The sequence below is a fragment of the Pseudonocardia oceani genome, assembly GCF_019263585.2.
GTDB lineage: Bacteria > Actinomycetota > Actinomycetes > Mycobacteriales > Pseudonocardiaceae > Pseudonocardia > Pseudonocardia oceani.
In genome coordinates, this window is sequence record NZ_JADQDF010000001.1 from 6,446,568 (window position 1) to 6,661,555 (window position 214,988).

General features: G+C 75.2%; 203 protein-coding genes (1 of these 203 only partly in view). 92 read left to right on the forward strand and 111 right to left on the reverse strand.

From position 1 onward, the window contains the following. Both aroC and I4I82_RS32280 read right to left on the reverse strand, forming a co-directional pair. Positions 1–498, reverse strand: the 5' portion of a protein-coding gene (gene aroC, locus I4I82_RS32275; RefSeq protein ID WP_218596351.1) for a chorismate synthase. The gene continues 675 nt to the left of window position 1, outside the view; only the first 498 of its 1,173 coding nucleotides appear in the window; the start codon lies at positions 496–498; its stop codon lies off the left edge, out of view. Positions 499–526: 28 nt separating this feature from the next. Continuing rightward, positions 527–1,174 (reverse strand): prepilin peptidase, encoded by a 648-nt coding sequence (locus I4I82_RS32280; protein WP_218596352.1) that lies wholly within the window; start codon positions 1,172–1,174, stop codon positions 527–529. Between the two features lie 361 nt (positions 1,175–1,535). Here I4I82_RS32280 and I4I82_RS32285 point away from each other — a divergent pair, with 361 nt between their 5' ends. After that, positions 1,536–1,964: a PPOX class F420-dependent oxidoreductase gene (locus I4I82_RS32285; RefSeq protein WP_218594556.1), complete on the forward strand. Its 429-nt coding sequence runs from the start codon at positions 1,536–1,538 to the stop codon at positions 1,962–1,964. 104 nt (positions 1,965–2,068) lie between these two features. Then, the gene (locus I4I82_RS32290) at positions 2,069–2,818 is read left to right on the forward strand and encodes a spermidine synthase (RefSeq protein WP_225922664.1); all 750 of its coding nucleotides are present in this window, start codon (positions 2,069–2,071) and stop codon (positions 2,816–2,818) included. A 4-nt stretch (positions 2,819–2,822) separates the two neighbouring features. Here I4I82_RS32290 and I4I82_RS32295 read toward each other — a convergent pair whose 3' ends face one another. The 6 genes from I4I82_RS32295 to shbA form a co-directional block, all read right to left on the reverse strand. Beyond that, positions 2,823–4,253, reverse strand: coding sequence for an endolytic transglycosylase MltG (locus I4I82_RS32295; protein ID WP_226370380.1), 1,431 nt, complete (start codon positions 4,251–4,253; stop codon positions 2,823–2,825). A 97-nt stretch (positions 4,254–4,350) separates the two neighbouring features. Next, complete coding sequence (gene ruvX, locus I4I82_RS32300) at positions 4,351–4,791, reverse strand: Holliday junction resolvase RuvX (RefSeq protein WP_218594559.1); 441 nt, start codon at positions 4,789–4,791, stop codon at positions 4,351–4,353. 19 nt (positions 4,792–4,810) lie between these two features. Further along, complete coding sequence (gene alaS / locus I4I82_RS32305; protein ID WP_218596353.1) at positions 4,811–7,456, reverse strand: alanine--tRNA ligase; 2,646 nt, start codon at positions 7,454–7,456, stop codon at positions 4,811–4,813. A gap of 47 nt (positions 7,457–7,503) precedes the next feature. Further along, positions 7,504–7,815: a hypothetical protein gene (locus I4I82_RS32310; RefSeq protein WP_218596354.1), complete on the reverse strand. Its 312-nt coding sequence runs from the start codon at positions 7,813–7,815 to the stop codon at positions 7,504–7,506. Next, entirely contained in the window at positions 7,812–8,225 is a 414-nt protein-coding gene (locus I4I82_RS32315) for a DUF948 domain-containing protein (protein ID WP_218593634.1), read from the reverse strand. Before I4I82_RS32315 ends, I4I82_RS32310 begins: the two co-directional genes overlap by 4 nt. Positions 8,226–8,360: 135 nt before the next feature. Next, positions 8,361–9,044: an RNA polymerase sigma factor ShbA gene (shbA, locus tag I4I82_RS32320; protein WP_218593633.1), complete on the reverse strand. Its 684-nt coding sequence runs from the start codon at positions 9,042–9,044 to the stop codon at positions 8,361–8,363. 283 nt (positions 9,045–9,327) lie between these two features. Here shbA and I4I82_RS32325 point away from each other — a divergent pair, with 283 nt between their 5' ends. The 4 genes from I4I82_RS32325 to I4I82_RS32340 all read left to right on the forward strand — a co-directional run bounded on the left by I4I82_RS32325 (position 9,328) and on the right by I4I82_RS32340 (position 13,575). Beyond that, positions 9,328–10,020 (forward strand): TetR/AcrR family transcriptional regulator, encoded by a 693-nt coding sequence (locus I4I82_RS32325; protein ID WP_218593632.1) that lies wholly within the window; start codon positions 9,328–9,330, stop codon positions 10,018–10,020. Positions 10,021–10,167: 147 nt separating this feature from the next. After that, complete coding sequence (locus tag I4I82_RS32330) at positions 10,168–11,292, forward strand: DNRLRE domain-containing protein (protein WP_218593631.1); 1,125 nt, start codon at positions 10,168–10,170, stop codon at positions 11,290–11,292. A 46-nt stretch (positions 11,293–11,338) separates the two neighbouring features. Then, a complete protein-coding gene (locus tag I4I82_RS32335) occupies positions 11,339–12,559 on the forward strand; it encodes an arginine deiminase (protein WP_443690128.1) in 1,221 nt (406 codons plus the stop codon). Beyond that, positions 12,556–13,575 (forward strand): glycoside hydrolase family 183 protein, encoded by a 1,020-nt coding sequence (locus tag I4I82_RS32340; RefSeq protein WP_218593629.1) that lies wholly within the window; start codon positions 12,556–12,558, stop codon positions 13,573–13,575. Before I4I82_RS32335 ends, I4I82_RS32340 begins: the two co-directional genes overlap by 4 nt. A 17-nt stretch (positions 13,576–13,592) precedes the next feature. Here the strand turns inward: I4I82_RS32340 and I4I82_RS32345 are convergent, their stop codons facing one another. Continuing rightward, positions 13,593–14,915, reverse strand: a complete 1,323-nt coding sequence (locus I4I82_RS32345) for a replication-associated recombination protein A (RefSeq protein ID WP_225922669.1) — start codon at positions 14,913–14,915, stop codon at positions 13,593–13,595. Positions 14,916–15,335: 420 nt separating this feature from the next. On the opposite strand from I4I82_RS32345, the gene I4I82_RS32350 reads away from it, so the two are divergent. The 4 genes from I4I82_RS32350 (at position 15,336) to I4I82_RS32365 (ending at position 18,416) form a co-directional block, all read left to right on the forward strand. Further along, positions 15,336–16,484 carry an aminotransferase-like domain-containing protein gene (locus tag I4I82_RS32350; protein ID WP_226370381.1) on the forward strand — a complete coding sequence of 383 codons (1,149 nt, stop codon included), beginning with the start codon at positions 15,336–15,338 and terminating at the stop codon, positions 16,482–16,484. Positions 16,485–16,493: 9 nt separating this feature from the next. Next, on the forward strand, positions 16,494–16,985 hold the full coding sequence (locus tag I4I82_RS32355) for an Lrp/AsnC family transcriptional regulator (RefSeq protein ID WP_218594269.1): 492 nt from the start codon (positions 16,494–16,496) through the stop codon (positions 16,983–16,985). A gap of 10 nt (positions 16,986–16,995) precedes the next feature. Next, positions 16,996–18,150 carry an aminotransferase class I/II-fold pyridoxal phosphate-dependent enzyme gene (locus I4I82_RS32360; protein WP_218594270.1) on the forward strand — a complete coding sequence of 385 codons (1,155 nt, stop codon included), beginning with the start codon at positions 16,996–16,998 and terminating at the stop codon, positions 18,148–18,150. 74 nt (positions 18,151–18,224) lie between these two features. Next, positions 18,225–18,416, forward strand: a complete 192-nt coding sequence (locus tag I4I82_RS32365; RefSeq protein WP_218594271.1) for a hypothetical protein — start codon at positions 18,225–18,227, stop codon at positions 18,414–18,416. 35 nt (positions 18,417–18,451) lie between these two features. Here the strand turns inward: I4I82_RS32365 and I4I82_RS32370 are convergent, their stop codons facing one another. Then, positions 18,452–19,447, reverse strand: a complete 996-nt coding sequence (locus tag I4I82_RS32370) for a LacI family DNA-binding transcriptional regulator (RefSeq protein ID WP_218594272.1) — start codon at positions 19,445–19,447, stop codon at positions 18,452–18,454. Between the two features lie 359 nt (positions 19,448–19,806). Between I4I82_RS32370 and I4I82_RS32375 the strand changes: the two genes are divergently transcribed. The 4 genes from I4I82_RS32375 to I4I82_RS32390 are packed head-to-tail and all read left to right on the forward strand — an operon-like array spanning position 19,807 to position 24,154. Next, complete coding sequence (locus tag I4I82_RS32375) at positions 19,807–21,105, forward strand: extracellular solute-binding protein (RefSeq protein ID WP_218596356.1); 1,299 nt, start codon at positions 19,807–19,809, stop codon at positions 21,103–21,105. Then, entirely contained in the window at positions 21,102–22,070 is a 969-nt protein-coding gene (locus I4I82_RS32380) for a carbohydrate ABC transporter permease (protein WP_226370382.1), read from the forward strand. The genes I4I82_RS32375 and I4I82_RS32380 overlap by 4 nt, the downstream gene beginning before the upstream one ends. Then, positions 22,071–22,904: a carbohydrate ABC transporter permease gene (locus I4I82_RS32385; protein ID WP_218592262.1), complete on the forward strand. Its 834-nt coding sequence runs from the start codon at positions 22,071–22,073 to the stop codon at positions 22,902–22,904. Positions 22,905–22,912: 8 nt separating this feature from the next. Continuing rightward, positions 22,913–24,154, forward strand: a complete 1,242-nt coding sequence (locus tag I4I82_RS32390) for an ABC transporter ATP-binding protein (RefSeq protein ID WP_218592263.1) — start codon at positions 22,913–22,915, stop codon at positions 24,152–24,154. A gap of 64 nt (positions 24,155–24,218) precedes the next feature. Here the strand turns inward: I4I82_RS32390 and I4I82_RS32395 are convergent, their stop codons facing one another. The 4 genes from I4I82_RS32395 to I4I82_RS32410 all read right to left on the reverse strand — a co-directional run bounded on the left by I4I82_RS32395 (position 24,219) and on the right by I4I82_RS32410 (position 30,451). Beyond that, positions 24,219–25,412, reverse strand: coding sequence for a protein kinase family protein (locus tag I4I82_RS32395; protein WP_226370383.1), 1,194 nt, complete (start codon positions 25,410–25,412; stop codon positions 24,219–24,221). Between the two features lie 10 nt (positions 25,413–25,422). After that, positions 25,423–26,364, reverse strand: a complete 942-nt coding sequence (locus I4I82_RS32400; protein WP_218592264.1) for a DUF389 domain-containing protein — start codon at positions 26,362–26,364, stop codon at positions 25,423–25,425. A 4-nt stretch (positions 26,365–26,368) separates the two neighbouring features. After that, positions 26,369–28,159 (reverse strand): aspartate--tRNA ligase, encoded by a 1,791-nt coding sequence (gene aspS / locus I4I82_RS32405; RefSeq protein WP_218592265.1) that lies wholly within the window; start codon positions 28,157–28,159, stop codon positions 26,369–26,371. Between the two features lie 279 nt (positions 28,160–28,438). Beyond that, a complete protein-coding gene (locus tag I4I82_RS32410) occupies positions 28,439–30,451 on the reverse strand; it encodes an intein-containing Rv2578c family radical SAM protein (protein WP_218592266.1) in 2,013 nt (670 codons plus the stop codon). A gap of 93 nt (positions 30,452–30,544) precedes the next feature. On the opposite strand from I4I82_RS32410, the gene I4I82_RS32415 reads away from it, so the two are divergent. The 3 genes from I4I82_RS32415 to I4I82_RS32425 are packed head-to-tail and all read left to right on the forward strand — an operon-like array spanning position 30,545 to position 33,899. Beyond that, positions 30,545–31,087: a gluconokinase gene (locus I4I82_RS32415; protein ID WP_218592267.1), complete on the forward strand. Its 543-nt coding sequence runs from the start codon at positions 30,545–30,547 to the stop codon at positions 31,085–31,087. After that, a complete protein-coding gene (locus tag I4I82_RS32420) occupies positions 31,087–32,496 on the forward strand; it encodes a GntP family permease (protein WP_218592268.1) in 1,410 nt (469 codons plus the stop codon). The genes I4I82_RS32415 and I4I82_RS32420 overlap by 1 nt, the downstream gene beginning before the upstream one ends. 50 nt (positions 32,497–32,546) lie before the next feature. Beyond that, positions 32,547–33,899, forward strand: coding sequence for a YibE/F family protein (locus I4I82_RS32425; protein ID WP_218596357.1), 1,353 nt, complete (start codon positions 32,547–32,549; stop codon positions 33,897–33,899). Between the two features lie 12 nt (positions 33,900–33,911). Here I4I82_RS32425 and I4I82_RS32430 read toward each other — a convergent pair whose 3' ends face one another. The 3 genes from I4I82_RS32430 to I4I82_RS32440 all read right to left on the reverse strand — a co-directional run bounded on the left by I4I82_RS32430 (position 33,912) and on the right by I4I82_RS32440 (position 36,467). Beyond that, entirely contained in the window at positions 33,912–34,370 is a 459-nt protein-coding gene (locus I4I82_RS32430; protein ID WP_218600019.1) for a class I SAM-dependent methyltransferase, read from the reverse strand. Positions 34,371–34,503: 133 nt separating this feature from the next. After that, on the reverse strand, positions 34,504–35,769 hold the full coding sequence (gene hisS, locus I4I82_RS32435) for a histidine--tRNA ligase (protein WP_218592458.1): 1,266 nt from the start codon (positions 35,767–35,769) through the stop codon (positions 34,504–34,506). Further along, positions 35,766–36,467, reverse strand: coding sequence for an MBL fold metallo-hydrolase (locus tag I4I82_RS32440; protein WP_218592457.1), 702 nt, complete (start codon positions 36,465–36,467; stop codon positions 35,766–35,768). The genes hisS and I4I82_RS32440 overlap by 4 nt, the downstream gene beginning before the upstream one ends. A gap of 67 nt (positions 36,468–36,534) precedes the next feature. Between I4I82_RS32440 and I4I82_RS32445 the strand changes: the two genes are divergently transcribed. From I4I82_RS32445 to I4I82_RS32455, 3 genes are read left to right on the forward strand one after another with little or no spacing between them, the layout of a single operon-like run. Then, positions 36,535–37,359 (forward strand): peptidylprolyl isomerase, encoded by an 825-nt coding sequence (locus tag I4I82_RS32445; protein WP_218592456.1) that lies wholly within the window; start codon positions 36,535–36,537, stop codon positions 37,357–37,359. A 43-nt stretch (positions 37,360–37,402) separates the two neighbouring features. Beyond that, positions 37,403–38,947 carry a carboxylesterase/lipase family protein gene (locus I4I82_RS32450; RefSeq protein ID WP_218592455.1) on the forward strand — a complete coding sequence of 515 codons (1,545 nt, stop codon included), beginning with the start codon at positions 37,403–37,405 and terminating at the stop codon, positions 38,945–38,947. 47 nt (positions 38,948–38,994) lie between these two features. Next, entirely contained in the window at positions 38,995–39,564 is a 570-nt protein-coding gene (locus I4I82_RS32455; protein ID WP_218592454.1) for a DUF4232 domain-containing protein, read from the forward strand. A 12-nt stretch (positions 39,565–39,576) separates the two neighbouring features. Here the strand turns inward: I4I82_RS32455 and I4I82_RS32460 are convergent, their stop codons facing one another. The 8 genes from I4I82_RS32460 to ruvC all read right to left on the reverse strand — a co-directional run bounded on the left by I4I82_RS32460 (position 39,577) and on the right by ruvC (position 48,361). After that, on the reverse strand, positions 39,577–41,892 hold the full coding sequence (locus tag I4I82_RS32460; RefSeq protein ID WP_226370384.1) for a RelA/SpoT family protein: 2,316 nt from the start codon (positions 41,890–41,892) through the stop codon (positions 39,577–39,579). A 26-nt stretch (positions 41,893–41,918) separates the two neighbouring features. Then, positions 41,919–42,467, reverse strand: a complete 549-nt coding sequence (locus I4I82_RS32465; protein ID WP_226370385.1) for an adenine phosphoribosyltransferase — start codon at positions 42,465–42,467, stop codon at positions 41,919–41,921. After that, positions 42,464–43,705 (reverse strand): protein translocase subunit SecF, encoded by a 1,242-nt coding sequence (secF, locus tag I4I82_RS32470; protein WP_218592453.1) that lies wholly within the window; start codon positions 43,703–43,705, stop codon positions 42,464–42,466. The genes I4I82_RS32465 and secF overlap by 4 nt, the downstream gene beginning before the upstream one ends. Before the next feature lies 1 nt (position 43,706). Beyond that, entirely contained in the window at positions 43,707–45,518 is a 1,812-nt protein-coding gene (gene secD / locus I4I82_RS32475) for a protein translocase subunit SecD (RefSeq protein ID WP_218596358.1), read from the reverse strand. A 64-nt stretch (positions 45,519–45,582) separates the two neighbouring features. Beyond that, entirely contained in the window at positions 45,583–45,963 is a 381-nt protein-coding gene (gene yajC, locus I4I82_RS32480; RefSeq protein WP_218594616.1) for a preprotein translocase subunit YajC, read from the reverse strand. Between the two features lie 52 nt (positions 45,964–46,015). Beyond that, entirely contained in the window at positions 46,016–47,041 is a 1,026-nt protein-coding gene (gene ruvB, locus I4I82_RS32485; RefSeq protein ID WP_218594617.1) for a Holliday junction branch migration DNA helicase RuvB, read from the reverse strand. Next, positions 47,034–47,633 carry a Holliday junction branch migration protein RuvA gene (gene ruvA / locus I4I82_RS32490; RefSeq protein WP_218594618.1) on the reverse strand — a complete coding sequence of 200 codons (600 nt, stop codon included), beginning with the start codon at positions 47,631–47,633 and terminating at the stop codon, positions 47,034–47,036. The genes ruvB and ruvA overlap by 8 nt, the downstream gene beginning before the upstream one ends. 161 nt (positions 47,634–47,794) lie before the next feature. After that, positions 47,795–48,361, reverse strand: coding sequence for a crossover junction endodeoxyribonuclease RuvC (ruvC, locus tag I4I82_RS32495; protein ID WP_218596359.1), 567 nt, complete (start codon positions 48,359–48,361; stop codon positions 47,795–47,797). A 158-nt stretch (positions 48,362–48,519) separates the two neighbouring features. Between ruvC and I4I82_RS32500 the strand changes: the two genes are divergently transcribed. The 3 genes from I4I82_RS32500 (at position 48,520) to I4I82_RS32510 (ending at position 53,612) form a co-directional block, all read left to right on the forward strand. Beyond that, positions 48,520–49,548 carry an NAD(P)-dependent alcohol dehydrogenase gene (locus I4I82_RS32500; protein WP_218593907.1) on the forward strand — a complete coding sequence of 343 codons (1,029 nt, stop codon included), beginning with the start codon at positions 48,520–48,522 and terminating at the stop codon, positions 49,546–49,548. A gap of 92 nt (positions 49,549–49,640) precedes the next feature. Then, positions 49,641–53,003 (forward strand): ATP-binding protein, encoded by a 3,363-nt coding sequence (locus tag I4I82_RS32505; protein WP_218593906.1) that lies wholly within the window; start codon positions 49,641–49,643, stop codon positions 53,001–53,003. A gap of 39 nt (positions 53,004–53,042) precedes the next feature. After that, positions 53,043–53,612 carry a class I SAM-dependent methyltransferase gene (locus I4I82_RS32510; RefSeq protein ID WP_226370386.1) on the forward strand — a complete coding sequence of 190 codons (570 nt, stop codon included), beginning with the start codon at positions 53,043–53,045 and terminating at the stop codon, positions 53,610–53,612. Between the two features lie 66 nt (positions 53,613–53,678). Here the strand turns inward: I4I82_RS32510 and I4I82_RS32515 are convergent, their stop codons facing one another. After that, positions 53,679–53,876 (reverse strand): P-loop NTPase family protein, encoded by a 198-nt coding sequence (locus I4I82_RS32515; protein WP_218593905.1) that lies wholly within the window; start codon positions 53,874–53,876, stop codon positions 53,679–53,681. 18 nt (positions 53,877–53,894) lie between these two features. Here I4I82_RS32515 and I4I82_RS32520 point away from each other — a divergent pair, with 18 nt between their 5' ends. The 4 genes from I4I82_RS32520 to I4I82_RS32535 all read left to right on the forward strand — a co-directional run bounded on the left by I4I82_RS32520 (position 53,895) and on the right by I4I82_RS32535 (position 56,299). Further along, complete coding sequence (locus tag I4I82_RS32520) at positions 53,895–54,443, forward strand: molybdenum cofactor biosysynthesis protein (protein WP_218593904.1); 549 nt, start codon at positions 53,895–53,897, stop codon at positions 54,441–54,443. Positions 54,444–54,533: 90 nt separating this feature from the next. Beyond that, on the forward strand, positions 54,534–55,448 hold the full coding sequence (locus I4I82_RS32525) for an SCO6745 family protein (protein ID WP_218596360.1): 915 nt from the start codon (positions 54,534–54,536) through the stop codon (positions 55,446–55,448). Between the two features lie 21 nt (positions 55,449–55,469). Next, on the forward strand, positions 55,470–55,925 hold the full coding sequence (locus I4I82_RS32530; RefSeq protein ID WP_218594901.1) for an ester cyclase: 456 nt from the start codon (positions 55,470–55,472) through the stop codon (positions 55,923–55,925). 80 nt (positions 55,926–56,005) lie between these two features. Beyond that, entirely contained in the window at positions 56,006–56,299 is a 294-nt protein-coding gene (locus tag I4I82_RS32535) for an ester cyclase (protein WP_218596361.1), read from the forward strand. Positions 56,300–56,399: 100 nt separating this feature from the next. On the opposite strand, the gene polA is transcribed toward I4I82_RS32535, so the two are convergent. The 3 genes from polA to I4I82_RS32550 form a co-directional block, all read right to left on the reverse strand. After that, positions 56,400–59,204 (reverse strand): DNA polymerase I, encoded by a 2,805-nt coding sequence (gene polA / locus I4I82_RS32540; RefSeq protein WP_218596362.1) that lies wholly within the window; start codon positions 59,202–59,204, stop codon positions 56,400–56,402. A 92-nt stretch (positions 59,205–59,296) separates the two neighbouring features. After that, positions 59,297–60,130 (reverse strand): hypothetical protein, encoded by an 834-nt coding sequence (locus tag I4I82_RS32545; RefSeq protein ID WP_218596363.1) that lies wholly within the window; start codon positions 60,128–60,130, stop codon positions 59,297–59,299. Between the two features lie 138 nt (positions 60,131–60,268). Further along, positions 60,269–60,805 carry a GNAT family N-acetyltransferase gene (locus I4I82_RS32550; protein WP_218596364.1) on the reverse strand — a complete coding sequence of 179 codons (537 nt, stop codon included), beginning with the start codon at positions 60,803–60,805 and terminating at the stop codon, positions 60,269–60,271. Positions 60,806–60,963: 158 nt separating this feature from the next. Between I4I82_RS32550 and I4I82_RS32555 the strand changes: the two genes are divergently transcribed. The 7 genes from I4I82_RS32555 to I4I82_RS32585 all read left to right on the forward strand — a co-directional run bounded on the left by I4I82_RS32555 (position 60,964) and on the right by I4I82_RS32585 (position 67,291). After that, positions 60,964–61,539: a TerD family protein gene (locus I4I82_RS32555; RefSeq protein ID WP_218594317.1), complete on the forward strand. Its 576-nt coding sequence runs from the start codon at positions 60,964–60,966 to the stop codon at positions 61,537–61,539. A gap of 16 nt (positions 61,540–61,555) precedes the next feature. Beyond that, complete coding sequence (locus I4I82_RS32560) at positions 61,556–62,260, forward strand: TerD family protein (protein WP_218594316.1); 705 nt, start codon at positions 61,556–61,558, stop codon at positions 62,258–62,260. A 78-nt stretch (positions 62,261–62,338) separates the two neighbouring features. Further along, a complete protein-coding gene (locus I4I82_RS32565) occupies positions 62,339–63,502 on the forward strand; it encodes an HpcH/HpaI aldolase/citrate lyase family protein (protein ID WP_218594315.1) in 1,164 nt (387 codons plus the stop codon). After that, positions 63,499–64,812: a phosphoribosyltransferase family protein gene (locus I4I82_RS32570; protein WP_218596365.1), complete on the forward strand. Its 1,314-nt coding sequence runs from the start codon at positions 63,499–63,501 to the stop codon at positions 64,810–64,812. The genes I4I82_RS32565 and I4I82_RS32570 overlap by 4 nt, the downstream gene beginning before the upstream one ends. Then, complete coding sequence (locus I4I82_RS32575; RefSeq protein ID WP_218596366.1) at positions 64,809–65,969, forward strand: cysteine protease StiP family protein; 1,161 nt, start codon at positions 64,809–64,811, stop codon at positions 65,967–65,969. The genes I4I82_RS32570 and I4I82_RS32575 overlap by 4 nt, the downstream gene beginning before the upstream one ends. Beyond that, complete coding sequence (locus I4I82_RS32580; protein ID WP_218594082.1) at positions 65,966–66,805, forward strand: HAD family hydrolase; 840 nt, start codon at positions 65,966–65,968, stop codon at positions 66,803–66,805. Before I4I82_RS32575 ends, I4I82_RS32580 begins: the two co-directional genes overlap by 4 nt. A 30-nt stretch (positions 66,806–66,835) precedes the next feature. Beyond that, positions 66,836–67,291 carry a tellurite resistance TerB family protein gene (locus I4I82_RS32585; protein WP_218594081.1) on the forward strand — a complete coding sequence of 152 codons (456 nt, stop codon included), beginning with the start codon at positions 66,836–66,838 and terminating at the stop codon, positions 67,289–67,291. A gap of 75 nt (positions 67,292–67,366) precedes the next feature. Here I4I82_RS32585 and I4I82_RS32590 read toward each other — a convergent pair whose 3' ends face one another. The 4 genes from I4I82_RS32590 to I4I82_RS32605 form a co-directional block, all read right to left on the reverse strand. Next, positions 67,367–67,945: a TerD family protein gene (locus I4I82_RS32590; protein ID WP_218594080.1), complete on the reverse strand. Its 579-nt coding sequence runs from the start codon at positions 67,943–67,945 to the stop codon at positions 67,367–67,369. Then, positions 67,942–69,075 (reverse strand): DUF475 domain-containing protein, encoded by a 1,134-nt coding sequence (locus tag I4I82_RS32595; RefSeq protein WP_218594079.1) that lies wholly within the window; start codon positions 69,073–69,075, stop codon positions 67,942–67,944. The genes I4I82_RS32590 and I4I82_RS32595 overlap by 4 nt, the downstream gene beginning before the upstream one ends. Positions 69,076–69,228: 153 nt before the next feature. Then, positions 69,229–71,265: a hypothetical protein gene (locus I4I82_RS32600; protein ID WP_218596367.1), complete on the reverse strand. Its 2,037-nt coding sequence runs from the start codon at positions 71,263–71,265 to the stop codon at positions 69,229–69,231. Next, complete coding sequence (locus tag I4I82_RS32605; protein ID WP_218593644.1) at positions 71,262–72,959, reverse strand: Hsp70 family protein; 1,698 nt, start codon at positions 72,957–72,959, stop codon at positions 71,262–71,264. Before I4I82_RS32605 ends, I4I82_RS32600 begins: the two co-directional genes overlap by 4 nt. Positions 72,960–72,988: 29 nt before the next feature. Here I4I82_RS32605 and I4I82_RS32610 point away from each other — a divergent pair, with 29 nt between their 5' ends. Next, entirely contained in the window at positions 72,989–73,435 is a 447-nt protein-coding gene (locus I4I82_RS32610) for a nucleotide exchange factor GrpE (RefSeq protein ID WP_218593645.1), read from the forward strand. A 123-nt stretch (positions 73,436–73,558) separates the two neighbouring features. Here the strand turns inward: I4I82_RS32610 and I4I82_RS32615 are convergent, their stop codons facing one another. From I4I82_RS32615 to I4I82_RS32645, 7 genes are all read right to left on the reverse strand, one after another. After that, positions 73,559–74,326: a YebC/PmpR family DNA-binding transcriptional regulator gene (locus I4I82_RS32615; protein WP_218593646.1), complete on the reverse strand. Its 768-nt coding sequence runs from the start codon at positions 74,324–74,326 to the stop codon at positions 73,559–73,561. Positions 74,327–74,432: 106 nt separating this feature from the next. Beyond that, complete coding sequence (locus I4I82_RS32620; RefSeq protein ID WP_226370387.1) at positions 74,433–75,086, reverse strand: glycosyltransferase; 654 nt, start codon at positions 75,084–75,086, stop codon at positions 74,433–74,435. Continuing rightward, on the reverse strand, positions 75,065–75,556 hold the full coding sequence (locus I4I82_RS32625) for a glycosyltransferase (RefSeq protein ID WP_226370388.1): 492 nt from the start codon (positions 75,554–75,556) through the stop codon (positions 75,065–75,067). Before I4I82_RS32625 ends, I4I82_RS32620 begins: the two co-directional genes overlap by 22 nt. Continuing rightward, on the reverse strand, positions 75,543–76,361 hold the full coding sequence (locus I4I82_RS32630; protein ID WP_218593648.1) for a carbon-nitrogen hydrolase family protein: 819 nt from the start codon (positions 76,359–76,361) through the stop codon (positions 75,543–75,545). The genes I4I82_RS32625 and I4I82_RS32630 overlap by 14 nt, the downstream gene beginning before the upstream one ends. Positions 76,362–76,377: 16 nt before the next feature. After that, the gene (locus tag I4I82_RS32635) at positions 76,378–77,799 is read right to left on the reverse strand and encodes an MSMEG_0567/sll0787 family protein (protein ID WP_226370389.1); all 1,422 of its coding nucleotides are present in this window, start codon (positions 77,797–77,799) and stop codon (positions 76,378–76,380) included. Then, a complete protein-coding gene (locus I4I82_RS32640) occupies positions 77,769–78,842 on the reverse strand; it encodes an MSMEG_0568 family radical SAM protein (RefSeq protein WP_226370390.1) in 1,074 nt (357 codons plus the stop codon). Before I4I82_RS32640 ends, I4I82_RS32635 begins: the two co-directional genes overlap by 31 nt. 9 nt (positions 78,843–78,851) lie before the next feature. Continuing rightward, a complete protein-coding gene (locus I4I82_RS32645; RefSeq protein WP_218594870.1) occupies positions 78,852–79,373 on the reverse strand; it encodes an MSMEG_0572/Sll0783 family nitrogen starvation response protein in 522 nt (173 codons plus the stop codon). Positions 79,374–79,771: 398 nt separating this feature from the next. Between I4I82_RS32645 and I4I82_RS32650 the strand changes: the two genes are divergently transcribed. Next, a complete protein-coding gene (locus tag I4I82_RS32650; protein ID WP_218596368.1) occupies positions 79,772–80,734 on the forward strand; it encodes a hypothetical protein in 963 nt (320 codons plus the stop codon). A 142-nt stretch (positions 80,735–80,876) separates the two neighbouring features. Here I4I82_RS32650 and pdxT read toward each other — a convergent pair whose 3' ends face one another. Together pdxT and I4I82_RS32660 are read right to left on the reverse strand one after the other, a co-directional pair. After that, positions 80,877–81,521 carry a pyridoxal 5'-phosphate synthase glutaminase subunit PdxT gene (gene pdxT, locus I4I82_RS32655; RefSeq protein ID WP_218593076.1) on the reverse strand — a complete coding sequence of 215 codons (645 nt, stop codon included), beginning with the start codon at positions 81,519–81,521 and terminating at the stop codon, positions 80,877–80,879. A 60-nt stretch (positions 81,522–81,581) separates the two neighbouring features. Then, entirely contained in the window at positions 81,582–82,991 is a 1,410-nt protein-coding gene (locus I4I82_RS32660) for an NAD-dependent malic enzyme (protein ID WP_218593069.1), read from the reverse strand. Positions 82,992–83,123: 132 nt separating this feature from the next. Here I4I82_RS32660 and I4I82_RS32665 point away from each other — a divergent pair, with 132 nt between their 5' ends. Both I4I82_RS32665 and I4I82_RS32670 read left to right on the forward strand, forming a co-directional pair. Continuing rightward, positions 83,124–85,229 carry an elongation factor G-like protein EF-G2 gene (locus I4I82_RS32665; RefSeq protein WP_218593070.1) on the forward strand — a complete coding sequence of 702 codons (2,106 nt, stop codon included), beginning with the start codon at positions 83,124–83,126 and terminating at the stop codon, positions 85,227–85,229. A gap of 61 nt (positions 85,230–85,290) precedes the next feature. Further along, entirely contained in the window at positions 85,291–86,475 is a 1,185-nt protein-coding gene (locus I4I82_RS32670) for an MFS transporter (RefSeq protein ID WP_218593071.1), read from the forward strand. On the opposite strand, the gene I4I82_RS32675 is transcribed toward I4I82_RS32670, so the two are convergent. The 3 genes from I4I82_RS32675 to I4I82_RS32685 are packed head-to-tail and all read right to left on the reverse strand — an operon-like array spanning position 86,444 to position 88,850. Further along, positions 86,444–87,832 (reverse strand): SDR family oxidoreductase, encoded by a 1,389-nt coding sequence (locus I4I82_RS32675; RefSeq protein WP_267461586.1) that lies wholly within the window; start codon positions 87,830–87,832, stop codon positions 86,444–86,446. The genes I4I82_RS32670 and I4I82_RS32675 overlap by 32 nt on opposite strands. Positions 87,833–87,870: 38 nt before the next feature. Then, a complete protein-coding gene (locus I4I82_RS32680) occupies positions 87,871–88,179 on the reverse strand; it encodes an AzlD domain-containing protein (protein WP_218593073.1) in 309 nt (102 codons plus the stop codon). Then, positions 88,176–88,850: an AzlC family ABC transporter permease gene (locus tag I4I82_RS32685; RefSeq protein ID WP_218593074.1), complete on the reverse strand. Its 675-nt coding sequence runs from the start codon at positions 88,848–88,850 to the stop codon at positions 88,176–88,178. The genes I4I82_RS32680 and I4I82_RS32685 overlap by 4 nt, the downstream gene beginning before the upstream one ends. 53 nt (positions 88,851–88,903) lie before the next feature. Between I4I82_RS32685 and I4I82_RS32690 the strand changes: the two genes are divergently transcribed. Continuing rightward, complete coding sequence (locus I4I82_RS32690) at positions 88,904–89,458, forward strand: helix-turn-helix domain-containing protein (protein ID WP_218596369.1); 555 nt, start codon at positions 88,904–88,906, stop codon at positions 89,456–89,458. Between the two features lie 565 nt (positions 89,459–90,023). Here the strand turns inward: I4I82_RS32690 and I4I82_RS32695 are convergent. From I4I82_RS32695 to I4I82_RS32755, 13 genes are all read right to left on the reverse strand, one after another. Further along, complete coding sequence (locus tag I4I82_RS32695; RefSeq protein WP_218596370.1) at positions 90,024–91,028, reverse strand: glycoside hydrolase family 16 protein; 1,005 nt, start codon at positions 91,026–91,028, stop codon at positions 90,024–90,026. Then, entirely contained in the window at positions 91,025–91,327 is a 303-nt protein-coding gene (locus tag I4I82_RS32700; protein ID WP_218596371.1) for a hypothetical protein, read from the reverse strand. The genes I4I82_RS32695 and I4I82_RS32700 overlap by 4 nt, the downstream gene beginning before the upstream one ends. A gap of 160 nt (positions 91,328–91,487) precedes the next feature. Next, positions 91,488–92,417 carry a pyridoxal 5'-phosphate synthase lyase subunit PdxS gene (gene pdxS, locus I4I82_RS32705; protein WP_218593723.1) on the reverse strand — a complete coding sequence of 310 codons (930 nt, stop codon included), beginning with the start codon at positions 92,415–92,417 and terminating at the stop codon, positions 91,488–91,490. A gap of 24 nt (positions 92,418–92,441) precedes the next feature. After that, positions 92,442–92,963, reverse strand: a complete 522-nt coding sequence (locus I4I82_RS32710; protein WP_226370393.1) for an NUDIX hydrolase — start codon at positions 92,961–92,963, stop codon at positions 92,442–92,444. A 43-nt stretch (positions 92,964–93,006) separates the two neighbouring features. Continuing rightward, on the reverse strand, positions 93,007–94,101 hold the full coding sequence (locus I4I82_RS32715) for a glycosyltransferase family 4 protein (RefSeq protein WP_218593724.1): 1,095 nt from the start codon (positions 94,099–94,101) through the stop codon (positions 93,007–93,009). A 17-nt stretch (positions 94,102–94,118) separates the two neighbouring features. Beyond that, a complete protein-coding gene (locus I4I82_RS32720) occupies positions 94,119–95,009 on the reverse strand; it encodes a phosphatidylinositol mannoside acyltransferase (protein WP_218593722.1) in 891 nt (296 codons plus the stop codon). Beyond that, positions 95,006–95,629 carry a phosphatidylinositol phosphate synthase gene (pgsA, locus tag I4I82_RS32725; protein ID WP_218593721.1) on the reverse strand — a complete coding sequence of 208 codons (624 nt, stop codon included), beginning with the start codon at positions 95,627–95,629 and terminating at the stop codon, positions 95,006–95,008. Before pgsA ends, I4I82_RS32720 begins: the two co-directional genes overlap by 4 nt. Positions 95,630–95,665: 36 nt before the next feature. Continuing rightward, a complete protein-coding gene (locus tag I4I82_RS32730) occupies positions 95,666–96,238 on the reverse strand; it encodes an HIT family protein (protein ID WP_218593720.1) in 573 nt (190 codons plus the stop codon). An 11-nt stretch (positions 96,239–96,249) separates the two neighbouring features. Further along, positions 96,250–98,343: a threonine--tRNA ligase gene (thrS, locus tag I4I82_RS32735; protein WP_218596372.1), complete on the reverse strand. Its 2,094-nt coding sequence runs from the start codon at positions 98,341–98,343 to the stop codon at positions 96,250–96,252. A gap of 128 nt (positions 98,344–98,471) precedes the next feature. Further along, positions 98,472–99,638: a hypothetical protein gene (locus I4I82_RS32740; protein ID WP_218596373.1), complete on the reverse strand. Its 1,167-nt coding sequence runs from the start codon at positions 99,636–99,638 to the stop codon at positions 98,472–98,474. Positions 99,639–99,778: 140 nt separating this feature from the next. Then, positions 99,779–100,732 (reverse strand): hypothetical protein, encoded by a 954-nt coding sequence (locus I4I82_RS32745; RefSeq protein ID WP_218593441.1) that lies wholly within the window; start codon positions 100,730–100,732, stop codon positions 99,779–99,781. A gap of 61 nt (positions 100,733–100,793) precedes the next feature. Then, positions 100,794–101,234 carry a hypothetical protein gene (locus I4I82_RS32750; RefSeq protein WP_218593442.1) on the reverse strand — a complete coding sequence of 147 codons (441 nt, stop codon included), beginning with the start codon at positions 101,232–101,234 and terminating at the stop codon, positions 100,794–100,796. A gap of 148 nt (positions 101,235–101,382) precedes the next feature. Then, a complete protein-coding gene (locus tag I4I82_RS32755) occupies positions 101,383–102,111 on the reverse strand; it encodes a hypothetical protein (protein WP_218593443.1) in 729 nt (242 codons plus the stop codon). A gap of 260 nt (positions 102,112–102,371) precedes the next feature. On the opposite strand from I4I82_RS32755, the gene I4I82_RS32760 reads away from it, so the two are divergent. After that, positions 102,372–103,379 carry an LLM class flavin-dependent oxidoreductase gene (locus I4I82_RS32760; RefSeq protein WP_226370394.1) on the forward strand — a complete coding sequence of 336 codons (1,008 nt, stop codon included), beginning with the start codon at positions 102,372–102,374 and terminating at the stop codon, positions 103,377–103,379. Next, positions 103,376–103,747 (forward strand): nuclear transport factor 2 family protein, encoded by a 372-nt coding sequence (locus tag I4I82_RS32765; RefSeq protein WP_218593445.1) that lies wholly within the window; start codon positions 103,376–103,378, stop codon positions 103,745–103,747. The genes I4I82_RS32760 and I4I82_RS32765 overlap by 4 nt, the downstream gene beginning before the upstream one ends. A gap of 9 nt (positions 103,748–103,756) precedes the next feature. Here I4I82_RS32765 and I4I82_RS32770 read toward each other — a convergent pair whose 3' ends face one another. Continuing rightward, positions 103,757–103,945 carry a hypothetical protein gene (locus I4I82_RS32770; protein WP_218593446.1) on the reverse strand — a complete coding sequence of 63 codons (189 nt, stop codon included), beginning with the start codon at positions 103,943–103,945 and terminating at the stop codon, positions 103,757–103,759. Between the two features lie 107 nt (positions 103,946–104,052). Continuing rightward, on the reverse strand, positions 104,053–104,472 hold the full coding sequence (locus tag I4I82_RS34585) for an alpha/beta hydrolase family protein (protein ID WP_267461587.1): 420 nt from the start codon (positions 104,470–104,472) through the stop codon (positions 104,053–104,055). Positions 104,473–104,876: 404 nt separating this feature from the next. Here I4I82_RS34585 and I4I82_RS32780 point away from each other — a divergent pair, with 404 nt between their 5' ends. The 3 genes from I4I82_RS32780 to I4I82_RS32790 all read left to right on the forward strand — a co-directional run bounded on the left by I4I82_RS32780 (position 104,877) and on the right by I4I82_RS32790 (position 108,703). After that, positions 104,877–107,210 (forward strand): transglycosylase domain-containing protein, encoded by a 2,334-nt coding sequence (locus tag I4I82_RS32780; RefSeq protein WP_226370395.1) that lies wholly within the window; start codon positions 104,877–104,879, stop codon positions 107,208–107,210. Between the two features lie 105 nt (positions 107,211–107,315). Beyond that, entirely contained in the window at positions 107,316–107,528 is a 213-nt protein-coding gene (locus I4I82_RS32785; protein WP_172161979.1) for a hypothetical protein, read from the forward strand. Between the two features lie 29 nt (positions 107,529–107,557). Continuing rightward, positions 107,558–108,703 (forward strand): DUF3500 domain-containing protein, encoded by a 1,146-nt coding sequence (locus tag I4I82_RS32790; protein ID WP_218594159.1) that lies wholly within the window; start codon positions 107,558–107,560, stop codon positions 108,701–108,703. 10 nt (positions 108,704–108,713) lie between these two features. On the opposite strand, the gene I4I82_RS32795 is transcribed toward I4I82_RS32790, so the two are convergent. Further along, a complete protein-coding gene (locus tag I4I82_RS32795) occupies positions 108,714–109,352 on the reverse strand; it encodes a nucleoside/nucleotide kinase family protein (RefSeq protein ID WP_218594158.1) in 639 nt (212 codons plus the stop codon). Continuing rightward, the gene (locus I4I82_RS32800) at positions 109,349–111,697 is read right to left on the reverse strand and encodes a SpoIIE family protein phosphatase (RefSeq protein WP_218594157.1); all 2,349 of its coding nucleotides are present in this window, start codon (positions 111,695–111,697) and stop codon (positions 109,349–109,351) included. Before I4I82_RS32800 ends, I4I82_RS32795 begins: the two co-directional genes overlap by 4 nt. 47 nt (positions 111,698–111,744) lie before the next feature. Between I4I82_RS32800 and I4I82_RS32805 the strand changes: the two genes are divergently transcribed. Next, positions 111,745–112,134: an MmcQ/YjbR family DNA-binding protein gene (locus I4I82_RS32805; protein WP_372451538.1), complete on the forward strand. Its 390-nt coding sequence runs from the start codon at positions 111,745–111,747 to the stop codon at positions 112,132–112,134. A 25-nt stretch (positions 112,135–112,159) separates the two neighbouring features. Then, complete coding sequence (locus I4I82_RS32810; RefSeq protein ID WP_218596374.1) at positions 112,160–112,921, forward strand: alpha/beta fold hydrolase; 762 nt, start codon at positions 112,160–112,162, stop codon at positions 112,919–112,921. Between the two features lie 13 nt (positions 112,922–112,934). Here the strand turns inward: I4I82_RS32810 and I4I82_RS32815 are convergent, their stop codons facing one another. Genes I4I82_RS32815 through I4I82_RS32825 form a run of 3 tightly spaced genes read right to left on the reverse strand, consistent with a single transcriptional unit; the run spans position 112,935 to position 115,321 of the window. Further along, the gene (locus I4I82_RS32815) at positions 112,935–113,360 is read right to left on the reverse strand and encodes a TIGR03668 family PPOX class F420-dependent oxidoreductase (RefSeq protein WP_218591000.1); all 426 of its coding nucleotides are present in this window, start codon (positions 113,358–113,360) and stop codon (positions 112,935–112,937) included. Then, complete coding sequence (locus I4I82_RS32820; protein WP_218590999.1) at positions 113,361–114,242, reverse strand: SMP-30/gluconolactonase/LRE family protein; 882 nt, start codon at positions 114,240–114,242, stop codon at positions 113,361–113,363. It lies immediately after the preceding gene. Beyond that, entirely contained in the window at positions 114,239–115,321 is a 1,083-nt protein-coding gene (locus I4I82_RS32825) for a dipeptidase (RefSeq protein WP_218590998.1), read from the reverse strand. Before I4I82_RS32825 ends, I4I82_RS32820 begins: the two co-directional genes overlap by 4 nt. Before the next feature lie 73 nt (positions 115,322–115,394). Here I4I82_RS32825 and I4I82_RS32830 point away from each other — a divergent pair, with 73 nt between their 5' ends. Genes I4I82_RS32830 through I4I82_RS32845 form a run of 4 tightly spaced genes read left to right on the forward strand, consistent with a single transcriptional unit; the run spans position 115,395 to position 120,655 of the window. Next, positions 115,395–116,372, forward strand: coding sequence for a pirin family protein (locus tag I4I82_RS32830; RefSeq protein ID WP_218590997.1), 978 nt, complete (start codon positions 115,395–115,397; stop codon positions 116,370–116,372). Further along, positions 116,365–116,706, forward strand: a complete 342-nt coding sequence (locus I4I82_RS32835; protein ID WP_218590996.1) for a GNAT family N-acetyltransferase — start codon at positions 116,365–116,367, stop codon at positions 116,704–116,706. Before I4I82_RS32830 ends, I4I82_RS32835 begins: the two co-directional genes overlap by 8 nt. Before the next feature lie 42 nt (positions 116,707–116,748). Then, on the forward strand, positions 116,749–119,832 hold the full coding sequence (locus I4I82_RS32840; RefSeq protein WP_218596375.1) for a DEAD/DEAH box helicase: 3,084 nt from the start codon (positions 116,749–116,751) through the stop codon (positions 119,830–119,832). After that, entirely contained in the window at positions 119,825–120,655 is an 831-nt protein-coding gene (locus tag I4I82_RS32845; RefSeq protein ID WP_218590995.1) for an SWIM zinc finger family protein, read from the forward strand. The genes I4I82_RS32840 and I4I82_RS32845 overlap by 8 nt, the downstream gene beginning before the upstream one ends. Here I4I82_RS32845 and I4I82_RS32850 read toward each other — a convergent pair. Next, positions 120,622–120,960 (reverse strand): DUF3817 domain-containing protein, encoded by a 339-nt coding sequence (locus I4I82_RS32850; protein ID WP_226370396.1) that lies wholly within the window; start codon positions 120,958–120,960, stop codon positions 120,622–120,624. The genes I4I82_RS32845 and I4I82_RS32850 overlap by 34 nt on opposite strands. Positions 120,961–121,069: 109 nt before the next feature. Here I4I82_RS32850 and I4I82_RS32855 point away from each other — a divergent pair, with 109 nt between their 5' ends. From I4I82_RS32855 to I4I82_RS32865, 3 genes are all read left to right on the forward strand, one after another. Beyond that, positions 121,070–121,270 carry a hypothetical protein gene (locus I4I82_RS32855; protein ID WP_218590994.1) on the forward strand — a complete coding sequence of 67 codons (201 nt, stop codon included), beginning with the start codon at positions 121,070–121,072 and terminating at the stop codon, positions 121,268–121,270. A 66-nt stretch (positions 121,271–121,336) separates the two neighbouring features. Then, positions 121,337–122,242 (forward strand): TIGR03854 family LLM class F420-dependent oxidoreductase, encoded by a 906-nt coding sequence (locus tag I4I82_RS32860; RefSeq protein WP_218590993.1) that lies wholly within the window; start codon positions 121,337–121,339, stop codon positions 122,240–122,242. After that, complete coding sequence (locus I4I82_RS32865) at positions 122,239–123,441, forward strand: trans-sulfuration enzyme family protein (protein ID WP_218590992.1); 1,203 nt, start codon at positions 122,239–122,241, stop codon at positions 123,439–123,441. The genes I4I82_RS32860 and I4I82_RS32865 overlap by 4 nt, the downstream gene beginning before the upstream one ends. Here I4I82_RS32865 and I4I82_RS32870 read toward each other — a convergent pair. Next, positions 123,434–125,002 carry an acyl--CoA ligase family protein gene (locus I4I82_RS32870; protein WP_226370457.1) on the reverse strand — a complete coding sequence of 523 codons (1,569 nt, stop codon included), beginning with the start codon at positions 125,000–125,002 and terminating at the stop codon, positions 123,434–123,436. The genes I4I82_RS32865 and I4I82_RS32870 overlap by 8 nt on opposite strands. Before the next feature lie 81 nt (positions 125,003–125,083). On the opposite strand from I4I82_RS32870, the gene I4I82_RS32875 reads away from it, so the two are divergent. After that, complete coding sequence (locus tag I4I82_RS32875; RefSeq protein WP_218590991.1) at positions 125,084–125,737, forward strand: maleylpyruvate isomerase family mycothiol-dependent enzyme; 654 nt, start codon at positions 125,084–125,086, stop codon at positions 125,735–125,737. A 22-nt stretch (positions 125,738–125,759) separates the two neighbouring features. Continuing rightward, entirely contained in the window at positions 125,760–127,046 is a 1,287-nt protein-coding gene (locus I4I82_RS32880; RefSeq protein ID WP_218590990.1) for an acyl-CoA dehydrogenase family protein, read from the forward strand. Positions 127,047–127,132: 86 nt separating this feature from the next. Here I4I82_RS32880 and I4I82_RS32885 read toward each other — a convergent pair whose 3' ends face one another. Further along, entirely contained in the window at positions 127,133–127,297 is a 165-nt protein-coding gene (locus I4I82_RS32885) for a hypothetical protein (RefSeq protein WP_218590989.1), read from the reverse strand. Between the two features lie 17 nt (positions 127,298–127,314). Here I4I82_RS32885 and I4I82_RS32890 point away from each other — a divergent pair, with 17 nt between their 5' ends. After that, positions 127,315–128,103: a hypothetical protein gene (locus tag I4I82_RS32890; RefSeq protein WP_226370397.1), complete on the forward strand. Its 789-nt coding sequence runs from the start codon at positions 127,315–127,317 to the stop codon at positions 128,101–128,103. Here the strand turns inward: I4I82_RS32890 and I4I82_RS32895 are convergent. After that, entirely contained in the window at positions 128,084–128,551 is a 468-nt protein-coding gene (locus I4I82_RS32895) for a MarR family winged helix-turn-helix transcriptional regulator (RefSeq protein ID WP_218590988.1), read from the reverse strand. The two genes, I4I82_RS32890 and I4I82_RS32895, sit on opposite strands and share 20 nt — an antisense overlap. A 147-nt stretch (positions 128,552–128,698) precedes the next feature. Between I4I82_RS32895 and I4I82_RS32900 the strand changes: the two genes are divergently transcribed. After that, the gene (locus tag I4I82_RS32900; protein ID WP_218590987.1) at positions 128,699–129,040 is read left to right on the forward strand and encodes a histone-like nucleoid-structuring protein Lsr2; all 342 of its coding nucleotides are present in this window, start codon (positions 128,699–128,701) and stop codon (positions 129,038–129,040) included. Between the two features lie 9 nt (positions 129,041–129,049). Here the strand turns inward: I4I82_RS32900 and I4I82_RS32905 are convergent, their stop codons facing one another. From I4I82_RS32905 to I4I82_RS32915, 3 genes are read right to left on the reverse strand one after another with little or no spacing between them, the layout of a single operon-like run. After that, positions 129,050–129,589, reverse strand: coding sequence for a GNAT family N-acetyltransferase (locus I4I82_RS32905; RefSeq protein ID WP_218590986.1), 540 nt, complete (start codon positions 129,587–129,589; stop codon positions 129,050–129,052). A 37-nt stretch (positions 129,590–129,626) separates the two neighbouring features. Next, a complete protein-coding gene (locus tag I4I82_RS32910; RefSeq protein ID WP_218590985.1) occupies positions 129,627–130,928 on the reverse strand; it encodes a hypothetical protein in 1,302 nt (433 codons plus the stop codon). Between the two features lie 16 nt (positions 130,929–130,944). Continuing rightward, positions 130,945–132,207 carry an MFS transporter gene (locus tag I4I82_RS32915; RefSeq protein ID WP_226370398.1) on the reverse strand — a complete coding sequence of 421 codons (1,263 nt, stop codon included), beginning with the start codon at positions 132,205–132,207 and terminating at the stop codon, positions 130,945–130,947. Here I4I82_RS32915 and I4I82_RS32920 point away from each other — a divergent pair. Together I4I82_RS32920 and I4I82_RS32925 are read left to right on the forward strand one after the other, a co-directional pair. Next, positions 132,200–133,759, forward strand: coding sequence for a long-chain-fatty-acid--CoA ligase (locus I4I82_RS32920; RefSeq protein ID WP_226370399.1), 1,560 nt, complete (start codon positions 132,200–132,202; stop codon positions 133,757–133,759). The two genes, I4I82_RS32915 and I4I82_RS32920, sit on opposite strands and share 8 nt — an antisense overlap. Positions 133,760–133,777: 18 nt before the next feature. After that, a complete protein-coding gene (locus tag I4I82_RS32925; RefSeq protein WP_218596377.1) occupies positions 133,778–135,199 on the forward strand; it encodes a pyridoxal-dependent decarboxylase in 1,422 nt (473 codons plus the stop codon). On the opposite strand, the gene I4I82_RS32930 is transcribed toward I4I82_RS32925, so the two are convergent. The 7 genes from I4I82_RS32930 to I4I82_RS32960 form a co-directional block, all read right to left on the reverse strand. Continuing rightward, a complete protein-coding gene (locus I4I82_RS32930; protein WP_218596378.1) occupies positions 135,186–136,145 on the reverse strand; it encodes an esterase/lipase family protein in 960 nt (319 codons plus the stop codon). The genes I4I82_RS32925 and I4I82_RS32930 overlap by 14 nt on opposite strands. Positions 136,146–136,187: 42 nt before the next feature. Then, positions 136,188–136,619 (reverse strand): ATP-binding protein, encoded by a 432-nt coding sequence (locus tag I4I82_RS32935; RefSeq protein ID WP_218596379.1) that lies wholly within the window; start codon positions 136,617–136,619, stop codon positions 136,188–136,190. A gap of 87 nt (positions 136,620–136,706) precedes the next feature. Beyond that, entirely contained in the window at positions 136,707–137,588 is an 882-nt protein-coding gene (locus tag I4I82_RS32940; protein WP_218596380.1) for an NAD-dependent epimerase/dehydratase family protein, read from the reverse strand. Continuing rightward, positions 137,588–139,354 (reverse strand): AMP-binding protein, encoded by a 1,767-nt coding sequence (locus tag I4I82_RS32945; RefSeq protein WP_226370400.1) that lies wholly within the window; start codon positions 139,352–139,354, stop codon positions 137,588–137,590. The genes I4I82_RS32940 and I4I82_RS32945 overlap by 1 nt, the downstream gene beginning before the upstream one ends. Beyond that, positions 139,347–140,477, reverse strand: a complete 1,131-nt coding sequence (locus I4I82_RS32950; protein ID WP_218597531.1) for a cytochrome P450 — start codon at positions 140,475–140,477, stop codon at positions 139,347–139,349. The genes I4I82_RS32945 and I4I82_RS32950 overlap by 8 nt, the downstream gene beginning before the upstream one ends. A 146-nt stretch (positions 140,478–140,623) precedes the next feature. Then, complete coding sequence (locus tag I4I82_RS32955; protein ID WP_218596382.1) at positions 140,624–141,355, reverse strand: glycosyltransferase; 732 nt, start codon at positions 141,353–141,355, stop codon at positions 140,624–140,626. An 11-nt stretch (positions 141,356–141,366) separates the two neighbouring features. Further along, the gene (locus I4I82_RS32960) at positions 141,367–142,365 is read right to left on the reverse strand and encodes a 3-oxoacyl-ACP synthase III family protein (protein ID WP_218594886.1); all 999 of its coding nucleotides are present in this window, start codon (positions 142,363–142,365) and stop codon (positions 141,367–141,369) included. Between the two features lie 156 nt (positions 142,366–142,521). Between I4I82_RS32960 and I4I82_RS32965 the strand changes: the two genes are divergently transcribed. From I4I82_RS32965 to I4I82_RS32980, 4 genes are read left to right on the forward strand one after another with little or no spacing between them, the layout of a single operon-like run. After that, positions 142,522–143,481: an iron-siderophore ABC transporter substrate-binding protein gene (locus I4I82_RS32965; RefSeq protein WP_218596383.1), complete on the forward strand. Its 960-nt coding sequence runs from the start codon at positions 142,522–142,524 to the stop codon at positions 143,479–143,481. Between the two features lie 49 nt (positions 143,482–143,530). Continuing rightward, the gene (locus I4I82_RS32970; RefSeq protein WP_218592699.1) at positions 143,531–144,154 is read left to right on the forward strand and encodes an AIM24 family protein; all 624 of its coding nucleotides are present in this window, start codon (positions 143,531–143,533) and stop codon (positions 144,152–144,154) included. A gap of 11 nt (positions 144,155–144,165) precedes the next feature. Beyond that, positions 144,166–144,813: an AIM24 family protein gene (locus tag I4I82_RS32975; RefSeq protein WP_218592700.1), complete on the forward strand. Its 648-nt coding sequence runs from the start codon at positions 144,166–144,168 to the stop codon at positions 144,811–144,813. Next, positions 144,810–145,586, forward strand: a complete 777-nt coding sequence (locus I4I82_RS32980) for an AIM24 family protein (protein ID WP_218592701.1) — start codon at positions 144,810–144,812, stop codon at positions 145,584–145,586. Before I4I82_RS32975 ends, I4I82_RS32980 begins: the two co-directional genes overlap by 4 nt. A 9-nt stretch (positions 145,587–145,595) precedes the next feature. Here the strand turns inward: I4I82_RS32980 and I4I82_RS32985 are convergent, their stop codons facing one another. Both I4I82_RS32985 and I4I82_RS32990 read right to left on the reverse strand, forming a co-directional pair. Then, entirely contained in the window at positions 145,596–147,566 is a 1,971-nt protein-coding gene (locus I4I82_RS32985) for an alpha-amylase family protein (protein ID WP_218592702.1), read from the reverse strand. Between the two features lie 45 nt (positions 147,567–147,611). Continuing rightward, positions 147,612–148,445 (reverse strand): intradiol ring-cleavage dioxygenase, encoded by an 834-nt coding sequence (locus tag I4I82_RS32990; protein ID WP_218592703.1) that lies wholly within the window; start codon positions 148,443–148,445, stop codon positions 147,612–147,614. Between the two features lie 82 nt (positions 148,446–148,527). Here I4I82_RS32990 and I4I82_RS32995 point away from each other — a divergent pair, with 82 nt between their 5' ends. Next, entirely contained in the window at positions 148,528–149,430 is a 903-nt protein-coding gene (locus tag I4I82_RS32995; protein ID WP_218592704.1) for a hypothetical protein, read from the forward strand. A 65-nt stretch (positions 149,431–149,495) separates the two neighbouring features. Then, a complete protein-coding gene (locus I4I82_RS33000) occupies positions 149,496–150,470 on the forward strand; it encodes a ferritin-like domain-containing protein (protein ID WP_218592705.1) in 975 nt (324 codons plus the stop codon). Positions 150,471–150,555: 85 nt separating this feature from the next. Here I4I82_RS33000 and I4I82_RS33005 read toward each other — a convergent pair whose 3' ends face one another. After that, complete coding sequence (locus tag I4I82_RS33005; RefSeq protein WP_218592706.1) at positions 150,556–150,918, reverse strand: hypothetical protein; 363 nt, start codon at positions 150,916–150,918, stop codon at positions 150,556–150,558. Positions 150,919–150,970: 52 nt separating this feature from the next. Here I4I82_RS33005 and hrpB point away from each other — a divergent pair, with 52 nt between their 5' ends. From hrpB to I4I82_RS33020, 3 genes are all read left to right on the forward strand, one after another. Continuing rightward, complete coding sequence (gene hrpB, locus I4I82_RS33010; protein WP_218596384.1) at positions 150,971–153,481, forward strand: ATP-dependent helicase HrpB; 2,511 nt, start codon at positions 150,971–150,973, stop codon at positions 153,479–153,481. Positions 153,482–153,604: 123 nt separating this feature from the next. Then, positions 153,605–154,009, forward strand: coding sequence for a DUF6319 family protein (locus I4I82_RS33015; protein ID WP_218596385.1), 405 nt, complete (start codon positions 153,605–153,607; stop codon positions 154,007–154,009). Between the two features lie 11 nt (positions 154,010–154,020). Further along, positions 154,021–155,448: an SDR family NAD(P)-dependent oxidoreductase gene (locus tag I4I82_RS33020; RefSeq protein ID WP_218594235.1), complete on the forward strand. Its 1,428-nt coding sequence runs from the start codon at positions 154,021–154,023 to the stop codon at positions 155,446–155,448. A gap of 13 nt (positions 155,449–155,461) precedes the next feature. On the opposite strand, the gene glgX is transcribed toward I4I82_RS33020, so the two are convergent. From glgX to I4I82_RS33035, 3 genes are all read right to left on the reverse strand, one after another. Then, positions 155,462–157,570, reverse strand: coding sequence for a glycogen debranching protein GlgX (glgX, locus tag I4I82_RS33025; protein WP_218594234.1), 2,109 nt, complete (start codon positions 157,568–157,570; stop codon positions 155,462–155,464). 37 nt (positions 157,571–157,607) lie between these two features. Next, positions 157,608–157,919, reverse strand: coding sequence for a Rieske (2Fe-2S) protein (locus I4I82_RS33030; protein ID WP_218594233.1), 312 nt, complete (start codon positions 157,917–157,919; stop codon positions 157,608–157,610). Between the two features lie 62 nt (positions 157,920–157,981). Further along, positions 157,982–158,725, reverse strand: a complete 744-nt coding sequence (locus I4I82_RS33035; RefSeq protein WP_218596386.1) for a DUF4333 domain-containing protein — start codon at positions 158,723–158,725, stop codon at positions 157,982–157,984. A 447-nt stretch (positions 158,726–159,172) separates the two neighbouring features. Here I4I82_RS33035 and I4I82_RS33040 point away from each other — a divergent pair, with 447 nt between their 5' ends. Further along, complete coding sequence (locus I4I82_RS33040) at positions 159,173–159,349, forward strand: metallophosphoesterase family protein (RefSeq protein ID WP_218593083.1); 177 nt, start codon at positions 159,173–159,175, stop codon at positions 159,347–159,349. Between the two features lie 16 nt (positions 159,350–159,365). On the opposite strand, the gene I4I82_RS33045 is transcribed toward I4I82_RS33040, so the two are convergent. Then, on the reverse strand, positions 159,366–160,529 hold the full coding sequence (locus I4I82_RS33045) for a CaiB/BaiF CoA transferase family protein (RefSeq protein ID WP_218593084.1): 1,164 nt from the start codon (positions 160,527–160,529) through the stop codon (positions 159,366–159,368). 36 nt (positions 160,530–160,565) lie between these two features. Here I4I82_RS33045 and I4I82_RS33050 point away from each other — a divergent pair, with 36 nt between their 5' ends. Beyond that, a complete protein-coding gene (locus I4I82_RS33050) occupies positions 160,566–161,399 on the forward strand; it encodes a (2Fe-2S)-binding protein (RefSeq protein WP_218593085.1) in 834 nt (277 codons plus the stop codon). A 124-nt stretch (positions 161,400–161,523) separates the two neighbouring features. After that, the gene (locus tag I4I82_RS33055; protein ID WP_218593086.1) at positions 161,524–162,321 is read left to right on the forward strand and encodes a siderophore-interacting protein; all 798 of its coding nucleotides are present in this window, start codon (positions 161,524–161,526) and stop codon (positions 162,319–162,321) included. Positions 162,322–162,345: 24 nt separating this feature from the next. Here I4I82_RS33055 and I4I82_RS33060 read toward each other — a convergent pair whose 3' ends face one another. Then, positions 162,346–165,171, reverse strand: a complete 2,826-nt coding sequence (locus I4I82_RS33060) for an HAD-IB family hydrolase (protein ID WP_218593087.1) — start codon at positions 165,169–165,171, stop codon at positions 162,346–162,348. Continuing rightward, positions 165,158–167,476: a glycerol-3-phosphate 1-O-acyltransferase gene (locus I4I82_RS33065; RefSeq protein WP_218593088.1), complete on the reverse strand. Its 2,319-nt coding sequence runs from the start codon at positions 167,474–167,476 to the stop codon at positions 165,158–165,160. The genes I4I82_RS33060 and I4I82_RS33065 overlap by 14 nt, the downstream gene beginning before the upstream one ends. Before the next feature lie 202 nt (positions 167,477–167,678). Here I4I82_RS33065 and I4I82_RS33070 point away from each other — a divergent pair, with 202 nt between their 5' ends. The 8 genes from I4I82_RS33070 to I4I82_RS33105 all read left to right on the forward strand — a co-directional run bounded on the left by I4I82_RS33070 (position 167,679) and on the right by I4I82_RS33105 (position 177,729). Next, on the forward strand, positions 167,679–169,418 hold the full coding sequence (locus I4I82_RS33070) for an HNH endonuclease signature motif containing protein (protein ID WP_218596387.1): 1,740 nt from the start codon (positions 167,679–167,681) through the stop codon (positions 169,416–169,418). A gap of 208 nt (positions 169,419–169,626) precedes the next feature. Then, positions 169,627–170,733 (forward strand): glycosyltransferase, encoded by a 1,107-nt coding sequence (locus tag I4I82_RS33075; RefSeq protein WP_218596388.1) that lies wholly within the window; start codon positions 169,627–169,629, stop codon positions 170,731–170,733. After that, a complete protein-coding gene (locus tag I4I82_RS33080) occupies positions 170,730–172,043 on the forward strand; it encodes a GNAT family N-acetyltransferase (protein WP_218596389.1) in 1,314 nt (437 codons plus the stop codon). Before I4I82_RS33075 ends, I4I82_RS33080 begins: the two co-directional genes overlap by 4 nt. 38 nt (positions 172,044–172,081) lie before the next feature. Next, a complete protein-coding gene (locus tag I4I82_RS33085) occupies positions 172,082–172,936 on the forward strand; it encodes a tryptophan 2,3-dioxygenase (protein ID WP_218593507.1) in 855 nt (284 codons plus the stop codon). Then, positions 172,933–174,180 carry a kynureninase gene (gene kynU, locus I4I82_RS33090; RefSeq protein WP_218593506.1) on the forward strand — a complete coding sequence of 416 codons (1,248 nt, stop codon included), beginning with the start codon at positions 172,933–172,935 and terminating at the stop codon, positions 174,178–174,180. Before I4I82_RS33085 ends, kynU begins: the two co-directional genes overlap by 4 nt. Positions 174,181–174,244: 64 nt before the next feature. Continuing rightward, on the forward strand, positions 174,245–175,210 hold the full coding sequence (locus I4I82_RS33095) for a TIGR03885 family FMN-dependent LLM class oxidoreductase (protein ID WP_218593505.1): 966 nt from the start codon (positions 174,245–174,247) through the stop codon (positions 175,208–175,210). Next, a complete protein-coding gene (locus I4I82_RS33100; protein ID WP_226370403.1) occupies positions 175,207–176,904 on the forward strand; it encodes an alpha-amylase family protein in 1,698 nt (565 codons plus the stop codon). The genes I4I82_RS33095 and I4I82_RS33100 overlap by 4 nt, the downstream gene beginning before the upstream one ends. Before the next feature lie 30 nt (positions 176,905–176,934). After that, a complete protein-coding gene (locus tag I4I82_RS33105; RefSeq protein WP_218593504.1) occupies positions 176,935–177,729 on the forward strand; it encodes an SDR family NAD(P)-dependent oxidoreductase in 795 nt (264 codons plus the stop codon). Positions 177,730–177,742: 13 nt separating this feature from the next. Here I4I82_RS33105 and I4I82_RS33110 read toward each other — a convergent pair whose 3' ends face one another. Next, positions 177,743–178,507: a DUF3152 domain-containing protein gene (locus I4I82_RS33110; RefSeq protein ID WP_226370404.1), complete on the reverse strand. Its 765-nt coding sequence runs from the start codon at positions 178,505–178,507 to the stop codon at positions 177,743–177,745. 85 nt (positions 178,508–178,592) lie between these two features. Between I4I82_RS33110 and I4I82_RS33115 the strand changes: the two genes are divergently transcribed. Continuing rightward, complete coding sequence (locus I4I82_RS33115) at positions 178,593–179,243, forward strand: TVP38/TMEM64 family protein (protein ID WP_218596390.1); 651 nt, start codon at positions 178,593–178,595, stop codon at positions 179,241–179,243. A 22-nt stretch (positions 179,244–179,265) separates the two neighbouring features. Here the strand turns inward: I4I82_RS33115 and I4I82_RS33120 are convergent, their stop codons facing one another. Then, entirely contained in the window at positions 179,266–179,469 is a 204-nt protein-coding gene (locus tag I4I82_RS33120; protein WP_218594547.1) for a hypothetical protein, read from the reverse strand. A 17-nt stretch (positions 179,470–179,486) separates the two neighbouring features. Here I4I82_RS33120 and I4I82_RS33125 point away from each other — a divergent pair, with 17 nt between their 5' ends. Then, the gene (locus tag I4I82_RS33125) at positions 179,487–179,726 is read left to right on the forward strand and encodes a hypothetical protein (RefSeq protein WP_218594548.1); all 240 of its coding nucleotides are present in this window, start codon (positions 179,487–179,489) and stop codon (positions 179,724–179,726) included. A 24-nt stretch (positions 179,727–179,750) separates the two neighbouring features. Here the strand turns inward: I4I82_RS33125 and I4I82_RS33130 are convergent, their stop codons facing one another. Both I4I82_RS33130 and I4I82_RS33135 read right to left on the reverse strand, forming a co-directional pair. Then, complete coding sequence (locus I4I82_RS33130) at positions 179,751–180,095, reverse strand: hypothetical protein (protein WP_218594549.1); 345 nt, start codon at positions 180,093–180,095, stop codon at positions 179,751–179,753. An 89-nt stretch (positions 180,096–180,184) separates the two neighbouring features. Continuing rightward, positions 180,185–181,846, reverse strand: a complete 1,662-nt coding sequence (locus tag I4I82_RS33135; RefSeq protein ID WP_218594550.1) for a glycoside hydrolase family 13 protein — start codon at positions 181,844–181,846, stop codon at positions 180,185–180,187. An 81-nt stretch (positions 181,847–181,927) separates the two neighbouring features. On the opposite strand from I4I82_RS33135, the gene I4I82_RS33140 reads away from it, so the two are divergent. Beyond that, complete coding sequence (locus I4I82_RS33140) at positions 181,928–183,067, forward strand: ROK family transcriptional regulator (RefSeq protein WP_218596391.1); 1,140 nt, start codon at positions 181,928–181,930, stop codon at positions 183,065–183,067. A gap of 11 nt (positions 183,068–183,078) precedes the next feature. On the opposite strand, the gene I4I82_RS33145 is transcribed toward I4I82_RS33140, so the two are convergent. Further along, positions 183,079–184,443, reverse strand: coding sequence for a tetratricopeptide repeat protein (locus tag I4I82_RS33145; RefSeq protein ID WP_218592419.1), 1,365 nt, complete (start codon positions 184,441–184,443; stop codon positions 183,079–183,081). 84 nt (positions 184,444–184,527) lie between these two features. After that, a complete protein-coding gene (locus tag I4I82_RS33150; RefSeq protein WP_218592420.1) occupies positions 184,528–184,863 on the reverse strand; it encodes a hypothetical protein in 336 nt (111 codons plus the stop codon). 107 nt (positions 184,864–184,970) lie between these two features. Between I4I82_RS33150 and I4I82_RS33155 the strand changes: the two genes are divergently transcribed. From I4I82_RS33155 to I4I82_RS33170, 4 genes are all read left to right on the forward strand, one after another. After that, complete coding sequence (locus I4I82_RS33155; RefSeq protein ID WP_226370405.1) at positions 184,971–185,180, forward strand: DUF397 domain-containing protein; 210 nt, start codon at positions 184,971–184,973, stop codon at positions 185,178–185,180. Positions 185,181–185,225: 45 nt separating this feature from the next. Continuing rightward, on the forward strand, positions 185,226–186,146 hold the full coding sequence (locus I4I82_RS33160) for an RluA family pseudouridine synthase (RefSeq protein WP_218592430.1): 921 nt from the start codon (positions 185,226–185,228) through the stop codon (positions 186,144–186,146). Continuing rightward, on the forward strand, positions 186,143–186,733 hold the full coding sequence (locus I4I82_RS33165; protein WP_218592422.1) for an LURP-one-related family protein: 591 nt from the start codon (positions 186,143–186,145) through the stop codon (positions 186,731–186,733). The genes I4I82_RS33160 and I4I82_RS33165 overlap by 4 nt, the downstream gene beginning before the upstream one ends. Before the next feature lie 183 nt (positions 186,734–186,916). Then, complete coding sequence (locus I4I82_RS33170) at positions 186,917–189,274, forward strand: putative bifunctional diguanylate cyclase/phosphodiesterase (protein ID WP_218592423.1); 2,358 nt, start codon at positions 186,917–186,919, stop codon at positions 189,272–189,274. A 22-nt stretch (positions 189,275–189,296) separates the two neighbouring features. Here I4I82_RS33170 and I4I82_RS33175 read toward each other — a convergent pair whose 3' ends face one another. From I4I82_RS33175 to I4I82_RS33210, 8 genes are read right to left on the reverse strand one after another with little or no spacing between them, the layout of a single operon-like run. After that, a complete protein-coding gene (locus tag I4I82_RS33175; RefSeq protein ID WP_218592424.1) occupies positions 189,297–189,917 on the reverse strand; it encodes an L-threonylcarbamoyladenylate synthase in 621 nt (206 codons plus the stop codon). A 9-nt stretch (positions 189,918–189,926) separates the two neighbouring features. Further along, positions 189,927–190,550 carry an alpha/beta hydrolase gene (locus I4I82_RS33180; RefSeq protein ID WP_218592425.1) on the reverse strand — a complete coding sequence of 208 codons (624 nt, stop codon included), beginning with the start codon at positions 190,548–190,550 and terminating at the stop codon, positions 189,927–189,929. After that, positions 190,547–191,491, reverse strand: coding sequence for a ring-cleaving dioxygenase (locus I4I82_RS33185; RefSeq protein WP_218592426.1), 945 nt, complete (start codon positions 191,489–191,491; stop codon positions 190,547–190,549). Before I4I82_RS33185 ends, I4I82_RS33180 begins: the two co-directional genes overlap by 4 nt. A 46-nt stretch (positions 191,492–191,537) precedes the next feature. Beyond that, entirely contained in the window at positions 191,538–192,542 is a 1,005-nt protein-coding gene (locus I4I82_RS33190; protein WP_218592427.1) for a sugar phosphate isomerase/epimerase family protein, read from the reverse strand. Continuing rightward, a complete protein-coding gene (locus I4I82_RS33195; RefSeq protein ID WP_218592428.1) occupies positions 192,542–193,696 on the reverse strand; it encodes a Gfo/Idh/MocA family protein in 1,155 nt (384 codons plus the stop codon). The genes I4I82_RS33190 and I4I82_RS33195 overlap by 1 nt, the downstream gene beginning before the upstream one ends. Then, positions 193,693–194,748, reverse strand: a complete 1,056-nt coding sequence (locus I4I82_RS33200; RefSeq protein WP_218596393.1) for a substrate-binding domain-containing protein — start codon at positions 194,746–194,748, stop codon at positions 193,693–193,695. The genes I4I82_RS33195 and I4I82_RS33200 overlap by 4 nt, the downstream gene beginning before the upstream one ends. A 51-nt stretch (positions 194,749–194,799) precedes the next feature. Next, positions 194,800–195,837, reverse strand: a complete 1,038-nt coding sequence (locus I4I82_RS33205) for an ABC transporter permease (RefSeq protein WP_218594287.1) — start codon at positions 195,835–195,837, stop codon at positions 194,800–194,802. Further along, complete coding sequence (locus I4I82_RS33210) at positions 195,830–197,344, reverse strand: sugar ABC transporter ATP-binding protein (protein WP_218594288.1); 1,515 nt, start codon at positions 197,342–197,344, stop codon at positions 195,830–195,832. The genes I4I82_RS33205 and I4I82_RS33210 overlap by 8 nt, the downstream gene beginning before the upstream one ends. 98 nt (positions 197,345–197,442) lie before the next feature. Between I4I82_RS33210 and I4I82_RS33215 the strand changes: the two genes are divergently transcribed. Beyond that, positions 197,443–198,666, forward strand: coding sequence for an ROK family protein (locus tag I4I82_RS33215; RefSeq protein WP_218594286.1), 1,224 nt, complete (start codon positions 197,443–197,445; stop codon positions 198,664–198,666). 21 nt (positions 198,667–198,687) lie between these two features. Here I4I82_RS33215 and I4I82_RS33220 read toward each other — a convergent pair whose 3' ends face one another. The 6 genes from I4I82_RS33220 to I4I82_RS33245 form a co-directional block, all read right to left on the reverse strand. Next, positions 198,688–199,683, reverse strand: coding sequence for a hypothetical protein (locus I4I82_RS33220; protein ID WP_218596394.1), 996 nt, complete (start codon positions 199,681–199,683; stop codon positions 198,688–198,690). Positions 199,684–199,756: 73 nt separating this feature from the next. Next, positions 199,757–200,752 (reverse strand): DUF4142 domain-containing protein, encoded by a 996-nt coding sequence (locus tag I4I82_RS33225; RefSeq protein WP_218593580.1) that lies wholly within the window; start codon positions 200,750–200,752, stop codon positions 199,757–199,759. Positions 200,753–200,813: 61 nt separating this feature from the next. After that, positions 200,814–202,142, reverse strand: a complete 1,329-nt coding sequence (locus tag I4I82_RS33230) for a ferredoxin reductase family protein (RefSeq protein ID WP_218593579.1) — start codon at positions 202,140–202,142, stop codon at positions 200,814–200,816. A 277-nt stretch (positions 202,143–202,419) separates the two neighbouring features. Further along, the gene (locus I4I82_RS33235) at positions 202,420–203,703 is read right to left on the reverse strand and encodes an MFS transporter (RefSeq protein WP_218593578.1); all 1,284 of its coding nucleotides are present in this window, start codon (positions 203,701–203,703) and stop codon (positions 202,420–202,422) included. A 94-nt stretch (positions 203,704–203,797) separates the two neighbouring features. After that, positions 203,798–204,499, reverse strand: coding sequence for a dienelactone hydrolase family protein (locus tag I4I82_RS33240; protein ID WP_226370406.1), 702 nt, complete (start codon positions 204,497–204,499; stop codon positions 203,798–203,800). Positions 204,500–204,527: 28 nt separating this feature from the next. Then, complete coding sequence (locus I4I82_RS33245) at positions 204,528–205,271, reverse strand: SDR family oxidoreductase (RefSeq protein WP_372451714.1); 744 nt, start codon at positions 205,269–205,271, stop codon at positions 204,528–204,530. 99 nt (positions 205,272–205,370) lie between these two features. On the opposite strand from I4I82_RS33245, the gene I4I82_RS33250 reads away from it, so the two are divergent. Next, positions 205,371–206,282 (forward strand): AAA family ATPase, encoded by a 912-nt coding sequence (locus I4I82_RS33250; RefSeq protein ID WP_226370407.1) that lies wholly within the window; start codon positions 205,371–205,373, stop codon positions 206,280–206,282. 98 nt (positions 206,283–206,380) lie between these two features. Further along, positions 206,381–207,235, forward strand: coding sequence for a vWA domain-containing protein (locus I4I82_RS33255; RefSeq protein ID WP_226370408.1), 855 nt, complete (start codon positions 206,381–206,383; stop codon positions 207,233–207,235). On the opposite strand, the gene I4I82_RS33260 is transcribed toward I4I82_RS33255, so the two are convergent. The 3 genes from I4I82_RS33260 to I4I82_RS33270 form a co-directional block, all read right to left on the reverse strand. Further along, a complete protein-coding gene (locus I4I82_RS33260) occupies positions 207,213–208,592 on the reverse strand; it encodes an MFS transporter (RefSeq protein ID WP_218593540.1) in 1,380 nt (459 codons plus the stop codon). The genes I4I82_RS33255 and I4I82_RS33260 overlap by 23 nt on opposite strands. A gap of 320 nt (positions 208,593–208,912) precedes the next feature. Beyond that, entirely contained in the window at positions 208,913–209,377 is a 465-nt protein-coding gene (locus I4I82_RS33265; RefSeq protein WP_218593541.1) for a DIP1984 family protein, read from the reverse strand. 72 nt (positions 209,378–209,449) lie between these two features. Then, positions 209,450–211,402: an ATP-dependent Clp protease ATP-binding subunit gene (locus I4I82_RS33270; protein WP_218593542.1), complete on the reverse strand. Its 1,953-nt coding sequence runs from the start codon at positions 211,400–211,402 to the stop codon at positions 209,450–209,452. Positions 211,403–212,227: 825 nt separating this feature from the next. On the opposite strand from I4I82_RS33270, the gene I4I82_RS33275 reads away from it, so the two are divergent. The 3 genes from I4I82_RS33275 to I4I82_RS33285 form a co-directional block, all read left to right on the forward strand. Then, positions 212,228–213,028 carry an alpha/beta fold hydrolase gene (locus tag I4I82_RS33275; protein WP_226369852.1) on the forward strand — a complete coding sequence of 267 codons (801 nt, stop codon included), beginning with the start codon at positions 212,228–212,230 and terminating at the stop codon, positions 213,026–213,028. Then, positions 213,025–214,212: a PP2C family protein-serine/threonine phosphatase gene (locus I4I82_RS33280; RefSeq protein ID WP_226369853.1), complete on the forward strand. Its 1,188-nt coding sequence runs from the start codon at positions 213,025–213,027 to the stop codon at positions 214,210–214,212. The genes I4I82_RS33275 and I4I82_RS33280 overlap by 4 nt, the downstream gene beginning before the upstream one ends. Before the next feature lie 336 nt (positions 214,213–214,548). After that, positions 214,549–214,988 (forward strand): FAS1-like dehydratase domain-containing protein (locus tag I4I82_RS33285; protein WP_218596395.1); only part of this gene is annotated, 440 nt, incomplete at its 3' end.

The window sequence follows — 214,988 nt, forward strand, 5'->3', positions numbered from 1 at the left end:
GTGCGACACGATCGACACGCCGAGCGCCTGGGCGAGGAACGCCTTCGCCACCGTGCCCATCACGACCTTCGCGGCCGTCTCGCGGGCGCTGGCGCGCTCCAGGACCGGGCGGGCGTCGTCGAAGCCGAACTTCGTCATCCCGGCGAGGTCGGCGTGACCGGGGCGGGGGCGGGTCAGCGGGGCGTTGCGGGCGCGCCCGGCGATGAGCTCGGGGTCGACCGGGTCGGCCGCCATGACGGTCTCCCACTTCGGCCACTCGGTGTTGGCGATCCGCACCGCCACCGGGCCGCCCTGGGTGAGGCCGTGCCGCAGGCCGCCGATCACCTCGAGCTCGTCGGCCTCGAACGCCATGCGCGGGCTGCGCCCGTGGCCGAGCTTGCGGCGCTCGAGCTCCGCACCCAGCTCCTTCGTCGTGATCCCGACACCGGCGACCATGCCCTCCAGCACGGCGACCAGCGCAGGACCGTGGGACTCCCCGGCAGTGATCCAACGCAGCACGGCGCCATTCTCTCACCAGTCCCCCACCTCACCACCGCAGCGCCCCGGCCGCGACCACCGCCGACGCGGCCAGGAGCATGGACGGCCCGTGCGGCACCGGCGCCCGCGGACGGCCCGGCAGCCCACCGGTCACCGCCGCCGCGACGACCGCCCGGGGCCGGACCGCGGCCACGATGGTCAGCAGCGACGCCAGCACCGCCGCCAGCGGCAACGCGCCCCACGACACCGCGGCGAGCACCGCCCCCAGCGACGCGGAGAGCTTGACGTCCCCCGCCCCGAGCGAGCGCGGCGACGCCAGGTGCACCGCCGCGTGCACCCCGCACGCGAGAACCGCACCCACCGCGGCCCGCCCGAGCGCTGTCGGACCCAGCGGCGCCACCAGCAGCAGCGCCGCGGGCACGGCGGGCAGGGTCAGGGCGTCGGGCAGCCGGCGGTGCCGCAGGTCGACCACCCCGGCGGCCGCGGCGAACCACGTCAGCGCGAGCAGCAGCACCACCCACGGCGGGGTCCAGACCCCCGCTGCCCACCCGGCACCGATCCCGGCCCACGCCACCCCGACGACGGCCTCGCACACCGGAGTCCGCACCCGCGCCCCGCGTCGCAGCCGGCCCAGCAGCACCCGCGCCAGGCCCCCGGCCACCGCGCCGAGCACCGCACCCGTCAGCACCGCACCCATCGCCGCCCCGCCTCCCTCCGTCGCGCCTCCCTGTACCTCGGACACCACGCCTTCCACCGCCCTGCGGGCCCAACCGGACGTGCTCCGGCACGGTGCCCCGTCCCGACCGCGCGAGGCCCGGCCGGCGAAGCACCACGCCCGGCGACCCCCGCGCCCAGCGACCCGCTGCACCCGCGTTCTGTCACCGCCAAGAACCCCGACCCTCCCGCCCCCACCCCCCGTCGTCGAGAGAACCGCGGAACCTGGGGACGGACGCACCCCGATGTGGACAACTCCTGCCCGCAGCGATCACCTCACGCGTCCACCGACGCCCGGTGTGGTACTCCGGACCGGACAACGACCACCGCCCGACGGAGCACCCATGGCCCTGGACCCGCAGCTGCTCGCCCTGTTCACCGAGATCGGGGGCGGCACGCTGATCACACTCAAGCACGACGGGCGCGCGCAGTCCTCGGTGGTCTCGCACGCCTTCGACCCGGACACCCGCCGGTTGCGGATCTCGGTCACCGACGACCGCGCCAAGACCCGCAACCTGCGCCGCGATCCGCGCCTGACCTATCAGGTCACCCGCCCCGACCTCGGCGCGTACGCCGTCGCCGAGGGCATCGCCGATCTGACGCCGGTGGCCGCCGACCCGCACGACGCGACCGTCGAGGCGCTGGCCGAGCTCTACCGCGACCTGCGCGGCGAGCACCCCGACTGGGAGGAGTACCGCACCGCGATGGTCGCCGACCGCCGCGTGCTGCTGAGCGCCACCGTCGACCACGTCTACGGCTGGGCCGGGCTCTGAGGCCCGCGCGCGGCGGACGCACGGCCCGTGCCTCGGTCCGCGCCGAGGTCGACCACGGCGTCGCGGAGCTGCTCGGCGACCCCGACCGGCCTCAGGGCTGGACGCTGCTCGTCGACGGCACGGCGCAGTCGCACGTCGACCTCGACGACCCGACGCACCTGGAGTTCGAGTACGTCCGCCGCATGGCCCACGTGGTCGACCTGGCCGCCGACCTCGGGGCGCCGCTGCGCGCGCTGCACCTGGGCGGGGGCGCGTGGACGCTGCCGCGCTTCGTCGCGGTCACCCGGCCCGGGTCGCGGCAGCGGGTCGTCGAGATCGACGGCGGGCTGGTCGACCTGGTGTCGGCGCGCCTTCCCGCCGACGGCCTCGAACTGGACGTCGTCGTCGGCGACGCCCGCGCCGCGCTCGCCCGCGCCCCTGCGGCGTCGGTCGACCTGCTCGTGCTCGACGTCTTCGCGGGCGCCCGCACCCCCGCCCACCTGACGAGCGCGGAGTTCGTCGCCGACGCCGCGCGCGTGCTGGCGCCCGGCGGCACCTACGTGGCCAACATCGCCGACGGCGCGGGGCTGGCGTTCGCGCGCACCCAGTTCGCCGCCGCGGCCGCGGCGTTCGCGCACCTCGCGGCCCTCGTCGCCCCCGCGGTGCTCGACGGGCGGCGCTTCGGCAACGTCGTGCTCGTCGGGTCGGACCGCGAGCTGCCCGTCGACGGCCTGGTGCGCGCTGCCGCGGCCGACCCGTTCCCCGCCCGCGTCCTCGACGACGCCCGGATCCGCGCGATGGCCGGCACGGCCGCGTCCGACCGCGCCGCCGTACCGTCGCCGATGCCGCCGTCGGGGTTCTTCGGGCGGCCCTGACGGACTAGAAGGCGCCGTTCTCCCGCGCCAGCGCTACGTTCGCGGTGTGCTCGGGGAAGGTCTCCGCGAAGCACGAGGTGCCGTCGGTCTGGCAGCGCACGAAGAAGAACCACGGCCCGGGCTCCGGAGCCAGCGCGGCGGCGATGGCGTCGCGGCCGGCCGCGGCGATCGGCGTCGGCGGCAATCCGGCCGTGGCGTAGCTGTTGTACGGGCCGGGGCGGGCGCGGTCCTCGGCCGTGGTGCGCAGGGCCTGCAGGTCGAGCGGGTAGTTGACGGTGGAGTCGAGCTCCAGGCGCTGCCCGGCGCCGAGCCGGTTGTAGATCACGCGCGCGACCTCGGGCATGTCCGGCGTGATCCCCTCCTTCTCCACGAGCGAGGAGATCACCAGGACCTCGTAGGGCGTGTAGCCCATCGCCGCGGCGCCGGAGACGATGCCGCTGGCCTCGAGCTGCGCCGTGGACGTGGCGAGCAGCGCCTGCAGCACCTCGACCGCCGAGCGGCCGGGCTCCACCTCGTAGACGCCCGGCACGAGCAGCCCCTCGAGGCGGCGCACCGGGTCGGCCGCGGACACCGCCTCCAGGGCCCACGACGGCACCCCGAGCTCGGCCGGGTCGGTCTCGGCCATCGCCGCGCGCAGGTCGTCGACCGACACGCAGGACTCCGCGCCGTCGAGCCGGGCGCAGCTGGCGCGCGAGATGAGGCTGAGCACCCCGGGCGCGACGGTGCCGTCGGGCGCGCTGGTGTCGTCGAGCTGCACCCCGCCGCGGATCTCCAGCTGCCCGACGCGGGCCTCCGGGTCGAGCAGGCGCTCCACGGCCGCGGCGGCCGACATCCGCGCCCGCATCTGGTACGAGCCGGGCTGCACGCCGAGGATCCGCTCGTCCTCGCGGGCCGCGTCGAGGAACGCCGCCACGCTCGCGACGACGCCGGAGCTCTCCAGCGTGCGGCCGATCGCGGCGGTGGAGTCGCCGTCGGCGACCTGGACGACGACGTCGCCCTCCCCCGGGCCGTCGAAGTCGGGGGCGGCGGTCAGCGACCGGAAGAGGTAGTAGGCGCCGCCCAGGACGGCGACCAGCAGGACGGCGACGGCCAGCAGGAGGACCCCGCGGCGCTGCCCCCGCCCCGGCGACCGGCGGGCCGGAGCGGCCCGGCGCCGGGTGGGCGGCGCGTCATCGCCGGAGCCGGAACCGGAGTTGCCGGAGTCGTCCGAGGCGGAGCCGGACGAGCCGGAGCCGGAGCTGGCCGTCGGCTCGTGCCGCACCGGCCCGGCCCGCGCGATGCGGATCGGTGCGGTCTCGGCGTCGTGTCCGGCATCCGGGGCGCCGCCCGCTCCAGCGCCACCCGACCCGGGGACACCCGATCCAGCGCCACCCGACCCGGGGACACTCGATCCGGGGACACTGCGCAACCGCGTCGTCGGGCCGTCGATGTCCACAGGGCCGGAGGGTAACGATCTCGCACGATCGGCGCCGGAAGGGGGTTCGGACGCCGACCCGCCCGGGTCGCCGGGTCCGGGCCCGGACGTCCGCTCGTCAGCGATGGCGGTCCAGCCAGCCCTGCAGGATGCCGACCGCCGCGACCTGGTCGACGACCGCACGCTGCTTGCGCCCCTTGCGCCCGCTCTCGCGGAGCTGGCGGGTGGCGACGACGGTGGTCAGGCGCTCGTCGGACAGCTCGACCGGCACCGCCAGCGCCGGCTCCAGCGCGGCGACGAACACCCGCGCGGCCTCCGCGGCCGGGCCCTCGCGCCCGGCGAGGGTCCGCGGCAGGCCGACGACCACGCCGACGGCCTCGTGCTCGGCCACCAGCGCGGCCACCGCGACGACGTCGGTGCCGCCCTCGACGTCGCGCGGCACGGTGACCAGCGGGGTCGCGATCAGCCCGTCCGGGTCCGACAGCGCGACGCCGACCCGGACCGAGCCGACGTCGATGCCGATCCGGCGCCCGCGCCGCGGGACCTGCTCCACGGACACGAGCTCAGCGTTCCTCTCCTCAGCGGGCACGCAGGTGCGCCCGCAGCGCGTCGACCGCGGCCGGGACGCCCGACGGGTCGGTGCCCCCGCCCTGCGCGAGGTCGGGCTTGCCGCCGCCCCGCCCGCCCACGGCGCCCGCGAACGCCGGGATGAGCTTCCCGGCGGCGAGGCCCGCGTCGCGCGCGGCCGACGTCGTCGCGACGACGAACGCCACCTTGTCGCCGTCGGAGGAGAACAGCGCGACGACGCCCGGGCGCGAGCCCAGCCGGCCCCGCACCTCGGCGGCCAGCGCGCGCAGGTCGTTGCCGCCGACGCCGTCGGGCGCGGCGACGGCCACGAGCGCGACCCCGCCGATGTCCTCGGCACCCTCGGCGAGCGCGCCCGCCGACGACAGCACGGCGTCGGCGCGGACCTTGTCGAGGTCGCGCTCGGCGGTGCGCAGGCGCTCGACCAGGGAGTTGATGCGCTCCGGGATGTCCTCGGGCCGGGCCTTGAGCTGCTCGGCGAGGTTGGAGACCAGCACGTGCTCGCGCGAGAGGAAGCGGAAGGCGTCGAGCCCGACGAGCGCGTCGACGCGGCGCACACCGGAGCCGATCGAGGCCTCCGACAGCACCTTGACCATCCCGATCTCGCCGGTGCGCCCGACGTGGGTGCCACCGCACAGCTCGCGGGAGTACTCCCCCATGTCGACGACGCGCACGCGGTCGCCGTACTTCTCGCCGAACAGCATCATCGCGCCGAGCCTGCGGGCCTCGTCCATGGAGGTCTCGTAGGCCTCCACCTCGCGGTTCTCCTGCAGGACGGTGTTGACCTCGTCCTCGATCTCGGCGAGCGCGGCCGGCGCGACCGCCCCGCCGGGCGAGGTGAAGTCGAAGCGCATCCGGCCGGGGGCGTTGAGCGAGCCCGCCTGCGCGGCCGACGGGCCCAGCGCGCCGCGGACGCCGGCGTGCACCAGGTGGGTCGCGGTGTGGGCGCGGGAGATCGCGAGGCGGCGGCTGCGGTCGACCTCGGCGACGACGGCCGCGTCGAGCACGACCTCGCCCGCCGTGACCGTGCCGCGGTGCACCCGCAGACCGGCGACGGGCGCCTGCACGTCGTCGACGCGGACGGTGAACGACGCCCCGCGCAGCTCACCGGTGTCGGCCTGCTGGCCGCCCGCCTCGGCGTAGAACGGGGTGCGGTCGAGCACGACCTCCACCGCGTCGCCCTCGCGCGCGGCCGGCGCCGGGACGCCGTCGACGAGCAGGCCGGTGACGGTGGCCTCGGCGGCGAGCTCGGTGTAGCCGAGGAAGTCGACGGCGCCGTGGGTGTCGAGCAGCGCGCGGTAGATCGAGCCGTCGCCGCCGTGGCCCACCTTGTGCTTGGCCGCGTCGGCCTTCGCGCGGGTGCGCTGCTCCTGCATGAGCGCGGTGAACCGCTCGCGGTCGACGTCGAGGCCGGCCTCGGACGCCATCTCCAGCGTGAGGTCGATCGGGAAGCCGTACGTGTCGTGCAGCTGGAACGCGCGGTCGCCGGGCAGCACCGTGGCGCCCGCCGACTTCGTCTGCGCGACGGCGGTGTCGAAGATCCGCGAGCCCGCCGTGAGCGTCTGGAGGAAGGCCTCCTCCTCGGCGCGGACGACCGCGGAGATCCGCTCGAAGTCGGTGACCAGCTCCGGGTAGGTGGGGCTCATCGCGTCCCGGACGACCTCGGCGAACGATCCGAGCACCGGCTCGTGCACGCCGAGCAGCCGCGCGGAGCGGACGATGCGGCGCAGCAGCCGGCGCAGGACGTAGCCGCGGCCCTCGTTGGACGGCGTCACCCCGTCACCGATGATCATGACGCCGGAGCGCGCATGGTCGGCGATCACGCGGAATCGCACGTCGTCCTCGGTGCTCGCGCCGTAGCGGCGGCCGGAGAACTCCTCGGCGCGGGCGATCACCGGGCGGACCAGGTCGGTCTCGTAGACGTTCTCGACGCCCTGCAGCAGCGTGGCCACGCGCTCGACGCCCATGCCGGTGTCGATGTTGGGCCGGGGCAGTCGGCCGATCGGCGCGTGCCCCAGCTTCGGGGACAGCTCGCCGCGGACGTCCTGCATGAAGACCAGGTTCCAGATCTCCAGGTAGCGGTCCTCGTCGGCCTCGGGGCCGCCGTCGCGCCCGTGCTCCGGGCCGCGGTCGTAGTAGATCTCCGAGCAGGGGCCGCCGGGGCCGGGCACGCCCATGTCCCAGTAGTTGTCCTTGCCGCTGCGGCGCTGGATGCGCTCCGCGGGCAGGTAGCGCCGCCACAGCTGCTCGGCCTCGTCGTCGTCGAGGTAGACCGTGGCCCACAGGCGCTCGGGGTCGAAGCCGAACGACTCGGTGATCAGCGTCCAGGCGTGCTCGATCGCCCCGGCCTTGAAGTAGTCGCCGAAGGAGAAGTTGCCGGCCATCTGGAAGAACGTGTTGTGCCGCGTGGTGCGGCCGACCTCGTCGATGTCACCGGTGCGCACGCACTTCTGGATCGACGTGGCCGTCGGGTACGGCGCCGGCACCTCACCGAGGAAGTACGGCTTGAACTGCACCATCCCCGCGTTGACGAACAGCAGGTTCGGATCGTCGAGGATGAGCGACGCACTGGGCACGCGGGTGTGGCCCGCGGCCGTGAAGTGGTCGGTGAAGCGGCGGACGATCTCGTGGGTCTGCACGGCGGTGCTCTCTGCCAGAAGGGGTCGGGGCGCGCGGGGCGGCGGGGTCAGTTCCCCGCGCGCGGCGCTCGGTCCCGGGGGCCGAGCGCGGGGGCCGGCTCGGCCAGCGCCTCGGAGTAGGTCGGGACGTGGCCGCCGGTGCGGCGCTCGACCAGCTCCGTGAGCTCGCGCTCGCGCGCGGTCATCCCGGCGCGGACCTCGGCGCCGAACGCGCCGAGGCCGGCACCGAGCTCGCGCAGGCCGTCGGCGATGTTCTCGCCGATGCCGGCCGGGGTGACGGCCTGGGCCGCGCGCGAGGCGCGGCGGGTGACGTAGGAGCCGGCGGCCGCGCCGACCCCGAGCCAGAACAGCCTCTTCACTTCTTCTTCCTCCGGAGACGGCCCGGGCGGGTCCGCAGCGAGTGCGCTCCGGCGTCGCGGCCGGCGCGACGGGCCTTGACGGCCTTGTTCAGGCCGTAGGAGAACGCCGCGGCGCGCACGAGCGGGCCGCCGAGCGTGGCGGTGAACAGCGAGGTGAGCACCGAGATGTTGCTGGTGACGGTGCGGGCGCTGGAGGTGATGCCGTCGACGCGCTCCAGCTGCGTGTTGACCTGGTGCAGCGTCGTCTGCGCGTTGTCGAGCAGCGGGGTGCTGCCCTCGTGGGCCTTGCGGATGGCCACCGTCGCCTCGTCGAGGGTGCGACCCAGCTTGAGCAGCGGGACCGCCAGCAGCAGCACGAGGACGACGAACGCCCCCGCGGCGATCAGCGCGGCGATCTGACCAGCCGACACGAAGCCTCCTCGAACCGTTCCGACACAGGGTGTGATCGGCGGTCAGGCTACCGCGCGGGGTACGGCCCGCCACCCGGGGCCACGGGCGCCCGCGGCGGACCGGAGACGATCACCGGTCCGGCGCGGAAACCGCGGTCAGCCGGCGTCGAGCGGGCGGCGTGGAGCCGGCAGGACCAGCTCGCCGCCGACCGTGCCCAGCGCCGCCCGGAGGCGGCCGAGCGCGCGGTGCTGGGTGACGCGGACCGCGCCCGGCGTCGAGCGGACGGCGGCGGCCGTCTCCTCGGCGCTGAACCCGACGGCGATGCGCAGGACGAGGACCTCGCGCTGGCGCGGGGTGAGGACCTCGAGCAGTCCGCCGAGCCGCTCGTTGAGCTCGTGGGCCAGCAGGCGGTGCTCGGGGCCGTCGTCGGAGACGGGGACGTCGGGCAGGTCGGCGACGGGCTCGGTGCGGTTGCGCCCGATCGCGCGGAACGCGTCGGTGACCTTGTGGGCCGCGATGCCGTAGACGAACGCGCGGAACGACAGCCCGCGCATCGTGTACGAGGGCAGCGCGCTGACGACGGCGAGACAGACTTCCTGCGCGACGTCGTCGGCCGAACCGGACACGCTCTCCTGCCGGCCCAGCCGCGCGCGACAGTAGCGCAACACGAACGGGTGGATGACGGTGAGAAGTCGCTCACGCGCCCCTGGCTCGTCGGCGACCGCGGCGGCGACCAGTGACTCGACGACGGGCACCACGGCCACAGGTGGCGGGGCCCCGGTGGGCGCCACGCCCACGGCCGCCCCCAGGGGCCGCTCCAGGACGGTGGCGGCGTTCATCGGATGTTCTCGTTCATCGCGGGTTCCCCTCCTGGGCCGGCGCGTGGACGTCGGCCTCGTGCGGTCGGCCGCCCGGACACGGGGGTCCGGGGTCGAGCGGCCGTGCGACGGAGGACCGCGGCATCCGTGAACGTCCCCCGACGCTCCCGGCCCGACACCCTCCCGAGCCCGCTCCGGTGTGCCCGTCGGAACGAACTCGTTCATCTCTCAAGTACGCATTTTGGGTGACACTCCAAGTTGGAGTCAAGAGCAGTTCGACCGGAAGTTCGTTACTCTGCGCTCAATGTCCTCCGCCGACCCTCCCCGACCGGCCGATCCCCGGGCCCGGGCCGCCCAGACGAAGCGCGACCGCACGCGTCGCGCGCTGCTGGACGCCGCCGACGCCACGTTCGGATCGCGCGGCTGGGCGCGCACGCGCATCGAGGACGTCGCGGCCGCCGCGGGCGTCAGCGCGGCCACCGCCTACAACCACTTCCCGTCCAAGCACACGCTGATCGGGCACGTCTTCGCCCCGCTGGTGCACCCGCTGTTCGTGCAGGCCGAGCGCGACGTCGCGGCCGACCGGCCCGTCGTCGCCGCGCTGGAGGACCAGATCCGGGCGCTGGCCCGCACCACCTCCCGACACCGTGAGCTCGCCGCCTCGTTCTTCGCCGCGGTGCAGGACTACACGATCCGGGTGGAGGGCCCGGCCGACCCGACCGACGAGATCGACCCCCGGCTGCTCGCACCGGTGCCCGACGCGATCCGGATCCTCGTGGAGCACGGCCAGGACACCGGCGCCCTGCGTCCCTACCCCGCGGCAGGCGACATGGCGACGATCGTCGTCAACACGATGCTGACGCGCGCCATGAACCGGCCCGACGAGACCGCCGACGCCCGCGCGGAGCTGCTGCTGACGATCCTGTTCGGCGCGCTGTGCCCGGAGATGCTGCTGGACGCCGCGACCGAGGGCCGCCCCTTCCGCCGTCGCTCCTGACGCGCTCCTCCCCGGTGCGCGCGGGCGCGTCGCAGGGCGACCGGCCGGTCACGCCGTCCCCGATCGGATGGACGCCGTCACCGCTGTGGGTGCGATGCGGCGGTGGATCTTGTCGGCCCCGCGTGACCACCCCTACTCCTTACGATCATGAGAACCCACGCGGCACGCACCGCGGTGATCCTGGGTGCCGCGCTCGCACTGGCCCTGCCCGGCACCGCGCACGCGGACGAACCGGACACCGCCGAGCGGCGCACCGAGACCAGCACGAGCACCGCGCGCGTCGACGGGTCGCGCGCCGTCACCCTCTTCGCCGGACCCGTCCAGCTGCGGCGCGGCGCGGAGTGGGTGCCCGTCGACCTGACGCTCGTGACCTCGCCGGACGGCGTCGTGCGGCCGGCGGCGTCGGAGCACGACCTCACCCTGACCCCGTCCGGGCCGGTCGTGCGCTGGGCGGGCGGTGGGTCCGCCGCGCTCGCCCCCGTCGCCCCGGGCCCGCTGCCCGCACCGGCGCTGGCCGGCCACCGCGCCACCTACGCCCAGGTCGTGCCGGGCCACGACCTCGTCGTCGAGGCGACGCGGTCGGGCTTCGCCGCGTCGGTCCGCCGGGCGGGCACCGCGGTCGGGCCGGCGCCGGTGCTGGCCCTGACCACGGCAGCCGGGTCCACGACCGGCGGGCCGGCCACTGCCGCGGGTGCGGAGCGCGTCGTCGAGGGCACCGCCACGGAGTCGGCCGTCAGCCGGGTCGTCGCGTCGGCGCCGGTCAGCGGCACCGCGCCCGTCCCGTTCGACACCACCGTGCAGTCGACGGTCCTGCGCAGCGACGCGTCCGGCGACCCCGACCTGCGCCTGGGCAGCTACGACGGCGTCGCCGTGGCGCGCAGCTTCCTCACCTTCGACCTTGCCGAGGTCAGCGGCCGCGCGATCACCTCGGCGACGCTGCGCGTGCACCAGGAGTGGTCGTCGTCGTGCCGCCCGGCGTCGTGGGAGGTGTGGTCCTCCCCCGCCGTCGGCCCGGCGACGCGCTTCGCGGACCAGCCCGCGGCCGAGCGGGTGTGGGCGACGAGCACCGAGACGCGCGGCAACTCCGCCGCCTGCGCCGCGGGCTGGACGCAGGTGGACCTCACGGAGCTGGTCCGGGCCTGGTCGGCCGCGGGCGTCCCCACCGGGACGGTGCTGCTGCGCGCGACCGACGAGGCCGATCCGCTGGGCTGGAAGCGGTTCGGCTCGGCGGAGAGCCCGCACGTGCCGAACCTGGAGGTCGGCCTCGGCTGAGCCGCTCGCCGACCGCGGTGGGTCGGGGCGGTGCAGGATGGCACGCATGTACCGCGTCGACTCCGAGGTCGGACAGCTCCGCCAGGTGATCCTGCACCGCCCCGGCCTGGAGCTGAAGCGCCTCACGCCGGGCAACAAGGACCGCCTGCTGTTCGACGACGTGCTGTGGGTGCAGCGTGCGCAGGAGGAGCACGACCGCTTCGCCGAGGTGCTCGCGCAGCGCGGCGTCACCGTGCACCTGTTCGGCGAGCTGCTCCGCACGACCGTCGGGATCCCCGAGGCCCACGCCTACGTCCTGGACCGGATCTTCGACGAGCGCGTGTACGGCCCGCTGGCGATCGACGCGCTGCGCAACTGCTTCGACGCGATGGACGTCGACACGCTCACCGAGCACCTCATCGGCGGGATCACCAAGCGCGAGGTGCTCGACCGGATCCCCGAGCCGCGATCGATCGCCTTCCACGTGCTGGACCCCGACGACTTCGTCCTCGAGCCGCTGCCCAACCACCTCTACACGCGCGACACGTCGGCGTGGATCGGCGGCGGGGTCTCGATCAACAGCATGCGCAAGCAGGCGCGGGTGCGGGAGACGGTGCACTACGAGGCCGTGTACCGGTGGCACCCGCTCTTCGCGGACGCCGAGTTCCGCACCTGGTCGGCCGGCTCGGAGAACGGCGTCGCCACCACCGAGGGCGGCGACATGCTCGTGCTCGGCGGCGGCGCGGTCCTCATCGGGATGAGCGAGCGGACGACGGCGGCGGGCGTCGAGCGGCTGGCGCGGACGCTGTTCGCGGGCGGTGACGTCGACCGGATCGTCGCGCTGCGCATGCCCGAGACGCGCGCGCTGATGCACCTCGACACCGTGATGACGATGGTCGACCCGGAGACGTTCACGAAGTACGCGGGCCTCGGGATGCTGCCCGCCTACACCGTGCGCCCGGGCGACAACGAGAAGGAGCTGCACGTCACCGACCACGCGCCCGACGGCATGCACGCCGCGATCGCCGAGGTCCTGGGCCTGCCGGAGATCCGCGTGCTCACCGCGGAGCAGGACGTGCACGCCGCCGAGCGCGAGCAGTGGGACGACGGCTGCAACACCCTCGCCGTCGCGCCCGGGGTGGTCGTGACCTACGAGCGCAACGTCACCACCAACGCCTTCCTGCGCCGCCACGGGATCGAGGTCCTCGACATCCCCGGCGGCGAGCTCGGCCGCGGGCGCGGCGGCCCGCGCTGCATGAGCTGCCCCATCGAGCGGGACGCCGTGTGATCCGCACGTCCAAGGTCACCGACCTCACCGGGCCCGGGCACACCGACGCGTTCGGCATCGGCGGCACCGACCTCGGCACGACGACGTCGGCCCCGGACGGGCGGCTGGTGTCGGTCTTCGGCGACACGTTCGCCTCGCCCCGGGCGGGCGGGCGCGGCTGGCGCTCGCCGGTCGTGCTGTTCGGCGACCCGGCGTCGGTGCCGACCGGGGTGCGGTGGACGGGCAGCGGCGGCCGCGGCCCGCGCGCGCGGCAGGTCGTGCGCTACGTCCACCAGCTGCCGCGCTGGTTCGCCCGGCGCCCCCGCCGCGTGACGACCGTGCTGCCGACCGACGTCATCACGATCGGTGACGTCATGTACCTGCACGTCATGGTGTGCCGCGAGCTGGGGCACGTGCACTGGACGGAGATCCACTCCTCGCGCGACCAGGGCGTCACCTGGCGGCCGACCGGCGTGCGCTGGCCGGGCGGGCACCTCGGCGGGATGCTCCAGATGCTCACCTGGGAGCTCGGCGACGACGGCTTCGTCTACGCCTTCACCACCGGCTTCCAGCGCGCGCAGGGCCTGGTGCTGCACCGCGTGCCCGCCGAGCGGCTGACGGACCCGGGGTCCTGGGAGAGCTGGGGCTCCACCCCGGACGAGGGGTGGGCCTGGGGCCGGCCGCCGACCGTCGCCCTGCCGGGGGCGTTCGGCGAGCTCAGCCTGCGGCGGGTGCCCGAGCCCGGCGGCGAGGACCGCTGGCTGCTGTCGGTGTTCGACGCCGGCAACTACCGCATCGACGTCCTCGACCTCGCCTCCCCGCTCGACGACCTGCACCGCGCCCGGCGCACGACCGTCCTGCACGGCTGCGCGTGGGAGGACGAGGACCACGCCACGGGGCGCGTCGCGCAGCTCTACGGCGGGTACGTGCTGCCCGGCTCGACGCGCGCCGACCTGCACCTGGTGGTGAGCCAGTGGAACACCGCCCTGGACTGGCCGTACAAGGCGATGCAGTTCCGGACCTCGCTCGGCGACTAGGGCTCACCGGCTGGTTCTCACCGCGCCCCGCGGACGACCCGGCGCAGCTTGTCGAGGCGGTCGCGCAGCGTGCGCTCGCCGCCGTGGGCGGTGGGGCGGTAGTAGTCGCGGCCGACCAGGACGTCGGGCGGGTACTGCTGGGGCAGCACGCCGTCGGGGCTGGAGTGCGGGTAGCGGTAGCCGACGGCGTTGCCCAGCTTCTCGGCTCCGGCGTAGTGCCCGTCGCGCAGGTGCGGGGGCACCGCGCCGGCCGCGCCGCCGCGGACGTCGGCCATCGCCTCGTCGATGCCGACGATCACGGCGTTCGACTTCGGCGCCGTCGCCAGGTGCAGCGTGGCCTGCGCGAGCGCGAGGCGGCACTCGGGCAGCCCGACGAGCTGGACGACCTGCGCGGCGGCCGCGGCGGCCTGCAGCGCGGTGGGGTCGGCCAGGCCGATGTCCTCGCTGGCGTGCACCATCAGCCGCCGCGCGATGAACCGCGGGTCCTCCCCCGCCACGAGCATCCGGGCGAGGTAGTGCAGCGCGGCGTCGGGGTCGGAGCCGCGGATGGACTTGATGAACGCGCTGATGACGTCGTAGTGCTGGTCGCCCTGGCGGTCGTAGCGCACGGTCGCCTCGGTGACGGCGCGCTCGACCGCGGCGACGTCGAGCGTCGTGGCGCCGGTGCCGACCACCCCGTCGGCCGCGGCCTCCAGCGCCGTCAGCGCGCGGCGGGCGTCGCCGCCGGAGAGGCGGACGATCGCGTCCTCCGCCTCGGTGTCGAGCTCGACGGCCCCGCCCAGCCCGCGGGCGTCGGCGACGGCGCGGCGCAGCAGGGCGCGGACGTCGTCGTCGGTGAGGGAGCGCAGCTGCAGGACCAGCGAGCGCGAGAGCAGCGGCGAGACCACCGAGAACGACGGGTTCTCCGTGGTGGCGGCGACGAGCAGCACGAGCCGGTCCTCCACGGCCCCGAGCAGCGCGTCCTGCTGGGTCTTGGAGAAGCGGTGGACCTCGTCGATGAACAGGACGGTCTGCTGGTCGTGGTGGTCGCGGCGGCGGCGGGCGTCGTCGATGACCTGGCGCAGCTCCTTGACCCCCGACGACAGCGCCGACAGCGCGACGAAGTGCCGCGACCCGGCTTGCGAGAGGAGCCGCGCGATCGTGGTCTTGCCGGTGCCCGGCGGGCCGTAGAGCAGCACCGACGCGGCCGCCCCACCCTCCACGAGCCGGCGCAGGGGGGCACCGGGCGCGAGCAGGTGGCCCTGCCCGACGACCTCGTCGAGCGCACGGGGGCGCATGCGGACGGCGAGCGGTGCCGTCGCCCGGGGGACGTCGACGGGGGTGGGGGCCTGCTCCTGCAGGTCGAAGAGGCCGTCGGCGTCGGAGGTCACGGCGACACCCTGCCACCCGGGTCCGACAACCGGGGGGTGGTGGGTCGGTCGGGAACCGGACGGCGCCGCCCGTCCCGGCCCGGCCGCCGGCTCGTCGGACGACTCCCGACCGCGCACCCTCCACCCACCCGCGCACGTCCCGACGTGCGCGAACGACCAGCACCTGCGCAGTTCGTCGCCGCCCTGCCCGCCGCGACGCCCCGCCCGAGCGTTCCGCGGAACGCGGCTACCGAGCACCGACACCCGATGCCGTCTCACGATTCAGGAAAGCTGTTCCGTACCACGGGATCCGTGCGGCACCATCAACACCACGGGCACACCGGCCCCGCACCACCCGCCCTGTCGACCCAGGACGCTCCGCCCGTCCGATCGACCGTGAGGCGACTCCCCGTGCACCTCTCCACCGCCGCCCGCTCCGTCCGCGGCTCCGCCATCCGCGACCTCCTCGCCCTCACCTCCCGCCCGGAGGTGATCAGCCTGGCCGGGGGGCTGCCCGCAGCCGAGCTCATGCCCCGCGACCGCATCGCCGAGTCCGCGGCGAAGGCGCTCACCGCCCCGGCGTCGATCCAGTACGGCGAGACGGCCGGCCTCCCGGCCCTGCGCGCCGTGCTCGCCGCCCACGAGACCGCGCGGTGCGGGCGGGAGGTCGCCGACGTCGTCGTCACGACCGGCTCGCAGCAGGCGCTCGACCTCGTCGCCCGCGGCCTGCTCGACGCCGGCGACGACGTGGTCGTCGAAGAGCCCGCGTACGTCGGGGCGCTGCAGGTGTTCCAGGCCGCCGGCGCGCGGCTGCACGCCGTGCTCCTGGACGCCGACGGCATGCGCGTCGACGACCTCGAGCACCGCCTGCGCGACGGCCTGCGTCCCCGGCTCGTCCACACCGTCGCGAGCTTCCACAACCCGCGCGGGGTGACGCTGTCCGCGCCCCGGCGGGTGCGGCTCGGGGAGCTGGCGGAGCGCTACGGGTTCCTCGTCGTCGAGGACGACCCCTACGGCCTGCTCACCTTCGACGGCCCGCCGCCCGTGCCCGTCGCCGCCCACTCCGACCGGGTCGTGCGGCTGGGCAGCGCGTCGAAGGTGCTGGCCCCGGCGCTGCGCGTGGGCTGGCTGTCCGGGCCGCCCGAGGTGCTGGCCGCCGTGGAGCTGCTCAAGCAGTGCACCGACCTGTGCACGTCGTCGCTGACGCAGGCGGTCGCGGCCGAGCTCGTCGCCGACACCGCCTGGTTCGACGCCCACCTCGACCGCGTCCGCGCCGCCACCGCGTCCCGGGCGCGCGCGTTCACCGCCGCCGTGGCCACGCACCTGCCGCAGGCGAGCTGCTCCGTGCCCGCCGGCGGGATGTTCTGCTGGCTCGACCTCCCCGGCGTCGACACCACCGCCCTGCTCCCCCGTGCCCTCGACGCCGGAGTCGGGTTCGTGCCCGGCAGCGCGTTCGCGGTCGGCGAGCCGGCACCGTCGAGCCTGCGCTGCTGCTACGCGACGCACCCCGAAGGTGTGGTCGTCGAGGCGGTGCGCCGGCTCGCGCGGGCCGCGACGTAGGGTCGGCCGGTGCGGCAGATCCTCGAACTCCTGGAGCGCGACGCCCAGCTCTCCCACGACACCATCGCGACGATGACGGGCATCCCGGTCGCGGAGGTGGGCGCCGCCGTCGCGGCCTGGGAGGCCTCCGGCGCGATCCGCCGCTACAAGGCCGTCGTCGACTGGGACGCGGTCACCGACGACCCCACCGCCGAGACCGTCACCGCCTTCATCGACGTCTCGCTGGCCCCGGCCCGCGGGGTCGGCTTCGACGACGTCGCCGAGCGCATCGCGCGGTTCCCCGAGGTCCGCAGCGTGTACCTCGTCTCGGGCAGCCAGGACCTGCGCTGCACCGTCGACGGCCGCACGATCCGCGCGGTGTCGGACTTCGTGTCGCAGAAGCTCTCGACGATCGACCGCGTCCGCGCCACCGCCACGCACTTCGTGCTCAAGACCTACAAGCGCGACGGCGACTCGTTCAGCGCGCCCGAGCCCGACCACCGCCTGCCGGTCACGCCGTGAGGAGTGCGCGGTGAAGCCGCTCAACACCGTCATCGCCGCCTGCCCCCCGTCGGGCATCCGGCGGTTCTTCGACATCGCCGCCGAGATGGACGACGTCATCTCCCTGGGCGTCGGCGAGCCCGACTTCGTGACGCCGTGGCGCATCCGCGAGGCCGGGATCTACGCCCTGGAGCACGGCTTCACCACCTACACCTCCAACGCCGGCCTCCCGAAGCTGCGCGAGCTGATCTGCGACGACCTCGCCTCCCGCTACGGCGCGCGCTACGACCCGCGCGAGGAGTGCCTCATCACCACGGGCGTCTCCGAGGGCCTCGACCTGGTGCTGCGCGTGCTGCTCAACCCCGGCGACGAGGTGATCGTCCCCGAGCCCTGCTACGTCGCCTACGAGCCGTGCGTCGGGTTCGCCGGGGGCACGCCGGTGCGGGTGCCCACGCGCTGGGAGGACGACTTCGCCATCGACGCCGACGTGGTCGCCGCCGCGATCACCCCGCGCACGAAGGCGATCCTCATCGGTTCCCCCGCCAATCCGACGGGCGCCGTGCAGCCGCGGGAGGCGCTGGAACGGCTGGTCCGCCTCGCGCAGGAGCACGACCTCTACCTCATCTCCGACGAGATCTACGATCGCCTGACCTACACCGGCGCGCACACCTGCCTGGGCACGCTGCCCGGCGCCCGCGAGCGCACGGTGCTGCTGGGCGGGTTCTCCAAGGCGCACGCGATGACGGGCTGGCGCGTCGGCTGGATCTGCGCGCCGCAGGCCGTGGCCGAGCTGTGCGTGCGCGTGCACCAGTACACGATGCTGTGCGCGCCGCACGTCTCCCAGCTCGCGGCCGTCGAGGCGCTGTCGGGCCCCGACGACGACGTCGACGCGATGGTCGCCGACTACGACCGGCGCCGGCGCGTGTTCGTCAAGGGCCTGCGCGAGATCGGCCTCGACTGCCCCGAGCCCGGCGGCGCCTTCTACGCCTTCCCCTCGATCCGCTCCTCCGGGCTCGACTCCGAGACGTTCGCGGAGCGGCTGCTGCACGCCGAGAGCGTCGCCGTCGTGCCCGGCGGCGTGTTCGGACCGTCGGGCGAGGGGCACATCCGCTGCTCCTACGCGACGGCGCTGCCGCAGCTGGAGGAGGCGCTCGTGCGCATCGACCGGTTCCTCCACTCCTTGTAGTAGGACGTCCACGCACCGTGGTGTTAGCGCTCGGTTCACAGCACGGCAAAGCGCGTACGACAGGCTCCACGGACATGGACACCTGCCCGCTCTGCGCCCTTCCCCACGCTCCCGGCGACCTGGCGTGGAGCAGCCAGCACGAGCCGGACGGCACGGTCTTCTGGATCTGCCCCACCTGCACCCGCGCGCAGCTGTGGCTGATCGAGGCGGGCATGACGATCGCGACACGGGGCGCGCCCGCGGCGCCGGTCGCCCGCGCCGCCTGACCCGGGTACCCGCCTGAATCAGCCGTCCCGGCGGCTCATGTGGTCCGGCCCGGGGGCGCCGTGCTCCCGCGCACCACGAGCCGCGAGGGCAGCACGACCGTCGGCACGGCCCCGCCCGCCAGCGCCTCGAGCACCATCCGGCCCGCCTCCGCGCCCTGCTCGCGCGCCGGCCGGCACACGGTGGTGAGGTCGGCCGCCTCGGCCAGCGGGTGGTCGCCGAGACCGACCACCGACACGTCGTCGGGCACGCGCAGCCGCGCGCGCCCCAGCGTCCGCACGACCCCGAGCGCGACCTCGTCGCTGGAGGCGACCACCGCCGTCGGCGGCTCGCGCAGCCCGAGCAGGCGCCCCGCGCCCTCGGCCGCCCCCGGCGCGCCGCGCCCGACGCGCACGAGCAGGCCGGCGTCGTGCGCGAGCCCGGCGTCGTGCAGTGCGTCGCGATGGGCGGCCGCGAACGCTTCGAGCACCCCGTCCGGCGGCCCCGCCGCGGCGACCGCGCCGATCCGCCGGTGGCCCAGGTGCAGCAGGTGGTCGACGGCGTGGCGCGCGGCGGCGTGCTCGTCGACCCGGACGCCCGGCTGCCCGCCCCTGCCGGCGGCCGCCACGACCGGCACCGCCATGAGCTCCAGCCGCGCCCGCTCCTGCTCGTCGAGCGCCGTGCCGAGCACCACCAGCGCGTCGACGCGGCGCCGGGCGGGCAGGTCGGCGAAGAACGCGGTGCGCGCCGCGGGATCCCCGACGCCGTAGAGCAGCAGGTCGACCCCGGCCCCGCGGAGCACCGGCTCGAGCCCCTCCAGCGCGGCGCCGCAGGACCACTGGGCGAGGTGCGGCACCACGACGCCGACGCGTCCGCGAGCACCGCCCGCGAGCCGCGACGCCTCCGGCGAGACGACGAAGTTCAGCTCGTCGGCCGCCCGGCGCACGCGCATCCGCGTGGCCGGGGCGACGTGCGGGCGCCCGCCGAGCGCCCGCGACGCGGTGGCCGGGGACACGCCGGCCCTCCGTGCGACGTCGGCCAGAGTGACGCTCATCGCACCATCGTAGGCCTACCGGAAGCGCTTTCATAACGTTTCTGCAGCCTTGACAGGGTACGCCGGGGTCGGTCAGAGTCGAGTCTGGAAGCGCATTCACGGGGAGAGGTGGGTGGTCGATCCGTCCGGACCGTCTGCACCGCTCAAGTGAGCTGCGTCACCCGGGAGGAGTTATACCTCCGTCCCCGGCGCCGCCGCATCCGCTGACCGGTGGTAGTCGCGGACCCGCACACCGCCACGACTCGCCGAACCCGCCCTCCGCGTCCAGGCTGCCCACAGGGTGGTCCGCGGCCGGTCGGTCGGCCCACGCGCCGAGCACCACCTGGAAGATCGACCGTTCGAATCGATGGAGGAGCAGCATGCGTCAACGACGACGGCGGCGCCTGGGCACCGCGGCGGCGGCCGCGCTCGTCCTGTGCGGCCTGGCCGGGTGCGGCACGGGAGACCCCGGCCCACCCACCCTGACCTGGTACACCAACCCCGACTCCGGCGGTCAGGAGGAGATCGCGGCCGCCTGCACCGCCGCAGCGAACGGTGCCTATGACATCAACGTCTCGGTGCTGCCGCGCGAGTCCTCCGAGCAGCGCCAGCAGCTCGTCCGGCGTCTCGCCGCGGGCGACTCCTCCATCGACATCATGAGTCTGGACCCGCCCTACATCCCGGAGTTCGCGCAGGCCGGGTTCCTCGCTCCCGTGCCTGCCGACCTCGCCGCGCGCGCCACCGACGGTGTCGCACAGAGCGCGATCGAGGGTGCCACCTGGGACGGGCAGCTCGTCACGATCCCGTTCTGGGCCAACACGCAGCTGCTCTGGTACAAGAAGTCGGTCGCGCAGGCCGCGGGCCTGGACGTGACCCAGCCCGTCACCTGGGACCAGCTCGTCACCGCCGCGCAGGAGCAGGACACCCAGATCGCCGCGCAGGGCCGCCGCGCCGAGTCGCTGGTCGTGTGGTTCAACGCTCTGATCGAGTCCGCCGGCGGCTCGGTGATCACCGAGACGGCCGACCGCCCCGAGGACGTCCAGCTCGGCCTGGAGTCCCCGCAGGCCCAGCGCGCCACGGCGGTCATGGACGCGGTGGCCAACAGCGGCGCCGTCGGCCCCGCCTTCACCACCGCGGGTGAGGACGAGAGCGTCGCCTCCTTCGAGGCCGGCGACGCCGGATTCATGGTCAACTGGCCGTTCGTCTGGGGCCGGGCGAAGAGCGGTGTCGAGGGCGGCACCCTCGAGCAGTCCGTCGTCGACGACTACGGCTGGTCGGTCTACCCCTCCGTCGATCCGGGCACGCCCAGCGCGCCGCCCTACGGCGGGATCAACCTCGGCGTCGGTGCGTCCAGCCGCTACCCGGACCTGGCCTTCCAGGCCACCGAGTGCATCACCTCCGACGAGAACCAGAAGGCGTACTTCATCTCCGACGGCAACCCGGCGGCCAGCCTCGCGGTGTTCGAGGACCCCGAGGTGATCGCCGAGTTCCCGATGGCCCCGGTCATCGCGCAGTCGCTGCAGCAGGCCAAGCCGCGCCCGCAGACCGCGTACTACAGCGAGGTCTCGGGCAGCCTGCAGCGCGTCTACCACCCGCCCACCGCCGTCGTGCCCGGAACGACCGGTCCCGCGGCCGCCGAACTGATCCGCGCCGTCCTGTCCGGGGAGGAACTCCTGTGACCACGACCGCACCCCCGTCCGTCGGGGCGACAGCCGAGGGCAAGCCGGTCTCGGGGTCGGGAGGCCTCAGCGACCGTGTCCGCGCCGAGCGGCGCCTGGGCTGGATGCTCGCCGGTCCGGCCTTCGCGGTGATGCTGCTGGTCACCGCCTACCCGATCGCCCAGGCCGTCTACGACTCGCTGTTCTCCTACCGGCTCACCGACCCGGGCAACCGCTCGTTCGTCGGTCTGGGCAACTACTGGGTCGTTCTCACCGACGCCCTGTGGTGGCAGTCGTTCGGGGTGACGGTCCTGATCACCGTCATCACCGTGGCCGTGGAGCTGGTGCTGGGCTTCGCGCTCGCACTGGTGATGCTCAAGGCGCTCAAGGGCCTGCGCCCGATCCTGCGGGCGGCGATCCTGCTGCCCTACGCGATCATCACGGTCGTCTCGGCGTTCGCCTGGCAGTTCGCCTTCGACCTGACGTCCGGGTTCGTCAACAGCTGGTTCGCGTGGCTGCCGGGCGTCTCCGCCGACACCGACTGGTTCGGGGGCACCGGCACGTCGCTCCTGGTGATCTGCCTGGCCGAGATCTGGAAGACCACTCCGTTCATCTCGCTGCTGCTGCTCGCGGGTCTGGCCCAGGTGCCCGACGTGCTGCAGGAGGCCGCGCAGGTCGACGGCGCCACGTGGTGGCAGCGGATGCGCAAGGTCACCATCCCGAACATGAAGGCCGCGATCATGGTGGCCCTGCTGTTCCGCACGCTCGACGCGTTCCGCGTGTTCGACAGCGTGTTCATCATGACGGCGGGCGCGAACGGCACCGAGACGGTGTCGTTCCTGGCCTACCGCCAGACGATCGCCCGCCTCGAGATCGGCCTGGGCTCGGCGGTGTCGGTGCTGCTGTTCCTGTCGGTCGTGCTCATCGCGTTCGGGTTCATCAAGGGGTTCAAGGTCGATCTGTCGCAGGCCCGGGGGGAGAAGTAGATGTCCACGCGTGAACGCACCTGGTGGATCGTCGCCGGCATCGGGATCATCCTCTACGCCCTGTTCCCGATCGCCTGGATCGTGTCGCTGTCGTTCAAGTCGGCGGCCGACATCTCGAACGGGCAGTTCCTGCCGACGGTCTTCACCTGGGAGAACTACTCCCTGATCCTCACCGGGGACGCGAGCGAGCTGTTCCTGCCCGCCCTGCTCAACTCCTTCGGCATCTGCCTGATCGCGACGGCCCTGTCGTGCCTGCTCGCGATGTTCGCGGCGTACGCCATCGCCCGGCTCGACTTCCCCGGCAAGAAGATCATCCTGTCCACGGCGCTGGCCGTGGCGATCTTCCCGGTGATCTCGATCGTCACGCCGCTGTTCAACCTGTGGCGCCAGATCGGGCTGTACGACACCTGGCCCGGCCTGATCATCCCCTACCTGTCCCTGACGCTGCCGATCTCGATCTGGACGATGTCGGCGTTCTTCCGGGAGATCCCCTGGGAGATGGAGCAGGCCGCGCAGGTCGACGGCGCCACGACGTGGCAGGCGTTCCGCAAGGTGATCGTGCCGCTGGCCGCACCGGGCGTCTTCACCACGGCGATCATCGCGTTCTTCCTGGCCTGGAACGACTTCGTCTACGGGATCTCGCTGACCTCGACCAGCGCGGCGCGCCCCGTGCCGGCCGCGCTCGGCCTGTTCTCCGGCGCGTCCCAGTTCGAGGACCCGACGGGCGGCATCGCCGCGGCGGCCGTGGTCGTCACGATCCCGGTGATCATCCTCGTCCTGTTCTTCCAACGGCGCATCGTCGCCGGTCTCACCAACGGCGCGGTCAAGGGTTAGGAGAAGTCATGGCTTCGATCGAGATGCGCAACATCGTCAAGAAGTACGGCGACGGCTTCCCGGCCGTCAACGACGTCAGCCTGGACATCGCCGACGGCGAGTTCATGATCCTCGTCGGCCCGTCCGGCTGCGGGAAGTCCACGCTGCTCCGGATGATCGTCGGCCTGGAGGACATCACCAGCGGCGACATGGTCATCGGCGGCACCCGCGTCAACGACAAGGCGCCGCGCGACCGCAACCTGTCGATGGTGTTCCAGAACTACGCGCTCTACCCGCACCTGTCGGTCTACGAGAACATCGCGTTCCCGCTGCGCCTGCAGAACACCCCCGACGACGAGGTGCGCAAGCGCGTCACCGAGGCCGCCGACGTCCTGGAGCTCCACGAGCACCTGGAGCGCAAGCCCGCGAACCTGTCGGGCGGGCAGCGCCAGCGCGTCGCCATGGGCCGGGCGATCGTCCGGTCCGCCGACGCGTTCCTGTTCGACGAGCCGCTGTCCAACCTCGACGCCAAGCTGCGCGGGCAGATGCGCACGGAGATCGCGCGGCTGCAGCGGCGCCTGGGCATCACCACGGTCTACGTCACGCACGACCAGACCGAGGCGATGACACTCGGCGACCGCGTCTGCGTACTGCGCAAGGGCCTCATCCAGCAGGTGGCCTCGCCCCGGGAGCTCTACGAACAGCCCGTCAACCTGTTCGTGGCCGGGTTCATCGGCTCGCCGCCGATGAACTTCCTGCCCGCGACGGTCTCGGGTGCCGCCCTGGACACCCCGTTCGGGCGCATCGAGCTCGACGAGCGGCGCGCGAAGGCCGTCGAGGGCAAGCAGCTGCTGCTCGTCGGGATCCGCCCCGAGTACTTCGAGGACGCCTCGCTGGTCGACGAGGCGAAGCGCCCGCTGGGGTCGGTCTTCACCGCGCGCGTCGACGTCACCGAGTGGCTCGGCGACTCGCAGTACGCCTACGTCCCCTACGACGCGCCCGAGGAGGTCAACCTCAAGCTCAAGGAGCTCTCGCGCGAGCTCGACTCCGACCAGCTGCGGACGCAGGCCATCGTGTCGATCGACGCGACCAGCCGCATGCGGGAGGGCCGCGACGCCGAGTTCTGGCTCGACAGCCGCAAGGTGCACGTGTTCGACCCGGAGACCGGCGACAACCTCACCCGCGACGCCGAGGCCGGTGCGGAGCTGACCCGCATGGCCACCGAGGACCGCGTGGAGCAGGTCGAGCAGGCTCGCCACTCGGAGAACTGACGATCTGAGGACCGACGACGCGGCGGGTGCCTCCGGGCGCCCGCCGCGTCCGCGTTCCCGCCCTCTACGCGACGGAACGGAACGCCGGGTACACCGGCAGCGCCGGCAGGGCGTCGACGTGCCGGTCGTGCAGCACGTCGGCCACCGCGATCCCCAGGTCGGCACTGGCGCGCAGCCCCAGCGCCTGCGCCGACACCGCCATCTCCCGCCAGTAGTGCGCGAGGACGGTGCTGATCCGCGGAGTGCGGGTGGGGTCGGCGCCGAGCGGGCCGTCGCGCTCGATGATGCGCGGCAGCAGCCACCAGGTGCACAGCCACACCCACAGCAGCTGCGCGTCGAGCAGCCGGCGCTCGAGCAGCTCCACGTCGTCGAGGTCGGGCCAGACGCCGGCGATCTCGCTGCGCCAGGCGTCGAGCATCGTCGCGGCCATCCCGTGGGGCAGCGCGAAGCTCGCCTCGCACGCCGGGAACGGCACGCGGAAGTAGGCGGCGTCGAGGACGACGTCGCGGAAGCAGCCCCACTCGAAGTCGACGAACCGCACACCGCGGCTGGTGACGAGGTTGTTGTCCGGGCAGGTGTCGGACGGGCTGAACGCGCGGTAGCGCGTGCCGTCCAGCAGTCGCGCGGTGTCCTGCGCCTGGAGCCGCGCCTCCTCGGGCACGCGGATCCCCAGCTGGTGCTCGAGCAGCTCGGAGAGCCCGGCCAGAGCGGCGCGGGCGTCGTCGGCGACGGGGTCTCGCCAGGCCCGTTCCCCCTGGCGGCGCAGCAGCGCGCCGAAATCGTTCTCCCGGCCCGCGGTGGCCGCCTGCATCCGCCCCAGCGCCCGCGCCCAGCTCAGCAGGCAGCGCTTCGCGTGCGCCGGGTCGGGACCGAACAGGGCGTCGGCGAGGGTGGAGCTGCGCCCGAGGTCCTCCAGCACGAGCAGCCGCGCGGCCGGGTCGTGGGCGATCAGCACCGGGCTGGGCCGGGCCTCGGTGGGCAGCGCGGTGAACAGCTGGCAGCTCGCGACCTCGTGGTGGAACGGGTCGGGCATGCCCGGGTCGGGATCGGCCAGGTAGTGCTTGACGACGAGCGTGCGCGGCAGCGCGAACGGGTTGCGCGACACCCGCGCCCGCGCGACGACCGAGCGGTCGCTGCCGCCGAGGTCCTCGGGGTCGGCCAGCACGACGCTGGCGCCCGCGCGCCGGGTGAGGAGGCGCTCCGCCGCGGCCAGAGCGGCGAGCACCGGCCTGGGGAAAGCACCCAGGTCGCCGTTCACCGGACCGACCCTACCCGGTGGACAGCCTCCGCAGGCCGCGGCGACGCGCGCCGGCCGTGCGGGAGGCGAGCAGCACCGCCACGGCCGCCAGCACGATGCCGACGACGTTGACGACGAGCTGCAGCACCGACTCCCCCGCCTCGACGAACCGCCCCTCGACGAACGCGACCGAGGCGAACGCGGCGGCGGGCACCGTGGTGACCGAGATGAACACCCCGACCAGCGACGCCGACTTGGCCGAGGTGAGCGCCAGCATCCCGGCCGCCCCGGCGAGCAGCGCGACGATGAAGGAGAACCAGCCGACCTGGTAGATGAAGTCGACCTGGTCGAGCGAGTCGAGCGAGGTCGCGTCGAGCAGGCCGACGGCGTCGAACAGCAGCGTGGCCGCGGCAGTGACGACCATGGCCAGCGGGAACCCGACGGCCAGCGCGACGACTCCGCGGCGGACGAGGTCGCGACGGCGCAGGGCGATGCCGACGGCGACCGCGGCCAGCGGCCCGAACTCCGGACCGAGCACCATCGCGCCGACGACCGTGACCGGCGAGTTCGTGATCGCGCCGATCGCGGCGAGCAGGCACGCGACCGTGAGGAAGGTCTGGAAGCTGATCGAGAGCCGGGAGTCCTCCCCCGTGCGCGCCACGACCTCGTCCCAGATCACCGCGTCCTGCGGGTCGCCGGGCACCGCCTCCTCCGCCCGGTCGGCGGCGTCGGACAGCGTCGTGTCGATCGTCTCCAGCGTCACGCCGCCGGCGCGGTCGACGCCGAGCCCGCACAGACCGTCGAGGACGCGGTCGACCGCCTCGCGGGTGACGTCGGCCTCGACGACGTCACCCACGGGCTGCAGCGCCACCCCCGCCAGCACGGTGACGTGCGTGGCGCCGGGCTCGGCGAGCAGCAGGTCGCGCACCCCGGCGGTGACCGCCTCCGGCGAGACGACGCGCAGGTGCTGCACCGACTCAGCGAGCCTCGGTGGGCGTGGGCTTCTTCGGCGGGGCGGCGTCGACGCCGGCCTCCTTGCGCTGCTCCGGGGTGATCGGGGCGGGCGCGGCCGTCAGCGGGTCGTAGCCGCCGCCGGTCTTGGGGAAGGCGATGACCTCGCGGATGGAGTCGACGCCGGCCAGCAGCGCCGTGATCCGGTCCCAGCCGAACGCGATGCCGCCGTGCGGGGGCGGGCCGAAGGCGAAGGCGTCGAGCAGGAATCCGAACTTCTCCTGCGCCTCCTCCTCCCCCAGCCCCATCAGCTCGAACACGCGCTTCTGCACGTCGGCGCGGTGGATCCGGATGGACCCGCCGCCGATCTCGTTGCCGTTGCAGACGATGTCGTAGGCGTAGGCCAGCGCGTTGCCCGGGTCGGTCTCGAACTTGTCGATCCACTCGGTGTTGGGCGAGGTGAACGCGTGGTGCAGCGCGGTCCACTGCCCGCTGCCGACGGCGACGTCGTCGGTCTCGGCGGCGGACTCGAACATCGGGGCGTCGACGATCCAGACGAACGACCACGCCGATTCGTCGAGCTGACCGGTGCGCCGCGCGATCTCGCCGCGGGCCGCGCCGAGCAGCGCCCGGGCGTCCTTCGGGGTGCCGGCGGCGAAGAAGATGCAGTCGCCGGGCTGCGCGCCGACGGCGGCGGCGAGGCCGTCGCGCTCGGTCTCCGACAGGTTCTTGACGACGGGACCGCGCTCGTCGACGGTGCCGTCCTCGCCGATCAGCACGTACGCGAGGCCGCGGGCGCCGCGCTGCTTCGCCCACTCCTGCCAGGCGTCGAGCGCGCGGCGGGCCTGCGAGGCGCCCCCGGGCATCACGACCGCGCCGACGTAGGGGTTCTGGAACACGCGGAACTGCGTGTCGGCGAAGTACTCCGTCATGTCGGTGAGCTCGATGGAGAAGCGCAGGTCGGGTTTGTCGGAGCCGTAGCGGCTCATCGCCTCGGCGTAGGTCATCCGCCGGATCGGGCGCGGGATCTCGTGGCCGATCAGCTCCCACAGCGCGACGAGGATCGCCTCGGCGAGCTCGATGACGTCGTCCTGCTCGACGAAGCTCATCTCGATGTCGAGCTGGGTGAACTCCGGCTGCCGGTCGGCGCGGAAGTCCTCGTCCCGGTAGCAGCGCGCGATCTGGTAGTACCGCTCCAGCCCGCCGACCATGAGCAGCTGCTTGAACAGCTGCGGGCTCTGCGGCAGGGCGTACCAGCTGCCGGGGCGCAGGCGGGCGGGGACCAGGAAGTCGCGGGCGCCCTCGGGCGTCGACCGCGTCAGGGTCGGGGTCTCGACCTCCACGAAGTCGCGCGCGTCGAGCACCTTCCGGGCGGCCTTGTTGACGGCGCTGCGCAGGCGCATGGCCGACGCCGGCCCGCCGCGGCGCAGGTCGAGGTAGCGGTACTTGAGCCGCACCTCCTCACCCACCTCGGAGTGCTCGTCGACCGGGAACGGCAGCGGCGCCGACTCCGACAGCACGGTGAACGACGTGACCGTCACCTCGACCGCACCCGTGGGCAGGTCGGGGTTCTCGTTGCCCTCGGGCCGGGCGACGACCTCACCGGTGAGCTGCAGGCAGAACTCCGAACGCAGGCGGTGCGCCCGCTCGGCCATCTCCCCCTCGCGGAACACGACCTGCGCCGACCCGGAGGCGTCGCGGAGGTCGACGAAGATCACTCCGCCGTGGTCGCGGCGGCGCGCCACCCACCCGGCGAGGGTCACGGACTGTCCGGCGTGCTCGGCACGCAACGTGCCGGCGGGGTGGGATCGCATCACGCGACGAGGCTATCCGGCAGGCCCCGGTGCCCGGCCAGCAGGTTTCCCTACCCCGGTGCAGGGACCGGGTGCGGCCGACCCCCGGGCTCATGATCGATCGCGTTCCGCGGAACGCGGTGCGGTGGTTCGCGTTCCGCAGAGCGCGTGCGGTCGTGCGTGGTTCGCGTTCCACGGTGCAGCGTGCGCTCTAGCTCCCGCGCACGCTTCCTGCTCCCGCGCCCCCCCGGGGCCGTGCGGGAACCTGTTCGGCGCGCGGGAACCTGAATCGCGCGCGGGACGTCAGAGCAGGGTGAGCTGTTCGGGCACCTGGACGGCCGCGCGGGCCAGGTCGTCCGCGCCCCGCACCACCCCCACCTCCGACGCCAGGCCGTGGCGGCGGAGCAGGGGGCCGACGCGGGCGGAGAGGGCGCGGCGGTACTCCGCGTCGACGTAGGAGCCGCGGCGGTAGAGGCGGGCGTAGCGCTCGACCAGGCCGGGGTGCTCGCGGGCGAGCCAGGCCTGGAACCACTCGCGCGCGCCGGGCCGCAGGTGCAGGGCCATGACGCTCGCGCCGGTGGCGCCGGCCGCGCTGATGCGGGCGAGCAGTGCGTCGAGCGCCTCCTCGGAGTCGGTGAGCAGCGGCAGCACCGGCGCCACCATGACGCCGCAGCTCAGCCCGGCGTCGGCGATGCGGCGGACCAGCTCGAGCCGGGCCTCCGGCGACGGCGTGCCGGGTTCGAGGGCGGGCTGTAGCGGGCGGTCGAGCAGGGCGATCGACACGCCGAGCCCGACCGGGACGTCGCGGGCGGCCGCGGCCAGCCGGGGCAGGTCGCGCGTGAGGACCGTGCCCTTCGTGAGGATCGAGAACGGGGTGCCGGAGCGGGTCAGGGCGTCGATCACGCCGGGCATGAGCCGGTAGCGGCCCTCCGCGCGCTGGTAGGGGTCGGTGTTGGTGCCCATCGCGACCGGCTCGCACTCCCACCGCGGCCGCCGCAGCTCGCGGTCGAGCACGCGCGCGACGTTGACCTTCACGACGATCTGGCTGTCGAAGTCGGCCCCGGTGTCGAGGTCGAGGTAGGAGTGGGTGCCACGGGCGAAGCAGTTGTGGCTGACGACGCCCTCGGCCACGAAGTCGCCGGTGCCGGTGGTGATGTCGTACATCGCCTCGACCCGGCCCGTCGGCTCGACGGCGACGACCTCGGCCGCCACCTCGACCGGCGCACCCGACAGGTCGCGGCGGCGGCCCACCGCGGGCCCCGCGACCTGCAGGAAGCGCACGAACGCCGTCGGCCCCCCGGTGAGCCGGACGACCCGCTCACCGCGCTCGGTGCCCTCCATCGCGAAGCCGAACCCGAGCCGGTGCAGCGCCCCGGCGACCCGCCCGACGACCTCCTCGTCGGACTGGCGGACCCGCAGCTCGCCGTGGGAGACCGCGCCCCGCGCGTCGACGACGCCGGCCAGGAACCCGGCGCACCAGTCGTCGCCCGGGTGCTCGGGCCAGCGCACGACCTCGGCGACCGGCGCGATCCCGGCCCGCGGCGCGGGCGGAGCGATGCGGCCGTCGACCACTCTCCCGACGGCGGCCAGCACCGGCGCCTCCCGCGCCACCTCGGCGAGGTGGTGGTGGGCGCGCCCGAGCGCCTCGAGCTCCAGGTGCGCCGAGGGGAAGCACCGGTCGGGCTCGGCGGGCGTGGGGCCGTCGGCGCGGACCAGCCCGGACAGGTATCCGCGCCGGTAGCCCGGCGTGGGGGACGCCTGCCGCGCCGCGAACGCGCCCGGCCCCAGCAGCGCGCTGCCTGGGCGCAGCCGCGGGCGGCGCCCCGACCGGCACCAACCGCCGGTGACATGGCGCCACCCGGAGTCGGTGAGGAAGCGGTGCTCACCGCTCGCAACGATCTCGGTGCCGCCCGACAGGCGCAGCCGGACCGCGGGCTTGGCAGTGGACCAGTGCGCGTGGACGGTGGTGCGCACGTAGCGGCGGCCCCCGCCGACCCGCTCGGTGCCGACCACCGCGTCGCCGACGCGCAGCTCCGCGATCGGGCGCGTGGACCCGTCGGCCATGAGCACGCGGGTGGGACCGGCCAGGCAGTAGACGCAGGCGTGCGAGCAGCCGCGGTAGGGGTTGACCGTCCACCGGAACGGCACCGGCGACGTGCCCGGCACGCGGTTGAGCGCCGAGCGCGCCTCCACCTCGTGGAACACCGCACCCGCGAACTCCGGCGTGCGGACCGAGCGCAGCAACCCGCGCAACCCGGGCAGCGCCGCCTCCGCACCGACCCCGTCGTCCTGGACCTGCTGCCCGCTCCACCGCATGGGGACAGTCGAACACACGTTCGAACGGTTCGGCAAGTACCTTCCGGCGCGTCCCGTCCGGCGCCTGTCGGTGCCGTACGCCACTCTGCACCCATGGACCGACGAACACTGGTGGTGATGGGCGTCTCGGGCGTCGGGAAGACGTCGGTGGCGCAGGAGCTGGTGGCGCGCACGGGGTGGGTGTTCGCCGAGGGCGACGACCTGCACCCGGAGGCGAACCGGCAGAAGATGGCGGCGGGGCACCCCCTCGACGACGACGACCGGTGGCCGTGGCTGCGCCGGATCGCCGACTGGATCGGCGAGCAGGAGCAGGCGGACCGCGGCGCCGTCATCACCTGCTCGGCGCTCAAGCGCAGCTACCGCGACCTGCTGCGCGACGGCCACCCCTCGGTGTACTTCGTGCACCTGCTCGCCCCGCCCGAGCTCATCGAGCAGCGGATCACGGCGCGCCGCGGGCACTACATGCCGCCCTCGCTCCTGAGCAGCCAGCTCGCCACGCTCGAGCCGCTGCAGCCCGACGAGCCGGGCGTCGGCGTCGAGACCACGGGCCGGCCCTCCGAGGTGGCCGGTCGCGCCATGGACGCGCTGGCCGCGCTGGACGCACCGGTCGCGGTGAGCACGGAGGAGGAGCACTGATGGAGGACTTCGTCCCGGTGCACGGCACCGGCGTCCTGCTGCTGATCGCGGTGGCGGCGGTCGCGCTGCTGCTCGTCCTGATCATGGCGCTGCGGCTGCACGCCTTCGTCGCCCTGATCCTGGTCAGCCTGCTGACCGCGCTCGTCGCGGGGATCCCGGTCGACGAGGCCGTCCCGGCGCTGCTCGACGGGTTCGGCACCACGTTGGCCAGCGTCGCGCTCCTCGTCGGGCTGGGCGCGATGATCGGCAAGCTGCTGGAGGTCACCGGCGGTGCGCAGACGCTCGCCGACACCCTCGTCGCCCGGTTCGGCGAGCACCGGGCACCGCTCGCCCTGGGCGTCGCGTCGCTGCTGTTCGGCTTCCCGATCTTCTTCGACGCCGGCTTCGTCGTGTTCCTGCCGCTCATCTTCAGCGTCGCGCGCCGGTTCGGGGGCTCCGTCCTCACCTACGCGCTGCCCTCGGCCGGGGCGTTCGCCGTCATGCACGCGTTCGTCCCACCGCACCCCGGGCCCGTCGGCGCCGCCGGCATCCTGGGCGCCGACATCGGCCTGGTGCTCGTGGTCGGGCTGGTCATCGGCCTGCCCACCTGGTACGTCGCGTCCTACCTGTTCGGGGTGTGGAGCGGCCGCCGGTTCGACGTGCCGGTGCCCGACGTCCTCGCGGGCGGTGAGGAGAGCGGCTCGGGCGGCGCGCGGACCGACGTCCGGTCCGAGACCCGCACCGCACCGCCGCGGTTCAGCACCGTCCTGCTGCTCCTGCTGCTCCCGCTCGTCCTCATCCTGCTCAACACCGGGTTGAACACGCTCGCGACCGCGGGCGTCGTCGACGGCGACACCACGACCGTCGGTGCGCTGCGGCTCCTCGGGCAGACCCCGGTCGCCCTGCTGATCACGGTGCTGGTCGCGCTGTTCGTGCTGAGCCGGGAGCGCTTCACCCGCGCCGAGGCCGAGGGCATCGTCAACTCCTCGCTCGGCCCGGTCTGCGCGATCATCCTCATCACCGGTGCGGGTGGCGCGTTCGGCGGGATCCTGCGCACCAGCGGCATCGGCGACGCGCTCGCCGAGAGCCTGGGCGCGATCGGCCTGCCGGTCATCGTCGCGGCGTTCGTGATCGCCACCGCGCTGCGCGTGGCGCAGGGTTCGGCGACCGTGGCCCTGACGACGACCGCGGGCCTCATCGCGCCCGTCGTGGCCGCCGAGGGGCTCTCCCGGATCGACGTGGCGCTCGTCGTCATCGCGATCGCGGGCGGCTCGACGGTGCTGTCGCACGTCAACGACTCCGGGTTCTGGCTGGTCGGGCGCTTCCTCAACATGGACGTACGCACGACGCTGCAGACCTGGACGGTCATGGAGACCCTGATCGGTGTGGTCGGGTTCGCCCTGGCGTTCGTCGCGAGCCTGATCCTGTAGGCGCCACGGCCCCGTGGTCCCGGAGCGCGCGTCGCGGGGAGGATGGGCCCGTGCGCGGACCCGAGGAGCCCGAACCCGACGCCCCCACCGGGCCGATCCGGGTCGGGGCCGGCCCGTCCTCCCCCGGCGGACGCCGCCGTCGGCCCGTCGCGGATCCCGCGGCGGAGCCGGCGCCCCCGGCGCCGGGCGGGCGGCGCCGGCGCCGGGCGGCACCCGCCCCCGCCGGGGGGCACGGTCACGGCCACGGGCACGGCCCCGCCGCCCCCGCCGGGCGCCGCGTCCGGATCCTCATCGCCGCCCTGCTCGTCCCCTGCGCCCTGGCCACCCTGGTCGGGGTGGTGCTGCTCTGGCCGGGCTCCGCGCCCGTGCCCGCGGCGGCCGCCGCGCAGCAGCCCGTGCAGGGCGAGATCACCGCAGCGCAGACCACCGACTGCTCCCCCGGCAGCGGCGAGGGCGGGTGCGTCGGGCTCGTGATCCGGATGGCCGACGGGCCGCTGCCGGGCCGTGACCTCGTGCAGGTCGTGCCCGTCGAGCCCAGCACCCCGACCTTCGGCGTCGGCGACGACATCGTGCTCGGCTACTCCGGCGGCGACCCGACCGACCCCGGGTCCTACCAGGTCGTCGACTTCCAGCGCGGCGGCGCGCTCGTGTGGCTCACCGTCCTGTTCGCGGCCGCGGTCCTGGTGCTCGGGCGCTGGCGCGGCCTCGCCGCCCTCGGCGCGCTGGTCCTGAGCTTCGTCGTGCTCCTCGCGTTCGTGCTGCCCGCGATCCTCGACGGGCGCGACCCGCTCGCCGTCGCCGTCGTCGGCTCCTGCCTGATCATGTTCGCGGTCCTCTACCTCACCCACGGCCCGTCGGCCCGCACCTCCGTGGCCGTGCTCGGCACGCTCGCCTCGCTCGCGCTGATCGGCGTGCTCGGCGCGCTGTTCTCCGCGACCGCGCGGCTCACCGGGCTCGACGACCAGACGGCCACGCTCATCGCCTCGCTCGGCTCCGGCGTCGACGCCCGCGGGCTGCTGCTCGCCGGGGTCGTCATCGGCGCGCTCGGCGTGCTCGACGACGTCACCGTCACCCAGACCAGCGCCGTCTGGGAGCTCCGGCGGGCCGATCCGGACATGGCCGCGCCCGCGCTGTTCACCGCGGCGATGCGGATCGGGCGCGACCACGTGGCCTCGGCGGTCAACACGCTCGTCCTGGCCTACGCGGGCGCCTCGCTGCCGCTGCTGCTGTTGTTCTCGCTGTCCGGGCAGGGCCTCGGCGACGTCGCCACGTCGCAGGCGGTGGCCACCGAGATCGTGCGGACTCTCGTCGGCAGCATCGGCCTCGTCGCGTCGGTGCCGATCACGACCGCGCTGGCGGCGGTGGTGGCGAGCCGGGAGAGCCCGGACGCGCTGAGAGTCTGAGGGTTCGAGGGTCTAGGGGGCGAGCGCCACCAGCGACGCCTCCCCGTTCCCCTCCTCCGACGCGAGCACCCGTAGGTGCCCGAACGCCGCCTCCAGCTCCCCGGGCACGGCGCGGAACGACCCGCCCGAGTCGCCCACCTCCGACAACACCGTGACCACGAGCAGGCCACCGGGCGCGAGGACGTCGACCAGGGCCGGGTAGAGCGCCGGGTCGCGGTAGCGCTGGCAGACCACGACGTCGTAGGGGCCGGTGACCGGCAGTCCGAGCGTGAGGTCGTGCGCGATCCAGCTGACGCCCGGGGCGAGCGTCGCGCCCGCCGCGAGCCCGACCGGCGACACGTCCACCGCGTCGACGGCGAACCCGCGGCCCGCGAGCCACGCCGCCACCGCGCCCCGGCCGCAGGCGACGTCGAGCGCGCGCCCGCCGTCGGGCAGCAGGTGCTCGCGCCCCCGCAGCGCCCCCGGCGGCACCGGCGTGCCCGGACCCGCGACGGCGTGGCGGGCGTCCCAGCGGTCGGCTTCGGAGGAGGAACCCGCAGCCCCGGAGGAACCCCCAGCCCCGGAGGAACCCGCAGCCCCGGAGGATCCCGCGGCGGAGGACGGCTCACCCACCGAGCAGCGACACGATCTCGTCGACGACGGAGCCGAGCGCCACCGGCCGCTGCTCCCCCGACAGCAGGTCCTTGACGCCGACGGTGCCGGCCTCGAGGTCGCGGTCGCCGAGCACGAGCGCGTAGCGCGCGCCGGAGCGGTCGGCGGACTTCATCGCGCCCTTGAGCCCGCGCCCGCCGTAGGAGACGTCGACGCGGACCCCGGCCCGGCGCAGCGCCCCGGCCAGCACGACGAGCCGGCTCTTCGCGGCGTCGCCCAGCGGCACCCCGAACACCTCGACGCGAGCCTGCGACCAGGGCGAGACGCCCTCGGCGCGGCAGGCGAGCAGCGTCCGGTCGACGCCGATCCCGAAGCCGACGCCCGACAGCGGCTGCCCCCCGAGCGTCGCCATCAGCCCGTCGTAGCGCCCGCCGCCGCCGATGCCCGACTGCGCGCCCAGCCCGTCGTGGACGAACTCGAACGTGGTCTTCGTGTAGTAGTCGAGCCCGCGCACCATCCGCGGGTTCTCCACGTAGGCCACGCCGAGGTCGTCGAGGTGCGCCTTGACCGCGTCGTGGTGATCCTTCGCGGCCGCCGAGAGGTGGTGCAGCAGCAGCGGCGCGTCGGCCGTGAGCGTGCGGACCTCGGGCCGCTTGTCGTCGAGCACGCGCAGCGGGTTGACCCGGGCGCGCTCGCGGGTGGCCTCGTCGAGGTCGAGCCGGGACAGGAAGTCGGTGAGCAGCGCGCGGTAGGCGGGGCGGCTCTCCTCGTCGCCCAGCGAGGTGAGCTCGAGACGATACGCGCGCAGGCCCAGCGCCCGGAACCCCTCGTCGGCGACGGCGATGACCTCGGCGTCCAGCGCCGGGTCGTCGATGCCGATCGCCTCGATCCCGACCTGCTGCAGCTGCCGGTAGCGCCCCGCCTGCGGGCGCTCGTAGCGGAAGAACGGGCCCGCGTAGTAGAGCTTGACCGGCAGACCGGCGCGGTCGAGGCCGTGCTCGATCACCGAGCGTACGACGCCCGCGGTGCCCTCGGGACGCAGCGTCACCGAGCGCTCGCCGCGGTCGGCGAAGGTGTACATCTCCTTGCTGACGACGTCGGTCGACTCGCCGACGCCCCGGGCGTAGAGCCCGGTGTCCTCGAAGACCGGCAGCTCCAGCAACCCGTAGCCGGCCCGCCCGGCGGCCGCGACGAGCGTGTCGCGCACGTGCGCGAACGCGGCCGAGTCGGGCGGGGTGTACTCGGGGATCCCCTTGGGCGCGGCGAACGGCGTGCTCACAGCCCGCGCCCCGGCGCCGGCGTGTCGAGGCCCTGCAGGAACGGGTTGGACGCCCGCTCCCGGCCGATGGTCGTGGTGGCGCCGTGCCCGGGCAGGACCAGCGCCTCGTCGGAGCGGGTGAGCAGCTTGTCGCGCAGGCTGACCAGCATCTGCTGGTGGTCGCCCCCGGGCAGGTCGGTGCGCCCGATCGAGCCGGCGAACAGCGTGTCACCGGCGATGATCACCTCGGCGCCCGCGCCGTCGTCGGCGGCCGAGGTCGGCGTGAAGATCACGGACCCGCGCGTGTGGCCCGGGGTGTGGTCGACGCGCAGCGTGAGCCCGGCGAGGTCGAGCGTCGCGCCGTCGGCCATCTCCTCGACCGACCGCGGCTCGCGCATCTCCAGGCGCCCGCCGAAGAACGCGGCCGACTCCCGGGACAGCCCCTTCATCGGGTCGGCGAGCATCTCGCGGTCCTCGGGGTGGATCCACGCGGCGATGTCGTGGCCGTCGCACACCGGGGTGACGCTGAACGTGTGGTCGAAGTGCCCGTGGGTGAGCAGCACGGCGACCGGGGTCAGCCGGTGCTCGGCCAGCAGCGCGTCGAGCTGTTCGACGGCGTCCTGGCCGGGGTCGACGACGACGCACGCCTCCCCCGGACCGGGGGCCACGACGTAGCAGTTGGTCTGGAACGAACCTGCGGGGAATCCGGCGACGAGCACCCGACCAGCGTAGAGGCCGGTGCCGATCGCTATCGTGTCGGCCGATCGGCGGACACGGAGGAGCACGGTGGCGACCAACCAGATGCGGCGCGAGGCGGCCAAGCGCAAGCTCGAGCGCCAGCAGGAACGGCGGGCCCAGCAGGCGCAGCGCCGCAGGCGGGTCGCGGTGATCACCTCGGTGGCCGTCGTGGTCGTGGTCCTCGTCGGGCTCGTGCTGCTCACGACGCTCACCGGCGGCGGGGGCGACGACACCGCCGCCGCGCCGAGCACCGACCCCGCCGCCCCGGCCGAGATCGTGCCGCTCCCGGTGCGCTCCACGCCGCTGCCGAACCCCACCGACTGCGCCTACGTCGCGGGCGGCGAGGCCGCGAAGCCCGCCACGCCCCCGCCCGCCACCGGCGTGTCCGCCGAGGGCACCGTGGGCGTCACGCTGGCGACGAGCGCGGGCACCGTGCCCCTGACGCTCGACCGCGCGCTGGCGCCGTGCACCGTCAACAGCTTCGTCAGCCTGGCGCAGCAGGGCTACTACGACGGCACGCCGTGCCACCGCCTCACCACCGCCCCGGGCCTGCAGGTCCTGCAGTGCGGCGACCCGACCGGCACCGGCACCGGCGGCCCCGGCTACACCATCCCCGACGAGGTCTTCCCCGAGCTGACCTACGGCCGCGGCATCCTCGCGATGGCCAAGACGGCGGCTCCCGACAGCGGCGGCAGCCAGTTCTTCATGGTCTTCGGCGACGCCGGGCTGCCGCCGGAGTACACGGCGTTCGGCTCGATCGCGCCCGAGGGCCTCGCCGTCATCGACGGGGTCGCCGCGGCCGGTGCGACGCCCGAGGGCGACGGGGAGCCCAACACCCCCGTCACGATCGACTCGGCCGTCGTCGCCGGCTGACCACCGGCGGCGGTCACCGACCGTGCTCGGGCACGATCGGTGCGTGCTCCCCCGCCCGGTCGTGTGCGCGCTGCTCGCGCTGGCCGTGCTCGCGCTGGCCGCGTGCGGCGGGCCCGCCCCGCTCGACGGGACCGTGCGCGTCGAGCAGGGCGAGCTCCGCGGCCTGCTCGACGGCGACGTCCTGCGCTTCGGCGACGTCCCCTACGCCGCCCCGACGCCGCGCTGGGTGCCGCCGCGCCCGCCGGAGCCGTGGACCGGCGTCCGCGACGCCACCGGCCCGGGCTCGCGCTGCCCGCAGACCGCCGCGGCGCCCGGCGTCCCGCACGCCACCGCGGCGAGCACCGACGAGGACTGCCTGACCCTCGACGTCACCGTCCCCGCCGGCACCACCACCGACGCCCGCCTGCCCGTGCTGGTGTGGCTGCACGGCGGCGGGTTCTCCGCGGGAGCGGGCGCCGACTACGACCCGCGCCGGCTCGCGCGCGCCGGGCTCGTCGTCGTCACCGTCAACTACCGCTTGGGCCCGCTGGGCTTCCTCGCCCTGCCGGAGCTGTCCGGGTCGGGCGCGTTCGGCATCCAGGACCAGCAGGCCGCGCTGGTCTGGGTGGCGCGCAACGCCGCCGCGTTCGGCGGCCACCCGGAGCTGGTCACGCTGGCCGGGGAGTCGGCGGGGGCCGACGGCGTGTGCGCGCAGCTCGCCTCCCCCGCCGCGGGCGGGCTGTTCGCGCGGGCGGTGATGCAGAGCGGCGGCTGCGGCGCCGCCAACGTCGTCGACGTCATCGGGCCCGGCACCGGCCCGGTGGGCGACACGTGGAAGGCGCTGCCCGTCGCCGAGGACATGGGCGAGACGACGGCCGACGCCCTGGGCTGCGACGACGGCGACGACCGGCTCGCCTGCCTGCGCGCGCTGCCCGTCGAGCGGCTCGTCGGCGCGCCCGGCTACTGGAGCCCGGCGGTCGGCACGCCCACGCTGCCGCGCCGCCCGTCGGACGTGCTGGCGCAGGCGCCGCCGGTGCCGGTGCTCGCGGGCACCGTGCGCGACGAGGGCATCCTGTTCACGAACGCCTTCCTCCCGACGCTCGACCCGTCGACGTTCCGGACGCTGTTGGCCCGGGCCGCGGGCGACCGGGCCCGCGAGGCCGGCCGCGCCTACGCCCCCGGCGACCGCAGCCCGTCGCGCGCCTGGGCCGACGTCGTCACCGACCGGGCCTACGCCTGCCCCGCGCTCACCACCTACGACCGCCTCGCCGGCCGGGGGCCAGTGTTCGTCTACGAGTTCGCCGACACCCGCGCGCCCTCGCCGTTCGCCGCGCCCGCCCCCGACCTCGCCGACGGCGTGGTCCACGGCGCCGAGGTCCCCTACCTGTTCGACCTGCGGCCCGGTCCCCCGCTGACCGCCGCGCAGCAGGGCACCGCCACCGACCTCGTGGCGGCGTGGGCGCGGTTCGCCCGCACCGGCGACCCCGGATGGCCGACCTGGGGCGACGGCGGCCCGGTCCGGACGATCACCGCGGGCGCGGCGGCCGACGTCCCGGCCGCGGAGTTCGCGGCGGCCCACCACTGCGGGCTGTGGGCCGACCAGACCTGAGGACCTGCCCCGATCGTGGCCGGTGACCGGCCCACTAGCCTGCCCCGATGATCGTCGGACGGCACCTCGCGCTCGTCCCGGTCCTGCTCGCGGCGCTGGTGGCCTGCGGCGGCACGGCCACCACCCCGACGGCACCACCCCCCGCGACGACGACGGTCGCCCCGACGACGACCTCTGCCCCCGCGACGGCGCAGCCCGCCCCGGCGCGTTGCGTCGCCGGCGACCTGGAGCTCTCCCTCGGGGCGCCCACCGGCGAGGGCCAGCGCACGGTGCAGGTCGTCTACACCAACGTCTCCGACCGCCCCTGCGAGGCGCGCGGGGTGCCCGGCCTCGACCTGCGCGGCCCCGACGACCCCGTCTACGGCCCGTCGTACTCGGTGTTCCGCCAGGGCGCCGACCAGGAGCACGCGGCAGTGACCGTGGCGCCGGGCTCGACGGTGTCGGCGCCGCTGACCTACCTCACCGACCCCGCCGGCTGGCTGCCCGCCGAGCTCGTCACCACCCCGCCCGGCGACACCGCGCAGCTCACCGTGCCGTGGAACGGCGAACCGGTGCTCCGCCAGGACGGCGCCACCCGCCCCGGCACCTACATCGGCCCGCTGGCCGCCGCCGCGTAGTGCCGCCGGGCGTCAGGACGCGCTGGTCACCCGGTACACGTCGTAGACGCCCTCGACGTTGCGCACCGTCCGCAGCAGGTGCCCGAGGTGCTTCGGGTCGCCCATCTCGAAGCTGAACCGGGACACCGCGACGCGGTCGCGCGAGGTCGTGACCGACGCCGACAGGATGTTGACCTTCTCGTCGGCGAGGACCTTGGTGATGTCGGAGAGCAGGCGGTGCCGGTCGAGCGCCTCGGCCTGGATGGCCACGAGGAACACCGACCCCGCCGACACCGACCAGGCGACGTCGACGAGCCGCTCCGCGCGGCTCTGCAGCTCGGTGGCGTTGGTGCAGTCGGTGCGGTGCACCGAGATGCCGCCGCCGCGGGTGACGAAGCCGAGGATGTCGTCGCCGGGCACGGGCGTGCAACAGCGGGCGAGCTTCGTGTAGAGGTCGGCCAGGTCGGCCGACTCCCCCTTGACGACGACGCCCGCGTCGCCGGTGGCGCGGCGCGTGCGGATCGTCGACGGGGTCGAGCGCTCGGCGAGCTCCTCCTCGGCGTCCTCCATGCCGCCCAGCAGGGCGACGAGGCGCTGCACGACGTGCCGGGCGCTGACGTGGCCCTCGCCGACCGCGGCGTAGAGTCCGGACAGGTCGGGGAAGTGCAGCTCGCGCGACAGCGCGGCCATCGAGTCGGCCGACACGAGGCGCTGCAGGGGCATCCCGGTGCGGCGGGCCTCGCGCGTGATGGCCTCCTTGCCGCTCTCGATCGCCTCCTCGCGGCGCTCCTTGGCGAACCACTGCTTGATCTTGGTGCGGGCGCGCGGGGACGCGGCGAAGGCGAGCCAGTCGCGGCTGGGCCCCGCGCCCTCGGCCTTGGAGGTGAAGATCTCGACGACGTCGCCGGACTCGAGCTTGCGCTCCAGCGCCACCAGCCGGCCGTTGACGCGGCTGCCGATGCAGCGGTTGCCGACCTCGGTGTGCACGGCGTAGGCCAGGTCGACCGGGGTGGAGCCCTGCGGCAGCGTGATGACGTCGCCCTTGGGCGTGAAGACGAAGATCTCCTTGGTGCCCAGGTCGAAGCGCAGCGACTCCAGGAAGTCGCCGGGGTCGGCCGCCTCCCGCTGCCAGTCGAGCAGCTGGCGCATCCAGGACATGTCGTCGACGTCGACGGTGCTGCCCGTGTGCGAGCCCTTGGTCTCCTTGTAGCGCCAGTGCGCCGCGATGCCGTACTCGGCGGTGTGGTGCATGTCGCGGGTGCGGATCTGGCACTCCAGTGGCTTGCCGTCCGGCCCGATGACGGTCGTGTGCAGCGACTGGTAGACCCCGAAGCGCGGCTGCGCGATGTAGTCCTTGAACCGCCCCGGCATCGGCTGCCACAGCGCGTGCACCATGCCCATCGCGGCGTAGCAGTCGCGCACCTCGTCGACCATGACCCGCACGCCGACCAGGTCGTGGATGTCGTCGAAGTCGCGGCCCTTGACGATCATCTTGCGGTAGATCGACCAGTAGTGCTTGGGCCGGCCCTCGACGGTGGCGGCGATCCGCGCGGCGTCGAGCTGCTGGGTGACCTCGTCGATGACCTGCTTGAGGTAGGTGTCGCGCGAGGGCGCACGGGTGGCGACCAGCCGCACGATCTCGGAGTACTTCTTCGGGTGCAGGATCGCGAAGGACAGGTCCTCCAGCTCCCACTTGACCGTGGCCATCCCGAGCCGGTGCGCGAGCGGGGCGAAGACCTCGAGAGTCTCGCGCGCCTTCTTCGCCTGCTTCTCCGGCGGCAGGAACCGCATCGTCCGCATGTTGTGCAGCCGGTCGGACAGCTTGATCACCAGCACGCGGGGGTCGCGGGCCATCGCGACGATCATCTTGCGGATCGTCTCGGCCTCTGCCGCGTTGCCGAACTCGACCTTGTCGAGCTTCGTGACGCCGTCGACGAGGTGCGCCACCTCGTCGCCGAACTCGGTGCGCAGGTCGTCGAGGGAGTACCCGGTGTCCTCGACGGTGTCGTGCAGCAGCGCCGCCACCAGCGTCGTCGTGTCCATGCCCAGCTCGGCGAGGATCGTGGCGACCGCGAGCGGGTGCGTGATGTACGGGTCGCCGGACTTGCGCTTCTGGCCCTCGTGCTTGACGTCGGCCACGTCGAACGCGCGCTGCAGCAGCGCGAGGTCGGCCTTCGGGTGCAGCGTCCGGTGGATGCTCGCCAGCGGTTCCAGCACCGGGGCGACGACGGCCACCCGCTGCGGGGTCATCCGGCGTGCGATGCGGGCGCGGACGCGCCGGGTGGCCGAGGGCTTGGCGGGCCCGTCCGGCGTGGGGACCGGGGGCGCCACCGGCTGGACTTCGGTCACGGCCCCACGATAGTCGCCCCGGCGGGTCAGGCGTGCAGCAGCGCGTGCACCGGGATCGGGTCGAGCACCGCCCGCCCCGCCAGCGCGGTGAGCTCCAGCAGCGCGCCGAACCCGACGACCACGGCCCCGGCGTCGGTCAGCAGCGCCGCCGTGGCCGCCGCGGTGCCGCCCGTGGCGAGCACGTCGTCGACGACGAACACGCGCGCGCCCGGCGGCACGGTGTCGGCGGGGAGCTCCAGGGTGGCGGTGCCGTACTCGAGGTCGTAGGTGCGCGACCCGGCGACGCGGGGCAGCTTGCCCGCCTTGCGGACCGGCACCACCCCGGTCCCGGCGACGAGCGCCACCGCGGCCCCCAGCAGGAACCCGCGGGCCTCGATCCCGGCGACGAGATCGGCGTCGGCCACCCGCGCGGCCAGCTCCGTCGCAACCGTCGTGAACGCGCGCGCGTCGGCGAAGACCGGGGTCAGGTCCCGGAACAGGATGCCGGGGCGCGGGTAGTCCGGGACGTCCTGCACCAGGCCCAGGACGTGGGTGAGCGAGCCGTCCTCGTCGAGGTCGGGGTCGGCGACCGTCACTTCCGCCGCCGCCCGCTGGGCCGGTTGGCCGGGGGCCTGCGGTCGCGCGGGGCCGCCGGGCGCCCGGCGCGCGCGGGCACCGCCGACGCCGCCGACAGCGCCTTCTCCCGGCGGAGCTCGGTGGCGAGGACCTCGTCGTCGGAGGTGTCGGGGTCGGAGGTGTCGGGGTCGGCGGTGTCGGGGTCGGCGGTGTCGGGGTCGGCGTCGGACGCGCGCGCGCCGGCCGTGGCCGCGCTCGCCCGCGCCCGGCGCATCCGCACGCGCTCGGCCTGCTCGCGGACCTTGGGGTCGCGCATCTTGAGGTCGACGAGCAGCGGCGTGGCCAGCAGCAGCGACGACACCGCGCCGGCGATGATGCCGACCATCTGCACGAGAGCGAGGTCGGCCAGTGTGCCGACGCCGAGCAGTCCGACGCCGATGACCAGCAGGCCCACCACCGGCAGCACCGCGATGAGCGAGGTGTTGATCGAGCGCATGAGCGTCTGGTTGAGCGCGAGGTTGGCGGCCTCGCCGTAGGTGCGCCGCGAGAGCCCGAGCAGCCCACGGGTGTTCTCCTTGACCTTGTCGAACACCACCACGGTGTCGTACAGGGAGAACCCGAGGATCGTGAGCAGGCCGATCACCGTGGACGGCGTGACCTCGAAGCCGATCAGCGAGTAGATCCCCGCGGTGACGACGACGTCGTGCACCAGCGCGACCAGCGCCGCCGCCGCCATCGCGCGCTCGAAGTAGAACGCCAGGAAGATCGTGACCAGCACGAGGAACACCACGAGCGCGATCAGCGCCTGCCGGGTGATCTGGTCGCCCCAGCTGCCGCTGACGGCGCTGTCGCTGATCGCGGCCGGGTTCGGCGCGCCGTCGGCGCCCAGCGGCGCGAACTCGTCGAACAGCGCCTGCTTGAGCGTGACGAGCTGCGTGGCGTCGAGCGTCTCCGACCGGATCTGCACCGACTGGGCCGCGCCGGTGCCGGCGACCTGCACGGCCGCGGGCTCCTCGCCGATCACCTGCTCGTAGACCGCGCGGACGTCCTCGACCTCGACCTCCTGGGTCGTGCCCGAGGTCGGGAACTGGACCTGGGTGCCGCCGGTGAAGTCGATGCCCAGGTTGAACCCGCGGAGCACGATCGACAGCAGGCAGACCAGCAGGAGCACCCCGAAGCCGAGGTACCACGTGCGGCGGCGCCCGACGATGTCGAACGCGCCGGTGCCGGTGTAGAGCCGGGCGAAGACGCTGGCCATGTCAGGCCCCCTTCGTGGTCGACACGGGCCGGGCGGACACGGCGGCGGCCTTCTTGCGCTCGGCCCCCATCCGGGCGGCCGACCCCAGGCCGGAGAACTTCGAGCTGCCGAAGACCTTGTTGTTCGACGCGAGCGCGACCAGCGGGTGCGTCACCAGGAACACGACGACCAGGTCGAGCACGGTGGACAGGCCGAGGGTGAACGCGAAGCCCTTCACCTGCCCGACGGCGAGGACGTAGAGCACGACCGAGGCCAGGAAGCTGACGGCGTCGGCGGCGAGGATCGTGCGCCGCGCGCGGACCCAGGCCCGCGGGACGGCCGAGCGGAACGTGCGGCCCTCCCGCATCTCGTCCTTCAGCCGCTCGAAGAAGATCACGAACGAGTCGGCGGTGATGCCGATGGCGACGATGAACCCGGCGACGCCCGCGAGGTCGAGCGTGAACCCGATCCAGCGCCCCAGCAGCACGAGGACCGCGTAGACGACGGCGCCGGACAGGATCAGCGACAGGATCGTCAGCAGACCCAGGACGCGGTAGTAGACGAGGCAGTAGACGAACACCAGCAGCAGCCCGATGCCGCCCGCGATGAGGCCGGCCTGCAGCGAGGCCAGGCCCAGCGTGGCCGAGACGGTCTGCGCCTCGGACGAGGTGAACGAGAGCGGCAGCGAGCCGTAGCGCAGGATGCCCGCGAGGTCCTGGGCCTCCTCCGGCGTGAACTGCCCCTCGATCTGGGTGTCGCCGTAGATCGGCTGGTTGATCGTGGGCGCGGAGACGACCTCGCCGTCGAGCACGAACGCGGCGTTCTCGCCGACGTTGGCCGAGGTGTAGGCGCCCCACGTGGCCGCGCCGGAGCTGGTGAACTGGACGCTGACGACGGTGCCGATGCCGCCCTGCGCGGGCTGGGCCTGCGCCCCGGCGATCTCGGTGCCCTCGAGCAGGACCGGACCGAGCACGTACTTGGCGGTGCCGTCGACGTCGCAGGCGACCAGCGGCAGCGACGGGTCGTCGTAGCCGCGGAGCGGGTCGTTGGCGGCGCAGTCGAGCGCGAGGAGCGCCTGCTCCTGCACGGCCGGGTCGGTGCTCTGGCGCTGCGCGCGGGCCTCGTCGATGGCGGCAGCGAGCTCGGGATCGGCGGGGGCGTCCGGGACGGCGGCGGGAGGGGCGCCGGTCGCCGGGGCGTCCGTCGCGGGCGCGGGCGTCGGCGTCGGCTCCGGGGTGGGTGCCGTCAGGGGCGTCGTCTGCGCGATCGGCGCCACGTCGGCCTCGACGACCGGCGGGCCGGCGCCCTGCGGCGTGTCGGCCGGGGCGGCGGGATCGGCCCCGGCCGGGGCCTCGACGGGCGCTGCGGGATCGACGGGCGCTGCGGGATCGACCGGCGCTGCGGGATCGACGGGGGTCGCGGCCGGGTCGGTCGGCGCGGGGGCCGCCGTGGCCGCGATCGGCCCGCCGATGACCTCGCGGATGCGCAGCTGCGCGGTCTGGCCCAGCGAGCGGGCCTGCTCGCCGTCGTCGCCGGGGACGGTGATCGTCAGGTTGTTGCCGTCGAGCACCACCTCCGAGCCGCCGACCCCGAGCCCGTCGACGCGCTGCTGGATGATCGCCTGCGCCTGGAGCAGCTGGTCGCGCGGCGGCTGCGCACCGGTCTCCGTGCGGGCCTCCAGCGTGACGCGGGTGCCGCCCTGCAGGTCGATGCCGAGCTTGGGCGTGATCCCGCCGCCACCGGTGAAGAACACCAGCGAGTACAGGACGGCGATGACGCCGACGAACGACGCGAGGTAGCGCCAGGGGCGGATCTGCCCCGGGGTGGTGGCCACGGTGTCTCTTCCTGACTGCGCACCGCGGCGGGTGCCGCGGCGGGGGGTTCGGCGGGCTCCGGCGTCAGTTCTGGCCGGAACCGCGCGAGTCGGCATCCTTGACCAACGACGGCGGGGCCTCGTCGGTGCCGGTCGTCAGCGTCCCGTCCTCGTCCGCGGCGGTCGTCGCCGGGGTCTCCTCGGTGGCCACGACCTTCTCGCGGACCGCGGCGCGCACCCACGTGGTGATGACGTCGTCGGCGATCTCGAGGTCGACGGTCTCCTCGTAGGAGACGTCGACGACGGTGGCGCGCAGGCCCGACGTCGTGACGACGATGTCACCGACCTGCAGGTCCGACTGCAGCTGCTGCATCTCCTGCATCTGCCGGCGCTGCTTGCGCCCCGACAGGAAGATCGGGATGAACAGCAGCAGGATGAACAGGGGGAACAGCAGTGAGAGGTCCATGGTCTCCGTATCTCCGCACGTCGTCGGCCTGGCTTGAGTCTGCCAGCCCGCCTCAGAACAGCGGCGGAGGGCCACCCGGGACGACGTCGGGCGGGGCGGTCAGGCCCAGGTGGGCCCACGCCGTCGCCGTGGCGACCCGGCCCCTCGGCGTGCGCGCGAGCATCCCGGCGCGCACGAGGTAGGGCTCGCAGACCTCCTCGACGGTACCCGGCTCCTCACCCACCGCGACGGCCAGCGTCGACACCCCGACCGGCCCCCCGCCGAAGGACCGGACCAGCGCGCCGAGCACCGCGCGGTCGAGGCGGTCCAGGCCCAGCTCGTCGACGTCGTAGACGGCCAGGGCGTCGCGGGCGACCGCGCGGGTGACCGTGCCGTCCGCGCGGACCTCGGCGAAGTCGCGGACGCGGCGCAGCAACCGGTTGGCGATGCGGGGCGTGCCCCTGGAGCGCCCGGCGATCTCGGCGGCGCCCTCGGGGTGCAGGTCGACGCCGAGGATGACCGCGGCGCGGCGCAACACGAGCTCCAGCTCGGCGGGCTCGTAGAACTCCATGTGCGCGGTGAAGCCGAAGCGGTCGCGCAGCGGGCCGGTGAGCGCGCCGGAGCGGGTCGTCGCGCCGACGAGGGTGAAGGGGGCGATGTCGAGCGGGATGCTCGTGGCGCCCGGGCCCTTGCCGACGACGACGTCGACGCGGAAGTCCTCCATCGCGAGGTAGAGCATCTCCTCGGCGGGGCGGGCGATGCGGTGGATCTCGTCGATGAACAGCACGTCGCCGGGCGCGAGGTTGGACAGCATCGCGGCGAGGTCGCCCGCCCGCTCCAGCGCAGGCCCGGACGTGAGGCGGATGGCCGCGCCGAGCTCCTCGGCGACGATCAGCGCGAGGCTCGTCTTGCCCAGGCCGGGCGGGCCGGACAGCAGGATGTGGTCGGGCGGGCTGCCGCGGCGCTGCGCGCCCTGCAGGACGAGCGAGAGCTGCTCGCGCACCCGCGGCTGCCCCACGAACTCGGTGAGGTTGCGCGGGCGCAGCGTGGCGTCGACGAGGACGTCCTCCTCGTCCGCGGCGGGCGTCAGCTCACCCACGACGGCCCAGGCGGGTCAGCGCGCTGCGCAGCAGCGTCGCGGCGTCGGCGTCGGCGTCCTCGACGGCCGCCGCGGCCACCGCCTCCTCGGCGGGGCGCGGGGTGAAGCCCAGGCCGACCAGGGCCTCGACGACCTCGTCGCGGCGGCTGCTCCCGGCCGCGGGGAGCGTCAGCGCGCTCGCCGCGGCGGGCACGGCCACCACCTTGTCCTTGAGCTCCAGCACCATCCGCTGCGCGACCTTCGGCCCGATCCCCGGCACCCGCGTGAGCGCCTTCGTGTCGCCGTCGAGCAGCGCGCGCGTGACGTCGTCGGGGCTGAGGACGGCCAGGGTGGCCAGCGCGAGCCGCGGCCCGATCCCGGCGACGGACTGCAGCAGCCCGAACAGCTCGCGCTGCTCGGCGTCGGCGAACCCGAACAGCGTGAGCGAGTCCTCCCGCACCACCAGCGTCGTCGACAGCCGCGCCTGCTCGCCGCGGCGCAGCCCGGCGAGCGTGTTGGGGGCCGCGACGACGGCCAGCCCCACCCCGCCGACCTCGACGACCGCGTGGTCCAGCGCGATCTCCAGCACCTCACCCCGGACGGACGAGATCACGCACAACCCCTCTCGACGACGAACAACAGTTCGACACGCTACCGACCCTCGACGGCCGCCCGCGGGAGGCTCGCACACACCTTCCGGTGGTGGCACACAGGTCCGGCCCTGTGTGCGGGCCCCGCGGCCTGTGTGCGAGCCGCCCGGTGGGCCGCTCGCCGCTAGCGCGCTGCTCGCGCCGCCGCCGCCAGCCGGGCCCGGTGGGCCTTCGCGAGCTCGTCGGAACGCGCCTTGGCCTGCGCCATCCGGTCGAGCATCGGGGCGCGCCAGCAGTGGCAGACCGCCAGGGCGAGGGCGTCGGCGGCGTCGGCGGGGCGGGGCGCCTCGGTCAGCCCGAGCACCTTCGTCACCATGATCGTCACCTGCTCCTTGCCGGCCCGGCCCTCACCGGTGACGGCGGCCTTGACCTCGCTCGGGGTGTGGAACGCGACCGGCAGCCCGGCGCGGGCGGCGAGCAGCGCCACCACCCCGCTGGCCTGCGCGGTGCCCATCACCGTGCGCACGTTGTGCTGGCTGAACACCCGCTCGATCGCGACCACGTCGGGCCGGTACCGCTCGATCCACCGCTCCACCTCGGCGCCGAGGCCGAGCAGCCGACGCTCCAGCGGCAGGTCCGGCGCGGTGCGCACGACGTCGACGGCGACGGCGCGGACGGCCCGCCCGCCCGACCCGTCGACGACTCCCAGGCCGCACCGCGTCAACCCCGGGTCGACCCCCAGCACGCGCACCCGAGCTCCCCTCCGCGAACACCCGTTCGACGCGGAGGCTACCGGCGGACGGGCCCGGGACCACGGGGGCACGCCGGGCGCGACCGGGGCACGACCGGTCCGCGACCGGCCGCGGACACCCTCGGCGCGCCCCGCTGCCGACACCGGAGGTCCCGACCATGAAGGCCGTCCGCCTGCACGCCTACTCCGAGCCGCCGCGGCTCGACGAGGTGCCCGAGCCCACCGCGACCGGACCGCACGACGTGGTCGTCCGCGTCGGCGGTGCCGGTCTGTGCCGCACCGACCTGCACATCCGCGACGGCTGGTTCGCTCCGGCCGTGCCCACCGACCTGCCGCTCGTCCTCGGCCACGAGACCACCGGCTGGGTGTACGAGGTCGGCACCGCGGTGGAGAACGTCGCGGTCGGCGACGCCGTCATCTGCCACCCGCAGTCGTCCTGCGGGACGTGCCCGGCCTGCCGCACCGGCGACGACATGCGCTGCGCGCGCGGGCTCGACTTCACCGGGCTCACCCGCGCGGGCGGCTTCGCCGAGCTGATGCGCACGACCGACCGCGCGGTGCTGCCGCTGCCCGCCGGGATGGAGCCGGCGGCCGTCGCCCCGCACGCGGACGCCGGGCTCACGGTGATGCACGCCGTCCGCAAGGCGGTGCCGCTGCTCGGGCCGGGGACCCGCGTGGTGGTGGTCGGGGTCGGCGGGCTCGGGCACATCGCCGTGCAGTGCCTGCGCGCCATGACCGCCGCCGAGGTGATCGCCGTCGACCCCGATCCCGAGTCGCTCGGGCTGGCCACCGACTGCGGTGCGCACCACGCCGTGCCCGCCGACGGGCGCCACGGGGACCGGGTCGCCGAGCTCACCGGCGGCGCGGGCGCCGAGGCCGTGCTCGACTTCGTCGGCGAGGGCGACGCCGTCGCCTCGTCGCTGGCGATGGTGCGGTCCCGGGGCACCTACTTCGTCGTGGGTTACGGCGGCGAGCTGCGGGTGCCGACCTTCAACCTGGTGCTGCCCGAGATCAGCGTGGTCGGCAACGCCGTCGGCACCCACGACGACCTGCGCGAGCTCGTCGCGCTGGCCGCGGCCGGCGGGGTCGACATCCGGACGCGCACCTACCCGCTGGAGGCGTTCGCCGACGCCTTCGCCGATCTCGAGGGAGGTCGCGTCCACGGTCGGGCGGTGCTGGTGCCGTAGCGGCCGCCCGCCCCGGCGACGGCTCCTGCGGTGCCGCCGAACGGCTCCTGGACATCAGCCGGGGCGGCGCGGACGCTGTGCGGATGCCGCCGGTGGCGCTCCGACTCCTGGGGCCCGTCGAGGTGCTCGGCCGCGACGGCGCGGTCCGCCCGGTCGGGCCCAAGGAGCGCTGCCTGCTGGCGGTGCTGGCCGTGCACCGCGGCGAGGTCGTCGCCGAGGACCGCCTGGTCGACGCGCTGTGGCAGGGCGACCCGCCGCGCACGGCGGCGAAGACGCTGCAGAACTACGTGCTGCACCTGCGCCGGGCGCTCGACGGCGGCGGCGTCGCGATCCGCACCCGCGCGCCCGGCTACCTGCTCGACGCCCCGGACACCGACGCCCCGGACACCGACGCCGCGCTGGCCGAGGAGGGGATCGGGGCCGGTCGGCGCGCCCTGGCGCGCGGCGACCACGCGGGCGCGCTCACCGCGCTCGACGGGGCGCTGGCGCTGTGGCGCGGGCCGGGGCTCGAGGAGTTCGCCGACCGGCCGTTCGCGCGCACGGCCGCCGCCCGTCTCGCGGAGCTGCGCGCGTCCGCCGCGGAGGACCGGGTCGCGGCGCTGCTCGCGCTGGGCCGCCACCGCGAGGCGGTGGCCGCGCTGGAGGCGGTGGTCGCCGACCACCCGCTGCGCGAGCGGGGATGGGCGCAGCTGATGCTGGCGCTCTACCGCGACGGGCGCCAGGCCGAGGCCCTGGAGGTCCACCGCAGGCTGCGTGCCGTGCTGGCCGACGAGCTCGGGGTCGAGCCCGGTCCCGAGGTGCGTGCGCTGCACGCGGCGGTGCTGGCCCACGACCCGGCGCTGGCGGCGCCCGCGGCGGCGGGCGGTCGGGGGACGTTCGTCGGGCGGGAGCGCGAGCTCGGCGCGCTGCGGGCGCACGTGGCCGAGGCGGCCGCGGGCCGGGGCGGGGTGGTGCTGGTCCGCGGCGAACCCGGCATCGGGAAGACGCGGCTGCTCGCCGAGCTCGCGTCCGCGGCGCGGGCCGGCGGTGCGTGCGTGCTGACGGGCCGCTGCCCGGAGGGCGGGGCCCTGCCGTTCCACCCGTTCGCCGAGGCGCTGGGACGGCACGGCGACGACGGGGACGACGACCCGGCCGTCGCCGCCCTCGTTCCCGCCGGCGCGCCCGCGAGCCCGTCGGAGGGCCTGCGTCCCGACGAGCTGCGCACCCGGCTGCTCGACGCCGTCGCCCGCCGGGTCGTCGCGCTGGCCGCCACGGCTCCGCTGGTGCTGCTGCTCGACGACCTGCACTGGGCCGACAGCGGCACGGTGGCGATGCTCCGGCACACGGCGCGGGTGACGGCGCGCGAGCCCGTCCTCGTCGTCGTCGCCTACCGAGGCGAGGAGGTCGACGCCCGCCACCCCCTCACCGACGCGCTCGGCGCCCTGCGCAGCGAGGCCGAGTGCCGGGAGCTGCGGCTCTCCGGCATCGACGGTGCTGCCCTCGCGTGCCTGCTCGGTGACACCGCCGGCGCGCCGGTCGCGGCGGAGCTCGTCGCGGCGGTGCGCGCCGAGACCGACGGCAACCCGTTCCTCGCCCGCGAGATCGTCCGGCACCTGCACGACGACGGGGTGCTGCGCCCGGACGGCGAGGGGCGCCTCGGGACCGACCTGCCGCTGGCCGCGGTGCCCGAGGGCGTCCGCCAGGTGATCGCCCGGCGCCGGGCGCGACTTCCCGCGCGGGCCGGGCGGCTGCTCGACGCCGCCGCGGGCATCGAGGGCCCGTTCCCGTTCGAGCCGGTCCGCGCCGTCGCCGGGCTCGACGACGCCGAGGCGCTCGCCGCGCTCGACGACCTGCTCGGCGTCGGGCTGGTCGTGCCCGACACCCGGCCCGACCGCTACGACTTCACCCACGCCCTGATCCGGCACGCCGTGCACCGGGAGCTCAACCCCTCGCGCCGGCTCCGCCTGCACCGCGACCTCGCCGCCGCGCTGGAGGACGCCCGCCGGGTCGGCGTGCGCGTCGCCGCGGCCGAGGTGGCGACCCAGTACCACCGCGCCGCCGGGCTGCCGGGTGCCGAGGCCGGGGTCGGACCGGCGCTGGAGGCGGCCGAGCAGGCCCGCCGCACCGGCGCCCACGACGAGCACGCGGCGTTCCTGCGGGCCGCGCTGGACCTGCTCCCCGGTGGTGACGAGCGGGAGCCGGACCTGCGGGCGCGGCTGGCGGTGGCGCTGGCCTGGGCGCTGCGGTTCGACGAGGCCGTCGACGCGGCGCGGGTCGTCGGCCGGCCCGCCGTGGCCGCGGAGGTCGCCTCGGCGCTGGCCCAGGCCGGGAGCAACCGGCACGCCTGGTCGCTCGCCCCCGCCGCGCTCGGCGCCGTGACCGGCCCGGACGGGCCGGACGCCGTCACGTGGGCCTCGCTGACGCTGCTCGACCTGGACCGGCGGGAGGCAGCCGACGCCGACCACCCGGGCATCCCGCTCGACCTCCCCGGCCGCCGCGACGCCCTGCGGGTGCTGCTGCGGTCCGGGCGCCTGGCCGGGCGCGGCGACCTGGCCCGCTACGCCGTCGCGGCCGTGCACGGCAGCCGGGCCGCGATCCCCGCGGAGGCCGCCGACGACCCGACGGTGGCGGCGTTCCTGGTCGGGGACTACGCGTCCGCGGTGCCGCTGTTCGAACGCGACGCGGCCGTCGCGGAGGCGGCCGGGCAGCTGGCACTGGAGGTGTACTGCCGTGCCGGCGCGGCGCGCTGCCGGGTCGCGCTGGGCGACCTCGACGGCGGCGCGGAGGTGATCGACCACGTCCACGGGCTCGTCGCGCGCCTGCCCGGGCTGGGACCGGGCTGGCAGCTGCTGCACCACGAGGGCGCCCAGGACGCGCTCGCGATGGCCCGCGACGACCACTGGCCCGAGCGGATGGCGGCCTTCGCCCGCTGGCGGGAGCCGGTGCCCGACCGGCATTGGGGCAGCGCCGCGATCGACGCGATCAGCGCCCGCGCCGAGGCGCGGATGGGACGCACGACGACCGCGCTCGGCCTTCTCGGCCGCCCGGTCCGGGCCCTGCGCGACGGGCCGGCGTGGGCCCCGAACTACGCCCGCACGGCCTGCGAGGTCGCCGAGGTGCTCTGGCTGCTGGGCCGGCGTGACCACCTCGCGGTCGTCGAGCGCGCGCTGCGCGAGCGCGTGCTGCCGGCCGACTTCCGGTTCCCGATGACCGACGCCCGCCACGCCGTGGCCCGGCTGTGCGCGCTCGACGGCCGCCGCGACGAGGCCCGGCGCTGGTTCGACGCCGCCCGCACCGTCCTCGACGCGCAGGGCGCACTCCCCCTGCGCGCGGTCGTCGACCACGACGAGGGGTTGATGCACGCCCGGGCGGGCGACGACCGCCGCGCGGCGCCGCTGCTCGACGGGGCCGCGGCGGCGTTCTCCCGGCTCGGCATGCCGGGCTGGGAGCGGCGCGCGGCGGCGGCGAGTCGCTAGGTCATCGTCTGTTCACCCGCGCCCCCTACCGTCCGGCCCGTGTCCGACTCCCACCTCCTGCTCCGCGAGTTCCTGCGCTCACCCACGAGCGTCGCCACCCTCACCGCCAGCTCCGACGCCCTGGTCGCGGCGATGCTGGCCCCGCTGGACCTCGACGGCGACCCGGTCGTCGTCGAGCTCGGTGCCGGCACCGGACGGGTCACCGACGCGCTCGCCCGCGCGCTGGGCGGGCGCGGGCGGCACGTCGCCGTCGAGCTGAACCCCGCCCTGGCCGCGCGGCTGGCGGCCCGACACCCGGGCGTCACCGTCGTGCCGGGGGACGCGGGCGACCTCCCGGCGCTGCTGCGCGGGCTGGGGATCGGGCGCGTCGACGCGGTGTCGAGCCTGCTGCCGTGGGTGGCGTGGGCGGCGGCCCCGATCGCGCGGCGGGCGGGCTCGGTGCTGGCGCCCGGCGGGACGTTCACGCAGGTCTCGCTGCTGCCGACGGCGTGGATGCCGCCCGCCCGCCGCCAGCTCGCCGCCCTGCGCGCGGAGTTCGGCGCGGTGGTCGTCGGCGGGCCGGTGTGGGGCAACCTGCCACCGGCCCGGGTGCTGGTGGCGCGGCGCTAGCGACCGGCGGCGTCGCGCAGCGGGCCGTCGAGCCAGGTCCGGATCTCGCGGCGGTCCGCGGCCACGTCATCGGCGAACTGCGGGCGGGGGGCCAGCGCGGCCGTGGAACAGGGCGTCGAGCTCGTGGTGCGGCACCCCGGGCACGTCCGCGACCGACCGGGCGAGCGTCGTCTTGCCCGACCCGGTGCTGCCCGTGACGAGCACGCGGCGGGGCCGGGCGGGCAGCGGGTCGCCGGCGGCCAGCGGTGTCGTCGCGGTCGCCATGGTCGTAGCGTCGCGCCCGTGGAGGGGACGGGTCACGCGACCGCTGTCGAGGTCGTCGCGCTGCTGACGTCACCGCTGCACTCCTACGAGGGCCGCCCCGCCGACGGCCCGCGCCCCGACCCCGACGGCGGCGGTCGCGACCGCATCGAGATCCGGGCCGGCCACGGCGCCGTCGGCGACCGCTTCGCCGGGCACGCGGCGCACCGCGAGGCGGCCCTCACCGTGATGGCGGTCGAGGCGCTGGAGCACGTCGCCGCCGTGCTGGGCCTGCCGGAGGTGCCGGACCCGCTGCTCGCCCGCCGCACGGTCGTGCTGCGCGGCGTGGACGTCGACGCGCTGGCCCGCACCCGCGACCGGCCCGGCGCGGTCTTCACCCTCGACACCGGTGACGGCCCCGTGCGGCTGCGGTCCCACCGCGCCGCCAACCCCTGCGCCTGGATGGACACGGTGTTCGGCGCCGGCGCGTTCCGGGCGCTGCGCGGGCGGGGCGGGGTGCGCTGCGAACCGCTGTCCGACGGCGTCCTGCGGCTCGGGCCGGCGCGGCTGGTGGTCGAGCCGCAGCACTGAGCGGCGGCACCGGTTGCAGCGCCCGCGCAACCGCCGCGCAACCCCCTGCGCGAACCCTCTCTCCGGTACCACCGACGACCGGGAGGACCCGTGGACTACGCCACCATGCGCGGGCTGTTCTTCGCCCCGCCCACCGCCCCGCGCCCACCCTCGCCCGCCGCCGGCCACGACACGCCGGCCCGGCGCCTGCGCGACGCGATCGAGCCGCTGGCCTGCCAGGCGATCTGGTCGCCCGAGGCCGCCGAGGACTACGCCGCCCTCGGGCTCGACGACTACTTCGCCGCCTACGTCTGGCAGCGGACCGCCGCGCTGGGCGTGCCGCCGACGGCGCTCGCGGTCACCGCGCTGGGCGTGTTCGCGCCCGACCTCGTCGGTCCGGTGTACGAGAAGGGCGCCGCCGCGCTGTCGCGGGCCGACGTCGTGCGGGTCCGGCTGGACGCCCCGGGCCGCACGGTCCGCCGCGAACTGGGTGTCTCCGACGCCGAGGCGGGCCGGGCCGCCGCCCTGCTGCGCCGCGGGATCGACGCCGCCGAGACGACGGCCCGCCCGCTGTTCACCGGCCTGCGGGCCGACCCGTGGCCGCAGGACCCGCCGGCCGCGCTGGTCCACGCCTGCAACCTGCTGCGCGAGCACCGCGGCGACTCCCACCTCGCCGCCTGCGCCACCGCCGGCCTCGACCCGGTGCAGAGCAACGTCCTCACCGAGCTCTGGTGCGGCTACGCCCTGCTCACCTACACCCCCTCGCGCGGCTGGTCCGCCGAGCGGATGGACGCCGCGGTGACCGCCCTGCGCGCCCGCGGGCTCGTCGAGGGCGACGCCCTGAGCGCCGAGGGCCTGCGGTTCCGGGGCGGGCTGGAGGCGACGACCGACGCGATGCAGCAGACCGTCGTCGACGCGATCGGGCCCGACCTCGACGCCCTGACCAAGCAGCTCGGCGAGTGGTCCGACGCCCTCGTCGCGGCCGGCGCCGCACCACCCGACCCGGCCAAGCGCCTGGCCGGCTGACCCCGCGAACAGGGAGACCCGATGAGCACCGACACCACCGCGAGCACCGGCAGCGCGACCCGCTCCGTGATCCGGCGCCTGGAGCACGCCGTCAACACCAGGCAGCCCGACCTCCTCGACGACATCGTCACCGACGGCTTCGTCCGCCACTGCGAGGCGACGCCGGGGGTCGAGGTCCACAGCCGCGGGCAGTTCGCGGATTTCCTGGCCCAGGACCTCACCGTGTTCGCCGACAGCGTCCAGACCTTCGAGCACATCCTCGTCGACGGGGACATGGCGGCGGTCTGGGCGACCTACGAGGGCACGCAGACCGGGCCGATGGGGCCGTTCCCGGCGTCCGGGAGGCGCGCCCGCTTCTGGTACAGCGGCGTGATGCGGATGGAGGGCGCCCGGACCGCCGAGTGGTGGGTGACCTGGGACAACATGACGATCCTCGCCCAGCTCGGGCACCTGCCCGCTCCTGCGCCGAGCGCCTGACGGAGCACCCGCGACCGCGGTGCGACCGCACTGCGACCAGGTGCTCCCACGCTGCACCCCCACGACCACCCGGAGGGACCATGAGCGACCTGAGGCAGCGCGCCGTCGACTCGGTGGAGCTGTTCAACGCGGCCGACTACGACGGGATGCGGGCCCTGCTCGGCCCCGGCTTCCGCTACTCCGAGACGGGCACCCAGACGGGGCCGCTGCCCACGCCGGCCGGGATCCTGCCTCCGAGCGGGCGGCGCTTCGCGTTCCGCGCCTCGCTGTGGCAGCGGTGGGAGGGCGGGCGCATCGTCGAGGAGCGCCACCACCTCGACACGATGACGATGCTCGTCCAGCTCGGGGCGCTGCCGGCGCCTGCGGGGGTGTGAGGTGGCGGCCTGCAGCGGGACCGTGACCGGCACGATCTGCGTGGACCTCGCGCCCTGACCCGGGAGGGGCGGGCGGGGAGGACGGGACGGCGCGGCCCGCTCAGTGGGCCGCGTCGTCCCAGCTCCGGCCGTACCCGACCGACACCTCCAGCGGCACCGACAGCTCCGCGGCGGCCGCCATCTCGCGGCGCACCAGTTCCTCGAGCTGCTCCTTCTCCCCCTCGGCGACCTCGAGCACGAGCTCGTCGTGGACCTGCAGCAGCATCCGGCTGCGCAGGCCCTCGGCGGCGAGCGCGCGGTGCACGCCGAGCATGGCGACCTTGATGATGTCGGCCGCGCTGCCCTGGATCGGGGCGTTGAGCGCCATCCGCTCGGCCATCTCGCGGCGCTGGCGGTTGTCGCTGGTGAGGTCGGGCAGGTAGCGGCGGCGGTCCATGATCGTGGCCGTGAAGCCGTCCTTGCGGGCCTGGTCGACGACCCCGGCGAGGTAGTCGCGCACCCCGCCGAACCCGGCGAAGTAGTCCTCCATCAGGCCACGGGCCTCCTCGGTGGAGATCCGCAGCTGGTTGGACAGGCCGAACGCCGACAGCCCGTAGGCCAGGCCGTAGTTCATCGCCTTGATCTTGGCGCGCTGCGCCGGCGTGACCTCGGTGGGCTCGACGCCGAACACCCGGGCCGCGGTCTCGGCGTGGAAGTCGTGGCGCGAGCGGAACGCCTCGATCAGCGCGGCGTCCTCCGACAGGTGCGCCATGATCCGCATCTCGATCTGGCTGTAGTCGGCCGTCATGAGCTCGGCGTAGGCCGTGCCGTCGGGATGGGAACCGACGACGAACGTCTCCCGGATCCGGCGCCCGGCGGCCGTGCGGATGGGCACGTTCTGCAGGTTGGGCTCGGTGGAGCTCAGGCGCCCCGTGGCCGCGATCGTCTGGCTGTAGGTGGTGTGGATGCGGCCGTCGTCGGCGACGGACTTGAGCAGCCCGTCGACGGTGACCTTGAGCCGCGTGGCGTCGCGGTGCAGCAGCAGGTGCTGGAGGAACTCGTTGCCGGTCTGCTCGTAGAGCGTCTGCAGCGCGTCGGCGTCGGTGGTGTAGCCGGTCTTGGTGCGCTTGGTCTTCGGCATGTCGAGCTCGTCGAACAGCACCACCTGCAGCTGCTTGGGCGAGCCGAGGTTGATCTCCTTGCCGATGACGGCGTAGGCGTCCTGCGCGGCCTGCTTCACCTGCCCGGCGAAGTCGGCCTCCAGCGCGGCGAGCGCCTCCCCGTCGACGGCGATGCCCGCGGTCTCCAGGTCGGCCAGCACGTACTCCAGGGGAAGCTCCAGGCCGGTGAGCAGCGACGTGGCCGCCTTCTCGGCCAGCTCGACGTCGAGCGCGCCGGCCAGCTCCGCCACCGCCGACGCCGCCACCATCTGCCCGTTGGCGCGCTCCGCGTCGGCCTCCTCCTCGCCGCCGAGCAGCGAGAGCTGGCCGCTCTCCTCCGCCCCGTCGACACGCAGCTCGCGGCGCAGGTGGCGCAGCGCGAGGTCGGCGAGGTCGAAGCTGCGCTGGCCGGGCCGGGTGAGGTAGGCGGCCAGCGCGGTGTCGCTGGTGAGCCCGGCGAGGGTCCAGCCGCGCCCGCGCAGCGCGTGCAGCGCCGACTTCGCGTCGTGGGCGGCCTTGGGCACCGACGCGTCGGCCAGCCACTCCCCCAGCGCGGCCTCGTCGTCGGGGGTGAGCGTGGTGACCTCGAGGTAGGCGGCCTGCGGGACGCCCGCGTCGGCGCCGGCGGCCCGGGCCTCGACCGAGGGCTCCCCCGCGGCCAGCGCGATGCCCGCCAGGTCGCCCGAGACGGCGCCGCCGGTGATGCCGTGGAACGCGAGGCCGACGCGGCGCCCGTCGCGCGCGTGCGCGTCGAGCCAGGCCCGGACCTCGCCGGGAGCCAGCGCGGAGCCCTGCACCTCGATGCCGCCCTCGGCCTCGGGCTCGGCGGAGACCAGCGTGGAGAACAGCCGCTCGCGCAGCACCCGGAACTCCAGCTCGTCGAACAGCCGGTGCACGGCGTCGCGGTCCCACGGCCGGACCTCGAGCTCGGCGGGCACGGCGTCGAGCGGCACGTCGCGGATGAGCTCGGTGAGCTGGCGGTTGAGCAGCACGTTGGCGAGGTTGGCGCGCAGCGCGTCGCCCGCCTTGCCCTTGACCTCGTCGACGCGGTCGGTGAGCTCGGCCAGCGAGCCGTACTCGCGCACCCACTTCGCCGCCGTCTTCTCCCCGACGCCGGGGATGTTGGGCAGGTTGTCGCTGGGGTCGCCGCGCAGCGCCGCGAAGTCGGGGTACTGGGCGGGCGTGAGGCCGTAGCGCTCCATGACCGCCGCCGGGTCGATGCGGCCCAGCTCCGACACCCCGCGCGTCGGGTAGAGCACCATCACGTTGTCGCTGACGAGCTGGAACGCGTCGCGGTCGCCCGTGGTGATCGCGACCTGGAACCCGTCGGCCTCGGCCTGCGTGGCGAGCGTGGCGATGACGTCGTCGGCCTCGAAGTTGTCGACCGCGAAGAACGGGATCGACAGCGCGCGCAGGACCTCCTTGATGAGGTCGACCTGGCCGCGGAAGTCGTCCGGCGTGGCCGAGCGGTTGGCCTTGTACTCGGTGAACTTCTCCGAGCGGAACGTCTTGCGCGAGACGTCGAACGCCACCGCGAGGTGCGTGGGCGCCTCGTCGCGCAGCAGGTTGATGAGCATCGAGGTGAACCCGTAGACCGCGTTGGTGGTCTGCCCCGTGCCCGTGCGGAAGTTCTCCGCGGGCAGCGCGAAGAACGCGCGGTAGGCCAGGGAGTGCCCGTCGAGCAGCAGGAGCCGCGGGGTGGGCGGGGAGGCCGCCGTCGGTGGCGCGGCGGGCGGGGCGGCGGACGTGCGGGCTGCGGGGCTCATCGCTGGCCGAGTCTAGGGGCGACCCCCGACAGAACCGGCCCCGCACCTGCCCCTCGGCGCACCCCCTCAGCGCACCCCGTCAGCGCACCCCCTCAGCGCACCTGGGCCGCCAGCGCCATCGCGCGGTCGCAGTTGGCGTCGTCGGTGCCGAAGCGGACCGCGTCCGACGGGCCGCCCGCCTGGTCGAACTCGATGTCGGGCACCGCGCCCGCCCCCTCGCCCGCGGCGTCGGTGGAGACGTAGACCAGCAGGTCACCGGTGCGCACGAGCACCCCGGCCGAGGCCGTGAAGTCGCCGGTCGTGCAGAACGCCTCGTCGCCCGCCTGCACGTCCTTGTTGAAGTAGGCCGAGGTGGACGTGCTGATCCCGCCGCCCTGGTCCTGGGTGGTGCCCATCGCGGCGGTCCGCTCGGCCGCGAACCGCTGCGCGGCGTCGGGTCCGGAGTACCGGGCGATCCGGGCCAGCCGGCCGCCCTCGCCGGCCTCGACGGCCCAGCACGACGTGCCGTCGGCGAGCACGCGGGAGTCGAGCACGGGCGAGGCGAGTTCGGTCAGCCCGCCGAGCTGCACGACCTCGTAGGTGCCGCCCAGCGCGCTGTCCACGGCGTCGGTGGCCACGGCGTCGCAGGCGGTGCGCCCGGCCAGCCCGCCGACGCTCTCCCCGATCCCCGTGACGAGCCGGTGGAGCGCGAACGCCCCGAGCACGACGAGCACGACCACCACCGCGCCGACGACGAGCAGCGCCCGCCCCGGCCCGCGGCGCTTCGGCGCGGGAGGCGGGGCGGCCGCGTACCGCGGGTCGCCGGGCGGGGGCCCGTACTGCCGGGGGTCGGGCGGCGGGGGCCCGTACTGCTGCGACGGCGGCGGGTACCAGCGCCCGTCCGCGGCGCGGTACCAGCCCGGCGGCGGGCCCGACGAGGTGCTCATGCTCCGGCACTCCGATCCGCCGGTCCCACGGCCCGGCCTGGCGCGACGAACGAGGTCCCCGACGGCGGACGGGTCCGCACAACGGCGGTGTCACGCCCCCGCCGGGTCTCGCCCCGCCGGGTCACGCCCCCGGCCGGGTCACGCCCCCGCCGGGCCTCCTGGAGAACCGTGACCACACCGTGCTGATACGTCCTGCGCCGACGGGTCCCCGCGCCCGCGCTCCATCCGCACCAGCCCGACGCCCGCGGCGTCGACCACCGAGCCGGTGTCGACGTAGCCCGCCGCGGCGTAGAGCCGGCGGTGGTCGTCGCTGCGCTCCCCCGTCACCAGCCAGAACCGCTGCACCGACGCCGGTGCGGCCGCGTGCACGGCCGCCAGGAGCGCCCGCCCGAGCCCGTGGCCCTGCTGGTCCGGGGCGACGGTGAGCCGCGCGATCTCCATCCCCCCGCCGTCGACGCGCCCGCGCACCGACCCGACCAGCCGCGGCCCGAGCCACGCCGCGACCGCCGGGACGTCGCCCGCGAGGTCGGCGCGCACCTCGTCGAGCGTCTCGACCAGCGGCGGGATGTGCGGGGCGTCGTAGCGCTGCGCCTCGGTGACGTACGCGGCGCGCTGCACCGTCAGCAGCTCACCGGCGTGCTCCGGGCCCGGCCGCGCCAGGCGGAACTGGTCCATGTCGGGCACGGTAGGCGGGAACTGCGCACGGGTGCTCACCGTTTGCACCTTGACAGCCGGTCCGGTCCGTCCCGATATGCTCGGGTCGGATCCACTCGGCTGTTGCAGAGCGAGAACTGGGGGGAACGAGCCCCCCACGACAGATTCGGAGCAGGTACGTGGGAGTCAGCCTCACCAAGGGTGGAAACGTCAGCCTGACCAAGGAGGCCCCGGGGCTCACCGACGTCATCGTCGGCCTCGGTTGGGACGTCCGCACCACCACGGGCACCGAGTTCGACCTCGACGCCTCCGCCATCGTGCTCAACGCGGAGGGCAAGGCCGTCTCCGACAAGCACTTCATCTTCTTCAACAACCTCACCACGCCCGACGGCACCGTCGAGCACACCGGCGACAACCTCACCGGTGAGGGCGAGGGCGACGACGAGCAGGTCAAGGTCAACCTGGCCGCACTGCCCGCCGAGGTCGACAAGGTCGTCTTCCCGGTCAGCATCTACGACGCCGACACCCGCTCGCAGAGCTTCGGTCAGGTCCGCAACGCGTTCATCCGCGTCGTGAACTCCGCCGGCGGCGCCGAGATCGCCCGCTACGACCTCACCGAGGACGCCTCCACCGAGACCGCGATGGTCTTCGGCGAGCTCTACCGCAACGGCGCCGACTGGAAGTTCCGCGCGGTGGGCCAGGGCTACGCGTCGGGTCTCGCGGGCATCGCCCGCGACTTCGGCGTCAACGTCTGACCGGGCGGCTCACAGCATGGCCATCGACTACAACAAGCGCCCCTCCAAGCCCGAGCAGCCGCCCGCAGCGACCCCGCCCGCAGGCGGTGGCGGGGTGTCGCTGTCGAAGGTCACCCTGACGAAGTCCGCCCCGAGCGTCTCGCTCAAGAAGGGCGGCGGCGGGTCCGGTCAGCTGCGGGTCAACCTGCAGTGGAGCACCGGCGCCGCGCCGCAGAAGAAGGGGCTGTTCGGCCGGCTCACGGGTGGCGGCGGTGGGGGCGTCGACCTCGACCTCGCCTGCCTGTGGGAGTTCACCGACGGCAGCAAGGGAGTAGTGCAGGCCCTGGGCAACGCGTTCCAGGCGCCGTACCAGGGCGCGCCGATCATCCGGCTCGACGGCGACGACCGCTCGGGGTCCAACGTCGGCGGCGAGAACATGTTCATCGACCTGTCCCGGATCAACGAGATCCGGCGCATCCTGGTGTTCACGTTCATCTACGAAGGTACGCCCAACTGGGCGAGCGCCGACGGGGTCGTCACGCTGTTCCCCGCCGGCGGCCCCGAGATCGAGGTCCGCCTCGACGAGTCCGACCCGGGCTCGCCGACGTGCGTGATCGCGATGCTGGAGAACCGCGGCGGTGAGCTCGTCGTGAACCGCGAGGTCCGCTACATCCGCGGCGGGCAGGCCGACGTCGACCGCGCGTACGGCTGGGGCATGGACTGGGCCCGCGGCCGGAAGTGACCCGCTAGACCGGCCACAGCGCGGTGGCTCCGTCCTCGGACACACGGTGATGGAGACACAGGCGATGGAGGTACGGCGATGAGGCACTTCGGTTACCTGCCCGCGTCCGAGCAGGACGAGCTGTTCGAGCGTCCACCGGAGCACTTCACCCGCGACAGCGGGCTGGACCTGCTCTCGGTGGCGCTCGGCGCCACGCTCTACATCCCGGCCGACCGGCCCGCGCTGGTCGCCGACATCACCAAGCAGGCGGCCGCCGGCGTCACGTCGGTGGTCGTCTGCCTGGAGGACTCCATCGCCGACGAGCAGGTGGAGCACGCCGAGGAGAACCTCGTGCGCGCGTTCACCGAGCTGCACGCCGACGCGCACGCGGAGCTGCCGCTGCTGTTCGTGCGGGTGCGCGAGCCCCGGCAGATGCCCGCGCTGGTGGCCCGCCTGGGGCGGGCCGTGCGGATCCTCGACGGGTTCGTGCTGCCCAAGTTCACCGCCGCATCGGGCACCGAGTACCTGCACGCCCTCGACGACGCCGACCGCCTCGGCGGGCGCCGGCTGCTCGCGATGCCGGTGATCGAGTCCGGTGCGGTGCTCTACGCCGAGACCCGCGTCGACGAGCTGACGCGGCTGCGCGCGCTGCTGCACCGCGACCGCCGCCGCATCCTGGCCGTCCGCCTCGGCGCCACCGACCTGTGCGCCCTCTACGGCCTGCGCCGCTCCCCCGACCTGACGATCTACGACGTCAAGGTCGTGAGCAACCTGATCGCCGACGTCGTCAACGTCCTGGGGCGCGCCGACGGCACCGGCTTCACCGTCACCGGCCCGGTCTGGGAGTACTACGCCGCGGCCGAGCGGCTGTTCAAGCCGCAGCTGCGGACCACGCCCTTCGACGAGCACGACGAGCCGGAGCTGCGCAGCCGCCTGGTGTCGCGGGCGATCGACGGCCTGATCCGCGAGGTCGGCATGGACAAGGCCAACGGGCTGCACGGCAAGACCGCGATCCACCCGAGCCACGTGGCCGTCGTCAACGCACTGTCGGTGGTGTCGAGCGAGGAGTACCGCGACGCGAGCGCCGTCCTCGGGGCCGGGCGCGCCAGCGGCGTCATGGCGTCGGGGCACGGCAACAAGATGAACGAGATCCGTCCCCACATGGCCTGGGCCCGGCTCACCGCCCTGCAGGCGCGGGTGTTCGGGGTCGCGCGCGAGGGCGTGTCGTTCGTCGACCTGCTGGCCGCGAGCCTGCCGCGGTGACCCTCTCCACGTCCTCCGTGGCCGACCGGCTCGGCGTGCGGGTGCGCGCCGCCGGGCCCGGCGCCGACCCCGGGGTGCTGCTGGGCCTCGCGCTGCGCCGCAACCCGCGCCGCGCCCAGCTCCTCGTCTCCCGGGTGCTCGGCAAGCACGTGCCGACCGATCCGCGGCTGGTGCGGGCGGGTGGGCTGCTGCTGGGCGGGCTGGTCGCCGACGTGCTCGACGGCCGGGAGCCGCGGGCGCTGCCGGTCGACCTGCTGCACGCCGCCGTCCGCGGGGAGCGGGGCGCGGCGATCACGCTGGGGCTCACCGCGGGGGCGCCCCGGTCGGTGGTCGACGCGCTGGTCCTGGGCTACGCCGAGACCGCCACCGCGCTCGGGCACACCGTCGCCGAGGCGCTGACCGCCGACTACCTGCACTCCACGCGGCGGGCGGTGCCCGGCGTCGCGTCGGCGGGCGGGTTCAGCGAGGAGCACTCGCACGCCACCGACCACCTGCTGCTGCCCGCCGATCCCGCCCTGCTGCGCGGCGGGCGTCCGCTGGTCCTCGTCGACGACGAGCTGAGCACCGGCCGCACGGTCCTCAACACGATCACCGCCCTGCACGCCGTCGCGCCGCGCGCGCGGTACGTCGTGGCGACGCTGGTGGACGCGCGGCCGGAGGGGTCCTCGTTGGTCGACGACGTGACGGCGCTCGGGGCGCGGCTCGACGTGGTCGCGCTGTGCCGGGCAGAGGTCGACCTGCCCGGCGACGTGCTCGCCCGCGCCGACGCCGTCCGCGCCGGGCTGGCGCCCGAGCGGCCCAGCCCGACACGGTCGCCGCGAGAGCCCGACTCGCGGGTGGTCCTGGACCTCCCCGAGGGCCTCCCCGCCGGTGGGCGCCACGGCTTCCTCGCCGCCCACCACGGCGTTCTCGACGCCGCACTGCCCGCGCTGGCCCGCTCGCTGGGCGTGCGGCCCGGCGAGCGGACGCTGGTCCTGGGCACCGAGGAGCTGATGGCGCTGCCGCTGCGGCTCGCGCAGACCCTGGCCGACGCCGGGTGCGCCGTCGCGTTCTCCACGACCAGCCGCTCCCCCGCCGTCGTCGTCGACCAGCCGGGCTACGCCCTGCGCACCGGGATCACGTTCTGCGCGCACGACGACCCGTCGGACGGGCCCGGCCCGCGGTTCGCCTACAACCTCGGCGGACCCGGCTCCTTCGACCACGTCGCCGTGGTCGTCGACCCGCCCGCCGACACCCCCGCCCTGCGCGCGGGCCTGCTCCCCGCCCTGGCCCCGCTGACCCGGAGGACCACCCTGGTGATCACGCCATGACGAGCACCCCCGAGCCCCTGCGCACCCCGGAACCCCTGCGCGGTCCCGCGTTCGGCAGCTACGCCGCCGACGAGGTGGGCTGGCTGCTCACCGACCTGTCCGGCGTCGAGCTGGAGGCGCCCACCGAGGAGCGCGAGGAGGCCGTGCAGAGCGGCGGGGCGCACTACGCGGAGTCGCTGCCCGTGGAGTTCCAGCCCGACGAGGCCTACCTGACGGTGTACCGCTCCGCGCTCGACGCCACCGCCGCGCGGCTGGCGCGGGCCGTCGGCACCGTCACCGAGCTGGTCCTGCGCGAGCGCGGCCCCGGTGTCGTGCTGGCGTCGCTGGCGCGGGCGGGCACCCCGGTCGGCATCCTGCTGCGACGCTGGGCGCAGGCCCGCCACGGCGTCGACCTGCCGCACTACGCCGTCTCGATCGTCCGCGGCCGCGGCATCGACACCCTCGCGCTCGCCCACCTCGCCGAGCACCACGACCCGGCGCGCGTCGTGTTCGTCGACGGCTGGACGGGCAAGGGCGCGATCAACCGCGAGCTGGCCGCGGCGCTGGCCGGCACCCCGTTCGACCCCGACCTCGCCGTCCTCGCCGACCCGGGCCGCTGCGCGCGCACGTTCGGCACCCGCGAGGACTGGCTCATCGCGTCGGCCTGCCTCAACTCGACGGTGTCCGGGCTCGTCTCGCGCACCGTGCTCAACGACCGGCTGATCGGGCCCGGGCAGTACCACGGCGCGAAGTTCTACCGGGAGCTCGCGGGCGCCGACGTGTCGAACGCGTTCCTCGACACCGTCACCGCCGCGTTCCCGCTGGTCGACGACACGTCCGAGCCGCCCGACCGCGAGCCCGACCACGCCGGCTGGGCGGCGGTCGAGCGGATCGTCGACGAGCACGGCATCGGCGACGTCAACCTCGTCAAGCCCGGCGTCGGCGAGACCACCCGCGTGCTGCTGCGCCGCGTGCCGTGGAAGGTGCTGGTGCGGGCCGGCGCGCCGGAGGCCGACCTGGCGCACGTGCGGCTGCTGGCCGCGCAGCGCGGCGTGCCGGTGGAGGAGGTCGGCGACCTGCCCTACAGCTGCGTCGGGCTGATCCACCCGCGCTACACCCGGGGCGCCACGGGGGCCGACGGGCGGGCCGTGCCGGCCGAGGGCGCGGCGTCGCGGTGATCGTCGCCTGCCTCGACCTCGACCGCACCGTCATCTACTCCGCCGCCGCGCTGGACCTGCGGATGCCCGACCACGAGGCCCCGCGGCTGCTGTGCGTCGAGGTCTACCGCGGGGTGCCGCTGTCGTTCCTCACCGAGGACGGCGTGGCGGCGTTCACGGCGCTGCGCGAGGTCGCCGAGGTCGTCCCGACGACGACCCGCACGCCCGAGCAGCTCGCCCGCGTGCACCTGCCCGGGCCGCCCCCGCGGTACGCGATCGCGGCCAACGGCGGACACCTGCTCGTCGACGGCGTCCCCGACCCCGACTGGGCCGCGGTCGTCCGCCGGCGCCTGAGCGGGTGCGCGCCGCTGGCCGAGGTCGAGTCGCACCTCACCGCCGTCAGCGGCACCTTCGTGCTCAACCGCCGTACCGCCGACGACCTGTTCGCCTACGCCGTCGTCGACCGCCCCACCCTGCCCGACGGCTGGGTCGACGCCCTGGGCGCCTGGTGCGCCGAGCGCGGCTGGACGGTGTCGCTGCAGGGCCGCAAGGTCTACGCGGTGCCGCGGGCGCTGACGAAGTCGGCCGCCGCGCGGGAGGTCTGCGCCCGCCTCGGCGCCGGCACGCTGCTCGCCGCGGGCGACTCCCTGCTCGACGCCGACCTGCTCGCCGCCGCCGACCGCGCCGTCCGCCCCGCCCACGGCGAGCTGCACGACACCGGGTTCACGCTCGACACCCTCACCGTCACCTCCGCGAGCGGTGGTGCCGCCGGTGCGGAACTCCTGGGCACCCTCCGGGAGTTGGCAGTGCGGATGTCGGCGGTGCGGAGCCGCCTGCCGGCGCATGGCAGGGTGTGAACCCTCCGACGAGAGGACGATTGCGACACCATGGGCTTCTTCGACCAGCTCAAGACCCGGATGGCCGGGCTGCAGGCCACGGCGACCACCGAGGTCGCCAAGTTCAAGTCCAAGGACTTCGCGAAGGCGAGCATGGCGATGTGCGCGCTCATCGCCGCCGCCGACGGCACCATCAGCGCCGAGGAGCGGCGTAAGACCGCGGGCTTCATCGGCAGCAACGAGGCGCTGAAGGTCTTCCAGCCCAGCGAGCTGCAGGACCACTTCACGTTCTACGCCTCGAAGCTGGAGTCCGACTACGAGTTCGGCAAGCTCGAGGCCATCGCCACGATCGGCAAGCTGAAGAAGGACCCGCCCGCGGCGCGCGCCGTCATCCAGGTGGGGATCATCGTCGGCGGGGCCGACGGCGACTTCGACAAGGACGAGCAGCAGGCCGTCCGCGAGGCGTGCCTGGCGGTGGGCATCGCCCCGTCCGAGTTCGACCTCTGACACGCCCGTGAGCGGCGATCGTGGCCAGGGCCACGATCGCCGCTCACGAGGTGCTGCGGGTCAGAGGGCGCGGCGCTAGAGGTGCGCGGCCGTGGCCGGCAGCAGGTCCTGGAACGTCCGGCCCGACGCGATCGCGCCGATCGCCGTCATGCTCCAGCCGCCCTGGCCGTCGCGGCTCACCTTCGCCATGATCTGCGCGTTGTGCTTCCCCGAGCCCGAGAGCTCGTAGCGCGCCAGCTCCTCGTCGGTCGTCTCGTCGACGAGCCGGCAGAACGCGTTCTCGATCTGCGAGAAGTCCTGGCCGGTGAACGAGTTCACCGTGAACACGATCTGCGCAACGCCGGGTGAGAGCCGCCCGAGGTCGACGACCACCGACTCGTCGTCGCCCTCGCCCGCACCGGTGAGGTTGTCGCCGGTGTGCCGGACGGAGCCGTCCTTGCTGAGCAGCTGGCTGAACCACACGGCGTCGACGAGCGCGCCGGAGGCGTCGAACAGCAGCGCCGAGGCGTCGAGGTCGATCGACTGGCTGCGCGAGCCGAACAGGCCGCGCTTCTTCACCGCGTCCCAGCCCAGACCCATCCGCACGACCGACAGCGAGCCGCCACCGCGCTTGGCCAGCGAGACGCGCTGGCCCTTCTGCAGGCTGACGGTCACTTCGCCGCCAGCTCGTCGGCGGTCTTGTGGGTGTTCACGCCCTCGGCCTCGAGCCGCCGGTTGCGCAGGATGCTCGACAGCAGCGCGGCACCGATGAACGCGACGCCGATGAGGCCGGTGAGGATCTCGTTGACGTGGTAGCCGATCCCGACCAGCAGGATGACGGCGAGCGCGCCGATCGCCCAGTGCGCGCCGTGCTCGAGGTAGACGTAGTCGGCCAGCGTGCCCTTGCGGACCAGGAACACGGTGAGCGAGCGGACGAACATCGCGCCGATCAGGCCGAGGCCCAGGGCGATGATGATCGGGTCCGGGGTGATGGCGAACGCGCCGATGACGCCGTCGAAGGAGAACGCCGCGTCGAGCACCTCGAGGTAGAGGAACAGGAAGAAGCCGGCCTTGCCGGTGGCCTTCGCGAGGTTGCTCGGGCCGCCCGACCCGTTGGAGGCGGGCTCCGCGCCCTCATCGCCCTCGACCTCCTCCATCTGCGCCTGGCCGGCCTGTTCGAAGAACTGGCCCAGACCCTGCACGGCGAGGTAGGTGATCAGGCCGAGCGAGCCGGCGAGCAGCACGACGGCGGGGTCCTCGGCGAGGAACTGCGAGAGCAGCACCAGCGCGAGCACGGCCATGACGATGGAGATCCGCTCGATCTGCCCGATGCGCGAGAGGAACTTCTCGATCGGCTGCAGCCACTTGATGTCGCGGTCCTCGAACATCCAGTCCAGGAACAGCATGAACAGGAACATGCCGCCGAACGCGGCGATCTGCGGGTAGGCCTCGTCGAGCAGCGCCGCGTAGCTGGTGGGGTCGCTCTCCGGGCGCTGCTCCAGCGCCAGCGTCAGCGACTCCACCGGGTTCAGCCCGGCCGTGACGGCCACGATGACCAGCGGGAACACCAGCCGCATGCCGAACACGGCGATGAAGATGCCGATGGTGAGGAAGATCTTCTGCCAGAACTCGCTCATCCGCTCGAGGATCGTGGCGTTCACGACCGCGTTGTCGAACGACAGCGAGATCTCCAGAACGCCGAGGATCGCGCAGAGGATCAGTGCCGTCCAGCCGCCGTACAGGAAGGCGATGACGAGCGACACGACCGTCACCGCGTACGACCAGCCGAAGATGCGAAGGTTCATGTCCTGATGGTCCTGTTCCCCTGTGGCCTCGAAGTTCGCGACCGATGTCCGATCGGCACGGATGCGACGTCACGGTAGCCGGTGCCGATCTCCACGCTCGTGTTGCGCCGTCCCCAGTGTGCCCGCAATCGCCGCGCGCAGTCCGGTGGGCTCTCAGGCCGGCGCGTCCGTCGACGCCACCTCGGCCGAGCGCTCGCCGCCGACCGACGCGCTGACGGTGTAACCGGGCACCGGTCCGTCCGGGGCGCCGCCGTCCTCGATCTCGTGGTCGCGGGTGCGTCCGACGACCCGCCAGCGGCCCCCGGGCAAGGCGCAGCGCACCCGGAACTCGGCACCGGGCGGCCCGGTCCAGCGGACGACGACCGAGCCGGTGGGGCCGCGCTCGGCGCGGACGGCGCTCGGGGCGATGGTGGCTCCACCCACCGCGACCACCACCTGCGGGGTCGGGGGCGTCTGCTCGTCCGACCGCACCGCCGCGGAGCTGCGCCCGGCCTGCACCGCCTCCACGGCGTACACCGGCGCCTCCACCGCGGGCGGAGCGCCGCCGTCGAGCACCGAGGTGTCGGTGACGCGCCCGACGACCTGCCACGACCCGTCAGGACGACGCCGGGAGACCCTGTAGCGGACCTGCGGCGTCGGCGAGGCCTCCCAGACGACGAGGACGTCGCCGCGGCCGTCGCGCGCGGCGCGCACCCAGGCGGGCGGCTCGACCGGGATCGCGGCCAGCGCGGCCTCGGCGCCCGGGTGGCCGGGGCAGGTGCCGAGGACGGCGAGCAGGGCCGCGGCCCGGTCGGCCGCGGGCCCGGCGAGGGCGGCGGCGACCGCGGCGTCCGCGCGGGCGACGTCGCGACGCACCCGCGCGAGGAGGTCGTCCAGAGCGCCGCCGCGGGGGTCGGGGACGTCGCGGGCGGTGCGGTCGAGGTGCTCCAGGTGCTCGGCGGCCTCGGTGGAGCGCCGCGCGTCGACGGCGGCCGACGCGGCGGTCCAGCGCCGCGCGGCCTCGTCGAGGACACCGGCGATCTCGTCGGCCACCGCCCGCACCGGCGTCGCACCCTCCGGGCCGGCGAGGCGCCGGGCGTCCTCGACGAGCCGACGCGCCTCGGACGGCCGCGCGGCGCGCAGGGCGGCGCGGGCGGCGCGCAGCGGAACCTCCCAGCCGCGCTCGTGCGGTGGGGCGGGTGTCGGGGCCGGCGGCGGGGCGGTCGGCATCGTGTCCGGCGCCGGGTCGGTCTCGACCGGCGCCCCGAGCTCCCGGGCGACGGCGGCCAGCACCGCCCGTGCCCGGGCGTCGTCCAGGCCCAGGGCGCGGGCCTCGTCGAGCAGGTGGGCGTGGTCCTCGGCCACGAGCCGGTCCTCCACCAGCACGGCGGCGCGGACGCGGGGGCGCAGGTGGTCGGTGACGTCGGCGGCCACCGCGTCGAGGTAGGCGGCGACGGCGGCAGCTCCCGGTTCCAGCAGCTCCGCGACGTGCACGAGCAGCTCGTCGACGACGGTCCGCAGCCGGTTGGGCGGCAGCTCGCGGGCCCGCGAGCGCCACGCCCCGGCCCCGGCGCGCACCTGCGGCTCCGACGCCGACGCGTCGAGGCCGAGCAGGGCGAGCAGCGTCGGCGGGGCGGGGGCGTCGGTGAGGCGGCCGAACTCGTCGAGCAGCGCGCGCACCTGCCGGCGGCGCTCGGCCGGGACGCCCGGCGTCCGCTCCCCGGCCGGCTCCCCCGCGGCGACCCGGCGGTGCCGGCGCAGCCGCGCGGTCACCTCCTCGGGGGTCAGCCCGGCCAGCGCGCCGACCTCGTGCAGCCCCTCGACCTTGTCGGCCGGGATCCCGCGGTGGCGGTCGACGAGCCGGGCGACCGCGGCGTCGAGCAGGGCGTAGCGCTCGGCGTCGCGCTGCTCGCGTTGCGCCCGGACCCGAGCGGCGGCGGTCCTGCGGCGCCCGGCGTCGAGGAGCTCGGCGCTGCGGGCGTCGTGCCCGGCCACGAGCTCGGCGGCGAGCACGCGGTACTTGGGGTGGTCGCGCTGGCGCTGCCAGAACCCCCAGACCGCGGCGACGCGCTCGGCGACCGCGGCGTCGTCGAGGTCGCCGTCGACGGGGAGGTCGTAGAGCTCGAACGGGTCGGAGGCCTCCGCGCCGCCGCGCTTCAGCACCGCGGCCAGCACGCGCCGTCGGTAGTCGGCGGGGTCGAACCCGTTCACTCCCGCCGCCGCTGCTTGCCGAGCCGGTCGCGCTCGCGGGCGACCTCGGCCTGCGAGAGCGTGGCGCCCGTCGTCACGGTGAGGGTCAGCGGCAGCCCGGCGTCGACGTGGAACGCGGTGACGTGCAGGACGCCGTCGAACCCCATCTCGAAGCTCACGTGCACCTCGCTGCCCGCGTCGTAGCCGGGCGGGATCCCGGTGATCTCGCCGGCGACCAGCACCTTCGCGTCCTCCGCGCGCGAGGACTCGGCCTGCCCCTGCTGCTCGACGACGGTCAGCGCGATCACCTCCTGGTCGGCGCGCACCGTGCCGAAGCTGCGGCTGGTGCGGATCGGGAGGCGGTCGTTGCGGTGCACCAGCCAGGTCGGTTCGAGCCGCCCCGCCGAGGAGTTGACGGCGAGCACGCCGAACCCGCGCGAGACGACGGTGTCGACGCGGACCTCCACCGCGCGGCGCACCTGCGACAGCGGCACGGCGTAGGCGTCGGCGACGCGGCGGGCGGCGTCGTCGAGGTCGGCGGGGGCGGCGTCCTCCAGCGACGCGCCGTCGCGCAGGCGCCCGCGCGTGCGCAGGTCGGCCGCGACCATCCGCTCGAGCTCCTTCTTCTCCCCGTACAGCGCGGCACCGCGGGCCACCGCGAGGTCGGGATCGTGCAGCTTCGCGTCGAGGTCGAGCTCGGTGCGCAGGGCGTCGGCCACGGCGGGCATGCGCGACGAGCCGCCGACGAGCAGCACGCGGTCGACGCGCGGCACCCCGCGGCGGGCGGCCTCGGCCAGGCAGGAGCGGGTGAGGTCGACGGTGCGCCGCAGCAGCGACGCCGTCATCGACTCCAGCTCCGCGCGGGTGAGCGTGACGGTCGCGCGGGCGCCGTCGTGGGTGATGACGACCTCGGTGCTCGTCGACTCCGACAGCGCGTGCTTGGCCCGCTCCGCGGCCAGGACCAGCGCCTGCGTGCCCGCGGCGTCGTCCATCGGGTCCTCGGCGGAGGGGTTCTGCTCGCCGAAGCGGCGGGCGAGGTGCAACGCGATGCGCTCGTCCCAGTCGGCCCCGCCGAGCTGGTGGTCGCCCTCGACGGCGAGCACGGAGATGCGCCGGTCGGCGAGCTCGATGACGGTGGCGTCGAACGTGCCGCCGCCGAGGTCGTAGACGAGGACGGTCTCGTGGGCCGGGGCGGGGTGGGACGAGGACTTCGACATCTCCGGCGAGCCGTCGAGCCGGGCGAAGCCGTAGGCCAGTGCGGCGGCGATCGGCTCGGACAGGACGTCGACGACGTCGAGGCCCGCGTAGGTCCCGGCGAGCACGGTGGCGCGCCGCTCCTCGTCGCCGAACCAGGCCGGGACGGTGATCACCGCGGCGGTCGGCGCCTCCCCCGTGGCGAACGCGGCGTCGGCCACCAGGGACTTGAGGATCAGCGAGGACACCGCCGGCGCCGACCAGCCCGTGCCGTGCGCGACGAACCGCCACTCCGCGTCGCCCATCCGCCGCTTGACCAGCGCGCACACGTGCTCCGGGTCGAGCCGGGCCTCGCGCCGCGCGCCCTCCCCCACGACGTGCTCGGTGCCGGAGGCGAACAGCACCACCGACGGCGTCGTCGGGGCACCGGACATGCCGGCGAGCACCTGCGGCCGACCGTCGGGGCCGGTGCGGGCGACGGCGGAGTTCGTGGTGCCGAGATCGATACCGTGGACGGCCACGCGCCGCACCCTAGCGATAGCGTCGGAGGGTGCCCACGGCCCCGGAACCCTCCGCCCGGGACCTCGCCGACAAGATCGACGACGTCGCCCGGCTGCTCACCCGCCAGTCCGCCGCGCTGGCCGCCCTCGCCGACGCGCCGGCCCCGGCGGGCCCGGACATGGCGCTGCTGGTCGACCTGCACGCCCTGTTCACCGACGCGAGCGCCTGCGCCGCCACCGCCCGCTCCCGCCGCGAGCGCACCGCCTTCGCCGCCGTCGCGGGCGGGCTGGAGCGCCTCATCGTCGGGCGCGGGGGCGCGGTGGTGGCCCCGGAGCCCGGTTCCGCGTTCCGCGGGACGCAGATGGAGGCGGCGGAGGTGGTGGCGACCGACGACCCCGCCGCCGACCGCACGGTGGCGGCGCTGCTGGAACCGGGCCTGGACGCGGGCGGTCGATCGGTGCGGCCGGCGCGGGTGGCGGTGTTCCGCACCCGCTGACGCGCGAATCGGTAAGCGGTGGCTGTTCGCGGCGGCCGTGACGACCACAGCGTCCCGAACGCGCCGCTCCCCCCGCGACTCGCGCGCAACGAGAGCGCGATTCGCGGGGGTGGCGGGGTGGGCTCAGCCCACCTCGGCCATCACCTCGTCGCTCACGTCGAAGTTCGCGTAGACGTTCTGCACCTCGTCGCTGTCCTCCAGCGCCTCGATGAGGCGGAAGACCTTGCGGGCGCCCTCGGCGTCGAGCGGGATGCTCATCGACGGGATGAAGGTGGGGTCGGCGGAGTCGTACTCGATGCCCGCGTCGACCAGCGCCGTGCGCACCGCGATGAGGTCGGTGGCCTCGGAGACGACCTCGAAGCTCTCGCCCAGGTCGTTGACCTCCTCGGCGCCCGCGTCGAGCACGGCGAGGAGCAGGTCGTCCTCGGTCAGGCTGGGCCCATCGGGAGTGGCCGCCTTCGGCACGATCACGACGCCCTTGCGCGTGAACAGGTACGCCACGGAGCCCGGGTCGGCCATCGCGCCGCCGTTGCGGGTCATCGCGACGCGGACCTCGGTGGCGGCCCGGTTGCGGTTGTCGCTGAGGCACTCGATGAGCAGCGCGACGCCGTTGGGGCCGTAGCCCTCGTAGGTGATCGACTGGTAGTCGGCGCCGCCCGCGTCCTGGCCCGACCCGCGCTTGAGGGCGCGGTCGATGTTGTCGTTGGGGACCGAGCTCTTCTTCGCCTTCTGCACGGCGTCGAACAGCGTCGGATTGCCCTCGAGGTCACCGCCGCCGGTGCGCGCGGCGACCTCGATGTTCTTGATCAGCTTCGCGAACATCTTGCCGCGGCGGGCGTCGATGACGGCCTTCTTGTGCTTGGTGGTAGCCCACTTGGAGTGGCCGCTCATCGCACACCCTCGCTGCGCTCGGGTGACGCTTCGCGTGGGCGCTGCGCAAACGATTCGCTCGCAAGCTCGCTCATGGTTGATCCCTTCCGCAAGTGCTCGGTCGAGCCTACCGGTGACCTCCCGCCGGCAACGAACGGTAGAAGTCCACGTGCCGAGCGGCGGCCTCGGACCAGGTGCACCGGGCGGCCAGCGCCCGTCCCGCGGAGCGCCGGGCGGGGTCGGGCGCGGTGAGGGCGCGGTCCAGCGCGGCGGCGAGCGCGGGCGGGTCGGCGGCGAACTCGGCGGCCCCGTCGAACGTCTCGCGCAGCACCGGCAGGTCCGACACCACCAGCGGCACCCCGGCCGCCAGCGCCTCCATCGCGGCCAGCCCGAACCCCTCCTTCGTCGACGGGAAGGCGAACGCGGCGGCCGCGGCGACGAGCGGCGGCAGCACGGCGTCGTCGACGGGACCGAGCACCACCGGCTCGACGCCGAGCGCGGCGGCCCGGGCCTCCCACTCCGCGCGGTAGGCGCGGTGGTCGAAGACCGTCTCCCCGCCCGCGACGACCAGCGCCACGTCCGGGTGCTCCCGCCGCAGCAGCGCATACGCCTCCAGCAGCGCGAGGCTGCCCTTGCGCGGCTCGATCCCGCCGACGGCCAGCACGTACCGCCCCAGCCGCGCCGACCACGCCGCGCGCGCCGGCGCCCCGGCCGGCCCGGCGGCCACGGCGAACCGGGCCGCGTCGACGCCGTTGCCGATCACCGTCGCCCCGATCCCCACCCCTCGCGCAGCTCCGCCGCGACCGCGGCCGAGACCGTGACGTGCGCGGACGGCTCGCGGATCGCGCGCTCGTGGCAGCGGGCGAGCTCGGGGGTCGTGAAGTGGTCGATGTGGTGGACGGTCCGGACGACGCCCGTGCGACCGGCCGCGGCCGCCGCGTTCGCGGTGATGCAGTCCTGGGCGTGCACGACGTCGTAGGCGCCCTCGAACGCGGCCCCGAGCACCGCGATCGACCGCAGGACGCGCTCGCCCACCGTCTCGCCGTCGATCCCGGGCAGCGGCACCAGCCGCACCGCGACCCGCGGGTCGACGGGCCGGAAGAACGCGCGGTCGCCGCCGCGGCCGAGGCTCCACACGGTGACGTCGACGCCGCGGTCGACGAGTGCCTCGGCCAGCGCCAGCGTGTGCACGACGCCGCCGCGGGGCTTCGTCGAGTACGTCAGCAGGGCGACGCGCTCAGCGGTAGGCACCGGGCCGCCGCTCGTCGAGGTGGTGCAGGACGCGCCGGGCCGACCCCACCTCGGCGTCGACGTCCACGTCCGCGGCCGCGATCCCGGCCTTCGCCCACGTGCGGGCCAACACGTCGCCACCGGGCCCGACCACCTTGGCCTGCCCCAGGAAGCGCATCCCGCCGAGCGTCCCGGTCTGGTTCGACGACACGAGCACGACCTGGTTCTCCGCCGCCCGCGCGCGGTCGTAGAGGTCGAACAGCCGCGACTGGCGGTCCTGGTTCACCCGCGACGCGCGGTGGGTGACGTTCGTGGGCCACGCCGACAGGCACGCGAGGACCTGCGCGCCGTCCAGGGCCAGCGCGCGGGCCGCCTCGGGGAACGTCTTGTCGTAGTCGATCAACATCCCCAGGCGTCCGACCGGGGTGTCGAAGGCGGTGAAGGCGTCACCCGCCGCGTAGACGCCCGACTCCCCCGGCGGCTGGTGCACCTTGCGGTGCGTGCCCAGCACGCCGTCGCCGTGCAGGCAGACGGCGGTGTTGTAGCAGCGGCCGCGGTCGGCCTCGCGGTAGCCGACGCACACGATCATGTCGCCGGCGAGCGCCCGCACGGCGAGCAGCGCGGGGTGGTCGGGCTCCAGCGCGGGCGGCGGCTCGGCGCCGGGGCCCAGCTGCGTGAGGTAGCCCCCGAGGGCGGCGTCGGGCAGGACGAGCAGGTCGACGCCGTCGCGGCGCGCGTGCCCGACGAGGGTGGCGACGCGCTCGACGGCGTGGTCGAGGTCGCGGCCGAACGCGGCGGCGACGGCCGCGAGCCGGGGCACCGTCAGGTCCCGCGGACGGCGGTCACGCCCGACCCATGCCGGTGACCGCGGCCGGGAGCGCGTCGGTCAGCTCGCCGTCGGGCCAGCGCAGCGCCACGCCGCCGCCGGGCACGAGCTCGCCGCACTCCGCGCCCGTCGCCGGTCCGGCGTCGAGGGCGGGGCGGCCGGCGTCGTCGGCGGTGAGGACGGCGAACCCGGGGAAGCAGGTGAGCCAGTCGCCCGCGGTGGCGCCGGCCGGGCGCGGGACGGCGGCGACGTCGAGCACGGCCCCGCAGCCGCCCGCCTCGGCCAGCATCCCGAGCGTGCCCGCGACGCCGGCCATGGAGACGTCCTTGGCCGCCGCCGGCCGGGCGGCGCCGACCGCGCCGAGCATCGCCCGCAGCTCGGACGTCCGGCGGGTGCTGGTGGAGTCCCACTGGCGCCCGGAGTAGCCGGGACGCCAGCCGCCGCCGAGGTCGGCGGTGAGCCGGACGCGCTGCCCGGGCCGCCCGCCCCCGCCGGGGACGGGCGCATCGGTGCGGCCCAGCGCCGTGACCGACAGCGCCGCGGGCACGCCGAGCTGCGTGTGACCGCCCAGGACCGGCACGTCGTAGGCGCGGGCGGCGTCGCGCAGTCCGGCGAGCACGCGGCCGACGAACGCGGCGTCGCGCCCGGCGACGGAGTCGAGCAGGCCGAGCGGGGCGGCGCCCATCGCGGCCAGGTCGTTGAGGTTGACGAGCACGCCGCACCAGCCGGCCCACTCCGGGTCGCGCTCGACCATCGACGGCAGGATCGCGTCGCACGCGGCGATGACGTCCGTGCCGGGGACGGGGGCGCCGTCGTCGCCAACGAAGCCCGCGCCGCCGAGGTGGAGGCCGTCGAGCAGGCCACCGAGGGGCTGCTTGCTCGCGGCCGCGGCGGCGAGGCGGCCGACCGGGGCGCGCATGAGGACGTGCGGACGCCCGGCGACGGTGACCTCGCGGACGCGGCGCCAGCCCAGGCGCGCGAAGTAGCGCTCGTTGGCCGCCTGCACCTCGGCGTCGAAGCGCAGGGCGCCCGCCGCCTCGGCGTGCGCGCGGGCCGCGCGGACCAGCGCCGCTCCGACCCCGCGCAGGCGGCGCCCCGCGTGGGTCACGGCGAGCCGGCCGCCGAACCACCAGCCGATGTCGTGATCGGTGACCGGTCCGAGTCGGACGCCGCCGAGAAGGGTGCCGTCGCGGTCGTGGGCGACGAGGACGACCAGGCGCGGGTCGTCGTCGCGGTCGTCGCGGTCGGTGCCGTCGGTCCCCGGGCCGCCGAACAGGCCCTGCTCCTCGACGAACACCTCCCGGCGCAGCGCGCGGTACGCCGCGACGTCGCCGGTCTGCTCGATCGTGAAGGCCGGGCGGGCGGGCGGGGCGCCGGTGAGGACCTCGCCCAGCCCGAGACCCGCCGTCATCCCCCGGCCGCCGGCAGCGCGCTGCACGCCCCGCAGGCGGCGCACCCGGCGCCCTGGTCGGCGCCCGACATCCCGGCGGCGCGCAGCAGGCGGGCCACGCGCGAGGTCACGTCGGCGACGACCTCGGCGGTCGGCCCGGCGGCGCCGTCGCGCACCGCGAGGGTGCCCGGCAGCGGCCGGAACGGCACGACGAACGGGTAGACGCCGCGCTCGACCAGCGACGCGGCCCCGGCCACGAGCTCGTCCGGGTCCTCCCCCAGCCCGATGAGCAGGTAGGTCGAGACGCGGTTGCGGCCGAACACGGCGACGGCGCGGTCCCACGCGGCCTCGTACTCGGCCATGGGCACCGATCCCTTGCCCGGCATCCACGCGCGACGCACGACGTCGTCGGTCGACTCGACGTGGATGCCGATGGACGTGGCACCTGCGGCCTTGAGCTCGTCGATGGTGTCGAGGTCGCCGGGGGGCTCGATCTGCACCTGCACCGGCAGCCCGGGCACGGCGTCGAGCACCGCGCGCACGCAGCGGACCAGGTGCTTCGCGCCGCGGTCGGGCCCGGCGGTGGTGCCCGTCGTGAGCACCATCTGCCGGACGCCGTCGAGCCGCACCGCCGCCTCCGCCACCTCGGCGAGCTGCGCCGGGGTCTTGGCGGCGACGGTGCTGCCCGCGCGCAGCGACTCCTCGATCGCGCAGAACCGGCAGCGCTCCGCCTCGGCGTAGCGGATGCAGGTCTGCACGACGGTGCTGGCCAGGACGTCGGCGCCGTGGAGCAGGGCGATCTGCTCGTAGCGGACGCCGTCGGCCGTGGTCAGGTCGTAGAAGGCGGGCCGGCGCACCGGCTCCGCGGCGACGCCCAGGTCGAGCTCGCCGTCGTAGATGCGGCCGTCGCGCACGACGTAGGGGCTGCCGGGGTCGATGGGGAGCGTGACGTTCGCACCGTCGATCACGAGGTGCCCGTCGTCGCTCGGCCCGGCACCCGGCCCGCGGCGGACCGCGGTGGGGGTCCGCACCCCCCGTACAGCCAGTGCCGACCTCGTCGTCAGCGGGATCCCGAGATCAACGATGCTCACGCCGGCCTCTCAGAACATGTAGGTGGAGTTGATGATCGCGCCCTTGCGGGCGTAGTGGATCAGGGCGTCCTGGACGTCGAGGGGGTGCGTCGGGATGACACCCTCGATGAGGTCCTCCTCGCGGGCGCCGTGCAGCGACAGGCCGAAGCGGCAGCAGTAGACCTTGCCGCCCTCGTCGATGAACGTCTTGAGCGAGCTGTTGATGTTGTGCTCGCCGGGGAACGCGGAGTTGCCGGTGGTCGGGAAGCCGCGGGTGGCCAGGCAGTTGAGCGAACCGGGGCCGTAGAAGTAGATGGCCGACTCGAAGCCCTTCCGCTGCGCGCGGGTGGCCTGCAGGATCGCGACGAAGCTGACCGACGACTCGTGCGCGATGCCGTGGACGAGGGTGAAGTAGGTCTCGCCGTCCTCGGCCTGGTAGTCCGGGAAGACCTTGGTGCCGCCGTAGATCGACGAGCCCTCCGGCAGCGACGGGTGCGCGATCTCCTCGAGGCTCTGCTTCTCGGTCTCGGTCAGTCCGACGGTCGTGGTCATGGTGGTGCCCTTCTGGTGGGGGTCCTGCGGAGGGGTTCGGCCGCGTCCGTCCCGGTCGTCGTCGCCCTGGGACCTCGTGATCGCGTGGGACAAGGACACAGCCGACGTGTGGCAGGGGCGTTTCCCCCGGAACAGCGTCGGGTTACGCGAGGGGGTGAGAGGTGACGGGCAGGAAAACCCCGCCGCAGCAGCGCCCGCCCCCGCCGCGCTCCTCCAGCGCCCCCGCCTTGTGACAGTGGAGTGGCTTTACTGTCACTGGGCGGCAGTAGAGCCACTTCACTGTCAGCGGGGGCGGGCGGGGCGGGGCGGGCTGCGGCGCGCGGGGCGGGAGCGGTCGACGCGGGGGCAGTTGTGCTGTTCCGCCACGGCGTGGCCGGGTCCGCGCTCATCCTCCCGGCATGAGACGAGGGTCCGGGCCCGACCGCGCCGCGCTGTGGGCGGCGTCGCGGGGTGGCGTCATCGCGGCGCGGGTACTGGTGGAGATGGGGCTGTCGGAGTCCACGGTGTACCGGCGCTGCCGCGACGGCGGGCCGTGGCAGCGCCTCGCTCCCGGCATCGTCCTGCTGTGCACGGGCGAGCCGACCGAGGACCAGCTCGTCACGGCCGCGCTCCTGCACGGCGGTCCCCGGGCGGTGCTCACCGGCCTCGCCGCCTGCCTGCGCCAGGGCGTTCGCCGTGGACCACCCGCGGGACGCAAGCTGCAACTGCTCGTGCCCGACGACCGCCAGGTGCGGCACACGTGGTTCGTGCGGGTGGACCGGACGCGGCACATGCCGGTGGCCGTCCGCCGGGGCGGGGTCCCGCTGGCTCCGCTCCCGCGGGCGCTGGCCGACGGATCGCGGACGCTGCGCGACGAACGCGAGATCGCCGAGCTCTTCTCCGACGCCGTGCAGCGGGGCCTGTGCACCGTCGCCGAGATCGCCGACGAGCTCGACGCCCACGGCCAGCACGGTTCGGCCACTCCGCGGCGGGTGGTCCGGGCGGTTCGCGACGGCATACGGTCGGCTGCCGAGCTGGACGCCCAGAAGCTGTGGGCCCGGTCCGGACTCCCGGAGCCGCTGTGGAACGTCGCGGTGCACGACGGGTCCGGCCGCTTCCTGGGCGTGGCCGACGCGTGGTGGGACGACGTCGCGCTCGCGTGGGAGATCAACTCGATCGCCTGGCACCTCAAGCCGGCGGACTACGCCCGGGAGCAGGCCAAGTCCGCCCGGTTCGCCGCGGCGGGGGTGGCGGTCCTGCCGACCGTCGCCCGACGGCTGCGCGACGACCGGCCGGAGGTGCTGCGGGAGCTGCGAGCCGCCCACGAGGCCGCGACCGGCCGCCCCCGCCCACCCGGCCTGCACTGGACCGAGCGGCGCTGAGCGTCCCCGCCCGCGCGCCGGCCCCCGTGACAGTGGAGTGGCTTTACTGCCACTGGACGCCAGTAAAGCCACTCCACTGTCACGGGGGCGGGGGTGGGGGTGGGGGTGGGGGTGGGGTGGGGCGCGGCGGGGGCGCAGGCCCTCAGGCCGCCGCCGTGCTCCCCGCCACCATCGCGCAGAACGCCGCGTGCACCCGGTGGTCGCCGGTGAGCTCGGGGTGGAAGGCCGTCGCCAGCACCGACCCCTGCCGCACCGCCACGATCCGGCCCGCGGCCGCACCGGTGCCCCGGCCCGCGACGGTGCGCTCGGGCACCGTGGCCAGCACCTCCACCCCGTCGCCCGCCGACTCCACCCACGGCGCGCGGATGAACACCGCGCGCACCGGGGCGCCGGGGACGCCGTCGACGTCGAGGTCGGTCTCGAACGAGTCGACCTGGCGGCCGAAGGCGTTGCGGCGCACGACGACGTCGAGGCCGCCGAGCTGCTCCTGGTCGGGGCGGCCGTCGAGGACGTCGCGGGCGAGCAGGATCATCCCGGCGCACGAGCCGTAGGTCGGCATCCCCGACGCGATGCGCTCGCGCAGCGGGTCGAGCAGCTCGAACGTCGTGAGCAGCCGGCTCATCGTCGTCGACTCGCCGCCGGGCAGGACGATCGCGTCGACGGCGTCGAGCTCCGACGGGCGGCGCACCGCCACCGCCCGCGCACCGCACGCCGTCACGGCGGCCAGGTGCTCGCGGACGTCACCCTGCAGGGCCAGCACTCCGATCACGGGAACCACGCCGACCAGGGTAATCGCCGTCCGCCGGGGCCCCCGGGCCCGAGGCCGGGGACCGTCGTCACACCGGCGTCAGACCGGCGCCACGTCCTTCTTCGCCGTCGCCGCCCGCACGGCCTCGGCGACGGCCGGCGCCACGGAGGCGTCGAACACGCTGGGCACGATGAAGCTCGCGTTCGGCTCGGTGACCACGTCGGCGATCGCGGCCGACGCGGCGAGCAGCATGGCGTCGGTGATGTCGCGGGCCTGGGCGTCGAGCAGCCCGCGGAACACCCCGGGGAACGCCAGCACGTTGTTGATCTGGTTCGGGTAGTCCGACCGCCCCGTCGCGACGACCGCCGCGTGCTGCAGCGCGACCGCCGGGTCGACCTCGGGGTCGGGGTTGGCCAGGGCGAACACGACGGCGTCGGGCGCCATCGTCGCGAGCTCGTCGGCGCCGAAGAGGTTGGGCGCCGAGACGCCGATGAACACGTCGGCCCCGACGAGGGCGTCGGCGAGGCTGCCGGTGGCGCCGGAGCGGTTGGTCATCGACGCGATGGAGGCCAGGTTGTCGTCGAGGCCGGGACGGTCGGCGTGCACGATCCCGTCGATGTCGACGGCGAGCACGTCACCCGCCGGATCCTCTCGACGCAGCCCCGACTGCAGCAGCCGGATGATCGCCGACCCCGCCGCGCCGACGCCGCACACCACGACCTTGCAGTCGGTGAGCTTCTTGTCGACGACGCGCAGCGCGTTGCGCAGGGCGCCGAGCACGACGACGGCGGTGCCGTGCTGGTCGTCGTGGAAGACGGGGATGTCGAGCAGCTCGCGCAGCCGCGCCTCGATCTCGAAGCAGCGCGGGGCGGCGATGTCCTCGAGGTTGATGCCGCCGTAGGCCGGGGCGAGGATCTGGACGGTCCGGATGATCTCCTCGGTGTCCTGGGTGTCCAGGCAGACCGGCCAGGCGTCGACGCCCGCGAAGCGCTTGAACAGCGCCGCCTTGCCCTCCATCACCGGCATCGCGGCGGCCGCGCCGAGGTTGCCCAGCCCGAGCACCGCCGACCCGTCGGTGACGACGGCGACGGTGTTGCGCTTGATCGTCAGCCGGCGCGCGTCGGCCGGGTTGGCCGCGATCGCCTGGCAGATCCGGGCGACGCCGGGGGTGTAGGCGCGGGAGAGGTCGTCGCGGTTGCGGAGGCCGACCTTCGACGTCACCTCGATCTTGCCGCCCAGGTGCAGCAGGAACGTCCGGTCGGAGACCTTGCGGACGTGGACGCCGGGCAGCCCCTCCAGCGCCGCGGTGATCTCCTGCGCGTGCGCCTCGTTCAGCGCGTTGCACGAGATGTCGACGACGAGCGTGGCGGTGGCCGCCTCGACCACGTCGAACGCGGTGACGACACCCCCGACACGCCCGACGGCCATCGTGAGATCGCCTGCCGCGCTCGCGGACGACGGGACCTCGACGCGGGCGGTGATCGCATAACCGGGACCGGGAACTGCCACGCGCGGAACCCTACCGCCGTGCGCGAGGGGGGCCGGGTTCTGTCCGTTGTGGTCCCGCCGCCGGAACCCTTGTCCCGCGACGGCCGCCGGGTGTGAGATGGAGCACACGTCGACGGGGACGAGGTGGTCATCATGGCCGGCAGAGCATCGGGAGCACGGACGCGGACGGTGGCGGCACCCGTCTCCCCCGCGCAGATCCGCAACGTGGTCCTCGTCGGGCCGTCCGGGTCGGGGAAGACGACGCTGGTCGAGGCGCTGCTCGCGCACACCGGCACGGTCCCGCGGGCGGGTTCGGTTGCCGACGGCACGACGGTCTGCGACCACGACCCCGCCGCGGTCCGCCAGCAGCGCTCGGTCGCGCTGTCCGTGGCGCCGGTCGTCCACGACGGCATCAAGATCAACCTGATCGACACCCCCGGCTACGGCGACTTCGTCGGCGAGCTCCGCGCGGGCCTGCGCGCCGCCGACGCCGCGCTGTTCGTCCTCCCCGCCGACGAGGGGCGCGAGGGCCGCATCGACCCCGCGACCGTCGCGCAGTGGGAGGAGTGCGCCGCGGTGGGGATGCCGCGGGCCGTCGTCGTCGCCCGCTGCGACGGGCCCCGCGCCGATCTGGAGGCCACCATCGCCGCCTGCCAGGCGTCCTTCGGTGACGGCGTCGCGCCGCTCTACCTGCCGATCCGCATCGGCGAGCGGCTCACCGGCATCTACGGCCTGCTCTCCCGCACCCCGGCCGGGCAGGCGCCGCCCGGCTCGCGCGAGGCGCGCGCGTCGCTGATCGAGGGGATCATCGAGCAGTCCGAGGACGAGTCGCTGATGGAGCGCTACCTCGGCGGCGAGGACATCGAGTTCGCGACGCTGGTCGACGACCTGGAGACGGCGGTCGCGCGCGGCGCGTTCCACCCCGTGGTGCCGGTGTGCGCGGCGGGCGGGATCGGGCTCGACGCGCTGCTGGAGGTGCTCGCGGGCGGGTTCCCGTCGCCGCTGGAGCACCCGCTGCCGGCCGTGTCCGGGGTCGACGGCAGCCCGCACGAGCCGCTCACGGCCGACCCCGACGGCCCGCTCGCCGCGGAGGTCGTGCGCACCGCCGCCGACGCCTACGTCGGGCGGGTGTCGCTGGTCCGCGTGTTCTCCGGGACGCTGCGGCCGGACACCGTGGTGCACGTGAGCGGCCATACCGCGGTTCCCCGCCAACGAGCGGGCGAGCACGACCACGACGACGACGAGCGGCTCGCGCACGTCCACGTGCCGCTCGGAGCCGCGCTGCACGAGGTCGACGCCGTGGTGGCGGGCGACATCGCGGCGCTGACGAAGCTGGGGTCGGCCGAGACCGGCGACACGGTCTCCGACGCCGCCCACCCGCTGCTGCTCTCGTGCTGGGACCTGCCCGAGCCGCTGCTGCCCGTCGCGGTCGTCCCGCGGACCCGCGGCGACGAGGACGCGCTGGTGCGCACGCTGGGCCGGATCGTCGCCGCCGACCCGACGCTGGTGCTCGAGCGCAATCCCGAGACCCACCAGACCGTGCTGTGGTGCATGGGCGAGGCGCACGCCGACGTCGTGCTGTCGCGACTGCGCGCGGGCGGCGCGGGCGGCTCCGGGATCGGCGTCGACACCGAACCGGTGCGGGTGCCGATGCGCGCCACGCTCGCCGGGCCGGCGCGCGTCACCGGGCGCCACGTCAAGCAGAGCGGCGGGCACGGGCAGTACGCGGTGTGCCACGTCGAGTTCGAGCCGCTGCCGCGCGGCGCGGGGTTCGAGTTCCGGTCCGCGGTCGTCGGCGGGGCGGTGCCGACGCAGTTCGTGCCCAGCGTCGAGAAGGGCATCCGCGCGCAGCTCGAGCGGGGCCTGGACGACGAGCGCCACCCCGTCGTCGACGTCCGCGCGACGCTGGTCGACGGCAAGGCCCACTCCGTCGACTCCTCCGACGCGGCGTTCCAGACCGCCGGCGCGCTGGCGCTGCGCGAGGCCGCGGCGGCGTGCGGCACGGTGCTGCTGGAGCCGTTCGACGAGGTCGTCGTCCGCATCCCCGACGAGCACCTGGGCGCGGTGCTCGGCGACCTCTCGGCCCGGCGCGGGCGCGTGCTCGGCACCGAGGTCGCGGGCCCGGGGCGCAGCGTGGTGCGCGCCGAGGTGCCGTGCACCGAGCTGCTGCGCTACGCGGTCGACCTGCGCGCGACGACGTCGGGCACGGCCACCTTCACCCGTGGGTTCGCGCGCTACGACGCGGCCACCGACCCGTGAGCGGAGACGAGTGCTCCATCACTCGTATCCACTCGCAGGGGTGATGGCGCATGATGGCCCGGTGCGACGGAACGCGGTGCTGCGGCTGTGGACGGCCGTGTTCGTGGTGGCCTTCGGGACGAACGTCCCGACGCCGCTGCTGCTGGTCTACCGCGATCTGCTCGGCCTGTCGTCGGATGCCCTGACCGGCGCGTTCGGCGTCTACGCGGCCGGGCTCGTACCCGCGCTGCTGCTCGCCGGCCCGGCGTCGGACCGCTTCGGGCGGCGTCCCGTCGTCGTGCCGTTCGTGGTGCTGTCGATCGTCACCTCGCTGCTGTTCCTCGGGGCGTCCGGGTCGGTCGTGCTGCTGTTCGTCGGGCGGTTCCTGCAGGGCGCGGTGTCGGGCGTGGTGTTCAGCGTCGGCACGGCCTGGCTCGGCGAGCTCGTCGGCGACTCCGCCCGCGCCGCCCGCCTCACCACCGCGGCGCTGGGCGGCGGCTGGGCGATCGGGCCGCTCGTGTCGGGACTGATGGCCCAGTGGCTGCCGCTGCCGACGGTGCTGCCCTACCTCGTGCACGTCGTGCTGATGGTCGTCGGGCTGGTGCTGCTGCCGAGCGTCCCGGAGACGCTCGCGCCCGCCGACCGCCGCCGCGGCAAGATCGTCGACCTCGGCGTCCCGCCCGGCGCGCGAACGGCGTTCGCGCTGGTCGTGCTGCCCGTCGCGATCGGGGTGTTCACGTTCCCGTCCACCGCGGTCACGGTCCTGCCGCTGCTGCTCACGCCCTCGATGCCGGAGATCGCGGTGGCGATCACCGGGCTCGTGGCCGGGGTGACGCTGCTGACGGGGGTGTTCGCGCAGCCGCTGGGGCGCCGCATCGGCTACGTCGCCGCCGGGCCCACCGGCCTCGCCATCGGTGCCGCCGGGTTCGGGCTGGCGCTGGTCGGCGTGGCCACCGGGGCGTGGCCGCTGCTCGTGCCGGTGGCGCTGCTGCTCGGCGTCGGCTACGGGCTGTGCCTGGCCGCCGGGTTGACGATGGTCGGCGAGCTCGCCTCGCCCACCGCCCGCGGCGCGCTGACCGGCACGTTCTACGCCTGCGCCTACCTCGGCTTCGGCGTGCCGCTGCTGCTCTCGGTGGCAGGCGGCGCCGACGGCTTCACGCGCCCGCTCGCCGTGCTGACGGTGATCGTCGCCGTGGCCGCGGCGCTGCTGGCGCTGCCCGCGGCCCGGCGGCTGGTCAGGCCGGCCGTGCCCGTCGACGCGCGGTAGTGCGCGCCACCCCGGCGATCGTCCGGGCCATTACGCCGAACACGAACTCGTGCGCGGGGAGCTGGGCGTACCAGTAGGCGCGCCCGGTGAGGCCGTCCGGCAGGAACCGCACGGTCTGCACGTAGCGACTGGTCAGGGCGTCGACGGGCTCGGCGCGCAGCTCCAGGAACACCGTCCCGGGCAGCTTCGTCTCCGCACGCAGCGTGAGCGAGCGGCCCTCGTCGACCTCCTCGACGCGCCACCAGTCCAGCGCCGCCCCCTTCTCCAGCCGCGCGGGCGTCGTGCGCCGGGCGCCGACACCCCCGAGCAGGCGGTCGATCCCGCCGCGCAGCGCCCACACCCCGGGCACGGTGTACCAGCCGTTCTCCCCGCCGATCCCGCGGATGACGTCCCACAGCACGCCCGCGGGAGCGTCGACGGACTCGACGTGCGCACTGTCGAGCTCGGGCTCGGGCAGGTCGGTGGCGACACGGCCGGCCGCGCCCTCCTCGGCCAGCGCGCGGCGCACCGCCTCGGCGTAGGGGGTGGGGCCGCCGGGCGGCGGGCCGTCCGGCGGGTCGTCCCGGACGATCAGGTCGTGGGCCATCGACTCCAGTAGCGGACCGGCCAGGTGCCGGTCGACGGGGGTCAGCGCCTGCACCGCCCGGGCGAACAGCCGCGGCGCGCTCACCGGCACCGGGAGCGTCACCGGCCGCAGGCGCCCCGCGGCCGTGGCGAACCCGGTCATCAGCTCGCGGAAGGACAGGACCTCCGCGCCGCCGATGTCGAAGGTGCGGTTGACGTCGTCGGGGAGGTCGAGGCAGGCGGTGAGGTGGTGCAGCACGTCGTCGATGCCGATGGGCTGCACGGCGTTCCACGCGCGGTCGGGCAGCGGCAGGACCGGGGAGATCGTGGCGAGGTGGCGGATCATCTCGAAGCTCGCGGAGCCCGCGCCGACGACGATCCCGGCCTGCAGCACGGCGGCGGGCACCGGCCCGGCCAGCAACGCCTCGCCGGTCTCGCGGCGGGAGGCCAGGTGCTCGGAGTTGGCGTCACCGGCCGGCTGGAGACCGCCGAGGTAGACGACGCGGCGCACGCCCGCGGCCCCCGCGGCGGCGGCGAGCTGCTCGGCGGCGCGGCGGTCGCGGTCGGCGTAGCCGGGGCCGTCCATGGAGTGCACGAGGTAGAACACGGCGTCGACACCGCGGCAGGCGCGTTCGGCGGCCGACGCGACGTCGCCGACGACGCGGTCGACGTCGTCGGCCCACGGCAGCCGGTCGAGCTTGGCCTCGTCCCGCACGAGCACCCGCACGGCGTGGCCGGCGGAGCGGAGGTGGGGCACGAGCCGGGCGCCGACGTAGCCGGTCGCCCCGATCACCAGACAGTGCACCCGCCGAGCCTCCCCTACGGGAGCGGTCACGGCACCCCGAGGAGCCGCAGGCCCGCGGTGGTGGCGGCGGCCAGCACCACGACCAGCACGAACGGCACCCGCCGCCACGCCGCGAGCGCCCCGACGGCGACGCCCCCGGTGCGCGCCCAGCCGGCGAAGCCGCCGTCCTGGGTGAGGGCGGCCGTGGCCAGCAGCGCGACGAGCAGGGCGGTGGCGCCGAGGTCGAGCAGGCGCTCGGTGCGCGGGGACAGCGACATCCGCTCGCGCAGCACGAGCCCGGACAGGCGCAGCAGGTAGGTGCCCGCGGCGAGGACGAGGACGGCGCACCAGGTCATCGGGATCCTCCGGTGGCGGCGGGCGCCTTCCCCGCGGCGGCCAGGCCCAGGAGCCCGACCAGCACCGGCAGGCCCGGGGGCAGGAACGGCGTGGCGACGAGCGCGACCGCAGCGGCCGTCAGCCCGACCCGGCGCGCGTCGGCCTCGCGCAGCGCCGGGACCAGCAGCGCGATCAGCGCGGCGGGGAAGGCGGCGTCGATGCCGAACGCGTCGGTGTCGGGCACCGCCGCCCCGGCCAGCACGCCGACCAGCGTGCCGACGTTCCAGAAGACGAACAGCGCGATCCCGCACATCCAGAACGCGCGGCGGGCGCCGGCGCCGCGGGAGCGGGCGAACGCGACGGACTCGTCGATCAGCACGTGCGCGCCGAGCAGCCGCGCGGGCCAGGAGGTGCCGACCACCGGGGACATCGCCAGCCCGAACGGCAGGTGCCGGGCGTTGATCAGCAACCCGGCGACGACCGCGGCCACCGGGCTCCCACCCGCCGCGACCACGCTCACGACCAGGAACTGCGAGCCCCCGGCGAACACGAGCAGCGACATCCCCGACGCCAGTCCGAGCGGGATCCCCGCCGCGGCGGCGAGCGCGCCGAACGACGCCCCGACCACCCCGACCGCGGAGGCGAGCGCGAGCACGTCGCGCAGACCGTCCGTTCGATTCAGCGAACGCATGTCGCTTATGCTGAACACCCGACCGGTGTTCGTCAACCCGAACGTGGAGACCGATGGAACGAACAGCACCTCTCGCCGCCATCGCCGCCGCCCTCCGCCGCGAGCGCGAGCGGATGGGCCTGTCGCTGACCGAGCTCGCGCGGCGGGCCGGGATCGCGAAGTCGACGCTCTCGCAGCTCGAGTCGGGCACCGGCAACCCGAGCGTGGAGACGCTGTGGGCGATCGCCGTGGTGCTCGACGTGCCGTTCAGCCGGCTCGTCGACCCGGCCGGGTCGCCGGTCCGGGTGATCCGCGCGGGCGAGGGCCTCGCCCTCCCGTCCGAGCACGCCCCCTTCACCGGCACCCTCCTCGCCGCCTGTCCGCCCGGGGCGCGGCGCGACCTGCACGTGATCACGGCGGAGCCCGGTGCGGCGCGGGAGGCGCACGCCCACATCCGGGGGACGACCGAGCACCTGCTCGTCACCGCGGGTCGGTGGCGGGCCGGGCCGGCGGGTGAGGAGGTGGAGCTGGGGGTGGGTGACTACGCCCGCTTCCCCGGGGACCGGCCGCACGTCTACCAGGCGCTGGTGGCGGGGTCGGGCGCGGTGCTGGTGATGGAGTACGTGTGACGGTGGCTGGCCTTGATCGCGGTCGGTCGCACGCCACGGTTGTTCCCACTGCGCTGAGGTGCGGTGGGTGGCGATCACGGCGGCGGTGATCGTCGGAACCGCACAGCCACGGTCGGCCGGACGACCACCACGTCACACTCTCGGCGATCACGCGCCCGGGCACTGCGCCCCGCGGCAGTGATCGCGTTCCACCGCACACCACGGTCGTCCCCACTGCGCTGGAGTGCGGCCTGCGGTGATCACGTGCCCGGGCACTGCGCCCCTCCGTCCGTGATCGCGTTCTACCGCACACCACCGTCGTCCCCACTGCGCTGAGGTGCGGCCGGCGGTGATCATCGCGACGGTGATCACCAGGACCGCACCGCTACGGTCCCTCGGGCGACAGCCACGTCGCACTCTCGGCGATCACCGCGGATGCCGGCCGTCGCCGCCCAGCCCTGGACGACATCGAGCCCCGATCGCCGGTTCGGGCGGCGATCGGGGCTGCGCACCGGTTCCGCGCGCCGCCCACCGGTGGGAGTCGTGTGCGGCAGAAGAACCGGCGTCTCGCTGGGGACTGAGGTGGTCAGCGGCGAGGTGCGGCGACGGCGTGGCCGACGATGCCGGGGCGGGCGGGGAGGTCGGGGGCGCCCTCGGCGAGGCGGACGCCTTCCGTCATGGCGACGCCCTCGGTGGCCGCGGGGGCGTCTGCGGCCGGTGCCGGATCGGCGGGTGCCGTCACGTCCGCGGGTGCCGTCGGGTCAGCGGGCGCAGCGGCGCCGGCCTGACGTGCTGCGTCGGCGGGGGCGGGGGCGGGGGCGGGGGCGGGGGCGGCGATATCAGCCGGTGCGGCCGCGCCGGCGGGAGACGCGTCGGCCGGCGTCGCCGTGTCGGCGGGAGGGGCAGGGTCGGTCGGGGCGCCCGACTCCGCGGGGGTGCCGGGGTCGGCGGGGGTGGCCGGGAGGGCGTACTGCCGGACCCAGTCGACCTGCATCGAGGACTCCTGGACCGTCGCGCCTGCGGTGGGGAACCAGTCGAGCTGGACGCACAGGTGCATGGGGCCCGAGGGCAGGAGGGCGGGGTCGTCGAGGCGCCACCACTCGGTGCCGTCGACGTAGGTGGTGACCGAGGTGGGGGTCCACTCGACGGCCCAGGTGTGCCACGCGGTGCCGTCGACCGCGACCTCGCCTGCCTCCGCCGCCGACCCACCGCCGGGGTGGACGAAGGCGTTGGCGGTCTGACGGGTGGGGTCGAGGACCTCGAGGAAGTCGATCTCCTGACCGGCGGCGGCCGGGTCGTCGGGCCAGAGCAGCAGGACCGGGTTGTACGACGGGTCACCGGCGGGGGTGCGCACCCGCGCCTCCCAGCGGCCGTACTCCTGGCCGGTGCTCCACGCCATCCCGCCGGTGTTGCCCTCGGCGTCGCCGGTGATCGTGAGGACGCCCTCGGAGACGCTCAGGGCCTCGGCGGTGCGGGTGCCCTGCCCGTCGAAGCCGGTGCCGGAGTAGACGCGCCAGTCGCCGCCGAGGAGGCCGTCGAACTCGTCGGCCAGCGCGGGACTGCCCCAGCCGAGCGATTCGGCCGCGGTCACGCAGGCGGCGCCGGCCGGAGCGGCGGGAATTGCCGGAGGGCGGCGGTGTCGGCCGGAGCCTCGTCGGTGGCGCCGTCGGCGGGGGCGCCGTCGGCGGGGGCATCGTCGGCGGGGGCATCGTCGTCCGAGCCCGAGTCGTCACCCGACTCGTCACCGGAGTCATCCCCCGAGTCCGCGTCGTCCGGGTCCGGCTCGTCCAGCGCCAGACCCTCCACTCCCCCGCCCACGCACTCCCCCGCCGGAGGAACGGACTGGGCGGCCTGCGCCACCACGGACCCGCTCAGCAGCGCGAGGGCCACCAGGCCACCTACCGTCACCTGTCGCCTCATGCGTCTCCCTATCCCCATCTGTCACATCGACGGGGCGGACGTTAGGCGCAGTGCGTGACTCCGGACGGGTGCGTCACACCATCGGGCCGGGTCCTCACCCGGTCCGGGGCACGCAGCGTGAGAGAACGGGTCACCAGCCGCGGCCGGCGTAGCGCTGCTCGGGCGGGAGCTGGTCGATGTTGATGCCGACCATCGCCTCGCCGAGGCCCCGCGAGACCTTCGCGATGACGTCGGGGTCGTCGAAGAACGTGGTGGCCTTGACGATGGCCTCGGCCCGCTGCGCCGGGTCGCCCGACTTGAAGATGCCCGAGCCGACGAACACGCCCTCGGCGCCGAGCTGCATCATCATCGCGGCGTCGGCGGGGGTGGCGATGCCGCCCGCGGTGAACAGGACGACGGGCAGCTTGCCGGCCGCCGCGACCTCGCGGACCAGCTCGACCGGCGCGCGCAGCTCCTTGGCCGCGACCCACAGCTCGGCCTCGTCGAGCGCGGCGAGCTTGCGGATCTCGCCGCGGATCGAACGCATGTGCCGGGTGGCCTCGACGACGTTTCCGGTGCCGGCCTCGCCCTTCGAGCGGATCATCGCCGCACCCTCGGAGATGCGGCGCAGGGCCTCGCCGAGGTTGGTGGCGCCGCAGACGAAGGGCACCGTGTACGCCCACTTGTCGATGTGGTGCGCCTCGTCGGCGGGGGTGAGGACCTCGGACTCGTCGACGTAGTCGACGCCGAGCGACTGCAGCACCTGCGCCTCGACGAAGTGCCCGATGCGGGCCTTGGCCATGACCGGGATCGAGACGGCGTCGACGATGCCCTGGATCATGTCCGGGTCGCTCATGCGGGCGACGCCGCCCTGCGCGCGGATGTCGGCGGGCACGCGCTCCAGCGCCATGACGGCGACGGCGCCGGCGTCCTCCGCGATCTTCGCCTGCGTGGCGTCGACCACGTCCATGATCACGCCGCCCTTGAGCATCTCGGCCATCCCGCGCTTGACGCGCGCGGTGCCCAGCTCGGGGGCGCCGGTGCTCGTAGTGGCGGCTGCGGACTGCTCGGGCGACGACACGGTGGTACCTCTCGACGTGCGGTTTCAGGCTGGACGGTGGCTCGATCCTACGTCAGGGCCCGGAGCGGCGCGCCCGGCCGCGGCAGAGGTCACGGCGATGTCGAGGTAGGCCGGCAGCGGCGCCGTCCCGGCGAGGCGCAGCCAGCGGACGAGCCGGCGGGAGCGCAGGTCGAGGGTGTCGCGCACGGCGTCGTGGTAGACGCTGCGCCCGAGCACGACGTACCGCTCGGCCTCGGCGAGCTCGGTGCGCAGGGGCTCGGGGAGGGCCGCGCGGTCGAGCACGGCGAGCCGGCGGCCCAGGTCGTTCTCGACGGCCTCCCGTTCCGCGTCGACGCCCGACGCGCGGGCCGCGGCGGCCGCGGCCTCCCCCAGCGCGCCGCCCGCGCACACCGCCGCCTCCGCCCGCCTGCGCAGCGCCGCGTCCAGGCCGGCGCGGGCGGCGTCGACCCGGATGTGCAGGCGGTGCAACCGGCGGACCCGCGCGGCCGCCAGCGCGACGACGCATGCGAGCGCCGCCAGCACGAGCAGGACCGGGAGCGTGGTCACGGGACCCCGACACGGTCGCAGCCAGACCCCGACTCGCGGGGGCTCATCCCGCCCGCCGCCCCGGGTCGGCGGCCAGCGCCGCCCGGTACACCCGCACCACGTCGGCCGCGACGACCGCCCAGTCGTAGGCCGCCACCCGCTCCCGCCCGGCGGCCGACAGCGCGGCGCGGCGGGGGGCGTCGTCGAGCAGGCCGGCCAGGGTGCGGGCCAGCGCCCCGGCGTCGCCGGCCGGGAACAGCACGCCCGCGGGCCCGAGGACGGCGCGGAACGCGTCGAGGTCGGCGGCGACCACCGGCGCCCCGGCGGCCATCGCCTCGGTGAGCACGATGCCGAAGCTCTCCCCGCCGCGGTGCGGTGCGCACAGCACCCGCACCGAGCGCAGCGCGGCGGCCTTGACGTCGTCGTCGACGGGGCCGAGCACGTCGAGGCGCCCGGCCCACGGGGCGGCCGCGCGGCGCAGGGCGTCGGGGTCGCCGCGCCCGACGACGAGCAGCCGCAGGTCGGGGCGGTCGGGGGCGAGCAGGCGGAGGGCGTCGAGCAGCACCGGCATGCCCTTGCGCGGCTCGTCGAACCGCCCGACGAACCCGACGACCTCCCCCGCCACCGGCAGCACCGGGCCGTCGGCGAACCGCGCGACGTCGACGCCGTTGGGGATCTCGACCGCGTCGCCGCCGAGGTGGCGCACCTGCACCGCGCGGGCCGTGGGCGACACGGCGATCCGCGCCGTCACCTTCTCCATCAGCGGCCGCAGCACCCCGCCGAGCGCGCTGAGGGCGCGGGAGCGGTCGGTGGCGGTGTGGAAGGTGGCGACGATGGGGCCCTGTCCGGCCAGCAGGGTCAGCACCGACAGGCTGACGGTCGTGGGCTCGTGCAGGTGCAGGACGTCGAACGAGTGCTCCCCCAGCCACCGCCGGACCCGCCCGTAGGACACCGGCCCGAACCGCACACGCGCGACGGACCCGTTGTAGGGCACCGACACCGCCCGCCCGGCACGGGTGACGAACGGCGGCACCGGCGTGCCCGGCGACGCGGGCGCCAGCACGTCGACCTCGTGGCCCGCGGCGACGAGCGCGTGCGCGAGGTCCAGGACGTGCGCCTGCACCCCGCCGGCCACGTCGAGCGAGTAGGGGCAGACCATCCCGACCCGGAGCCCGCTCACGGCCGGTCCGCGGTCCAGATCGGTTGCAGCATGTGCCAGTCGGCGGGCACCCGCGCGAGCATCGCCCCCAACGCGTCGGCGACGCCCTGGGTCGCCTTCGCGACGGCCGCGCGGTCGGGCACGGGCACCGGCGCGGCGAAGTCGAGCGCCCACCCGTCGGGGGTGAACGAGGGCACCGCGGGCAGCAGCAGGGCGCCGGTGGCGGCGGCCAGGCGCGCCGCGCCCGCGGGCACGCGGGCGGGCTCGCCGCACAGCTCGACGTCGGCGCCGGAGCGGCTCATGTCCAGGTCGGAGACCAGGCAGACGACCCCGCCGCCGCGCAGCCGCCGGTGCAGCGCACGGTAGGCGTGGGCGCCGTCCTGCGCGGCGACGACCTCGAACCCCAGCGACTCCCGGTACGCCACGAACCGCCGGTACAGCGACTCCGGCTCCAGCTTCGCCGCGACCGTGGTGAACGCGGGCTCGCGGCCGAGCGCGCGCAGCGTCTCGACGAGCCAGACGCCGGCGGCGTCCCAGTTGCCGCTGTGGGTCAGCGCGAACACGACCCCGCGCCCGTTCGCCTGGGCCTCGAGGAACGGCCCGGCGCCGCGGACGTGCGGGTCGGTGCGCCGGTGCAGGTCGGCGAGGTCCATCGCGGGCAGCCGGAAGACCTCGCACCAGTAGCGGGCGTAGCTGCGCATACCGGCCCGGACGAGCGCGTCGAGGTCGGCACCGGGGGCGAGGCGGGCGAGGTTGGCGCGCAGCTGCCGGACGCCGGGCCCGTCGCCGCGGACGGCGCGGTCGGCACCGAGCCGGAACAGCCACTGCGCGAGCGGCCCCGGCACCCGGCGCACGCCCGCCCAGCCGGCGGCGTAGCCGGCGTCGACCAGGCGCGGCCGGACGCTCACGCCTGCCCGGCCGGGGTGGCCTGCTGCGCGCTGCGGTGCACCGCGACGATCCGCTGCCCGAACGTCCACAGGGACGCCGCCGCGAGCAGCCACAGGGCCACCGCCAGCGCGTACGGGACGCCGAGACCCTCCAGTCCGCTGCCGACGAGGCCGAGGATCAGCCGCTCGGGGCGCTCGACGAGCCCGCCGTCGGCCGACAGCCCGGCCCCCTCGGCCCGCGCCTTGACGTAGGACACCAGCGAGCCCGCGACCAGGCAGATCAGCGCCGCGATCCCGACGAGCCGCTGCTGCCCGGTCCCCAGCGCCCACCAGGCCAGCGCGGCGAACAGTGCGCCGTCGGCGAGGCGGTCGCACGTGGAGTCGAGCACCGCCCCGAACGGGCTGTTGCGGCCGCGGGCGCGCGCCATCGCGCCGTCGATCATGTCGAACATCACGAAGAACCAGATGACGAGGGTGCCCACGAACAGTTCGCCGCGCGGCAGGAACCAGAGCGCCGCGGCGACCGTGCCGACCGTCCCGATCACGGTGACCGCGTTCGGGGTGACCCCGCGCGCGACCAGCCAGCGTCCGAGGGGCTGGACGACGCGGTTGACGTGCACGCGTGCGAAGACGTTGAGCATCGTGCTCCTGCTGCTGGGCCGGGTGGCCCCACCAGACTATCCGCGCGGCTCCCATGCGGAGGCCAGCAGGTCACGGGTCTCGCTCAGCAGCTGCGGGATGACCTTGGTCTGGCCCACGACGGCGATGAAGTTCGCGTCGCCGCCCCACCGCGGGACGACGTGCTGGTGCAGGTGGTCGGCCAGCGACCCGCCCGCGACGGTGCCCAGGTTCAGCCCGACGTTGAACGCGTGCGGCGCCGCCACCCGCTTCATCGTGCGCAGCGCCTCCTGCGTGAACGCCATCAGCTCCCCCGACTCCTCGTCGGTGAGGTCCTCGAGCTCGGCGACGTGCCGGTAGGGCAGCACCATGAGGTGGCCGGGGTTGTAGGGGTGCAGGTTGAGCACGGCGTAGACGTGCTTCCCCCGCTCGACGACCAGGCCCTCGCTGTCGGACAGCGAGGGGATCCGGCAGAACGGGCAGCCCGTGCCCCCGGCGTCCTTGATGTAGGCCATCCGGTGCGGGGTCCAGAGGCGGCGGAACCCGTCGGGCGTGCCGATCCCGTCGCGCGCCTCGAGGTCCGGACCGCCCGCCGGGCCGTCGTCCGCCACCCGGTCCGCACCCTCGCCCATGAGGGCCGATCCTAGGCGGGTTCGGCGGTACCGGCGGCGGTCAGGGCGTCGGCGGTGGGGTTGGCGTTGTTGCGCGCCGCGATCCAGCCCGTGATCAGCTCGACGGCGTCGGCCACCGGCACCCCGTTGACCTGCGTGCCGTCGCGGAACCGGAAGCTGACGGCGCCGGCCTCGACGTCGCGCGCCCCGGCCAGCAGCATGAACGGCACCTTGGCCAGGGTGTGCGTGCGGATCTTCTTCTGCATGCGGTCGTCACCCGCGTCGACGTCGACGCGCACGCCCCGCGCCCGCAGGGACGCGGCGATCTCGCGCACGGCGGGGACCTGCTCGTCGGTGACCGGGATCGCCGCCACCTGCACCGGCGCCAGCCAGGCCGGGAAAGCGCCCGCGTAGTGCTCGAGCAGCACGCCGAAGAAGCGCTCGATGGAGCCGAACAGCGCGCGGTGGATCATGACCGGCTGCTGGCGGGTGCCGTCGCCGGAGGTGTACTCCAGGTCGAACAGGCCGGGCTCCATGAGGTCGACCTGGATCGTGGACAGCTGCCAGGTGCGGCCGATCGCGTCCTTGGCCTGCACGCTGATCTTCGGGGCGTAGAAGGCGGCGCCGCCCGGGTCGAGGACGAGCTCCAGCCCGCTGGCCTCGGCCGCCTCGCGCAGCGCGTCCGTGGCCATCTCCCAGTCCTCGTCGCTACCGATCGACTTCTCCGGGTCGCGCGTGGAGAGCTCCAGGTAGAAGTCGTCGAGGCCGTAGTCGCGCAGCAGGTCGAGGACGAACTGCAGCAGCGACCGGATCTCGCCGCCCATCTGCTCGCGGCTGCAGTAGATGTGGGCGTCGTCCTGGGTGAACCCGCGCGCGCGGGTGAGGCCGTGGACCACGCCGGACTTCTCGTAGCGGTACACCGACCCGAACTCGAACAGCCGCAGCGGCAGCTCGCGGTAGGAGCGCCCGCGCGCCCGGTAGATCAGGTTGTGCATCGGGCAGTTCATCGGCTTGAGGTAGTAGTCCTGGCCGGGCTTGCGCACCGCGCCGTCGGCGCCGATCTCGGCGTCGATCTGCATGGGCGGGTACATGCCGTCGGCGTACCAGGCGAGGTGGCCCGAGGTCTCGAACAGCTGCCCCTTGGTGATGTGCGGGGTGTTGACGAACTCGTACCCCGCCTCCTCGTGGCGGCGGCGCGCGTAGTCCTCCATCTCGCGGCGGATGATCCCGCCCTTGGGGTGGAAGACCGGGAGGCCGGAGCCGATCTCGTCGGGGAACGAGAAGAGGTCGAGCTCGGAGCCCAGGCGGCGGTGGTCGCGCTTCTCGGCCTCGAGCAGCCGGTCGAGGTGCAGGTCGAGGGCCTCGGTCGACTCCCACGCGGTGCCGTAGATGCGCTGCAGCATCGGGTTCTTCTCGCTGCCGCGCCAGTACGCGGCGGCGCTGCGCATGAGCTTGAAGGCCGGGATGAACCTGGTGGTCGGCACGTGCGGGCCGCGGCAGAGGTCGGACCAGACGGTCTCGCCGGTGTGGGCGTGCACGTTGTCGTAGGCGGTGAGCTCGGCGCCGCCGACCTCCATGACCTCGCTGGTGTCGATGTCGACGGCACCGGGGCCCTTGAGCTCGATCAGCTCCAGCTTGTACGGCTCGTCGGCGAGCTCCTTGCGGGCGTCGTCGAGGGAGTCGTAGCGGCGGCGGGAGAAGCGCTGCCCCGCCTTGACGATCTTCTTCATCGCCGACTCGAGCTTGGTCAGGTCCTCGGGAGTGAAGGGGACCTCGACGTCGAAGTCGTAGTAGAAGCCGTCGACGACGGGCGGCCCGATCCCCAGCTTCGCGTCCGGGCGCAGCTGCTGCACGGCCTGGGCGAGCACGTGCGCCGCGGAGTGCCGGATGACCGAGCGGCCGTCGTCGGAGTCGGCGGCGACGGCCTCGACCTGCACGTCGGCGTCGGGAACCCAGGCGAGGTCGCGGAGCTGACCCTCGCCGTCCCCGTCGGGCAGGGTGCGGACGCCGACGATCGCGGTCGGCCCGGACGTCGGCAGGCCCGCCTCGCGGACGGCGGCGCCCGCCGTGGTCCCGGCCGGCACCCGGACGGGAGCGGGGGCGGGACGGGGTGCGGGCGCGGACACGGAGGGCCTCCAGGGGGTGGTGCGGACGTCGTCCCGATGCTAGAGGTGCGCCGCTACGGGGTTCCCGCCGCGGCCCCGGTCCGTCCCCGGGTCCGGTCGGCTCCGGTGGCGGCCGGCTCGGGCGCCGGTCAGCTCAGGCGGCGCAGGCCGTCGGCCAGGCGGCGCAGCGTGTCGAGGTCCTCCGCCCACGCGCGGTCGGGCAGGCCGGTCGTGGAGCCGCCGGAGCGGGGGGCGGGGACCGAGCGGACGCTGCCGGTGGAGCGGCGGCGCGGCAGGACCACCGGCGGGGCGTCGGGCCGGCTCAGCTCGGCCAGGGCGACGGCGGCACGGGCGCCGGCACCGGAGCGGGCCGGGTCGGCGGCGAGGACGGCGAGGGCCGGTTGCCGGCCGGGTGCGGCGGGGCGGGTGCGACGACCGGTGGTCCCGGCGGCGGTGACGTCCACGGCGTCGCCGGAGGGAGGCTCGGGCTCCGCCGGTGCGACCGGGGAGAACAGGCTGCCACCGGAGGACGTGGGATCGGCCGTCACCGCAGGCACGGGTGCGGCCGGGGCGGGCCCGACGGGCTGCGACGTGCCGGGCTGCGACGTGCCGGGCTGCGACGTGCCGGGCTGCGACGTGCCGGGCTGCGACGTGCCGGGCTGCGACGCGCCGGGCTGCGACGCGCCGGACCCGACCGGCTCGGCGAGGACCGGGCCCTCCTCCCCCACCGCCTCCGGCGCCACCCGCGCCGGCAGGGCCGGGGACCGGCCGAACGTGGCGGCGACCGCGGACGGAGCAGCGGGCCACGGCACGGCGGTCGGGGCGACCGTCGGGGGCGCGGCTGGAGCGGGGGCGACCGCGGGCACCGCCACCGTCTCCGCCGAGACGTCCGGAGCCGCGGCTGCAGGGGTGACGACCTCCAGCGGGGCGGTGAGGTCCGAGACGGGCTCGGCCGTGACCGCCCGCCGCACCGCGTCCTGCAGGGCCGGGTCGGCCAGGGCCCGGCGCGCACGGACCGGGTCGGCCCCCAGGTCGAGCCGCAGGTGCACGAACACCCCGGCGACCGGGGCCGGGCGCAGGACGTGCAGCGAGCGGTCGGTGGTGACGAGGACGTCGTCGAGCCCGCCCTCCCCCAGCGCCACGGCCTCGCGCAGCAGACCGGCCACCGCGGCCGGGTCGTCGGGGCCCGACGCCGCGTCGCCCGCCTGCGCGACCACGGAGCCCGCTCGCCCGTCGACCACGCGGACGGTGCGCGCACCGGCGTGCGCCAGCAGCGCCTGCAGGTCCGCGGCGAGGCGGGTGGCGGGAACGGCCATCGCAGCAGCCTCCCGCACGACGCGGGGCCCGGCCATCACCGCCCGTCCGGCACGGCGCGTGGTGCGCCGAACGGCTCGGACGGGTGACGGCGGGCGGGTCGACCCCCGCGGCCGGGCGCCGGGCGGTCGGGCCCCGGCGCTCACCGCTCCCCGGCGGGCTCCTCCCGGCGCTGGCCCGGGGCCAGCGCGGACAGCGGCGCGGGAGGCCGGTCGGCGTCCGCCCCGACCGAGGGGACGACGGGCGCGGACGACGGTCGGGGCAGGGGCGTGGGCCGTGGTGCGGGCCGAGCCGCGGGCGGGCCGAGCGGCGACCGGGGCGCCGGCGGGACCGGCGGCCGCGCGGGCGGCGACGGGACCGTCGACACGAACAGCGCACCGGGCGCGGGCGGCGGCACCGCCCGCAGGACGGGCGGGCCGGGCCGCAGCGTGCCGGGGTCCGGCGCCGGCCGGGCGAACCCGCCGAGCGTCAGCAGGGCCGCGTCGACCCGGCCACCGTCGGCCCGCCCGCTGCCCACCTGGGATCCGTCGGGTCCGGCGCCGGGACCTCCGGAACCGGAGCCCGGCCAGGGCGCCGGAGCGGCCGGAGCCGTCGCCGGGGCGGGCCCGGCGAGGCCGGCCGCAGCGGGGCCCGCCGCAGCAGCGACGGGCACGGGCACGGGCCCGACCGGCAGCGACCACCCGGCCGCGTCCGGCCGCCGCGTCATCGACGGCCCGGCCGTCAGCGCCGGGGCCGAGACGACACCGAGGCGGCGGCGGGTCCGTTCCACGGCGAGGCGCCCGCCCGACACGACGACCGCCAGCGCGAGGCGGTCGCCGTGCGGGTCGGGCACGGTGCGCAGGACGTGGTGGTGCCCGTCACCGCGGGTGAGGACCAGCTCGCACGCCGGACCCGACCCGTCCGCACCGGCGAGGGCGGTGCGGACGAGGTCGGCGTGACCGGCACCGAGCACTTCGAGCTCGGGGAGCTCCAGGTCGGCGGAGCAGCCGTCCAGCAACATGCCGCTGTCGACGTCGACGAGCACGGCACTGCGCACCCGGCGGTCCCGCAGCAGCGGGCCGAGCACGGCCCGCAGGCCGTCGGTGCGGACGTTCACGATGTGGCGGTGCCGGGCCATCAGGACGCCTACGGACCTCACCACATCCCGTTCGGAGTGCTCAGCGCCCGGCGTTGGCCGGGAAGAACGCCTGGTCGCCCGGGCTCGGGCGGCCGGCCTTCACGCCGGGAGCGGCCATGTAGAACTGCTGCTCGATGACGCGCAGGTCGCGGCGGGCCATGGCCAGGTTGGCCTGGGCGCGGTTGAGCACGAGGTAGAAGAACAGCTTCTCCTCGTTGTTGCCGTGGATCGGGCGGATGAGGTGGTACTGCGTGTCGAGGGTGATGAGGATGTCCTCGATGCCCTCGCGCAGGCCCAGCTTCTCCATGACCTCGAGCTTGGTCCGGACGACCTCGCTGTTGCCCGGTGCGGCGACGTCCAGGTCGAACTCGGGGCTGCCGCCGCGCGAGCCGAGGGTCATGCCGCTGTCGTAGTCGACGATGGCGGCGGCGAAGGCGCCCTTGATGTTCGCGACCATGTCGAGCGAGTGTTCAACGTTCATTGCCGAGCCTCCAGGAAACCAGAATCCGGTCGACACGGGGGTTTGCGACCGTTACCCGTCAGGGTCCCCCGACCGTAGCGCGCCGACATTTCCGGGCGCACCGCGGTCCCCCTTTTCGCGATTGTCGGAAATGATCCGTGACGGACCGTCACCGCATCGATCGCAGGCCCGCCAGGAGTCGGCGCATCGTGCCCACGTCGTCGGCCCAGCGGGGTGCGGGCGCCGCGGGCGGCCCCACCTCGTGCGGAACGGGTGGCTCCGGCCGGGGCGGGGTCCCCGCCCGCGGCACGGGGAGGACGGCACCCCCGCGCGGCTGCGGCACGGTGGCCCGTGCGGCGGGCACGGAGAGCGACGACGTCCCGGGCGAAGCCAGCGCCGGCCAGCGCGTCCGCACCTGCGGTGCGCGCGACGGCGCCGGTGGGATGGCCGACGGCACGCGGCGCGGGAGCGGCGCTCGCGCCGTCGGCGGCGGGGACTGCGGCATCGCCGCAGGTGCGGGTGCCTGCGCTGGTGGAGCCCCCTGGGCGGGCGGGCCGTCCTCGAGCCGGACCTGCGCGAGCTCGCGCCGGGCGACGGCCAGGTTGGCCCGCGCGCGGTCCAGGCACAGGACCAGCAGCAGCGGACCGAGCCCGGGGGCGTCGACCGGGCGCACGAGCCGGTAGGACCGGCGGGAGGTGACCATCAGGTCGTCGAGCTCGTCGTCGGCGGCGGCGAGGAAGTCGGCGGCCGACCGCGCCCAGCGCACGACGACGGCCGGGTCGACGGGCTCCGCGCCCGTCTCGGCGAGCAGCTCGTCGCCCGTCCGCGCGGCGGCGCAGGCGTACGTCGCACCGGGAATCTGCAGCAGTTCCCGGAGGACGGTGTGGATCGTGACCAAACGGGTTCCCTTCCGGAGTCGGGAATTGTTCCACGCCTTTCCGGCGGCCGGTACGCGGCACACGGACCCGCTTCCGTTGTAGACCATTCACACCAAGCGCGAGACAACCGGTCGGCCTACTGTTCCTCGCAGGATCCGTAGTCCGTTCGCGATCAGCGCTGTTCACGGCCCGTGTCCGGGCGCACACCGCGTGCAGACGGCACTGCGCCGAACGGTCCTGCGGGAAGAAGGTCCGGGCCCCGTGGGTTGACCCGTGTGTGGTGCCTCTCTCCGTTCTCGACCTCGTCCCCGTCGGCTCCGGCTCGACCCCCACCGCCGCGCTGCGCGCCAGCACGGCGCTCGTGCGGCGCGTCGAGGAGCTCGGCTTCCTCCGCTACTGGGTGGCCGAGCACCACGGCATGCCGGGCATCGCCAGCTCGTCGCCCGCGGTGCTCATCGCCCACCTCGCCGCGGCGTCCTCGACGATCCGCGTGGGCTCGGGCGGGGTGATGCTGCCCAACCACCAGCCGCTGGTGATCGCCGAGCAGTTCGGCACGCTGGAGGCGCTGCACCCGGGCCGCATCGACCTCGGCATCGGCCGCGCCCCCGGCACCGACCAGCGCACGGCGCGGGCCCTGCGCCGCGGCACCGGCGCGCTCGGCGCCGACGACTTCCCGGAGGCGCTCAGCGAGCTCGCCTCCTACTTCCGCGGTGAGGGCCCCGTCGTGGCCGTGCCCGCGCACGGGCAGCGGCCGGCGATGTGGCTGCTGGGCTCCAGCGGCTACAGCGCGCAGGTCGCGGGCCTGCTCGGCCTGCCCTTCGCCTTCGCCCACCACTTCAGCGGCGAGAACACCGACGCCGCCCTCGCGCTCTACCGCGAGACGTTCCGGCCCGGCGTCCTCGAGCAGCCCTACGCGCTGATCGCCGCCTCCGTGCTGGCCGCCGACACCGACGCCGAGGCCCACCGGCTCGCGATGCCGGGCGCGCTGCAGTTCCTGCGGCTGCGCCAGGGCGACCCCGGGCTCGTGCCGACGCCGGAGGAGGCCGCCGCGTACCCGTACTCCGACCAGGAGCAGGCGTTCGTCGAGGACCGGCTCGCCGGCCAGATCATCGGCGCGCCCGACACCGTGCGCGACGGCGTGCGCGCGCTGGTCGAGCGCACCGGCGTCGACGAGCTCATGGTCGTCACCGGCGCCCACGACGGCGCCGACCGCCTGCGCTCCTACGAGCTGCTGGCCGGGGCACTGGCGCCGGAGATGTCGGGGGCACCGGGCACGATGGCGGGATGAGCGATCCCGTCTCGGCCTTCCGCGACGCCGTCCACTCCGGTGACGTCGACGCGGCGGTGGCGCTGTTCGCGCCCGACGCCGTCTTCCACTCCCCCGTCGTCCACAAGCCCTACGAGGGGCGGGAGGCGTTGCGGGCGATCCTGCGCGCCGTCGTCACGGTGTTCGAGGACTTCTCCTACACCGGTGCCTACGCCGACGGCGACGACGGCGGCGTGCTCGTCTTCACCGCCCGCGTGGGCGACCGCGCGCTGCAGGGCGTCGACATCCTGCGCACCGTCGACGGCGTGCTCACCGAGCTCACGGTGATGGTGCGGCCCTACTCGGCGGCCACGGCGCTGCGCGAGCGGATGGCCGCGCTGCTGACCTGAGCCGCGTGCTCAGGCCACCGAGTGCAGGGGGCAGTCGCAGACCGGCGTGAGCGTGGGGCGCGCCGGGACGCGCATCCGGGCGACGTCGACGGCGGGGTCCTCGTGGTCGGCGCGGGAGATCACCGCGCCCAGCACCGCCGCCACCAGGACCGCCGCGGCCATCCACAGGAGGGCAGCGCCCAGCACCCACACCAGCACGCCGCACTCCCGACCCCGACCGGCGCGACCGGCCCCGGGTCGCGCGACCAGCATGCGTGCTCGGGGCGCCCGGCGCCATAGTCCATTGTGCGCAATCCACTCGCGCTCTACCGCGCTGCGGAGCGCTCCGCGACGGGCCGGCGCGCGTGCACGGCCGAGAGGAACCGGTGCAGCGGCGAGGCGCTGAGCCGGCGCTCGGTGTCGTCGGCGAAGCGGGTGCCGGTGATCGCGCGCTCGACGGTGCCGTGCAGGCCGTGCTCGTCGACGGAGAAGGCGTGCACGCCGTAGACCGGCACGGCCGCGACGACGGAGGTGTCGGCGTCCTCGAAGCCCGGCTGCAGCGCCGGGTCGCCCGCGGTGACCGCCGCCGGCGACGCCGGGTGCCCGTCTGCCGAACCGCCGCTGATCGCGACGAACGCCGGGTCGCCCCCGTGATCGGCGATGTGGGCGTGCACCCAGGCCAGCGCGCGCTTGACGTCGACCCCCGTCCCGGGCCAGCCCGCCGTGAGCCCCAGCCGGTAGTCCACCGCGACTCGTCGCCCCGCCGGAGCGGCCCCTGAACGGGCTCGCGGTGGCGGCGCTGCACGACCTGCGCCGTGACGCGCCCGCTCCGCCGCCGCCTTCGACGCCGCGCTGTCCGGCCGTCGGCGAACGACCCGCCGCGCACCACGATCGCCCCCCGGGCGACCGGTTCCGGCCGTTCCCGTGCCTGACGCAACGCGCACGACCACTGGGCCGGACGGCGCAACGCGCTCACGCACGGTCGCCGGGGAGCGGCGCGTCACCGGTACGGGGCGCGACACGCGTCCCCTCATCGGGTGATCTCCGCACGCCGCCCGCACCGCGCGCGGGAGGTGACCCGTTGGGGGGATGGACCCTCCGGCGCACCGGAGCGGTGACGGACGAGCGCGATGGCGGGCGGAGGTGGGCGGTGTCGGGAGCGCACACCGTCGTCTCCCCCCGGCGGCGGCCGGGCGGGCGCCGCCGGGCCGCGGGCTCCGAGGTCGGCTGGTGGCAGCCGCCGACCCGCCGCCGCGCCGCCGCGCAGGACCCCGCCCGTGCCGACGGCCCCGGTCGCCGGCGGGCCGCACCGGGCCGCGCGGGGGCGCTGCTCGGCCGGCTGACGCGCCGCGGGGGCGGCTCGCAGCACCGCAGGCCCGCCACCCCGGAGGAGCGCCGCGCGCAGCGGCTGCGCCTCGTCCGCCGCACGGCGCTGGCCGGGCTCGCCGCCGTGCTGCTCGGCCCGCTGCTCGCCTTCGGGCTCGGGTGGGTGTTCTTCTCCGTGCCCAGCCCGGCCGACGCCGTGACCAACCAGGTCGCGCTGGTGTCCTACGCCGACGGCAGCCGGCTCACCCGCCTGGTGCCCGAGGAGGGCAACCGGATCGCGGTGTCGGTGCAGGACGTGCCGCAGCACGTCCGGAACGCCGTGCTCGCCGCCGAGGACCGCACGTTCTACTCCAACCCCGGCTTCGACCTCACCGGCATCCTGCGCGCCGTCTGGAACCAGGTCCAGGGCGGTTCGGGCGGCGGGTCGACGATCACGCAGCAGTACGTGAAGAACGCGCTGGTCGGGGACGAGTACTCGCTGTGGCGCAAGTACAAGGAGGTCGTGCTCGCCGTCAAGATCTCCCAGGAGCGCACCAAGGACGAGATCCTCGGCGACTACCTCAACGCGATCTACTTCGGCCGCGGCACCTACGGCATCCAGTCGGCGAGCCAGGCCTACTTCGGCAAGCCGGTGCAACTGCTCGACGCGAGCGAGGGCGCCCTGCTGGCCGGCGTCATCCAGTCGCCGTCGCGGTGGGACCCGGCGCGCAACCCGGAGCGCGCCGCCGAGCGCTGGGACTTCGTCCTCGACGGGATGGTGGCGCAGGGCTGGCTGGACCCGCAGGAGCGCGCCGACGCCCTGTTCCCGGCGACCGTCGAGCCGCGCCGCGGGCAGGCGGGGGTCCCCGCCGACGCCAACGGGCACGTCGTCACCGCCGTGACCGCGGAACTCGACGCGCTGGGCATCACGTCCGAGGACCTCGCCCAGGAGGGCCTGCGGATCACCACGACGATCGACCCCGAGCGCCAGCAGCAGGCCGTCGACGCCGCCCACGCGGCGCTGGAGGGGCAGCCGGAGGACCTGCGCAGCGCGATGGTCGCGGTCGACCCGCAGACCGGCGGGATCCTCGCCTACTACGGCGGTGACAACGGCCTGGGCCTGGACTACGCCCGGGTGCAGCGCCTGGCCGGGTCGACGTTCAAGCCGTTCGTCGTCCTCGCCGGGCTGCAGCAGGACCCGCCGATCGGTCTCGGGGAGACCTTCGACGGCGAGGAGGTGCCCGGGCTGCGCAACGCCGAGGGCGCCGACTGCGACCGTTGCGACCTCAAGCAGGCCATGACCGTCTCCAACAACGTGGTGTTCAACAGCCTGGCCAAGCAGGTCGGGCCGGAGAACGTCGCCGCGGCCGCGCGCGCCGCCGGGATCACCGCGCCGCTCGACGACCCCAACGAGGGCATCGCGCTGGGCAACAAGGAGATCAGCGCGCTCGAGCTCGCCTCGGCCTACGCCACGATCGCGGGGGGCGGGGTGTGGCACCAGCCGCACCTGGTCAGCGAGGTCGTCACGGCCGACGGGCGCGTGCTGTTCGCCGCGGCCACCGAGGGCGAGCGCCGGTTCCCCGAGCGGGTGGCGCGCAACGTCGTCGAGTCGATGCTGGAGGTCGCAGACCAGGACGGGCTGACGCTGCCCGACGGGCGCCCGGTGGCGGCGAAGACCGGCACCGTCCAGTCGCACTTCGACGGGGAGAACAACGACGCCTGGATGGCCGGGTTCACGCCGTCGCTGTCGACGTCGGTGTGGGTCGGCACCGACATGAACACCCCGATCCGGACGGCGGGCGGCGAGCCGATCAGCGGGAAGACGCTGCCCGGCGAGGTGTGGCAGGAGTTCATGGGCGAGGCGCTGGAGGCGGCGCCGGTGGAGACGTTCGCGCCCTACCGCCCCATCGGCGAGGCCGCCTCGGACGCGCCCCCCGGCGTCGACCCGGAGGCCACGCCCACCCCGACCCCCACGCCCGAGCCCGTCGTCGAGCCCACCCCGGAGGTCCCGCCATCGGCGGAGGCTCCCCAGGACCCGCGGCCGGCACAGCCCGGCGACCCGGCCACGACCCAGGAGCCCGACCGGGACGGGGGGGGTGAGGGCCTGCTGTTCGGCGAGGACGACCCCGCCCCTCCCCCGACCACGAGCCAGGACTGCAGCATCACGCCCTGCGGCTGACGGCGCGTCCCCTGCGCGGCGCATCGCGTTCCGCGGAACGCACCCGCACCCACCACCGGCCGCAGACCCGTGTCCCAGCGCCGCCGCCGGGCTACCGTGACCCGTGTGGACGCCGCGCCGCCCGTACGCACCTTCGAGGTCCTGGCCTGGCCGTCGGACCGGCGGATCGTGCTCTACGTCCCGGAGATCGAGGCGGCCACCACGGTGCTGACGATGACCGGCGCCGAGGACGCGGCCCGCTCCCTCATCGCCGACCTCACCGGCCTGGCGCCCGAGGAGATCGGATGTCGCATCGGGGCGGGCCGCCCCCGGCCCTGAACCCGGCGGATCCGACGTAGGGTCCCCCCGTGGTCACCGCCGATCCCGCCCGTGACGTCGCCGAGCGCTCCGCCACCGCCGCCGCCGCCTGGCTCGACAGCCTCGATCCGGCGCAGCGGGCCGTCGCCACCGGCGCCGTCCCGGGTCCGGGGCCCGAGGACGCCGAGCGGCTGCGCTGGTTCTACACACCCACCGACCACGGCGGGCTGACGGTCCACGACCAGCGCCCGGCCCAGCAGCGCCGGGCGATGACGCTGCTCGCGAGCGGGCTGTCCGAGGCCGCCTACACGACCCTCGCCGTGGTCATGGGCCTGGAGAACGTGCTCGACCGCACGGAGGGCTTCGCCGCGACGTTCTCCCGCGAGCGCGGCCGCGACCCCGGCATGTACTACCTGCGCGTGTTCGGCGAGCCCGGCGGCGCGGCGCCGTGGGGGTGGCGGTTCGGCGGGCACCACGTCTCGGTCAACGTGCTCGTGGTCGACGGGCGGGTGGTCGCCACGACCCCGCTGTTCCTCGACGCCGACCCGGCCACGTCCCCGCTGCTCGGGGGCGCGTCGCTGCGCCCGCTCGGCGCCGTCGAGGACCTCGCGCGCGACCTCGTCCGCTCGCTGCCCGCCGACCTCGCCGCCCGCGCGGTGCTGCTGCCGCGCGCACCGTCCGACATCGTCGGCGCCAACCGCACCCGCGTGGCCCCGGGCGACCGGGTCGTCCCGCTGGCCGGGGTGTGGCGCGGGCCGTTCCCCGACCCGGCCGAGCAGGCCCGGCTGCAGGCCATGAGCGACGGCATCGACGACGCCGCCGGTCTCGACGACACCGACCACGCCGCCGTGGCGCTCACCGACGAGCCGAAGGGCGTGCCCGCGTCGGCCTTCGACGCCGGGCAGCGCGAGGTGCTGCGGACGCTGGTGGCGAGCTACCTCGACCGCGTGCCCGAGGGCCTGTCGCCGCTCCCCCGCTACGCCGACGACGCCGCGCTCGACGCCGTCCACCTCGCCTGGGCCGGCAGCACCGCGCCCGGCGAGCCGCACTACTACCGCCTGCAGGGCCCGCGGCTGCTGCTGGAGTGGGACAACACACAGCGCGGCGCCAACCACGCCCATTCCGTGTGGCGCGACCCCGAGGCCGACTTCGGCCTCGACGTCCTGGCCGGGCACCGGGCCGCGCACCACGGCTGAGCCCGCGGTCTCAGGAGACGGACACCACCAGGTCCGCCCGCCCCCGCGACGCCTCCACCAGCGCCGTGTTCGGGTCGTCGACGGCCGCCACCCACGCCGCCGCCCCCTCGGGCGACTTGCCGAACTCGACGTGCCGCGCGAGGAGCCGCTGGCGGCGCACGGCGTCGTCGTCCACGGCGCAGAACCACGCCTCATCGAGCTCCGCGGCCACCTCGCGCCAGATCGGGGCGTCGAGGAGCAGGTAGTTGCCCTCGGTCAGCACCAGGCGCGCGGCGCGGGGCACCGGGATCGCCCCGGCGACGGGCTGCTCGAGGTCGCGCTCGAACTGCGGCGCGTAGACGACGTCCTCGGTGCGCGCCCGGATCCGGCGCAGCAGCGCGAGGTAGCCGCCGGCGTCGAAGGTGTCGGGGGCGCCCTTGCGGCCCGACCGGCCCAGCCGCGCGAGCTCGACGTCGGCGAGGTGGAACCCGTCCATCGGGACGTGCGCGACGGCGTCGGCGCCCAGCTCGGCCCGCAGCGCGGCGAGCAGGGCCGTCACGAGCGTCGACTTGCCCGCGGCCGGGCTCCCCACGAGACCCAGGACGGCGCGGCCGTCGGCCGGCACGAGCGCCAGGGCCCGCGCGACCAGCCCGTCGAGGGGCGCGGTCACGAGACCCGCACCGCCAGCACGACGATGTCGTCGTCGGTGTCGGCGGCGGTGTCGCGGACGAGGTGGTCGCAGAACTCGCCGAGCGGACGGTGGGCGTGTGCGCGCACCAGGGCGAGCAGCTCGGTGCCCGCGCGGTCGTCGGGGTCGCGGCGCCGCTCGACGAGGCCGTCGGTGTAGAGCAGCAGGGTGGCGCCGGGCGGGAGCGCGACCTCGGAGTCGCCGCGCGGCGCGTCGGGAGCGACGCCCAGCACGGTCCCGACGTCGCCGGACAGGAACCCGGGCTCGCCGCCCGCGGGCACCAGCACCGGCTGCGGGTGCCCGGCGTTGGACCACCGGAACACCGCGCCGCCGTCCGGGCGGCGGGCGACGTGGCCGTGCACGAGCGTCGTGAACCGGGTGACGGCGAGGCGGGTCGCGACCCGGTCGAGCGCCGCCACCGCCACCGACGGCGGATGCGCGCCGTCGGCGAGCGCGCGCAGCATCGACCGCAGCTGGCCCATGGTCGCCGCGGCCGGGAGGTCGTGGCCCTCGACGTCGCCGACGCCGACGGCGAGGTCGCCCCCGGGCAGGCCGAACGCGTCGAACCAGTCGCCCCCGACGGCGAGGTTGGCGGCGGCGGGGAGGTAGCGCGCCCGGATCTCCAGGCCGGGCACCTCGGGCGGCTCGGTGAGCATCGCGCTCTGCAGCGCCACCGCGACCTGCCGGCTCTGCTGGTACTCCGTCGCCTTCTCCACGGCCGCTGAGGCGCGGGTACCGATCTCGGCGACCAGCGCCAGGTCGTCGGCGGTGTAGCGGGGGCGGTCGCCGGCGCCCAGGAACAGCAGGGCCGCGACGACGACGCCGCCCGACAGCACCGGCGCCACCAGTACCGAGTGCGCCCCGGCCCCGGCCGCCCAGGCCTCCACCTCGGGGCCGGTCGCGGACGCCGCCACCTCGTCGAGCACCGGCGTGGCGTCGCGCACGCACCGGGTGACGGGGTGGCGGGCGTCGAACAGGAAGCGGGGGTCGGCCGCCGGCGGCTCCGGCAGGCCCGGCGCGGTGCGCGACAGCGCGCGCCGGCCGGTGACGCCGCGGGCGCCGGGGCGCTGCGGATCGACCAGGTACACGCGGCACACGTCGGCGAACTCGGGCACCAGGACGTCGGCCAGGGCGGCGAGCTCGCCGTCGGGCTCGGTGGCGGTGCCCAGGGCCAGCGTGGCGCGGGCGAGCAGGTCGAGGCGGTCGCGCGCCCGCACGGCGTCGTCGATGTCGGTCTCGGTGCCCACCCACTGCACGACCCCGCCCTCGCTGCGCACCGGGGCTGCGCGCGTGCGGAACCAGCGGTGGTCGCCCGCGGCCGTGCGCAGCCGGTGGACGTGGGAGAACACCACGGCGGGGTCGGCGGCGACGGCGCGGGTCCAGGCCGTGCGCGAGGCGTCGCGGTGGTCGGGGTGCACGGCGTCGAGGAAGCCCCACCCGCGCATCTGCAGGACGGACTGGCCGGTGATCGCGCGCAGCGCGGGGGCGTCGCGCTGGGCGCTGCCGTCGGCCTCCCGGACCCACACGGCGGCGCTCGTGGCCTCGACCAGGCTCTGGTAGCGGTTCAGCGCGAGCTCGCGCTGGGCGGCGACGCGGGCCAGCTCGCGGCGGTCGCGCTCCGCGGCGGTGACATCGACGATCACGACCCCGCAGCCGGTCAGCTCCCCGTCGGGCGCGTGCACCGGGTACAGGCTCATCCGCCACTCCTGCGGCGGCCCGGCCCCGTGCCACAGCCGCCCCCGGATCGGCACCGACGGCCGTGCCCGCCCGTCGGCCAGCACCGCGCGCAGGCCGTCGGCGATGGTGGCGCCGACCGCGCCGTGCACCTCCTCGAGGGTCTGCCCGAGCCGCTGGTCGGCGGTGCCCCCGTCGATGTCGAGCACGGCCCCGTTGACGCGGCGGTAGCGCAGCGCGGTGTCGAAGTAGGCCAGGCCGACCGGCGCGCTCTCCCACAGCGCGTCGAGCAGCGCGAACGCCTCGTCGCCCGCGCGGCTGTCGACGACGTCCTGCAGCACGCCGACCACCGCGGCCCCCGGCCCGGCGGCGGGCACGGCGCGGAAGTAGAGCGTGGGGCCGGCGGCGTCCAGGGCCGGGAAGCGGCCGGTGAACGGGCGGCCCGCGCGCAGCTCGTCGACGACACGGGAGATCGTGGGACCGTCGAGCGGGGCGTCGGTGAGCCGAGTGCCCAGCACACGCTGCGCGGACCAGCCGGTGAGCAGCGCGGCGCGGCGGTTCCAGACCCGCACCACGTCGTCGGCGTCGAGCGCGAACACCCCGACGGGCAGGTGGTCCACGACCTCGGCGCAGAGATCGTCCGGGCGCTCCACGGGCCGCATCGTAGGGCCGCGGCGGGGGCGGTGCGATGCTGGGCGCCGTGAACGATGTCCTCGACCGCGTGCGCGCGCTGTGCACCGCCCTGCCGGAGGTGGGCGAGAAGCTCAGCCACGGTGAGCCGACGTGGTTCGTCCCGGCGACGCGCCGCGGACGCACCTTCGTGTCCTACGCCGACCACCACCACGACGACCGCGTCGCCTTCTGGTGCGCCGCGCCGCCCGGCGCGCAGGAGGAGCTGGTGGCCGCGGCGCCGCAGCGCTACTTCCACCCGCCCTACGTCGGGGGGCGCGGCTGGGTCGGGGCGTGGCTCGACGGCGAGCCCGGCACCCCTGCCGGCCCCGACTGGGACGAGATCGCGGAGATCGTCACCGACGCCTACCGGACCGTCGCGCCGGCCCGCCTGGCCGCGGACGTCGCACCGCCGGGCTGACGGGCCCGTCGGCTACGTTCGGGCGGTGTCCGACCTCCCCACCGTCGCCGTGCCCGGCGGGCGTGTCGAGTTCGACGACGTCCCCGGTTCCCCCTCCCTGGCCCCCCTGCTGTTCCTGCACGAGGGCCTCGGCTCGGTCGCGCTGTGGCGCGGCTGGCACCGGCGCGTCGCGCAGGCCACCGGGCGCCGCACCGTCGCCTGGTCCCGGCTCGGGCACGGCTGGTCCGACCCGCCGCCCGCCCCGCGCGAGGTGGGCTTCATGCACGAGGAGGCCGCCGTCGTGGTGCCCGCGCTGCGGGAGGCGCTCGGCCTGGCCGACCCGGTGCTCGTCGGGCACAGCGACGGGGCGTCGATCGCGCTGCTGCACGCCGCGTCCGCGCCCGTCGGCGGGCTGGTGGTGCTCGCGCCGCACGTGTTCACCGAGGCCTTCGGGCTCGTCGGCGTCCGGGCCGCCCGCGACGCCTTCGACGGCGGCGACCTGCGCACCCGGATGGCCCGACGCCACCGTGACCCCGACGTCGCCTTCCGCAACTGGAACGACGTCTGGCTCAGCGACGCCTTCCGCGAGTGGGACCTGCGCCCCGCGCTGCCCGGGATCACCTGCCCGGTGCTGGCCGTGCAGGGCACCACCGACCCCTACGGCACGCTCGCGCACGTGGAGGCCGTGCGCGACCTCGCGACCGGGCCGGTGGAGCTGCTGGTCCTGGACTGCGCGCACGCCCCGCACCTGGAGGCGCCGGAGGCCACGACCGACGCCGTGCTGCGGTACCTCGGGGCCCGTCCCTAGGACTGCCACTCGTTCAGGCCTGGGCCGTCCACCCCGCCCACCGCTCCGGGGTGATCACCAGGACCGGGCCCTCGGGCGGCGCCGCGGCGTACGGCGGGTACTTCGCGCACAGCGCGGCCAGCGCCCCGGCGCGCAGCGGACCGTCCTCGTGCACCGCGGCCGTGCCGTCGACCCGGACCCACCACAGCTGCGACCAGTCGTCGTCGTAGCGGTCGGCGAGCACGGCGACGCGCGGGTCGCGGCGCACGTCGTCGAGGCGGGCCAGGCGGGTGCTCCGCTTGGGCTTCACGTCGTCGACGGCCGAGCAGATCAGGCCGTCGACCAGCGCGAACGTGAACGGCACGAGCCGCGGTGTGCCATCGGCGCGCAGCGTCGCGAGCCGGGCCACGGGGGCCGCGGCTAGGCGGGCGCGGCGCTGCGCGTCGTCGAGGACCGGCACCTACGGGGCCGGGACGTCGACCCGGACCGCCAGCAGGGCCGCCTCCCGGGTGTCGCGCCGCTCGTGCTCGGCGAACCCGGGCGCGGTGCACAGGAACAGGGTGCGGCCGTCGGCGCCGCCCAGGGCGCAGGCGTAGACGCCGGTGCCGACGTCGACCGACTCGACGACGTCACCGCGCGGCCGGACCCGCACCGCCCGGTTGCCCAGGGCGTCGGCCGCCCACACCGCGCCCTCGGCGTCGGCGCACATCCCGTCGGGCGCCACCGCGAGCGCACCGAGCACCTCCGGCACCTCGGTCGAGGCCGGGTGCGGCCCGAAGGACGCCCAGTCGCGGCGGGCGCCCAGCGAGCCGTCGGCGTCGACGGGGAAGCCGCTGATCCGGTTGCCCAGGGTCTCGGCGACGACGAGCTCGCCGTCGATGAACGCGGCGCCGTTGGGGAAGCTGAGGTCGGTGGCCACCACGGTGGAGGTGCCGTCCGGGTCGACCCGCACCAGCGACGCCGTACGCACCGGTGCGCCGGACATGAGGTCGAAGCCGAAGTTGCCGACGAACGCGCGCCCGTCGGCGTCGACGACCATGTCGTTGAGGTGGCCGGTGGCGTGCTCGGAGAGGTCGGCGTGGGTGACGAGCTCGCCCGAGGCCTCCCGGCGCAGCACCCTCCTGTCGCGCATCGACACGATGAGCAGCCGCCCGTCGGGCAGCCAGCCCAGGCCGGAGGGCTGGTTCGGCACCTCCGCCTCGACCCGCAGGTCCGAGCCGTCCTCGCGGGCGGACAGGACGCGGTGGGTGTAGAAGTCCGACACCCAGATCCGGTCCTCGCGCCAGCGCGGGCCCTCCAGGAACGAGTACTTCTCGAGCACGACGGTGTGCGGGGTGGTCATGCCGGCAGTCTGCCCGCGTCGTCGGCCGCGCGCAGCACCCTGAGCGCGTTCTCCCCCGCCAGCTTCGCGCGGTCGGCCGCGCTCCAGCCGCGGTCGCCCAGCGCGTCGAACAGGGCCGGGTAGCAGGACACGTCCTCGAGCCCCGCGGGCAGCTCGGGGCACCCGTCGTAGTCGCCGCCGATGCCGATGTGGTCGATCCCCGCCGCCTCCCGGGCGTGGTCGAGGTGCGCGAGGACGTCGTCCATCGTCGCGCGCGGGGGCGGCGGCCCGTCCCAGGTGGCGGCGAAGGCGTCGCGGGCGCGCAGGTCGCGGTGCTCCAGGCCGGCGGCGGTCATCGCGCCGGCGAGGCGCTCGTCCCAGGCGGCCACCGCCCCCGAGACGAACCGCGGCACGAACGTCACCATCGCGACGCCTCCGTTGGCGCGCAGCGCGCCGAGCACGTCGTCGGGGACGTTGCGGGGGTGGTCGATGACCGCGCGGCACGAGGAGTGGGTGAACAGGACGGGCGCGGTCGTCGTCGCCAGCGCGTCGCGCATGGTGGTGTCGGCGACGTGGGAGAGGTCGACGACCATCCCGATCCGGTTCATCTCCGCCACGACCTCGCGGCCGAACGGCGACAGGCCGCCGCAGCCGGGCTCGTCGGTGGCCGAGTCGGCCCACTCGACGTTGAGGTTGTGGGTGAGCGTGAGGTAGCGGACACCCAGGCGGCGCAGCATCCGCAGCACCCCGAGCGAGCCGCCGATGCAGTGCCCGCCCTCGGCGCCGAGCAGCGAGGCGACCCGCCCGGAGGCCGTCGCCGCGGCCACGTCGTCGGCGGTGGTGGCCGCGGCGAGGTGGTCGGGATACCGCGCGACGAGCCGGTGCACCAGGTCGACCTGCTCCAGCACAGCGGTGACGGCCGCGTCGCCGGTGTAGGAGCAGGGCACGTAGACCGACCAGAACTGCGCGCCCACCCGCCCGGCGCGCAGCCGCGGGAGGTCGGTGTGCAGGTGCGGCTGGGGGTGGGCGACGTCGACCTCTCCCGTTCTCCTCAGCGCCCAGGGGAGGTCGTTGTGCCCGTCGACGATGCGCAGTGCCATGGGGCCAGTATCGGGAACACGGGCCACGGCCCTAGTGTTTGCACGAGCAACAACCGCACCACCGGAGGTCCCGATGCCCGCCGTCACCGTCCCCGACATCACCGTCCTGCCGCGCGTCACCGAGCCGGACGCCACGGCCGTCGACCGCCCGGTCCGGTCGGTCACCACCGCACCCACCGGCTTCGAGGGCGAGGGCTTCCCCGTGCGGCGGGCCTTCGCGGGCATCGAGCTCCGCGATCTCGACCCGTTCCTGATGATGGACCAGATGGGTGAGGTCGAGTACGCGCCGGGCGAGCCCAAGGGCACCTCGTGGCACCCGCACCGCGGCTTCGAGACCGTCACCTACATCATGGACGGCGAGTTCGAGCACCAGGACAGCCACGGCGGCGGCGGGTCGATCACCAACGGCGACACGCAGTGGATGACCGCGGGCGGCGGCCTGCTGCACATCGAGCGCCCGCCGGAGGCCCTCGTCGCGAGCGGCGGCCTGTTCCACGGGCTCCAGCTCTGGGTGAACCTCCCGAAGGCCGACAAGTGGCTGGAGCCGAAGTACCAGGACCTGCGCGGGAGCGAGTCGGCGCTGGTCAGCACGGCCGACGGCGGCGCGCTGCTGCGCGTGATCGCGGGCGACGTCGACGGCCACGCCGGCCCCGGCTCGACCTACACGCCGATGGCGATGCTGCACGCGACCCTCTCCCCCGGCACGCAGGTCCGCCTGCCGTGGCGCCGCGACTTCAACGCGCTGGTCTACGTGCTGTCCGGCCAGGGCACGGTCGGTGCCGACCGCCGCCCGGTCCGCACCGGGCAGGCCGCGCTCTACGGGCCCGGCGACGTGATCAGCGTGGCCGCGGACGCGACGCAGGAGTCGCGCCTGGCCGGCATGGACGTCGTCATCCTGGGCGGCGCGCCGATCCGCGAGCCGATCGCGTGGGCCGGCCCGTTCGTCATGAACACCAAGGCCGAGGTGCTGGCCGCGTTCGAGGACTACCAGAAGGGCAAGCTGGGGGTCGTGCCCGCGACCTACATCCCGCACGGAGGTGCCCGTGGCTGACGCCGCCCCCACTCCCGCCGAGCCCGCCGAGCCGACCGTCCTCGACGTCGCCGAGTGGTCCCGCTTCGAGATCCACTCCGGCGGGAAGCTCGCCGGGTTCGCGGCCTACCGCACCCGCCCCGGCGTGATCACCTTCACCCACACCGAGATCGACACCGCGTTCGAGGGCCGGGGGCTCGGCGGGCGGCTCGTGCGGGCAGCGCTCGACGCCGCACGCGCCCGCGGCCTGGCGGTGCACCCGGCCTGCCCGTTCGTCCGGAGCTGGATCGCGAAGCACCCGGACTACGCCGACCTCGTGCCGGCCGAGGAGCACGCGCGGTACGGCCTGGCCTGAGGCCGCGCCCGGACTGTCGGTGGGCCGTCGTAGCGTGGTCGTGTGCTCGCCGTCCACGCCCTCTGGTCCCCCGGCCGCGGGGTCGTCCTGTGGGGTGAGGACGGCGACCGCCCGGCCACGGCCACCAGCCGCTCGCTGCGCTCGGCCCGCCCGCACCCGTTCGCGATGCCGTCGGCGGCGCTCGCGGCGCTGCACCCGGGCAAGGCCACCACGCTCACGCTGCTGCTCCCGTCGCGCCCGGGCGGGCCGCTGGCCTCGCCGGAGCTGGTGCGGTCCGGGGGGCGCGACGCTCCCCCACGGTCGGGGCCGGTGCTGCGGCCGTGGTCGGTGCCCGCGCTGGTCGTCGACGTCGCGGAGCTGGACGACCCGGTCGACGACGTGCGCTACGGCGCCTCGGTCGCCCACCTGCGCGAGCTGGCGGCGCTGGCCGCCGACCTCACCGTGCGCGGGCGCGTCCTGCCCACCCTGGCGGACGACCACACGGCACGCTGGCGTCCCGTCGTGCAGGGCCTCGACGCGGTCGCGCTCGACGGGCTGGTCCGCGCGCTGCCCCCGGTGGCCCGGGCCGAGCACCACCGCCCCGACGCCGAGGCGCTCGTCCTCGACGCGCTCGACGCCCTGGTCGACTCGTCGGTGCGCGACCGGCTGGCCCGTTCCGCCGAGCCGATCGCGCTGGCTCCCGCCCGGCCCGCGGTCGACCCGCCCGTCACCGAGGTGTGGCTGGCGGGGCTGCTCGCGCCCGATCCCCGCGTCGACGGCGACACCCGCCCGCTCGCCGAGGCCCTGCAGGAGTGGGACTCCTTCGGCACCGCCCCCACCGGCGACGGCACGGCGGTCTTCCGGCTCGCCGATGTCTCCACGCTGCACGACCCGGCCGACCCGGGCGAGGACCCCGACGACCAGACCGGCGACGGCACGCGCTGGATCCTGGAGTTCCTGCTGCAGTCCACGGCCGACCCGAGCCTGCTCGTCCCCGCCACGGCGGTGTGGGACGGCGTGGCCGACCGGCTGCTGGCCGGGCCGCAGGAGCTGCTGCTCGCCGAGCTCGGCCGCGCGGCGCAGGTGGTGCCTGCGCTGGCGCGGGCGCTGCGCGGGCCCCGGCCCTCGGCGCTCGACCTCGATCTCGACGGCGCCCACCGCTTCCTCACCGCCGACGCCGCGCTGCTGGTCGCGGCCGGTTTCGGGGTGCAGCTCCCCCGCGGCTGGGACGGCACCCGCACGGTCGGGCTGGCGCTCTCGGCGCGCTCCACGCCCACCGACCGGGTCGTCACCCGCGGCGGGCTGGGCCGCGAGCAGCTGGCGAACTTCGCGTGGTCGCTCGCGGTGGGCGACCAGGAGCTGTCCGAGGACGAGATCGCCGACCTCGTCGCCGCGAAGGCGCCGCTGGTGCGGCTGCGGGGCCGGTGGGTCAGCGTCGACGCCGAGCGGCTCACCGCCGGGCTCAAGTTCCTGGAGAAGGCGCGCACGCGCCGCGGCGGCACCGCGCCCACGGCCGCCGAGGTGCTGGCCCTGGCCCAGCGCCACCCCGACGACGACGACTGGGACACCCCGATCCCCGTCACCGCCATCCACACCGACGGCTGGATCGGCGACCTGCTGTCGGGGCAGGTCGAGCGCGCGCTCACCCCGGTCCCGACGCCGCCCGGGTTCACCGCGACGCTGCGCCCCTACCAGGAGCGGGGCGTCGCGTGGCTGGCGTTCCTGTCGTCGCTGGGGCTGGGTGCGTGCCTGGCCGACGACATGGGGCTGGGAAAGACGGTGCAGGTCCTGGCCCTGGAGGCGCACGAGCGCGCCGGCGGGAGCCCGGGCCCGACGCTGCTGCTGTGCCCGATGTCGCTGGTCGGCACGTGGCAGCGCGAGGCCGCCCGGTTCGCGCCCGACCTGCGGGTGCACGCCCACCACGGCGCCGGTCGTCCACAGGGCGACGCCTTGGCGGCGGCCGTGGCGGGGGCCGACCTGGTCGTCACCACCTACGCCACCGCCGCCCGCGACGTCGAGGAGCTCAGTGCACTGGCCTGGCACCGCCTCGTGCTCGACGAGGCGCAGCAGGTGAAGAACAGCCGGTCGACGCAGGCGCGGGCGGTGCGCCGGATCACCGCCGGGCACCGCGTCGCGCTCACCGGCACGCCGGTGGAGAACCGGCTCTCGGAATTGTGGTCGGTGATGGACGTCCTCAACCCGGGCCTGCTCGGCACGGCCGACCGTTTCCGCGCGCGCTACGCGATCCCCGTCGAGCGCCACGGCAGCACCGAGGCCGCCGAGCTGCTGCGCCGCGTCACCCGGCCCTACCTGCTGCGCCGGGTCAAGACCGACCCGACGATCATCGACGACCTCCCCGAGAAGATCGAGATCACGCAGCACTACCGGCTCACCCGCGAGCAGGCCTCGCTCTACCGCACGGTCGTCGACGACATGATGGAGAAGATCGAGGGCTCCGACGGGATCGAGCGCCGCGGCAACGTCCTCGCGGCGATGGCCAAGCTCAAGCAGGTGTGCAACCACCCCGCGCAGCTCCTGCACGACGGCTCGCCGGTGGGGCGGCGCTCGGGCAAGGTCGCGCGGCTGGAGGAGATCCTCGCCGAGATCCTCGACGAGGGCGACCGCGTGCTGTGCTTCACCCAGTTCACCGAGTTCGGGCACATGCTGGTGCCGCACCTGTCGGCCCGGTTCGACACCGAGGTCGCGTTCCTGCACGGCGGCTTGTCGAAGAAGCGCCGCGACGAGATGGTGGCGCAGTTCCAGAACGGGCAGGGCCAGGCCGGTGAGGGGCCCTCGATCCTGCTGCTCTCGCTCAAGGCGGGCGGCACCGGGCTGACCCTCACCGCAGCCAACCACGTCGTGCACCTGGACCGCTGGTGGAACCCGGCGGTGGAGAACCAGGCCACCGACCGCGCGTTCCGCATCGGGCAGAAGCGCAATGTCCAGGTGCGCAAGTTCCTCTGCCCGGGCACGGTCGAGGAGCGGATCGACGAGATGATCACGAAGAAGCGGGCGCTGTCGGACATGGTCGTGGGCGACGGCGAGGGCTGGCTCACCGAGCTGTCCACCGACTCGCTGCGCTCGCTGTTCGCGCTCGGCGCCGAGGCGCTCGACGAGGTGGCCGACGAGGTGGGCGACGGTGCCTGACGCTCCCGACCCGTACTGGTGGCGCGACGCCGAGCCCGCCCGGCCGCGCCGCGTCGAGGGCGGCATCCAGATCAACAGTGCGCGCGGGAAGGTGGCGCGCACGTGGTGGTCGGGGCGGTTCCTCGCGGTGCTGGAGGAGGTCGTCGTCGGCGGACGCCTCGCGCGCGGGAGGACCTACGCCCGGGCGGGGCAGATCCTGTCCCTCGACGTCGACGCGGGCGGCGCCGTCGCGCAGGTGCAGGGCAGCCGGCCCAAGCCGTACGCGGTGCGGGTCGGGATCCTGGCCTACGGCAAGGCCGAGTGGGCCGAGATCACCGGCTACCTGGCCGAGGACGCCTCCTACGCCGCTGCGCTGCTGGGCGGGGAGATGCCGCGGGGCATCGAGGACGTGTTCGCGCGGGCCGGGCTCGCGCTGTTCCCCGCGGGGCCGCGCGACCTGGTCATGGACTGCACCTGCCCCGACGTCGCGGTGCCCTGCAAGCACCTCGCCGCGGTGTTCTACGTGCTGGCCGAGCGGTTCGACGCCGACCCGTTCCAGATGCTCGCGCTGCGCGGGCGCGACCGGGACACGCTGCTCGACGAGCTGCGCGAGCGCCGTGCCGCCTCCGCGCCCGCGGCGCCCGGCGCGGGGTCGCTGGAGGACGTGATGGACGCCTACTTCACGGCCGGTCCGGGCATCGGCCAGCGCCTGTCCGGCCCGCCGATCCCGTCGGACGCGCTGCTCGACCAGCTGCCGGAGTTCCCGGTCGCGGTGCGCGGCGTCCCGCTCACCGAGGTCCTGCGCCCGGCCTACCGCGCGCTGGGCGCCGGCTCGGAGAGCTGACCCCGGCTGCGGGCGCGCCGCTCGAACCACAGCGTCGCCAGGGGCGGGATGCTCGCGGCCAGCGCCAGCATGGTGGTCGGCAGCGACCAGCGCAGCACCCGCGCCGCCAGCAGCGTCACCACGAGGTAGGCCACGAACAGCGCGCCGTGGATCGGGCCGAACACGGTCACGCCGATCTCGTTGCCCACGCCGTCCGATCCTGTGGCGACGTACTTGAAGAACATGCCGATCAGCAGCCCGGCCCACGAGCAGGCCTCGGCGACGGCGACGATGCGGAACAGGCGGGCGGCGACGGGAGCGGTCACGGCCGACACCCTACCTTCTACAGAGCGTCGAACACCCGGCGCGGGCGACGGCCGCGCGTTCCGGGTTCCCGTGGGGCCGGACGCGGGGAGGCCGGGCATGATCGTCGTCATGACCCGTGTCGCCTCCACCGTGCTCGGCGTGCTGCTCCTGCTCATCGGGGTGGTCTGGACGCTGCAGGGGGCCAACGTGCTGCCCGGCAGCTTCATGACCGGCTCCCGCTTCTGGCTCGGCATGGGCATCCTCTGCCTGGTGGCGGGCGGCCTGCTGATCTGGTGGGTGGTGCGGGGCCGCCGCACGCCCCGCCCCTGACGTGTTCCCGATCTCGTGGTCCGCACGGAACCCGGTCCACCACCGTCCGGCGGATACCGTGGTGGCATGAGCGTGCGCATCGGCCTGGGGTCCGTCCGAACCGGGTCGGGTGCCCCCGGGCCCGAGCTCGCGGAGCTCGTCGACGCGTGCGAGGAGCACGGCGTCGACTCCGTGTGGCTGGCCGACCAGGCCTCAACGCCGTCGATCGACCCGGTCGTCGGGCTCGCCTACGCGGCCGGCCGGACCCGCACGCTCAAGCTCGGCACCGGCGTGATCGTGCTGCCCGGCCGCAACCCGATGCTGGTGGCCGCACAGCTCGCGTCACTGGTCGCACTGGCACCGAAGCGCATCCTGCCGAGCTTCGGCCTCCGCCCGGCCAGCCCGGCCGAGCGCACGCTGTTCCCGGTGCCCGACGGGCAGCGCGCCGCGGTGTTCGACGAGGCGCTGACGGTGCTGCGCCGGCTGCTCACCGAGCCCGTCGTCACCCACCACGGCGCGTTCTTCCACCTCGACGACGCGCGCGTCGGCCCGCTGCCCGAGCGCCCGCTCGACCTGTGGCTGGGCGGGCAGGCCCCGGCCGCGCTGCGCCGCATCGGGCGCCTGGCCGACGGCTGGCTGGGCGCGTTCCTCACCCCCGGCGAGGCCGCCGCCTGCCGCACGGGGATCGAGGCGGCCGCGGCCGAGGCCGGGCGGGCCATCGAGGACGACCACTACGGCACCAACCTCGCGGTACTCCCGTCCGGCGTCTCCGACGCCGAGCGCGACGACGCGCTGGCCGCCGCCGCGAAGCGCCGCCCCGAACTCGACCCCCACCTGCTCGTCGCCGACGGCTGGGCCGCCGCCCGCGAGCACGTGCGCGCGTTCGTCGACGTCGGCGTCACGAAGTTCGTCGTGCACCCGGGCGTGCCCGTGCCCTCGTGGCGCGGATTCGTCGACGCCTTCGCCGCCGAGCTGCTGCCGGAGCAGACGTGACCGACGAGCCCCACCGGCACCTCGCCACCCGCGCCGTCCACGCGGGCAACGCCGTCGACCCCGGCACCGGCGCGATCCGCCGCCCGCTCGTGGCCGCCAACTCCTACGCCCTGCCCGACGACCCGTCGGAGCTGTCGTGGTCGGGCACCGGTACCCCGCTCTACACGCGCAACGGCGGCGCCAACCAGGGGTGGCTGGAGGAGAAGCTGGCCGCGCTCGACGGCGGCGAGGCCGCGCTCGCGCTGGCCACCGGCGTCGCGGCGCTGCACGCGGTGTTCTTCACCCTGCTGCGCACCGGCGACCACGTCGTCTGCTCCGACGTCACCTACGCCGCCACCCACCAGCTGCTCACGGCGCTGCTGCCCGACAAGTACGGCATCGAGACCACGCTCGTCGACTCCGCGGACCCCGGCGCCGTGCGCGCCGCGATGCGCCCGACCACCCGGCTGGTGCACGTCGAGACCCCGGCCAACCCGACCACGAAGATCACCGACGTGGCCGCCGTCGCCGAGGTCGCGCACGCGGGCGGCGCGCTGCTCTCGGTCGACGCCACGTTCGCCACCCCGGTGCTGCAGCGCCCGCTGGAGCTGGGCGCCGACCTCGTCGTGCACTCGCTGACCAAGTACGTCAACGGCCACGGCGACGCGATGGGCGGCGCGGTGATCGGGTCGGCCGGGCTCGTCGAGCGGATCCGGCTGGAGGCGGGCGTCAACGCCGGCGCCACGATCAGCCCGTTCAACGCCTGGCTGATCATGCGCGGCGCGGTCACCCTGCCGATGCGGATGCGGGCGCACTGCGCGGGCGCGCAGGTCGTCGCGGAGTTCCTGGCGCAGGACCCCCGCGTCGCCTACGTCGCCTACCCCGGCCTGCCCGACCACCCCCAGCACGCGCTGGCCGCACGCACGCTCGACGGCGGGTTCGGCGGGATGCTCGCCTTCGCCGTGCGGGGCGACCCGGGCGCGCAGAACCGGTTCGTCGCCGCGCTGGAGCTGATCACCTCGGCGGTGTCGCTCGGGCACGACGAGTCGCTGATCGTGCACGTCGGCACCGACGGCCCGCGGGCCGCCCACTGGCCCGAGGAGTTCCGCCGGTGGGGGCACCTGCGCCTGTCGGTCGGGTTGGAGGACCCGCGCGACCTGGTGGCCGACATCGAGCAGGCGCTCGCGCGCACCGTCGCCCCGGACCGCACCGTCAGCTGATCAGCGGCGCGTCCCCCCACGCCGCGTCCCGCAGCACGAACTTCTGGATCTTTCCCGTCGACGTCTTGGGCAGCTCGCCGAACGTCACCGACTTCGGCGCCTTGAACCGCGCCAGCCGCTCCCGCACGTGCTCGATGATCTCCGCCTCGGTCGCGCTCGCCCCCTCCTTCAGCGTCACGTAGGCCGCGGCGACCTCGCCCCACCGCTCGTCGGGCACCGCGATCACGGCCGCCTCCAGCACCGCCGGGTGGTCGGCGATCGCCTGCTCCACCTCGACCGACGCGATGTTCTCGCCGCCGGAGATGATCACGTCCTTGCTGCGGTCGCGCAGCTCCACGTAGCCGTCGGGGTGCAGGACGCCCAGGTCGCCGGTGCGGAACCAGCCGTCGGGCACCGCCTCCGCAGTGGCCTCGGCGTCGATCCCGCCGTCGGCGGCGAGGTAGCCGAGCATGACGTTGTTGCCGCGCAGCGCGATCTCCCCGACCGTCCCGCCGTCCTGCGGGACGTCGGCGCCGTCCTCGGTGACCACGCGGACCGCGCAGGAGATCATGTTGCCGACGCCCTGGCGCGCCTTGCGCCGCGCCTGCTCGGCCGCGTCGAGGGCGTTCCACTCCGGGCGCCAGTCGCAGATCATCACCGGGCCGAACGTCTCGGTGAGCCCGTAGAGGTGCGTGACGTCGAACCCGAGCTCGCTCATCCGGCGCAGGATCGCCGGGCTCGGCGGCGCGCCGCCCGTGGCGATCTTCACCGGCGGCCCGTCGAGCGGGGCGGCCTCGTGGGCGTAGGCCAGCATCGACAGCACCGTCGGCGCGCCGTTGAGGTGCGTCACGCCCTCCTCGCGGATCAGGCGCCACACCTCCGGCGGGTCGACCTTGGGCAGGCAGACGTGCGTGCCGCCCGCCGCGGTGACGGCCCACGGGAAGCACCAGCCGTTGCAGTGGAACATGGGCAGCGTCCACAGGTGCACGGCGCTCGGCGTCAGCCCGGTGTGCCCGACCATGGCCAGGGCCTGCAGGTAGGCGCCCCGGTGGTGGTACATCACGCCCTTCGGGCGCCCGGTCGTGCCGGAGGTGTAGTTGATCGAGAGCAGGCCGCGCTCGTCGTCGACGGCCACCGCCGACGGGGTGGCACCGGCCAGCAGCGCCTCGTACTCCTCGCCCGCGCGGATCCGGCGCGGCGGCGCGTCGAGGCGACCGAGGGCGTCGTCGACGAGGGCGTCGAACGACGGGTCGTGCACCAGCACCGACGCCCGCGAGTGCTCCAGGATGTAGGCCACCTCGCCGGCCGAGAGCCGGGTGTTCACCGCGACGAGCGGGACGCCCGCCCACGGCACGCCGAAGTTGGCCTCGAGCAGCACGTGGGTGTTGGGCGCGAGCACCGCGACCGGCCGCCCGTCGGCGATCGCGGCCAGGCCGCCCGCCAGGCGCCGGCAGCGCTCGTGCAGCTCGGTGTAGGTCCAGCGCCGGTCGCCGTCGACGACGGCGGTGCGGTCGCCGTGGGCCGCGGCGGCGCGGTCGAGGAAGGACACCGGGGTCATCGCTTCGAAGGAGTGCTCCACGATCTCGAACCTAGGCGATGAGTCGCGCGCGGTGAGCGGGTCTGATGTGCGTCACGACGTCGAACGGGAACGGTGGTGGGCCGGATGGTCGAGCAGGTGCTGGAGACCGGGGAGATCGCGGCGGCGGTCGGGCGGGAGCGGCGCGGGTTCGCCGACTGGCTCGACGGGCTGGGCGGGGACGACTGGGACGCGCGGTCGCTGTGCACGGCGTGGACGGTGCGCGAGGTCGTCGCCCACCTGACCTGGACGACGCGGGCGAGCATTCCGGTCCTGCTGCGCGCCGCGATCCGGGCGCGCGGCAGCTTCGACCGGATGGAGATCGACCTCGCGCGCACCCGCGCGGCCCGGTTCACCCCCGCCGAGCTGGTCGGGCAGCTGCGCGAGAGCGCGGCGTCGTCGCGCCGGTTCCCCGGCAGCACCCCGATGGATCCGCTGATGGACCTGGTGATCCACGGCCAGGACGTCGCCCGGCCGCTGGGGCGCCCGCGGGAGGTGCGGACGGAGGTGGCGCTGCCCTCCCTCGTCTACGTCGCGGCGAACAGGTTCCTGGGCGGGCCGAAGCGGGTGGCGGGGCTGGAGCTGGTCGCGACGGACGCGGAGTGGTCGGGCGGCGAGGGACCCGCGGTGCACGGCACCGTCGTCGACCTGCTGCTCGCGGCGAGCGGGCGCCCCGCCGCACTGCCGCACCTGTCCGGGCCCGGCGTGGAGGTGCTCGCCGGGCGGCTCGCCACCGCCTGAGCGGTGTGGCAGCGTGCGGGGCATGGCATGGGACTTCTGCACGGAACCGGAGTTCGAGGCGCAGCTGGAGTGGATGCGGGGGTTCGTCCGCGACGAGATCATCCCGCTCGAGGTGCTCGATCTCGACCGGCCCGCGTACGACCGCATCACCGCCCCCCTCAAGGAGCGCGTCAAGGAGCGCGGGCTGTGGGCCGCGCACCTGCCGCCCGAGCTGGGCGGCGGTGGGTTCGGGCAGGTCCGGCTGGGCCTGATGCACGAGATCCTGGGCCAGTGCCGCTACGCGCCGGGCATCTTCGGCAACCAGGCGCCCGACTCGGGCAACGCCGAGCTGCTCGCGATCGGCGGTTCGCCCGAGCAGAAGGAGCGGTGGATGTTCCCGCTGCTGCGCGGCGAGCTGCGCAGCTGCTTCTCCATGACGGAGCCGGGCGCGGGCGCCGACCCGACGCTGCTGTCCACGCGCGCGGTGCTCGACGGCGACGACTACGTCATCGACGGCCACAAGTGGTTCAGCTCCAATGCCTCGCAGGCCGACTTCCTCATCGTCATGTGCGTGACCGATCCCGACGTCTCGCCGTACCAGGGCTCGTCGATGATCATCGTGCCGACCGACACCCCCGGCGTCACGATCCTTCGCGACATCCCGGTGATGGACCACCCCACGCACTCCCCCGCGCTCTACGGCGGGCACGCCGAGGTGCTCTACGAGGGCGTGCGGGTGCCCAAGGAGAACCTGGTCGGCAACCCCGGCGACGGCTTCCGCCTCGCCCAGCAGCGCCTGGGCCCGGGCCGCATCCACCACGCGATGCGCTGGCTCGGGCAGTCGCGGCGGGCGTTCGACATGCTGTGCGAGCGCGCGGTCAGCCGCCACACCCACGGCTCGGTGCTCGCCGACAAGCAGATGGTGCAGGACTGGGTCGCCACCAGCGCCGCGGAGATGCAGGCCGCGCGCCTGATGACCCTGCACGCGGCGTGGACGATGGACCAGGTCGGCGCGTCCAACGCCCGCCTGGAGATCGGGATGATCAAGTACTGGGGCGCCAAGGTGCTCCACGACGTGATCGACCGGGCCATCCAGGTGCACGGCTCGCTCGGCTTCTCCGGCGACCTCCCGCTTGAGGAGATGTACCGCGCCGCCCGCGCCGCCCGCATCTACGACGGCCCCGACGAGGTGCACAAGGCCACGGTCGCCAAGCGCATCCTGCGCGGCTACACCCCGACCGACGTGCCCACCGAGCACGTGCCGACGCGCGCGAAGGCCGCGCGGGAGCGGTTCGCGGAGCACCTGGACGCGGTGACGGCCAACCTCTGACGCGCGGACCCGACTTCCGGTGCGCGCGAACGGCACTCTCGCCCAGCTGAGTTGGGCGAGAGTGCCGTTCGCTCAGGGGGCTGGAGCTACGAGCGGGCCGTCGCGCCCGCCTGCGCGGCCTTCTCGTGCAGGCGGGTGCGGATCTCGTCGGGCGTGTAGGCCCGCCGCTGCCGCTCGGCCCGGGCCGTGACCACGCCCGTCGCGGCGACGCCCGCCAGCCCGGCGAGCCCGATCACCTTCCACCAGCGCATCTCGCTACCGTACCGGCGTGCCGCCACCTCGATCGGGCAAGACGGTCATCAGCCTCGACCGGGCCTGCGAGCTGGCCCGCACCGGGGACATCTGGGTGTTCCGCGGCAGCAGCGGGGCCGACCGCGCCATCCGCGGCCTCACGAACTCCCCGGTCAACCACGTCGGCATGGCGGTGGTGGTCGACGACCTGCCGCCGATGATGTGGCACGCCGAGCTCGGTCGCTCGCTGCTCGACCTGTGGACGGGCACCCACCAGCGCGGCGTGCAGCTGCACGACATGCGCGACGCCGTGCTGCAGTGGGGCCACCGCTACGGCCAGCGCGCGTGGCTGCGCCAGCTGGAGGGCCCGCTCGGCCCGGCGGAGGAGGACGGCGCGCTGCGGGCCGTCGCGCGCCTGGACGGCACCCCGTTCCCCTCGACGGCCCGGCTCACCGGCCGCTGGCTGTGGGGGCGGACACCGCAGCTCCCGTGGCCGCAGCTCCCGTGGCACAGCGGCACCGCCGACGGGGACGCCGAGCCCGTCGGCCTGGAGACCGCCTACTGCGCCGAGGTCGTCGCCCTCACCTACGAGGAGATGGATCTGCTGCCGCGCCACCGCCGGCCCAACTGGTACGACCCGGGCCGCTTCTGGAGCGGCGACGACCTGGAGCTGCGGGCGGGCTTCCGGCTCGGCGGCGAGATCGAGGTGGCCCTGCCGCCCGCGCCCGGGATCGTCCCGGCGCCGCTGGAGACCGCACCACGGCCCGGCTGGCGCCGCGCGCTCGACCGGATCACGCCGGGTGCTCTCACGGCGGGTCGCCGGTGACCGCCTGCCGGTAGTCCCGCACCATCTCCGTGGCGTCGCCGAGGAACCGGCGGGCCGCGGCGAGCTCGGCGGCGTCGTACCCGGCGAGCAGCGCCTCCATCCGGGAGCCGAGCGGCCCGAAGAACGCCGACGCGACCTGGTCGGCCGCGGCGCCGAAGTGCAGCGTGACGCGGCGGCGGTCGCGGTCGTCACGGGCGCGGCGGACGTGGTCGGCCCGCTCCAGCCGGTCGACGACGGCCGTCGTGGCGCCCGAGGACAGGCCCAGGTGGCGCCCGAGCCGGCCCGGCGTCAGGGGGTCGCCCGCGCGGTCGGCCTGCATGACGGCGAGCAGCGCCGCGAGGTCGGTGGCGTGCAGGGCGTGCCGCTCCGCGAAGACCTGCGAGAGCCGTTCGGCCTCCCCCGCGTACGCCTGCAGCAGGCGCACCAACTCGTCTCGATCCGCGTTCACCCCTGGACGATAGCAGGCATCTCGATGGTCAAGAGAACGTCAATTCCGGTGCACCGGACGGGAAATGGGACCCGGATCGACAATGGGGCAGCACGTCGTTTATCGTGGCCGCAGAACAATTGGGCACCCCCGGAGAAAGGCACGTGCGTGGCGAAGCACACCACCGTTACCCTGGTCGACGACATCGACGGTTCCGAGGCCGACGAGTCGGTCGAGTTCGCGATCGACGGGAAGTCCTACGAGATCGACCTCTCCACCGCCAATAGTGCCCGTTTGCGTGATGCCCTCGCCCCGTTCGTCGCCGCCGCCCGCCGGGCCGGTGGGCGGCGCAGTTCCGCGGGTTCCGCCACGTCGGCGCCGTCGCGGCCGAGCACCGACCGCGAGCAGAACCAGGCCATTCGTGAATGGGCCGTCGCGCAGGGCATGAAGATCTCCGAGCGCGGGCGCATCCCGTCCAACGTGCTCGAGGCCTACCACCAGAACCACTGACCGCCTCGTTCAGGGGGCCGTCCGCCGCCACACCACGTCCTCGCCCGCCTCACCGGAGGTGCGTTCCTCCTGGGGCGGGCGACGGGCCACCTCGGTGAATCCGAGCCTCCGCGGAACGGCGCCACTGCGCGCATTCGCCACGTCGTGCACGATCTCGACCCGATCCGCACCGATCCGGAACGCCTCGGCCGTGAGTGCGGCCGCCGCGGCGGTCACGTATCCGTTCCCCGTGTGCGCGGGGTGCAACCAGTAACCGATCTCCATACCGCCGGGGCCGATCCGGTCGCTCATTCCGCAGGCGCCCACGAGGGTGCCGTCGGGGAGGCGGATCGCGTAGCCGTAGCCGCGGCGCTCGGCCCACTCGACCTGCACCTGCTCGATGTGGTGGCGCGCGTCGGCGTCGGAGTAGCCGTGCGCGGCCCAGGCCATCCACGGCGCGAGGTGGGTGAGCGACTCCGCGGCGGTCCGGTAGAGCTCGTCGACCTCCTCGGGTGCCCACCGGCGCAGCGTCACCGGTCCGGCGGGCAGTTCCTCGCGCGCGGCGTCCACGCGGCCATCGTGCACCCTCTGTCAGTGCCGGGGGCGCTCACCAGACCGTCAGCAGCAGGTGGTTCACCGCGAGCGCGAGCCCGGCCTGCGCGGCGAGCCAGGCCCGCGCGTGCGGCAGGCGCGCGCTGGCGACCACCAGCCACACCCCGAACGGCAGCCAGATCCGCTCGACCTCGGCCTTGCTCAGCCCGGACAGGTCGGCCAGCAGGACCGCCGCGGCGGCCGCGAGCACGAGCCGGAGGGCGGGGCGCGGGAGGTCGAGGCGGCGCAGGCCCGCCACCACCGCGGGACCGAGCGCGAGCGCCAGCGCGGCGAGGTTGGCCCAGACGAAGTAGGCGTAGGGCCGCGTGGCCGCGACGCTCAGCGCGTAGATCACCTGCACGCGCGCGAAGCCGTCGAACCACCAGAACCCCGCGAGGGTGAACGCGGCGACGACGAGCGCCACCCCGGCCGCGGCGGCGAGCCCCGCGCGCCACGACCTCGTCACACCGAGCACCGCCAGCGGCACCAGCCCGCCGAGCACGAGGCCGTAGGACAGGTAGAGGCAGGACCCGAGCAGCACTCCCCCGACGAGCGACGGGAGCAGCCGCCGCCCGGCCGCGCCGACCGCCAGCAGCGCCACACCCCACGCCAGCACGGCGGCGAACATCCCGTCGGCGGACACGCCCACCCACACCGCGCCGGGGAACAGCACCCCGAACGGCAGCGCGGCCCGGGCCGTCCCCTCGGCCCCCAGCGCGCGCAGCGCGACCGCCACCGCCACGCACGCCGACGCCCCGACCAGCATCGTCACCACGCCCGACGCCCCGCCGCCGCCCAGGCCGGCGCGGTCGAGCAGGACGTAGAACAGCAGGACTCCGGGCGGGTGCGCGCCGACGTGGGTGACCCACGCGTCCGCCCCGGGGAGGATGAAACCGGTGAAGGTGCGCAGCGTCGCCGGCACGTCGGTGACGCGCGGGACGTCCCACAGGTACTCCTGGTCGCTCGTGAGGCGCTCGACGACGCCGCGCGTCCAGCCGTCGACCAGGGCCAGCGACACCGTCCACAGCGCCGACGCCGCGTAGGCCGCGAGCAGCAGCGGCCGCCACGCCAGGCGCCGCGCGAGGTCCGGGCCCTGCAGCACCACCGCCACGGCGACGACGAGCGCCACCGGCGTCCCCGGGCCCGCGTGCGGCAGGTACACCGCCAGCAGCGGCGGCAGGCCGAGGAAGATGTCGGTGCCGCCGGCCTTGAGCGCCTCGCCGACCACGTGCGCGGCGACGACGAGCCCCACCGCCGTGGCGACGACCAACAGGTCCCACCGGGTGCCGGTACGGCGGACCGGCGTCGTCACGTCCACCGGCCCATGATCGCGGTCACGTCCGGGCGTACGCCCGCCGCCCCACCGCCGACAGGACCGCGACCGGCACCGCGGCCGCCACCGCCAGACCGAAGACCAGCGGGTACGCCCCCGCCTCGGCCAGCGGGGCGAACAGCGCGGTACCGGCCGCGCTGCCCAGGAACAGCGACGCCGCGAACAGCGCCACCGCCGACGCCCGCTCGGCCGGGACGACCTCGGTGACCCAGGTCTGCAGCGTCGAGTGCAGGAACGCCCACGCGCCGCCGACCAGCACGCCCGCGACCGTGATCGTCACCAGGTTCAGCGCCACCCACGGCACGATCCAGGCGGCGACGAGGAACATGCCGCCGACCGCCGCGAGCCCGGCCGGGGGCACCCGCCCGACCAGCCGGCGCACCAGCCGCGACCAGACCAGCGCGCCCACCCCGTACCCGGCCGCGACCAGGCCGGCGACGGTCGCGCTCGTGCCGAGCGACTGCGCGGCGGGCGCGAGGTAGGTCAGCACGCCGAGCACGACGATCCCCTCGGCGAACGCCAGCGCCAGCACCGCGAGCGCCCACGGCGTCCGCAGCACCCCGCGCAGCGACTGCCACGGGTTGCCGGCCGTGGGCTCGCGGTCGGGCTCGGGCAGCCGGGCCAGCGCGAACCACAGCACCACCGCGGCGGCCGCCGTCGCCGCGGGCACGGCGCGCCAGCCGACGAGGTCGGCGAGCAGGCCCGCACCCGCCGTCGCCGCGGCCACGCCCAGCGAGGACGCGGCCAGCACGTCCGACAGCGGGCGCTGACGCACCGCGGCGGGCCAGGCGTCGCCGACGTAGACCAACGTCGAGGGGATCAGCGCGGCGAAGCTGCCCCCGGCCACCGCGCGCGTGATGCCCAGCGTCAGCAGGTCGGGGGCCAGGACCGACCCGACGCCGCCCAGTGCCGCGCCGATCAGCGCGATCCGCATGACCCGCACGCGCCCGATCCGGTCGCTGACCAGCCCCCACACCGGCTGCATGAGGCCGTAGGCGAGGAAGTAGACGCTGGCGACCGTGGCCACGGCGGCCAGCGACGCCCCCAGGTCCATTGAGATGACGACGAGCAGCGGGGCGATCGCGAAGCGGTCGCAGGTGCTGGTGAGGGCGGCGGCCTGGAGCAGGCGCAGCCGTCGGTCGAGGCCCGTGGTCACCGCCCGACCCTCCTCCGCGGCCCCCCACGCCGCCCGCCCGGGCCCCGTGACGGACGCCACCCCCTTGCCGCCGCGGCGGGCCGGGGCCAGTGTGGAGGGCGTGGACACCGCAGTCTCCGAGGCCGGCCTGCTCATGAGCGGGATGACGATGAGCGACCTCGTCGCCCGGTTCGCCCGCACCACGCCCGACCGCGTGGCGCTGCGCGACGGCGACCTGACGCTGACCTGGGCGCAGACCCACGAGCGCGTGTCCCGGACGGCCTCGGCGCTCACGCGCGCGGGGGTCGTCCCGGGTGACCGCGTGGCGGTGCTGGCGCTCAACTCCGTGCCCCACCTCGAGGCGATGGCCGCGGTCCTGCGGGTCGGCGCGATCTGCGTGCCCGTGAACTTCCGGCTCGTCGCCGCCGAGGTCGCCTACGTGCTCGGCGACTCGGGCGCGTCGGTCGTGATCGCCGACGACGCGTTCACGCCGCTGGCGCAGGCGGCGGGTGCGGGCACCGTCGTCACGATCGGCGCCGGGTACGAGGACCTGCTGGCCGCGGGCTCCCCCGAGCACGTCGAGCTCGCCGTCGACGACCGCGCGCCCGCGTTCATCATGTACACCTCCGGCACGACCGGCCGCCCCAAGGGCGCGGTGCTCTCGCACCGCGACCTCTACCTGCACGCGTTCAGCAACCTGGTGCACGCCGGGGTGAGCGGGCCGGGCGTGGGGATGTCGGGGGCACCGCTGTTCCACATCGCGGGCACGTCGAGCTACTACAACAACCTCGTCGCGGGCGGTGCCACCGTGCTCACACCCTCGGGCGGCTTCGACCCCGCCGGCATGGTCGACCTGCTGGAGCGCGAGCGCGTCACCTCGGTGTTCTTCGTGCCGGCGCAGTGGGCGGCGATCGTCGCGCAGCCCGGGATCGCCGAGCGCGACCTGTCGGCGCTGCGCCGCGCGATCTGGGGCGCCGCGCCGGCGTCGACCACGCTGCTGCGCACCATGATCGCGACCTTCCCGCAGGCCGAGGTCGTCACGGCGTTCGGGCAGACCGAGTGCAGCCCGGTCACGTGCATGCTCGGCGGGGAGGACTCGATCCGCAAGATCGGCTCGATCGGGAAGCCGATCCTCAACGTCGAGGTCCGGGTCGTCGACGAGGACATGCGCGACGTGGCCCCGGGCGAGGTCGGCGAGATCGTCTACCGCGGGCCGACCGTCATGAGCGGTTACTGGAACAAGCCCGAGGAGACCGCCGAGGCGTTCCGCGGCGGCTGGTTCCACTCCGGCGACCTGGTCCGCGCCGACGACGAGGGCTACCTCTACGTCGTCGACCGCAAGAAGGACATGATCATCTCGGGCGGGGAGAACATCTACTGCGCCGAGGTGGAGAACACCCTGGCCGCGCACCCCAAGGTGGCCGAGGTCGCGATCATCGGCGTGGCCGACGAGCACTACGGCGAGGCGCCGCTCGCGGTGATCGCCCCGCGCGACCCGGCCGACCCGCCCACCGCCGCCGAGATCGACGCCTTCTCCCGCGAGCACCTCGCCGCCTACAAGCGGCCCCGCGACGTCGTCATCGTCGAGGCCCTGCCGCGCAACCCCAGCGGCAAGGTCCTCAAGACCGCGCTGCGCACGGAGTACGGGGCGACGGCGGTGGTGTCCGCACCCGCCGTGTGAGCGCCTACCGTTCGGCCCATGAGTGATCTCGATCCCGAGGAGTTCCGCCGCCTCGGACACGCCGTCGTCGACTGGGTCGCCGGGTACCGCGCCGGCATCGGCGAGCACCCGGTGCGGGCGCAGGTGGAGCCGGGCTGGGTGCGGGAGCGGATGCCGGCGCTGGCCGAGCAGCCCCAGCCGTTCGACGCGCTGCTGGCCGAGCTCGACCGCGTCGTGGTCCCGGCCACCACGCACTGGCAGTCCCCGGGCTTCTTCGGCTACTTCCCGGCCAACGCCTCGCTGCACTCCGTGCTCGGCGACCTGCTGTCCGGCGGCCTGGGCGTGCAGGGCATGTTGTGGTCGACCTCGCCCGCGGCCACCGAGGTGGAGCAGGTCCTGCTCGACGGGCTCGCCGACGCCCTCGGGCTCGACCCGGCCTACACCTGGGCGGGCGGCGGGGGCGGCACGATCGCCGACTCCGCCTCCTCGGCCGCGCTCGTCGCGCTGCTGGCCGCGCTGCACCGGACGTCGGGCGGGGCGTGGCGGGAGCGGGGCGTCGACGGAACCGAGCGCGTCTACGTCACCGCCGAGACGCACTCGTCGCTGGCCAAGGCGGTGCGGGTGGCCGGGCTGGGGGCCGCGGCGCTGCGGATCGTGCCGCCGTCGCCCGGGTCGCTGGCGATGTCGGCGCAGGCGTTCGCGGAGATGGCGGCCGAGGACGTCGCGGCGGGGCTGCGGCCGGTGCTGGTCTGCCCGACGATCGGCACGACGGGCACCGGTGCCGTCGACCCGGTGCGGGAGGTCGCGGTGGCGGCGCGGGAGCACGGCACCCCCGGCCGCGAGATCTGGGTGCACGTGGACGCGGCGTGGGCGGGGGTCGCGGCGCTGTGCCCGGAGCACCGGGACGTGATCGACGGGGTCGAGCTCGCCGACAGCTTCTGCACCGACGCGCACAAGTGGCTGCTCACGGCGTTCGACGCCTCGCTGCTGTGGGTGCGCGACGCCACCGCGCTGCCCGCCGCGCTGTCGATCACGCCGGAGTACCTGCGCAACAGCGCCACCGACTCCGGGCAGGTCGTGGACTACCGCGACTGGCAGGTGCCGCTGGGCCGCCGCTTCCGCGCGCTGAAGCTGTGGTCGGTGCTGCACGGGTTCGGTCTGGAGGGCGTGCGCGCCCACCTGCGCGGGCACGTCGCGCTGGCCGCGGAGCTGGAGTCGTGGATCGTCGCGGAGCCGGGGTTCGAGCTGGCGGTGCCGCGGTCGCTGTCGCTGGTGTGCCTGCGGCTCTCGGCCGGCGACGACGAGACGCGAGCCCTGCTGGAGCGCGTCAACGCCACGGGCCGGGTCCTGCTCACCCACACCGTCGTCGACGGGCGCTACGTGATCCGCGTGGCGATCGGGTCGGTCGCCACGGAGCGCGAGCACGTCGAGGAGCTGTGGGGGTTGCTCAGTTCACACTGATCAACTCGTTGCCCAGCAGCGGGGCGACCGGGCGGCAGGGCAGGTCCTGCGCGTCCTCCGGGTCGAGCGCGTTGAGGATGACCTGCCCGGTCCGCTCGGAGAAGATGATCGACAGGTGGTCGGAGAAGTCGATCTCGCAGCCGTCCTGCACGACGATGTTGGTGGCGCCCTCGAGCACGCCGCTCGTGTAGGGGATCACCAGCTGGTCGTAGCGCGTCATGACCGTCGTGTAGTCGATCCCCTCGACGCGGGTGCCCGCGGCGGCCATCCGGTCCAGGTGGTCCGAGCCGGAGATGAACTGGGGGCAGGAGCCGCAGGCCAGGGCGACCGGGGCGCCGGCGGCGTCGCGCACGCCCAGGGCGTCCACCAGCGCGTCGACGGGGAGCGGGTCGGCGAGCGTGCCGTCGTAGAGCGGGGTGACGGCGACGTAGTCGTCGACGAGGGCGTCGCCGCCGAGGAACTGGAGCCAGTACTGCGGCATCAGGGTGCCCTCGGAGTGCCCGACGAGGTCGATCCGCTTCCCGCCGGTGGCCGCCAGAACGCCGTCGACGAAGGCGGCCAGCTCCTCCGCGCTCTGCTCCATCGGCCGCAGCCCGCCGACCTGCTCGCCGGCGAGCGCGGTGCCGTAGGTGAGGGCGAAGACGCAGTAGCCCTCGTTGGCCAGCAGCGGCGACATCGTCTGCCAGTTGACCGTCCGGTTCGCGCCGAGGCCGTGCACGAGGACGACGGGGTCGGGGTGCTCGGCGGTGGGCTCGCAGTCGTAGTCGTTGGAGCCGGGCGGACTGGAGCCGGGCGCCGCCGCTTCCGCCGCGAGCGTGGCCAGCGCCCCGTAGGGCACCGGCAGGTCGGCCTCCTGCGCGGCCGCCGGGACCACCCCCAGCCCCGCCACCACCGCCGCGGCGAGCGCGGCACCCCCGACCCACCGCGCGCGCTGTCCCCGACCCATACCTCGGGAACGAGCGGGGTTACCGTAGGTTACGGCCGGTCGTCACGCAGCGTCGGGGATGCGGTGGCGGAGCAGGACCCGGCTTCCCCGTTCGTCGTAGTGGATGAGGACCGATTCGGACATCGTGCTCATGAGCGGGATGCCCCGGCCACCCTCGGTGGGCTCGTCGGCGGGCGGCTGCCAGTGGCCGTGGTCGACGACCTCGATGCAGAGGGTCGCGGGGCCCTCGTCGTCGGCGGCCTCGGTCCAGAGGGTGAGTTCGACGGCGCCGGACTCGTCCGGGCCGTAGGCGTGGCGGACGGCGTTGGCGGCGGCCTCGTCGACGGCGAGGACGACGTCGGCCGTCTCGTCGTCGGTGAGCGACAGCGGCGCGAGCCACCCCGCGAGCTCGTGGCGGATGACGGTCAGTTGGGCGGGATCGGCGGGCCAGCTGCGGTGCACGAACTCGACGTGCCCGGGGGCGGGGGGCGACATGATCACGGTTCCCCCGGGGGCTGTCGCGACAAACTCCGTCCGTCGCGCACGGGGTGCCGCTGGGCGGGTCGGGCCACCGCTCGTCGGCTACCAGGCTGCGGCGCCGGTGAACGACGTCGGCGGCGGGTCGAGGCCGAGCCGGGTGCGGGCGGCGGTGAGGTCAAGGGTGCGCTCGACGCCGAGCTGGCTGACGGCGTAGCGGGTCAGGCGCGGGGGCGCGGGCCGGCGCAGCGCCCGGAACGCGCCCTCCGCCGCCCCGGCGAGCGCCCATGCGAGGCGGACGGGGACGTGCCGGACGGTGACGTCGAGGCCGCGGGCGCGCAGCAGCGCGGTGACGGCGGTGTCGAGGGTGACGGGTGCGGCGTCGCCGACGTTGTAGGTGCCGGGCGGGCCGGTGCAGGCGAGCAGGCAGGCCTGCGCGAGTGTGCCGACGGCGGTGAGGGTGTGCCGCGCTCCCCCGTCCCCGGCGACGACGAGCGTGCGGCCGCGGACGGCGCCGAGGATCCGCGGTAGGAGCGTCGGGTCGCCGGGGCCGTAGACGGCGTGCGGGCGCAGCACGACCGTGCCGGGCCGCCCGGCGAGCAGGCGCTCCGCTGCGGCCTTCGAGGCGCCGTACGGGGTGAGGTGACGCGCGGCCGGGCCGGCGGACTCGGGGGCGTCGACGGTCGGGACGAAGGGGTCGTAGACGCTGGCGGTGGAGACGTGGACCAGCCGCGCGCCCGGGAAGGTCGCGACCACGTGCCGGGTGCCGTGCAGGTTGGCGGCCCAGACGGGAGCGGGGTCACCCCAGTCGGTCACGGCCGCCGCGGCGTGCACCACGGCGTCGACGGGGGGCGGGTGGGGCATCGGGCCGGTGGTGAGGTCCCACTCGCGGCGGGTCAGCGGGTGGACCTCCCAGCCGCGGGCGCGGGCCGCGTCGACCACCGCCGAGCCGACGAACCCGCCCGCCCCCGTGACGGCGAGGCGCATCACCGCTGCCGCAGCATCCGGACCAGCGCGGCCCGGTCGGGCTTGCGGGTGCGCCCGGCGACCGGCACGGCGTCGACGAGGACGACGTCGTCGGGCAGGGCGGCGGCGTCGACCAGCGCGGGCAGCGCGGCCCACACCCGGTCGGCCAGCCCGGGCGGCGTGCCGGGGGCGGCGACCAGGGCCAGCACGACGCGGTCGTCGCCGATGGCGTCGGGGACGCCGACGAGCAGGGCCTGGGCGACGCCGGGCAGCGCGGCGACCGCCGGCTCGTGCAGGCCCGGGTAGATGTTGGTTCGGCCGCGGATGAGCATGTCGGTGGCGCGGCCGTGCAGGACGATCGCGCCGCCGCCGTTCTCCGTGTCGCCGCCGTTCTCCGTGTCGCCGCCGTTCTCCGTGTCGCCGCCGTTCTCCGTGTCGCCGCCTTCTTCGTGGTCGATGCGGGCGAGGTCGCCGGTGGTGTGCTCGGAGCGCCGGGGTTCGCCCAGGTAGTGGCCGAGGTTGGCCCCGCCGACGACGAGCCGGCCCTCGTCGTCGATCCGGGCGTGTACGCCGGGCAGGGGCGCGCCGACGAGGTCGCCGGGCCCGGGGTGGGCGAGCTTCTCCTCCGCGGTGGCGATGGCGACGGGCAGGATCTCGGTCATGCCGTAGACCGCCAGGAACTCGACGCCGGGCAGCGCGGCGCGGGCGCGGCGCAGCAGCGGAGGCAGGACCGGCGCGGCGCCGAGGAGCACCTGCCGCAGCGAGTCCGGCAGGGCGACCTCGCGGCGCTCGACCGCGTCGAGCACCGCCGCGAGGTCGGCCGGCACGAGGAACGTGTGGGTGGCGCGCTGCCCGCCGACCTCCGCGCCCAGCCCGCGGGCGAGCTCGTCGGGGCGGGCGGCGGGGGCGAAGCCGTAGGGCGGCATCGACCAGTGCCCGCCGTCGACGAGCGCGGGCAGCCCGAGCAGGAACTGGTCGGTGTGCACGCGGCTGCCCGGACCCAGGGCGCAGCGGGTGGAGAGGACGTCGAGCGCGGCGCCCAGCGAGCCGCGGGTGTGGACGACGGCCCTGGGTGCGGCGGTGGTGCCGGCGGTGAAGACGACGACGGCGTCCTGGTCCGGGGCACTCTCGTACCCGGCTCCGACCTCGGCCCCGGGGACCGGACGGAGCAGCGCGGCGAGTGGGATCGCGTTCCGCGGAACGCCGGGCAGCCACCGGCCCGCCCGGATGTGGCGCACCGGCAGACCCGCGTAGTCGGGCAGGAGCACGCCGCGGCGCCGGGCCAGGGCGCGCAGCGGGCGCCGCCCGGCCGCATAGAGCACGGACTCCGCCGCGGCCCAGCCCGGTGCGGCGAGCTCGGTGCGGGCGGCGAACAGCGCGGGCCCGACGCCCGGGTCGACGAACACGACCGTCCCGCCGGCCGCGACGATCCCGAGCGCGAGCACCACCGAGTCCGGGGAGGGGCGGACGGAGAACAGCACCCGCTCCCCCGGCGCGAAGCCCGCCCTGGTCAGGTGGGTGGCGACGGCCCGGATCCGCTCCCCGAGCTGGGCGTGGGTGAGTGTTCCGCGGAACGCGCTGGGGCGTCCCGATCGCGTTCCGCGGAACGCGGGTACGTGCTCGGCGAGCGTTCCGCGGAACGCGTTCCGGCCGTGCGTGAGCGTTCCGCGGAACGCGATCCGCCGCGGCGGCGGGCCGGTCAGGGCCGGGGCGTCGCCGTACCGGTCGGCCGCGGCGAGGACCGCCACCAGCAGGTCCGGCAGGTCGTTCGCCGAGGGATCAGCCACCCCGCACCACCATCTCCCGGTAGGCCGGGATCAGCACCCGCCGCGCCACCCGCCGCCGCACGACCCGCAGCGGCCGCTGCCCGTGCGCGTCCAGCACGGCGTCGAGCACCAGCCGCACCTGCGCCACGGCCAGCGGCATCCCCAGGCAGAAGTGCGGGCCCGCCCCGAACCACAGGCGGCGGAGCGCGGGCGGGTGCGGCCGGTCGGGGTCGAAACCGCCGTGTGCCCGCGCCGCTGACACCGTCGCGATGACGACCCGGTCCCCCGCCACCACGTCGACCGTCCCGATCCGGGCCGGCGCCGCGACCCGGCGCAGCATCACCGGCGAGGGCACGGTGACCCTCAGCGCCTCCTCGACGCACGCGTCGACGCCCCCGCGGTCGGCCGCCAGCGCGTCCAGCAGCCCGGCGTCGTGCAGCAGCGCCACCAGCCGCGGGAGGAACGACACGACGGTCTCGGTGCCGGTCAGCGCGAACGCCGCCACCGCCCCCAGCGCCTCCCGCTCGCTCAGCCCGAGCTCACGCATCCGGCCGGGGACGGTGCCGGGGCCGCCCTCGCGGTAGGCGTCGGCAGCGGGTGCGGTGATCCGCGCCAGCGCCGCCCGGCCCCGCGCGGCCTGCCGCGGCGTCAGCTCCGGTCGGGCCAGGCGCACCATCCCCGTCACGGCGGTGGCCGCCGCGAACGCGGGCCCGGCAGCGTCGCGGGCGTCCAGCCCGACCAGCCCGGCGATCACCGCCCCGGCCGCCCGCTGCGCCACCGGCACCAGGTCGACGGCCTCCCCCGCCACGAGCCGGCCGCGCAGCTCCGCGCACGGCCCGGCCAGGACGCGTGAGCACAGCGCGGCCACCGCCGACGGCGTGAACAGGTCGGCCAGCGCCCGCCGCAGCGCCGCGTGCTCGGCCCCCTCCATGTTGAGCAGCACCGACGGCCCGACGACCGGAGTCCACAGCGCCGCGGGCGAGCCCGGCCCGGTCTTGGCGAACGAGGCGGTGTCGGTGAGCACGGCCCGGGCCAGCGCGGCGTCGCTCACGACCACCCCGACCCGCGGTACCCGCACCACCGGCCCGATCCGCGCCAACGCCCGGACCAGCGGGTACGCCACCGGGTGCGCGCCGAGCTGCACGCGCCGCTCCCACGTCGCCGTCCCGCTCCCGGTCGCCGCCCCGCTCCCAGGCGCCGCCCCGGCCCCGGCACCGGCACCGGTCCCGGTCGTGAGCGGCAACCGTGCCCCCGACCACGATCGCCGCTCACGGGCGGCGAAGCCGCGAATCACCGGATGTCCACGTGCTCGGGCCGGTACCGGTGGTCGGCGTACCACCCCAGCGTCCGGACCAACCCCCATGCCCGCACCCGCCGGCTCGACCCCCGCACCACGACGTCGCGCCGCGCGCCGTAGCGGGCCGTCAGCGGGCGCACCGCGTTGACCAGCGCCCGGTCCTCGTGCACGTCCTGGATCCGTGTGCGCGGGAACCCGCCCGCCCGCTCGTACAGCTCGGCGGTGATCGCCGTGTTGCAGCCCGCCGACATCACGTAGGGCCCCAGCGCCCCGGCCACGCGGTTGCCCGGGCGGAACCGGCCGAACATCCCCGCCACCCCGACCGCCCCGACCAGCACCCCGCGCTGCCACGCCGGCAGCCCCTCGTCGCGCCGCGGGAGCAGCCGCCCGGCGACGAGGTCGAGCTCGGCGAACGCCGCCTTCACCCGCGCGGTCCAGTCGGGTGCGGGCAGGCAGTCGGCGTCGGTGCGGGCCAGGTGCGTCGCGCCCGCCGCGATCGCCCACCGCATGCCCGTGTCGGCCGCCGCCCCCGTCCCGCGCTGCGGCTCGACCACCACCTCGACCGGCAGCGGGTGCGCCCGCACCACGTCGGCGGTGCCGTCGGTCGAGGCGTTGTCGACGACGACGAGCCGGAAGTCGCGGTCCTGCTGCGCGGCCAGCGCGTCGAGGGTCGCGCCGATGCCGGCGGCCTCGTCGAACGCGGGCACGACCACCCACAGGTTCACAGCCGGATCCTTCACAGCCGCACCACCGTGATCCCCAGGCTCACGCCGCCCGCCAGCCCGACCAGCGCGACCAGGTCGCCCGGCCCGCACCGCCCGAGCTCGCGCGCGGTGACCAGCTGCAGCGGCAGGCTCGCCGAGGCGACGTTGCCGTGCTCGGCGACCGTGACGACCAGCTTCTCCGCGGGCACCCCGGCCCCGCGCGCGAACACCTCCAGGTAGGGCAGTGACACCTGGTGCACCGCGACGACCGCCATGTCGTCCCACGTCAGCCCCAGCCGCGCGAGCGTGTCGTCGAGGATCCCGGTGCCGACGGCCAGGAACGCCGCCTTGAGGCGCGCGGAGTCCATCGCGAAGTAGGTGTGCTCGACGTCCCGCGGGTGCAGCGACCCGCCCGCCGCCAGCGTGCCCGCCTCCCAGTGCCGCGAGTCGGCGGTGAACCCCGAGCCCAGGATCCCCGTGTCCGCGTCGCCCGGGACGAGCAGCACTGCGGCGCCCGCGTCCGACAGCGTGTAGCCGGGGAAGGCGCGCAGGAAGTCGCGGATCCCGTCGACGTCCCACCGCACGGCCCGCGACGGCGTCTCCCCGCTCACCACGAGCACGCGGCCGTAGCGCCCGGTCGCGATGAGGGCGTCGGCGACCTCCATGCCGTTGAGCACGCTGTTGCAGGCGTTCTTGACGTCCATCACCGGGCACGACAGCTCCAGCTTCGCCGCCACGATGTGCGCCGTCGCGGGCTCGACCATGTCCTGGCTGGCCGAGGCGAAGAGCAGGAGGTCGACGTCGTCGGCGGCCGTCCCGGTGGCCGCCAGCAGCTTGCGCGCCGCGGCGACGGCCAGGTCGGACGCCTGCTCGTGCTCGCCTGCCACGTGCCGCGCGGTGATCCCGGTGAGCCGGTGCACCATCCCCGCCGGCGGCGACCACCCCGACGCCCCGATCCGCGCCTCGACCTCCGCGGTGCCGACCCGGTGCCCGGGGAGGTGCACCTCCACGCCCGCGATCCGCGCGCCCACGACCACCACCTCCGACCGGTCCCGACGGCCGGGACGAGCAGAACCCTAGAAGGCGCCGCACCGCCGCCACGACCGTGCGATCACGGATCACGTCCGGCACGGCCGATTCGGTGAGGCTAACCTCTCCCCGACCCTGCACCCGCACGAAGGACCTCCATGTCCCACCGCTCCCTGCTCGCCCGCGCCGTCGCGACCCTCGCCGTCGGCGCGGCCGTCCTGGCCGGCTGCGCCTCCCCGGCCGAGACCCCCGCGCCCGCCACCCCCGCCGCGGGCGGCGCCTATCCGGTCACGATCCCGAACGCCTACGGCGAGGCGACGATCCCGGCCGAGCCGGCGCGCGTCGTCGCCGTCGGGTTCAACGAGGCCGACTTCCTGCTCGCACTGGGCGTCGTCCCGGTCGGCGTGCGCGACTTCATCGGCGAGTACGACGAGACCGCCCGCCCGTGGGCGCAGGAGGCGCTGGCCGGCGCGCAGCCCGCCGACGTCGGCGGTACGGAGATCAACGTGGAGGCGGTCGCCGCGCTGGAGCCCGACCTGATCATGGGCGTCTACTCGTTCATGGACCGGGCGACCTACGACGCCCTGAGCGCCATCGCCCCCACCGTCGGCCCGGTCTCGGCCGACGGCACCGTCGGCTGGGAGGAGCAGACCCGCATCACCGGCACGGCGCTCGGGCGCGAGGACCGGGCGGCCGACGCCATCGCCACCGTCGAGCAGGCCTTCGCCGACGCGCGCGCCGCGAACCCCGGCTTCGCGGGCCGCAACGTCACCATCGACCTGCCCGTCGACGGGGTGCCCTATCTCCTCGGCGCCGACGACCTGCGCTCCTCGGTCTTCACCGGCGTCGGCCTGACCGTCCCGGAGACGACCACCGAGCTGGGCCCGGAGACCATCGGGCAGCTCGACAGCGACGCGCTGATCGTCCTGGGCGCCACCGCCGAGGACATGGCCGGCGACCCCCTGTTCCAGAGCCTGCCCGTGGTCCAGGAGGGGCGCACGCTCTTCACCGGCGGCTACGACGAGGACTTCAACGGCGCCATCGGCTTCGGCAGCCCGCTGAGCCTGCCCTACGCCGTCGAGCTCATCACCCCGCAGCTCGCGGCCGTACTGGGCTGAGCCCGGACCGTGACCCGCGACCCGTGGGTCGTGTGCCAGGATCCCCGCCGTGCAGGGATTCCGACTCAACGGGTCGCGGGTGCTCGAGATCGACCTGGCGGGCGACGCCGTGCGCGCCTCCACCGGATCGATGATCGCCTACACCGGCGACGTGACGTTCAAGAACGCCGGCATGGGCGGCGGCGACGGCCTGATGGCGGGCCTCAAGCGCCGCGCCGCGGGCGAGTCCGTCGCGCTCATGCACTGCACGGGGCACGGCACCGTGTGGTTCGCGAAGGACGCGATGGAGGTGCTGATCGTCGAGCTGAACGGCGACACCCTGCGCGTCGAGTCCGAGCAGCTGCTCGCCCTGTCGGACAAGCTCAAGACCGACGTCGCCTTCGCCGGGGTGCGCGGCGCGTCGTCCGGGCAGGGCCTGTTCACGACCACCGTCACCGGCTACGGGACGGTCGCGCTGCTGTCCGCGGGCGGGCCGCCGATCGCGCTGGAGGTCTCGCCCCAGTTCCCGCTGGTCGTCGACCCCGACGCGTTCGTCGCGAGCCAGGGACAGCTCAACCAGTCGTTCGTCACCGACGTGTCGTGGCGCAACCTCATCGGCGAGAGCTCCGGGGAGGCGTTCTCCCTGCGCTTCGACGGCAGCGGCGTCGTGTACATCCAGCCCGAAGAGCGCTGAGGAGGACGGCCGTGCCCTTCGAGCAGGTCAACAGCAAGGTCATCTCGGTCGCCGTCACGCACGGCCGGGAGGTGCTCGCGCGCAAGGGCGCGATGCTCGCCTACACCGGCGACGTCCACTTCTCCCCCGTCCACATGGGCCCGGGCGGCGCGGGCGGGATGGTCGGGCGGATGGTGTCCGGCGAGCAGGTCGCGATGATGGTCGCGCAGGGCAACGGCACCGTGCACTACGGCTACCGCGGCCTCTACGTCACGATCATCGAGCTCGACGGATCCGGTCCGCTCTCGGTCGAGGCCGACCGGCTGGTCGCGCACGACGCGGCGCTGCAGTCGACGGTCGTATTCCTCGGCTCGCAGGGCGGCATCCGCGGCGCGGTGCGCGGCGCGGTCTCCGGCCAGGGCCTGTTCACGACGCAGCTGCACGGCTACGGCACCGCGGCGGTCCTGAGCCACGGCGGCACGATCGCGATCCCGGTCGGCGGGCGCCCGGTGGCCGTCGACCCGCAGGCCTACGTCGCCCACATCGGGCAGGTGAACGTCGACATCGCCGCCTCGGTCGGCTGGCGCGACGCCGTCGGCCGCGGCTCGGGCGAGGCCGTGCAGCTCAGGTGCACGGGTCAGGGAACCGTCTACGTCCAGGCATCGGAGCAGAAGCTGTGAGCAACCCTGCTGGGATCCCCCTCAACCCGCAGACCCTGCCCGACAACGACAACATCCCCGGCAACCACTACGCCTACTGCGTGCGCCTGGACGGGCAGCTGTTCATGCAGACCGGGCGCATGATCGCCTACTACCCCGCCCCGCACAGCCAGGGCATCCGGTTCGAGCCGCTCACCGGCGCGAGCCTCGGCGGGATGGTCGCCACCCGGTTCTCCGCCCCGCTCTACACCCGCGACTGGGTCGTGGCGACCGGCGCCGGGCACCTGATCCTGGGCGACCGCGGCTACGACATCAACAGCTACGACCTCGACGACGGCAACCTCACGCTGCGCGCGGCCAACCTGCTCGCCTTCGACTCGACCCTGGAGCTCAAGCAGTCGATCGTCCCCGGGTTCCTGACGCTCATCGGCACCGGCAAGTTCCTCGCGTCCAGCTCCGGGCCGGTGATCTTCGCCGAGCCGCCGATCCGGGTCGACCCCGAGGCGCTCGTCGGCTGGGCCGACTGCCCCTCCCCCAGCCACCATTACGACGCCGGCTGGATGACCGGGTTCCTGCAGGGCGCGCTGGGGATGCTGGGCGTGCAGTCCGGCGAGGAGCGCCAGTTCGACTTCACCGGCGCCGGCACCGTCCTCATCCAGTCCAGCGAGAACTCCATGGGCGACCCGCACCTGCTGCGCCAGCTCGAGGGCCAGGTCGGCACGCTCGGCGTGCCCGGCCTGCAGCGGATGCAGCAGGTGGTGGCGCAGCGGCTGGCGGCCGAGCAGCAGCGGTAGCCGTCTCCTCTAGGGCTCCGCCAGCCAGACGAACCCGAGACCCGGCACGACGAGCCGCCCGTCCTGCACCAGCAGCGGGCCGTCCGAGGACAGCACGGTCTCCAACGCACCGAGGCCGTCGAGGACGTGGGCGTCGACGGTCACCGGGTGCTCGGCCATGTTGACCATGCCGACGAAGTTCCCGCTGCGCGGGTGGCGCCGCCACCAGGCCAGCACGTGGGGCGAGTCGACCTCCAGCACCGCCGACTCCCCCGCCGCGTGCAGCGCCTGCTGCGACGCCCGGGCCTGGGCCAGCGCCCGCATCCAGCCGAACACCCGCCCCTCGACCGTCGCAGGGTCGTGCCGGTGCGCGGCCGCGGCGTCGTCGAAGTACGGGCGGTGCATCCAGCGGTTGTCGGCCGCGAGCGCGGGGTCGTCGACGTAGGCGGTGTCGTTGCCCTGCGCCAGCTCGTCGCCCATGTACAGCAGCGGCACCCCGCCCCAGGCGAAGGCGACGGCGTGCAGCAGCACCAGGCGCCGCACGCCGAGCTCGAGGGCGTGGGCGTCGCCCCGCTCGCGCGCGTCGCTGATCCCGCACAGCGCCGCAGCCGAGCCGGAGATGCGGGCGTCGCCGGTCGCGGGGTTCTCGCCGAACCGCGCGCCGCGGGCGAACGACAGCGGGAACTCGCCTGCGTAGAAGGCGTTGAGGAAGTCGCGGTGGAGATGCGGGTCGTACCCGACCGCTCGCGCGTCGACGTCGCCGACGGCCCAGCCGATGTCGTCGTGGCAGCGCACGTAGGTGGCCCAGGACGTCTCGCCGGGGATCGGGCGCAGCCGGCGCAGCGACTGCACCGCGAGCCGGGCGTCCTTCGTGGCCAGGCTCGACCACAGCATGACCATGAGCTGGTTGTGGTAGGCCAGCTCGCACTCGGGGCGGTACCGGTCGTGGGCACCGAGGTAGGCCACCAGCTCGTCGGGCGCGACGATCGCCTCGGCCTTGAACACCGTGGCCGGTGCCGCGAGCTTCACGGCCGCGTGCATGGCCTGGACGATGTCGTGCACCTCTGGCTGGTTGATGCACGGCGTGCCCAGGCGCTTGCCCATGAACGGGACGGCGTCCATCCGGAAGATCTCGACGCCGCGGTTGGCCAGCCACAGGATCGTGTCGGTCATCGCGGTGAGGACGGCGGGGTTCCCGTAGTCGAGGTCCCACTGGTAGTCGAAGAACGTCGTCCAGACCCAGCCCGTGCCCGGCACGTGGGTGAAGGAGCCGGGAGCCTGGTCGGGGAAGACGTCGACGACGGTCTCCTCGAACGCGTCGGGCAGCGTGCGGTCGGGGAAGGCGAGGTAGAAGCCGTCGTACCTCGGGTCGTCCGCGAGCCAGCCCTGCGCCCACGGGTGCTCGCGCGCGGTGTGGTTGAGCACGAGGTCGACGCACAGGCTCATGTCCCGCGCGCGCAGGGCGGCGGCGAGGGCGGAGAGGTCGTCCATCGTGCCCACGCGGGGGTCGACGGCGCGGTAGTCGGCCACCGCGTAGCCGCCGTCGTTGGCGCCCTCGCGGGGCCGGAGCAGCGGCATGAGGTGCACGTAGGTGACGCCCAGCTCGGCGAGGTGGTCGAGCCGGCCGGGCAGCTCGCCGAGCGTGCCGGCGAACCGGTCGGTGTAGGCGACGTAGCCGACCATCCGCTGGTGCTGGAACCAGTGCGGGTCGATCTCGCGGCGGCGGTCGACCGCGCGCAGGTCGGCCGGGCGCTGCGCCGCGGCCCGCAGCGCGAGGTGCACCAGCCGCTCGGCCAGCGCGTCGGGCTCGGTGTAGAGCGCGGCCAGCGGGGCGTGCAGGTCGGCGAACCACAGGTCCAGCCGGGCGACGAACCCCACGGCGTCCGAGGGCTCCAGCACGCGCGCGGCCTCGTCGACGACGCCGGGCCGCAGCCGCGCCAGCGCCGCCGCGGCGTCACGGGCCCGTTCGGCGTCGGACCGGGCGGGTGGGGTCGCGGTCACCGGCACATCCTGCCGCACCCGCGAGGGCGACGCCGGGGCCGCCGGTCAGGCGTCGACGCCGACCGTGAGGGTCGCCGCGAGGCCCGTCGTGAGGTCGCCGGTGACGGTCGCGAGCTGCGAGGCGTAGCCGTCGGAGAAGACCATGTCGCGCTCCAGCGAGGTGCGGGCCAGGTTGCGGACGCTGGCGGAGTAGCCGTCGGTGGCGTACACGGCCTCGCAGACGTCCTGGGGCAGGGCGAGCTGGGAGGTGACGGTGGCGTTGTCGGGCGTCGTGGCCGCGGCGAGGTCGGGGTAGACCTCGAAGTGGGCGTGCGGCCAGCGTCCCGAGTAGGCGGCCGGGAAGATCGTCGTGAAGGTGAGGCGGCCGTTCGCGTCGGCCTCCTGGACCCCGCGCAGGTAGTTCTGGTCGGCGACGTCGTAGAGCGAGTACCGCCCGTCGCGGTCGCAGTGCCAGAGGTAGACGGTGGCGCCGGGGAGCGCGGCGCCGGACGCGGCGTCGACCATCGTCAGGGTGATCGTCAGCGGCACGCCCGGCGCGGTGCCCGACAGGGAGCCGAAGCTCGACCGGATGTCGCCGCGCACGACGCCGCTCTCGGTGAGGACGTTCGGGCCGTTGGAGCCGTCGCCCGGGTAGGGGCCCGCGGTCTCCTCGGGGATCTCGCCGGTGGTGGTTCCGGTCGCGGTGGTCGCGCCGGTCGTGGTGCCGGTCGCGGCCGCGGCGCACCCGGCCAGGGTGAGCGCGCCCGCCCCGGTGAGCAGGCCGAGCAGGCGGCGGCGGCTCACGAGGCGGGGCAGGTCGTGGGCGAGGCCGAGGTCGTGCTCGTGGCCGTGCTCGTGGCCGTGCTCGTGGTCGCCGTCGTGGTCGTGGTGGTCGCTCATGGGACCCACCCTGTCGCTCCTTCCTGTGCGTGGTCTGTGCGCCTGCTGTGCTGACTCCCAGCAGCGTCCTAGGGTGCGCCCCGTGGACATCGACGAGCTGGCCGACGCGCTGTACTCCGCGCCGCCCGCCGACTTCGTCGCCACCCGCGACGAGGCCGTGAAGGCGGCCCGCGAGCGCGGCGACAAGGAGTTCGCGACGGCCGCCGCGCGGCTGCGCCGGCCCACCCGGGCGGCGTGGCTCGCCAACCTGCTGGCCCGCCGCCGGCGCGAGCAGCTCGACGGGCTGCTCGGCCTGGCCGGGAGCCTCGCCGACGCCCAGCGGACCCTCGACGGCCCGGCCCTGCGGACCCTGTCGACGCGCCGCCGCCAGCTCGTCTCGGCGATGGCGCGGGAGGCGGGGCGGCTCGCGCGGGAGGCGCACGAGTCCGTCAACGACTCCCTGCTGCGCGAGCTCGGCGACATCCTGGAGGCGGCGCTGGCCGACCCGGTCGTCGCGGACGAGGTCCGCTCCGGGCGCCTGACGCGCACGATCAGCTACTCCGGATTCGGGCCCGAGTCCGACCCCGGCGCCGTGGCGGCGCGGGTGGCCGCCGCTCCGCCGCCCGCCCCGCCGGCCGATCCGACCGAGGACGAGGACGCGGAACCGGCCGAGGACCCCGCGGAGGTCGCCCGGCGCGAGCGCGAGCGGGAGGAGCGCCGCCGCGACCTCGCCGACGCCGAGGAGCTCGAGGCCGCCACCCGCGAGCGGCGCGACGCAGCGGAGGCCGAGCACGAGCGGGCGGCGCAGGAGCACGAGCAGGCTCGGGAGCGGGTCGCCGCGCTCACCACGGAGCTCGAGGCCGCCCAGCGCCACGAGCGCGAGTCCGCCACGCGGAACCGGGAGGCCGCGCAGGACGCCCGGGCCGCCGCCCGCGAGGCCGGCACGGCCGCGACCCGCACGGCCCGCGCGCGGGCGCGGCTGGACGACACGGAGAGCGGTGGCTGACCAGTGAGTACGGACACACGGTCGGTGACGGATGAGCCCCCGGGAGGCGTGGGTACTCCGTTGTCATGGACACCGGAACGGTCACCCCGACCCTGATCACCCAGCTCCGCGCCCTCCACCAGCTCACCCGCACGGAGGCGCAGATCGCCCGCGTCCGGACCGCACAGGCCCGCACCGACGCCGTCCGCCGCGAGCTCGAGGAGAACGCGGCCAACGCCGATCGACGCTCGACCCGCATCGCCCGCGAGCTCTCGGCCGTCGGCGGTGTGCCGGACGTCGTCACGCCCGCCATCGGCCGCGTCCTCGCGTTCGTCAAGGCCACCGTCGAGCAGGGCCAGCCCCTCGACGAGGTGCTCCTCGGCGACCTCACCCTCGAGCACCAGCTCCGCGACCGGGCCGTCTACGTGCGCACGCTCGCCCGCCGCGCCGGCCGCACCTCGACCGAGCAGCTCGCCGACGACCTGGTCACCGCGCACGAGGCCACCGTCGAGTGGCTGACGACCGTGCTCGCGGAGGAGGCGATCGGCGGCGTCACCGCCCTGGAGCCCACTCCGCTGCAGCGCGTCGCCGGGGGCGTCAACCGCGTCGTCGGGCTCCCCACGCGGTTCGCGATCGAGCGCTTCAACCAGGCCGTCGCCGCCGTGCAGCGCACCGGCGAGCAGGCCAAGGAGGTCGCCGGCGACGTCGTCGGCACCGTCACGCGCCTGGGCTCCGACGCCGGCGAGGTCGTCACCGCGGGCCGCGACGCGGCTCTGGGCCGGGCCGAGAAGGTCGCCCGCCGCGAGGGCTCGGACGGCGCCGCGCAGGTGATGCACGACACCCGTCGCAACCTGGGCTCGTTGAAGGCCTCGGAGCTGCCGATCCCGCACTACGAGGAGATGACGGCGCAGGACGCCATCGCCGCGATCCGCAAGCTCACCGCGGTGGACGACGTGACCGCCGTCGTCGCGTTCGAGGAGAACCACAAGAACCGCTCGGGCGTCGTGTCCGCCGCGCAGACGCACGTGGCGTCGCTCGCGAAGGACGTCGCCGGGGTCTGACCCACGACCTCACGCACGGAGACGGGCCCGCCGACGATGTCGGTGGGCCCGTCGTGCGTCCGCAGCCGGCCGTGCGGGTGGAGCCTCAGCGGCGCGCGGCCAGCAGCCCGACCACGTTGAGCGCCCCCCAGCCCAGGCCGACGCCGATCGCCTTCCTGCGGGCCGCGGGGTCGTCGTTCGGCGAGAGGGCGAAGGTCAGCGCGTCGCCCAGGTCGCCCGCGATGCGGGCGGCCACGGCGAGCTGCAGGGCCGGGCCCGCGGGGGCGGCGGCCATGGCGACGCCGTTGGCGAGGTCGCGCACACCGACCGCGCGGACGAGGATGCCGATCGGCGCGGGCGGCTCGGCCCCCGACAGCCCGGCGGGCCTCGCGAAGATCGCGGGTCGGACCAGCGTGGACAGGCCGTAGGCGGCGGTCAGCACGCCGAGGGTGCGGGGGAGCCAGGTCACCGGTCGATCCTCGCAGCACGCCCGCACCCGCGCTCGGGGAGAGTGGGCGGCGATGAAGCTGCCCGATCTCCCCGTGCGCGCCGCGCTCGACGACATCACCGCGACGCTCGCCGACCGCGGCGCCGCGGTGCTGGTGGCGCCGCCCGGCACCGGCAAGACGACGCTGGTCCCGCTCGCGCTGCTCGCGCTCGACGGGCGCGTGGTCGTCGCCGAACCCCGCCGCCTCGCCGCGCGGGCCGCGGCGGCGCGGATGGCGTCGCTGCTGGGGGAGCCCGTCGGGGAGACCGTCGGCTACTCCGTGCGCGGCGACTCCCGGACCTCGGCGCGCACCCGCGTCGAGGTCGTCACGTCCGGGCTGCTGCTGCGCCGCCTGGCCGCCGACCCGGAGCTCGCGGGCGTCGGCACCGTCCTGCTCGACGAGTGCCACGAGCGCCACCTCGACGCCGACCTGCTCCTCGCCCTGCTCCTCGACGCCCGCGACGGCCTGCGCCCCGACCTGCGGCTGCTCGCCACCTCGGCCACCATCGCGACGGGCCGGCTCGCGGAGCTGCTCGGGCCGGGGGCCGACGACGACGCGCCCGTGCTGCGCGTCGAGGCCCGCACGTTCCCGGTGGCCGTGCGCCACGACCCGCCGCTGCGCGGCGAGCGGATCGAGGCCACCGTCGCGCGGGCGGTGCGGGCCGCCCTCGACGGCGGCGACGGCGACGTGCTCGCGTTCCTCCCCGGCGTCGCGGAGATCCGGCGGACCGCGGCCGCGCTGTCGGGCCTCGACGCCGACGTCCTGCCGCTGCACGGGCGGCTGCCGGCGGCCGAGCAGGACGCCGCGCTGCGTCCGAGCTCGGACGCGGCCGGTCCGCGGCGCCGCGTCGTCCTCGCGACGGCGGTGGCCGAGTCGAGCCTGACCGTGCCGGGCGTCCGCGCCGTCGTCGACGCCGGGCTGGCCCGCACGCCGCGCGTCGACCACCGCCGCGGGATGGCCGGGCTCGTCACCGTCCGCGTGTCCGACGCCGTCGCTCAGCAGCGGGCCGGGCGCGCGGGCCGCGAGGCGCCGGGGCGGGTGCACCGCTGCTGGCCCGAGGGCGAGCTCCTCCCCCGCTACCCCGAACCGGAGATCCGCACCGCCGACCTCACGCGCCTCGCGCTCGACCTCGCCTGCTGGGGCACCCCGGACGGCAGCGGTCTGCGCTGGTGGGACGCCCCGCCGGAGGGGCCGCTGCGCGCCGGGCAGCAGGTGCTGCGCGCGCTGGGCGCCCTGGACGCGACCGGCGCGGCCACCGCCCGCGGCCGCCGGATGGCCGGGCTGGGCCTGCACCCGCGGCTGGCACGCGCCCTGCTCGACGGGGCGGCGCTGGTCGGGGCGCGGGCGGCGGCGGAGGTCGTCGCGCTGCTCGACGACGACACGCTCGGCGCCGGGTCCGACGCCGACGTCGAGCTGGTGGCCCTGCGCGCGGGGACGGCCCCGGGCAGCGGGCGCTGGCGGACCGAGGCCGCGCGGCTGCGGCGGCTGGTGGGGGCCGGCGGCAGGGCGGAAGGGCGCAGGGAGGAGGGCGGCGCAGCCCTGGTCGTCGCCCTGGCCCACCCCGAGCGGCTGGCGCGGCGGCGACGGACGGCCGCCGCGGTCGAGGACGCCCCCCGCGGCCGGGCGCGCGGCGAGCTCTACCTGATGGCGGGCGGCACGGCGGTCGCGCTGCCGCCCGGGAGCCCGCAGGCCGCCGCGGAGTGGCTGGCGGTGGCGGTCGCGGACCGGGCGCCGGGCGCGGAGAACGGCACCGTCCGCCTGGCCGCGGCGGCAGACCGGGAGCTGGCCGAGCTCGCCGCTCCCGCACTGCTGGTCGAGGCCGACGAGGTGGTGTGGTCCTCGCGAGGGCAGGGCGACGGTGACGTCGTCGCCCGGCACGTCCGGCGCCTGGGCGCGATCGTGCTGGAGGAGCGCCGCCTCGACCGCCCCGACCCCGCGCTCCTGCGCGCCGCACTGCTCGAGGGCCTGCGCAGCGAGGGGCTGGGGCTGCTGCGCTGGACCGACGGCGCCCGGCGGCTGCGCGACCGGCTCGCCGCCCTGCACCGGGTGATCGGCGATCCGTGGCCCGACGTGGGCGACACCGCGCTGCTCGCCGACCCCGACCCGTGGTGGACCGGGCCGTTCACCCGCGCCCGCTCCCGTGCCGACCTCGGGCGGATCGACGCCGGGCCGGTGCTGCGGTCACGGCTGGACTGGCGCCACACGAGCACCCTCGACGAGCTCGCGCCGGAGCGGATCACGGTGCCGACCGGGTCGTCGATCACGCTCGACTGGTCCGGTGACCAGCCCGTCCTCGCCGTCCGCGTGCAGGAGTGCTTCGGCTGGACCGACACCCCGACCGTCGCGGGCGGGCGGCTCCCGGTGGTGCTGCACCTGCTCTCCCCCGCCGGGCGCCCGGCCGCCGTCACCGCCGATCTGGCGTCGTTCTGGACGACCGGCTACCCGCAGGTGCGGGCCGAGCTGCGCGGGCGCTACCCGAAGCACCCCTGGCCCGAGGACCCGCTCACCGCCGCGCCGACGCGCCGGGCCGGACGCCGGTGCTGATCACCCGGACGCGTGCCGGGCTCACCGGGGTGTCACCGGCGTCACGCCCTGGAGCCGGACTGATCGAACGCCTGTTCTACGATCACCCCGGATCCGCACCGCACGAGAGGGAGCCGCCGCGAGATGAGCACCGCCGAACCGACCCCCGAGGCCCCGGCCCCGACCCCCGTCGAGGCCCCGGCCGAGCCCGAGAAGCGCCGCCGCGGCCGCCCGAAGGGCACGTCCACGGCCCGCACCACGCGGATGGTCGAGCTGACGCTCACCGTCAGCGGCACCGTCGACGGCGAGTGGCAGGCCGACCTCAAGCAGGGCACGTCCTGGCTCACGCGCGGGCTGCCCGTCAGCGCGGCGGCCGTGTCGCGCGCGGCGCAGGAGCTCAGCGCCGAGCTGTCCGGCCCGATCGACGCCCTGATCGGCGCCGCCCGCGAGCAGCGCGCCGCCCGCGTGGCCGCGCTGGAGACCGAGCTGGAGCAGGCCCGCAAGGCGCTGGCCGAGATGGACGACGAGGGGCCGATCCGGGAGCCGTAGGCTCCGGGACCGTGTCCACCATCCCGCCCGACGACCTCGCGGCGTTCCTGCGCGTGCTCGACGTCGTCACCGACCTGCCGCCCGAGCACCCCGACGCCGTGCGGATCAGACGGGCGACGGCGGGGATCTGGAAGTCGGTGAAGGTCGCCCGGCGCCACGCCAAGCGCGACGCCGTGGCCGCGGCCGACCGGGCCGTCACCGCGGCCACGGCCACCGGCGCCCCGGGCCGCATCGACGACGAGACGGCCGGGCTGCCGCTGGTCTCGGCCACGGCCGGGGCCTCCGCGGGCACACTGCTGCGCTCGCGCGCCTGCTACACCTGCAAGCGCCGCTACCACGTCGTCGACGCCTTCTACCACCAGCTCTGCCCGCCCTGCGCGGCGCAGAACCGCGGCCGTCGCGAGGCCCGCACCGACCTCACCGGCCGCCGCGCCCTGCTCACCGGCGGCCGCGCCAAGATCGGCATGTACATCGCGCTGCGGCTGCTGCGCGACGGCGCGCACACCACGATCACCACGCGCTTCCCGCACGACGCCGTCCGGCGGTTCTCCGCGATGGAGGACAGCGCCGACTGGCTGCACCGCCTGCGCGTCGTCGGGATCGACCTGCGCGACCCGGCCCAGGTCGTCGCGCTCGCCGACTCGGTCGCCGCGCAGGGCCCGCTCGACGTGCTGGTGAACAACGCGGCCCAGACCGTCCGCCGCTCCCCCGGCTCCTACTCCGCGCTGGTCGAGGCCGAGCGCACCCCGCTGCCGCCGACGCCGGTGGAGGTCGTCACATTCGACCACGTCAGCGACGCCCACCCCGCGGCGCTGGCCGGGAGCCTGCAGGAGCAGAGCCCGCACACCGCCGGCGCCGTCACCGGGCTCGCCCTGGCCGCCCGTTCGGCGTCACCGGAGCGGATCGCCGCCGGCACCGCCATCGACGCGGGCGGCCTGCTCCCCGACACGGCGTCGGTGAACAGCTGGACGCAGCACGTCGACGAGATCGACCCGCTGGAGCTGCTCGAGGTCCAGCTGTGCAACCAGACGGCGCCGTTCATCCTGATCAGCCGCCTGCGCCCGGCGCTGGCCGCCTCGCCCGCGCGCCGCACGTACGTCGTCAACGTCTCCGCGATGGAGGGCCAGTTCAGCCGCGCGTACAAGGGGCCGGGCCACCCGCACACGAACATGGCGAAGGCCGCGCTGAACATGCTGACGCGCACCAGCGCCGCGGAGATGCTGACCACCGACGGCATCCTCATGACCGCCGTCGACACCGGCTGGATCACCGACGAGCGCCCGCACCCCACGAAGCTGCGCCTGGCCGAGGAGGGCTTCCACGCCCCCCTCGACCTGGTCGACGGCGCCGCCCGCGTCTACGACCCGATCGTCCGGGGCGAGGCGGGCGAGGACCTGCACGGCTGCTTCCTCAAGGACTACGAGCCCACGGCCTGGTGAGCCGTCCACGCGATCAGTAGCGGCACCGGAGCACCTGCATCGCCCGTGCCGGGATCCGGACCCGCCCGCCCGGGGCCGGGTGGCGGCGGCGGGCGTTGACCAGCAGCGGGTCGGCCGTGTCGATGACGACCTGCCACGCCCGTCCGTAGGACTCGTCGGGCAGCGTGAACGACACCTGCTGGTGGTGGGCGTTGATGAGCAGCAGGAACGAGTCGTCGACGATCTGCTCACCGAGGTCGTCGCGCTCGGGAATGCCCTTGCCGTTGAGGTAGACCCCGACGCTGCGCGAGCCCGACCCCCAGTCCTGGTCCGACATCTGCTGCCCGTCGGGACGCAGCCACGCGATGTCCTCGATGTTGGAGCCGGTGATCGCACGGCCCTGGAAGAACCGCCGCCGCCGGAACACCGGGTGCTCGGCCCGCAGGCGTGCCAGCGCGCCCGTGAACTCGGTGAGCACCTCGTGCTCGCGGGCGTCCTCCCAGTCGATCCAGCTGATCTCCCCGTCCTGGCAGTAGACGTTGTTGTTGCCGTCCTGCGTGCGGGAGAGCTCGTCGCCGTGGGAGATCATCGGGATGCCCTGGCTGAGCAGCAGCGTCGCGAGGAAGTTGCGCTTCTGCCGCTCGCGCAGGACGTTGACCTCGGCCTGCTCGGTCGGGCCCTCGACGCCGCAGTTCCAGGAGCGGTTGTGGCTCTCGCCGTCGTTGTTGTCCTCGCCGTTGGCCTCGTTGTGCTTCTCGTTGTAGGACACGAGGTCGTTGAGCGTGAAGCCGTCGTGCGCCGTGACGAAGTTGATCGAGGCGATCGGGCGGCGGTTGTCGGCCTCGTAGAGGTCGGAGCTGCCGGTGAAGCGCGCGGCGAACTCGCCGAGGCTCGCGGGCTCGCCGCGCCAGAAGTCGCGGACGGTGTCGCGGTACTTGCCGTTCCACTCCGTCCAGAGCGGGGGGAACCCGCCGACCTGGTAGCCGCCGTCGCCGACATCCCAGGGCTCGGCGATGAGCTTGACCTGGCTGACCACCGGGTCCTGGTTGACGAGGTCGAAGAACGCCGACAGGCGGTCGACGGAGTGGAACTCCCGCGCCAGCGACGAGGCGAGGTCGAACCGGAAGCCGTCGACGTGCATCTCGGTGACCCAGTAGCGCAGCGAGTCCATGATCAGCCGCAGCGACTCGTGGTGGCGGACGTTGAGGCTGTTCCCGGTGCCGGTGGTGTCGTAGTAGTACTTCTCGTCGCCGTCGACGAGCCGGTAGTAGGCCCGGTTGTCGACGCCGCGGAACGACAGCGTCGGGCCGAGGTGGTTGCCCTCCGCGGTGTGGTTGTAGACGACGTCGAGGATGACTTCGATGCCGGCGCGGTGCAGCGCGCGCACCATCGTCTTGAACTCCTGCACCTGCTCGCCGCGGGTGCCGAAGCAGGCGTAGCCGTTGTGCGGGGCGAAGAAGCCGATGGTGTTGTAGCCCCAGTAGTTGCGCAGGCCCTTGTCCGCGAGCGTGGAATCGTGGACGAACTGGTGCACCGGCATGAGCTCCAGCGCCGTCACGCCGAGCGACTTCAGGTGCTTGATCATCGCCGGGTGTGCGAGGCCGGCGTAGGTGCCGCGGACGTCGTCGGGGACGTCGGGGTGGCGCATCGTCATGCCCTTGACGTGGGCCTCGTAGATCACGGTCTCGTGGTACGGGATGCGCAGCGGGCGGTCGTCGGCCCAGTCGAAGTAGGGGTTCACGACGACCGAGGTGGCGGCGTAGGGCGCGGAGTCGGTGTCGTTGTAGGAGTCCGGCTCGCCGAAGCGGTAGCCGAACAGCGCCTCGTCCCAGCGGTTGTCCCCGTCGACGGCCTTGGCGTACGGGTCCAGCAGCAGCTTCGCCGGGTTGCAGCGCAGTCCCGCCGAGGGCTCGTGCGGGCCGTGCACCCGGTAGCCGTAGCGCTGGCCGGGGCCGCAGCGCGGGAGGTAGCCGTGCCAGACGAGGCCGTCGCGCTCGGGCAGGGACAGGCGGGTCTCGGACCCGTCGTCGGCGATCAGGCACAGCTCGATGTGGTGGGCCACCTCGGAGAAGATGGCGAAGTTGGTACCGCCACCGTCGTAGGTGGCGCCGAGGGGATAGGGGCGACCGGGCCAGATGTGCACAGGTCGTCCTACCACCGCGGCGCGCTCCCCGCAGGGCTCATGGGCCGCTGACCAGGCGGACCGTGCCGCCGGTCACGATGATCTCCCGGCGGGGCAGCGGCGACGGGGCCGGGCCGCCCGCGACCGACCCGTCGGCGATGCGGAACCGGCTGCCGTGGCAGAAGCAGCTGATCGTCCCCGCGGCGACGGAGCGGACCGTGCAGCCGCGGTGGGTGCAGGTGGCGTCGAACGCGGCGAACTCGCCCTCGACGGGCTGGGTGACGACGACGTTCAGGGCCGCCACGACCACTCCCCCGCCGACGGGCACGGCGGCCGTCTCGACGACGGCGACGTCGGGCGGCCCGGTCATGACCGCAGCGTCGCACGCCCGGCCGCTCCGCGGGAGGGGCCGGGCGTGCGGGGTGCCGGAGCTCAGAGCACCTCGTAGGTGACGGTGCCGGCCTCGTCGACGGTGACCGTGACGGCGGCGGTCAGGGTCGGGTCGGCGACGTTGGCCGCGCCGCACGCCATCGGCGCACCGGGCGCGTTGACCAGCACCGTCTGCCCCTCGACGCCGCAGGCCACGACGACCTCCTCGCCGACCTCGGCGCTGAGCAGCGCGGAGGCGGTGGAGTCGAGCTCGGCGACGAGCAGCGTGCGGTCGTGGGTGATCGTCAGGTTGCCCTGGTCGTCGTCCTGGCGGACGCCGTAGCTGAGCGCCTGGCCGTCGAGGGTCGCGGTGCAGGTCGTCGTGGAGCCGGCGGCGACCTCGATCGACTCGGGACAGCGGACGTCGACCGGGGCGACGCCCACCTCCTCCTGCGTGACGCGGACTATCTCGCTCTGGACGTCGGCGGTGCTCAGCTGGCGGGGCGCGAGCAGCAGGACCGCGGCGGCGGCGAGCGCGCCGAGCAGCACGAGGACGCCGACCACGACGCCGATGATCAGGCCGGTGCGCCGGCGGCGGGGCGGCGGGGCCGGCTGCTCCCAGCCCCGGCCCGGCTGACCCTGCCCCTGCCCCCACCCGCTCTGCTCCCAGAGCGGGTCGCGGAACCCGGGCGCGGCCGGGGCCGGGCCGAGCCGGGTAGCGGCGTACGGGTCGTGCTGCCCCCACCCCTGCTGCTGGGGGACCTGCGGGGCCCGGTAGGTCGGGACGACGGCGGTGGGCTCGATCATGACGCTCTCCTCGTGGGCTGTTCTGCGCTCATCACAACCCTTCTCGCCGGGAGGGCTCCCGACGACGGTGTCTGCAGGCCGTCCGCACTCGTGCCAGCACCACCCTCCGCGGGGAGGATGGGCGGGCGCACACGCTGATACAGATCACCGACCTGCACCTGGTGCCCGAGGGGTCGCTGCTGCGCGGGCGGGTCGACACGGCGGCGCCGTTCGCGCGGGCAATGGCCCGCGCCACGGTCTCCGGGGTGCGCCCGGCGGCGCTGCTGCCCACCGGCGACCTCGCCGACGCCGGCGACGGCCCGACCTACGCCCGCCTGCGGGAGCTCGTCGCGCCACTCGGGGTGCCGGTGGTGGCGGTCGACGGACCACGACGACCACGCGGCTCGTCGTGCTGGACACGACGGTGCCCGGCCACGGGCACGGCGAGCTGCGCCCGGCCCAGCTGGAGTGCCGGCCGCCGAGCTGGCCGAGCCCGCCCCCGACGGCACGGTGCTCGCCCTGCACCACCCGCCGCTGCCGACGGTGAACCGGGTGTCGCGGCTCCTCGAGCTGCGCGGGCGGGAGGCGCTCGCGCCCGTCCTCGCCGGGTCCGACGTGCGGATCGTGCTGCCCGGGCACAGCTAGACGCTCGGCGTCCTGGCTACTCGGCGTCGAGCCAGGCCCGGACGGCGTCGGTGTGCTCGCCGACCGCGGGCACCGGGCCGAGCCTCGGCGGGCGTCCGGGCAGGGTGATGGGTGGGAGCAGGGTGCGGACCGGCCCGCCGGGGGTCTCGACGACGGCCCAGCGGTCGCGCGCGGCGAGCTGCGGGTGCTCCAGGACCTCGGCGACCTCGCGGCGCCGGCCGTAGGCGATCCGGGCGCGCCCGAGCCGCTCGACGAGCTCGGCCCCGGTGAGCCCGCCGAGCACCGCGTCGATCTCGGCGTGCAGCGCGGGGCGGTGCGCGACACGGCCGGCACCGGTGTCGAAGCGCGGGTCGGTCGCGAGCTCCGGGCGCTCGAGGACGCCCGCGCAGAAGGCGACCCACTCGCGCTCGTTCTGGATGCCCAGGACGACCTCGACGCCGTCGCCCGCGCGGAACGTGCCGTAGGGGGCGATGGCGGCGTGGCTGGTGCCGGTGCGCGGCGGCGCTGCCCCGCTGCCCGCGGTGTACTGCAGCGGGAAGCCCATCCACTCGACCAGCGCGTCGAACAGGCTGATCTCGACGTGCGTGCCGGTGCCGGTGCGCTCGCGGTCGTAGAGTGCGGCGAGGATGCCGGAGAAGGCGTACATGCCGGCGCCGATGTCGGCCGCGGGGATCCCGGCCTTCGCGGGCTCCTCGGGGCTGCCGGTGACCGACACGAGCCCGGCCTCGGACTGGATGAGCAGGTCGTAGGCCTTCGCGTCGCGGTAGGGCCCGCTCGGGCCGTAGCCGGAGATGGAGCAGGTGATCAGCCGGGGGTGGCGGGCGCGCAGGTCGTCGGCGCCGAGCCCGAGCCGCTCCGCCGCGCCGGGGGCGAAGTTCTGGACGAACACGTCGGCGCGCTCGAGCAGGCGGTGCACGGTGGCGACGTCGGACTTGAGGTCGACGGCCATCGACTCCTTCGACCGGTTGAGCCACACGAAATGGCTGGACTGGCCGTGCACGGTGGTGTCGTAGGCGCGCGCGAAGTCGCCCTCGCCCGGGCGCTCGATCTTGATGACGCGGGCGCCGAGCTCGGCGAGCTGGCGGGTGGCGAACGGCGCGGCCACGGCCTGCTCGCAGGAGACGACCACGATTCCGTCGAGGGGGAGCACGGGGCCAGTCTCCCGCCCGGTCTTCCTCATCGACACTCCGGGACAGCGGAGGCTAGCCTCACCAACATGACGCGGACGCTGGCGACGGGACCTCTGCACTCCTCCGCCGAGCGCCTCGACGCGGCGATCGAGTGGCTGACGATCCGGGTGGGACTGCCCGGGGATGCCGCCACCGAGCCGGCCTGGGTCCGCTGCACCGACGTCGACGCCGCTTTCCTGGCCGGGTGGGAGGAGCGGATGGTCGGGGCGGTCACCCGCCTCTACGGCCGCACGCACCCGATGACCGTCAGCGGGTTCTGCCTCGACGGCTACGCCGGGCTGCCCGGCCAGATCGGGGGCGCGCTGTTCCGGCTGGCCCGCCGGGTGCCGCGCGTCGACCGCGGGTCGCTGGCGTTCCGCTGCCATCCCGAGGAGCACCACCCCGACGGCATCGCGCTGCTCGACCCCCGTTTCTGGTGCCTGCCCGGCGACCCCGACGCCGACCACCCGGCCGCCACCGTCGTCGCCGACGAGGCGGAGCTCGCCGCGGTGCTGCGTGCGCAGGTCCGGGCGCACGCCGACGAGTTCCTCGCGGGCTACCACGGCGTCGCCCGGCTCCCCCGGCGCGGGCTGCTGGGCGCGTTCTACGACGGCCTGGACACCGGCGTCTGGTTCGGCGGCGACCCCGAGGACCTCGCGTCCATCGCGGAGGCGGCCGTCGTCCTGCCCGGCGGCACCGCCGAGTTCCCCGACCCGTCCTCGCTCTACCGCTTCGTCGACGTGCAGGACCGCGAGCACATCAGCAGGCGCCGGGTCGGGTGCTGCTACTACTTCAAGGTCTCCGACGAGGGCGTGGCCTGCTCGACGTGCCCGCGCGTCGACGACGCGGAGCGGGTGCGGCGGTACTCGGAGCTGCCGTAGGGGCACCGGAGCGCGTTCCGCGGAACGCGCTCCACCGTCGGCCGAGCGTTCCGCGGAACGCTCGCCGCGCCGCCGCGCCGAGCAGGAGTAAGGTCGGCCTTACTTCCTTTCCGGCGACGAGGAGATGCCCGTGTACGGCCGTGTCGAGCAGGTCCAGCAGCTGACCCCGCACCTGGTGCGCGTGGTCCTCGGCGGTGAGGGGCTCGACGGGTTCGCCGCGGGCGAGTTCACCGACCACTACGTCAAGCTCGCCTTCCCCCCGCCCGGCGCGCCGTACGCGGTGCCGTTCGACGCCGCGGAGGTCCGGGCGACGCTGCCGCGCGAGCAGTGGCCGGTGATGCGCACCTACACCGTGCGGTCCTGGGACGACGGGAAGCTCACGATCGACTTCGTCGTGCACGGTGACACCGGCATCGCGGGGCCGTGGGCGCAGGCCGCGAAGCCCGGCGACCTGCTCGCCCTGCGCGGCCCCGGCGGCGCCTTCCGTCCCGACCCCGAGGCCGACTGGCACCTCATGGCCGGCGACGAGAGCGCCGTTCCCGCGATCGCGGCGTCGCTCGCGCGCGTGCCCGAAGGGGTGCCGGTGCACGTGTTCCTCGAGGTCGACGGGCCCGCCGACGAGATGGACCTGACCTCCCCCGGCGCGCTGTCGATCAACTGGCTGCACCGCGACGCCGACCCCGGCGCGCCCGACCTCCTGCTGCGCGCCGTCGAGAAGCTCGAGTTCCCGACCGGGCGGATGTGCGGGTTCGTGCACGGCGAGGCCGTCGCCACGCGCGCTCTGCGCAAGCACCTGCTGGGCGAGCGCGCCGTGCCCCGGGCGAACCTGTCGGTGTCGGGGTACTGGCGCCGCACGTTCACCGAGGACGGCTGGCAGTCGAGCAAGGCCGACTGGAACCGCGAGGTGGAGGCCGACGTCTGAGCCGGCCCCTTCCCCGCTCCGCCCTCACTCCTGGGTGATCCGACCCAGGGTGACCACCTCGGCCAGCCCGGCCCGCACGCCGTCCACGAACACGTCCGGCTCCGTGACGGCCGCGTCGTCGAGCACGATCCCGATGCACGCGGTGCCGTCGTGGACCACCATCGTCACGGTCGCGGCGCAGCCGGCCAGCGGGCCGAGCGGGTAGAGCCGCGTGATGCGCGAGCCCGCGAACCAGACCGGGTGCCCGATGCCGGGCACCGACGCCACCTGCACGTCGGCGCCGGCCCCGAGGGGCCCGGACGGCCCGGTCGAGAGCACCAGCTCGCGCACGGCGCGGACGCGGTCGGCGGGGTCGGCGACGCTGAGCGGCGCGCGCACCACCGCGCCGGCCAGTCTTCCGCCCGCACCGTCCTGCGCGCCGAGCCCGACGGGCAGGCCGAGGGAGACGGTGGCCTCGCCGTCCTCCAGGGCGTCGTCGCCGATCCCGTCGATGCCGGCCCCGTCGACGTCGACCCCGCAGTACCGGTGGTAGTCGCGCAGCGCGCCGAGCACGGCGGCGAGGAAGCCGTCGGTCGGGGACCCGCCCGCCGCCGCGGCACCCGCACGCAGGTCGGCGAGCGGCACCTCCAGCACCTCCACCCGCCGGATCCCGCCGCGACCGGCCAGGAGCGGCGCGCGCCGGCCCGTCAGGTCGGCGGGCGGGGCCAGGACGCGGGCGGCGGAGCGGACGAGGCCGGTGACGGTGCCGACCGGGCTTGCCACGACGTCGGCACCGAGCCGGGCCAGGGCCTCCACGGCCGACGGCGCGGCGAGCACCGGCGGAACGGGCGGCTCGGGGCGCTCCGGGTCGTGCTCGGCGGTGCGGCTGTGCAGCATCCCCATCAGCCGAACGGCGCCGACACCGTCGGTGACGCTGTGGTGGATCTTCACCGCGTACCCCGCCGAACCGTCCTCCAGGCCCTCCACCAGCAGCGCCGCCCAGAGCGGGCGGCTGCGGTCGAGCGGCGCGGCGGCGAACTGCGCCACGGCGTCGAGGAGCTGGCGGGGCGAGCCGGGGGCGGCGAGGGTCACCCGGGTGACGTGGTGCTCCAGGTCGACGTCCTCGACGCCAGCCCACACCGGCGCCCCGGCCCCGAGCGCGGGCTCGGTGACGACCTGGCGCATCCGCGGCACCATTCGCGACGCCCACTCGTGCGCGGCGGCGAGCCGCCCGGGGTCCGGGGCGGGGTCGAGCAGCTCCAGCAGGGTGAGCGTCGAGCGGGCCGAGCCGGTGCGCCACACGGCGGCCGCGTCGGCGTCCATCTCCGCGGTCGTGCCCCACTCCAGCGGCTCGTGCACGGGCCCGGTCGGTCCGGTCGTGACCTCGACGCTGCCGCGCGGGGCGCCGACCTCCCGCTGGTCGAGCGCCGCGAGGTAGCCGTCACGGACCTCGGCGACGCGGGTGTCGAGCTCGTCGGCCCGCCAGTCCGAGGTGTCGACCGGCGGCAGGACGGTGACCTGGACCGTGCCCTCCCGGATCGTCGACGCGCCGCGCCACATCAGCTCGCCGGCGTTGTGGATCACGACAGGCACGATCGGCACGCCGGCCTGCATCGCGACGTGGAACGCGCCCTTCTTGAACGGGCCGAGCGCCGGGGTGACGCTGCGCGTGCCCTCCGGCGCGATGACCAGCGAGATCCCCTCGCGCAGGCGCTGGACGGCCGGTTCGAGGGCGGCCTTCGCGGCGGTGGTGTTGCCGCGGTCGACGAACGCGACGTCGGCCAGCCGGAACGCCGCGCCGAACCCGGGGATGCTCGCAGCCTCCTTCTTCGCCACCGCGGTGAACCCGCCGCGCAGCAGCTTCGCGAGCACGATGACGTCGAGCTGGCTCTGGTGGTTGAACAGGAATACCGCGGGGCGGTGCGAGACGAGGTGCTCGGCGCCGTGCACGTCGAGGGAGACCCCGGCCAGCGCGGTGCCGAGGTCACCGGCCAGGCCGAGGCCCAGGTCGACGGCGTCGCGGCGGCTGCCCTGCCCCAGGAGCTGGTTGACCGCACCGAGCGCCAGGCCCGCGCCGAACCCGCCCAGCGTGCCGCCGACCGCACCGAGCGCCCGGGCGACCTCCCGCGGCCCCGCCCGTCCGCGCGATCGGAACCGTGCGACCGGCCAGCCCTGCTCCGCGGCCTCGCGGGCCAGCCCGTCGCCGGGGTTGAGCGCGCGCGGACGCCCGACGGTGCGCAGGAACGGGACGTCCTCGTCGCCGTTGGAGTAGGCGTAGCTGCGGTCGAGGTCGACGCCGTGCCCCGGCGCGAACTCCCGCACCGCCGCGGCCTTCCCGGCGCGCCACAACGGGGGTCCGCCTGGCCGTCCGGTGCATAGCCCGTCGGCGAACGCCACCGGCGTGACCAGCACGTGCTCCACGCCCATCGCCCGCGCCGCCGGCTCCACCTGGAAGCGGGTGGCGCTGGAGGCGAGCACGACGGTGTGCCCGGCGCGGCGGTGCGCGGCGACCAGGCGCCAGGCCTCCGGGTAGAGCGAGCCGGCGACGCCCTGGCGCCACAGCCGCTCCCCCAGCTCCGTGAGCTCGTCCTCGCTGCGTCCCGCCCACGCGCGCATGCCGAGGACGAAGAACCGCTCGAAGTCCTCCTCGGTCGTGAGCCCGCGCATGCCGATGAGCAGCATCCGGCCCAGGTCGACCGGCACGACGTGCCCGGAGCGGACGTGGTGGCGCGCGAAGGCGCCGAGGGAGAAGCCGTCGATCAGGGTGCCGTCGAAGTCGAAGAACGCGCCGACCTCCGGGCCCTGCGGCCCGTCGTCGACGTCGGCGATGAGGTCGGCCTCGGTCCAGGCCGCGCGGTCAGGGTGCGACACCGACGACCTCCCGCCGCGACGCCGCGTCCAGCTCGTCGATCGTGATCACGCGTCCCACCACGGCGCGCAGTCTGCTCGCCAGGTCCGCGCGCCGCAGAGCCAGCTCCTCCCGGCCGGGATCGACGAGGTCGAGGTTGCCGGCCAGGCGCAGGGCGCTCGCGAACAGCTCGCGCGAGAGCGACTCCGGCCCGTGCAGGCGCCCCTGCAGCAGCATCTGCTGCCCGACGCCGCCGCACTCGTCGAGGAACTCCTTCTCCACGATCGCGTTCCGCGGAACGCGCGCGGCGAGCCGTTCGGCCACGACGAGCTGGGCGTCGACGAAGGAGCGGAGCACGCGGTGCGCCATGAGGAACGGCGCGCGGGCCAGGATCGCGCGCCCGTCGTCGGCCTCCTCCCAGCCCGGGTCGAGGCGCTCGAGCTCGGCGGTGAGGCGGGCTCGGTAGGTGTCGCGGTCGGGGAAGAAGAACTCGAACTTGAGCAGGTCGCGCAGCGCGAACGCCTCGTCCCAGCGCTCGTCGGGCGGGCTGAGCAGCACGAGCTCGGCCAGGGCGCGGTCGACGAAGTGGTGGATGGCGCTGTTGCGGTAGAACGCGGCGACGAGGTGCTGCCCGCGCTCGATCGCGTGGACCGGCTCCTCCCCGCCCGCGTACGTCGTCACCACGTTGGACGCGGCCAGCGCGGCAAGCACGCCGCGGACGCCCGCGTCGGTGTCGAGGCGGTCGCCCCCGGGCCGGTCACCTCCGTGCCGGTCACCGCCCGGCGGCACCTCCCCGTGCGGCAGGCCGCGCTCGAGGACGTAGTCGCGGACGGGCGCGAGCACGCGGCGCACCTGACCGAGGGTCAGCGCGCGGTCGCGGACGCCGAGCAGCGCGAGCGTGACCAGCGCCGTCGCCGTGATCGGGGTGACACGGTTGATCCCGACGGCCACCTCGAACGCCGCCTTCTGCAGGGCCAGGCGCCGGTCCGGGCTGCTCGCGAGGGCGGCGCGCAGCGAGATCGGCTCGGCGAACCGGACCTGCGCGGTGCCGATCTGGCTGAGCTGGGCCTTCGCGTAGCGCGCGAGCCAGGCGAGCCCCTCGCCCTTCTTCGCCGCGCCCGCCTGCTCGGCCGCCATCGCGGCGACCTCACGGAGCTGGTCGTAGGTGATCGAGACCGGGACGAGGTGGACGTCGGACACGCGGTCGCGCTCGACGGCCTCCGCGACGTTGGCCAGCAGCCCGAACTTCGGCGAGCGCAGCTTGCCCGTGCGCGAGCGGCCGCCCTCCATGTACCACTCCAGGTTGAAGCGCTTGGAGAGCAGGAACCCGAAGTACTCCCGAACCGCGAGCTTGTAGATCTCGTCGTCGCCGAAGCTGCGCCGGATGAACACGACACCGGCGCGCTTGGCCACCGGCCCGACCGGCCAGAAGCGCAGGTTCTCCCCACCCAGGACGTGGTTGCGCGGGAAGTCGTGCTCGGCGAGGACGTCGGCGAGCAGCAGCGGGTCGGCGTAGGAGCGGTGGCTGGGCAGGAACACCAGCGCGTCGCGGCGGTTGAGCTCGCGCAGCCGCTCCAGGCCGGCGGTGTCGACCTGCACGTCCCACGCTCGGGCGTGCAGCGGCCGCAGGGCACCGGTGAGGAGGTCGACGGCCATCGGGCTCATCGACGCGACCAGCGTCTGCAGGTCGGTGCGCGCCTTCGCCGCCACCTCGGCCTCGGGCAGTTCGAGGCGTTCGGCCAGCGCGGTGACCTCGTGGCGGAACGACGTCGTGTCCTCGATCATCTCGACGATGTGCTTGGGCACCTTGTAGCGGTCGCCGACCAGCGCGCGCTCGGCGCGTTCGAGCGCCAGCGTGGCCTGACCGGCGACGAACCGGGCCAGGTCCCCGTCACCGGAGCCGGCGCCGTTGTGGCGGGCCCGCAGGTCGGAGACGGTCGCGGGCTCGGCGACGACGACGGGCGCCCGGTCGGGCTCGCGGCGGGCGATCCGGGCGTGCAGCCGGGCGGGCGGACGGCGGGGGTCGGTGAACGAGGCGAGGTCGGCCCAGCGGACGCGGCGCACGCCGTTGCGCTCCTTGGGCAGCCAGGCCACCCGCGCGGCGGTGACGACCGTGGCGCCGTCGGCCTCGGCCAGCGGGCGGGTCAGCGCGGGGGCGTGCAGCGGCAGAACCTGTGACGGCTCGAGCCCGTTCTCCCGCGCCCACTGCGCGATGAGCGACCGCTCGGTCTCGCTCGTCGCCTCCACCAGCAGGATCGTCGGCACGCCGGAGCCCTCCGTCGCACCGACCGTTGCCTGCGTCGGCCCGGCCTCCGTCGCGATACCCATCCGCGCTCCTCCCGTACTGCCGTACCGACCCGCTGTCCTGGCGATCGCCACCTGCTCCCGGCGATCCACCCATCCTGTCGCATCCGGTGATCGCGGTCACCCAACGGTGATCACTGCGGTGCGTTCCGCGGAACGCGGACCTGTGGACAACTGCGATCGGCGCGACGGGGAGTGTCGGTGGGCGGCGCCATCGTCAGGGCACGTGTTCGAGACGACCCTGGAGGCCCCCGTGATCCCGACCGTCCTGCCCACCCCCGTCGACCCCGTCCTGACGCTGCCCCAGCTGGAGCGGGAGCTGCTCGGCCTCGCCGGGCGCCTGGCCGCGGCGCAGTCGCAGTTCCTGACCCTGCTCGCCGAGTTCGACGACCGGGCGGGCTGGGCCGGGCCCGGCCTCAAGTCGTGCGCGCACTGGCTGAGCTGGCGGATCGGGATGAGCCTGCGCACCGCGCACGAGCACGTGCGGGTCGCCCACGCCCTGCGCCGGTTGCCGCTGGTGGCCGAGGCGTTCGCGGCGGGGAAGCTCTCCTACTCGAAGGTGCGGGCGATCACCCGGGTCACGGTGCTGCCGCCCGCCCCACCGCCGGAGCCTGCACCACTGCCCGATCCGCCCGGCACGGCCGCAGCTACCGGCTCCCCGCTCGCAGGATCCGCACCGGACGCCGCCCGGGCCGGCGCGCCGGTGGAGGACGCCGCCGGCCCTCCGGACGCCACCGATGCCGTGTCGCCGGCGCTCCGGCCGTCCGGACCGCCTCCGCCGACCGCCCCCGACGCCGAGCGGACCCTCCTGGCGCTCGCCCTCGCCGGTACCGCCAGTCATGTGGAGACCGTCGTCCGCGCCACGCGGCGGCAGCAGACCGACGCGGCGCGGCTCTCGGCACGGCGCTCCTTGAGCTGGCGGTGGGCCGACGACGGGTCGCTGGTCGTCTCCGTGCGGCTCGCCCCGGCTGACGGGGCCGCCCTGATCGCCGCGATCGACGCGGCAGCCGCCCCTGCGCCGGCGCCGGTGCGCCACCCCGTGCCGCCCTCGCCGCCGGGCTGGCGGGAGCGGGCGGAGTCGGAGTACCCCGGCAGGGCCGTGGATCGGCTCGCCGCCCGTCGCGCCGACGCGCTCCTCTCGCTGGTCACGGCCCCGGCACCGCACGCCGACGACGAGTCCGGTCCCGGCGCTTCGCGCTCGACCGTCAGGCGCGGGCAGGCCGATGTCGTCGTGCAGGTCGACGTCACCGATGGCGCCGCGTCGATCGTCGGTGGACCCGAGATCGCGACGGCGACGGCGGAACGGCTTGCCTGCGACGCCCGGGCCCAGGTCCTGCTGCGCGACACCCGGCACAACCGCCTCTACCTGGGTCGACGACGCCGTCTGGCCTCGCCGGCGCAGATCGCCGCGCTGACCGTGCGCGACGCCGGGCGCTGCCGCTTCGCCGGCTGCACCCAGGCCCGGCACCTGCACGCCCACCACGTCGTGCACTGGCTGCGCGCGGGCCGCACCGACCTCGACAACCTCGTCCTGCTCTGCGGGTTCCACCACACGCTGGTCCATGAGCGCGGTTTCGGCATCCGCTGGACGGGCGACGGCTGGGAGTCGCTGCGCCCCGACGGCACCCCCGTCCCCGCCACGGGTGATCCGCTGGCGGGCAACGTCGAGAGGCTCATCGAGATGCAGACCCGCGCCGAACTGAGGATCGACCCGCGTGGCCTCACGCCGTCATGGGGAGGCGAGCGGCTCGACCGCGACGCCGTGCTGCGGCTCCTGCTGCCCGACGGCGGAGCCGGAACCGGAAACGGGTACGACGAGCCGGACGACGACGAGGAAGGTGATCGCAGTGGCGATGGTGACCTGGGCACGAGCGGCCGGGTCGGAAACGTCCGGCGCGGGAACGACCAGCAGGGGCCCGACCAGCGGGAGCCCGACCGGCGCGGGCCCGGCCGGGACGTGGCGTGAGGTGCGGCGGACGACGGTCGGGCAGCGTTCCGCGGAACACCGGAACGCCGCCGCCGGCGCCGCCCGACGACGGCCACCCAGCAGGCCGGGCGGGGTCCGCGAGCGATGATGGGGCTCCGATCGGGAGGCGCGATCGGGTGATCCGCCGGGTAGGGTCGGCGCCCGTCATCGCCCCCGCGGGGGCGCCACCGGACACCCCGGAGAGCCCGTGAAGGTCGCGCACCTCGTCCCCACCCTGCACCCCGGAGGTCCGGAGACGGGCCTCGTGGACCTGGCCGCTGCGGCGCCCCAGGCCGGGCTCGAGCTGATGGTCGTCGCCCTGGCGACGACCTCGGACACCACGCAGGTGAGCGCCCTGCGGCGGCTCGGGGTACCGGTGGCGGAGCTGGGGCTCGCCCCCTATGACCCGCGCGCGGCGGGGCGGGTGGCACGGGCCCTGCGGGAGCGCGGCGCGCAGATCGTGCACACCCACCTGCCGCAGGCCGACGTGGTGGGCGCGGCTGCGGCGATCCGGATGCGGGTGCCCGCGGTGTCGACCCTGCACCGGATCGAGAACGAGCCCGCCGACCGCCTCGACCGGCTCCGGCGCACCGCCCGGATCCTCGCGCGGCAGCGGTTCATGGCCCGCACCATCGCGATCTCCCGGACCCAGCGCGAGTGGTACCGCGGCATCGCCGGTCCCACCGGCGACATCGTGGTGCTGCCCGACGGCGTCGTCGATCCCGGACCGGTCGACCCGACCGAGCGCGAGCGGGTGCGGACGACGCTCGACGTGACAGCCGGGGGCTCGCTGGCCCTCTCGGCCGCGCCGATGCGCCGCGACGCCGGTCACGAGCTGCTGCTCGACGCCGTGGAGCTCGTGCCGGCCGCCACCCCGCTGACGGTCGCGCTGGCCGGCGACGGGCCGCTGCGTCCGTGGCTGGAGTCGCGCGTCGCGGCCAGCGACGCCCTGCGCGACCGGGTCCGGTTCGTGCACCGCGGGCAGGATCCGGCGACGCTCCTGGCCTCCGCCGACCTCGTGCTGCACACCAGCGCGTCCGGCGCCCTGCCCACCACACTGCTGCGGGCCATGGCCGCAGGCGTGCCCGCGGTCGCCACCCGCGTCGGCGGCGTCCCGGAGATCGTGGGCCCCGACACCGGCGTGCTCGTGCCGCTGCAGGCCGGGCCCATCGCCGACGCGATCGTCGCCCTGGCCGCCGACCCCACCCGCCGCGAGCACCTGGGCATCGCCACCCGCCGCCGCTACCTGGCCGAGTTCGAGGCCGTCGGGTGGGCCCAGCGGCTGCGTACGCTCTACGACGGGGTCCTCGCATGACCCCGACCCCGACCCCGACCCCGACCCCGGCCCCGGCCCGGACAGCGCTGCCGCCCGGCGTCACCCTCTCCCGCGCCACCGCCGAGGACGTCCCGGCCATGGCCGTGGCCGACGGGCGCGCGTTCGGGTTCCACTACGAGGACCAGGACGTCGCCGACCTCCGCCCGGTCGTCGACCCCGAGCGCTTCGTCCTGGCCCGGGACGGCTCGGCCCAGGAGGTCGCGGCACAGGCCGGCGACCCCGCGGCCGGCATCGTCGGCATCGCCGGCTCCTTCGACTTCGCCGTCACCCTCCCCGGCGGGGGGCCGCTCCCGGCCGCCGGCGTCACCTGGGTCTCCGTGGCCGTCACCCACCGCCGCCGCGGCATCCTCCGGGCGATGCTCGACGACCTGCACCGCGGGTACGCCGCCGCCGGCACACCGCTCGCCGTCCTCAACGCCAGCGAGGGCGGGATCTACGGCCGCTTCGGCTACGGCGTCGCCACCACCGACCGGGCCGTGGAGGTCGACCGCCGCCGCGCGGTGCTCCGGCCCGGCGTCCCGGATCCGGGCGGGGTCCGGTACGCCGGGGTCGAGGAGGCGGGGCGGCACGCACCGGAGGTCCACCGCCGCTGGTGCGCCGTCCAGCCCGGCGCGGTCTCGCGCAGCGACGACTGGTGGTCCTACGCCCTGCTCGACCGCCCCCACCAGCGCCGCGGCGCCTCCGCCCGCTTCCACCTCCTCCACGACGACGGCTACGCCGCCTACCGCATGGACCAGGGCACCTGCCGGGTCGTCGACTTCTTCGCCGCCACCGAGCAGGCCCACCTCGCGCTCTGGCGGGTCCTGCTCGCGCTCGACCTCGTCACGACCGTCGCCGTCGACGCCCTCCCCGCCGACGACCCGCTCCCCTGGCTCCTCACCGACCCCCGCGCCGTCTCCACCACCGGACTGTCGGACGCCCTGTGGGCCCGCGTCCTCGACCCCGCCGCGGTGCTGGGCGCCCGGCGCTACGCCGTCGACGTCGACGCGGTGCTGCAGGTGCACGACCCCGACGGGTACGCCGACGGCCGGTTCCGCCTGCGCGGCGGGCCCGACGGTGCCGAGTGCACGCGTACCGACGACACCCCTGACCTGCACCTCGACGTCCCCGCTCTCGGCGCCCTCGCGTTCGGCGGAACGCGACTGCGCACCCTGGTGCGCGCCGGGCGGGCCGAGGTCGCCGGGCGGGCCGAGCTCCCGACCCCCGCCGGAGCCGGAGCCCCCGTCGAGGGGGCCCTCGACGTCGCCCTCCGCCCCGAGCGCGAACCCTGCGCCGGAACCCGGTTCTGACCGGACCCGTCCGACCCGGGACCTGCGAGAGTGGACCCGTGGACGACGACACCGGCACCCGCCCGCTCGAGGAGGGACTGGTCTCCGACTTCGGCCGGAACCTCTCCTACGGCGCCTACCTGCACCTGCCCGAGCTGCTCGCGGCCCAGCACCCCGTCAGCCGGCCCGAGCACCACGACGAGCTGCTGTTCATCGTCCAGCACCAGACCTCCGAGCTGTGGCTCAAGCTCGTCCTGCACGAGCTGCGCGCGGTCTGCTCCCGCATCGCCGCCGACGAGCTCCGGCCCGCGCTCAAGGGGCTCGCGCGCGTCAAGCACATCCAGCGCCAGCTCACCGATCAGTGGTCGGTGCTCGCCACCCTCACGCCCTCGGAGTACGCGGAGTTCCGCAGCTTCCTGGGCACGTCGTCGGGGTTCCAGTCCTTCCAGTACCGCGCCGTGGAGTTCGCGCTGGGCAACAAGGACGAGGCGATGCTCCAGTTCTTCGGCGACGACGACGACGCCCACGCCCTGCTCGCCGACCAGCTCGCCCGCCCCAGCCTTTACGACGAGTTCGTGCGCCACCTCGCCCGCCACGGCCACGACGTGCCGGAGGCGCTGCTGGAGCGCGACGTCACCCGCGCCCACGTCTTCACCCCCGACCTCGTGCCGGTGTTCCGCCGCATCTACGAGAACGCCGACGAGTTCTGGGAGGCCTACGAGGCCTGCGAGGAGCTCGTCGACCTGGAGGACAACGTGCAGCAGTGGCGCTTCCGCCACCTCAAGACCGTCGAGCGCGTGATCGGGTTCAAGCGCGGCACCGGCGGCTCCAGCGGCGTCGGCTTCCTCCGCAAGGCCCTGGACCTCACGTTCTTCCCCGAGCTGTACGCGGTCCGCACGGAGATCGGCCGATGAGCCGGGACCGGGACCGGGACCGGGACCGGGACCGGGACCGGGCCGACGCACTCGACGCCGCCGACCCCCTCGCCCCCTTCCGCGACCGCTTCCTGCCCGCCCCCGGCGTCGTCGCCTACCTCGACGGCAACTCCCTGGGCCGCCCGCCCGCCGTCACCGCCGAGCGCCTCGACGCGTTCGTCCGCGAGGAGTGGGCGGGCCGGCTGATCCGCGGCTGGACCGAGCCCGAGGCCGAGGGTGGCTGGATGCGCTGGCCCGAGCGGGTCGGCGACCGCATCGCCGCCGCCGCGCTCGGCGCCGGCCCCGGGAGCACCGTGCTCGCCGACTCCACCACCGTGCTGCTCTACAAGCTCGTCCGCGCCGCCGTCGACCTCGACGCCTCCCGCCGCGAGATCGTGCTCGACACCGACAACTTCCCCACCGACCGCTACGTCGCCGAGGGGATCGCCGCCGAGCGCGGCGCCCGGCTGCGCTGGATCGAGACCGACCCCGCCGCCGGGATCACCGCGGGGCAGGTCGCCGCGGCCGTCGGCCCGGACACCGCGCTGGTGCTGCTCAGCCACGTCGCCTACCGCTCGGGCTGGATCGCCGACGCCGCCGCGATCACCGCGATCGCCCACGACGCCGGCGCGCTCGTGCTGTGGGACCTCTCGCACTCGGTCGGATCCGTCGAGCTGGAGCTGGACGCGTGGGGCGTCGACCTGGCCGTGGGCTGCACCTACAAGTACCTCAACGGCGGGCCGGGCTCCCCCGCGTTCGCCTACGTCCGCCCCGGCCTGCACGACCGCATCCGACAGCCGGTGCAGGGCTGGATGGGCCGCCACGACCCGTTCGAGATGGGCCCGGGCTACACCCCCGCCGCCGGGATCCGCGGCATCGTCAGCGGCACTCCCCCGATCCTCGCCGCCGTGCCCCTGCTGGCCGGGCTGGAGATGCTCGAGGAGGCCGGGATCGGCGCGGTGCGGGCCAAGTCGCGCGCGCTCACCGCCTACGCGCTGGACCTCGTCGACGCCTGGCTGCCCGGGGTCGAGCTGGTCTCGCCGCGCGACCCGGAGCGCCGCGGCGGGCACCTCACGATCCGCCGCGCAGGCTTCCGCGACGTCCTCGACGCCCTGTGGGAGCGCGGCGTGATCCCCGACTACCGCGAGCCCGACGGCATCCGCATCGGCCTCGCACCGCTGTCGACGTCGTTCCGCGAGGTCCACGACGGGCTCGAGGTGCTGCGGGAACTGGCCGGTGTCTGAAGGGGGCGCCTGAGGAGTCGTGACGGAGGGTTGCCGCCCCTCCCCGAACGGGTAGGGAAGGCGCATGACCGCCTACGGCTTCCACGCCTCCCACGAACAGGTCCCGCCCGACGTCCTCCTCGCCGCCGTCCAGCACGCCGAGCAGGCGGGCTTCGGCGCCGCCATGTCGTCGGACCACCTGTCGCCGTGGAGCGCGCGCCAGGGCCAGTCGGCCTTCGCGTGGTCCTGGCTCGGGGCGGCGCTGCAGGCCACCTCGCTGCCGTTCGGCGTCGTCAACGCACCCGGCCAGCGCTACCACCCGGTGATCATCGCGCAGGCCATCGGCACCCTCGGCGCGATGTACCCGGGCCGGTTCTGGGCCGCGCTGGGCACCGGTGAAGCCAGCAACGAGCACATCACCGGCGACGCCTGGCCCCGCAAGGACGTGCGCAACGCGCGGCTGCGCGAGTGCGTCGACATCATCCGGGCGCTGCTGCGCGGCGAGGAGGTCAGCCACGACGGGCTGGTCACCGTCGACCGCGCCCGGGTCTGGACGCGGCCCCCGGAGCCGCCGCCGCTGGTCGGCGCGGCCGTCAGCGTGGAGACGGCCGGCTGGTGCGGCGAGTGGGCCGACGGGCTGATCACGGTCAACGCGCCCGTCGAGCACCTGCGGCGGATGATCGACGCCTACCGCGGCGCCGGCGGGAAGGGGCGGCTGCACCTGCAGGTCCACCTCAGCTGGGCGCCCGAGCAGGCCGAGGCCGAGGCGATCGCGCACGAGCAGTGGCGCAGCAACGTGTTCCCGCCGCCGGTGTGCTGGGACGTCGACAGCGCGGAGATGTTCGACGTGATCAGCGAGGACGTCACCGTCGAGCGCGTCGCGCAGACGGTGCACGTGTCCTCCGACCTCGGCCGCCACACCGAGATCCTCGCGGAGTACGCCGCGCTGGGCTTCGACGAGATCGCCCTGCACCACGTCGGCCAGGAGCAGGAGCGCTGGATCGACGCCTTCGGCGCCGAGGTCCTCCCCCAGCTCAAGGACGCCGGGTGAACCGCCCCGGGGTCAACCTCAGCCGCGCCGCCGACCTGTGGTGGAAGAACGCGGTGATCTACTGCCTCGACGTCGAGACCTTCGCCGACGGCAACGGCGACGGCTGCGGCGACCTGCGCGGCCTGATCCAGCACATCGACCACCTCGACCGGCTCGGCGTCACGTGCCTGTGGCTGATGCCGTTCTACCCGAGCCCGGACCGCGACGACGGCTACGACATCACCGACTTCTACGGCGTCGACCCGCGCCTGGGCACGTCGGGCGACCTCGTCGAGCTCGTCCGCACCGCCCGCGACCGCGGCATGCGCGTGATCGCCGACCTCGTCGTCAACCACACCTCGGCGCAGCACCCCTGGTTCCTCGACGCCCGCTCCAGCCGCGACTCCCGCTACCGCGACTGGTACGTCTGGCGCGACGAGCCGCCGGCCGATGCCGCCGAGGGCGTCGTGTTCCCCGACCAGGAGTCGAGCCTCTGGGAGTACGACAAGGAGACCGAGCAGTACTACCTGCACCAGTTCTACAAGCACCAGCCCGACCTCAACGTCGCCAACCCCGAGGTCCGCGACGAGATCGCGCGGATCATCGGCTACTGGACGCAGCTGGGCCTGTCCGGCTTCCGCGTCGACGCGGTGCCGTTCCTGCTGGAGGCCGAGCGCGTGCAGGACGTCGTCGCGCTGCCCGACCCGCACGACTACCTCGCCGACCTCTCGGCCTTCCTGCGCCGCCGCAACGGCGAGGCCGTGCTGCTCGGCGAGGTCAACCTCCCCTACCCCGACACCATGGCGTTCTTCGGCGCCCGCGACGGCGGCGGCACCACCGACGAGCTGACGATGTGCTTCGACTTCATCGGCATGCAGCAGATGTACCTGTCGCTGGCCCGCGCCGACGCCGAGCCGCTGGCCGACGCCCTGCGGCAGCGCCCCGACCCGCCCGAGGACGGCCACTGGGCGACGTTCGTGCGCAACCACGACGAGCTGACGCTGGACAAGCTCACCGACGCCCAGCGCGCCGAGGTCTTCGCCGCGTTCGGCCCCGACGAGGACATGCAGGTCTACGGCCGCGGCCTGCGCCGGCGCCTGCCCCCGATGCTCGAGGGCGACGCCCGGCGCATCCGGATGGTCTACAGCCTGCTGTTCGCCCTGCCCGGCACGCCGGTCGTGTTCTACGGCGAGGAGATCGGCATGGGCGAGAACCTGGCGATGGAGGGGCGTTTCGCCGTCCGCACGCCGATGCAGTGGAGCCCGGAGGAGGGCGCCGGGTTCTCCACGGCCGACCCGTCGACGTTCCCGGGGCCGGTCGTCGAGGGCGCGTACGGGCCCGAGCACGTCAACGTGCGCGACCAGGTGCGCGACCCGGACTCGCTGCTGTCCTGGTTCCGGCTGCTCGTGGACGGCTACCGCGCCTGCCCCGAGCTGGCCTGGGGCTCCTACACGGTCCTCGACCCCGGGCCCGACGCCCGCGCGGTGCTGGCCCACCGCTGCGACAGCGGCGAGCCCGGCGTCGGGTGCACGCTGCTCGCGCTGCACCACTTCGCCGACGCCGACGTCGAGGCCGCCCCGGTGCTGCCCGAGCTGGCCGGGGTCACGCTGACCGACGTCCTCGACCCCGCGGCCGAGCCCGTGGTCGTCGGCGACGACGGCCGCGTCACCGTGGCGCTGGGCCCGTACGGCTGCCGGTGGCTGCGCGCCAGCTGACCGCGCCGCGGCTACTGGCAGAGTGACCGCATGACGAGCAGCACGGTGGCGGTGGTGACGGGCGCGGCCCGCGGCTTCGGGCGCGAGATCGCGCGGCGGCTGGTGGCGCGCGGGCACCGGGTGGTGATCACCGACATCGACGGGGCGGCCGTCACCGCCACGGCCGCCGAGCTGGGCGCCACCGGCCTCACCGCCGACGCCCGGCTCGCGGCCGACCACCGGCGCGTCGGCGAGGCGGCGGCCGGGCTCGGCACGGTCGGCGTGTGGGTCAACAACGCCGGCGTGCTGCGCGCGGGCAAGGTCTGGGAGCAGTCCGACGAGGACATCGCCCTCATGATCGACGCCAACCTGTACGGCGTCGTCCACGGCTCGCGCGTGGCCGTCGGCCTCATGCGCGAGCGCGGCGGGCACCTGCTCAACATCGCCTCCATGTCGGCGCACGGGCCGGTGCCCGGGCTCGCGGTCTACGCGGCGTCGAAGTCGGCGGTCCTGAACTTCACCACGAGCCTGCAAGGCGACCTCGACCTCGACCGCATCCCGGTCCGCGCCCACGCCCTGTGCCCCGACGCCGCCGACACCGCGCTGGTCCGGGCCGAGCAGGGCCACGCCGACACCGCCATCCTGCACTCGCAGAAGACGCTGCTCACGCCGGAGACCGTCGCCGACGCCGCGCTGGAGCTCCTCGACGGCAGGCGTGTGGTGCGCTCGCTGCCGCTGCGCCGCGCGGTGATGGCCCGCACCGGCTCGGTCCTGCCCCGCGTCGCGCTGCCGGTGCTCGCGCGGATGCGGGCGCAGGGCGAGCGGCGGCGCGTCGCCGGCTCGTGACCCGCGGTGGGCGTCAGGCGTCGGGGTAGGGCCACGAGTTGGGCGCGCAGCCGAGCAGGCCCTTGGTCTGCTGCTGCATCACCGGCGCCCGCTCGCCCGGGCCGGGGCAGGACTCGTGGCCGTGCCCCAGGACGTGGCCGACCTCGTGGTTGACGAGGTAGCGCCGGTAGCCGGTGCGGTCGTCGCCGTAGTCGGGGTGCGCGCCGACCCAGCGGAACAGCGTGAGGACCGCCCGCGAGCCGGTGCGGCACGACAGCTTCCCGTAGGTGACGAGGGGGCGGCAGAGCGCGGCGGAGGTGTCGGGGCTCGCCAGCACCACCACGATGTCGGCGTCGCCGTCGGTGCGCGCGAAGCTCATCGTGCCGCCGCGGCCCCAGCTGCGCGGGTCGTTGAGGGTGGCCAGCGCGAACTCGGCGAACCGCGCCCCGTCGACCGGCAACCCGTCCTCGACCTCCACCCGGACCGTCCGGACCTCCCCCGGGCCCGGCGCGGGCACCGACCCGGCGACGACCGACAGCGCACCCGTCCCGGCCTGCGGCACCGTCATCTCGAGGATCCCCGCCGCGGCGTCGGCGGCGGGCGGGCCCACGGCGCCTGCGGCGGTCGCGGCGGCGGCGACCGCCCCCGTCAGGAAGGACGTGCTGATGTCCGTCGACACCTCGTCCACGGGAACCGCGGGCGCCTCGTCGCCGGGCAGCAGGCCGGACACGGCCAGCAGACCGGCCCCCAGCGCGACCGCCGCGACCACGACGACGATCCGCTTCCCCGGCGCCCCCACCCGATCAGGGTCGCATGCAGCGCGGCGGTTCGGCAGGACGAACGCCCGGTCGGGGCCTACCGTGGTCGGCGAGACACCGGGGGCGGTGGTCGGGGGGGACGCGGTGCGGACGTGGTGGCGGCCCGCCCTGCTCGTGGCCCTCGTGCTGGCCGCCGTCGCCGTGGCGATCACCGTCGGAGTGCCCCCGCTCCCGGAGATCCGCGCGGCCGTCGCCGGCGCCGGGTGGGCCGGGCCGGTGCTGTTCGCCCTGATCTACGCCGGCCTGTCGCTGACGCCCGTGCCGGCCACCGTCCTCAGCATCGCCGCCGGGGTGCTGTTCGGGTGGGGCGTCGGCGTGCCCGTCGTCATGGCGGGGGCCTTCACCGGCGCGGCGGTCGGGTTCCTGCTGGCGCGCCACCTCGGCCGCGGCGCGCTCGACGGCGTCGGCGGCGACCGGCTCGCGCGCCTCGACGCGCTGCTGCGCAGCCGCGGCCTCCTGGCCGTGCTCGTCGTGCGGATGCTGCCGATCCTGCCGTTCGCCGTGATCAACATGGCGTGCGGGCTGTCGGCGCTGCGCACGCGCGACTACCTCGTCGGGTCGTTCCTGGGCATGCTGCCGGCCGTCACGGCGTTCGTCGGCATCGGCGCCTACGGCAGCGAGCCGGGCTCGCTGCCGTTCCTGGTCAGCGCGGGCGGGCTGGCCGTGCTGGTGGTGGGCGGCGCCGTGCTCGCGCGACGGCGCCGCGTCCTCCGGTAGCGGGCCCGGCCCCCGGACGCGGTCAGTCGTCCTCGTCGTCCGTGCCGTCGCCGCCCCACTCGCGGTCGGCCTTGTCGTTGGCCTCGGTGCGCTCGCGCGCGATCTCCAGCGCCCGCGCGGCCGTCTCCTTGTCGGGGTAGGGCCCGAGGCGGTCGACCGCGCGCACCTCCTCGGCCTTCACGACCCGTCCGTCCTTGAGGCTGTAGTACCACTCCTCGTCGCTCATCGGTGCAGAATGCACCAATGGCGACGGCAGTGCTGATGGGCGGGCCGTGGGACGGGCACACCGAGGAGGTGGCGCTCGACGGCGAGGGGCAGCCGCCGCGGCTGCTCCCCCGCTTCCGGGACACCACGATCTACACCGAGGACACCGGGCACATGCCGGTGCGCATCCCCGAGCGCGCCTACCGCCGCCGCGGGCCGCACCCGTCGGAGGCCGGCACGTGGGTCTACGAGCCGGACGTGGACGACCCGCTCTCCTGAGCCGGCGCTGTACTGATCCCGGCCCTACTGCTCCCCGCCCCCGGGCCGCACCAGCACGACCACCTCGGTGTCGGTCACCGACTGCACCCCGACCGCGAAGCCCTGCACCTGCGTCTCCCCTCCGACGGGGACGGTGACGGTCTGTCCGGCGACGGTGATCGTGGCGGCACCCGCGTCGACGCCGACGAGCTGCGCGGTGACGCCCAGGACCGACACCGAGGCATCACCGCTGCGGGGGAAGGTGACGGTGCAGCCGTTGAGGCCGCACTCGGTGTTCGAGCCGCCCGCCCCGCAGCCGGTGGCGGTGAGCAGGACGACGAGGACGGCGAGGACGCCCCGGACGATCGGGGACGAAGGGGTTCGGGACACCCCCGGAGGGTAGGGCCCGGGGATCACCGGGCCGCGGCCAGGCGGGCGATCCCGTCGGGCAGGTGACGGGCCGGCGCGGCGAGCCCGGGTCAGTCGACCGTCAGCCACACCGCCGCGTCGACGGGCAGGACGTCGAGCAGGGCCTCGGTGGCCAGCAGCACGCGGCTGCCCGCGGGCAGCGGCACCGGCGAGCCCGACAGGTTGACCAGGCAGGTGAACCCGTCGCCGCGGGAGAACGCCAGCACGCCCGGCTCGGACGGCAGCCACTCCAGCGTGCCGTCGCCCAGTGCCGGGTGCTCGCGGCGCAGCGCGAGGGCCGCGCGGTAGAGCGTCAGCATCGACGCCGGGTCGCCGTCCTGCGCCTCGACGGTGACGGCCGCGAACTCCGCGGGCTGCGGCAACCACGGCGCGGCGGTGGCGCCCTCGGGGCTGAACCCGAACGGCGACTCCGTGCCCGACCACGGGATCGGCACCCGGCAGCCGTCGCGGCCGCGCTCGGTGTGCCCGGAGCGCTCCCACGTCGGGTCCTGCAGCACCTCGTCGGGCAGGTCCTCGACCTCCCACAGCCCCAGCTCGTCGCCCTGGTAGACGTACGCGCCCCCGGGCAGGGCGAGCATCAGCAGCGCCGCGGCGCGGGCGCGGCGGCGCCCCAGCGCGATGTCGAGCTCCTCGACGGGCGCGAGGTCGCCCAGCGCGTGGCCCGTCGCCGGCGGGCGGCCCAGCCGGGAGACGTGCCGGACGACGTCGTGGTTGGACAGCACCCAGGTGGCGGGGGCGCCGACGCCGCCCATCGTGGCGAGCGAGTTGTCGATCACCTTGCGGAGCGAGTCGGCGTCCCACGGGGCGCCGAGGTAGTCGAAGTTGAACGCGGTGTGCAGCTCGTCGGGGCGCAGGTAGCGCGACAGCCGCTCGGGCGTGGCCACCCACGCCTCGGCGACGAAGATCTTCGGGTCGGCGTAGGACTCCGCCACCCGCCGCCATCCCCGGTACACCTCGTGCACGCCGTCGAGGTCCCAGAACGGGTGCCCGCCGTCGCCGATCGTGTCCATCTGCCGGTCCGGGCCGACGTCGGGCAGCTCCTGGTCCTTGACCAGCGAGTGCGCCACGTCGATGCGGAAGCCGTCGACGCCGCGGTCGAACCAGAACCGCAGGATCGACTCGAACTCGGCGCGCACCTCGGGGTGCTCCCAGTTCAGGTCGGGCTGCTTGACGTCGAACAGGTGCAGGTACCAGTCCCCGTCATCGGTCTGCTCCCACGCCGGGCCGCCGAACACGCTGCGCCAGTCGTTGGGCGGAGCCTGCGCGCCGTCCGGACCGACCCGGCCGGGGCGGAACACGTACCGCTGCCGCTCGGGCGAGCCGGGGCCGGCGGCCAGGGCGGCGCGGAACCACTCGTGCTCGTCGGAGGTGTGGTTGGGGACGATGTCGAGGATGACGCGCAGGCCCAGCGCGTGCGCCTCCTCGACGAGCGCGGCGGCCTCGTCGGCCGTGCCGAAGGCGGGCTCGACGGCGCGGTAGTCGGCCACGTCGTAGCCGGCGTCGGCCATCGGTGACGGGTACCAGGGGTTGATCCACAGCGCGTCGACCCCGAGCCCGTGCAGGTAGCCCAGCTTCGAGCGGATGCCCGCGATGTCACCCAGGCCGTCGCCGGTGCCGTCGGCGAAGCTGCGGATGTAGAGCTGGTAGACCACGGCGTCGCGCCACCACGTGCGCGCCTCCGTCGTGGGGGCCGCCGTCGTCGCCGAGCTCATCGCGCTCCTCCAAGATCGTCCTGCGGGTATATTTACCACCTTGCGTTATTGTGCCGGAACGCGTCAAGAGAGGGGGAGGCGGTGTCGGGGACCGACGTGGTGCGGCGGCTCAACACGCAGGCGGTGCTCGACGCGGTGCTCGACGCCGGGGCCTGCAGCGGCGCCGACCTGATGGCCCGCACGGGCCTGTCGCGCCCCACCGTGCACGCCGTGTGCGACGACCTGATCGGCCGCGGCTGGCTGGTCGAGCCCCCGCGCGGCGACGCCGGCCCCGGGCGCCCGGGGCGCCCGGCCCGCCGCTACGCCCCCCGTCCCGGCGCCGGGTCGGTGCTCGCCGTCGACATGGGGGCGACGTCGGTGCGGGCGGTGGTCGCCGACCTCTCCGGAGCGCCGGTGGGCGAGGCCGGGGCCGCGTTCGCGCACCCGCACGTCGGCGCGGCCGAGCGGCTCGACCTGACCCGCGCCACCTGCGCCCGCGCCCTCGACGCCGCCGGGGCGGCGGGCGGGCGGGTGCTGGGCACCGTCCTGGGCATCCCCGCCCCGGTCGACGCCGACGGCCGTGCGTCGGCCGACGAGGCCTACCTCCCGGGGCTCGCCGCGCTCGACCTGCCCGCCGCGCTCGCGCCCGTCGTCGGGCGCGCCCGGGTCGAGAACGACGCCAACCTCGCGGTGGTCGGCGAACGCTGGCGGGGCGTGGCGCGGGGCGTCGACGACGTCGTGCTCGTCCTCGCGGGCGAGCGCCTGGGCGCCGGGGTGTGCCTGGGCGGGCGGGTCGTGCGCGGGCACCGCGGCGGCGTCGGCGAGATGGGGTTCCTCGACCTCGTCGACGGCGTCGGCGGAACCGCCGCGATCGGCAGCCTGGCCCGGCGCTGGGGCTCGGCCGAGCTCGGGCGGACGGTGCGGGCCGAGCAGGTCGTCGCGGCCGCCGGGGCGGGCGACGAGACCGCCCGGGGCGTCGTCGACGCCGTCGCGCGGCGGATCGCCCGGGCGCTGGCGGTGCTGGCCACGCTGCTCGACCCCGAGATGCTCGTCGTCGGCGGGGCGGTGGCCGCGGCGGGCGAGGTCCTGCTGGCGCCGCTGCGCCGGGAGGTCGCGGGCCTCACCGAGCGCCCCGTGCGGCTGTCGGCGTCGGTGCTCGCCGACCGCGGGGTCGTGCTGGGCGCCGTGCGCACCGCGCTGGACGAGGTGCGCCCGCGGCTGCTGGACCTGCAACCGGCCTGATCGGGGCTCGGTCAGCTGATCAGCGCGTCGCGCAGCGCCTCGGTGTCGGGGTGGGCCGGACCGAGCGCCGCCTCGGCGTCGCGGGCGGCGCGGTCGTACTCCGAGCGGGCCTCGACCGGGCGCCCCGCCGACTCCAGGCACTCGGCCAGCGCCCCGCGCAGGGCCACGGTGACCGGGTGCGCCGGCCCGCACTCCTCCACGGCGTCGCGCAGGGCCGACCCGAGCTCGGCGACGGCCGCGCGCGCGTCGCCGTCGTCGGCGTGACTCAGCCCGGCGCCGAGCCGGGAGGTGAGCGTGTCGGGGTGCCCGGCGCCGAGCACGCGGGTGCGGTGGGCGATCACGAGCGCGTAGTGGGCCAGAGCCTCGGCCGGGCGACCCGCCGTGCGGTGGACGGCGGCGAGGACGTCGCGCGCGGTCAGCGCGAGGGGGTGGTCCGGGCCCAGCGTGCGCTCGCGGTCGTCGAGCGTGTCGACCAGCAGCGGGATCCCGACCTCCGGTCGCCCCGCGGCCAGGTAGGCGACCGCGAGGTTGCCCTCGGCCACCAGTGCGTCCGGGTCGACCGGGCCCAGCCCGTGCACGGCCTCGGCGACGGCCTGCTCCAGCACCGGCACGGCCTCCTCCGCGCGCCCGGCGCCGACCAGCGCGGCCCCGGCGTCGTGCCGCTCGCGCAGGTGCCGGCGGTCGGCGCGCGTGGCGGGGTCGGCGGCGCGGCGGCCCAGCACGGCGCTCTCCACGAGCAGCCGCGAGCCGGTGAAGCGCCCGCCACCGGGCATCGGCAGCACCGGGGTGCGGGCCAGCGTGGTGACGACCGCGCCGACCTCGGTGGGCAGCTCCGCCACCAGCTCGTCGACCAGGCCGGACCCGGTGTCCAGCACGTCGTCGACGCCCGCGGCGAGCAGGCACGCGACCGCCACCGCCCCGGGCAGGTCGAACGAGCGGGGGTCGGCGGCCATCTGGTCGAGCTCCATGCGGGCGCGCCCGGCGCGCAGCGGGTCGGCCGCGGGCCAGCGCGGCGTCGGGCGCAGCCGCCGCGGCGCCTCGCGGCGGACCACCCCGGCCTCGACGAGGTACTCGGCGACCCGGTCGTGCACGACGCCGCCCAGTGCCGCGGCCCAGGAGTGCAGGTCGCGGGGCGCCCGCGCGTGGGCGACAGCCTCGACGACGAGGTCGGCGACGGGGTCCGGGTGGCCCGGGGCCCGCACCCCGGTGACGACGGGCCGGTCACCCTCGAGCGCGAGCCGCCCGGCGACCACGAGCGCGCACACCTGCGCCGAGAACAGCGCCCCGCACACGACGGGGTGCGGGGCCGCGGGCCGGCCCGTGGCCGGCTCGTGCAGCACCGTGAACAGGTTCGGGACGAGGTCGGTGTGCTTCATGCGCTCGGGGGAACCTACGCCGGACCGGTCACGCCGGGGACACGGCGGCCGGCGTCCGGGGGGGAGGCGCCGGCCGCCGGTGCTTCAGGCGCCCTGCGCGCGGCCGTGGCGACGGCGTGCGAGCTCGGCGATGCCGTGCAGAGCGCACGGCCACTGGGTGCCGGGCAGCCCCGTGCCGCCCTGCGTGCAGGTGCGGCACCGACCTGTCCGATCGGGGAGGTGCAGCACCAGCAGGCGCTCCCACACCCCGACCATCGGGGCCAGCTCGTCGGCCAGGCAGAAGTGCCGGGGGCTGGTGAGGGCGGCGGAGCCGCTGTCGGCGAGACCGGGGAGGGGCGTGACCGTGGCGGGGCCCTGCGGCGCCGTGCCGGACCGGGTCGGCCGTCCATTCGGCGGATCCGCACCCCATGACCTGTTCATCGCCGTATCCCCCGTCTGGCGCAGTACCGCCGTGCCTGTGTCGAACGCAACCTGATCGTGTCGGAACGAGCTTGCATCTGCAAGTGCCGGTGCGTGAACATCTGCACGTGCATCTGCAAGAGATCCTCGCCTGGCGCAAGAGCTCCGCGAGCAACCCCTCGGGCAACTGCGTCGAGCTCGCGGCCATGGCCGACGGTGGCGTGGCGGTGCGCAACTCGCGCCATCCCGCTGGTCCGACGCTGGTCTACACTCGCGCCGAGATCGCGGCGTTCCTCGACGGCGTCCGCGCCGGGGAGTTCGACGACCTCGCCCACTAGCGGGCCGTTCACGATCCACGCCGCGATCCGGGGGGAGCTCTAGTCCTGCGCAGGCGTCCGGCGTCCCCGCTCCCCCAGCGGCTGGGTCTCGACCCGGTCCGCCTCCGCACGCCCGACGACGGACGCTGGTCGACGATGCGCGACCACCTCGTCGAGCGGCTGCCCCGCGTGCCGGCCGAGCGGGTCGACGAGATGCTCGCCGAGCGCCGCGTCGTCGACGCCGAGGGCCCGCTCGGCCCCGACTCCCCGTTCCGCCCCGGCACCTACCTGTGGTTCCACCGCGACCTGCCCGTGGAGGTGCCGGTGCCGTTCGGCATCGGGATCGTGCACCGCGACGACGACCTGCTCGTCGTCGACAAGCCGCACTTCCTCGCCACGATCCCGCGCGGGCGCCACGTCGCCGAGACCGCGCTGGTGCGGCTGCGCCGTGACCTCGACCTGCCCGAGCTCAGCCCGGCCCACCGCCTCGACCGCGTCACGGCCGGGCTGGTGATGTTCGTGGTCCGCCGCGAGCGCCGCGGGGCCTACCAGACGCTGTTCCGCGACCGGCGCGTCCACAAGGTCTACGAGGCGGTGGCCCCGCACGACCCGGAGCTGCGGCTGCCGCTGACCGTACGCAGCCGGATCGTCAAGGAGCGCGGGGAGGTGCAGGCGCGGGAGGTCGACGGGTCGCCCAACGCCGAGACGCTCGTCGAGCGGATGGCGGTCCGCGGCGACCTCGCGCGCTACCGGCTCACCCCGCGCACCGGCCGCACCCACCAGCTGCGGCTGCACATGTCCGGTCTCGGCGTGCCGATCCTGCACGACGACTTCTACCCCGAGGTCCACGAGCAGGCCCTCGACGACTTCAGCCGCCCCCTCCAGCTGCTCGCGGCCGAGCTCGCCTTCACCGATCCCCTCAGCGGGCGAGAGCGGCGGTTCACCAGCCGGCTGCGGTTGCGCGACCTGCCAGACTCCGCCCCATGACGATGCAGGTCCCGCGGTTCTTCGTCCGCCAGAAGGTCACGCTCATGGTCAACCGGTACCTCGTGTTCGCCGCGAACCCGGACGGCACCGAGGGGCAGCTGATGGCCTTCGCCGAGCAGAAGCGGATGAAGCTCAAGGAGGAGGTCGTCTTCTTCACCGACGAGTCCAAGCAGCGGCGGGTGTTCTCCTTCACGGCCCGCCAGCGCCTGGACGTGCGGGCCGAGCACGACGTGCTCGACGAGGCCGGCCGCCCGCTGGGCTGGTTCAAGAAGGAGTTCGCGGCCAGCCTGCTGCGCTCCACCTGGACCCTCGGCGTCCCCGGGCTCGACGCCCGCGGCCAGGAGCGCCGGCCTGTCATCGCGGTGCTGCGCCGCGTGTGGACGGCCATCCCCTACCTCGGCGACGTCTGGGTGCCGTTCGTCTTCCACTTCGACTTCGTCGACGCCGCCACGGGCGCGCCCGTGCTCACCAGCGAGCGGCAGCGCTCGATCCGCGACCGCTACGCCGTCACCGTGCAGGACCCCCGGCTGGACTTCCGCGTGGCGGCGTCGATGGCCGTGGCGCTGGACGCCCTGCAGAGCCGCTGAGCACGCCCGCGCCCACCGGACGCCCGCCCGTGCCGAACGGCCCTCGCCGCCCACGGGCACCCTTTCGGGTGATCGTGACGGCCGTCGGCCTCACCACCGGCGCCGTGCGCCGCAGGGTGGGTCCGATGACGTCAACCGAACGGGGCCCCGGAGCGAAGTCCACAGCATGACGAAGTGCCGGCCATGACCGCGGCGCCGCACCCCACCGTGCACGCGCTGCGCTCCGCCGTGCCCGCGTCCGGGGTCGCGGCCGCCACCGCCTTCCTCCTCCTGGCCGGCCTGACGACCGCGCTCGACGGGGAGGCGCAGCAGTACGCGGGCAACCTCGGCGTGCTGGTGTTCGCCGGCGCGGCGGTGGCGGGATGCGCGCGGGCGTCGCGACGCTCCCGCGGGCGCACCCGCCGGGGGTGGGCCGCCCTGGCCGTCGCGGCCGCGTCCTGGGGCCTCGGGCAGATCGTCTGGACCGTCCTGGAGACGCTCGGGATCACCACGCCCTTCCCGTCGTGGGCCGACATCGGCTACCTCGGCTTCCCCACGGCGGCGCTCGTCGGGTTCGCACTGCTCTCGCCCAACTCCGGCGGCCTCGCCACCTCCCGGCGCGTGCTCGACGCGCTGACGATCGGCTGCGGCCTCGGGCTCGTCGCCTGGTTCACCGTGGTCACCTCCGTGGCCGAGAACCGGCCGCTGGCCGACACCGCCGTCGCGCTGGCCTACCCGATCGCCGACGTCGTGCTGTGCACCGTCACCGTGCTCACCCTCGCCCAGACCCGCGAGAAGCCGCTGCTGTGGACGCTGCTGGGGCTCTCCATGGCCGCGATGACCACGTCGGACGTGTGGTTCTCCTACGCCACCGCCGACGGCACGTACCTCACCGGATCCCCTGTCGACTGGGGCTGGTGGGCGGCGTTCCTGCTGCTGGGCACGGCCGGGTCGCTCATCACCGGGGCGCGGCAGACCGAGCGTCCGCCGGTGCGCCCGACCGTCGCGCACGCCGGGCTGCTCCCCTACCTCCCGCTGGGCGCCGCGGTCGTCGTCGCCTCCGCCCAGTCGGCGTCGGGGCGCACGCTCGGGCCGTTCGCGGTCGGGCTGATCTCGGCGCTCGTCGCGCTCGTCCTGATCCGCCAGTACGCCACCATCCGCGACAACGAGAAGCTGGCCCGGACCGTCCAGCAGCGCGAGGACGAGCTCCACGACCTGGCCTTCCGCGACGGTCTCACCGGCCTGGCCAACCGCGCGCTGTTCCTCGACCGCCTCGGCCACGCCCTCGACCTCTCCGCCCGCGACCAGCGGCCCGTGTCGGTGGTGTTCCTCGACCTCGACGGGTTCAAGGCGGTCAACGACAGCCTCGGCCACGCGATGGGCGACGCCCTGCTCGTGCGGGTCGCCGAGCGCCTGCGCGGGCGCCTGCGCGCCGCCGACACCCTCGCCCGCCTGGGCGGCGACGAGTTCGCGGTGCTCGTCGAGCAGGGTCCGGTGCACGGGCACGACGCCACCGCGGTCGCGCGGTCGCTGCTCGACGCGTTCACCGCACCGTTCTCGATCGACGGCCGCACGGTCACGGTGTCGGCGAGCATCGGCGTCGCCACCGATGAGCCCGGCAGCGACGCGCCCGGTCCCGAGCAGGCCGCCGCGCTGCTGCACCGCGCCGACCTGGCCATGTACGCGGTCAAGGACGCCGGACGCGGCGGCGGGATCCTCGTGCACTCGCCGTCGCTGGGCCGGGGGCCCCGCCGCGAGGGTCCCGCGCTGCAGCAGGCGTTCGCCGACGCGCTCGAGCAGGGGCTGGTGCGCCCGGTGTTCCAGCCGGTCGTCGATCCGGTCACCGGACGGATCGGGGCGCTGGAGGCGCTGGCGCGGTGGACCCACCAGGGCGTCGAGGTCCCGCCCACGACGTTCGTGCCGCTCGCCGCGCGCACCGGGCTGTCCGAGCACCTGACGCGGCTGATGCTGGAGCAGTCCTGCGCGCAGCTAGCGCGGTGGAGCCGCGCGCTCGGGCACCGCAGGCTGCGGGTGGCGGTCAACGTCGACCCGACGGAGCTGACCGACGCCGCGATGCCCGCCCGCATCGCCGAGCTGTTCGCCCGCCACGACCTCGCCCCGGGCCAGCTCGCCCTGGAGATCACCGAGAGCACGATGACCTACCGCCCCGAGACGGCGCTCGACGTGCTCAACGACCTGCGCGCCGTGGGCGTCCGCCTCGCCCTCGACGACTTCGGCACCGGCTACTCGACGCTCGCGCGCCTGTCCAGCACGCCCGTCGACACGGTGAAGATCGACCGCTACTTCGTCGCCGACATCGACCACGACGCGCAGCGCAAGCGCTTCCTCGTCGGGCTCTTCGAGCTCACCCGCCACCTCGGGCTGCGCACCGTGGCCGAGGGCGTCGAGCGGCCCGGCCAGCTCCAGGAGCTGCGCCGCGTGGGCTGCGACCTGGTGCAGGGCCACCTGATCGGCCGCCCGGCCCCCGCCGAGCTGCTCACGCCGGTGATCCTCGCCGAGCAGCCCGTGATCGACCCGGAGCTGCTCGGCCGGGTGGGCTGATCCGCCCCTCGGGCCCGGCCCGCTACTCGAACCGGGACGGGTCGCCCGCGCCCACGCGGACGATCTCCGGCTCCGGGCCGGACAGGTCGACGACCGTGGTCGGCTCGGTGCCGCACTCCCCCGAGTCGATGACGGCGTCGACCGCGTGGTCGAGCCGCTCCTTGATGTCCCAGCCCTGCGTCATCGGCTCCTCCTGGTCGGGGAGCAGCAGGGTGGAGGACAGCAGCGGCTCGCCCAGCTCCGCGAGCAGCGCCTGGGTGACGACGTGATCGGGGATGCGCACGCCGACCGTCTTCTTCTTCGGGTGCAGCAGCCGGCGCGGCACCTCCTTGGTGGCCGGCAGGATGAAGGTGTACTGGCCCGGCGTCGCCGCCTTCACCGACCGGAACACCGCGTTGCTGATCTGCACGAACTGGCCGAGCTGTGCGAAGTCGGCGCACACCAGCGTGAAGTGGTGCCGGTCGTCGAGGTGGCGGATCTCGCGGATACGGTCGAGCCCCTTGGCGTTGCCGAGCTGGCACCCCAGGGCGAAGCAGGAGTCGGTGGGGTAGGCGATCAGGCCGCCGTCGCGCACGACGTCGGCCACCTGGGTGATCGACCGGCGCTGCGGGTCGACGGGGTGCACATCGAAGTAGCGGGCCATGGCGCCACGCTAGCGCCCCAGGAACGCCCGCACGTGCGGCAGCACGTCCGCATCGATCCCGTGACCGCCCCCGTGCGGGAACTCCTCGACGGTCGCGCCGCAGCCGCGCAGCTGCGCCACCAGGGTCGCCGTCTCCGCGGCCGGCACGAGCGGGTCGTGGCGGCCGTTGGAGACCGCGACGCGCTTGCCGGAGAGGTCGACCTCGCCCCCGTCCCGGGAGACCGGACCGTCGCGGAACGGCACCATCGCCGCCAGCAGTACGGCGCCGGAGAGCACCTCGGGCCGGCGGAACAGCAGCGCCGACGCCGTGTTGGCGCCGTTGGAGAACCCGGCCGCGACCCACGGGCCCGGGTCGACGCCGACGACGAAGTCGGCCAGCTCGTCGACGCGCAACCGCAGGTCGTCCTCGTCGAGCACGCCCTCGGCCAGGCGCCGGAAGAAGCGGCTCATGCCGTTCTCCGTCACGCGCCCGCGCGGGGCGAGGACCGGCCCTGCGTCGTGTCCCCCCCACCCCAGGTGCTCGCGCAGCGGCAGCAGGTCGTGCTCGGTGCCCCCGGTGCCGTGCAGGAGCAGCAGCGGTGCGCCCTCACCGGGGAGCCAGACGTGCTCGAACGCACTCGCCGGGCCGTTCACGAGGGCACCCGCAGCGGCGGCAGGGACGCCGCGATCTGCTCGCGCGTCGGCTCCAGCCACGGCGGCAGCTTCAGCGAGCGGCCCAGTTCCAGCAGCGGCTCGTCGACGGCGAAGCCCGGCTCGTCGGTGGCGATCTCGAACAGCACTCCCCCGGGTTCGTGGAAGTAGATCGAGGTGAAGTACTGCCGGTCGAGGATCTCGGTGACGTGCAGCCCGGCCTCGACGAGCTCGGAGCGCCACAGCGCCTGCGTGGCCCGGTCGGCCACCCGGAACGCCACGTGGTGCACGGTGCCGCCGGCCTGCAGGCCCTTCGCGCGGCCGTCGGCGGCGACGTCGAGCACGGCCCCCGCCCCGCCGCCCGCCATGGCGAAGCGGGCGCGGTCGCCGTCCTCGCCGGCCGCGGTCATGCCGAGCAGCCCGGTGAGCAGCTCGACGGTCGGGTCGGGTAGGCGCTCGGACAGCGTCACCGCGTGCAGCCCGCGCACGGCGTGCTCGGCGGGCACGTCGGCCACGCCGTCCCAGCCCGAGCGGGTGTCGCCCGGCGCGGCGACGAGGTCGATCACGAGGCCGTCGGGGTCGCGGAAGGTGAGGACCTCCTCGCCGTCGCGGGTGCGCGGGCCCTCGTGCTCGACGCCCATCCCCGCGATGCGGTTCTGCCACCAGCCCAGCGACTCCGGCGGCACGCTGAACGCGGTGGCCGTCGTGAGCCCGCTGCCCTGCCGCCCGGCCGGCACGCCCCGCCAGGGGAAGAACGTGAGGATCGTCGACGGCGACCCCGACGCGTCGCCGTAGTAGAGGTGGTAGGTGTCCGGCGCGTCGAAGTTGACGGTCTGCTTGACCAGCCGCAGCCCGAGCGCGCGGGTGTAGAAGTCGACGTTGGCCTGCGGGTCCGAGGCGATGGCCGTGACGTGGTGCAGCCCGTGCGGCGCGATGTCCGTCATCACCCCATACTAGTTGCTCACGCAAGGATCCGCAGGCGACGTCGGTCTACTTCTGCGAGAAGGCCGCGTCGAACGCCGCCGAGGGCGGGTCGAAGGCCTGCCTGCGCACGAACTCCAGCGCCTCCGGCGCCCCGACGAGCCGGTCCATCCCCGCGTCCTCCCACTCCACGGAGATCGGGCCGTCGTAGCCGATCGTGTTGAGCATCCGGAAGCACGCCTCCCACGGGACGTCGCCGTGTCCGGTGGAGACGAAGTCCCAGCCGCGGCGCGGGTCGGCCCACGCGAGGTGCGAGCCCATGCGGCCGTTGCGGCCGTTGCCGACCTGGCGCTTCGCGTCCTTGCAGTCGACGTGGTAGATCCGGTCCTTGAAGTCCCAGAGGAACCCGACCGGGTCGAGGTCCTGCCACACGAAGTGGCTGGGGTCCCAGTTGAGGCCGAACGCCGGGCGGTGGTCCACGGCCTCGAGCGCCGCGACCGTCGTCCAGTAGTCGTAGGCGATCTCGCTGGGGTGGACCTCGTGGGCGAACCGCACGCCGACCTCGTCGAACACGTCGAGGATCGGGTTCCAGCGGTCGGCGAAGTCGCGGTAGCCGGCGTCGACCATCGACTGCGGCACCGGCGGGAACATCGCCACGGTCTTCCAGATGCTCGACCCCGTGAACCCGACGACCGTGTCGACGCCGAGCTTCGCCGCGGCGCGCGCCGTGGTCCTCATGGCCTCGGCCGCCCGCTGCCGGACGCCCTCGGCGTCGCCGTCGCCCCACACGCGCGGAGACAGGATCGCCTCGTGCCGGGCGTCGATCGGGTCGTCGCAGACCGCCTGCCCGGTGAGGTGGTTGGAGATCGCGTGCACCTGCAGGCCGTACTTGTCCAGGATGTCGCGGCGGCCCTGGACGTAGGTGTCGTCCTCGACCGCGGCCCACACGTCGAAGTGGTCGCCCCAGCAGGCGATCTCCAGGCCGTCGTAGCCCCACCCCCCCGCCAGGCGCGCGACCTCCTCGAAGGGCAGGTCCGCCCACTGACCGGTGAACAGGGTGACCGGGCGTGCCATCAGCTCTCCTCCACTGCCTGCCAGCCGCTGCCCGCGGCGGCGGATCGGACCACGGCGTCGAGCACGAGCTGCACCTGCAGCCCGTCGGCGAACGACGGGACGGGGTCGGTGCCCGCCGCGACGTCGCGCACCAGGTCGACGACCTCGTGGGTGAACGTGTGCTCGTAGCCGAGCCCGTGGCCGGGCGGCCACCAGGCTCCGGCGTAGGGGTGCCCCGGTTCGGTGACGAGGATGCGCCGGAACCCGGCGACGTCCGGGTCGTCGGTGCCGTCGAAGAACTGGAGCTCGTTCATCTGCTCGAAGTCGAACGCGAGCGAGCCCGCGCTGCCGTTGACCTCGAGGCGGATCTGGTTCTTGCGCCCGGTCGCGAAGCGCGTCGCCTCGAAGCTCGCGAGCGCGCCGCCGCCGAAGCGGCCGACGAACAGCGCCGCGTCGTCGACGGTGACCGGTCCCCGGCCCTCCCCCGACGGCAGCGGGCGCTCGCGCACGAACGTCTCGGTGAGCCCGCTGACGCCCGACAGGCGGTCGCCGGTGACGAACTGCGCCAGGTCGACGACGTGCGCACCGATGTCGCCGAGTGCCCCCGACCCGGCGCGCTCGGCCTGCAGTCGCCACACCAGCGGCGCCTCGGGATCGACGATCCAGTCCTGCAGGTAGCTGGCGCGCACGTGGCGGACCTCGCCGATGCGCCCCTGCTCCACCAGGCGACGGGCCAGCGAGACCGCGGGCACGCGCCGGTAGTTGAAGCCGACCATGCTCCGCACGCCCGACGCCTGCGCCCGCTGCGCGGCGGCCACCATCGCCCGGGCCTCGTCGACGGTGTTGGCCAGCGGCTTCTCGCACAGCACGTGCTTGCCCGCGTCCAGCGCCGCGATCGCGATCTCCGCGTGCGTGTCGCCGGGCGTGCAGACGTCGACGAGCTGGACGTCGTCGCGGGTGAGGAGGTCCTTCCAGTCCGTCTCGACGTCGCGCCACCCCAGCCGGTCGGCCGCGGCGCGCGCCGTCTCGGCGTTGCGCCCGCACAGCACGGCCATGTCCGGGGTGAGCGGCAGGTCGAAGAACCGGCCCGCCGTGCGCCACGCCTGGGAGTGGGCCGCCCCCATGAAGGCGTGGCCGACCATGCCGACGCCCAGACCGGGCCGTGCCATGGTCATGATTCGAAGCCCAGGGGCAGGTAGGTGTCCACGTTCTCCTTGGTGATCGTGGCCGACGCCAGCGTGATCGACGTCGGCACCTCCTTCTCGACGAGGTCGCCCATGCCGCGGTTCTGCGCGACGAGGCGGGCCAGCGCCATCGCCGAGGAGGCCATGGTGGGGCTGTAGGTGACCGTCGCCTTGAGCACCGAGGTGTCGGCCTTGATCTCGCGCATGGCGTTGGCCGAGCCCGCGCCGCCGACCATGAAGAACTCGCTGCGCCCGGCCTGGGTGATGGCCGCGAGGACGCCGATGCCCTGGTCGTCGTCGTGGTTCCACACGGCGTCGAGCTGCGGGGCGGCCTGCAGCAGGTTGGCGGTGACGCGCTGGCCGCCCTGCGCGGTGAAGTCGGCGGCCTGGCGCGGGCCGACGGCGAAGCCGAAGGACGCCAGCGCGTCGGAGAAGCCCTGGCTGCGGGCCTGGGTCAGCGGCAGGTTGTCGATGCCGGCGATCTCGCCGATGACCGGGTTCGCCACGCCGGCGTCGCGCAGGCGGGTGCCGATGTAGGTGCCCGCGGAGACGCCCATGCCGTAGTTGTCGCCGCCGATCCAGGTGCGGTAGGCCAGCGGCGAGTCGAAGATCCGGTCGAGGTTGATGACCGGGATGCCCGCGTCCATCGCGCGGCGGCCCAGCGAGGTGAGCTGGCTGCCGTCGTTGGGCAGGATCACCAGCGCGTCGACGCCCTGGTTGATCAGCGTCTCGACGGCGGCGATCTGCTGGGTGATGTCGTTGGTCGGGTTGACCGCCTCCAGCGTCACGTCGCTGTACTGCCCGGCCTGCGCCTGGGCGTTCGCGGCGATGGCCGCGATCCAGCCGTGGTCGGCGGCGGGGGCGGAGAAGCCGATGGTCACCGGCGTTCCGGGCTCGGCGTTGTCGCCGGCGGCGGGGGCGGTGTTGGTGCCGGCCGGGGCGGGGGCGGCGGCATTGCTGGTGCAGGCCGCGGTCAGCGCGGCACCCACACCGAGGGCGCCGACGAGGAAACCGCGGCGCGCGAGAGCGGACGTGTCGGACATGAGTGGGGCACTCCTTCGTGCGGGGGGGTCGTGCGGGGGGTGCGGGACGGGTCAGGTGGAGGCGCGCTGGGCGCGCGTCTGGATCAGGACGGCGACGACGATGATCACGCCCTTGGCGATGTTCTGGACCTCGGTCGCCAGGTTGTTCAGGACGAACAGGTTCGTGATCGTGGTGAAGACGAGCACGCCGAGGATCGAGCCGATGAGCGTGCCGCGGCCGCCCGTGAGGAGCGTGCCGCCGATGATCACCGCGGCGATGGCGTCGAGCTCGTAGAGCGTGCCGTGGGTGCTCGACCCCGTGGTGGTCAGCGAGGCGATCATGATCGCGGCGATGCCGCAGCAGAGCCCGGACAGGACGTAGAGCGCGATGGTGTGGCGCTTGACGTCGAGGCCGGCGAGGCGGGCCGCCTCGGGGTTGCCGCCGATGGCGAACGTGCGGCGGCCGAACGTGGTGCGGTTGAGCAGCACCCAGCCCAGCGCCACCACGGCGGCGAAGATGTACACCAGCAGCGGGATCCCGAGCAGGCGGGTGTTGGCGATGCCGGCGATGACCGGGTCGACCACGATCTGGCTGCGCCGCCCGGAGATCCGCTCCGCGAGGCCCTGGGCCGTGATGAGCATCGCCAGCGTCACGATGAACGGGACGATGCGGCCGTAGGCGATGAGCAGGCCGTTGACCAGGCCCGCCCCCGCGCCCACGGCGAGTGCGCAGAAGATCATGACCCACGGCCCGTAGGACTGGGTTGCGACGGTGGTCGCCCAGACCGAGGCCAGCGCCATCACCTTGCCGACGGACAGGTCGATCCCGCCGCCGATGATCACGAAGGTGACGCCGACGGTGATCACGCCGATGATCGACGCGGACGTGAGGATCGTCAGCAGGTTGGACGTCGTGGCGAACGTGTCGGCGGTCGAGACCCCGACCACGCACAGCAGCACGAGCACGGCGACGAGGCCGAGGTTGCGCCCGGCCCCGCTGTCGAGCAGGCGCGCCGCGCGCGAGGGGCCCCGGTCGGCGGCCGTCGCGGCCTTCTCGACCCGTCCGCTCTCGTCGGCGGCGGGCGCCGTGACCAGCTCCTGGTCAGGCATGGGTGTGTCCCTTCACGTCGTGGGTCTCCATCACCAGGTCGAGGACCCGGCTCTCGTCGAGCTCGTCGCTCGGCGCCTCGTGGACGACCGCCCCCTCGCGGACGACCAGCACCCGGTCGGCGAGACCGAGCACCTCCGGCACCTCACTGGACACCAGGACCACGGCCACGCCGCTCGCGGCGAGGCTGCGGACCAGGGCGTAGATCTCGCTGCGGGCGCCGACGTCGACGCCGCGGGTGGGCTCGTCGAGCAGCAGCACCCGGCAGCCGCGCAGCAGCCAGCGGGCCAGCACGACCTTCTGCTGGTTGCCGCCCGAGAGCGTGCGGACCACGCGCATCGGGTCGGCCGGGCGCACGTCGAGCTGCTCGGTGACCTCGCGGGCGGCGGCCACCTCGGCGTTCTCCCGGACGAACCCGGCGCGGGCGAAGCGGCCCAGCGCGGGCAGCGACACGTTGCGGTAGACCGGCTCGCCCAGCAGCAGGCCCTGGCTCTTGCGCTCCTCCGGGCACAGGCCGACGCCCGAGCGCACCGCGGCGGGGACCGAGCCCCGGCGCAGCGTGCGCCCGTCGACGCGGACGGTGCCCGCGGTCGCGCGGCGCGCGCCGTAGACGGTCTCGAGGATCTCCGAGCGCCCGGAGCCGACCAGCCCGGCCAGGCCGACGACCTCGCCGGCGCGCACGGTGAAGGAGACGTCGGCGAACTCCCCGGCGCGCGAGAGCCCCTCGACCTCCAGCACCACGTCGCCGGGGACGTCGCCGGTGCCGGGCGGGCTGTGACGGGGAGGGAAGGCGTGCTCGGTGGTGCGGCCGGTCATCAGCGTGATGACGTCGGCGGTCGGGGTGGTGCGCGCCGGGAGGTCGCGGGCGACGGTGCGCCCGTCCTTGAGGACGGTGACGCGGTCGCCGATCTCGCGGATCTCGGCGAGCCGGTGGGAGATGTAGACGACGGCGACACCCTCGGCGGTGAGCTCGCGGATGACCCGGAACAGGTTCTCGACCTCGTGCGGGTCGAGCACCGCGGACGGCTCGTCCATGACGATCAGCCGCGCGTCGCGGGCCAGCGCCCGCGCCATGCTGACGACCTGCTGCCCGGCGGCCGGCAGGCGTCCGAGCTCGCGGCCCGGCGGGATCTCGGGGTGGCCCAGGCGCCGCAGCAGTGCGCGGGCGGTGCCCTCGGCGTCGCGGGGGCGGGTGAAGCCCAGCCGCGACGGCTCGTGGCCGAGCACGATGTTCTCCGCGACGCTCAGCCCGGGCACCAGGTCGAGCTCCTGGTGGATGGTCGCGATCCCGGCGGCGTCGGCGGCCTGCGGGGAGCCGAACACGACGGGCTCACCCGCCCAGCGCAGCTCGCCCTCGTCCGGCCGGTGGGCGCCGGCCAGCACCTTGATCAGCGTCGACTTGCCCGCGCCGTTCTGCCCGAGGAGGCAGTGCACCTCCCCCTCGGCCACGTCGAGGTCGACGCCGTCGAGCGCCCGGACGCCCGGGAAGTCCTTGACGATGCCCCGCATCTCCAGCAACACGGGGGAAACCTAGGAGGATTGACCAGTGTCCTACAACGGCAGAATAATGTCTGTTCAAGCTATTTTTCGGACGAAATCTGGTCGTGATGTCTGCACCGTCGTGGACCCTGCCGGCCCTGCGCCTCGACACGCCCCCGTTGTCGGGCCGGGTCGACGCCGACGTCACCCTGAGCACCGTCGCACGGCTGGTCGCCTCGGGCACGGCGGTGAGCAAGGCCGACCTCGTTCCGGCCGCCGGGCTGGCCCGCACCACCGTCAGCGCGGCCGTCGACGAGCTCCTCTCGCGGGGCGTCCTGCAGCCCGACGGGCTCCGCCCGACCACGGGGCGCGGGCGGCCCGCCGACCGGCTGGCGCTGTCCCCCCGGTCCGGTGCGGTGCTGCTGGCCGACGTCGGCGCGCGCGGGGCGCACGTCGCCGTGGTCGACCTGCGCCAGCAGGTGCTCGGGCACGAGCGCGTCGACGTCGACGTGCGCGACGGGCCCGACGCCGTGCTGAGCCGGGTCGAGGCGGCGCTCGACCGGCTTCGCGCCCGCGCCCCCGCCCCGGTGCGCGCGGTCGTCATCGGCCTGCCGGGGCCGGTCGACGGCCACCTCGGCGTCCCGGTGCGCCCGCCGATCATGCCGGGCTGGCACGCGTACCCGGTGGCGGCGCGGCTGCAGAAGACCTACGACTGCCCGGTCGTCCTGGAGAACGACGTCAACCTGCGCGCGCTGGGCGAGGCCCGCGCACTGCCGGCCGAGCAGTCGCCGCTGCTGTTCGTCAAGGTCGGCACCGGCATCGGCGGCGGGCTCGTCACCCGCGAGGGCGTGCTGCACCACGGCGCCGACGGCGCGGCCGGCGACATCGGGCACGTCCGCGTCCGCGGCGCTCCCGACACCGTCTGCGTGTGCGGCAACATCGGCTGCATCGAGGCCGTCGCCTCGGTCACCGCGATCGGGCAGCGGCTGGCGCGCGCCGCCGGCGGCGAGCCGGTCAGCGCGGCCGAGGTGCGCGCGCTCGTCGCCCGCGCCGACCCCGCCACGATGGCGCTGGTGCGGGAGGCGGCCGCGCTCATCGGCGAGGTCGTCGCGATGCTCGTGCACTTCTACAACCCGGCGCGCGTCACGCTGGGCGGCTCGGTCACCTCGGCGAGCGACGAGCTGCTCGCCGGGGTCCGCAGCGTCGTCTACCAGCGGGCACTGCCGCTGGCCACGCGCAACCTGGTGCTCGCGACCAGCGTGCTCGGTGAGCACGCCGGGCTGGGCGGGGCCTCGGTGCTCGGGGTCGAGCGGGTGCTCTCCCCCGAGCACATCGGCCTGCTCGGCCGGTAGGGCTGCTCGGGAGCAGGGCTGCTACTCGACCACGATCCGCACGACGTCCATCGCGGGCGTCTGGTTGGCGCGCTGCATCATCGGGATGCGGTGCGACCCGTCACCGGCCCACACGGCGCACTGCGCGGTGCCCGGGCCGGGCATCGGGTTCACCGGCACCGTGACGACGTCGGGCTCGGCGCCGCCGCCGTTGTCCTGCGTGGCGAGGAAGAACGCGGGGGCGGGCTCGGCGTCGGGGGCGACGTCGACGGAGTCGAGCATGCGGCACGCGGTGTGGAAGTGGCCGCGCTGGATCCCCTCGTCGGTGAGGAAGGAGCTCTCGCGGTAGTAGCCGCCCGCCGCGGCGCCGAGGAACCGGTCGCGGACGAGGTTGCGGGTGCTCACCTCGAGGGTGAACTCCTCCCCCGCCGCCACGGTCTGCGGTGCGTCGGTGATGAGCAGCGACGGGCTCTGGGCGGCCGCGGCCACCTCGCCGAACGCGATCGCGACGCAGCGGGGGGCGTCCTGGAAGCCGGTGTGCGGCTCGAGCTCGCTGGTGGTGCAGTCGTCGCCGAGGATCTCCAGGCCGGCGGCGGGCGGGGCGGGCGCGGGGGCCGCCGACTCCGTGGTGGTCTCCGAGGTGGTGGTGGTGTCCGTCGTCTCCTCGGCCGCGGTCGTCTCCTGCGCGGAGGTGGTCTCCTCGGCCGCGGTCGTCTCCTCGGTCGCTCCGTCCTCGGCCGGCGTCTCCTGTGCGGAGGTCGGCTCCAGCTCCTGGGTGTTGCCGGCGGGGACGGTCTGGATGGTGCTGGTGGAGCCGCCGGCGTGGCCGGAGTGGCCGCCGCCACCCTGGCCGTAGCCCTCGCCGGCGCCCTGGCCGTAGCCGCCGCCGTCGGTCGTCGGGGTGGCGATGGCGTAGTCGCACGCGGTGGGCAGGAGCACGACGGCGGCGGCCGCCATGATCGTCAGCGCGGCGCGGCGGGCGCGGGCGGACGGACTGTTCTCGGGCAGGGTCGGGTCGGGGAGCACGACATCGCGCATCGGGGGTGCCTCTCTGGGGACGGGGAGCGGGTGCACCGGGAGCGGGGAGCGGCGGCGCGGAGCTGGGAAGGGGTCAGCGCTTGACGGAGTGGCGCGGGCCGGTCTGCGAGACGCGGTGCGAGCCGGTGCCGGTGACGCCGGGCGAGACGTCCTCGCCGGTGACGCGCCCCGGGGAGATCCGGGACTGGGGGCCGGTCTGGGAGATGCCGGGGTCCGGCAGCCGCGGGTGCGACCCGGTGATGTGGGACTCCGGGTAGCGCGAGTGCGGAGGCACCTCACCGCGCTCGGGCGAGGGTGCGGCGATGGCCGCGATCGCCCGGGCCGTGGCGTCGGGCACCGGGCCGCGGACGGGCACCGCGACCGACCGCCTCCGCATCGCGGTGAACAGGGCGAACGCGGCGAGCACGGCGGCCAGGACGACGAGGCCGGGCACGATGAGGTCGACGGGGCCGCGCCCCTGCGACAGCAGGCCGGGCGACGGGGCCTCGGGCAGCTCCGAGTAGTCGACGAGGCCGGTGCTCTCCAGGTAGCCGATGTGGCGGGTCACGTACTCGTCGGCCTGCGCGGCGAACTGGCGGACCCGCTCGTTGCGGGTGCCGACCCGGACCGCCGCGATGACCGGCAGGACGGCGCCGTGCGCGGCGCGCAGGCGCTGCACGAACACGCGGTCGTAGTCGGTGCCGGTGAGTCCGGACATCTCGTTCATCCACGCCAGCTGCTCCGCAGTCGGGCGGCTGGGCACGAGCACGCCGAGCTGGTCGGCGGCCTCCATCACCAGCTGGTCGAGCTCGACGTGCTCGTGATGGATGTTGGTGCCGACGGTCTGCACCTCGGCGCGGCTGGCCTGCTGCTCGGCCTGCTGCCCGGTGGGGGCCTCCCACAGTCCGGCGAGGCGGACCTTCACCAGCAGGTCGCGGTCGGCGGGGCCCAGCGGACCCCACTCGGTCTGGGTGTAGCCGGCGGTGCCGGGTGTGCCGGACGCCCAGGACTGGGCGATCGAGGCGCTGACGGCGAGCAGCACCACGACGATCACGGCCGTGCGCAGGGCGCGGGGAACACGGCGGAGCATGTGGGGGAGCCTTTCGGGTCTTGCACGGGACGGGTCTGGGGAGGAACCGGTCCGGGCGGGGTCAGGCCATGTCGAACTGCTCGGTGCGGACGTGGTCCGGGGGAACACCGAGCAGGGCGAGCGAGGTGAACGCGGTCTCGACGAGGGTCGGCGAGCCGCAGACGAAGTAGTCCAGCGAGCCGGGGTCGGGGACGCCGGCGAGTGCGGTGGTGAGCGGGGCGGTCGCGTTGCGGTGGGGGCCGCGCAGCACCTCGGTGACGTGCAGGTACAGGTGGTCGGCGAGCGCGGCGAGCTCGTCGCGGAACAGCACGTCCTCGCGGCGGGACACGACGAGGACGAGATGGAACCGGCGGGCGTCCCCGCGGTCGGCCGCGGTGCGCAGCATGCTCATCATCGGCGTCACGCCGACGCCGCCCGCGATCATGACGACGCCGGTGGCCGAGCGGGAGTCGTCCACGGTGAAGGCCCCGTGCGGGCCGTCGACCCAGACCGGCTGCCCGGGGCGCAGGTCGGCGACGGCCGAGGTGAACGTGCCGGCGTGGCGGATCGTGAACTCGACGGAGTCGGGGTCGTGGGCCGAGGACGCGATGGTGAAGGGGTGCTCCTCGGCGTGGGTCGAGCGGGCCAGGCGCAGCCAGGCGAACTGGCCGGGCGCGAACGTCCAGTCGACGGCGTCCGAGCCGTGGCGGGCGCGGCGGCGGTCGAGGACCAGCGTGCTGATCGACGGCGTCTCGGTGCGGACCTCCCGGACCAGGAACTCCGCGGACGGGTCGAAGACCGCGCGCAGCAGCCAGCGGTGCAGCAGCACGGCGACCAGGGCGACGGTGAGCAGGGAGAGCACCGCGCTCATCACGGCGTCGGCGACGAGCTGCTGCAGGTACCACACGTGCAGCGCCGACCCGGTGACGGCGACGGCGGCGAGCCCGACGTGTGTCCAGCGCCAGAGCTCGTAGGGCAGGTGCCGGTAGCGCGACCGCGTCACGGCCAGCACCACGACGAGCGCCAGCGCGAGGGTGGCGGCGACGGCCCACCGCGACGCCGGGGTGGCGCGCGACGGGGACAGCAGCGCCACGTTCGCCGGGTCGGCCGCGACCACGCAGGCCAGGTGCAGCAGCACCAGCCCGGCCGCGAGGGTCCCGAGGCTGCGGTGGACCTCGAGGATGCCCTCGATGCCGAACGCCCGGGTCAGCGACCGGACCCGCGACGGCAGCACGGCGGCGCACACCATCGCCGACAGCGCGAGCAGGCCCGTCGTCGTCGACAGCTGCGTCCACAGTGGAGCGGCCGGTGCCGTGACCAGGCGGATCAGCACCGGGCCCACCAGCACGAAGCCCAGCCCGGCGATCCACGTGGCGCGCACGGTGCTCGCGGGATAGGTGCCGTCGGTCATGGCGGGGACGTTAGAAGGGGGCCACGGGTGGAGGTTGCGAGCCTGAGAGCCCCTCGGGCCGACCGTCGTCCCGGGTGCGACGAGCGGGGACCGGTTCGGCCGTTCGGACCAGGAGTTGCGCCGAGTGCGCCGTCACGGTCTCAGGGAGGCCGACGCTCCCCCGGCCCGGTCACCGCTCACCGCTCCCGCTGCGGCGCGTGCCCGCCCGACTCCTGTGAGCGACAGCTGGGCGTGCGCCCGGCGGTGCGGCGGGTCGCGCTCGGCGCTCCGGACGGCCCTACCGCAGAACCTCCCCGCGCGTCTCGCGCATCCGCAGCACGGTGACGAAGGAGATCACCGCGCCCACGGCGACGTAGACGAAGAACAGGTCCGCTGCGCCCGCCTGGCGCAGCGCCGTGATGATCAGCGGCGCCGTGCCGCCGAACACCGCGACCGTCAGGTTGTACCAGGCGCCGATGCCCAGGCCGCGCAGCTCGGTGGGGAACAGCTCGCTCATCACGGCGGGCGCGATGGACGTCATCGCCGTGTAGAGGGCCAGGCCGACGCAGAACACGACGAGCAGGCCGCCCAGGCCCGGGCCGATGAGCCAGGACAGCGGGACGATGAGCACCGCGGTGGCCGCCGACCAGACGAGCAGCTGCGGGCGCCGCCCGAGCCGGTCCGACAGCGCGCCCATCGGGTACTGCAGCGCCACGAACAGCGCCGTCGCGATCGACAGCGCCACGAACACGTCGCCCGCGGCGGCGCCCTCCTGCACCGCGAACGGGGTGAGGGCGGAGAAGAACGTGTAGTAGCAGAGCGTCGAGAGCAGCGTGAACCCGACGAGCTGGGCGACGGCCTTCGGGTGCTCGCGCAGCGTCGTCCGCAGCGGGTTCCGCAGTGCCTGCGCCTTCTCCTTGTTCTCGGCGTACTGGTCGGTCTCGGGCATCGCCCGGCGCAGCCACAGCCCGATCAGGCCGAGCACGCCGCCGATGAGGAACGGGATGCGCCAGCCGTAGGAGGCGAGCTGGTCCTCGGACAGCACGGCGGTGAGCAGCGCGCCCAGCAGCGAGGCCAGGAGCACGGCGCCACCGGTGGAGATGTAGAAGAACGACGAGTAGCGCCCGCGGCGCTCGGGCGGCGCGATCTCGGCCAGGTAGGCCGAGGCGTTCGACACCTCCCCGCCCAGCGACATGCCCTGCGCGATCCGCGCGAGCAGCAGCAGGACCGGCGCGAGCCAGCCGACGGCCTCGTAGGTGGGCAGCACGCCGATGACGAACGAGCCGCCGGCCATCAGCAGGATCGTCAGGAGCATCGCGGTGCGCCGGCCGCGCAGGTCGGCGAAGCGCCCGAGCAGCAGGCCGCCCAGCGGGCGGAAGAAGAACGCCAGCGCGTAGGTCGCCAGCGCGCCGATCAGGGCCAGCGCCGGGTCGTCCGGGGAGAAGATCTGCGTCGCGAAGTAGATGCTGAACGTCGCGTAGATGGTCCAGTCGTACCACTCGATGGCGTTGCCGACGGACGCCGCGACGAGGGTCCGGACGGGCAGGCGGTGTGCCGCGGCCGCGGCCGTTCGCTCCGACATGCCGACCGACGGTAAGCGACCCGCCCGCTCCCGTCACCCGCTGGTGCGGTCCGCGCGGTCAGAAACGTCCGCGCGGTCAGGAACGTCCGCGCGGTCAGGAACGCAGGTGCGACACGAAGAAGCCGAGGATCCGCTCCCACGCCCGGTCGGCCGACGGCTGGTGCGGCCCCATGCCCATCACCTTCATCAGCGACGCCGACGGACCCGTGGCCGTGCTGAGGAAGGAGTGCCCGGCGCCGGGGTACTCCTCGACGTCGTGCTCGACGCCGAGCTCGGTGAGCAGCGAGTCCAGCTCCCCCGCCGCGCCGCGCAGGGTGCGGTCGGACCCGCCGTAGCTGGCGACGACCGGGCACGCCCCCACCAGGACCTCCCGCGCGTTGCGGGGCAGGCGCCCGTAGTTGGGGGCGGCGGCGTCGAACCCGCGCGAGGCCGCGGCCAGCGCGAACCCGCCGCCCAGGCAGAACCCGATGACGCCGACGCGGCCGGTGCAGTCGGGCTGTGCCACCAGCCAGGTGCGGGTGGCCTCGATGTCGCCGAAGGCCGGGCCCTCGCCGGCGAGCATCGCCGAGAACGTGGAGCGCAGGCAGCGCAGCCCGCCCGCGGTGAGCAGGTCCGGCGCGACGGCGAGGTAGCCGGCGGCGGCGAGCTTGTCGGCCTGGGCCCGGGTGTCGGCGTTGAGGCCGAACGCCTCGTGCAGGACGACGACGCCGGGCCACGGGCCCTCACCGGGCGGCACCGCGAGGTACGCCTCCAGGGAGCTGACGGTGGTGGCTCCGGGGACCGTGATCGCAGGCACGCGCAGACCCTACCCGCGGCGCGGAGGCTCAGCGGGTCGTCGCGATCCCGCCGTCGACGGGCAGGACCACCCCGGTGACCCACGCCCCGGCGCGCGAGGACAGGTAGACCGCGGCGCCCGCCATGTCCTCGGCCCGGCCGATGCGGCCCAGCGGGGACGAGGCGGCGATCGCCTCGCCCTCGACGTCCAGCACCGCGGCCAGCATCTTCGTCGGGAACGGGCCGGGCGCGATCGCGTTCACCGTGATCCGGCGGGGCCCGAGCTGCGCGGCGAGCACCCGCGTGAGCTGGTGGACGCCGGCCTTGCTCGCGCTGTAGCTGTAGTTCTCGAACGACGGCACGCGCAGCCCGTCGATGCTCCCGACGTTGATCACGCGCGCCGGGTCGTCGTCGGTGGCCGCGGCCTCCAGCAGCGGCTGGAACGCGCGAGTCAGGAAGAACGGCGCCTTGAGGTTGAGGTCGAGGACCTTGTCCCACCCCGACGCCGGGAACTCCGCCATCGGCGCGCCCCACGTGGCGCCGGCGTTGTTGACCAGGACGTGCACGCCCGCGGGCTCCCGCTCGCCGAGCTCGCCGGCGAGCCGGACGCACTCCTCCTCGCGGGACAGGTCGGCGGTGATGGCGACCATCCCCTCGACGGGCTCGACCCGCCGCGAGGTGACGTAGACGCGCGCCCCGGCGTCGAGCAGGCCGCGGGCGATCATCGCGCCGATGCCTCGGCCGCCGCCGGTGACGACGGCGACCTTGCCGGTGAGGTCGAACAGGTCGGTCACGGATCCTCCTCGTCGACGCCGGGGGCCCGGCGGTGTGACGCCCATCCTGCCCGCCCGCGGACCTCTCGGACGACGCCTGCGGATGCGATGCTGGCGGACGTGACCACCGCACCCACCCGCCGCGACGACATCGCCCGGGGCGTCGTCGGCCGTCGCCGCGAGCTCGACCTCGTGCTCGCGGCCGTGTCCGCCGGCCGCGACATCATGCTCGAGGGCCCGCCCGGCACGTCGAAGTCGACGATGCTGCGCGCCATCACCGCCAACTGGGGCGTGCCGTTCGTGCTGGTCGAGGGCAACGCCGAGCTGACACCTGCGAGGCTCGTCGGCCACCACAACCCCGCCCGGGTGCTGCGCGAGGACTACTCCCCCGACAACTTCGTCCCCGGTCCGCTCGTCGAGGCCATGCAGGCCGGCGGGTTCCTCTACATCGAGGAGCTCAACCGCGCCCCCGAGGACACACTCAACGTCCTGCTCGCCGCCATGGCCGAGCGCGAGGTGTCCGTCCCCCGCGTCGGGCTGATCACCGCCCTGCCCACCTTCCGCGTGCTGGCGTCGATGAACCCCTTCGACGACGTCGGCACCGCACGCATCTCCGACTCCGTCTACGACCGCTGGTGCCGCCTCGCGATCGGCTACCAGGACGCCGCCGAGGAGTCCGACATCGTGCGCGCCCGCACCGGCACGGCCGACGAGCAGCTCGTCGCCGACGCCGTCGCGCTCACCCGGGCCACCCGCTCGCACCGCGACCTGCGCCGCGGCTCCTCGGTGCGCGGCGCGATCGACCTCGCCGCGATCGCCGTCGAGCTGGAGGCGATGGGCAGCCACGACGGCGACCGCCCCCGCCGCGTCCTCGACGCCGCCCTGCTCGCGCTCTCGGCGCGGATCGGCGTCGACGAGGCGGCCGACACCACCCCGGAGGCGGTGATCACCGAGATCTGGGAGAACCATTTTTTCTCGCGCCCCGGCGGGCCGCGCCGGGTCCCCACCAGCTCGACGTCGACAACGCCGTAGAGCTGCCCGCGGCGCGCCCGCTCGCCCCGCTGCGCCGCCGTCCCAAGCAGCTCACCACCGCACCCGACCTGTTCCGCGACGGGCCGGGCGCCCCGGTTGTGGTCGACCTCGACCCCGCCGGGCGGGACGGCGACGTCGCCGACCTGCCCGCGGGCGGGCAGGGGGTGCAGCTCACCCGGCAGACCGCGACGCAGCGCGACGTCGCCGAGCTGCTGGAGGACCGCGTCCCCGACCCCGAGATCGCCGCGATGGCGCAGCGGATCGCGCGCCGACTGGCGGTCCGGCGCCGCCCCCGCGACCCCCGCGCCGAGCGCGGCAGCGGGCGGCTGGCGAGCGTCCCCTACCGGTACCGCTCCGACGACATCGACCTCGACCGCACCCTCGACGTCCTCGCCGAGCGGCCCGTCCCCGAGGACACCGACATCGTCGTCCGGGAGCGGATGCGGTCGCGCCGCTCGGTGGTGCTCGTCGTCGACGTCTCCGGGTCGATGCGCGGGGAGAAGGTCCGGATGGCGGCCGCGACCGTCGCCGCGCTGTCGACCGACCTGCGCGACGACCAGCTCGCCGTCGTCGCCTTCTGGTCCGACGCCGCGCTGCTCGCGCCCCTCACCGCGCCCGTCCCGCCCGCCCGGCTGCTCGACGCGCTGCTGCGCATCCCCGCCCGCGGCCTGACCAACGTGCACTTCGCGCTCACCGTCGCCCACGCCGAGCTGGCCCGCTCCGCCGCCCGCCGGCGCACGACCGTGCTGCTCACCGACGCCGTGCACAACGCAGGCCCCGACCCCCGGGAGCTGGCCCGGCGCTTCCCGGAGCTGCACGTCCTGCTGCAGACCGACGGCGAGCACGACCGCGAACTCGGCGCCGACCTCGCCCGGCTCGGGCACGGCCGCCTCGCCGCGGTGCACACCCACCGCGACGTGGCGCCCGCGCTCAACCGGTTGCTGCCGGGGTGACCGGGGCCGCCGACCCGTCCGCCGCCGCCCGCGCGTAGCGCTCCGACAGGTCGCGGTACTGCCGCGTCCGCAGCGCCGCCAGCGTCACGGCCAGCCCGACCAGGCCCGTCAGCACGAACACCAGCGCGAGGCCGCGGTCGGGGCCGGTGCCGAACCAGCCGCCGATGAGGTCGACGCCCGCGCCCGTCGTCATGAACGGGATGAACACGAACTGCGCGACCGGGCTGATGAGGAACGCCGTCAGCGGCGACGCGGCCTGCTCGACGCTCTGTGCGAACCCGAACACCCGGCCCTGGCGCTCGAAGGGCACGACCTTCTGCAGCACCGTCTGCTCGGAGGCCTCGATCCACGGGATCAGGCTCATGTAGAGGTACATGCCGATCGCGAACAGGACCACCGAGCGGTGCAGCGTGAACGTCGTCGCGATCACCCACAGGCCGACGTTCGCGAGCAGCAGCGACCGCAGCGGGTTCGGCCCGAGCCCGCGCCGCGCGATCACCAGGCCGCCGAGGATGAAGCCGGTGGACAGCACCCCGAACAGCAGCCCCCACGCCTGCACCGACATGAGGGAGAGGCCGTAGGCGTCGAGCAGCGCCATGTAGACGCCGCCGAGGAAGTTGTTGATCGTGCTGAACGCGATGAGCGCGACGAGCCCGGGCAGGGCGGTGACCACCAGCAGCGTGCCGCGCAGGTCGATGCGCCCGCCGTCGGACTCGTCGGCGGCGACGCGGTCGCCCGGGATCCGCAGGAACAGCAGGTGCACCGCCGACCCGGCGACGACGACGAGCGCCAGCACGAGCACGTGGAACATCCCCGACAGGCCCACGAGCAGGCCGCTGATCACCGACGTGACCAGGAACGACACGCCCGACGCCGTGCCGACCAGCCCGTTGGCCCTGTCGCGGCGCTCGGCGGGGACCAGCAGCGTCACCGCCGTCGACATCGCGATCCCGCGCAGGTTGCCCACGATCACGCCGCTCATCACGAGCAGCACCAGGCCCCAGAGCAGCGGTGAGGTCGGGTCGGTGAGCGCGGCGTCGCCGACGGCCAGGTACAGCGCGAACGCGGCGGTGTAGAGCACCAGCGACACGGCGTTCGACGCGATCATCACGGTGCGCTTGCGGTGGTGGTCGACGAGGCTGCCGAACCAGATGCCCGACAGCGACGTCATCACCAGGAACAGCCCGGCGATGACGCCCGTGGCCACGACCGAGCGCGTCTGCAGGTAGACGAAGAAGGTGATCGCGAACCACGCCGTGAAGTGGGTGACCGACACCAGCAGGGTGTCGGCCAGCAGGTGCCGGAAGACGCGGTCGGTGCCGGTGCCCGTGGTGTCGCCGGTGGTCGCGGTGCTCATGGTGGTGGGACGGTCCGCGGAGCCGGAACTCATCTGTGGTGCCTCCTCCCGGTCGTCGTGCTCTCGTCGTCCTCGTCGTCGTCCTCGTCGTCGTCCCGGACGCGGGGTGCCCCGACCCCACCCTCACCCTCGGGGGCCGGCACGTGGTGGTGCGTCGTGCGCGGTGCACGGATCACCTGTGCGACGTGCGGGGCTGCATCGTGATCGGGAGAGTCGAACTCCCTGCGCTGCCCTCTGCGCGCCCAGGTGGGCCGGATGAGCCGCCGGCCCGCGGCGTGTGCCCGCTCCCCCGCGGGCTACCTGCTCCCGCGTCCGGTCGTTCAGTCGAGCAGGTCGACCTCCCAGTTGGCCCGCTGGATGCGGACGTCGAGCTCGCGGACGTCGCGGGCGACGCGGTCGGCCCGCGACCGCAGCTCGGCCACCGGCAGCGCCGCGAGCCGGCGCAGCTCGGAGCGCAGCTGGCGGTGGCCGTGCCCCGCACCCGACGCCGCGTCGGCGGCGTCGCCCAGCAGCCCGTGGCGCAGGCGCAGGACGTCGCGGCGGGCGAGGGCGTCGGTCATCGTGCCGTCCTCGCCGAGGTCGGTGGCGGCGTTCGTGCGGTTGACGCGCCGGATCATCGACTGCAGCTCGTCGAGCGCCGCCTCGGCCTCGACCAGCAGCGCGGCGGCGTCCTCGGCGGGCTCCTCGCCCTCCTGGTAGCGCGCGCTCGCGGTGATCCGCGAGCGCATCTGCTCGACGCGGCGCCGCGCGTCGGCGCGCAGCGCGAGCCCCTCGGCCAGCTTCACGACGTCCCCCCTCCCCGGTGATCGGGATCGGTCGTCAGGATGCCAGCCGGGGCGCCCGCCGCGCGCGGGATTTCAGTCCGTGGTGAGAAGCAGAGCGGTGCCGTCGTCGTCGGGGGCGTCGACGCGGACCGTGCTGCCGGGCGGCACCCGCCCGGCCAGCAGCAGCCGGGCCAGCGGGCGGTCGAGCTCGCGGGCGATGGTGCGGCGCAGCGGCCGGGCGCCGTGCTCGGGCCGGTGCCCGCGCGCGGCCAGCCAGGCGACGGCCGCGTCGGACACGGCGAGCTCGAGGCCCTGCTCGGCCAGGCGGTCGCGGGTGGCGCCCAGCAGCAGCCCGGTGATCCGCGCGAGGTCGGCCGGAGTGAGCGCGGCGAAGGGCACGACCTCGTCGACGCGCCCGACCAGCTCGGGCGCCAGCCGCAGCCGGGCCTCGGCCAGCACCTCCTCGCGCACGTCGTCGACGGCGCGCCCGGACAGCAGCGTGGCCGCGCCGAGGTTGCTGGTGAGCACGACGACGGCGTGGCTGGCGTCGGCGACGCGGCCGTGGGAGTCGGTGAGACGCCCGGCGTCGAGCAGCTGGAGCAGGACGGCCAGCACGTCGGGGTGCGCCTTCTCGACCTCGTCGAACAGCAGCACCGTGTACGGGTGGCGGCGCAGGGCCTCGGTGAGCTGCCCGGCGTCGTCGTAGCCGATGTGCCCGGGCGGGGCGCCGAGCAGGCGGGTGAGGCCGGAGCGGTCGCCGTACTCGCTCATGTCCAGACGCACCATCCGCTCCTCGGTGCCGAACAGCGCCTCGGCCAGCGCGCGGGCCAGCTCGGTCTTGCCGACGCCGGTCGGGCCCAGGAACAGGAACGACCCCACGGGCCGCTCCGGTGAGGCCAGCCCCGCGCGGCTGCGGCGCACCGCGTCGGCCACGGCGGCGACCGCCTCGGCCTGGCCGACGACCCGGCGCGCGAGGCGCTCGTCGAGGTCGAGCAGCTCCGCCGCCTCGCCGTCGCGCAGGCGGGCGCTGGGGATGCCGGTGCTGCGGGCCACGGCGTCGGCGATCGCGTCGGCGGTGAGTTCCCGGGCCGTCCCGCCGTCCCCGTCGGTCAGGCCGCGCAGGCTGAGGCGGGCGGCGGAGCGGTCGACCAGGTCGATCGACTTGTCGGGCTGGAAGCGGTCGGGGACGTACCGGGCCGACAGGCGCACCGCCGCCTCCAGCGCCCCGTCGGTGATGGTGACGCCGTGGTGGCGCTCGTAGCGGGCGCGCAGCCCGCGCAGGATCTCCAGGGTCTGGGCCGGCGTCGGCTCGGCGACGTGGACGGGCTCGAACCGGCGCTCCAGTGCGGCGTCGCGGGCGATGTGGCGGCGGTGGTCCTCGGCGGTGGTGGCGCCGATGAGCTGCAGCTCGCCGCGGGCCAGGGCCGGCTTGAGGATCGTGGCGGCGTCGAGCGCCCCGCCCTCGGCCGAGCCGGCGCCGACGACGGCGTGCACCTCGTCGACGAACAGCACGACCGACCGCCGCGCCGCCACCACCTCGTTGACGACGGCGGTGACGCGCTGCTCGAAGTCGCCGCGGTACCGGGTGCCCGCGACCATCCCGGCCAGGTCCAGCGACACCACCCGCACGCCCCGCAGCGCCGGCGGCACCTCCCCGTCGGCGACGCGCTGCGCGATGCCCTCGACGATCGCGGTCTTGCCGACGCCCGGGTCGCCGACGAGCACCGGGTTGTTCTTGGTGCGCCGCCCGAGCACCTCCAGCACCTGGTCGACCTCGTCCTCCCGCCCGATCACCGGGTCGAGCAGGCCGCGGCGGGCGGCGTCGGTGAGGTCGCGGCCGTGGCGGTCGAGCTGCGGGGTGCGGGCGCGGGGCCGCTCGGTCGTCCCCGTCCGGGGCGCGTCCTCGCGCGGCACGCCGAACGGGCTGCGCTCCCCCTCGGACCGGTCGTCGCGCAGGCCGTCGGACAGCTGCTCCTCCAGGCTGCGCAGCAGGCCCCCGACCAGGCCCTCCAGCGGGCCGAGCCCGCCCCCGAACGGCTGCGACATGTGCGGTACCCCCGATGTGCGGCCCCGCAGATCGGGACCTCCCTTCCATGGTGCCCGTCCGCGCGGCGGGGGGCCCGGTGCGGCGGTTCCGGGGCGCGAGAGCGTTCCGCGGAACGCGCTGCGGCGTCGGGTCGCGTTCCGCGGAACGATGCCGGACCGTCCGTGCCGGTGTCCGGTGGCGCAGGCGCGGGGACGGCGGTGCGGTGCGCCCGGAGTGCGCCCGGAGTGCGGCCGAGCGTTCCGCGGAACGCGGTGCGAGCGGTCGGAGGCGTCCCATCCGCGTTCCGCGGAACGCTGAGCGGCGCCGGCCGCGCGGCTTGAGGCCTGCGGGACGCAGCGGGACCGGCGGGCCGCGAACTGCGCACCTCCTGGTCGTCCGCGCATGCCGGGACGTACGCAGGTGGCCGAAGGCCGGCTCGCACACACCTCCCGCAGCTCGCACACACCTCCGGCCCTGTGTGCCAGCACCGCAGCCTGTGTGCGAGCCGCCCGCGTTCCGCGGAACGCGACCCGCGCCGCCGATGAAGCCGCCGCCGTTCGCGTCCACGACCGAGCCGGTGATGTGGCCGGCGCCCGCCGCGAGCCCGGCCGGCTTCCGCAGGCGCGCGACACGTTCGGTCTGCTCTCGCGGTGCACGACCACCTCGTCCCCGCGGTCGTGGAGCGCCTCCAGCGCATCGGTGACCGTCGCCCGTCGACCGCGACGATCCTCGAGTCGGTGAAGGGGAAGGTCTGCGCACGATGAGCGACGTGCGGCCGTGACCACGACGGGGCCCTGACCATGGTGGGCCGCCCGCGATCGCGCCGGTGGTGAGAGGCTGACGGGGTGCACACGCGTCACGCCTTCGACGTCCGGCAGTCCGGCCGGGCCGACGGCCCGCTCCTGCTGCTCGCGCACGGCTTCGGCTGCGACCAGCACATGTGGCGCCTCGTCGCGCCGATCCTCGAACGCACGTGCCGGGTGGTGTCGTTCGACTTCATCGGTGCGGGCGGGTCCGACCCGACCCGTTGGGACCCCGACCGCTACTCCACCCTCGACGGGTACGCCGCCGACGTCGCGGAGATCTGCCGCGAGCTCGACCTGCGCGACGTCGTGCTCGTCGGCCACTCGGTCAGCGCCATGATCGGCGTGCTCACCGCCGCCCTCGTCCCCGACCGCATCGGCCGGCTCGTCCTGGTCGCCCCGTCCCCGCGCTACGTCGACGACGCCGACTACCGGGGCGGCTTCAGCCGCGAGGACATCGACGAGCTGCTCGACTCCCTGGCCAGCAACTACCTGGGGTGGTCGGCCACCATGGCCCCGGCCATCATGGGCAACCCCGACCGCCCCGAGCTCGGCCGGGAGCTGACCGACAGCTTCTGCCGGATGGACCCCGACATCGCCCGCGTCTTCGCCCGCACCACGTTCCTGTCCGACAACCGGGTCGACCTGGCCGGCGTCGCGGTGCCGACCCTCGTCCTGCAGAGCACCCACGACGTGATCGCCGCGCCGGAGGTCGGCGCCTACGTGCACGACCGCATCCCCGGCAGCACGCTCGTCCTCCTCGACGCGATCGGCCACTGCCCGCAGCTGTCGGCGCCCGAGCAGACCGCCGCGGCGGTCCTGGACTTCGTGCACGCCCGGTGAGCTCCGCCGCGCCGGTCGACGGGCCCTCCGACGACGACCCGGCGGACCTGTACGACCGGGCCCCGTGCGGGCTGCTCTCCACCCGCATGGACGGCACGATCACCCGGGTCAACGCGACCCTGCTGGACCTGCTGGGGGGCCGCCGCGACGAGCTGGTGGGGCGCCGGTTCGTCGACCTGCTCGGTGTCGGCGACCGGATCTACCACGAGACCCACTTCGCCCCGCTGCTGAGCATGCAGGGCTCGGTGGGCGGGATCGCGGTGGAGCTGCGGGGCCGCAGCGGTCGCGTGCCGGTGCTGCTGAGCTCCGCGGTCACCCACGACGGGGCCGGTCGGCCGACCGGGATCCGCACCGCGGTCTTCGAGGCCGTCGGCCGCCGGGGGTACGAGCGGGAGCTGCTGCGCGCCCGCGAGGCCGCCGACCGCGAGCGCGACAGCGCCCGGCGGCTCGCGCGCGAGCTGCAGCGCTCCCTGTTGCCGCCGACGCTGCCCGTGGTCCCCGGCCTGGAGCTCGCCGCGCACTACCACCCCGGCTCCGACGACGAGGTCGGCGGCGACTTCTACGACGTGTTCCCGCTCGCCGGCGGGGGCTGGGCGTTCTTCCTCGGCGACGTCTGCGGCAAGGGCGCCGTCGCGGCGGCACTCACCTCGCTGACCCGCTACGCCCTGCGCTCGGCCGCGGTGTACGACCCCGACCCCACCACGGTGTTGAACACCCTCAACACCGTCCTGCGCCAGGAGCGCCGGCCCGGCGTCCACGCGCTGTGCACCGCCGTCTTCGGCCGGGTCACCCCTTCCTCCGACGGCGCCCGCGTCGTCATGGGCACGGCCGGGCACCCCGCTCCGCTGGTGCTGTCCGGCGCCGGCGGCGCGCGGTACCTCGACGTCGCCGGCGGGCAGCTCCTGGGCGCCATCGACTCCCCCGCGGTCGCCGTCACGGAGACCGACCTCGCACCCGGCGACACCCTCCTGCTCCACACCGACGGGCTCACCGAGGCCCGGACCGGCCCCGGCCCCGACGACCGCTACGAGGAGGAGCGTCTGCTCGCCCTGGCCGCCGGGCTCGGCCCGGTCTCCGCCGCGGCCGCGGTCACCACCGTCGCGCGGCTGCTCGCAGACCTCGGTGACGGCGTCGAGGACGACGTCGCGCTCCTCGCGCTGCGCGCCTCCCCGGGCCATCCATGAGGCTGGGCTGATAGAGGTCGGGCCACCACCGTCGGTTTGCCCGAGCGGAGGACGACCGTGAAGTACACAGATGGAGTGCACCGGGACCGTCACGCGCCGGGAACCGACGGACCTGCGCGCGATCCCGAGCGGCGGCGTCGTGCACTACGAGCGCGAGATCGTCGCGGAGGGCATGTGGAACGCCGCGCGCCGAGCGGGGGGCGGACGTCCGCGAGTCGCAGGACTGATCCACGCCCACCGCGTCGCACACACGACGGGCACCCCGAGGTGTGCGCATCGTCATCCCACGGATCACCACCGCTACCGCGATGCTGGACCCTCCCCCGAGGAGGAACCGTGCCCGACACCCCGACCACCGGCACCCCGACCACCGGCACCCTGTCCGACCACCTCGCCCACTGGGCCCCGCCCGTGGTCGAGACCTCGCGCCGGGTCGACCCCTGGTCCTCCGCCGCGTTCGCCGCCCTGATCGACGCCGCACCGCCCGCCCTCGACGCAGGCACCCCGCTGCCTCCGATGTGGCACTGGTTCACCCTGCTCGACCACCCCGCCACCGCCGACATCGGCGAGGACGGACACCCCGCGCACGGGCCGTTCCTGCCCCCGATCCCCGGCCGGCGCCGCATGTTCGCCGGAGGACGCCTGCACCACACCGGGGACATCACCCACGGATCCCTGCTGCACACCCGGTCCTCGGTCACCGCCGTCACCACCAAGACCGGCCGCACCGGGGAGATGGCGTTCGTGACCGTGCGCCACGAACTGTCCGCCGACGG

Excerpts from the sequence above, each read along its gene's own strand:
- I4I82_RS32280 (WP_218596352.1), bottom strand. The coding sequence starts at position 1,174 with ATGGGTGCGGTGCTGACGGGTGCGGTGCTCGGCGCGGTGGCCGGGGGC.
- I4I82_RS32285 (WP_218594556.1), top strand. The coding sequence starts at position 1,536 with ATGGCCCTGGACCCGCAGCTGCTCGCCCTGTTCACCGAGATCGGGGGC.
- shbA (WP_218593633.1), bottom strand. The coding sequence starts at position 9,044 with ATGAACGCCGCCACCGTCCTGGAGCGGCCCCTGGGGGCGGCCGTGGGC.
- I4I82_RS32325 (WP_218593632.1), top strand. The coding sequence starts at position 9,328 with ATGTCCTCCGCCGACCCTCCCCGACCGGCCGATCCCCGGGCCCGGGCC.
- I4I82_RS32330 (WP_218593631.1), top strand. The coding sequence starts at position 10,168 with ATGAGAACCCACGCGGCACGCACCGCGGTGATCCTGGGTGCCGCGCTC.
- I4I82_RS32335 (WP_443690128.1), top strand. The coding sequence starts at position 11,339 with ATGTACCGCGTCGACTCCGAGGTCGGACAGCTCCGCCAGGTGATCCTG.
- I4I82_RS32365 (WP_218594271.1), top strand. The coding sequence starts at position 18,225 with ATGGACACCTGCCCGCTCTGCGCCCTTCCCCACGCTCCCGGCGACCTG.
- I4I82_RS32370 (WP_218594272.1), bottom strand. The coding sequence starts at position 19,447 with ATGAGCGTCACTCTGGCCGACGTCGCACGGAGGGCCGGCGTGTCCCCG.
- I4I82_RS32375 (WP_218596356.1), top strand. The coding sequence starts at position 19,807 with ATGCGTCAACGACGACGGCGGCGCCTGGGCACCGCGGCGGCGGCCGCG.
- I4I82_RS32385 (WP_218592262.1), top strand. The coding sequence starts at position 22,071 with ATGTCCACGCGTGAACGCACCTGGTGGATCGTCGCCGGCATCGGGATC.
- I4I82_RS32390 (WP_218592263.1), top strand. The coding sequence starts at position 22,913 with ATGGCTTCGATCGAGATGCGCAACATCGTCAAGAAGTACGGCGACGGC.
- I4I82_RS32410 (WP_218592266.1), bottom strand. The coding sequence starts at position 30,451 with ATGCGGTGGAGCGGGCAGCAGGTCCAGGACGACGGGGTCGGTGCGGAG.
- I4I82_RS32415 (WP_218592267.1), top strand. The coding sequence starts at position 30,545 with ATGGACCGACGAACACTGGTGGTGATGGGCGTCTCGGGCGTCGGGAAG.
- I4I82_RS32420 (WP_218592268.1), top strand. The coding sequence starts at position 31,087 with ATGGAGGACTTCGTCCCGGTGCACGGCACCGGCGTCCTGCTGCTGATC.
- I4I82_RS32455 (WP_218592454.1), top strand. The coding sequence starts at position 38,995 with ATGATCGTCGGACGGCACCTCGCGCTCGTCCCGGTCCTGCTCGCGGCG.
- secF (WP_218592453.1), bottom strand. The coding sequence starts at position 43,705 with ATGGCCAGCGTCTTCGCCCGGCTCTACACCGGCACCGGCGCGTTCGAC.
- yajC (WP_218594616.1), bottom strand. The coding sequence starts at position 45,963 with ATGGACCTCTCACTGCTGTTCCCCCTGTTCATCCTGCTGCTGTTCATC.
- I4I82_RS32500 (WP_218593907.1), top strand. The coding sequence starts at position 48,520 with ATGAAGGCCGTCCGCCTGCACGCCTACTCCGAGCCGCCGCGGCTCGAC.
- I4I82_RS32515 (WP_218593905.1), bottom strand. The coding sequence starts at position 53,876 with ATGGCGACCGCGACGACACCGCTGGCCGCCGGCGACCCGCTGCCCGCC.
- I4I82_RS32530 (WP_218594901.1), top strand. The coding sequence starts at position 55,470 with ATGAGCACCGACACCACCGCGAGCACCGGCAGCGCGACCCGCTCCGTG.
- I4I82_RS32535 (WP_218596361.1), top strand. The coding sequence starts at position 56,006 with ATGAGCGACCTGAGGCAGCGCGCCGTCGACTCGGTGGAGCTGTTCAAC.
- polA (WP_218596362.1), bottom strand. The coding sequence starts at position 59,204 with ATGAGCCCCGCAGCCCGCACGTCCGCCGCCCCGCCCGCCGCGCCACCG.
- I4I82_RS32545 (WP_218596363.1), bottom strand. The coding sequence starts at position 60,130 with ATGAGCACCTCGTCGGGCCCGCCGCCGGGCTGGTACCGCGCCGCGGAC.
- I4I82_RS32550 (WP_218596364.1), bottom strand. The coding sequence starts at position 60,805 with ATGGACCAGTTCCGCCTGGCGCGGCCGGGCCCGGAGCACGCCGGTGAG.
- I4I82_RS32560 (WP_218594316.1), top strand. The coding sequence starts at position 61,556 with ATGGCCATCGACTACAACAAGCGCCCCTCCAAGCCCGAGCAGCCGCCC.
- I4I82_RS32565 (WP_218594315.1), top strand. The coding sequence starts at position 62,339 with ATGAGGCACTTCGGTTACCTGCCCGCGTCCGAGCAGGACGAGCTGTTC.
- I4I82_RS32575 (WP_218596366.1), top strand. The coding sequence starts at position 64,809 with ATGACGAGCACCCCCGAGCCCCTGCGCACCCCGGAACCCCTGCGCGGT.
- I4I82_RS32585 (WP_218594081.1), top strand. The coding sequence starts at position 66,836 with ATGGGCTTCTTCGACCAGCTCAAGACCCGGATGGCCGGGCTGCAGGCC.
- I4I82_RS32595 (WP_218594079.1), bottom strand. The coding sequence starts at position 69,075 with ATGAACCTTCGCATCTTCGGCTGGTCGTACGCGGTGACGGTCGTGTCG.
- I4I82_RS32615 (WP_218593646.1), bottom strand. The coding sequence starts at position 74,326 with ATGAGCGGCCACTCCAAGTGGGCTACCACCAAGCACAAGAAGGCCGTC.
- I4I82_RS32645 (WP_218594870.1), bottom strand. The coding sequence starts at position 79,373 with ATGACCACGACCGTCGGACTGACCGAGACCGAGAAGCAGAGCCTCGAG.
- I4I82_RS32650 (WP_218596368.1), top strand. The coding sequence starts at position 79,772 with ATGAGACGAGGGTCCGGGCCCGACCGCGCCGCGCTGTGGGCGGCGTCG.
- I4I82_RS32665 (WP_218593070.1), top strand. The coding sequence starts at position 83,124 with ATGGCCGGCAGAGCATCGGGAGCACGGACGCGGACGGTGGCGGCACCC.
- I4I82_RS32680 (WP_218593073.1), bottom strand. The coding sequence starts at position 88,179 with ATGACCTGGTGCGCCGTCCTCGTCCTCGCCGCGGGCACCTACCTGCTG.
- I4I82_RS32685 (WP_218593074.1), bottom strand. The coding sequence starts at position 88,850 with ATGCGTTCGCTGAATCGAACGGACGGTCTGCGCGACGTGCTCGCGCTC.
- I4I82_RS32690 (WP_218596369.1), top strand. The coding sequence starts at position 88,904 with ATGGAACGAACAGCACCTCTCGCCGCCATCGCCGCCGCCCTCCGCCGC.
- I4I82_RS32715 (WP_218593724.1), bottom strand. The coding sequence starts at position 94,101 with ATGGTCTGCCCCTACTCGCTCGACGTGGCCGGCGGGGTGCAGGCGCAC.
- pgsA (WP_218593721.1), bottom strand. The coding sequence starts at position 95,629 with ATGCTCAACGTCTTCGCACGCGTGCACGTCAACCGCGTCGTCCAGCCC.
- I4I82_RS32730 (WP_218593720.1), bottom strand. The coding sequence starts at position 96,238 with ATGGGCGAGGGTGCGGACCGGGTGGCGGACGACGGCCCGGCGGGCGGT.
- I4I82_RS32740 (WP_218596373.1), bottom strand. The coding sequence starts at position 99,638 with ATGGCCGTTCCCGCCACCCGCCTCGCCGCGGACCTGCAGGCGCTGCTG.
- I4I82_RS32750 (WP_218593442.1), bottom strand. The coding sequence starts at position 101,234 with ATGAACGTTGAACACTCGCTCGACATGGTCGCGAACATCAAGGGCGCC.
- I4I82_RS32765 (WP_218593445.1), top strand. The coding sequence starts at position 103,376 with ATGAGCGATCCCGTCTCGGCCTTCCGCGACGCCGTCCACTCCGGTGAC.
- I4I82_RS32820 (WP_218590999.1), bottom strand. The coding sequence starts at position 114,242 with ATGACCACCCCGCACACCGTCGTGCTCGAGAAGTACTCGTTCCTGGAG.
- I4I82_RS32825 (WP_218590998.1), bottom strand. The coding sequence starts at position 115,321 with ATGGCACTGCGCATCGTCGACGGGCACAACGACCTCCCCTGGGCGCTG.
- I4I82_RS32830 (WP_218590997.1), top strand. The coding sequence starts at position 115,395 with ATGCCCGCCGTCACCGTCCCCGACATCACCGTCCTGCCGCGCGTCACC.
- I4I82_RS32855 (WP_218590994.1), top strand. The coding sequence starts at position 121,070 with ATGACCCGTGTCGCCTCCACCGTGCTCGGCGTGCTGCTCCTGCTCATC.
- I4I82_RS32860 (WP_218590993.1), top strand. The coding sequence starts at position 121,337 with ATGAGCGTGCGCATCGGCCTGGGGTCCGTCCGAACCGGGTCGGGTGCC.
- I4I82_RS32875 (WP_218590991.1), top strand. The coding sequence starts at position 125,084 with ATGGTCGAGCAGGTGCTGGAGACCGGGGAGATCGCGGCGGCGGTCGGG.
- I4I82_RS32880 (WP_218590990.1), top strand. The coding sequence starts at position 125,760 with ATGGCATGGGACTTCTGCACGGAACCGGAGTTCGAGGCGCAGCTGGAG.
- I4I82_RS32885 (WP_218590989.1), bottom strand. The coding sequence starts at position 127,297 with ATGCGCTGGTGGAAGGTGATCGGGCTCGCCGGGCTGGCGGGCGTCGCC.
- I4I82_RS32925 (WP_218596377.1), top strand. The coding sequence starts at position 133,778 with ATGAGTGATCTCGATCCCGAGGAGTTCCGCCGCCTCGGACACGCCGTC.
- I4I82_RS32930 (WP_218596378.1), bottom strand. The coding sequence starts at position 136,145 with ATGGGTCGGGGACAGCGCGCGCGGTGGGTCGGGGGTGCCGCGCTCGCC.
- I4I82_RS32935 (WP_218596379.1), bottom strand. The coding sequence starts at position 136,619 with ATGTCGCCCCCCGCCCCCGGGCACGTCGAGTTCGTGCACCGCAGCTGG.
- I4I82_RS32940 (WP_218596380.1), bottom strand. The coding sequence starts at position 137,588 with ATGCGCCTCGCCGTCACGGGGGCGGGCGGGTTCGTCGGCTCGGCGGTG.
- I4I82_RS32965 (WP_218596383.1), top strand. The coding sequence starts at position 142,522 with ATGTCCCACCGCTCCCTGCTCGCCCGCGCCGTCGCGACCCTCGCCGTC.
- I4I82_RS32990 (WP_218592703.1), bottom strand. The coding sequence starts at position 148,445 with ATGAGCGACCACCACGACCACGACGGCGACCACGAGCACGGCCACGAG.
- I4I82_RS33000 (WP_218592705.1), top strand. The coding sequence starts at position 149,496 with ATGGACACCGGAACGGTCACCCCGACCCTGATCACCCAGCTCCGCGCC.
- hrpB (WP_218596384.1), top strand. The coding sequence starts at position 150,971 with ATGAAGCTGCCCGATCTCCCCGTGCGCGCCGCGCTCGACGACATCACC.
- I4I82_RS33015 (WP_218596385.1), top strand. The coding sequence starts at position 153,605 with ATGAGCACCGCCGAACCGACCCCCGAGGCCCCGGCCCCGACCCCCGTC.
- I4I82_RS33030 (WP_218594233.1), bottom strand. The coding sequence starts at position 157,919 with ATGACCGGGCCGCCCGACGTCGCCGTCGTCGAGACGGCCGCCGTGCCC.
- I4I82_RS33035 (WP_218596386.1), bottom strand. The coding sequence starts at position 158,725 with ATGATCGAGCCCACCGCCGTCGTCCCGACCTACCGGGCCCCGCAGGTC.
- I4I82_RS33045 (WP_218593084.1), bottom strand. The coding sequence starts at position 160,529 with ATGAGGAAGACCGGGCGGGAGACTGGCCCCGTGCTCCCCCTCGACGGA.
- I4I82_RS33050 (WP_218593085.1), top strand. The coding sequence starts at position 160,566 with ATGACGCGGACGCTGGCGACGGGACCTCTGCACTCCTCCGCCGAGCGC.
- I4I82_RS33055 (WP_218593086.1), top strand. The coding sequence starts at position 161,524 with ATGCCCGTGTACGGCCGTGTCGAGCAGGTCCAGCAGCTGACCCCGCAC.
- I4I82_RS33065 (WP_218593088.1), bottom strand. The coding sequence starts at position 167,476 with ATGGGTATCGCGACGGAGGCCGGGCCGACGCAGGCAACGGTCGGTGCG.
- I4I82_RS33080 (WP_218596389.1), top strand. The coding sequence starts at position 170,730 with ATGACCCCGACCCCGACCCCGACCCCGACCCCGGCCCCGGCCCGGACA.
- kynU (WP_218593506.1), top strand. The coding sequence starts at position 172,933 with ATGAGCCGGGACCGGGACCGGGACCGGGACCGGGACCGGGACCGGGCC.
- I4I82_RS33095 (WP_218593505.1), top strand. The coding sequence starts at position 174,245 with ATGACCGCCTACGGCTTCCACGCCTCCCACGAACAGGTCCCGCCCGAC.
- I4I82_RS33105 (WP_218593504.1), top strand. The coding sequence starts at position 176,935 with ATGACGAGCAGCACGGTGGCGGTGGTGACGGGCGCGGCCCGCGGCTTC.
- I4I82_RS33120 (WP_218594547.1), bottom strand. The coding sequence starts at position 179,469 with ATGAGCGACGAGGAGTGGTACTACAGCCTCAAGGACGGACGGGTCGTG.
- I4I82_RS33125 (WP_218594548.1), top strand. The coding sequence starts at position 179,487 with ATGGCGACGGCAGTGCTGATGGGCGGGCCGTGGGACGGGCACACCGAG.
- I4I82_RS33135 (WP_218594550.1), bottom strand. The coding sequence starts at position 181,846 with ATGAGCTCGGCGACGACGGCGGCCCCCACGACGGAGGCGCGCACGTGG.
- I4I82_RS33145 (WP_218592419.1), bottom strand. The coding sequence starts at position 184,443 with ATGAAGCACACCGACCTCGTCCCGAACCTGTTCACGGTGCTGCACGAG.
- I4I82_RS33150 (WP_218592420.1), bottom strand. The coding sequence starts at position 184,863 with ATGAACAGGTCATGGGGTGCGGATCCGCCGAATGGACGGCCGACCCGG.
- I4I82_RS33165 (WP_218592422.1), top strand. The coding sequence starts at position 186,143 with ATGACGATGCAGGTCCCGCGGTTCTTCGTCCGCCAGAAGGTCACGCTC.
- I4I82_RS33170 (WP_218592423.1), top strand. The coding sequence starts at position 186,917 with ATGACCGCGGCGCCGCACCCCACCGTGCACGCGCTGCGCTCCGCCGTG.
- I4I82_RS33175 (WP_218592424.1), bottom strand. The coding sequence starts at position 189,917 with ATGGCCCGCTACTTCGATGTGCACCCCGTCGACCCGCAGCGCCGGTCG.
- I4I82_RS33185 (WP_218592426.1), bottom strand. The coding sequence starts at position 191,491 with ATGACGGACATCGCGCCGCACGGGCTGCACCACGTCACGGCCATCGCC.
- I4I82_RS33190 (WP_218592427.1), bottom strand. The coding sequence starts at position 192,542 with ATGGCACGCCCGGTCACCCTGTTCACCGGTCAGTGGGCGGACCTGCCC.
- I4I82_RS33195 (WP_218592428.1), bottom strand. The coding sequence starts at position 193,696 with ATGACCATGGCACGGCCCGGTCTGGGCGTCGGCATGGTCGGCCACGCC.
- I4I82_RS33200 (WP_218596393.1), bottom strand. The coding sequence starts at position 194,748 with ATGTCCGACACGTCCGCTCTCGCGCGCCGCGGTTTCCTCGTCGGCGCC.
- I4I82_RS33205 (WP_218594287.1), bottom strand. The coding sequence starts at position 195,837 with ATGCCTGACCAGGAGCTGGTCACGGCGCCCGCCGCCGACGAGAGCGGA.
- I4I82_RS33210 (WP_218594288.1), bottom strand. The coding sequence starts at position 197,344 with ATGCGGGGCATCGTCAAGGACTTCCCGGGCGTCCGGGCGCTCGACGGC.
- I4I82_RS33215 (WP_218594286.1), top strand. The coding sequence starts at position 197,443 with ATGTCTGCACCGTCGTGGACCCTGCCGGCCCTGCGCCTCGACACGCCC.
- I4I82_RS33220 (WP_218596394.1), bottom strand. The coding sequence starts at position 199,683 with ATGCGCGATGTCGTGCTCCCCGACCCGACCCTGCCCGAGAACAGTCCG.
- I4I82_RS33225 (WP_218593580.1), bottom strand. The coding sequence starts at position 200,752 with ATGCTCCGCCGTGTTCCCCGCGCCCTGCGCACGGCCGTGATCGTCGTG.
- I4I82_RS33230 (WP_218593579.1), bottom strand. The coding sequence starts at position 202,142 with ATGACCGACGGCACCTATCCCGCGAGCACCGTGCGCGCCACGTGGATC.
- I4I82_RS33235 (WP_218593578.1), bottom strand. The coding sequence starts at position 203,703 with ATGTCGGAGCGAACGGCCGCGGCCGCGGCACACCGCCTGCCCGTCCGG.
- I4I82_RS33260 (WP_218593540.1), bottom strand. The coding sequence starts at position 208,592 with ATGAGCACCGCGACCACCGGCGACACCACGGGCACCGGCACCGACCGC.
- I4I82_RS33270 (WP_218593542.1), bottom strand. The coding sequence starts at position 211,402 with ATGTCGCAGCCGTTCGGGGGCGGGCTCGGCCCGCTGGAGGGCCTGGTC.